The organism is Mucilaginibacter kameinonensis, from assembly GCF_003675385.1.
Classification (GTDB): Bacteria; Bacteroidota; Bacteroidia; order Sphingobacteriales; family Sphingobacteriaceae; genus Mucilaginibacter; species Mucilaginibacter kameinonensis.
This window is the reverse complement of sequence record NZ_RCWZ01000003.1, coordinates 749727-980412: the sequence shown is the minus strand read 5'-3', so window position 1 is coordinate 980412 and position 230686 is coordinate 749727. Positions and strand designations below refer to the sequence as shown.

Sequence of the window (230686 nt, the reverse complement as noted above, 5' to 3'; positions counted from 1 at the left end):
GATACCATGAAAGATATGAGCAAAATCCTTGATTTTATGGCTAAACTAAACGAGGTAGATACAACAGGTGTTGAGCCATTGGTTTACATGACAACCGGTGCCAACGTGCTGCGCGAGGATGTGGTAAAACAACAAATTACACACGATGAAGCCCTGAAAAATGCCCCTAAACATGATGAAGACTACTTTTTAGTAGCCAAAGTGATTGAAAAGTAAGTTCGAAGTTTTAAGCCGGGAGTCTTAAGTCTGGTAATAAAAAATAACTTTTGACTAAAAACTTAAGACTTTCGACTTTAAAGCTGTAACATTAGGTACCCATGTGCAGTCCAAACAAAAAATAATTCATGGAGCCAACAAATACTGCCAAACCGTTAATAACAATAAATGATATCGGGCGTAAATACGTAATAGGTGCCGAGGTGATCCACGCGCTGAAATCTGTTTCGCTTTCTATTAACAAAGGCGAATTTGTTGCTTTGATGGGGCCATCCGGTTCGGGTAAATCAACCCTCATGAATATTTTAGGTTGCCTGGATACACCAACCAAAGGGCAGTATATTCTTAACGGGATAGATGTAAGCCACATGACCGATAGCCAGCTTGCCGAGGTTCGTAATTCGGAGATTGGATTCGTATTTCAGACATTTAACCTTTTACCGCGTAATACAGCATTGGATAATGTGGCCTTGCCACTAATCTACGCCGGTATTAGTAAAGAGAAACGTATGGAACGTGCCGGCAACGCGTTGAAGAACGTAGGGCTCGGCCATCGTATGGATCACAAACCAAACGAGCTTTCGGGTGGACAAAGGCAGCGTGTTGCCGTGGCAAGGGCGCTTATTAACGATCCGTCTATTATCCTGGCCGATGAGCCGACAGGTAACCTTGATACCAAAACTTCTATCGAGATCATGGGCCTTATTGAAGATATCCACGCAAAAGGCAACACCATTATCCTGGTAACGCACGAAGAAGACATTGCCCTGCATGCCCACCGCATAGTACGTATGCGTGACGGATTGATTGAGAATGACTACGTTAATACCAACGTTCAGACTGTTGACCGCAGGGTAGAGGAGGTTTAGCCCCCGGCCCCATAAAGGGGGAGTTATGGGAGTTGGGACAAAAAAATCATTTACGCTCCATGCACCGTGAAACAATTACAAACTGGCAGCTTTTACGGACAAACCAATCAGACAACTCATTTACAGGGTATCACCATTACTGATACCGAATATACCCTTGATAAGGTAGACTGGCATTATCATGAAAATGCCTACTTCACTTTTATCTTGGCCGGCAATGTAATTGAGGGTAATAAAAAGGAAGTTTATCATTGCCTGGCGGGGAGCTTATTGTTCCATAACTGGCATGATCCTCATTATAATATTAAACCTAAAGGCTTTACCCGTGGCTTTCATATCGAATTACAAAAACACTGGTTTGACAGTCTGGAGCTTAAGCAAGATAAACTGGAAGGCAGCTTTGCCGTTCATGATCCTGATGTTAAATTTCTTTTATACCGCATCTTTAAAGAATCAAAGATTGGTGATGAGCTGACCGCTATTGCAGTTGAGTCGTTATTACTGCAAACGCTCCATAAAATGGAGCAGAGCAACATGAGTTCATCACGCCTTGTTCCTGCATGGGTTGGCAAGTTGAAAGAGATCCTTGCCGATGATCCTATCCGAAAACACACGCTTACCGAACTTTCGGGTTTGTTAAACTTACATCCGGTTCATTTATCGCGCGATTTTTCAAAGTATTTCAACTGTACTATGGGCGAATATATTCGTAAGCTCCGGGTTGAAAAATCGTTCGCGCTATTGGCCAACGAGGAATTGACTTTAACAGACATAGCATTTACCTGTGGATTTGCCGACCAAAGCCACTTTTTGCGTTGTTTCAAGGAATTTGGCGGGAGTAATCCATCTGCATATCGCAAGCTTTTATTGAGGGTATGTTAATCCTGTTCTATTTTTAATGTGTTGATTGTGGCAGATTTGTAAAATCTAAACAAATAAAAATGAAACGTTATCTACTCTCACTCTTTATCATAATTTATACAACCTGCAAAATATTTGCGCAAGCCGGCAATATCACCCAACCGGAGCTAATTACATCGGCCCTACAAAAAGCCAATATAGGTAAAGTGGTTTTTGAGGCAGATACTATTCCGCTTGAAGGGTTGAAAGCAACCGATCTGTTAACAAACTATCAGGCCAGGCCTGCCAATAATTTATATATGCGGCTTTTGCTGGCCAATTCGCTAACCAATTATCAGCATGCCTTACAACCATCGACAAGTATTGAGCAACTGAACCAGGGCAATTTTCAGTTTACTTTTTATGTAGATGGCAGGCAGGTTTATCAGGAAAATCTGCATAAGGGAGCCAACCTGCCCATTGTGAAAAATACGAAGACCACGATTTTTGTTCCGCTCATCAGCAATCGTGGCGAGGATTCATGGGGACGTTCTTTATGGGGGCGGTTCATGAACCATGGCGGAGATGACGCGTTTACAACGGGCACACATCAGCTTAAAATAGAGGTGCGGCCTTATGTTGCGGTGCCCGATTTAAAAGTTGGCGAGCTGATAGCACAGGGCGGTATAAATTTTACAGTACCGGCAATTGATCCGAAGGATGCCCAACTGCAGTCTATAAAGCCAGGCAGTGGCTGGCCGGTATCAAATGAGGCTTTCGGTAAAAAGAAGATCATGGATATGAACGCCATGATTGCGGGCAACAGGTTTAAGCAGATCACCAGTGTGGTTGTGATCAAAAACGGCAAATTACTTATAGAGGAATATTTTAACGGTAGCGCGCGCGATTCATTACACAATCCCCGTTCGGTAGGTAAAACTTTTGCATCGGCTGTAATGGGCATAGCTATTCATGATGGCTATATTAAAAGCGTTGATCAAACTCTAAAAGAGTTTTATAATTTGAAGAAATTCAACAATTATTCGGCTCAAAAAGATAACGTAACGCTCAAGAGCCTGCTTATCATGAGTTCGGTTTTTGATGCCGATGATGATAAGAGCGATTCGCCGGGAAACGAAGAAAATATGTATCCTACAGACGATTGGGTGAAATTTGCCCTCGACCTTAAGATCGACAGCAGCAAAGCCGCGGGCAAACAATGGAATTATTTTACAGCTGGCGTGGTTGTATTAGGCGATATCCTCAATAAATCGGTACCTGGCGGATTGGATAAATATTCGGCCGACAAGCTTTTTAAGCCTCTGGGCATAACAAATTATCGTTGGCAATACACGCCGAAAAATGTCCCCAATACCGCTGGTGGGCTGCAAATGCGTTCGCTTGATTACGCCAGATTTGGTCAGTTGTATAAAAACGGTGGATTATGGAACGGTAAACAGGTTTTACCCCAAAGTTGGGTGAAAGACTCATTTACCAAACACCTCACTTTGCCTAAAGATGTGGTAGGCGAGGGCTTTTACGGCTATCTCTTCTGGAATAAAACTTATACGGTAAACAATAAAGCATACGAAACTTATTATTGCTCAGGTAACGGCGGCAACAAAATCTTTGTTTTTACCGATCAGCCGCTGGTGGTTATCATAACTGCCGAGGCCTACAATACACCTTACGCGCATCCGCAGGTTGATAAAATGATGCACGATTATATTTTACCGGCAGTGTTGAAATAATAGCCGTAGAGACGCATCACATGCGTCTATGAGTATGTCGGTAGATATGTTATTGCAGAGAGATGCATGTGATGCGTCTCTACTTTATGCTTATTCAATTTTTAAGTGGAATATCAAATTATTTCTTCGGCAATCGAAATAATAAAAAACAAGATTCTTAAGATGATAATAACTCTTAGTCGCTATGACATAATTTAAGTAAACTTTTAACGGTTCGGTTGCTCCTACAGTAGTTAAGAAGATCTTTTTTCCATTACCACTTAAAATATATAACCCCTTGTTACCATCATAACAAGGAGTGTCGTTGCCGTATTCAACTGTCAATATATCAGAGTCTTTTATGTCTTGCTTCTTGATAGTAATCGGCGCCTTGTCAAAGGCGGTATATTCTGCTATTGTTTTATCGTTGTATTTTACATGCCAATAATCAATAGTATCAGCTTTTGAATAAAGGTTAGTATTGATGGCAGTAGCCAATATAAGGGTGAATAAGTTCATAGCTGCTTTAATCGCAGGTAGTACACAACCTTGAAACAAACTCCGCCAGGTGCATAGCTTTTTCGGCGTTTCTGGCTTGGGTGTTGCCTATGATAAGGGTATGTTCAACTATCTCAATCACAAAATCATCCAAACGGATATCCATTACCACATTCCGAAAATTACGATCGGCTCCGGATGCTGCTTTTTGACGGTCGCTTACCAACATGTAAAACGTATCGCTGAATGCCTTGTCTTCGGCAAAATCAAGCTCAACGGGGTGGATGAGTTCTTTAATTTTGTCAACAAGCGTTTCGCGCCTGATGAGTACCTTTCCAAAATCGTGTTTTAAGTAGGCCAGCGCCCAAACGTGATGTTCGGTAGTGATAGCTTTACCGTGGTCGGCATGTTTAGGTGTGGCCTCCGTAAAAAGTATGTAACTATCGTTGTTTTTATTTTTTACAGCGTATGAGCCGCTCAGGCTTACATCGCTGTAATTTTTAAATACGCTGAACTGTTCTAAATGAAAATCGATATGTCCGGTTTGCTCAATCCTGAACCTTTGCTGAAGCGTTTCAAGTATAGCATTTATATCCGTTACCGGTGTTGCAATTTGTGTTGTATCAAGAGAAGCTGACACTTTTATAAAGTTTAGTGTTAATGATTAACACAATAATAACTTTTTCGCAACAAAATTCAAAAAGTGATTAGTTTGGATATGGCTTCATTTTTCCACATGAACAAACACAATTTGGATCGTTAACGCCCATCTTTTTCAGAAAAAACTGGTAAAAGCCAATCCTGTCGTTCATGTTGTACATATTTTCGCCTTTATTACATTCAACGTCGCCGTTTACGATGTTGATAGTCATGCCAAAGCCTGGTGTACGGCCAGCGGCCTTATCTTCTGCATTAGGTTGCCACTTGCCGGTCATAACATCATGTGCCGATGGTTTATGGGTTTGAGGGGTCATCCAGAAATAAATAGCGGTTTTAAAAGCCATTATCGGATCGGTTTCCACCAGTTCGGGGTTTTGAAGTAGTATCTTATCATCGCCTAAAATACAATCAGATGCATAGCCGTAGTTGCCATTGTAGCTTAACTGCATTGGTCCGCGGCCATAGTATTTTTTACCGGCAACAGGTGGATATTCATCATTTTCGGCAATGTAGGGGAGACTGGTATTACTTTCGTGGATCAGCATCAAACCGTCAGTATAAGAGGCATTCATGCCGTGGCGGGTTTCATGGGCAATGTGTGCGAAAAAGGCCGCGAGTTCTTTTTTATTTACATCGGCGCTGTATTCGGTACAGAAATTACCGTAATCAATGGTGTAGGTGCTATCGGGTTTAGCCTTAGCCCATTCCTCGTTCCAGTCAACATCCTGGCGTACAACGGTGCTTTTGTTTGTTTTTTTATCGGTACGTACCAACTGGTAAACAGATGTTGCCCGGCGGGTTACTTTTACTTTGATCATGCCCAGCTCATCGGCTGCTTTAATAAAGGAAGCGTAGGTGTAAAATTTATCGCGCTGCGGAAATAGATCATTGAATTGTTTTTCGCTCAGTAAACTGGCCATACTTACTTTAGGACGAGCTGGTTTATCTGACACCGCCTTATTACTGTCGCTGCCACTGCTACTTTTACTGTTTCCGCCGCAGCTAAAACCGGTTGAAAGCAGGATTACAAGGGAAAGGCAAAGAAGCTTAGATGATAATATGATTGATTTCATGGGTTTAACACTAAGTATGTTAGATGATGTTACTAATGCAAGTTTAAGCTAACATTTTAAAAATTACACTTCATTAGCAAAAAATATGCTAATTGCTATGAAATACAAATTTTAAGATGATAGCTTTGGAATAACAGTAATCATGAAAAAAAGATTTTGCAGGCTTTATTTAATTTGCTGATAGCCAGCATAGCTGTTTTTTGTAACCAGATTGTTGTGGTTTAATTGTTAAATTAAGCATGAAAATATATACTAAAACGGGCGATAAGGGGTTTACCTCATTGATTGGTGGTACCCGTGTGCCCAAGCATCATATCCGGATTGAAAGTTATGGAACCGTTGACGAGCTAAACTCGTACATAGGGTTAATTCGCGATCAGGATATTGATGCGCATGATAAGGAGGTATTGAAGCAGATACAGGACAGATTGTTTACTATTGGATCATCACTGGCGGCAGATCCGGAGCGCTCAAAAATGGTTATTCCGGACTTGTACCTGAGCGATGTGGAAGCATTGGAAACGGAGATAGATAACATGAACGAAAAACTGCCGCCGCTAAAACATTTTATTTTGCCCGGTGGTAGTAATGTTATTTCATTTTGCCATATTGCAAGATGCGTTTGTCGCCGTGCCGAAAGGATCACCGTTCAGCTTGCCGAAGAGAGTACAGTTGATGAAAAAGTGAATATTTATCTGAACAGGTTGAGTGACTACCTGTTCATTTTGGCCCGCAAAATTGCAAATGTTGATAAAATAGCTGAAAATCAGTGGATACCACGGATTTAAAAAATTGAAAAAAAATATTGATATTCAATTTGAAAATGTTATACTTTTGCGAAAAAGCAAATTTTACTGAAAATTATAAATATAAATAAAAACGATGTATTGGACACTTGAACTGGCATCGCACCTGGAAGATGCACCATGGCCCGCAACAAAAGACGAATTAATTGATTATGCTATCCGTTCAGGCGCTCCTGTTGAGGTTATCGAAAACCTTCAGGCACTTGAAGATGATGGCGAACCGTACGAAAACATAGAAGAGATCTGGCCGGATTATCCGACTAAAGACGACTTCTTTTTTAACGAAGACGAGTATTAATCACGATAATAAAACCCTTAGCAATAAGGGTTTTTTTGTTAACCACTACTTTTTGGAATGATTTTAGTATAGGTGAATTCACATTCACTTAAAAAAACATACAAAATGAGAGGTTTACTGTACATCATCGCTGTTATCCTTGTTATAGGATGGCTGTTCGGAGCATTTATTCACCCGTTTGGAGGTGGTTTGATTCACATACTATTAGTGATAGCAATCATATCAGTGCTTTTAGGTGTGATCAGACGGGCATAACAATTTTAACCTTGTATTGCAAATAGAAAAAGCCACGGCTGTTATAGCTGTGGCTTTTTGTTTAGTAACAGTTCGGCAATAGCAATATCTTCAGGGAAAGTGATCTTGATATTACTGTGATCGCCCTCGGTAAGTTTTATTTCGGCGCCGTATTGTTCAACAACACTGGCATCATCCGTGAATGTACTATTGAAAGGCTGCTCGTAGGCTTTTCTCAACAGTGACGCTTTAAAGGTTTGCGGCGTTTGCACCAGGTAAATCTCGTCCCTGATTAAACTAACCGATTTACCATCTCTTACCTGTCGTATCGAATCGCGGCTTTTAACGGCTACTACGGCCGTTCCGTGCTCAGCGGCGCATCGATAGGCGTCGTCGATAATTGCTGGCGATACAAGCGGGCGTACGGCATCCTGTACGGCTACAAGGGCATCGGTATCGGTAATGAGATCAAGTCCCTTCTTAACGGAGTGAAAGCGGGTTTCGCCACCGGTAACCAACTGGTGGGGGATGGTAAAGGAATATTCCTCAATCAGCTGATGCCAATAAGTATGATAGGCTTCGGGTAAAACCAATATAATGCCCGGCTTAAATGCTGACTGCTCAAAGGCCTCAATTGTGTGCATTAGCACAGGCTTGCCATTAAGTAATAAAAACTGTTTAGGCAGGTTCGATTGCATCCGGCTGCCCGAACCGCCGGCTACTATGATGACGTAATTAAGGTGATTAGAATTTAGAGATTGGAGGTTAGAAGCCATTTGCTTTTATTGAGAATTGGAGATCACTATGTCATTGCGAGCGATAGCGTGGCAATCGCACACTATACAGGGCAGCCCGGGAGAAACGCGTGCGATTGCTTCGTCGCTTCTCTGCGCAATCCCGGAAGCTCCTCGCAGTGACATGATGGTACATGTTCAAAACTACCACAAAAAAAATGAGATATGAAACCGTAGTCTCATATCTCAAATCTTATATCTCACATCTAATAATATTAGATGATCAGCATCGCGTCGCCGTAGCTGTAGAAGCGGTATTTTTCTTTTACTGCTATTTCGTAAGCGTTCATTACGTTTTCGTAGCCACCAAATGCCGCGATCATCATCAACAAGGTTGACTCTGGGGTGTGGAAGTTGGTGATCATTGAGTTTGCAATACTAAAGTCGTATGGCGGGAATATAAACTTGCTGGTCCAGTCGTTAGCTGCTTTCAGGGTTTTGTTTGCAGATACAGCCGATTCGATGGTACGCATTGAAGTAGTACCAACGGCACAGATGCGCGCTTTACGCTCAATACCGCGGTTTACGATATCAGCTTGTTTTTGCTCGATAATGAATTGCTCCGAATCCATTTTGTGTTTGGTTAAATCCTCAACCTCAACCGGGCGGAAAGTGCCTAAACCAACGTGTAATGTAACCTCGGCAAAATCAACACCTTTTAGTTCAAGGCGTTTCATTAGCTCACGGCTGAAGTGTAAGCCAGCAGTAGGGGCAGCAACAGCACCTTCGTGTTTAGCGAAAATGGTTTGGTAACGCTCCTTATCTTCGGCAGTAGCTTTACGTTTAATGTATTTTGGAAGCGGTGTTTCGCCCAAAATTTCAACGTTACGACGGAATTCTTCGTCGGTACCGTCAAACAGGAAACGGATTGTACGGCCACGTGAAGTAGTGTTATCCACAACCTCTGCAATCAGCAAATCGTCGTCGCCGAAATATAATTTATTACCTACGCGTATTTTACGGGCCGGATCAACCAGTACATCCCATAAGCGCAATTCTTTGTTCAGTTCGCGAAGCAAAAATACTTCGATAGTGGCACCAGTTTTTTCTTTGTTGCCATATAAACGGGCAGGGAAAACTTTGGTGTTATTAAGGATCATTACATCCTTATCATGAAAGTAATCCAGCACGTCTTTAAATATTTTATGCTCAATTTTGCCTGAATCTTTGTGTAAAACCATTAAACGTGATTCATCGCGAGTGGCAGAGGGTGTATGGGCGATAAGGGATTCAGGTAAGTTAAATTTAAATTGAGATAATTTCATGCTTGTTTTTATGAATTTTCAAGGGCGCAAATGTACGAAATTTTTTTGTTAATTTAACAGATTTTTTTAAGAAGGGTTTTAATTACACTACTGTTATATTAATTAAAAAATACTGTAACTTAAATCACCCGCTGTTGTCTAAAAAATATCAGCAGGTTGTTAAACATTTTAGGAATAATAACACCGGCTATTTTATTACCTCCAGGCGCTTTTTTACCGTGCAATAAAGGTTGATTAACAAGTAAGATCAAAATAAGTTATATGCTTTTTTTAAAACTTTTAAGGGAAAGTTTTTTGTTTGCGGGCGACGCCCTGCGGCAGAACAAAACACGTACGTTGTTATCGTTGCTGGGGGTAACCATTGGTATATTTACCATTATTGCTGTTCAGTCGGCAGTTGATACGCTGCGCAATAATCTGCAAACCAGTGTTAACAAACTTGGTAACAATAGTATATACGTACAAAAATGGCCCTGGGTAGGCGGTAGTGATTTCCCCTGGTGGAAATACCTGCAAAGGCCGGAGTCTGATCTTCGTGATTTTAACGAACTCTCGCGCCGTATCACCACTGCCGAAGCTTTATCTTATGAAATAAACATCGATAACCGTACCATCAAATATAAAAGTAACACAGTCGAAGGCGCGCAGGTTGATGCTGCGTCAGCAGATCACGACAAAACCTGGAATTTTGATTTTGAAAGCGGCAGGTACTTTACCGACATGGAATCAAAAACCGGCGCACCTATAACCAACATCGGGTATGATATAGCACAAAACCTTTTCCCTGATGGTGACGCCGTTGGTAAGCAGATTAAAGTAATGGGACGTTATGTTACCGTTGTGGGCGTGTTTTCAAAGCAGGGTAAGGATATGCTGGGTATCTCGACAGATAAAGAGGTGTTACTGCCTCTTAACTTTGCCCGCAACTTAATTGATATCCAAAGTTCTAAATATGGGCCGTCCATTATTGTGCGCGGCAAGAAAGGAATTCCTACCGATGATGTTGAGAGCGAGATTAAAGGCTTGATGCGTTCTATCAGGAGGTTAAGGCCTGGTGCGGATGATAATTTTTCGTTGAACCGTACCACCATGATCACCCAGCAACTTGATGACTTGTTTAAGGTTGTTAATATAGCGGGTGCTATTATCGGCGGTTTTTCTATCCTGGTAGGTGGCTTCGGGATAGCTAATATCATGTTCGTGTCGGTAAAGGAACGTACCAATATCATCGGCATACAAAAATCATTAGGCGCTAAAAACTATTTCATATTATTGCAGTTCTTAATTGAGTCGGTACTGCTTTGTTTTGTAGGGGGGATCATCGGGTTGCTTTTCGTATATCTCGGCACGTTTGCCGTCAAGGCGGCGTTAGATGTACAGGTAATACTTGATGCCGCTAACATTTCAAGAGGTTTAAGCTATTCAATTATTATAGGTGTAATAGCCGGTATCATCCCTGCCTATTCAGCATCAAGGCTTGATCCGGTAGAAGCCATCCGTACAAACTAACATTGATATGAAAACAATTAAAGGATTTTGCCTTTTAGCGGCTTTGGCTGCCGCAACCGCGTGTAACCAGCCAGCCAAACAACAGGACTCAACTAAAGCAGATTCAACCGCAACCAACGCTGCTAAACCCGCTGAAACACAGGTTGCCGCTGATACCGCTAACACAAGTGATGTTTTGAATGCTTATATTGCTTTAAAAGATGAGTTTATTAAATCGGACGTAGCGGGAATTAAAACTGCTGCTACCGATCTGGAAGGTAAACTTTCAGGCATTAAAGGTTGCACCGAAACAGCTACCGTAGCCCATCAGATAACAACAGCTGCCGATATTAAAGCACAGCGCGACGCGTTTTTGGTATTAAGCAAAGATGTGATCGCCCTGGTAAAAGGAGCTAAACTAAAATCGGCTCCAATTTATGTGGATTTTTGCCCTATGGCCGATGGCGGCAAAGGCGGTTACTGGCTTTCATCAACCAAGCCTATTGTAAATCCATATTTTCCGGAACACATGAAAGAGTGCGGATCGGTTAAAGAGCAGATTAATTAAGTTGAACCCTGATTTTCACGATTGAAGGATTTCATGATATTTTAAAGCGATAGGAGATGCCTGTCGCTTTTTATTTTGATGGGGTTGATCGAATAGATAAACCCGAAATCGAACATCCCAAATCCGAAATCACGCTGATTGTCTGATATGCTTTGCCAGCTTGCTGTACAATATTTCGGGAACAAAAGGTTTTGTCAGATAATCGCACATGCCGGCTTCAAGAGCTTGCTGATAAGTTTCGGGCATGGCATCGGCAGTGAGTGCGATGACTGGTATATCCGGGTGCGATTGCCTGATGATGGCTGTGGCCTCAAATCCGTTCATTACCGGCATTTGTAAATCCATAATGATCAGGTCGTATGTGTTGTGGTTAACCATATCAACGGCTATCTGTCCGTTTAAAGCTTCCTGCACCTGCGCGTTCCAGCGTTTTAAGAACCTACCGGCTATCATCAGGTTCATTTTATTGTCGTCTACAACTAAAATGTTCATACCCTGCAGGTTATTATCTGTAACAGGCGCTGGTGCAACTTCAGGTTTCGGAGCCGCAACTGCTGGCGCGATGGTAAAGTTTATTGCAAAACAAAACGTGGTGCCTTTGCCCAATTCGCTGGAAACAGCAATGGTGCTGTTGTGCAGTTCTATCAGTCGCTTGGTGATAGCTAAACCTAAACCGGTGCCTCCATAGTCGTTATTGATTACTTGTTGGTCCTGCATAAAAGGATCAAAAACAATATTAAAACTTTCTGGCGAAATGCCGATACCGGTATCTGTAACTGCAAATTTGATAGTAACGGTGTTTTCGGTGGTTACATCTTTATCCAGCCGGATAGTAACTTTACCGTTATGTGTAAACTTAATGGCATTACTAATGAGATTGTTGAGCACCTGGCTTAGGCGCATGGCATCGCCCATTAAATCTCCGGGAATAGTGTTATCTGCTATCAATTCAAGCGTTAAGGCTTTCTCTGCAGCTCTTGATTCAAATGATTGCTTGATCTTGCGGATTAACTGGTGAATGTTGAACCTTGAATTATTCAGTTCAAGCTTGCCGGCTTCTATCTTATTGTAATCTAAAATATCATTAATGATGGCCAGCAGGTTTTCGCCCGAAAATTTAAGCGTATTCAGGTATTCCATCTGTTCGGGCCGCGGATCCTGATCAAGCAGCAGGTTGGTTGAACCAATAACCGCGTTCATTGGCGTACGGATCTCATGGCTCATGATAGATAGGAACTCCGATTTAAACTTGGATGATTTCTCGGCCATTTCTTTGGCCCAGATCAGCTCCTGCTGTGCCTTTTGCTGATCGGTGATATCCTCGCCAATGCTGGTTGTTTCTTTAATATTGCCATTCTCATCATAAAAAACCGTGTTTTGCCAGCTGATGATCCGTTGTTCTCCGTTCCGGCAGATGATAGGGTTTATAAAATGAGGTAAAATGGCGTTGTTGGCAAACCAACTCTTCAAAAAGTCTTTCAAGTCATCAGGTATGAAGTTGTCCATCCAGTTCATACCTATTAGTTCTTGTTGTTTGTAGCCAACAAGTTTGGCTAAATATTTATTACAGAAAGTTATTGTCCCGTCGCCGTCAACGGTAATAGCTATCATGTTTATTTTTTCCAGTACAGATTTGTATTTGTTTTCGGCACTTCTGAAATCGAGCTCGGCCTGCTTGCGTTCGGTGATATCCTGAAGCGTGCCAATGATTTTACGAACGCTGCCGTCCTCATTATAAAGGCGCTTGCCCGCAATAATGCTCAGGTATTTTAAATTGCCTCGAGGGGTTATGATACGGTATTCGTGCGATGAATCCATGGTGTTGGCATCGCTTTGCAGTAGCTTCCTGATGATCTGTTTATCATTAGGATGCACGTATTTAAGCAACAGGTTTACAAATGTTTTGCGAAAAAGGGAAGTATCCTGTCCAAGCTCATAAATATTATTCAACTCGTCCGACCAGCTCAAGTTGCCCGTAGATACGTCATATTTCCAGTTACCGATCTTCGCGATGGCCTGGGCTTCCATAAGTTCAAGCTGACTTAGTTTTACGGCCTTATCGGCCAGGCGGGCTTCAGTTATATCCTGGATGATACCAAAGGTACGGGTTCCCGAGCCTGTGCCTGATCTTAATTCCTTTTCGCCCCGTTGTATCCTGATGTATTTTAAGTTGCCCGCAGGGGTAATGAATTTATGCTCAAACTTGTTTTGACTGGTGCTGCGGATAGCATTAAGATACTGAAAGGTATTCTCTCTGTCGTCGGGGTGAACAAGGGATATGTAGTAGTGAAAGCGGTTCATCCCTGCCGGGATCTCCTCAATTTCAAGTAAATCGTTCAAATTGGCCGACCAATGGGTTTCCTTGCTTTCGTGATCATACCACCAGTTACCTATTTTGGCAATGTCCTGGGCTTCCAGTAGTAAACTTTCGTTTTCCTTTAAAGCCAGCTCATACTTTTTTTGTTCGGTAATGTCAACAACCGAGGCTGAGATCCGGCCGGTGTAAGTACCATCACTATCGAAAACAGGGGTAAAGTTGGCTATAAACCAGTGGCCGCTATTATAATCTGATGGAAACTCAACTGACGTAGGTTTACGGTTTGCCATGACATAGTTTAAGGCCATATCATACTTATGGGCTTTTTGAGGCCCTACAACCATATCAAGTGTTTTACCTATGGCCACTCTCGGGTCTACTACGCGCTCGGTAAGTTCATTAAACCAAACGTTACGGCAGATCTTGGTTTCATCGAACTCAAAGATGATATCATTAAGCGAATTGATAAGCGCATGCAGATGCTTACGATGTTCCCGAAGCTCGGCGTCGTTTTGCATCAGGTTGTTATTAAGCTCCATTACGTTATCAACCGCTTTTTTTAGCTGGTATTGATATGCCATCACCACCAGGAATGATACGTAAGCTATTAGCGTAAAAACAAGAATGAGCACTACAAGTACCGTGGACGATATAACTGGCTTTGTCGCCATAAAATAGGCAATCACAATTGCGGCAAGGTTGGCCTCGCTTATAATGATAAATTCCCTGCGTTTTCTGCAGAAAAGGGTTAGGGCAATGAAAGTAGTTATAGCGCTAAACAGGTATACATGTGCAAACTCATTTTGGCTGAGTAAAATACAATTGTTTATTACCAGAAAGGATGATACTGTAGCTACAATCGCTGCTTTATAAAAAGCTGCATTGTTAATGAAGGAAAAAAATAAAGCTACAGCACAAAAAAAGCAATTTATTGCCCGAAGCCAAAAAGGATCATAAGAATTTTGGAAGCAGAGATAATGCAAAGACGGACTTGCAATAAACAAACCTATCAACAACAGCCGGTAAACGGTAGCTTCGTTTTGGATCATTACCAATGAGTTACCTTTTAACGACATGTTTTGGAGTAATTTTTTAATCAATTATTAACGTTTATAAACAATAATACAGGTGTTAAAATAATAAATTTGCCCGAAATTTTTACAAACAGTAAATTATATTAGCGGTTATTAATACGCAGATTTATTTACATTTGTTGCAGATACAAATTTCTATGGCGGAAACAGCACAACTAAAAATTGGTGATAAAACATTTGAGCTCCCTGTAATTGAGGGCACTGAAGGTGAAAAGGCAATCGATATTTCTAAGCTTCGCGATCAAACCGGTTATGTAACACTTGATATCGGGTACAAAAATACAGGCGCTACCAAAAGCGCCATTACTTTTTTAGACGGGGAACAGGGAATTCTTAAATATCGTGGTTACCCCATTGAAGAACTGGCCGAAAAATCATCATTTATAGAAGTTGCTTATTTGCTGATATATGGTGAATTACCAACTGCCGAACAGCTGAAAGCATTCCAGTACGAGTTAAGCCGCCATACCTTGGTGCACGAGGATATGAAGAAGTTTTTTGACGGGTTCCCGTCAAAATCTCACCCAATGGGCCAGTTGTCATCACTGGTATCAGCTTTGTCGGCTTTTTATCCTGAATCATTAAAACCATCGCAAACTACCGAGGAGCTTAACCAGAGCATTATTAAAATGCTTGCTAAAATGGCTACCGTGGTTTCATGGATCTATAAAAAATCATTAGGACACCCGGTTATTTATCCTCAAAATAAATACGATTACGTTACCAACTTCCTGTACATGACCTTTGGTCAGCGTACCGAAGATGTGACTATCGATCCGGTTGTGATTGATGCCATGAACAAGCTGTTAATCTTACATGCCGATCATGAGCAAAACTGTTCTGCTTCTACAGTACGTATTGTAGGTTCATCCGATTCAAATATCTACGCTTCAGTATCTGCCGGTATTTCGGCACTTTGGGGCCCGCTGCATGGCGGTGCTAACCAGGCTGTAATTGAAATGCTGGAAAAAATTAAAGAAGACGGCGGTGATACCGATAAATGGATAGCTAAAGCGAAAGATAAAAACGATCCTTTCCGTTTAATGGGCTTTGGTCATCGTGTTTATAAAAACTTTGATCCGCGTGCTAAGATCATAAAAAAAGCATGTGATGATATTTTAGAAAAGTTGGGTATCAATGATGAAGTATTGGAGATAGCCAAGAAACTGGAAGAAGTTGCCTTGAAAGATCCATACTTTGTTGAGCGCAAGCTTTATCCTAACGTTGATTTTTATTCAGGCATCATTTACCGTGCGTTAGGCTTCCCAACAGATATGTTCACTGTACTGTTTGCCCTTGGTCGTTTACCGGGATGGATAGCCCAGTGGAAAGAAATGAAAGAAAACAAAGAACCTATCGGTCGCCCACGCCAGATTTATGTTGGCGCTACCGACAGGGAATATGCTGACATAGCAAGCCGTTAAGAATTTGGTTCATCGTTGATGGATCATAGTTCATGGAAAATATCATATTAAATAGAAAAGCGATGGGGGATGACCTCATCGCTTTTTTTGACCGCTGACTTTTTACTTTAAAAGTTGATTACGCTGATTTCGTTGAGTCGTATTTCGCTTTATTGATGCAATTTCCCAATCAACGAAATCAGCGTAATCATTCATCAAAAAAATCAACGGTCAAAAAAGCCCCGCAGGTTTTCACCGTGCGGGGCCATATATATATATCAATCAACTGTGAAGTTTGTGCCTAAAGCTTGGTAATGGTGAATGTATTGGCTACGGTGTTCAATACTATTTTGTATGTACCGCCGGTTGTTATGGTATAATTACCCCCACCTTGTGTAAGCGTAGCAGGAGTGCCACCTAAGTTTACATCCCAGTTGTGGTTAAACCTAAACTTCATGTCTTTACCGGCAATTAAAGCAACGGTAACGCTCCATGTTTTAGTAGTAGCATCATAAAGCATGTCGGTATCGGTACTCCAGCCACCCGGAGTAGCATCACCAATAACGCTCCAGAATACAGGAGTAGCTGTAAATGTACCTTTGGTTTTATCGCTTTGGTCAATAACTGCGTGCAGTGCATAATAGCCTGGAGCCGGTACTGAAATGTTACCTCCGGCAGTGTTTATTTTTCCGCTGCCTGCGTCGCCGTATGCACCATCCCAGCTCTTTTTAGGAGTAAGTTTAAACTCAAGCTTGCCTGCAGGAAAACCAATATAACCGTCATATACGCCATCGTTATTGGGCGAAATAAGACTATCGGCAGTGGCCGGATCCCATCCCTGGTAAGCACCCGGTACATAAATGTAACCTGTGCCCTGGTATGGCAGTACGGTTAATGTAATAACATTTGAATAGGTAGCTGCCAGGTTTGGAGCGGCCGATGATTTAATGCGTACCTCAACCTGCGAGGGATCGTTATAAGATAACTTCAGCGCGGTTAACATATCATTAAGCACACCTACCTTAAGTGTTTGGGTAAGCTTGTCTGTGCTTACTTCCCTGGTGTTTTTAAAATTATCGCCCTTTACATCCAATTGTAAAGTGTAGGTGACTGGTGCATTATACCCCGTAACAGGAGTTGCTGCCCAGCTAAAGGTAACAGCATCATTATTTGCATTTGGTTTTGATAATGCCGGTGAAGTTGTTGTTGAAGATAGGGCGCCCACTTTGCCCACGTTTGCTACAACCTTTGTTTCATCCTTTTTACATGACGCCAGCATCAGCAGCGCGATGCCACCAAATGCCAGGAGCGTGGTAAATATTTTTTTCATATCCTTTTTTAGGTTTTATGGTTTTACGGGAGATACTTTGCGGGTATCTCCCGGTATAGTATTAATATCCTGTATTTTGTTTCAGATTAGGGTTAGCCGTAACATCTGCAGATGGTAAAGGGTAAATGGTGCGGAAACTTTCAACGCCTTTGCCATCTTTTGAACCACCTTTAAACGGCCATAGATAGGTATCTTCAACAAACTTTTTGTAACGTATCAGGTCGGTACGGCGGAAACATTCCCAGTACAACTCGCGACCTCTTTCGTCAAGCAATAAATCGGTTGTTAAAGCTGTTAGCTGACCTGTAGTAGAGCTTTGATAAGCACGGGCCCTTAATTTGTTAACATAACTTAAAGCAAGCGCGGCATCGCCACCACCGCCACGTGTGGTAGCTTCGGCGTAAATAAGGTACTGCTCGGCTAAGCGGAAAATAGGGAGGTCCATATCTGCATAGTCCAAACTTTGTGGAGCTCCGCCGTCTATCTTAACATCTTTAAATTTACTGATAGCATAGCCGTCGGTAAAGGTACTTATGGTGTTGATGTCAATGTTTTGGCCATCGGTATAAAACTGAGCACGTTTATCAGCACTTGAAGCGCCGCCAGGGAAAAGGTTTACAAAAGATTTGGTTGTACGTAAACCAGCCCAGCCGCCGGCAATACCAAATTCGGCAGATGGCATTGAGCCACCAACAGGGGCGTGGGTCATGAAGGTAGCACCACCATAGCTTTGGGTATGCAAACCGTCATAATTAATGGTTAAGATAAACTCATTTTTATTGAGGTTATTATCGGCACGCATCAGTTTGCTGTAGTCGGTAACTAAAGAGTAACCGGCATCAATTACCTTTTTAGAATAAGTTACAGCATCCGGATAATGTGCAGTACCGGTATAAACCTCAGCATTTAGATAAATCCTTGCTAATAATGCCCATGCAGCGGCTTTATCCGCGCGGCCGTATTCATTACCACGGGCGTCAACAAGGCCTGCATCAATTGCTTTAAGTTCGCTTTCTATATAAGCAAACAGATCTTTACGGCTAATTTGTTTTGGCAGCGGGCCACCCAACGGATCGTTTTCGGTTACAAAAGGAGGGGCCGCAAACAGGTCCATCAAAATTGAATACTGGTAAGCCCTTAAAAAACGTGCTTCAGCAACATATTGATGTACTTTATCGGCATCGGTACCCTTGATACCCCTGCTGCTCAGGTTAGCATCAGATGATTGGCGAATGAAATCATTGGCCAATGTAATCTGGTACATACACCTGTAATACAAGCCGGTTAAGAAAGTATTGCTTGATGACCAGGACATGTTGTGAAAATCAGGCAAGCCCACGTCTCCCCAGCCTACAACTGCTTCGTCAGTTGGTAATTCCTCTGCGCACCAGTAAAGACGGAAAAAGTCTGATGTACCTTCGTCAATACCCTGGATATCTTTGGTGCCGTCATCGCCGGCAGGGCCTTTGTTGCCTGTTAACGCAAATGCACCATATACTTTGGCAAAAGCCTGTTTGTAACCTTCGGGGGTACTGTAAACCTGTGAAGCGGTAACGTCGTTAGTTGGTAACAAATCCAGCTTTTTGGTACACGATGTCAACCCGCCTGCAATCAGGGCTGTAATTGTTATATATTTTAATGAATGTCTTTTCATGTTAATTTTTCTTTATTGTTGATTAACGATGTTATAATGAAAGATTAAGACCTAACACGTAAGTACGCGGGCGTGGATAAAGGTTGTTATCGATGCCGGTATTAACCTCCGGATCAAGACCTTTGTATTTGGTGATAACAAACACATTTTGCACGTTGGCGCTTAACCTTAAATTGCCTGTGTTATGAAACACTTTGCCAAAATTATAACCTACGTTAACGTTATCCATGCGGATAAATGAAGCGTTTTGGATGTAATAGTCAGATAACCTGCTTTTGTCAAAAGAGCCTGTCATGCCGCTTTCAAGTAAATTGGTTGAGGCGTTGTTTAAGATACCTATACCGTTAAATACACTTAACTGTGTGCCTGAGCTTGAGAAAACGTTATTATATACATAGTTGCCAACGCTTGCCCTTGCAACAAAACCAGCCGACCATTTTTTGTAGTTAAGGTTTGAGCTTAAACCAAAATAGCCTTTAGGATCTGAGCTTTTGTAACGGTACAAGTCATTTTCGTTAACTATACCATCTTTATTCCTGTCAACATATACACCATCCAGGGGTTTGCCATCGGTGCCGTAAACTTGTTGATAAACATAGAATGAATTACGTGGATAACCAACAGAGTTAATTTGAATGGTATTGCCGGTACCGCCTGAGATACCGCCGGTTGGGGCACCAGGATAGCTTGGGTCAGGAGCCAGTGTCAGTTTGGTGATCTTATTGGTATTGTATGTGGCGTTCAGGTTAACATTCCAGGTAATGTCGCTGGTCCTGATCACATCCGCGCTCAGGTTTAACTCTAAACCATTGCTGCTTAAATCGCCAATGTTGGCTACAATATAGTTAGAGAAGTTGGTACCTGCTGGTTGCGGGATCTTGTTTAGCAGTTTTGATGTTTTACGGTGATAGTAATCAATAGTACCGGTAATGCGGTTGTCAAGGAAACCAAAATCGATAGCTACGTTAGTTGCAGCTGTTTGCTCCCAGGTACGCAGCGCGTAATAACCACCCGGACGGTATAAGTTATAAAATGAATCGCCAAACTGGTATTGTGCAGTATTGGTACTCAGGTTGTAGAATGAGATAACGTCATAGTTACCAATTCCATCCTGCTGACCGGTGATACCGTAACCTGCACGAAGTTTCAGGTCAGACAAAGCCGTTAAGCCTTTAAACATCGATTCTTCTTTCAACTTCCATGCAAATGCAACTGAAGGGAAAGTACCGAACCTTTGGTTAGGGTTGAATTTTGATGAACCATCGCGACGTACGGTACCGGTTAAAATATATTTATCTTCAAACACATAATTTAAACGGCCATAAACCGATATCAGCCTGTTTTCTGGTTTATCATACGGATAAACAGGTTGGGTGCCAGGCTGCTCTGTACCGTCATGTGCAAAGTTGCCATAGTTGTAATTGGTGATCGAGAAATCCTGATAAGAGTAACCTGCTACCGCGTCAATGTGGCTGGCTATGCTTTTCAAATCCTTAGCGTAGCTTAAATAGCCCTCAAATATGGTGTTTGACTGGGTTTGTTTGTATTGGTTGTTTAAACCGCGGTGAGTAACACCTTTTGTATCAAGGAAGCCTTTGTAATTTGAAGCCGCGCTATCGGGAATGATATTGTGGCCTGTACCTTTTGATACGTCATAGCCTAAGTTAACATTGGCATGTAACTCCGGTAAAAAGTGGAATTTATAATCTAACTGCAAGTTGCCAATGCTGCGGTAAACAGTACTGCGGTTATCCTGCTGCTCTAATAAACCAAGCGGGTTTAAAGTAGCAAGATCTTTAAGCGGACCGCCCGGCTGGGCCGGATTGTTTAACCATTGCCAGTAACCGCCAAAGCGGCTGTTGCCCGAGTAAACCGGTTTGGTAGGGTCAAAGCTTACTGCCGAGCCAATTGCACCTTCATTGGCAAACCTTTGTTTTACCTGTGCGCCCTTAGCGTTTAAATTAACTTTCAGGTGGTCGGTAAAAAAGCTTGGGCTTAAATTGATAGCACCGGTGATACGCTGCATTGAGCTGGTTTTTAAAACACCATCCTGGTCAAGGTAACCGGCCGATACACGGTAGGGTAGGTGTTTTGTAGCGCCAGATACGCTAATGTTATTATCGGTAGTGATACCAGTTTGGTAAATTTGTTTTTGCCAGTCGGTACTTGCAGTACCTAATTGCGCTATTTGAGCAGCTGTTCCGTTGGCTTTTACATAATCGCGAATTTGGTCGGCAGATAGCACTGATGCTTCTTTAGGGATCTTGCTGGCCGAAACCTGCGAGCTGAAATCAATAATCGGTTTACCGCTTTTGCCTTTTTTAGTAGTGATTAAAATAACACCGTTTGAAGCCCTGTTACCATAAATGGCTGCTGCAGAAGCGTCTTTTAATACCGAAAATGATTCGATATCGTTAGGGTTGATCAGGCTTAAAGGGTTGGCAGCGCCCGAGATGCTGGCGTTGCTGATAGGCACACCGTCGATAACGATAAGCGGATCATTGCTGGCGCTTAACGATGCACCGCCACGGATACGGATAGTGCTACCTGCGCCAGGCGCGCCGCTGTTTGATATTACAGATACACCTGCAACTTTACCTGCAATTAACTGCTCGGGAGTTGTAATAACACCTTTTTGAAAATCTTTGGCGGTTACGTTGGTAATAGCACCCGAAAGGTCTTTTTTACGTTGCGTACCGTAGCCGATAACCACAACCTCGCTCAGGCTTTTGCTTTCGGGCAGCAGGCTGAAGTTTTCGATAGTAGCACCGCTAACGGTTACTGATTTTTTGATGGTGATATAACCGATAAACTTAACACTTAGCGTATAAGTTCCGGCTTTAACATTATTAATGGCGTAGTTACCATTAGGGTCGGTAGTTGAACCAATAGTGGTACCATCGATAGTAACCGTAGCACCGGGGAGGGGCAGGTTGGTTTCGTCAGATACCTTTCCTTTAATACTCCCGGTTTGTGAAAACGCCATGAATGACATCATCAGGAAAGCACAAAGAAGAACATACTTTTTTGAGTAATTTTTTCTCATTTACTTATTGATTTTTATGGATAAAAAAAGGCTTATTTTGCCGGCTATAATTGGTTTATTATTGTGGCCGAAACAGCATGCGACTAATTTACATTTACAAATATCAAATGCAAATTTTATATAAAAGATAATTTTAAAGCGTTTAATTAAGGCTTTTTTAACTTGAAAGAAATATTAAAATTTATCGAAATGGCAGAGAAAAATTATTGTTTTTATGCGAAATTTGGATTTAAACCCATATTTGAGAAATAAGTAAGTGTCAAGTTTACACAATAGCTGATTTTACTTTTATGCAATCAATTTCCGGGAACGTTCCCGGTAACGTTACCGATTTTAACCGTTTTATGATGTTGAAAAAAATAATTTTCTGCGCGTTTTTGCTTTTTGGCCAAAATTTTTTGCTCTTTAGCCAGGTGAAAATATCTTTTTTTACCGGCAATATTCAGGCTTCAAAAAGCCCCCTGGAACACCTGTTTTTGGCAGGTGATTTTAATGGCTGGAACCCTGCTGATAAAGGTTGGGAACTGGTTAAAAACGAGGGTGGAAATTATGCATTAAGCAAAGAATTGCCCGCTGGGATAATTCACTTTAAAATTACCCGTGGCAGCTGGAACACAGTTGAATGCGACGCTACGGGTAAGTCAATTGATAACCGGAGCCTGGTGATAAAAGGCGATACCAATGTAAAACTCGATATAGCGGGCTGGCAGGATAGCTTTGCTCCGGCTGAAAAAAAACACACCGCCACAGCCCGTGTACACATCATTAACGAAAACTTTGAAATGCCTCAATTAGGCAGAGAGCGCCGCGTTTGGATTTACTTACCAGCCGGGTATGATACAGGTAGTAAAAAATACCCTGTAATTTATATGCACGACGGTCAAAACCTTTTTGACGAATACACCTCAAGTTATGGTGAATGGGGGATAGATGAGCTCATGGATAAAATGCCCGAACAGGAAGAAAGCATCATAGTTGGTATTGACCATGGCGGCGATTACCGTTTGACAGAGTATAATCCATACGATTCAAAATATGGCAAGGGCAGGGGGGATGATTATGTGCAATTTTTGGTTAAAACCCTTAAGCCATATATCGATGCACATTATCGCACCGAAAGTGATGCCACGCATACAACAATAGCAGGCAGTTCAATGGGGGGACTTATTTCCATGTATGCCTTGCTGAAATATCCGGAAGTATTTGGAAATGCCGGTGTGTTTTCGCCTGCGTTTTGGAATGCTCCACAACTGTTTGACCTGGCTAAACAGGTTAAGATAAGCACAAAAAGCCGTTTTTATTTTGTTTGCGGGGATGCGGAAAGCGATACAATGGTTCCTGATATGCAAAAGATGGCTGATTTGGTAAAGTCAAGAGGGATAAAACCTGAAAATGCGCCCGTTACGGTAATTAAAGGAGCGTCGCACAATGAAAAGCAATGGAATGGCGACTGGCCGGGGTTTTATAAATGGTTGATAGGGTTTTGAATAAATTGCATCTCCGCGCGTCATTGCGAGGCATGAAGCAATCGCGAACTATACAGAGCGGCTCTGCTTATTGGGGATTATTAATAATGATAATTTGTTTTTAATAGGTAGTAATGATCTCCCCTCAGTCGGTTGTCTTCGTGCCTCGCAATGGCGGATAATTCGGTCTCTCACCCAATCTTTCCCTTAAATTTAATAGTTTTGAGGTCAGTGTATGCCCATGACTATCGAAGAAATATTAAAACAGTACTGGAACCATGATACTTTCAGGCCAATGCAGGCCGAGATCATCCAATCTGTTTTATTAGGTAACGATACGTTGGCTTTGTTGCCTACCGGTGGTGGTAAATCCGTTTGTTTTCAGGTGCCCGCACTGGCCAAAGAGGGGATATGCATCGTGGTATCGCCATTGATTGCCCTTATGAAAGACCAGGTTGAAAACCTGCGGGCCAAGGGGATCAATGCTATTTCAATCGTGTCGGGCATGGGGCGTAGGGAGATTGATCTGGCGCTGGATAATTGCATCTACGGTTCGGTAAAGTTTCTGTACCTGTCGCCCGAGCGCCTGCTGAGCGAACTGGTGCGTGAGCGGGTTAAATACATGAAAGTAAACCTCTTCGCTATTGATGAGGCGCATTGTATCTCGCAATGGGGCTATGATTTCAGGCCGCCGTACCTGCACATTGCTGATCTGCGGGAACTGCATCCTAACGTACCCGTTCTTGCGCTCACCGCCACGGCTACTGCCGATGTAAAGGCCGATATCCAGGAAAAGCTAAAATTCAAAAACCCGGTAGTTTACCAGCAAAGTTTTGAAAGGAGCAATATCAGCTATGTGGTACAATACGAGGAAGATAAGTTTCGTAAAATGCTGGATGTTGTACGCGGCGTTAAGGGCAGCGGCATAGTATATGTACGCAGCCGGAAAGAAACCTTTGAGATAGCAAAGTTTTTGAGCGATAACGGTATAAGGGCCGATTATTACAACGCCGGTCTTTCGGTTGATCAGCGTGCGGAAAAGCAGGAAGCCTGGAAAAATAACCGGGTGCAGGTTATTGTGGCCACCAATGCCTTTGGTATGGGGATAGATAAGCCTGATGTAAGGTTTGTGATCCATAAAGATATTCCGGAAAGTTTGGAGGCTTATTACCAGGAAGCCGGTCGGGGAGGGCGTGACGGTAATAAAGCATTTGGAGTATTGCTGTACAACCCTGCTGATAAGCTTAAACAGGAAAAAATGTTTGAGCTTAACTTTCCATCCATCGATGAGATTAAACAGGTGTACCATCACCTGGCCAATTATTTCCAGCTGGCTTATGAGGCGGGTGAGGGATTAAGTTTTGATCTTGATCTTGGCGAGTTTTGCAGTCGCTACAAGCTTGATGCTATTAAAACGCTCAATGCCTTAAAGTTTCTGGAGCGCGATGAATACCTGGCATTTAACGAAAGCGTGTTTTTGCCCTCACGTTTTCAGTTTGAGGTGGTTAACGAACAGTTATATAACTTCCAGATCCAGAATGCAGGTTGGGACCCATTTGTCAAAACCCTGCTACGTTCATACGGTGGCGCGTTTGAAAATTATGTGCGTATCAAGGAGTTTGATATTGCAAGGCGTACCGGCTTAAGCGTTCAGCAGGTTATTGAGGGGATGTTACAATTGCAGCAATATGGCTTGCTAAGCTATATGCCACAAACCGATAAGCCTCAGGTTACTTATTTAAAACCACGGGTACAGGGTAGCCACCTCATCATCGACAGGAAATATATTGAACAACGCAAGGAAGTTTACCGTCAAAAAATGGAAGCTGTTTTTGCTTACGCTATTCATAAACGATGCCGAAGCCAGATGCTGCTGGCTTATTTTGATGAAACCGACAGCCGCAAATGCGGTGTTTGCGATGTTTGCCTTGAGGAAAAGCGTAAGATAAACCAGGACGAGATCTTTGATAATATCACTACAGAGATTGTACAATTACTCAGCATTTCAAATCCCGACATCGGTAGCCTGATAACTGGTATCAACATAGGCACCGAAAAAGAAAAGATGGAAACCATTCGCCTGCTGCTCGACGCAGGAAAGATCAAGACCGATGGCGAAGCTTATTATTTGAGTTGATGGTTTTTATAGCCCGGGTTTGACAGAGGGCGTGATTCTGCTCTACAGCGACACATTATTTGTTAAAAGTCCGTTTTTCGCAGCAGGTCAGCTTCAGGTGAAAACGAACAGAACATGTGGGGAATGTGCGGCTGCAGGGGCATAGCAAGTTTTTGCAGAAGCCATGGGAGCATGTGACTTGGGGCAAAATAATTGCAGCCTGTGGTTCTGTTCGTTTTGCAGGGCAATGGCAGTGTGGCGGGTTGGAGGGTAGGGCGTGCGCAAAGAAGCCTTTCTGCTGCAAGCCTTTTTGGGTACTTTTGTGGCGACAAAAGTACCTGGCCCTGCGCGGCCAAGAGCGCGACAATGTAAGTTCATCACAACAATAATAGTTACCGGCCCCTCAGAGATTATTAATAATTATAATTTTTTTTCATGTATTAATGAGTTCCTTTCGGTCGGTTATCTTGGTTTCTTGTAATGATTTTATTTTAAGTTATTGATTATCAAGTGTATTTTTACCTGACATGTAATGTTAATTTGGGCGTTGCCTGCGGCCCGGGCTTTCCGTTGCAAGTCCTCGCTTTTCCAACCCACATCCCTACACACGCTGTGGGCTTTACACTGCAATCCCTAACGCGGGTCTACGCTCCATAACTGCAAAACCAAAAACGACACATTCTTATTTTATATGTCATCACAACTTTTTTAAGGGCTGCCTTGGTAATTACTCGCAATAATGTGGAGTAGATGTCATTTCACTTTCACAGATCCCGGTTTTTCTATTCAGCATGACAACGATATAATCAATCCCTCTTAATTTCATACCTTATTTCACCGGAGAAAATCACCGGCTTACCGATAAAAACCTGCACTCCAGCTAATTGAGCCAAAACCGCTGTAACGTTTTTTATTTGAGATCGTCATATCTGTGTATTCAATGAAATAAAATAATAATCACTTGACAATCAAAATATTAATACCATGAAAACTACATCAATCGCCATCGCTACCGTATTGTTTATGGTACTTGGCTTCGCAAACATCGCATCAGCAAATACAGTAAAAAATGATGCAGCCGTTGTTTTAACTGATATCAGCAAAATCAACAAAATTGAAGTTTACGGCAACGTTGAACTTTACATATCAAGCGGCCCGGCCGACCAGGTAAAGGTTTACAACCGCTATTATTCTGAAAACGCGCTGGTTCAATCACAAAAAGGCGTATTGCGCATTTCATCATATAAAAATGAAAAATTGGTAGTTTGGGTAACTGCAAACCAATTGAGCGCAATTAGTGCTTACGATAATGCCGATATCAAATCATTCGGCAGCTTTTCAGGCATCGACCTTGATGTTAAACTAAACAATAACGCATCTGCAAGCCTTGATCTGGATACTTATAGTGCCAGTATCACCCTAAGCGGTAACGCCAAAGCCGAGCTTAAAGGTAACACCAACGAATATAGCTTAACCCGCAATGTAACTTCAAACGTTAACAGCAACGGCCTGGCATACGCTCACGCTACCGAGACTTTGAACAAAGAAACCAAACCAAGGGTTGATGAATTTGCCACTTTATAACAGCCATTTTTTTGAGTCAATTATATATAGTGTAGCCGCCCCGAAAGGGGCGGCTTTTTTGTGGGGGATCAACTATGGATATTAATAAGCAACCTCCACACTAACGCCATTAGCGCCCTGGCTTCTGATTTGACGCAGGTTGGTTCCATCTATATTGCATGAATACAGATAGTACAAAATTGAAGCTGGCGGTATTGTATGTGCCGAAAAAAATATTGTTTTGTGATCCGGAGATATCCTGATATTATCCGGAGCAATCACAATACCTGTTGGCATAGTGATATTGATTTTTTGCGGGTTGGAGCCATCAAAATTTGATGTCCATATAGCATTTGCCGGTTCGGTGGCGCCGGTCACGCCGTACAGCAATTTTCCGACTTGAGTAGCGGCATTAGCCGATATTTTACCGGTTGCATCTACAGAAATTGTTGTTCCGTCGGGGATTACACCGCCCAGTTTTGTTGTTGTAGCTGCTTGTAAGGTATAAGAATTGGGAGCTGATATTTTACCGGTTGCATCTACGGAAATTGTTGTTCCGTCGGGGATCACACCGCCCAATTTTGTTGTTGTTGCCGGTTGTAATGTATAAGAAGGTGTTTGTGAATTGGCTATTTTGGTGCAACTCATTTGAAAGATTGAAATTGCGATAGAAAATGCCATCAGCGCGGCGGCGCTTAAAAGTAATTTTTTCATGAAATTGTGATTAGATAATGTTGGTTTTTGTTTAGATATAATTAAGTAGGATATACGCTTATTGTGATAATCTGTCAGACAGATCTTTCAACAATTGATGCATTACACTATTGTTTGTAGTTTAACAGGTTTCGTTCTGTTGAGCAGCAATAATAATTCGTGATGATATTTACCGGTAATCTGAATTGTGGTATTGACCATAAGTGAGAAGGCGCGTGGTTTAGGCGAGACGAAAATAATAAATCGGTTAAAACATCACAAGCTTAATTGTAACAGTAAACACGTTGCTCAATGTTCATCTCATTGTCATCAATAAAAATATAATTTTCATTTTCGACTTTTTGGTCTATTTTTGATTCGTCAAACAAAAACAACAATGGGCAAAGCAGAAAGAACCAGGCAATTCATTATCGAGACGGCAGCGCCGATCTTTAATGAAAAAGGTATAGCCGGTACTACCATTGATGATATCCTGGCCGCTACAAAAATGGCTAAGGGAGGCCTTTATGGGCACTTTGAAAGCAAGGACGAAATTGCGAGTGTGATGGTTAATTACCTGCTCGATAAGTTAAGCGATAAGGTAAATACTGTTATGGCTAAGGAAAAAACAGCCATTAAAAAAATTTTCGCTTTTATTGATATCTATAAAGATCCTATTGATTCATACATAGATGGCGGCTGTCCGATACTTAATTTTGGCGTTGAGGCTGACGATAACAATCCCATGCTTAAACAGAGGCTCAAAACAATGATTGAGGAAGGGCAGAAGGTTTTTGTGGAGATCATAAACAAGGGTGTTGCGGATGGTGAAATATCTCCCGAAATAAACGCCGCGGATTACGCGCTCAAGATGTTTACACTACTGGAAGGTGGGATGCTGGTATCAAGAGTTACCGGAAGTGGTAAATATATGAACAGCCTTGTGCGCATGCTCAAAAACGAATTAAAGGAGTACGAACTAAAATAATTTTTTTTTGATTTAAAATAGACTTTTTGGTCGTTTTTAATCAAGGTAAAAGAAATAAAAGACAATAACCGGAAACGGTATTTTTAAAAGTATAAAATCGACTAAAAAGTCTAAAATATAAAATCAATAAAACAAACATCATGAAAACTCAAAAAGTAATATTAGTAACCGGTGCTTCAAAAGGCTTTGGTTTAGAGATAGCAAAAACAGCATTGGCCGCAGGTGATAAAGTAATAGCTACGGTAAGGAGCAAAGCAGATCAGCTGGCTGTTACATTAAGTAACAACCCTAACCTGTTGGTGGTAACAATGGACGTAACTAACGAAGCACAGGTTAAAGCCGCTGTTGCCGAAGGTTTGCTACGTTTTGGCAAAATTGACGTAGTGATCAACAATGCTGGCTATGGTATCGTAACCGCCATTGAAGAAGCTACCGATGCCGAAGTAAAAGCACAATATGAAACCAACGTATTTGGCTTACTAAATGTATTACGTGTAGTACTGCCTCATTTACGTGCGCAAAGATCTGGCCATATTATCAACGTTTCTTCATTATTTGGCTTTGATGCCATCCCGGGCTGGGCTTTGTATGGTTCAACCAAGTTTGCGGTTGAAGGGATTTCAAAAGGCCTTGCTGCAGAGCTTGCTCCACTCAATATTAAAGTAACGGTAGTTGAACCGGGTTTGTTCAGCACCGAGTTCCTGAGCGCGGAATCATATAGTGCTGCAAAAAATATTATTGCCGATTATACCGAAACCGTTGGTCCGATGAGAACGGGTGCCGATCAGTTACACGGTAACCAGCCCGGCGATCCAAAGAAACTGGCTAAGGTTGTAGTTGATCTCGCTCATAACGAAAACCCTCCGTTACACCTGCCTATCGGTAAAGATGCCGTTGGTATGTATAAAGCCAATGCCGAAAAAACAAGCAAAGAAATTGATCAATGGATAGCAGTATCAACCAGTACCGATCATGATCACGTTGCTGCAAAATAATCAAACACAATTCACTCAACATTAAAATAGAAAATATCATGTCAACTAAAAAAATAGCTTTAATAACAGGCGCAAATCGCGGTATAGGTTTTGAAACCGCTAAACAATTAGGCGAAAAAGGCGTGGCCGTAATAGTGGCTGCCCGTAAACTGAGTGCCGCTGAAGAAACCGCGGCTCAATTAACCGAACAAGGAATTGAAGCATATGGCGTTCAACTGGATGTTACCAATGCCGACGAAAGAAAAGCGGTTGCCGCTTACATCGAAAACAAATTTGGCAAACTGGATATCCTGGTAAATAATGCTGGTGTTGGGCCTAAAGATGATGATCTTTTTGTTAAAAAGACCGTTGCTACAACTGCCGATGAATTTGAATATATCTTTAATACCAACCTGTTCAGCATTGTATATCTTACTAATGAGCTGCTTCCTTTGCTTAAAAAGAGTGAGGCTGGCCGTATCGTTAACTTGTCGAGCATATTGGGGTCAATAACTATACATGCTACTGAAGGCAGCCCGATAGCAGATTTCAAACGTTTGTCGTATTCAGCGTCAAAAGCTGCTTTGAATGTATTCACAGTGTTATTGGCCGATGAATTAAAAGGTACTAAGATCAAAGTAAACTCGGCACATCCGGGTTGGGTACAAACAGAGTTGGGTAGTATTGAACACGCCCCTATGAGTGTTCCTGACGGTGCCAAAACCAGCGTTGAACTATCGCTTATTGGTGAAGACGGCCCTAACGGCAGGTTCATCCACCTTGGCGAAGAACTTCCATGGTAAATTGAACTGACCTCAATTGTTTTCTGGAGCGTCGTTGCCTTTAATAAGGTAGCGGCGTTTTTTGTTTTCTGTTGGATTATTTTTTCAAAATACTTGCGCAAGTAAATGCTTGCATTTATATTGCAAGCAAATGCTTGCTTAATTATGAAAGCCAGAAGAGACGTTTACCAGGCGATTGCCGATCCAACCCGAAGAGCCATCATTAATATGATTGCCACCCAGCCCCACAATGTGAACACCATAGCCTCAAACTTTGATGTTACACGCCAGGCCATATCCTTGCATATCCAGATTCTGGCCGATTGCGGTTTGATTAATGTGAAACAGCAGGGGCGCGACCGGATCTGCGAGGCCCGGCTTGATCAGCTTAGCGAGATCTCGGCCTGGGTTGATCAATACCGTCAGCATTGGGAAAGTAAATTAGACAGCCTTGAGAAATATGTAGTACAACTAAAAAACGAGAGAAATGGAAAACAATCAAAGTAACACCACCGATCGCGAATTGCGCTTAACACGAACCTTAGATGCCCCGGTTGAGCTGGTATGGGAAGTTTGGACCCAGCCCGAACATATTGCCCAATGGTGGGGGCCTAACGGCTTTACCAATACCATCAGCAAAATGGAAATTGAACCGGAAGGGGAGTGGGACCTGGTGATGCATGGCCCCGACGGTACCGATTATAAGAACAAAAGTGTGTTTAAGGAAGTTGTTCCCCTTAAAAAGATTGTGTACGAGCATGTGAGCAGTCCGAAGTTTGTTGCTACCATTGAGTTTGAAGAGCAAGGCGAACAAACATTTTTGAGTTGGCATATGCTTTTTGAATCACATGAACAGTTTGTACAGGTGGTAAAAACATTTAAAGCCGATGACGGCTTAAAGCAAAACATCGAAAAGCTGAACCAATATTTAAAGGACTTGAGCAAGCGATAATCTTGATCTGACTGATATTGTTTTTTACCTTATAAAGCGCTATTGCCCAATAGCGCTTTTTGTTTTTTATCGACAAATCACATCTGCACATTCGAAATCTGCACATCTGTAATCCCTACTTCCGTCTGCACATCCACAATCTGCACATTTTAAATCTAAAATTCTTCCGCTTTTCACCGATATAAATCCGCTGTTCGCCGACTAAAACCTGCTGTACATCTAATTTGCCCGAAACCCCTGTAACGTTTTAAAAATGGGGGCGTCTTATGAGTGTATTAAATGAAATAGAAACACAAATAATTGACAATCAAAATATTAATCATCATGAAAACTACAATATTAACAATCGCAACCTCTTTAGTTTTAGCACTTGGAGTAACAACCGCAGCCAACGCAGCAACCAAAATAGATAACGGCGCAGCCGTAGTTTTAAACAACGTAAGCAAAATCAACAAGATCGAAGTTCGCGGTAACGTTGAAGTATATGTATCAGCTGGCGAAAACGAAAATGTTAAAGTTTACAACAAATATTATTCAGAAAGCGCCCTTGTGCAAAACAACAACGGTACCTTACGCATCACCTCATATAAAAACGAAAAACTGGTAGTTTGGGTAACTGCCAATGACCTTAAAGCTATCGATGCTTATGATAATGCCGAAGTTAAATCATTCGGAAAGCTCGCCGCCCTTGATTTGAACGTTAACCTTTACAATAATGCATCTGCTAAATTAAATGTTGAAGCTTACGCTGCTACCGTAAACGTTAATGACAAAGCTAAAGCCGAGTTTACCGGTACTGCCGATGTTTACACCCTGAACCACACCAAAGAATCATTTGTAAACAACAATGCATTTGCCGCAGTAAGCTTCACCGATAAAGTAACAAACGCTCCTGCTAAATACACCGTTGAAAACGAGTTTGCAGGTCTTTAATCCCTTACTTTTGCAAAAGTCTATCATATATTCAAAAGCTATCACCTAAAATGTGGTAGCTTTTTTTAATTTTGATGTAACACTAAACCGCCATTCGGCGTCATAACAACCAAACTATGAAAAATTACCTTTCTACCTTCACTATAGCAGGCGCATTTATATCTACAGCCATATTATCATCATGTAATTACAGGTGCGTACACGGTTCGGGAAACCAAACTACCGAAAAACGCAAAGCCGAAGATTTTAAAAAAGTTGAAATTTCAGGCGCGTTTAAAGTTCACCTGAAACAGGACAGCTCATTAACCATCGACATTAAAGCCGACGATAACCTGATCAAATACATCTCAACATCGGTTGAAAGCGGCACGTTACATATCAAATCAAAAAAGAATTTCTGCGATCCCGGAGATATGGTGATCAATATTGGCGTAAAAAACCTTGAAGAAATCCAGGCTGCAGGCGCGGTTGAAGTTAATTCGGACGGTAAGCTGAATGCTAAGGATTTCAAGCTTGATCTTTCAGGCGCTACCAAGATAACCCTTGATATTAACGCGGCCAATGTATCAACTGAGGGTAGCGGCGCTACTGAAGTTAGGCTTACAGGCCAGGCTGCATCGCATAAAATTGACTTGAGTGGTGCCGGTAAAATTGAGGCATTTGATTTTGTTGTGGGCGATTACGATATCGAAACTTCTGGTATTGGCCATTGCAAGATCAACGTACTTAAAACCCTTAACGTGCATACCAGCGGCGCATCCGAAATTCAATATAAAGGTTCTCCATCTACCGTTAATAACGATAAATCGGGAGCTTCATCTATCAAAAAAGTTGACTGATCGACCTTATAAAAAGTAAAGTATAACAAAGGGGCCGGGATCTAACTAATTCGCGGCCCCTTTGATTTATTAACCTCCTATCACTAATTAAAAATGAAAAAGTTTTTAAAATGGACAGCCTATGCAGTTATAGTACTTGTCCTGATTGCCATTGCCGGCGTATCGTACATTACGCTGGCCCTGCCCAACGTGGGCCGACCCGAAGCCATTAAAGTTGACGCTACACCGCAGCGCATTGCCCGCGGTAAGTATCTTGCCAACAACGTTACCCTGTGTATGGATTGCCATTCGGCCCGTAACTGGAGCACATTTGCCGCTCCCGCCGACTCGGCTATTTTAGGTTCCGGAGGCGAAAAGTTTGATGCCTCTGCGGGGTTCCCGGGTACGGTGTATTCGCCCAATATTACCCCTTTAAATTTAAGCAACTGGACGGATGGAGAGATTTTCAGGGCGATGACTACGGGAGTTAAAAAAGACGGCTCGGCTATATTCCCGATAATGCCCTGGCCATACTACGCGAAGATGGATAGGGAAGATCTTTATGCTATAATCGCTTACCTGCGTACCTTAAAACCTACCGGGAAAAATTATCCGGGCCATCAGCTCGATTTTCCGCTCAATATCATTGTACACACCATGCCGCAAAAGGCAGCCTTGAGCAATATTCCTAATCCGGCAGATACCATTAAATATGGGGCGTATTTGCTCAATGCCGCGGCCTGTAAAGAATGTCATACGCAAGCCGATAAAGGTAAGTTGAACGAGGCTATGGCTTTTGCCGGTGGGCAGGGTTATATTGTGCCGGGAGGCAGCAAAGTGTTTTCCGCTAATATTACGCCCGACAAGGAAACCGGCATAGGCAACTGGACAAAGGAGCAGTTTGTTAGCAGTTTCACTCAATACGCCAACGGAAAAGTACAGCCAACACCGGTAAAACCGGGCGATTTTCAAACCATTATGCCCTGGTGGAAATACGCGGGTATGAAAACATCCGATCTGGAAGCGATTTACGCTTATTTAAAAACAATAAAGCCCATTAGCAACCACGTAGTGAAATTTGAAAGAAATAGGAATTAGAGGTTGGAGATTGGAGATCAGAGGTTAGTTTGGTTTAAACTGCCGTTTTTATGGCAGAGGTGCTGGCCGCGTTAGGGATTGAAGCGTAAAGCCCACAGCGAGGGTTGGGATGGTGGGCTGGGAAGGCGAGGACTTGTAGCGCAAAGTCCGGCCCGTCGGCTGACGGGAACGCCCATAATATTGTCTGAACTTGAATTTATTGAATTAAAGAATTTACCAGAATGCCTGGCGACTGTTTGAAGCTGATTTTCGATCAATTCTAAAAATTCCTTTAATTCAGGTTCAGACAAATTATACGCCATTATTATGCGGATCCCTGCAAATAATTTGTTTAAAAGCAGTTTCATTTTCCTCGAAAACAATATAAAATCAACAGCAAATTAAAAATAAATTCATACTTTTGCGCCTCGAATTTTGTATAGCACCAATTAGGTTTTAGGCTATATTTCAAAGGATTAAATTAAATACCCGGTAAAAGATGAATATTACACAGGAAAAAATTAATGACCTGAGCGCAGTTGTTAAAATTAACATCAACCCTGAAGATTATCAGCCACGTGTTGAAAAAGCTATAAAGGAAAATGCTAAAAAAGCAAAACTTCCTGGTTTCCGCCCGGGCATGGTGCCTGCAGCGCACATCAAAAAAATGTACGGCAAAAGCATCCTTGTTGACGAGATCAACAACCTGTTACAAGATACTTTAAATAACTACATCGACGAGCAAAAACTGGCCGTATTAGGTCAACCGCTTCCCGCTCTTGATGATAACAAAGAATACAACTGGGATTTTGCCGATAACTTTGAGTTTAGCTATGAATTAGGCTTAGCTCCTGAGTTCAGCATCGACTTTTCATCAGCAGATAAATTAACGCAATACGTTATCAAAATTGATGACGAAACATTGGCTTCACGTATCAAAAATATCCGTCGTAGCTATGGCAAAATGACAAATCCTGACGTATCGGCAGACGATGACGTTCTTTACAGCGATTTGGTTCAACTTTCTGCTGATGGTAGTGTTTTTGAGGATGGAATTACCAATACAGCGTCTGTACGTTTAGATCAGATCAAAGATGAGGCTATCAAAGCTTCATTGATCGGTTTGAAAAAAGGCGACGTTGTTACGTTTGATATCCGTAAAGCTTTTGATAACGATGCAGCAAAAATTGCAGGTTTATTAAAAATTGAAGAGGATGACGCAGCTGATTTAAGAGGCGACTTCCAGTTAACTGTTAAAAACGTTAACCGTTTAGAAGAAAGCGATCTTAACCAGGAGTTCTTTGACAAATTATTTGGTGAAGGTACAGTAACTACCGAAGAGGAATTCAGGACTAAAATTACTGAAGAGCTTGAAAGCATGATGGTACAGGATTCTGACCGCAAATTGCAGGACGATATGTACAAATTAGCTATCGCTAAAGTTGATTTTGCACTTCCAGATGAATTCCTGAAACGTTGGTTAAAAGCAACTAACGAAAAGTTAAGCGACGAGGAATTAGAAGGTGGTTACAATGATTTTGCTCAAAACCTGAAATGGACTTTGATCGAAAACAAGATCATTACTGATAACACTATCGAAATTAAATACGAAGATGTGTTTGAATTAGCTAAGATCCGTTTAGATCAACAGTTCAGGATGTACAGCCCAACCCCGATCCCTGAAGATCAGTTAGGTCAGTACACTGTTCAGTACCTGCAAAATAAAGACAACGCTAACAAAATATTTGAAGAGGTAAAAGCATTAAAGGTATTTGACTATATCAAAAATGTGATCACTTTAGATAAGCAGGATATCCTTTACACTGATTTCAGTGCATTGGTTACCGCAGCTCAGTAAGCAATTTTGAATCGCCCTTGTTAGGGTAGGTTTTATAATATATTCACCAAAAGCAACTCACAAGGTTGCTTTTGGTGTTTTTACCTAATCCTGAACCCAGCGTCATTGCGAGGTACGAAGTAATCCCCGATTAGCAGAATGCATAAGCAAGTCGCCCTGTAAAGTTTGGGATTGCTTCGTGCCTCGCAATGACGGGTTGGAGATGGCTGCTTTTGCTATCTTGTCGCTCAACGTTGGTGTTGTTACCAACATTTTGCCGCAACCTCAACTCTTAGTTTTTGACTAAAAAAATCCGGTTTAGTCACTGCGCTCTCATTAAAAAATTACTTAATAAAAACTATCTTGCAAAAAATCTATTCAACTAAAAACTATATTTATCGCGGGTAAGACGCCCGCATTTCCTAACGAACAACAAACAAAAACCATGAACAGTAATATCGATAAAAACGAATTCAGAAAATATGCTGTTAAGCATCACCGCATTAACAGCCTTTATGTAGACAAATATATTGCAGGTGTTGAAAGAGGTAATATGCCAACAGGCGGTATCACTACCGTACCAACCGGCATGACCCCTTACATTCTTGAAGAACGCCAGCTTAATGTACAGGCCATGGACGTGTTTTCACGTTTGATGATGGACCGTATCATTTTCCTGGGCGATGCTATTTATGATAATATCGCAAACATTATCCAGGCTCAATTGCTTTTCTTGCAGTCGGCTGATGCTAAACGCGATATCCAGATCTACATTAACTCGCCAGGTGGCTCGGTTTATGCAGGTTTAGGTATTTATGATACCATGCAGTTTATATCAAATGACGTGGCTACCATCTGTACAGGTATGGCCGCTTCCATGGCTGCAGTATTGTTAGTAGCCGGTACCGAAGGAAAAAGGGCAGCGCTTCCGCATGCAAGGGTGATGATTCACCAGCCATCAGGCGGTGCGCAAGGTCAGCAATCAGATATTGAGATCACCTACCAGGAGATCACCAAATTGAAAAAAGAGTTGTACCAGATCATTGCTGATCATAGCGGTGCACCTTACCAAAAAGTTTGGGATGCATCTGACCGTGACTACTGGATGATTGCCGAAGAAGCCAAAGAATTTGGTATGGTTGATGAGATTTTAAAAGGTAACAAAGGAAAATAATTTTTTAAACCTTCAGTTCTAAGTCTTAAGTTTGAAGTCAGAAAAAAAATTGACTTCAGGCTTAAGGCTTGGTACTTATGGTTGTAGACTTTGTTTTCTGACACTAATTATTTAACTTTGAGTAAGAAGACGAATCAGATGAATAAAAACAGCAAGGAGATCAGGTGTTCATTTTGCGGTGCCGGTAAACAGGATTCCCTGATGTTAATAGCAGGACTTGATGCACACATTTGCGATAAGTGTGTGAACCAGGCCAATGAAATATTGGCTGAAGAGTTGAAGGTACGTAAAGTGAAGTCATCGCCTCTGGCGCCGGCCTTGCTTAAGCCATCAGAAATGAAGGCCCACCTTGATCAATATGTTATTGGTCAGGATGATGCCAAAAAGATACTTTCTGTAGCTGTATATAATCATTACAAGCGCTTAAACCAGCGTGTTGATAAAGATGAAGTTGAGATTGAAAAATCAAACATCATCATGGTTGGTGAAACCGGTACAGGTAAAACCCTGTTGGCCAAAACACTTGCCAAAGTACTAAATGTTCCGTTTTGTATTTGCGACGCCACCGTACTAACCGAAGCCGGTTATGTAGGGGAGGACGTTGAGAGTATCCTGACCCGCCTGCTTCAATCTGCCGATTATGATGTAACCCTTGCCGAAAAAGGTATCGTTTACATTGATGAGGTTGATAAAATTGCCCGTAAAAGTGATAACGCTTCTATAACCCGCGATGTATCCGGCGAAGGTGTACAACAAGCCTTGTTAAAGATATTGGAAGGTACTATGGTTAACGTACCACCTCAGGGCGGTCGTAAACACCCTGATCAGAAAATGATCACGGTAAATACCAGCAATATTCTTTTCATTTGCGGTGGCGCATTTGATGGTATTGAAAGGAAAATCGCGAACCGTTTACGTACCCAAACGGTTGGTTACAAACTTAAACGCGACGAAGGAGATATCGACACCAAAAACTTCTACAAGTATATCACTCCTCAGGATCTGAAATCATTTGGTTTGATCCCTGAGTTGATTGGTCGTTTGCCGGTGCTTACTTACCTTAATCCACTGGACAGGGAAGCGTTGCACAATATCCTTACCGAACCTAAAAATTCATTATTGAAACAGTACAAAAAACTGTTTGAATATGAAGGTGTAAAGCTCGACTTTGAAGATGAAGTGCTTGATTTTATTGTTGATAAAGCAATGGAATTTAAACTTGGTGCAAGGGGCTTACGCTCAATTTGTGAAGCTATTATGATTGATGCCATGTTCGAGTTCCCATCTAAAAAAGATGTGAAACGCCTGAATGTAACATTGGACTACGCACACGAGAAGTTTGAAAAATCTGATCTGAAAAAGTTAAAAGTAGCTTAACGCACAGTATATAAGTAAACACTTATATTTATTAAAAAATAAAGCGCGCCCTGGTTCCTATACCGGGGTTTGCTGTATAAAAAGAAATCATATGAACGAAGAATTAGATGTAAAAAAGGATGGAGACAACATCCCAAAAGTAAAAGAGGTACACACCCCCATTAAATCGGGCCTCAAAACAAAAGAAGCAATTGTAGCTAACTGGCTGCCACGTTACACCGGCAGGCCGCTTGAAGCATTTGGCGAGTATATTATCCTTACCAATTTTTCAAAGTATATCCAGCTGTTTTCGCAGTGGAATGATAACGCGCCTATTATGGGGCTTGAAAAGCCAATGCAAAGCGTTACAGCCAATGGTATTACTATTATTAACTTTGGTATGGGCAGTTCGGTTGCAGCTACTGTGATGGATCTGCTTACTGCTATTCACCCTAAAGCCGTGATATTTTTAGGTAAATGCGGTGGCCTTAAAAAGAAGAACAACGTAGGCGACCTGATATTGCCAATAGCGGCCATTCGTGGCGAAGGTACATCAAATGACTATTTACCACCAGAAGTGCCTGCATTGCCGTCATTCGCGCTGCAAAAAGCCATCTCGACTACCATTCGTGATTACTCACGTGATTACTGGACTGGTACATGCTACACCACTAACCGCCGCGTTTGGGAGCATGACAAAAACTTTAAAAAGTATTTGAAAGATCTGCGCGCCATGGCTGTTGATATGGAAACCGCAACAATTTTCACCACAGGTTTTGCCAACAAAATCCCTACAGGCGCATTATTGTTAGTGTCAGACCAACCAATGATCCCTGAAGGTGTAAAAACCGCCGAAAGTGATTCGTCTGTAACCGAGCAATTTGTTGAAACACACCTGCACATCGGTATCGAATCGTTAAAGCAGTTGATCAATAACGGGTTAACGGTTAAGCATTTGAAATTCTAAGGAACCATGATTTTTAGGATTTAAGGATTACCTGATAAATGATATCAAGAAATCCTTAAATCAGGAAAATCAAGGTTCTAATCAATGACCACCTGTTTCATCCCCTCTCTGCCGTAAAATACCGGGAAATACATCATCTCGGCTTTCGCCGGGTTTAAGGTGTATTTACCGTTGTAACGGGGGATGAGGTTAACGGTGAATGTATATTTGCCCTGTTTAAGGGAACGGCAAAATATACTTACCTTCTCTTTAAAATATTCGCGGTGTACCTCGTTGTTTTGCCACGATTGCTCCTTGCTTTCGTATGAGCATCCGGCGGGTATCGGGATTTCTACCATCACAAAATCAGCATCACCGCGTACCGTCACTTCTGCTTTTAATAACACAGCTTCACCGCCTTTTAAGGTGGTAATTGCTTTTTCTTTGTGCTCAAACCAGGTATCTACTGTAAAATCTTTACTAACCTTTTCGGGTTTGCTGTTCCAGAATTGTTGGTAGCCGGTAATGTAAACAGGCAAGCTGCCGGTTTTATTAATACTAATCTGCCTATCAGTTAAAGTAGCTGAGTAGGGGAACTTGCTGATTGTTTTTGTATCGCTGCTATTCAACGTAATCTGTGACGGCTTAACCTGTTTATTTTCGATCAGGAGGTCGGGTAGGATGGTTTCCAGGATCAGTGCCGATTCATAAGTATTGCGCCAGTCGCCACGACGGCGTTGTTCAAGAAAGTAGCCTCGTATTTTGCTCAGTAATTCAGGGTGGCTACCTTCGTTTTTAATAATATGGTAGGCCAATATGCTTAACTGTATCGAGTTATCAAAAAAACGGTAATCATCCTCACCCCAATACATATTGCCAAACATGGTGCGCTTGCTTGGTTTGAGCAGGCTGTCCATTTTTATAGCTAAGCCCGATTCCTGGCGTAATAACATCAGCCTTAATTTATCATAAACTAATAAGCCACCGCCAAACGGTTCGCGAGCTTTAGCCTGCTTTTTCTCGATGATTGCTACATACTTCTGGTAATCAACTTTTGCCTCCAGTTTATGAAGCAATTGCAAACAGAGTATTTTATCCCTGTCTTTATAGCTTTCCAGCTGGTAAACGAGGTAGTCGGTTAATTTTTGTTTATCCAGTTCAACAACAAAACCCTCTTTTTGAGCATTGACAAGGGCCTCAATTGCATGAAGGCTTATCCAAAGCTCTTCGTTACTATCTTTCCACCAACCCCAGGTGCCGTTGCTCCTGCGGTTTTCCTGCATTTTTTTTATTACCTCTCTTATATTCTTTTCATACTTGAAATCTTCGCCCATGAACTTTTTGATGCGGCGCTCCATGAGCAGCCCTTTCAGTTTGGAAGCGAGTTGCTCATTGCACAGGTACTTGTATTCCCGCAATTTCCGGGTTTCTTCTGCAAGCACGGGTAGTGCCGAGGCTTCGGCGCGGAAAGTTATGGGGCCCAAAGCCGGATCGAACTTAAGGCTTACTGTTGTGTCGCGGTCGAGGGCTTCAAAAATTCCTTTTGTTTCTTTAACGCCCTGTGGCATTACAGGAATTTTGCGTTGTTCGCCGTCAAAATAGCCGTTGTCGCGTTTAATAGTGTATTCAAAAGTGAGGCTATCTGTGGAGGTTGCCGTAATGCCCAGGGTGTCTATTTTAGAGTTTTTAATCTCTAATTCGTCCTGTTTTAACGTTTGGCCATTGTATTTAAAAACACGGGTAAGCTTTGCGGTGTTGGTATTATAGTTCATCACTTTACCTATCAGGTTCATTTCATCGCCGGCTACGGCAAACTGCGGCGCGATGAAGTTAGCGATTAAAGGTTTATAGGATTTGATATTGCTTTCGGTAAAACCGGTTTGCTTGTTACCGTTTATGCCGATAATAAACGTCCGCCAGTTGGTGATATCATCGGGGTAAGTAACCATGAAGCTGGCTTTGCCGTGTTCATCGGTAGTTAGTTTCGGTTGCCAGTATGCATAATCAGAAAAGTTTTTGCGCAGGGTTGATGTTCCGCCGGCTTTCGTAGTATCAGTCTTTTGGCCTCCGGCCAAACCGGGTTTAGCTTTGGTTTTGATCACAATAACGCCGTTGGCAGCGCGGGCGCCGTATATTGCCGTAGCGGCCGCCTCTTTCAGTATGCTTATTTCTGCGATATCATCTTTATTTACATCAGACAGCGAAGCAACAATTTCGCCATCGACAACTACGAGGGGCGGTGCCGATGGCGATGACGATACACCTCTGATCATAATATTATTTCCGTTACCTACAGTTAAACCTGCCGCCCTGCCCTCTAATGTTGTTACTGTATTAACTGAGCCTGTCATCGCGCTTCTCCTCTCAGTACCGTAGCCAACAACTACAACTTCCTGGAGAAGCTTGGAGCTTGATGTTAAGGTAACCCTGATAACTTCGTTAGGATGTATGGGCTGCTGTATTGTTTCATAGCCTATATAGCTTATGATGAGTCTGCCTGTTTGGGGGACTTTTATTTTGAACCGCCCATTGGCATCTGTAAATGTGCCGGTTGATGCACCTCTAACCCTTACACTTACACCGGCCGCAGGCTGATTGTCATTGCCTGAAATTATGCCACTCATGAAATCGCCAAAGCTGCCGGAATCCAGGTATTTTTCATTAAAAGCTTCTTTGATTTTCAGCGCGTCGTTTTCTATATCCCGGTCGCCGTAGGTATAAACCCCGGTGCGGTTATTGATGATGTTACCGATCCTGGTACCAACCGAATCTTTAGCATGCACAGGTAATACTGTAAAATTGTAAAAATTGGTTCCGCCGGTTTTTATGATTACGTTTTCTTTAATGTCATAGCAATCGCCTTTAAGTAAAAACAAAACCCTGTACCTGCCTGCGTTAAGGGCAGACACATAAGTGATATTGCCTGGGTAGATCATAATAAAGTCCGGATCATCATATTTATAAATGATGACATTTTTGATCAGGAGCTTTTTATTTTCCGGTTGAGTGATATTCATGCTGAGCTTGCCTATCTCGCCGCTTATGGTAGGATTATTAAAAAGCGCCTGGGTATTGCTGCGCAGATCAAGGTATTGCTGCCAAACGTTTTCGGCATCGGGGCGGGTAAGCACCTCCTGGGTATAATCATCGGCAGTGCCCTGATAAGATGATAGCACAGGGTTGAAGGGATAAGCGGTCGCGATACTTTTTTGCTTGATAAGGCCTGGGTCAAATTGAAATGAATAACCCGGTTCGGTGGCAAAATATCTTGATTCACCGCCTTTAACTTCCAGGTTAGCAAAGTTTTCGGCTAATGGGCCTACAAGTACACTATTGTACTGGCCTGGATCCGCGTTGATCATGAATACCTTTTCGCTTTGGGTTAGCAGGGCCATTTTCCAGCCAAAATTATTGATAACCGTAATCAGATAGCGGTTAATCAGGTCGCACTCATAAGTGCTCAGCGTATCAGAAACTTTTGTGAATTTCGCACTGTCTGCATTAATGCTGAAGATTAGCTTCTTCGATTTCGGTACATCAATTGTATCTACCCAAACGTTTTGATGGCTGGTCCTGAATCTGAACAAATGTTTGCCCGGCGATACCGCGAAGCTGTAGCGTTTAAGCTGCCGTGTCTGGTCAAAATAAACCGGCCGGTTATCAATGTAAAGAATATGAACAGGTAACACATCGCCGTTTTTAACCACAAATGGTGCTACTTGTGTAAGCGAGTCTTTAGTATCTTCTTCAACCCGGTAAATTTTATCAGGATGCGTAAACTGGTAATAGGCAATGCTGTCCAATCCCATTTCTTTGCTCCAGCGTTTCCAGTTGAGCTGCAGCGTACCAATGATATTAACTCCGTTGGCCTCAAAGGCCGCTTTTTGCTTGCGATAGGTAAAATCTTTGCCCAGATAGGGTACATAGGGCGTTCTGTAATTAGTAAACTTACTGGTCATTGACCATGCTGTTAAATCGGCATTGGCTACAGGCTGGCCTTTTGCATCGGTAACTACAATGTCTGTTTTAGCCTGTTGCCCGGGATAAACAGATACAGGCTGGCGTACATTAATGGTCAGGAGTTTATCGCGGTATACAACGTCGGTAGCCTCGGTTCTGCTTTCACCTGCCCATATATAATGCACCTGAAAATTCACCATGTTTTGGTCATTGTAGGCGCGTGTGTAAAACAAGTTATCGGCCTGACCGGCATCTATCAACCTGTTACCACCAAATACCGAATACCAGAAATGCAGGTGCCGCGGGTTTTCAACTTTTACAAATAATGAGTCGGCAGTGCGATAGCCCGAAAGCGAAATCCCGGCATTATTGTTTTTAAGGTAGAGGTCGGCATAAGCGCTGTCTGTCTCGATGTTGTAGTTATCAGCATAAGGGTTAATGATAGTTTTGGAGGGCAGCATTACCCTGATCTTAGATATGGTATCATAGCGGGGATTCAGCGTGCTGATAGTAGCCATCGTTTTGATGGGCTCACCATTGTCAAATGCCTCGCTCACCAATGTATCACCGCTTAATTTAGCGGTAACGCTAAAGCGGCTATACCGGTAACTCATGTTATTATCGGCCGATTGACGCTCGTTGTTGCTGTTCAGAAATTCGGAATTGATATAATAGGTAACATCAGCTTTCGGAAAAATAGAATCGGGAATAATGAGTTTGGTTTCACCAATAGCGTCGAGCTGTAGTTGGTGTGTCCAGAGTTGATCCGGCACAAAAGTGTAATTCTGGTGGTGTGTACCTGTGTTGCGGGTATAAAGCGTGATATTAACCCGGCCATCGGAAACAGGCAGGTTATTTTCGTCAACAGCTTTAAGGTATAGGGTTGCAGGGTTTCCAGGGCCGTGTTCTTCTTTATCAACCCTGGTGCTAAACGTTATCGATTTAAGTTCATATTCCTCGTATTTAAATTCGCCGGTCATATAAACCTTGCGTTTGGCTAAAAAGCCCTCATCGTCATCTCCTTTATAATCGTCAAGCTTATATTTTTCGCTTGAAGGGTCTTCAAGTGATATGGTATAATCTCTATCAAGCGAAAGATCAAGGCTATCCGTCAGTGCGAAACTATATTCATAAGCTCCGTCACGATAACTTTTTACCCTGCCAATGATCTTGCCATCTTCATCATTCCGGTATCTGAGCCGTATCAATAATTGAGCTGCATTGATGGGCTTTTTTGATTTTTTGTTTAAGATAAAAGCCTTGAATTTTACTGTATCGCGTGGCTTGTAAATAGCCTTGTTGAATACCATAAAACCCTCGTAATCATGCCCCGGCAAAGGACGATAGTGGGGCTTATTGCCTTTTTTGAACAGGTTTTTAAAGCGATTCCAGGTGGCCTTGAAAAAACTCATACCACGATATTGATCGTAACGATAGTAAGATGATTTTTCCTGCTTTTTTATATTGTAGTAATTGGTAACGCCCGCATAGTCTACTTTTAAAATAGTGCCTTTTTTTGAGGCATTGGCTATGTACAAACCGGCCTTTGTATCATAAGCAATTGTATGATTGTTGCTTTGTACCGAAGCATTGTTGATGGTTTTGCCTTCATTATCAAGCAAAATAAAGCGCAGGTCATAGCGGTTATCCAGTAACTTTAAATTAGCCGAATGGTTTTCGATAAGGGAATAGCTGAGCAAATTCTTTTTGGCAACAACCTGCATGTAGTTGCCGGGAGGGAGGATATTATCCCATTTGGTATTCGTTTTAAATGAATCTATGGGGTTGCGCAATATCTGTTCGTCGGGTTTTTTACCCGGGTAGCGGTAAAATTTTAGCACATCATCGGCCGTTATTTTATATATGTAGGTATAAAAACTGTTTTGCCGGCTTGGCGTTAGCACATTTTGGGCAAATGTGGTAGTTATGCAAAAACTTAAGAAGCTGAAAAATAAAAACGATCTTTTTGGTGTTGCTTGCATGTTTAGGTGTATTTTGTGGTAATGGCCAGCGGTTTAATTATATTTATTTGTGTTTGTTTGCATTTAAGATGCAGATGTATTTACTTTTCCATAAAAGAAATATCATTTAAGAAACTTATTTTTGAGGCGTAACCCGGCTATATATATCGGGTTAGTAGATATTTAAATTATGTGGTACAGCAACATACTTGATACCATTGGCAATACGCCGCTGGTAAAACTGAATAAAGTAGCAAAGGACATTCCTGCTACTGTTTTAGCCAAAATAGAAACAACCAACCCCGGCAACTCCATTAAGGACCGTATGGCCCTTAAAATGATTGAAGACGCCGAAAAAAGCGGTAAGCTTAAACCCGGCGGAACCATTATTGAAGGTACATCGGGCAATACCGGTATGGGACTGGCAATAGCTGCGGTTATAAAAGGTTACAAATGTATTTTTACCAGTACCGATAAACAATCAAAAGAAAAGTTTGACGCTTTGCGTGCTTTTGGGGCCGAGGTAATTGTTTGCCCTACCAACGTAGAGCCTGAAGATCCGCGTTCATACTACTCGGTATCATCGCGCCTGGAGCGGGAAGTACCTAACTCATGGAAACCTAACCAGTATGATAACCTGAGCAACTCGCAGGCGCATTATGAATCAACTGGTCCGGAGATTTGGGAGCAAACCGAGGGTAAGATCACACACCTTATTGCAGGTGTTGGCACGGGCGGTACCATATCCGGCATTGCACGTTATCTGAAGGAAAAGAACCCAGCCATTCAGGTTTTGGGGATCGATACTTACGGCTCGGTATTCAAAAAATATAAAGAAACAGGCGTTTTCGATAAAAACGAGATCTATCCGTATATCACCGAAGGTATTGGCGAAGACTTTTTGCCACAAAACGTTGATTTTAGCCTGATTGATCATTTTGAAAAAGTGACCGATAAAGATGCTGCCCTCATGACCCGTGAAATTGCCCGTAAGGAAGGAATCTTCTCCGGTAACTCTACCGGTTCGGCTGTGGCAGGCTTGCTGCAAATGAAGGATAAATTTAAAGAAGGTGATGTAGTAGTGATCATTTTCCCTGACCATGGCACCCGCTACCTCGGTAAAATGTACAATGACGACTGGCTGCGCGACCGTGGTTTCCTGAAAGACGAGAAACTAACCGCCCGCGATATCATCAGCAAAAAAGATGTACAGGAGATTATCACTATTGATTGCGAAAAGAGCGTATTGGAAGCTATCAATACCATCAAATCGCTTAATATCTCGCAGATTCCGGTTACGCAAAAAGGCATGGTTATAGGTAAGATCACAGAAAGCGATATCCTTGATTCGCTGATCGAAAATCCATCGATCAAGTCACAGCCCATCAAGAATATTACAACCGCGCCATTCCCTTTTGTCGACCTCAATACGTCGATAGACAGGATCTCGGCTATGATCAATAAAGATAACATTGCCGTGCTGGTTGAAGACGGGGAAGGTAAAATTGAAATCATTACCCAGTATGATATTATAAACGCGATCTCCGCCTGATTTGAGGTGAAAGGTTAAAGCTGAAAGGTGCTGTGCGATGTGTATGGCACCTTTTTTATATTTAGATAATGAAATATTTAACTTTTGCATTTCTAATTCTGCTACCCTTTTTTGGGCATTCGCAAAAACGCACTTTGCTTGGGCCTAAAGTGGCCAGGGATGAACTTAAAGAAGCATTAACAAATAAAAAAGACAAACAGGTAAATGTTGATAAAGTTATCAGTGATAAGCAAACGGCTGTAGCCATTGCCGAAGCCATTTTATTTAAAATTTACGGAAAAGAGCAAATAATTAACGAAAGACCCTACGAAGTTTATTTTGTAAATGGTTATTGGATTTTGAACGGGACTTTGCCTGAGAAAATGCTTGGTGGTTGTTTTTTAATAGTGCTTTCGGCGAAGGATGGCAGGGTTATTAGGCTAACGCATTATAAATGATAAATAAGCCTTTCGCCTTTAACCTTTTGCCTTTCGCCTCAGAAATTACTCCAATCTCTTCTTCGCCAATTCTGGGCTATACCGTTGATTTAAGCGGTAATTTGGTGTGATGATAAACACAGCTGTTCCTTTTTCGCGGGCGAGCGGATTACTTACTTCGCCTACTTTAGTAAAGCTACCTATCATATTGCCGGCTACAAATTCTTTAATGTTTTTGCCGCCGCCGTCATCTATGTAGATCAGGTATTTGCATTTAAGACTATCGGGTGCCCAAAGAGTAAAGCTGCTGTTCAGCGATATTACATTGGGATAGCCGTATTGCTTGCGGTAGTGGTGTATGGCGCCGGCTTCACCGTAGTTGTCGGCATAAACCAAGGTCTGCTTCTGATCGTCAGGACTGAGGCTCTTGTAGGCTTTATCCACCAATGCAGCCATATCATCCCAGCCCAGCATATCGGCGTAATCCTGAGTGGTGGCATGCTTTTTACCATCTTCCCAGGTCATTGAAAAACGAACGGGCGGCAGGTGCTTATCCGCAAAGCGAAAAAACGCCAGGGTTTGATCCATCGGTAATATTGGTAGTAAAATAGGCAACAATAAAGCATTGGGCAGTGTAAACAACACGATTAGGGCGGTACGCAAAACATAGCCATTTGTTTTTAATAAACGCTCAAAACCGAAAGCCCCTGCGGCAAACAGCATAGGGTAGGCGCCAAATATGTAATAGCTTTTGCCATCCATCATCAGTAAAAAAAAGAAGATGAGTGCATAAGCCAATGCCATGAACTGAAAATTACGCAGCCTGAACGAGAATATCAGGAAAGCAAGTCCGTTAAGCCATATAAACAATGCAACGCCGTTGACCAATAATTGCTGTTTAATAAAGTCGGTTGGGGTAATATAATCAAGTTGCTGTTCACGCAGGGCCTTCATATGCGTAAAAACCGGCATGTGGTGATTTATTTGCCAGATGAGGTTGGGTAGTACAATAATTACTGTTATCGCGGCAGCGCCAAGAATGTGCTTGTTAAACAGTAATTTGCGTTGTTTACTGATTAGGATGCCAATAAGCAGTGACGCTGTAAAAAACAGCATTGTATATTTAGTAAGAATACCAAGACCAACAGCTGCCCCGAGCCAGTATAGGTACCTTACATCGGTAGTGTTAAGGTATTTTACCAGCAGCCAAACAGTTATCACCCACCAAAATTGATCAAAAACCACTGGTTGGAAAAGATATTCGCTTGCTGCAAAAGCAGGTGCAAAAATGAGCGACAAACACGCAAGGGTTATAGCAAACTTTTTTCCACCAAATTCAATAACTATAAGGCCCGTAAGTAAAACAATGAGCCCGCCAAACAGGGTAGGGAACAGCCTGGCGGCAAAAACTGAGTTGCCAAAACAAGTGATAGAGATTTTTGCCAGGATGGCGATAAATGGTGGCACTTCCTTGTATCCCCAATCCAAATGATCGGCCAATACAAGGTGCAGAAATTCATCACGATGAAAACCGAAATGCGATATAGCGAAAAGGTTAAGAACTACTTTAATAAATACAAATATCAGTACAAAATAAACGTAGGTAGATTTCCGGTTTTTGTAAGGCATTGTTTATATAATGGTTTTTTAAAGGTAATATTTTGAGGCGAAAGGCAAAAGGTTAAAGGCGAAAGGTTTTTAAAAGAAAAAGGTTAAAGGATGCCACGCTATGTAGCTACCTTTAACCTTTGACCTTTTGCCTTTAACCTTAAAAGCTTAAATACGTGTTATATCAGCGCCTAAAGCTTTAAGCCTGGTATCAATGTGCTGATAGCCGCGTTCAATTTGTTCAATATTGTAAATAGTTGATTGACCTTGTGCTGAAAGGGCAGCGATCAATAATGAAACACCGGCACGGATATCAGGCGAGGTCATGGAAATACCACGTAATTTAACCTGGTTATCTAAACCAATTACGGTTGCACGGTGCGGATCGCAAAGGATGATCTGGGCACCCATATCCAACAGTTTATCCACGAAGAATAAACGGCTTTCAAACATTTTCTGGTGAATCAGTACCGAGCCTTTTGCCTGGATAGCAACAACCAGCACAATGCTCAATAAGTCGGGCGTGAAGCCCGGCCATGGCGCGTCGGCAATGGTCATTATACTGCCGTCAATAAAAGTTTCAATTTCGTAATGTTCCTGGGCCGGAATAAAGATATCATCGCCCCTAAGCTCCAGCTTAATACCTAAACGTTTAAAAACATCAGGGATCATGCCCAGCTCTTTGTACTGAACATCTTTAATGGTGATCTCAGAACCGGTCATGGCAGCCAAACCAATGAACGAACCAATCTCGATCATATCGGGCAATAAACGGTGCTCGGTACCGCCCAGCTTTTCAACACCCTCAATAGTTAACAGGTTTGAACCAATACCGCTGATCTTAGCACCCATACGGCTCAGCATTTTACAAAGCTGCTGCAAGTAAGGTTCGCAGGCGGCGTTATAAATGGTAGTAGTACCTTTGGCCAATACCGCGGCCATTACCACGTTGGCCGTTCCGGTTACCGAAGCCTCATCCAGCAGGATGTAAGTACCGTGAAGATTGGAGGCATCTACATTAAAGAAACCATTTTCGGGGTTATAATTAAATTGAGCGCCAAGTTTCTCAAAACCCAGGAAGTGGGTATCCAACCTGCGGCGACCAATTTTATCGCCACCCGGTTTAGGGATAGATGCTTTGCCAAAACGGGCCAGCAGCGGGCCAACTATCATGATAGAACCACGTAGGCCACCACCTTTTGATTTAAACGCCTCAGACAGGAAAAAGTCCTGGTTAATATCTTTAGCTTCGAAGGTATAAGTATGCTCGTTGATACGCTCAACAATAACGCCCATATCGCCAAGCAGTTCTATCAGTTTGTTTACATCCTTAATATCAGGAATATTGCTGATGGTTACTTTTTCTTCGGTAAGCAATACGGCAGATATAACCTGTAAAGCTTCGTTTTTTGCACCCTGCGGGGTTATTTCACCTTTTAGCGGTTTGCCGCCATTTATTACAAATGCGTTAGTCATGCGGAGTTTCGGATAATTGATAAGATCACCAATGATAAACTATCAAAGCTATGATCGGTTTTGCCAAATAATTTATTGGGGCAAAGATTAGAAAATTAATGCAGATAAAATAAACGGCTTGGGGATTTATCGCTAATGCTATAATACAAAAACGCCATTGCTGTAGGGTACCAAACAGTCACGAACTATACAGGGTATACCTGCTGATTGGTGATTGCTTCGTACCTCGCAATGACGCGTTTTTTTTAATTATGCGGGAATGCCCCCGAATTAATATTTTTTTGAACCTCCGTTGTTGTTACGGTTACGGTTGTTTTGGTTGTTGTTACGGTTTTGGTTGTTGTTTTGCCTGCCGCCGCTGCCGCCACCACGATTTTGATTGTTTTGGTTGTTGTTGCGACCGCGATTGTTGTTATTATTGCTGTTTTGCTGAAAGTTGTTAGGACGGAAATCAACACGGTTAAGATTAACGTTATCTTCCAGTTTCAATGTGCCGCCTGATAAAGCGTACAAATCAGACAGGATACTTTCGTCACTTACCGAATCTTTGTTCCATTGTACATAGGCCATTTTCATGAAATTGGCAATGGCCTGTATCATGTGGCGCTTACGATCAGGTTCTTCAATCGCTTTAGCCTTTTCAATCATCAGCTCAATGGTTTTGCCATAGTGTTTATATTTAATACGCTGATTAGGATAGTTTAACGGCGCAGGTTTAATATGCACGGCCTCTGGCGATGGCTTTGGATACGGCGAATCCACATCAATCTGATAATCAGAAATGATGTGCAGGTGGTCCCAAAGTTTGTGTTTAAAATCGGCCACATCGCGCAGGTGAGGGTTAAGGAAACCCATCAGGTCAATAACTACCTGTGCGTAGCGGTTACGTTCTTCTTTGGTTGGCAGCGCTACAATATATTTAACCATATTTTGTACGTTGCGGCCATATTCAGACAGGATTAATTTATTCCTGGTTGAGTTATAATCAAAATTTGCAGGCGTGTTTTCTTTAGCCATGTTAATAATTTTTTATGAAGATTTGAAAGTTAGCCAGACAAATTTCCCTGATTGGAAGGGCAAAAGAGGCTAAAATTGAATTGTTACTTGTATTGAAGTAATGCAAATATAAACTAATACTTATAATACGCAAATTACGTTGGTTAATTGTTGCAATTATTTGTTTTATTTTAGCTTTTAAACATCTACGATTTGGAAAATCAGCAAATTACCATCACACATATAGATATATATCGCTTCAGTATTCCCATGGAGCCGTTCACTATTGCCACAGGAACCTTGGCGCATGCCCAAAATGTTTTTATCCGTATACATACCGATGCAGGCTTTTACGGCGTTGGCGAATGCTCCGCCTTCCCGATGATTGTCGGCGAAACGCAGGATACCTGCCTGGTAATGGCACGCGAGTTTGCCCGGTTATGGAAAGGTAAAGACGCTCTTGATATTGAAGCCCGGCTTCAGGAGCTGCACAGCTTCACCGCCGGCAATACCACCATAAAAAGTGCTTTTGATAACGCGCTGTTTGATATAGCGGCAAAAAATGCAGACATGCCTTTGTACCAGTTTTTAGGAGGCGAGAAACGCACCGTTGAATCTGATATTACTATAGGCATAGCCGGACATCATACCATGGCTTTAAAAGCACTGGATTTTAAAGCTTCGGGTGCTAATATTTTAAAAGTGAAGCTTGGTAAAAATGTTATTGAGGATGTAGAACGCATTCAACAGATCCGGGAGGCGGTTGGCCCGGCCATGAGGATCCGCATTGATGCCAACCAGGGCTGGAATTTTAACGAAGCTGTTTTTGCACTGCAATCCATCGGACAATATGATATAGAGTTTTGTGAGCAGCCAATGCGTACCTGGTATGACGATAGGCTTCCCGAATTGATGCAATTATCGCCGGTTAAGATCATGGCCGATGAAAGCGTATATAACCATCATGATGCCCGCAAACAGATCAATGCCGGGGCATGTCATTATATTAATATAAAAATGGCTAAATCGGGCGGTATTTATGAGGCTAAAAGGATTCATGATGTCGCTGCCTCATACGGTATTCCCTGCATGATGGGAGGTATGCTGGAAAGCCGCATTGCCTTGAGTGCTAAACTGCATTTTGTATACGCCTGTCCCAATATCCGTTTTTATGATATGGATACCTGCAAATTGGGCCACCTGGTTGACCCATGTGTTGGCGGGGCCATATACGATGGCTATCATTTAACTATTGATGATGCTCCGGGTATTGGGGCTGATGCCGACGAAGCCTTCCTGACCGATTGTGAACGATTTACTATTTAACCAATGCTAATCAGAAAAGCTACTATTGAAGACCTGCCTATTTTGCTTCAGTTTGAACAGGGAATTATAAGCACCGAACGCCCGTTTGACAGTACACTCAAACCGGATCCTATTAGTTATTACGATCTGAAAGCATTCATATCCTCGTCCGAAGTAGAAGTTTTGGTTGCAGAAATTGACGGGGCGGTAGCTGGCAGCGGATATGCGCGCATCAAAAAGAACCCAGATAGTTATTATGATTTTGAAAAATACGCTTACCTGGGTTTTATGTACGTGTCTCCCGCACATCGCGGTAAAGGGATAAACCAGGCAATTATTGAAGGGCTTAAGAAATGGGTAGTTGAACAGGGGCTTGCCGAAATCAGGCTTGAGGTTTATAATGATAATACTGGTGCCATCAAAGCCTATGAAAAGGTAGGTTTTGAAAAGCGGATGATTGAAATGCGGATACGTGTGTGATATTAAAAAACGAGCCGGTAAGTTTTTACTTGCCGGCTCGTTGGATGTTATAAATATCTTATAACAGGGGCTTTCGTTTCCATTTACTATCGCTTAAAGTTTTAGCGGTGGTGTTTTTTTCCTGTTTAAGTGGTTTGTGATCGCGCAACGGCTTTGATGCATCGGTCTTTTCTTTGTCCAATTCTTTAGTTGCCATGGTTGTTTGATTTTGTATGATTAGATAATATCATAAATTTATTATTTGTTTTACGCAAATCAAAAAATAACCACGGTTAACTTGAAAATTAAGGCTTCACGGCATTATTCCGATAAATCAGCAAAATATTTGTGAAACAACGGAATGGTTTCGATGCCTTTATAATAATTGTAAATATCATATTTCTCATTAGGCGAATGCAGCGCATCGCTATCAAGCCCGAAACCCATTAATACCGTTTTTAAACCAAGCTCGGCTTCAAACAAAGCCACAATAGGAATACTGCCGCCACCACGGGTTGGGATAGGCTCTTTACCAAACGATTCGGCAATGGCTTTTTGTGCTGCACGGTAGGCTACACTATCGGTAGGGGTTACCGCAGGTTCGCCGCCATGATGAGGCGTTACCTTAACTTTAACGTAAGGAGGCGCGATGCTTAAAAAGTGATCGGTAAAAAGTTTAGTTATAGCTTCTGACGTTTGGTTGGGTACCAAGCGCATAGAGATTTTAGCGTTGGCTTTTGAAGGTAAAACCGTTTTGGCGCCTTCGCCGATATAACCACCCCAAATGCCATTCAGCTCAAGGGTAGGGCGGGTGCCTGTACGCTCAAAAGTGCTGTAGCCTTTTTCGCCCCAAAGTTCGGCAACATCAAGGTCTTTTTTGTATTCGGCTTCATCGTATGGGGCGCTGTTCAGTGCGGCGCGTTCTGCTTCGGTAAGCGGAACCACATCATTATAAAAGCCGGGAATGGTAATATGATTATTTTCGTCGTGAAGTGTGGCAATCATTTGTGCCAGGATGGTAATCGGGTTTGCTACCGCGCCACCGTAAACGCCCGAATGCAGATCACGGTTAGGTCCGGTTACTTCAACTTCAAGATAAGACAGGCCGCGTAAGCCGGTTTCGAGCGAAGGGTGCTCCATGCTGATCATCGAGGTATCGGAGATCAGTACAACGTCGGCTTTCAGTTTCTCCTTATTGGCTTTTACAAAGATGCCCAGGTTTGAGGATCCAACTTCTTCTTCGCCCTCAATCATAAATTTGATATTGCAGGGAAGTGTGTTGGTTTGCATCATCAGCTCAAAAGCTTTAACATGCATGTAAAACTGGCCTTTGTCATCGCAGGCGCCACGGGCATATATTTTACCATCCCTAACAGTTGGTTCAAATGGAGGGGTTTTCCATAATTCCAGCGGATCGGGTGGTTGTACATCATAGTGACCGTAAACCAGCACGGTAGGCTTTGAGGTATCTATGATCTTTTCGCCGTATACAATGGGGTACCCGGCGGTTTGGCAAATTTCAACATTATCTGCTCCTGCATCGCGGAGCCTCGCTGCCACATAATCGGCAGTTTTTAGTACTTCTGGTTTGTATTTTGGGTCGGCACTAACCGATGCTAAACGTAACAGGTCAAATAACTCATCAAGTAAACGCTGTTTGTTTTGCTCAACATATTGCTTTATGTGCTGCATAATATTATGGTTTGCAGCAAATATAGCTAATTAGGTCATTGTAGTCATTAGGTCATTGAGTCATTAAAAGGATGAAAGTTTTAACAAAATCCTTATGGATGACTGGCAAATATCTTTTTAGGTTATTATCAATCTGCAGATCCTAAATCCTTTTTAGGGGCGTTGGCAGCATTGGTTGAAAATCCTGGTTTCTCGATTTTTATTTTAACTACCTCTTGTTTAGCTTCTTTATGAGTTAACGAAACTGCGGTAAGCCCTGTTGCTATTAAAACCGCTGCTGCTATGATGAATTTTTTCATGTTGTTAACTTTTTATGATGAATTGTATTATGGTTGAAGAGGGCGATTATGCCATGAAATCAGCAGAACCTAAATCTCTTTTTGGGCCAGGACCAGATTGAGCAAAGTCAGCAGAACCCAAGTCACGTTTTGGTTGAGGACCGAAAGCGAAATCAGCAGAACCTAAATCTCTTTTTGGTTGAGGACCGAAAGCGAAATCAGCAGAACCTAAATCTCTTTTTGGTTGAGGACCGAAAGCGAAATCAGCAGAACCTAAATCTCTTTTTGGTTGAGGACCGAAAGCGAAATCAGCAGAACCTAAATCTCTTTTTGGCTGAGGACCGAAAGCGAAGTCAGCAGAACCTAAATCTCTTTTTGGCTGAGGACCGAAAGCGAAATCAGCAGAACCTAAATCACGTTTTGGTTGAGGACCGAAAGCGAAGTCAGCAGAACCTAAATCACGTTTTGGTTGAGGGCCGAAAGCAAAGTCAGCAGAACCTAAATCTCTTTTTGGCTGAGGACCGAAAGCAAAATCAGCAGAACCTAAATCTCTTTTTGGCTGAGGACCGAAAGCAAAATCAGCAGAACCTAAATCTCTTTTTGGGCCAGGACCAGACTGAGCGAAATCAGCAGAACCTAAATCTCTTTTTGGACCAGGACCAGACTGAGCGAAATCAGCAGAACCTAAATCTCTTTTTGGACCAGGACCAGACTGAGCGAAATCAGCAGAACCTAAATCTCTTTTTGGACCAGGACCAGACTGAGCGAAATCAGCAGAACCTAAATCTCTTTTTGGACCAGGACCAGACTGAGCGAAATCAGCAGAACCTAAATCTCTTTTTGGACCAGGACCAGACTGAGCGAAATCAGCAGAACCTAAATCTCTTTTCGGACCAGGACCAGACTGAGCGAAATCAGCAGAACCTAAATCTCTTTTTGGGCCAGGACCAGATTGAGCAAAATCAGCAGAACCTAAATCTCTTTTTGGACCAGGACCAGACTGAGCAAAATCAGCAGAACCTAAATCTCTTTTTGGGCCAGGACCAGACTGAGCAAAATCAGCAGAACCTAAATCTCTTTTTGGACCAGGGCCAGACTGAGCGAAATCAGCAGAGCCTAAATCTCTTTTTGGCTGGGGACCACGAGCAAAATCAGCAGAACCTAAGTCACGTTTTGGCTGAGGACCGCGAGCAAAATCAGCAGAACCTAAATCTCTTTTTGGTTGAGGGCCACGGGCATCGGCAGAGCCTAAATCACGTTTTGGTTGAGGGCCGTTGGCGGCATTTGCTATAGTAGCGGTTGATAATATGGTGCTTAATGCTAAAGTTGCTATCAGTGTTAAATTTTTCATGATGTTTTAAATGTGTGGGGGTACTTAAATATTTTTTTGGTTGATTATCTCTGTTGTATGTTGTTTCTTGTTTTATCAGTCGGCGCTGCCTAAATCTCTTTTAAAGCCGGTTGTTAATGAGTTTACCGGTGCAATCACAAATTTTTCTTTGCTTTCGTTTTTGCTTGTAGTTGATGATAATGCACCTGCGCTAAGCACTACTGTTGTTATGAGGATGAATTTTTTCATGTTGTTTTATGTTTATTGATCGTGAATAGATAAATCAGTCAGCACTCCCCAGGTCTCTTTTGTAGCCGGTTGTAAATAAATGAAGGTTAGCAAACTCAACTTTAGGGCTTTCTTTTTTGCATGATGAGATAGCTCCTGTAAACAGAACTGCTAAAGCGATGGTGATTATTTTTTTCATGATCGTATGATATTATCGATGTTGAATTTTCTGTGTTGATTTTTTAATTGATCTCAGTCGGCACTTCCCAGGTCGCGTTTAAAACCTGTTGGTGTTTTAGTGAAATTGACAGCTGTTGGCTGTGCATCTTTTTTTGCCGATGATGACAAAACTGATGACGATGACAGTACCCCGGCGCCTACGGTAAGGAGTACAAAAAACACTGTTTTTTTCATATTGATTAATTATTGTATTTAATATTCTATTTTTTAAATTAATACGATAGTGAATATTTAATAAAACTCGTCAAGCTTATTTAAAGCTTATCACAAATATTTCAAAACCCGGATTTTACTCTCTGTTTTTTTAAAATGCTGTGTTATTTAAATCTTAAATAAATGTTATCTGTTTCGTATTTTTACACTGTTAATTATTCGGTTAAATTACTAATTTTAAATGTTATATCATTTGTGTTAGTTGCTTGCAGAGTATACAATTTATTGCACGTTTTTCACATTATTTCACTTATTTGATATACAAACTATAGTCAATATTGTGTATTTCACGTATATATTGAAATATTATTGTAATTGGTTATAATCTGCTCAATGCGGTATGGGATAATTGTTTTTTACGTATTTAATACGCTGTATATCAAATATTTAACACTGCAAATATAAATATGTTTTTTAATTAGTTTGAAAAAAATATAAAATAATTTTCCACAGTGTTTTTTATTCTTAACATTAAATATAATTCAGCATTATTTTATAACTTTCACCCCAACAGAACGTAGAAGTTTTTTGATGAAAAGAATCGGTACATTTATATTATTCATTTTATTATCATTAACGGTATACGCGAATGATATTAATGATGTTGCCGCTATCGATACTAATGAGGTTATATCCATAAATGCAAATGCATATAAAAACAGGTTAACTAACCCCGAGCAAACCGTTCAGGATGCTAATAAGGCACTCAAATTATCAACCAAACTCAATTACATTAACGGTATTGCCGAGGCTTATCGTGTTATTGGTATAGGCAAATACTATTTAGATCAGCCCGAAAAAGCTATAGAAAACTACCTTAATTCGCTTTCATATTTTACCCGTAATAATAACCTGAAGGGTGAGGCGAGCGTTTATAATAACATTGGTATCCTATTCAGGGACCATGATTATGAACGCTCTCTTGATTATCTTAATAAAGGGTTGGAGATAGCTCAAAAAATAAATGATGCTAAGCTGCTTGGTTCATTGTACCTGAACATAGGTAACGTTTACACGCGTAAAAATAACCTGTATATGGCGCTTAAGTTTTATGATAAAAGCTTCCCCATATTTCAAAAACGCAAGGACAGTATTAACATGATCCAGTGTTTGCAAAACAGGGGTGTTATTTATTTTAAGCTTAAAGATTATGATAAGGCGCTAAGTTTATTGCTTGAGGCCAACACTGGGGCAAAAGCTGGCGATTTAAATGAATCCGTAGCCAGCGTTGACCTTACGCTTGCGGCGCTTTATATGGCCAAAGGTGATTTTAAAAACGCGGAGAAGATGGTGCAGGAGGGTACTGCCTATACCCAATTGGTAAAAGATCCAAAACTTGATTACGATTATAAATACACTACATACGAACTGGAGTATAATAAAAAGAATTATGCCCGTGCGGTAAATTTATTGAGGGAAATATACACCCAGGATAGTACAACCTATAAAACCAACGTATCAGCACAAATGAATTTGGTTGAGGCCAAACGGAGGCAGGAGGAGCAGCTAAAGGAAAACGAGAGAATTGCCGAGCGTCAGGCTTATGACCGGTCGAAGTTTTGGGCTGTAACTGTGGTTGCGGGTTTGTTGCTGGTGGTAATAGGGTTGCTTATTAGCAATGTGAAGCGCAAGGCCAAAACCAATGCACAGCTTACGCTTTTAAATGGTGAGGTATCGAGGCAAAAAGATAACCTCGACCGTATAAATCATCACCTGGAAGAGATTATCGACGAGCGTACCAAAGATCTACAGCTAAAAAATAAAAAGCTTTCGGAACATTCATCTTATCTGTCGCATCAGATCAGGGGACCTATTGCAACGCTTCGCGGCTTAATTAACCTGGAAAAAGAAGGCCTGGTTGACCAGGCCGAATGTTTGGATATGATGGATAAGTGTGTATCTGAAATTGATGAAAAAATCATCGAAATGAGCGATATGCTGCATAACCCACCCCGGGTTTAATACGCAAAATGCACAGGTAAATTTGAATGTATCTGTGCTTCAATAAGCCCCAGGTATATACAATACCATGATATCATTTGTAGCACCAGTAATTGCCTGTGTTGGTTGTAACCTTGAGTTTCAAAAGCCAGTGTTTCATTGGCCGATGTCACAAAAAATCTTACTTCTCCTTTGCTTGGTTTAAAACGGGCCCTCAGTAAATCAAATGCTTTAACTTTTAGTTTGCTTTTGGGATCGTGGATGATGCCATCACTCAGGTTTTCGTTTTTTGAAATAGAAATAAGATAATTTGACATACGCTTTTTTTTATATCCGTATGCCACAATTATTACTCCAAAATCCTTATAAAGCGCTCATTATCGATAAATTAGCGAATACAATAAAATGAAATTTATTTAAATTTCGTTTTATTAAATAATGTTAACTGGTATTTAATGAAAGCCGTTTGGCTGGATACTAATACGAAGCAAACAATATACACTATCGATAAATTGTAACATTTTCAGCACACAATTACATGGCCACTACGGCCTTGTTACGTAGCTCTTCATAAAGTAATATAACCTTACGTTGTAAATTGGCAATTTCCGATTCGCGGTCTATTAGTTTTTTTTGTGCTACGCTCAAGCTCGAAGGTTTCGTATCAACCTCTTCACTATCGAGGGCAAGCAGGTGCACTACATTCACATCAAAAATATTAGCGATTTGTTCCAGGCGCGATAAGTTAATATCGGTTACACCTGTTTCAATTTTTGAAAATGCAGGAATTGAGATGCCCAAACGGTTGGCCACATCTTCCTGGCTCCATCCATGTTGGTGGCGTAATGTCCGGATGTTTTTACCAACGGATTTGTTTGTCTTCTTTTTTACAGTATCACTCATGTTCAATTAATAATTAAGGGAAAGGACACTGAAGACAATCCAAATGGTATGCCATCATTAAATTACCTTTAAATTAGTGTTATAAAGGCAATTTAATGATGGGGTGTGGAAATGCCTGGGGAAGCAATTCCTCAAAGTAGGGATTTTTAACTCTTGGTTTATGTTTACTGGAGAATGTAAAGCTTCGCGAATTTTAGTAATAATTGCTTTTGACCAATCTCCTTAAAGAATATGGTAGCCTTAATATCGGGCTTATTACCCTCCAGTGAGATCACTTTACCGAAGCCGAAACGTTCGTGCTCAACCTCCATACCTACCTGCAAATTAGAGGTGTCAGAAGGTTTGAAATTGGCTGAAGGTACGTGAGCCTTTGCCAGTATAGAAGTGGTTTTTACAGGCGCGGCAGCAGCCGGTTTAGGGCGTGAAAAGCTGTCGGGTTGTTTGTCGCGGCTCCATGCTTTGCGCTCGTCGTCAAACGGATTACTGGCCGATGAGGGTTTTGCGGTGTAGTCAAGCTCAAGGAATTTAGCGTCAATTTCGTCTAAAAAGCGGCTTGGCTCGCAATTAATCAAGGTTCCGAACTTGAAACGCGAAGTAGCATAACTAATGTGCAGCTTACTTTCGGCACGGGTTACGGCTACATAAAACAGGCGGCGCTCCTCTTCCAGATCACTACGTGAGTTAAGCGACATTTGCGACGGGAAAAGATTTTCCTCCAAGCCTACAACATAAACCTGCGGAAATTCAAGACCTTTTGATGAATGGATAGTCATGAGGGATACCGTATCAGCATCCTTGTTTTTATCCTTGTCATCATTGGTAAGCAGCGCAACATCCTGCATGAAAATATCAAGGCCTTTTTCCTCAATATCCTCGCGTTCCGAAAACTCTTTAATACCGTTTAAAAGCTCCTGGATATTTTCGTAACGGTTAAGGCCCTCTACCGATTTATCTTCGTAAAGATCCTTCAATAAGCCCGAATGCTGGGCTACATATAAAGCAGATTCGTAGGCTGATTTGGTTTTGGCCAGCACCTGGAAACTCTGGATCATGGTAGCAAAATTGGCTACCGCGCCAGAAATTTTTCCTTCAAGATATTTGCCCGGTTCAACAATTACTTCCCATGGTGTTATACCGTGCTGATCGGCAGCTACAATGATCTTATCAACCGAAGTATCACCAATGCCACGTTTAGGATAATTGATAACACGTTTTAAAGCTTCTTCATCGTTAGGGTTAAAGGTGAGCCTGAAATATGCTATCAGGTCCTTAATTTCCTTACGCTGATAAAATGAAAGCCCGCCGTATATTTTATATGGAATGCCCAGCTTACGCAAGGCCTCCTCCATAGAGCGTGACTGCGCGTTGGTGCGGTAAAGTATGGCAAATGCCGACCATTTAAGCCCGTTCGAGCTACGGTCCTGCATAATAGCTTCGGCTACTATTTTACCTTCCTCGTTATCGCTGAAGGCACGCATAACCTTGATCTTATCGCCCGATTCTTTTTCGGAGAAAACGTTCTTTTTAAGCTGATCCTTATTGTTGCGGATGATGCTGTTAGCTACATTCACAATGTTTTGCGTTGAGCGGTAGTTTTGCTCCAGCTTAAACACCTTCAGATCCGGATAATCCTTTTCAAAGTTCAGGATGTTTTGGATGTTGGCGCCACGGAAAGCGTAGATACTTTGAGCATCATCACCCACAACGCACAGGTTTTCGTTAACGGCAGCCAGCTTTTTAACAATCAGGTACTGCGAAAAGTTGGTATCCTGATACTCATCCACCATCAGGTACTTAAACTTGTGCTGGTATTTATTGAGCACATCAGGGTGCAGTTTTAACAACTCATTGGTTTTGTACAGCAAGTCGTCAAAATCCATAGCTCCTGCACGGTAGCAACGGGTGGCATACATTTCATAGATTTTGCCCATTTGCCCGCGGCCGCTCGAAAAGTCGTCGGCCTGGATCTGTTCATTCTTGTTATATTCCTGCCACGAGATCAGGTTATTTTTTGATGCCGAGATACGGTTAAGTACAAAATTGACATTGTACAGTTTGTCGTCAAGGTTCATTTCTTTTAAAATGGCCCTTAAAACGCTTTTGCTATCGTCGGTATCGTAAATGGTAAAATTGCTTGGGTAGCCAATTTTTTCGGCTTCAACCCGTAAAATTTTGGCAAACACCGAGTGAAAGGTGCCCATCCAGATATTTTTGGCTTCGGTACCCACCACATGGGTGATACGCTCGCGCATTTCGCGGGCGGCCTTATTGGTAAAGGTAAGCACCAGTATATTAAACGAATCAACACCTTTACGTATCAAATGCGCCACGCGATATGTAATAACACGTGTTTTACCCGATCCGGCACCGGCAATAATCATTACCGGTCCTTCAGTTTGTTCAACCGCTGCCCTTTGTTCGGGGTTTAATCCCTGTAAATAATCCAAAATCTTTTCCTCTTTCTATGAGGCAGCGAAATTAAGGTTTTGGGCTGAAAGGGGAAAGGATTTCGGATATCGAATTTGAGATTTCGGAATTATTTTGGAAAATTGAAATGATGAGTGTCTGACATAATTTTGCGATCGGACTATGCTCTTAAGCTACTCTTAATTCAAAAACTTATTAATAGTCTTCACCAGCTTATTTACATCAAAAGGCTTAGGGACAAAGGCATCATAACCAAAGTTAACCAGGGCTATAGCCTGTTCATGGTAGGCAGAGATCAGGATTACGGGGATGTGACGGGTATCTTCGTTACTTTTAATCAACTGGCAAATACGGCCACCGTTGAGGCCTGGTAGCATATAGTCGGTTAAAACAAGGTCGGGGTTGTAGTTTTTTACAGCTGCAATAATATCATCGGTGCGGTTAAGTCCGGTAACCTCAAAGTCATGGAAAGTGAGCACTGTTTCCAATACCCTTAAAATTTCGGTATCATCTTCAATTATGAGTATATTTTTCGCCATAGATAAATGCTAATTGATGTTTGATTTGCTATTAGCTTCTTAATGACACAAATAAACAAAATGTTTTATAATTAAAAATATTCCTATTGTGTTTAATTTGAGTGGATATGGGAATATATTATTGGTATCGATCTTATTAACAGTACGATATAGTGGTATTGTACCTGTATTTTATCTTTTTGTAAAGATAATTGTTTTGATGTTTATTTCGTTAAGGTGATTGATAATTAGTTAAATGGGGCTGTTTTAATTATAACGGGCAGTATAATTGGCCGTTTTATGCCCGAGAGATGCAACTCGTTGAAAGTTAGGGTGTCATTTATGGCATAACCTGATAGATATGATTTGCAAAATGAAAACTAAATTTCGCCCCGGCCGCCTGATGCTTTTGATTTTTTTTATTGCTGTCGCAAACCAAAGCATTGCTCAATCTGCCGATAAGTCAGAAGCCGATAACGGTGTTATAATGCCTCATAATGATGCTGACACACTCGGTAATGGTAATAACACGGCGACGCTTATGCCTCCGGTAGATCCATTAAAAAATGGTGGAATTATCTATGATGATAAGGCGGATGATCAAATCAAAAACGGTGCATTGAAGATCGCTTCAAAAAAATATAGCAAGCTTTATACTGCCAGTAAACTGGATGAGCTAATGATTGACAACCGTTTTGGCGAGGTTAAAATAAACACCTGGAACCGTAATGAGTTTAGTGTAGAAGTACAGGTAAACATTTACGCCGATAAACAAACGGACGCCCAGGGCTTTTTAAACGCCATTAATATAAGTGACAGCAGGAGGGAAGCGCTTGTGTCTTTTAAAACTATCATTGGGGATAATGGAATTAATAATGTCAATGTTTTATGGAAAGGAGAAGATAAGCCCCGTATCAAGAAAATTGAGATCAATTATATTGTTTTTATGCCTGCAAAAAACGCCTTAAGCATAAGTAATAACTACGGAACAACCATTCTGCCCGATTTTGAAGGGAAATTGATGCTGAACAGCCTTTACAGTAACCTTAAGGCAAAAAAATTGATCAACCCGCTCAACTACGTAAAGGTAAACTTCGGTAATGTCGATATTGAAGGCTTTAGCGGTACCAGGTTGGAGGTTTTACACGGCAGTCTTGACCTTAATGAAGGTAGCAATTTCAGCGTAAGCGTTAGCTATGGTCCGGCACGGATAGGGAAGATCTATTCTTCGGCTACTATTGATGCGAGATTTGGCAAGCAATTCAGGATTGAAAACATCGACAAAAACATAAAAACATTGCATGTAAACGCCGCTTACACCAGTGTGCAGGTAGGCCGAATTACCGGGGTAAATGCCAATTGTGATGTGAGTACCTACTACGGAACTTTAAACAACAGCGATCCGCAAATCAAGTTAACGAGCGATAAAGCGCTCGATAATCAGGAGAAAAGCTACAAAGGCCGTTTAGGTAAAGGCGATGCGAACCGGAATATTGTAATTAAAACAAACTTCGGCCGGGTTAATTTTGATTAAAGCAAAGACACAAAAAAGGCGATGAGCTCAAACACTCATCGCCTTTTTAAATTTTCTCTTTAATCTCTAACCCCCGGAAAATCCGAAATCGAAATTCCCAAATCCGAAATTAAAATTATTCCCCTCTATAAACATTGTTTTTTAGGTCAACGTCGGGTAGTTGGTGGTCAGGATCAATCTCCATGCTTTTAATAGCCGATGTTGATGGATATTTAAACTTCCAAACACCATCACGCTGCCAGATATTTACCGGAAGATGAAGGATTTCTGTTTTGCCGTTAGCCTGAACAATTTTAAGATCAACAGGCATGGCCATTTTTTCGTTATTAGTCAGGGTGATCATCGCGCCATTGGCCGGGTTGCCCTTAATGTATGTTACCGAACTAATAGCCTGGTCAAGTTTCCAGGTAGTGAAGAACCATGATTTCCAGAACCAGTTCAGATCTTCGCCCGTGGCATCATTCATCGCCCTGAACAAATCATAAGGCAGTGGGTGTTTAAACGCCCAGTTTTTTACATACTCGCGGAAAGCGTAGTCAAAACGTTCGGGGCCAACCACTACATTTCTTAAGATATCTAAACCTAAAGCAGTTTTGGTATAGTATTGACCGTAATCGTTAAGGCCGATAGCCTCAGGAGCGGTCATTAGCGGATCTTTGCTGTTGCGGTATCCTGCCAATACATTTTGTGCCGAAGTACTCCTTTCAGTATACTCGCCATTGTTGAAAGCTTTGGTAGCGTATTCGTTAATGAAAGTATTAAAACCTTCATCCTGCCACATGTATTTGCGCTCGTTTGAGCCAACTATCATGGGGAACCAGTTATGGCCAATTTCATGGGTAACATCGCCCCAAAGATCGGCTTTTTTAAGGTTGCTCAGGCAGAAGATAGCGCCCGGATACTCCATGCCCAAAGCCACGCCCGACACGTTCACTGCCGAATTCCATGGGTATTCAAAATATAGGTTTGAATAAATCTCCATGCTGTTTTTTAGATACTCGGTGGAGCGGCCCCAACCATCGTTACCTGAACTTTCAACGGGGTAAGCAGATTGTGCGATGCCTTTACGTCCCGAAGGGAAGTTAACCTTGGCAGCATCCCAGATAAACGCGTCTGAGGCGCCCCAGGCAATATCACGGCTATTCTCCATTTTAAAGTGCCAGGTTAAAGTACCCTTAAACGGACGGGTTGCACCTTTACCAACTTCAGATGCGCCGATAATGGTTACAGTTTTATCGCTGTTGCGGGCCTGCTCCAACCTTTTTAATTGGGTAGGGGTAAGTACTTCTTCTGGGTTTTGCAGATCGCCTGAGCCAACTACTATTTTATTTGCAGGAGCGGTGATATAGTAATCAAAATCGCCGTATTCGCAATAAAACTCGCCTAAGCCCATGTAGGGTAGCGTGTTCCAGCCTTCCACATCGTCATAAACGCACATGCGCGGGTACCATTGTGCAATTTCGTAAACATAGCCCTGTTTAAATTTTTTGCGGCCCATGCGGTCGGCACCGTAAAAAGGAATGGCAAAGTCGTAATTAACCTTGATCTCAATTTTTTCGCCTTTACCATCCATCGGTGTATTGAGGCGCAGTTGCATGCGGGCATCAGTGATGATCGGCTCAACTTTGTAAGTTTCGCCTTTATAAGTAACATCAACAGAAGCAATATGGTAACCACCTCGGCTAAAACCGCGAACATCAAACCTGTCGCCGGTATATGGTGTTACCGCCGCTCCTCGCGAATCCGGTTTAAAAAGGTTTTGATCTAACTGCAGCCACAGATAATCAAGCTTATCCGGACTGTTGTTGGTATAGGTAATTTTAACTTCGCCGGTAATGGTGGTGTCTTTACCTTCGTTAAGCGAAGCTTTGATCTGATAGTCAGCTTTATTTTGCCAGTAAGCCGGCGAAGGTTTGCCGGCAGCAGAGCGTGTGCCACCGCTGGTAACCGGCCAGGTAATAGGGCCAAAAAGGTCCTGATGGTTATATTTAACAGTGTCGGAGTTTTGTGCCGATGCCGTTCGCGTTAACGGCATTAGCGCTACAGCGCATAATAAATAATTCAGTTTTAAACAGTTCATCTTAAATTTTTGACAATAAGGGGGCAAATAAAGGGAAATAATTTGTGAGTTTGGCAATTTAAAGTGTCATAAAGCCTGTGTATTAGTGATTTTGGCACATTACTGAGAATTTGGAAACGCAGCGGATTAACGTCCCATCAACGTCCCCTCAGGGTCTTTCGGAGAGGACCCTGAGGTATACGCTATGCAGATTTGTTCCGAGTATTTTGTTAGTTGCTTATATGGTGGCGAACCTCAAGGTCCTCTGCGAAAGACCCTGAGGGGACGAAAGGAGAGGGCTTAAAAAAGTAGCGTAGATAGCAATAATTTTACATGGTGAACCTCAGGGTCCTCTCCGAGAGACCCTGAGGGGGGCGAAACGCGGCGAATCCAGACATGAATAACCAGCTTCCCGTAAAACTTTTCTAAATAAATACCATTTAACTTACAGGTGCAATTATATCTGCACCTTTGCAGCAAATACATTTATCATATATGAACCGTTTGGCCAATTCCACATCGCCTTATTTATTGCAGCATGCTAACAACCCGGTTAACTGGTACCCCTGGGGCAAGGAAGCCCTTGACAAGGCCAAAGCCGAAAACAAGCTCATCCTGGTGAGTATTGGTTACTCAGCCTGCCATTGGTGCCATGTTATGGAACATGAAAGCTTTGAAGATGAAGCCGTGGCGGCCGTAATGAACGAATATTTTGTTTGCATTAAAGTTGATAGGGAGGAGCGCCCCGATGTAGACCAGATTTATATGAGTGCCGTTCAACTGATGAGTGGCCGTGGTGGCTGGCCGTTAAACTGTATCTGCCTGCCCGATCAGCGGCCAATTTATGGAGGTACCTACTTCCGTAAAAACGACTGGACATCGTTGCTCTTTAACCTTGCCGATTTTTATAAACAAAAGCCTGAAGAAGCTGAAGATTATGCTGTGCGCCTCACCGAGGGAATACAGAAATATGAATCGATAGAATTCGTAGTGGCACAGGCCGAGCATACCAAAGATGATCTGCAAACTATAGTGAGCAATTGGAAACGTTATTTTGATAAGCGGGAGGGAGGCAGTGGTAACGCGCCCAAATTCCCGATGCCTAATAACTGGCAGGCTTTGATGCGTTATGCTTATTTAATGAAAGATGAGGAAGTCGCCGAACAGGTAAAGCTAACACTGCATAAAATGGCTTTCGGTGGTATTTATGATCATTTGGGCGGCGGCTTTGCGCGTTACTCTGTCGATGGGCTTTGGCATGTGCCGCATTTTGAAAAAATGCTGTATGATAACGCGCAGCTGATTAGTCTGTACGCAGAGGCCTACACCTGGCAGCCCGATGAATTATACAAACAGATAGTTGACGAGATCATCACGTTCAGTACCCGCGAACTGATGTCGCCTGAATATGGTTTCTATTCGGCCCTTGATGCGGACAGTGAGGGCAAAGAAGGCAAGTTTTACATTTTTACCAAAAGTGAAATAGCAGAAATTTTAGGCGATGATGCTGAACTGTTCTGTATCTACTACAATATTACCGAAGAAGGTAATTGGGAAGAGGAGGAATCAAATGTATTATTCCGTAAGGATAGCGATGAGGCGTTGGCTGAAAAATTAGGACTTGCTATTGATGAGCTGCTTGCCAAAATAAAAGCCTCAAAACAAAAAGTATTTGAAGCGCGTGCCCAGCGTGTAAGACCGGGCCTGGATAACAAGATCCTGGCATCGTGGAATGGATTAATGCTTAAAGGACTTGCCGATGCTTACCGAGCTTTTGATAAGCCGGAATACCTCGAATTTGCGCTGAATAATGCCGGGTTTATATTAAATAACCTGCTTGGTCAAAATGGCAGGCTATCACGGGTTTATAGTGCCACATCGTCGCAGGATAGCCCGGTAGCGTTTTTGGATGATTATGCCAATATTATTGACGGTTTGATAGCATTATACGAAGTGACCTTTAATGAGCATTGGCTGCTTGAAGCGCGTAAACTGGCTAATACGGCCCTGTTGCATTATTATGATGAAACCAAAGGGATCTTCTTTTTCACTGCCGATGATGATGAGCAGCTGATTGCCCGCAAATCGGAGATTATGGATGGCGTAATTCCGGCATCCAATTCGGTTATGGCAAGGGTGCTTAAAAAGTTAGGCTTGCTTTTTGATAACGAAGAGTACACTGAGGTTTCGGCGCAGCTGCTGCGTAATGTTATGCCGCAATTGCCTAAGTATGGCTCGGCCTACTCAAACTGGGTAATGCTGTTGCTTGATGAGGTATTTGGCGTAAATGAAATTGCGATAACCGGCAGTAATGCCGAGGCTTTCAGAAAGGAAATGGAAAATAATTACATCCCCAATAAAATTATGTTGGGTGGTAATACAGGAAGTTTACCTTTGTTGCAGGATAAGTTTGGTACATCGACACAAATTTTCATTTGTAAAGATAAAACCTGCGGATTACCTGCTCATAACCCGGCCGACGCCCTTAATGAAGTTGAAGCCAGATTTTACAACTAAAAACAATTTACAATGAAGATTGCACCACAGCACGTAGTATCATTAACCTACGATTTGTACGTAGACCGCGAAAACACAGGTACCGAAACTTTGGTAGAAAGTACCACTCAGGAACAACCCTTAACCTTTTTATTTGGTGCAGGCCAGATGCTGCCTAAGTTTGAAGAACACCTGAGCACACTTTCAACTGGCGACAGCTATGAGTTTCGCTTATCTCCGGAAGATGCTTACGGCGTATATGATGAAGAAGCAGTAGCAAACCTGCCTAAAGAAATGTTTCAGGGTACCGAAATTCCTGAAATTGGCAGCATTTTGCCTTTACAGGATAACCAGGGCCACCGTTTCCAGGCTATGGTAGTTTCAATTGCCGAAGATGCCGTTATTGTTGACCTTAACCACCCAATGGCTGGTCAGGAACTGCACTTTAAAGGTGATATCCTTAACGTACGCCCTGCAACTCCTGAAGAACTATCTCATGGCCACGCACACGGCCCGGATGGTCATCACGATCACTAATAGCTCACTACATAGCAAAGCTATATAACAGCGTCATTGCGAGGCACGAAGCAATCCCCGTTTAGCAGGTTCGTCCTGTATAGTTTGGGATTGCTTCGTACCTCGCGATGACGTTTTTTGATTTTAGAGTGTTGTTAGCTTAATAAAACTCCAATCCTCCATCGCTCCTGAATGCACATTTGATAACCACTCTGGATGATACCGGTTCGCCATTTACTGTGGCTGGTATAAAAATCTTATCGGCAGGGTCGGGTACGTCGATACTCATATTAAATACTTTTTCGAAACTGCCGCTAAATACGTGTACTTTGAATGAGGCAAGCCTCCCCAGGGGGCTAACCAGTAATTCAACCATGCCAAATGATACATTGGGGTTAAGGTTAAGTAACTCGGGCGGAAGCTTAAACAGGTTAAGGTAAGGCAGGTATCCAAAAAAACGACCACCTACTTTAAGCGGCTTCGTAACCCGTGAGGTGTCGCTAAGTTTTACATCCACAACATATTGAAGGTTTGAAGTGCTGTCTTCCGGTGCTTCGTAAGTGATCTGGTTGGTTTTATAGTCGAAGTTTTGCACCAGGTGCCCCCGGTTATCGAAAAAGTGCCAGGTGCCGGTTCTTTTATCATTATCATAGTAACCACTTGCCAGCGCGTAATTTTTTTGATAAAGTGCTTGATATAGGCCTTGCCGGATACCTCTATTGGTTTTAAGCACATTAAAGCGCTCTACCACCGAGTCGGTAAGGCGATTTTTTACAATAACTGTTTCCGGGGCGTTTTTAGCTGCAACATCTTTGGTTTGTGCAAACGCATAGCCGATATATAATATCGATATAAAAGTTAAAATAAGTTTTCTCAATGCAGGGATATAGATTGTTGTAAATATATAACAGCAGTTAAGTTATCTCCAAAAAAAAGCAGGATACAAATTATCCCCTGCCTCCACGCCGACCACCGCCACCTCCAAAGCCACGTCCGCCTTCACGACCACCTTGCGGGCGACTGCCGGTAAATTTTTGCAGCCTGATGGCAAAGCTAAGCATGAAATATCTGCCCAGCCTATTCGTACGGGTATCAATGATCTGGTTGCCTGAGGTAGTACGTGTTACGCCCTTATTCTCATCAAAAATATCAAAAGCCTGGAAACGCAGGGAAGCGATATGCTTTTTTAAAAACTGGTATTCAACGTAGCTGCTTAACAGGGTAGGGTTAGCTTTAACAGTGCTGCTGAAGCCATGATTAATGGTTTGGGTTAAATTGTAACCCAGCACCCAGCTGTAAAAAAAGTAATTGCGGCCATCAAGTCCTAAGGTCCATGTTTGCGCGTTTGTATTTACTGTGGATGGGATACTGTAGCGTGTGGTGTTGATACTGTAATTAGCGCTGATTTCGCTATCCATAATACTGTCAATATCTACCCTGAGTTTGGCTCCCTGGTTAAGCACCCAGTTTTTGCCCTCATTGCGCTGGTTTTCAATAAACGATATGTTATTGTTATAGTTGGCACCTCCGTTTAACGAAACGGTAAACTTGCGTTCTGCAAAAGGTTTTGAAAAGGAGTAATTACCACTTATATTATAAATACCGTTGGTGTTAACATAGCGGGTTGCCTGGATGGTGTTATTGCCTTTGGTTGTTTGGGTACTATCGGTAACCGGCGATGAGTTGGTAACGATAGCATCCTGTGTTTCTGAAAATGATAAATTGGTGAACAGGGAATTACCACTTGCAATATCAAACTGGTTGTACCTGATATTGATGCTATTGGTAAACGAAGGTTTCAAGTCAGGATTACCGTAAACCCTGTTTTGTGGATCTGAATAATCGGGTTGAAGCTGTAACTGGGCAAATGAAGGTTGCGCGTTTGAACCACTGTAATTAAATGAAAACGAATGGTTTTTTGAAAAGTTATAAATAAACCGCGCCGTTGGAATAACATTAAATGTGGATGTGGTAGTATGAAAATTGTGCGATTCGCCATTAAGTTTGGAAGGCTGAACAGCCAAACCTAAAGTATAGTTATATTTAGGATGCACGCCACGCAGGTTTAACCCGAAGCGATTAGTAATGAACTGGTAATTATAGAGTGTACTCAGCGAATCTACATAGGTTTGGTTGCCTGTTACGGGGTTTATCCGGTAGTTGTAGCGATTGTTATCCGTATTGGAATAATTATAGCTGTAATTAGCTTCAAGGTAATTTGTTTTGCCGATAGGCTCGATATATGAAAAATGCAGGCTTACCCTTTGCGATTGGTTATCTGAATTGATCTGCTGGAACAAGGGGGTTACAACCGTATCCTGTCGGGTAGTGTATTTATCGTTTAGCTCCTGGTCGTTTTTAGAATAGCTTGCATTGGCGTTTAAACTAAAATTACGCCCTTTTTTATGGAATTTGTGATTATATAGCACATTGATGCTGCCGGTTTGCGATGAATTATTGGTTAAAGCCAGCTCGCTACCGGTAACTACCGATTCTTTACGCGAATTGCTAAACGTATCGGTGCTCATGTTTTCGGCAGTAGCATAAGAAAAACCCGGATTTATTTTGATGTAGTTTGATGTATCTATTTTGTATTCGATATTAAAATCAAAACGGTGGTTCAGCCCATGGTTATGATTGGTGCTGTTATCCATGTTAATGATATTGCCCGATTGGTAAAGGTTTTGCTGAACAGTTGTACTGTTAATATCCCGGTCTTTATCGGCAAAGCTGTAACTGCCGTATACAGTGACTTTTTTACTCCAGTCGTCGCGGTAATTGGTACCTATCGAGCGGTTGGTAGTGATACCGTTTGCTGTACTAACACCTCCGGCACTGCTTCCGCCGCCACCGCCACCACGTCCGGCACGACCACCGCCGCCACCACTGCTGCCTATGTTGAATGTGTTTGTGTTGTTGTTATTCCAGGTGCCGATGAGTGCCAGCTGCCGGGCATCATAAAATGAATTGGCCGAAAGACGGGCCTGATAGCGGTCGTCATTACCTACACCAACACTTCCCTGGCCAAAGTTGCCCTTGCTTTTTCCTTTTTGGATGGTGATGTTCAGGATCTTGTCCGGGTCGCCGGTTTTTATGCCGGTTAAATTGGCCTGATCGCCATAATCGTCAATTATCTGGATGTTTTCTACGATATCGGCGGGCAGGTTCTGGGTGGCGGTTTGTACATCACCGGTAAAATAATCCTTGCCGTTAACCCGTACTTTAGTAACCTGCTTGCCATGAGCTGTAACATTACCGTCTTTGTCAACGCTTACGCCGGGCAGTTTTTTTAATAAGTCCTCTACTGGCGAACCTTCCCTTACTTTATAGGCGCTGGCTTTGTATTCAACAGTATCTTCCTTAATGGTAATAGGGATCACGGCCGAAACCACTACGGTGTTCAGCATATTGGTTTGCACTTTCACCTTGATCGGGTCAAGCTTAATAGGCTTGGTATCATTATCCATTACATAACGGCGGGTAAAGGGTTGATAACCGATGCCGCTTATAGTAAGCTTAAAGTTTTTGGAAATCACAGCCGGGAAAACGAAAGCGCCGGCAGTACTGGTTGCTACTACTGTGCTGTCTTTATCAGATATCAGTTTTACGGTAATGCCGGGCACAGCGCCAACACTGTCAACCACAGTTCCGTGTACCTCACGCGGTTGCTGAGCATAGGCCGTTGACAAAAAAAGAAAGCTGATAAACGCAAGCAGTAAGTGTTTTTTCATAGTTTAGGGTCAATTTAGGTTATTGACCCTAAAAGTTTAATGAAGGTTTAATGATTTGACCCTATGTAATACTAATGTTGCATAAATTGTATTTTAGCGCATAACCTTATACTATATTATCATTATTTATGAGCACTTTATCCGATATCGACGGCTATAAAAGCGTAGCATTTTCACAAGCCACCATTACCGAACTGATGATCCCTTCATATTCTAATTTTGGCGGCAAAATCCACGGGGGCATCCTGCTTTCGCTGATGGATAAGGTAGCTTATGTGTGCGCCGCAAAACACGCAGGAAACTATTGTGTAACCGCGTCTATCGATACTGTAGATTTTTTGCAACCTGTAGAAGTAGGGGAGCTGGTGTCGTTGATGGCATCGGTAAACTATGTGGGCAATACATCACTGGTGGTTGGCATCAGGGTGATATCTGAAAATATCAAAAATCATTCGGTAAAACACACCAATACCAGCTACTTCACCATGGTAGCTAAGGATGAGTTTAATAAACCTGCTAAAGTGCCCGGCTTAGTGCTTGAAAACCGCGAGCAGGTGAGGCGTTTTATTGAAGCCCGTCGCCGTAAAGAAATTAAACAAAGTTATATGAAGGAAGTTGAACAGATTCAAATGCCTGATAACTATGAACATTGTATTGCAATGCTGCAGGGCGAGCGTTGTCTTGTTGCCGGATAGCTATTGCGCATATAAAGTTTATTATTAGATTGCAGTCTGAAACTATTAACGAGAATGACGAGGCCTGTAGGTTTATTACTGCTGTTATTGATGCATGGAACATCTTATGCGCAAAAAGCAAGCGGAACCGAACCCCAAAAATCGCCTGCGTTAATCAAAACTATCGATAGCCTCAATCAACTTATAGAAAATACATACGTTGGCGCCCCGCATGAGGCCAGGGCAATGGCCGAGCACGCTTTACTGCTTTCAGAAAAAGTAAAATATGATGAAGGTACCGGTTGTGCTTTCCTAAACCTGGGGCATGTGTACTGGTCTCAGTCATATTACCCTATCAGTTTGTTTTATTTTAATTCGGCATTAATCTATCTGCCGCAAAACAAGCCTTTGATCCTTGCGCATTGTTACAGTTCAATAGGCCGGGCGTATACCGATCTGCAAAACTACGGCAAGGCCCTAAAAAACCTGGAGATAGCTGCCCGCTTTGCGGGGCATGATTCTAAAATGCTGGCCGAGGTTTACAATGAACGTTCATTTGTTTATGCTAAACTGAAGCAATTCGATAAGGGCATAGCTAACGCCAAATTGGCCATGCAACTTAGTCGTACCGTAAACGACCAACCCGCAATTTGCATATTATACAGCAGACTGGCTAATGCATACCGGTTAAAAGGGCAATATCAACAAGCTATCGCTTATTCGGATACCGCGCTGCACATGAGTTATCTGGTTAATAACAAGCGTTTGCGGGCCATATCATTTATTGAACGTGCAACTATTTATAATTTATTAAACCAGTACGATAAAGCTATTGAGCTTGCTCAAAAAGGTGCAGCATTGTCAGATAGCATAGGGGTTATGGACGGTATCTCGTCGGCCTATAAAACCATGACCTATAGCTTTGAGCAAAAGCACGATATGGTGCAGTCCTTAGCTTACCAAAAAAAATATACCCAGGCGCTTGACAGCCTTAACGCAACTAACAAGCGCAAAAATACCGAGTTGATCCAGAGTTATTTTGAGCTTAATAGCCGCCTTAACGCTATCGCTGCAGTTGAACAAAAGGCTAAGGAATACAGCGCGAAAATTCATCTGCAAAAAGTAATAATCATTACACTGATCATTACTTTGCTTATTGTGATACTGGCTTTATCTGTTACCTACTATCATTATAAACAAAAACGAATATTAAGCAACCGGATGCGTAAGCAGCACAAAGCTTTGCTGATCCAAAAAGATTTGATAGAAGAGCAATCTGCAAACCTGGCCGGTGTTAACAGTCTTAAAGATAAATTGCTGGCAGTAATTGGCCATGACCTGCGTACACCCCTTGCCAACCTACATTCCATATTACGCCTGTATCATACCGGTGTTTTAACCGAGGCGGAAGTACAGAGCCTGATGAAAGAGATAGAGCCTGTTGTGCAGGGTGCCGAATTAACGCTGTCAAACCTGTTGGAATGGGCCGGCAGTCAAATAAAAGGGATTAATCATGAACTGTCTGCGATAGATATTTACCGGATAGGTTTGGAGCTGGGTGGGATATTCAGCTATCTTTTTCAGCAAAAAAATATCAGGTTTGATAACCTTGCTTTGCCGGGAACCTGTGTTCAGGCAGATGAAAGGCATATCAAAGTAGTATTAAGTAACCTGATCAGCAACGCTATCAAATTTACCGGCGATAATGGTGTGGTTACTTTACAAAGTGCTGTTGACAGCAACATGCTTGTCATTAGTATTGCCGACACAGGAAACGGCATCCCTGCCGAAAAACTGGACAAGTTATTTAGTCTCAATACCAAATATTCCGCAACAGGCACCTCCGGTGAGACAGGAAACGGCATCGGGCTGTTTTTATGTAAAGAGCTTATTGAGTTTAACGGCGGCAGGCTTTGGGTAAATTCGGAAGTAAATAAGGGCACTACCTTTAGTTTTAGCCTTCCTTTGGTTACAGATTAATCTCTCTTCAAAAATTATTCCTATTTGAAACATCCCGTTTTGCTACATGATTAATGCTTATTAAGCAATATGTAGCGGAAATAGCCTTTTATACTTTCATATAAAGAAATTTAATTATTCTGAAAAAGTTTTAATCATTTGTTGGGTAATTTAAATCTATTTAACCCGTTAATACGTATAAGCAATAAGTAGTTTTTACTATATTGTGACAAAATAAACATAAATTTCCCACTCGCTTAACTAATCTCCCCAAAACTTAATGGCATTTTTAAACACTGTGCTCGAACCACCTGCATATGGTTGGACAGATGAACTTGGCAATCTCTCGAAACCTACCAACAAACAAATTGTAAAAGAATTTTTTAAACGGATCAATGTTTTCGCCGATAAAAAAAACTGGCTTTCATTTTTAAGCTGGTCGCTGGTGCTGGCCTTAGTGCCTTTTTTAGGCTTGTTTATTTTTAAATACTTCAGCATTACAGGCTTAATTGTTGCCTTTGTATATAGTATGATCATCATGGGTACCCACGGTACCATCTGGCATCACAGGTATTGCACACACGGCGCTTACACCTTTAAGAATAAGTTTTGGCGGTTTTTTACCCAAAATCTTACGCTTAAGATCATTCCGGAAGAGATCTACGCGGTATCGCACCACGTGCATCATGCTTTGTCTGATCAGCCGGGCGATCCATATAATGCGCAAGGCGGTTTCATGTATTGCTTCCTTGCCGATGTTAACCACCAGCCCATAGCCCGCAATATGGACGAAGCCTGTTACAAAAAATGTGTTAACCTAATGAAACATACCGGCGTAACCACCAATACTTACAAACAGTATCAAAAATGGGGAACCCTCGCTAACCCAACCCGTACTGTAATTGGTATTATCCTTAACTGGGGGTTCTGGTTCACGGCTTTCTATCTGTTAGGTGGCCCGGCATTGGCCTGTGCGGTATTTGGTTCGGCGGGGGTTTGGGCTGTTGGCGTACGTACGTTTAATTACGAAGGCCACGGTAAAGGAAAAGATATGCGCCGCGATGGTATCGACCATAATCGTGAGGATATGTCAATCAACCAGTTATGGCCCGGCTATGTTGCCGGCGAGTGGCACAATAACCATCATTTATATCCTAAAAGTGCGCGCTCAGGCTTTAAACCGTATCAGTTTGATCTGGCTTGGTGTTATATTAAAATGATGAGCATACTGGGAGCTGTAAGTTCATACCGCGACTCTAAGGCTGATTTTTTAAAAGAATATTGCACCCCGGTTCCGGTTATTGTGCCGGTGGCTGTACCTGTTGCCGAGATATTGGTAGCGGCGGAATAGGCGGTTCTTATATCATTATATTTAGCCATAGCGGGTTTACCGTTATGGCTTTTTTTATGTTTTTTTCTCTAAAGCCACAGTTGGCGTCACTATAAATGTTCAGAAGATTGAGGTGGGAAAAAACATGTCATAGCGAGGAGGAACGACGATGCAATCTCGTGCTAATGCAGATTTTGTTACAATAGAAAGCCCAGCAAGGTGTTAAAAATACACTTTGTAAAAATCTGGTTATATCCTAAAAATGTGGAGAATTGTTAAAATAGTACTATCTTAATTGCAAATTGATTATATACCTTTAGTGAACCGATTATAGTGTACACTAAACACCAAAACCAATGCGCTGTAAAGTATTAAATGTTGTGTTATTCATGGCATGCCTTGCCTTGTCGTCATTCCGGGTTGAAGCTCAGGGACCGGGAATATTTGAAGGACAAACCGATGTAGGGACTGTTAAACATAAGGGCAGCGGAGCTTTCAACGCTAAAACGCAGCAATATACACTTACCGGCTCCGGGCAAAACATTTGGGCCACGCATGATGATTTTCATTTTGTGTGGAGGAAAATAAAAGGCGATTTCATCCTGCGTACCAATGCAGCTTTTATAGGTAAAGGTGTTGAAGCACACCGCAAGGTGGGCTTAATGGTGCGTACAACGCTCGATTCAAACTCAAAACATATCAACGCTGTAGTCCATGGCGATGGCCTTACCTCGTTGCAATACCGTAAAACAATAAGCGGGATCACCGAAGAAAAGAAAGCATCTATCACAGCCGCCGACGTGATTCAACTGGAACGTAAAGGCAATACCTACACGATGTCGGTAGCCCGCAAAGGCGATTTGTTTGTAAATGAAGAGGTAACAGACCTTGATCTGGGCGATGATGTTTACGTAGGGATCTTTATCTGTTCGCATAACGCGGATGTTACCGAAAAAGCAGTATTCAATAATGTAAGGATAGTTACACCTGCTCCGGCAACGCTTGTACCTTACAAGCAATATTTAGGCAGCGCTATCGAACTGCTTGACCTGGAAAGCCGGAATGCTACGGTGATCTACCAATCGCCAAAATCTATCCAGGCCCCGAACTGGATGCTGGATGGTAAATCACTTATTTATAACAGCGAGGGTTCGCTTTATAAATTTGATCTTAAATCGCATACGCCAACGGTACTCAATACCGGTATCGCTAAAAATAACAATAACGACCACGTGCTTTCTTTTGATGGCAAAATGTTGGCCATCAGCAGTGGTGACGGTGGCCCTTCTATAGGTTATACTGTATCGTCGGTCGGGGGCGAAGCTACCCGTGTAACACAAACCGGTCATGGCGCAAGCTATATGCACGGCTGGTCGCCCGATAAAAATTATATCGTTTTTTGCGGCGAGCGCAATAAGGAATTTGATGTGTACCGCATCCCGGTCGGCGGCGGCCCTGAAGAGCGGCTCACCAACACACCCGGACTTGATGATGGCCCCGAGTATTCGCCCGATGGAAAGTATATTTACTTTAATTCGGTGCGCAGCGGCCTGATGCAGGTTTGGCGTATGAAAGCCGATGGCAGTGAGCAAACGCAGCTAACTAACGATGATTATAACAACTGGTTTCCGCATATTTCGCCGGATGGTAAATGGATTATTTATATTACCTTCCTGAAAAGCGAAGTTGCTCCCGGCGATCACCCTTTTTATAAACATGTATATTTAAGGGTAATGCCGATTGAGGGCGGGCCGTCAAAAGTGGTTGCTTATTTATACGGCGGTCAGGGTACAATCAATACCCCGTCATGGGCACCTGATAGTAAGCACCTGGCTTTTGTAAGTAATTCCGATCTATTGTTTCCTGTATTCCCAATAGCTAAATAACCTTAAAACGTAATACCATGCATACATCACGCAGATCATTTTTAAAAACCGGGGCCATGGCAATAGCCGGCGCGGCTTTACTTCCTGATAGTTTATTTGCAGCAACTGATAATAAGCTGAAGCGGGTAGGGGTACAGCTTTATAGTGTACGTGACGCCATGAAAGCCGATCCGCAGGGAACGCTTAAAAAGATTGCTGACGCGGGTTATGCCCATGTGGAGCATGCTAATTATATCGACAGGAAATTTTATGGTTATACTGCCAAAGAGTTTAAAAAGATCCTGGCCGACCTTGACCTGAAAATGCCAAGCGGCCATACAGTAATGACAGCACAGCATTGGGATGCATCTAAAAATGATTTTACCGATGCCTGGAAGTATACGGTTGAAGATGCCGCCACAATGGGGCAAAAATTTGTGATCAGCCCCTGGTTGGACGAAAAGGTACGTACAGATACAGATGCCCTGAAACGTGCAATGGAACAATTTAACAAATGCGGTGAGCTTTGCAAGCAATCATCAATGATGTTTGGTTACCATAACCACAATTTTGAGATCAGTACTAAAGTTGGAGATATCACCCTTTACGATTATATCATCCAGAATACCGATGCTGCTTTGGTTGCCCAGCAAATTGATATTGGCAACATGTTCAGCACCGGCGGCATGGCGCTGGAGTTTATCAATAAATATCCTGGCCGGTTCCAGTCAATGCACGTGAAAGACGAAATTAAGGTACCTCCGCATAATGGTGATGATACTGAAAGCACTATTTTGAGCAAAGGGATCCTGCCTGTTAGGGATATTGTGAAGGCCGGGGCCAAAAAAGGAGGCACCTCACTTTTCATCATCGAGCAGGAATCGTACCAGGGCAAAGATCCCATCGATTGTGTAAAAATTGATTTACAAATCATGAAAAAATGGGGCTATTGATAGTATAAAGCTATCTTACACTTTCGTGAAGATTTAAATTTTTTCCGCTTGATATTAAATTGTAATTATTAAGTTTGGAGATACGTTATAAATCATAAATAAGCCTTTCCCTTTATCTGTCCAATAAGTAAAAATACCGCGGATGATAAAAGGAGCTTCGCTAAAACAATTTAGTTTAAACAATGGACCGGCGTACCGTCATTAAAAACCTGGCTTTGATAATAGGAGGGGCAGCATTGCTTCCGGCCTGTTCGCAGGATAAAGCAAAGTCGAAGGTTGCACTTAAAAATATCGATATCACTGCCGATCAGGAGCAGTTGATAGGTGATGTAGCGGAAACTATTATTCCTAAAACAACAACACCGGGCGCTAAAGACCTGCAACTACATTTATTTGTATTGAAAATGCTTGATGATTGCTATAAGAAAGAAGATCAGCAGGCGTTTGTAACCGGTATGGGACATTTTGCAGACCAGTCTAAAAAATTATATAGTAAAACGTTTGATCAGCTTGATATCAAAACCCGCGAAGCATTTTTACTGGATATAGAGCAGGAGGGTAAAGCGGAAGAAGCAGCTGCTCAGAAAAACGGTGACAAAAAAGATGCCGCACCGGCAACTATATCGGCAGGCAAATATTCGCCAGAGCTTAAAAAGTTTTACAGCATAGTAAAAAGGCAAACCATAAATGGTTACACCAATTCAAAATATTTCATGACCAATATAGTGGTGTATGAGCTTGTGCCGGGTAGGTACAACGCGCATTTCCCTTATAAACAAAAGCAAGCAGTATAAGTAATGGCTAATTTAAATATCGACAGCGTTAAGCAACGCACTTTCGACGCGATAGTCATTGGCTCGGGCATGAGCGGGGGATGGGCTGCTAAAGAGTTTACAGATAAAGGTTTAAAAACATTGATATTGGAACGTGGTCGCGATGTTAAGCACATCAAGGATTACCCAACAACCAATATGTACCCATGGGAGTTTGAACACCGCGGCGAATTGCCAATGGCTGTTCAGGAGGCTAATCCTATAGTAAACCGCTGTTACGCGTTTGGAGAAAGCGCCGCGCATTTTTTTGTAAAAGATGCCGAGCATCCATATATACAGGATAAACCTTTTGACTGGATCCGCGGTTACCAGGTTGGTGGTAAATCGCTATTATGGGCCCGCCAGACTCAGCGTTGGAGCGATTTTGATTTTGAAGGTCCAGCCCGCGATGGTTTCGCTGTGGATTGGCCCATCCGTTATAAGGATATAGCACCATGGTATAGCTATGTAGAGAAATTCGCCGGTATTTCCGGTAACCGGGATGGTATTGCCGAATTGCCAGACGGAGAGTTTTTACCGGCATTCCCGTTAAATACCGTTGAAGAATATTTTAGGGATCACGTAAAAAGTAAATATAAAAACCGGTATGTGATCAGCGCGCGTTGTGCGCATTTGTCAACCCCTAAACAGATCCACCTGGATCAGGGTAGGGTACAATGCCAAAGACGTACTATCTGCGAGCGTGGCTGCCCGTTTGGAGGATACTTTAGTGCCAATGCTACTACCATTCCATGGGCGTTAAAATCAGGCCACGCTACGTTAAGGCCTTTCTCGGTGGTTGAATCCATTATTTATGACGAGAAGCTTGGCAAAGCGACCGGCGTAAGGGTTATTGATACCAATACCAAAGAAGCTATAGAATACTATGCTAAAGTGATATTTGTTAATGCTGCAGCATTAAATACCAACCTCATACTGCTTAATTCCAAATCGCACCGTTTCCCTAATGGTTTGGGTAATGATAGCGGCGTGTTAGGTAAATATGTAGCGTTTCATAATTATTCGGCCCATATTGGTGCCGAGTATGATGGTGCTAAGGAATGGACAACCGATGGTCGTAACCCGGCAGGTGGTGGTTATATTCCGCGCTTTAGGAACGTATACAAACAGGAAACCGACTTTTTACGCGGCTATGCATCGGGCTTTAGCGCGTACAGGTACCCGGAACGCAGTTGGGATGGCGTAGGTAGCAGCTTAAAAGATAATCTGGCTAACAAGGAACTTGGCCCATGGCATGTAGGCTCGCACATGATGGGCGAAACCATCCCTAAAGAAAGCAATTTTGTAAGCCTTGACGACAAGCAAAAAGATGCCTGGGGCGTACCATTGCTTAAAATGAACATCGATTATGACGATAACGATGAAAAGATGAAGAAGGATTATGTGGAACAGTTAACCGAAATGTTCACCAGCGCCGGCTTTACCAATATCAAAGCCAGTACGGATAAAAGAGCCCCGGGTTTGGACATCCACGAAATGGGTGGCGCACGTATGGGCAACGATCCTAAAACATCGATATTAAACAAGTGGAATCAGGTGCATAGCGTTAAAAACGTATTTGTTACCGATGGCGCCAGCATGACCTCAACCTCATGCCAAAACCCATCATTAACTTATATGGCTTTCACTGCACGTGCAGCTGATTATGCGATGAGCGAGATGAAGAAAGGGAATATTTAGTTGCAGTTTTGAGTGGGCAGTATGCATTTCAGTTTGCAGTAATCAGTTGGCTGTTTGCAGCTGAAAAAGGGCAGATTATTAATCTAATCAGTGCGAACTGCAAACAGAGAACTGCCAACTGGTAGCAGTCAACTGCAAACCGGTAACTGCAAACTGCCCAAAGCCTATGTGTAAAAAAAACACAATGTAATTTTGGAAAATGAATTTTATTCATACATTTAACGAGATAACCAAGTACTAAACAAATTAAACTAATCATATTATTCGTATGTCTGCAAACACTTATGACGCAATAGTCATTGGCTCAGGAATTTCAGGCGGGTGGGCTGCCAAAGAACTTACACAAAAGGGTTTGAAAACCATCATGCTTGAGCGTGGTCGTAATATCGAACACATTAAAGATTATGTGAACGCGACCAAAGATCCTTGGGAATTTCCGCACAGAGGCGGTCGTACCCAAAAAATGATTGAGGATTACCCGGTTCTGAAGCGCGACTATCCGTTAAACGAGACCAACCTTGACTATTGGGCAAGTGATAAAGACAGCCCTTACACCGAAATTAAAAGGTTTGACTGGTTCCGCGGTTACCACGTGGGCGGTCGTTCATTGATGTGGGGACGTCAGTCATACCGCTGGGCGGATGTTGACTTTGAAGCCAACTTAAAAGATGGCATCGCTGTTGACTGGCCTATCCGTTATAAAGATATCGCTCCATGGTATAGCTATGCCGAGCAATTTGCCGGTATCTCTGGTAATAAAGATGGTTTACCAATCCTTCCTGATGGCGATTTTATGCCACCTATGGAAATGAACGTGGTTGAAAAAGACGTTTCAAAACGCCTTAAAGAATTCTATAAAGAAGCACGCCATATGATCATCGGTCGTACGGCCAATATCACTGTGCCGCATAACAACCGTACAAACTGCCAGTACCGTAATAAATGCTGGTTAGGTTGTCCGTTTGGTGCTTATTTCAGCACACAATCGGCTACTTTGCCTGCGGCTATGGCCACCGGTAATTTAACCGTGCGTCCGTGGTCTATCGTTACTAAAATATTGTACGATAAAGACACCAAAAAAGCAAAAGGCGTAGAGGTACTGGATGCTGAAACCAACAAAACTTATGAGTACTTCGCTAAGATCGTATTCGTAAACGCTTCAACCATTAACTCTGCGTGGATCCTGATGAACTCGGCTACCGATGTTTGGGAGGGCGGCTTAGGCAGCAGCAGCGGTGAGCTTGGCCATAACCTGATGGATCACCACCTTAACGTTAGTGCTTATGGCAGGATTGAAGGCTATGAGGATAAGTATTATTTCGGTCGCCGTGCAAATGGTTTCTATATCCCTCGCTATCGTAACCTTAATGGCGAAAAGCGTGATTACATCCGTGGTTTCGGTTATCAGGGTTCGGCAAGCCGCGAAGGCTGGAGCCGTGATATTGCCGAATTGAACATCGGTGGCGCATTTAAAGATGCATTAACCGAACCAGGTTCATGGCATATCGGTATGGGCGCTTTCGGCGAAACATTGCCTTACCATGAAAACAAAGTGACTATCGACAAAACCAAAAAAGATAAATGGGGCTTACCTGTTGTTGCCATTGATGCCGAATTAAAAGCAAATGAGCTGAAAATGCGTATCGATATGGAAAAAGACGGCAAGGAAATGCTGGAGGCCATTGGTGCTAAAGAAGTGCAAACCTCAAGCACTAATCCGTTCCTGGGCCGTGGTATTCACGAAATGGGTACTGCACGTATGGGCCGCGATCCAAAAACTTCAGTGTTGAACCAGTGGAACCAGGTTTGGGATGCTAAAAACGTATTTGTTACCGATGGTTCATGTATGACATCGGCAGCGTGCCAGAACCCGTCACTTACTTACATGGCTTTAACTGCACGTGCTGCTAACTATGCTGTTGACGCGCTTAAAAAAGGGGAAATTTAATCACTATCACATACAAACAACCTATAACAAAAACACCCATGACTGAAGAAAAGGACAAAACCCCTAATCCGTCGAGAAGGCAATTTCTTAAAAGCGGCGCCATAGCGGCAGCTGGCTTTATGATCGTTCCGCGCCATGTACTGGGCGGTAAAGGCTTCATTGCCCCAAGCGATAAATTGTTAATTGCCGGCGTTGGTGCAGGTGGTAAAGGCCAAAGCGATATCGCTAACTTTTACAAAAGCGGTAAAGCTGAAATCGCTTTCCTATGCGACGTGGACGACAGAAGATCGGCCAAATCACGCGGCGATTTCCCTAAAGCAAAGTATTATAAAGATTGGCGCGAGATGTTTGACAAAGAACACAAGCATTTTGATGCCGTATCGGTTTCAACACCAGACCATAACCATGCTATCATCACATACAATGCGATGCAGTTAAACAAGCACGTTTATGTTCAGAAACCGTTAACCCATGATATTTGGGAAGCCCGTATGTTAACCGAGGCTGCCAAAAAATACAAAGTGGTAACGCAAATGGGTAACCAGGGTTCATCAAATGATGGTACACGTTTACTTTCAGAATGGTATGATGCCGACCTGATCGGTGATGTACATACCGTTTATTGCTGGACAAACCGCCCTGTTTGGCCACAAGGTATCGCATGGCCTCCGCCACAACCAAACATTCCTAAAGAATTGGATTGGGACCTGTGGTTGGGTACTGCACCTAAAAAAGATTATGTTGATAAACTGGTACCATTCAACTGGCGCGGCTGGTGGGATTACGGTACAGGCGCCCTTGGCGATATGGGCTGTCACCTGGTTGAGGCTCCTTTCCGCGTGTTGGGTATCCAGTATGCAAAAGATGTTCAGGCCAGTGTTGGTAGCGTTTATGTAGATGAGTTTAAAGAAGGGCACTTCCCTGAAAGCTGCCCTCCTTCAAGCCACATTACATTAACCTTCCCTAAAACGGAAAAAACTAAAGGTGATGTTACCCTGCACTGGATGGACGGTGGTATTCAGCCAGAAAGACCTATCGAATTGTTAGCAAGCGAAAGGTTTGGCGGCGAAGAAGGCAACGGTACTTTATTCATTGGTACAAAAGGAAAAATGTATGCAAGTACTTATTCTGATGCGCCAACGTTGTTACCAAAATCGCTTACCAAAGATGCGAAAGCTCCGCAAAAATGGGCCCGTGTACCAGGCGGTGCCGAGGGTCACTATGCGCAGTGGGTTGAAGGCTGTATTGCCGGTTACGGTAAAACAGAATTAAGCTCATCGTTTGATAAGGCTGGTCCACTTACCGAGGCATTATTGATGGCAAACCTTGCGGTTCGCGGTCATGAATTACAAGGTGGCAGGGTAAAATTAGTTTGGGATAACCAGGCTATGAAAGTTACCAACTTCGATGCAGTTAACCAATACATTAAACGCGATTACCGCGAAGGTTTCGTGTTGAAAGCGTAATTTAGGAATACGTGATTAGTTGGGAAAAGAGTTACGAAGTTTTTAAAACTTCGTAACTCTGGTAAACACTATTCACTAATCCAACTAATCACTAATTCAGTAAATCAATAACTAAACATGAATAGAAGAGAAGCGATAGGCAGGGTAGGTTTGATCCTTGGCGGTACCATCATCGGCGCCGAGTTTTTCATCTCCGGATGTAAATCATCTTCGCCAAAAGTAAACGACCTTTTTACACAGGATGATGTGGCCCTGATGGATGAAATTGGCGAAACCATTTTGCCTGCAACCTCAACCCCAGGTGCTAAAGCGGCCGAAATTGGCAAGTTTATGACTGTAATGGTACAGGATTGCTATACTGCCGATGATCAGAAGATCTTTACCAAAGGTTTAAAAGACCTGAATGATGCAAGCGACAAAAAATTTGGTAAAAAGTTTTTGGAGGCTACTCCGGAGCAACGTACTGAGTTGTTAACCGCGCTTGACAAAGAACAGAAAGATTATACCAAAACTAAAAAGCCCGAAGATCCTAACCTTTACTTCAGGATGCTGAAAGAATTAACCCTGCTGGGCTTCTTCACTTCAAAACCGGGTGCTACACAGGCTTTACGTTATATTGCCGTTCCTGGTAAATATGATGGTAACCTGCCATACAAAAAAGGCGATAAAGCCTGGGCAACCTAAAAAATTGCAATATCAATTGATCATACCTTTGGTGATTACCCCAATGAAATTATTGTCAAAAACAGCATTATGATGTAATGCTGTTTTTGACGTATACAATCGATTGAGAAGCCTTTAATTCAAAACATCAACCCCAACAAAAACAAATGAAATTAAGATTAGGAATGATCGGCGGCGGACAAGGTGCCTTTATTGGTGCCGTGCATCGCATAGCCGCCCGTATTGATGGCGAATATGAACTGGTTTGTGGCGCTTTCAGCAGCAATGCTGAAAAATCACAGGCCAGCGGTTTGTTGCTTGGTTTACCGGCAAGCCGCTCATACAGCTCATACCAGGAACTAATTGAAAAAGAAAAACAGCTGCCCGAGAACGAACGTGTGCAGGTGATCAGCATCGTAACGCCAAACCACGTGCATTTTGCCCCAACCAAAATGGCGCTCGAGAATGGCTTTCACGTGGTGCTTGATAAACCCATGACCTTTTCGCTCGAAGAGGCTAAAGAACTGGAAAAAGTAGTAAAGGCATCAGGTAAACTGTTTTGCCTTACACATACATACACCGGTTACCCTATGGTTAAGGAAGCTAAACAACTGATAAAAGCAGGTGCTATAGGTGCTGTTAAAAAAGTTTACGTTGAGTATCCGCAGGGATGGTTAAGTACATTTTTAGAAGGAGAAGATAACAAACAAGCTTCATGGCGTACAGATCCAGGTAAAAGCGGTATTGCAGGTGCAATGGGCGATATAGGTACGCACGCCTTTAACCTGGCCGAGTATGTTACCGGTTTAGAGGTAACAAAGATTTGCGCCGATATTAACATTGTAGTCCCTGGTCGCAAGCTGGATGATGATGGTGCTGCCCTTTTGAAATTCAACAACGGCGCAAGCGGCGTGCTTACTGCTACGCAGATTGCTGCCGGCGAAGAAAATAACGTAAAGATCAGGGTGTATGGTGAAAAAGGTGGTTTAGAGTGGCACCAGAGCGATGCTAATTCATTAACCGTTATGTACACCGATAAGCCTGCCGAAACCTGGCGTACAGGTGGTGGCTATACCAGCTCATTCGCACAGCATAACACACGTACCCCTGCCGGTCACCCCGAAGGTTACCTGGAAGCATTTGCCAACCTATACCGCAATTTTGCTTTAACAGTAAAAGCGGGCTTGGAAGGTAAAGAAGCTACTCCTGAAGAACTGGATTTCCCAGGAATTGAAGAGGGAGTTCGTGGAATGGCCTTTATCGAAAATGTGATTGCATCAGGTAAGTCGGACCTTAAATGGACTGATTTCACTATTTAATTCATCATCTACTTAAAACAAAAACATGACCACTATAAAAGGACCTGCCATATTTATAGCACAGTTTATAGGCGACGCTGCTCCATTTAACAGCCTTGAATCTATCTGCCAGTGGGCAGCGGGCTTGGGCTACAAAGGTGTACAGCTGCCAACACTTGATGCACGCTTTATCGATCTGCAAAAGGCTGCTGAAAGCAAAACTTATGCTGATGAAATTAAAGGCATTGTTAATGCTGCGGGTTTAGAAATAACCGAACTATCAACTCACCTGCAAGGTCAGTTGGTTGCGGTAAACCCGGTTTATGATACCTTATTTGATGGTTTTGCACCTGAACATCTGCGTGGCAACCCGGCCGAAAGGCAGAAATGGGCTGTTCAACAGTTGAAGTACGCTGCACAGGCCTCAAAGAATTTAGGCTTAAATGCTTCAGTAACCTTTAGTGGCGCGTTGCTTTGGCCTATGGTATACCCATGGCCTCAACGCCCTGCCGGTATTGTAGAAACCGCTTTTGAAGAATTGGCCAAACGCTGGACCCCGATATTAGATGTTTACGAAGAAAATGGCATCGACCTTTGCTACGAAATCCACCCGGGTGAAGACCTGCATGATGGTATCACTTATGAGATGTTCCTTGATCATGTAAAAGGCCACAAACGCGCCAACTTACTGTATGATCCATCGCACTTTGTATTGCAATGCCTGGATTACCTGGAATATATCGATCTGTACCATGAACGTATTAAGATGTTCCATGTTAAGGATGCTGAGTTTAATCCAACCGGACGCCAGGGTGTTTACGGTGGCTACCAGAACTGGGTTGACCGTGCCGGTCGTTTCCGCTCATTGGGCGATGGACAGGTTGATTTTAAATCGATATTTAGTAAACTAACACAATATGATTTTAAAGGATGGGCTGTGCTTGAATGGGAATGCGCGCTTAAACATCCTGAAGACGGCGCAAGAGAAGGCGCTCAATTCATTAAAGATCATATTATCCGTGTTACCGAACGTGCTTTTGATGATTTCGCTGCATCAGGCTCTGATGACGCCTTCAACAGGAAAACGTTAGGGATATAACCACCCATGTCATTGCGAGGAGGAACGACGAAGCAATCGCATGCTATACAGGGCCACTCTGTATAGCATGCGATTGCCGCGCTACTCTCGCAATGACATAATTTATTTTTTAAGAAACCGCTTCGTGAAGATGGGATTCACAAGGCAGGATTCATGCCGTTGTAAACCGGCAAAGTGCATTTTGATACAGCCAATTAACCAATTATTATCATAACCTAAATAATTTAAAATGCAAACTATTAACCGTACACAGCTATTCAGGGCAAGCTGCCTGTCGTTACTGGTAACTTCATTGTCATTCGGTATCCGTGCCGGGATCCTGAACGATCAGGGTGTAAGATTTCACCTGAATGCTTCACAGTTAAGCACTATCGCGGCAACCGCGTTTTGGGGCTTTCCGCTTGCTATCATTGTCGGAGGTTTTATTGTAGATATCATCGGCATGAAAAAACTGCTGGTGTCTGCTTTTATCTTCCACCTGGTGGGGATCCTGCTTACCATTTTCGCCAATGGCTACTGGACACTGTTCCTATCAACCTTAATGATAGGGATAGCCAACGGTACGGTTGAGGCTTCCTGCAACCCGCTCGTAGCGTCGTTATTTACAGATAACAAAACAACCAAACTCAATCACTTTCACCTCTGGTTTCCGGCGGGCATCGTTATCGGTACTTTAATTGTATTTGGATTGGATACCGCATTGGCACACGGTGTATCACCAAAACCATACTGGATTTCGCAGGTGGAGATTGCTTTGATGTTGATTCCAACCATAGCATACGGTTACCTGTTCTCAAAATTGGATTTTCCGGTTACCGAACGTGTATCGGCGGGTGTTAGTACCGAGGATATGTACAAGGCATTGCTCAATCCTTTATTTATATTCATGATCATCTGCATGTTCGGCACAGCTATCACTGAATTATTCACCAACCAGTGGACAGATGTATTGTTCAAAACAGTTACGGATAACGCCATACTCATCTTAACCTTTGTTGCATCGGTACAGGTATTAGGTCGCGCATTCGCAAGCCCGATAGTGCATCGTTTAGCTCCTCAGGGCGTATTGTTGATTTCGGCTATTTTATCAGCGTTAGGCATTTACCTGATGGTGCACCTGCATGGTGATGCTATCTATTTTGCCGCCGTGATCTTTGGTCTGGGTGTAGCTTTCTTTTGGCCATGTATGATAGGTTTTGTGGCCGAAAACCTGCCACGTACAGGTGCTGTAGGCTTGAACCTGATGGGGGGCGCGGGTATGTTCGGTGTATCTGTTTACATGATGTTCATGGGCGGTTTCTATGATAATATCATGGTTTCCAAATTACCGGCAGGAGCTAATCTGGACGCTTATCGCTCGGCCCCGGCAGGGTCGGAGATGGCCAAAGCGTTTGACGCGGCACGGTCGGCGGCAGGTCCGGAAGTATTGAATACTACCCTCATGATCCCTGTTGTATTAATCGTAGCATTTATAGGCCTGGTGATTTACATGCGTTCACGTAAAAAAACCGCTTCATTAGGTGCTATATCGGTTTAATAAGGCTTTAAATATCATAAAAAGTTGTAATTTTCGCCTGATTAACCAACCCAATTAAAATTACATGATGAAAAACAGCAGAAGTTTTGTTAACGGCAGATTTTCGGCAAGGTTATCATCGAAAACCACAATTAAACTTTTATGAAAAAAGTATTCGTTATTCTTTGTATCAGCGCAGCGTTTGCTGCCTGCGGCGGAAATTCATCAAAAAACACCGGTGGCAGCGACAGCACTAACGGTGCAAATCAATCAGCAAAAGCTGCTGATGCTAACGCAGATACTGTTGTAGCAAAAACAGGTACCGAACCGGCAGGTGGTTCTGCAGGTTCATCGGCCGGCGAAAAATTAATGGCATCATTAGATTGCAGCACTTGCCATAAAGTTGATACTAAAGTTATCGGCCCTGCATTTGAAGAAGTTGCTAAAAAATATGAGGCTTCAGATGCTAACATTGATATGCTTGCTAAAAAGATCATTGCCGGTGGTAGCGGTAACTGGGGTAACATTGCCATGACTCCGCACCCTTCATTGCCTGAAAGCGATGCTAAAGAAATTGTTAAATACATTCTATCATTAAAAAAATAATAAGGGATAAGTTATTCCGGCTTTAAAATATAATTATGAATATTGGAATTAGGGTAAAGCTTTCAATAATGATGTTCCTGGAGTTCTTTATCTGGGGAGCATGGTTTGTAACAATGGGTACTTATTTAACTACTACGTTAAAAGCTACCGGTACGCAAAATGCCGGTGCTTATGCAACGCAGTCGTTAGGTGCCATTATAGCGCCGTTTGTTATCGGTCTTATAGCTGATAAATACTTTTCGGCGCAAAGAATATTGGGTGTACTGCACCTTTTAGGTGCTGCTTCACTTTTTTATGCAACCACCATTACTGATTTTGATAAGTTTTACCCTAATATCCTGTTTTACATGATCATTTACATGCCAACACTGGCATTGGTAAATTCGGTATCGTTTAAGCAGATGCAAAACCCAAGTAAAGAATTCCCTTTGATCAGGGTATTCGGTACCTTTGGCTGGATCGTTGCGGGCATCGTGATTGGTTTGTTGGGATGGGAAAAAAGCGGAACGTTGGTGCTCACCTTTAAAATGGCATCTGTTGCATCGCTGATACTGGGCCTGTTAAGCTTTACGCTGCCTGATACCCCTCCGGTAAAAAAAGGTCAGAAAACTACATTTGGCGATATCATCGGTTTAGATTCAATCGGTTTATTAAAAAACAGGTCGTACCTGATCTTCTTTTTGGCATCGGTAGCGATATGCGTGCCTTTGGCATTTTATTACAACTTTACCAATCCGTTTTTAAATGAGGTTGGCGTAAAAAAGGCTGCCGGCGTACAAGCGATGGGGCAGGTGTCAGAGTTAGCATTTATGGCAGCCATGCCGCTGCTTTTTGTGCGATTCGGCGTAAAAAAAATGCTGGCCATCGGTATGCTCGCATGGGTTTTGCGTTACATATTTTTTGCCTATGGCGATGCCGGATCAGGTTACTGGATGCTGATTGCCGGTATCGTAATGCATGGTATCTGCTATGACTTCTTCTTTGTAACCGGACAAATCTATACCGACAACCTTGCCGGCGAGCGTTTTAAAAGCGCTGCTCAGGGCTTTATCACGCTGGCAACTTACGGTGTGGGTATGCTTATCGGCTCATACATTTCAGGGCCAATAGTTGATAAATGGAAAATTTCAGAAACTGCACACAACTGGCAATCTATCTGGCTTATCCCTGCCGGTATTGCTGCTGTAGTATTGGTATTTTTCCTTGTCTTATTTAAAGATAAAACCAGCATGGCCACAAAACCAGGTTTGGATATTGAAGAACCATCTGCACAAACCAAATTATAACCATGGCATCAAATCAAAACAGGCGTTCGGCTATTAAAAGCATGATCGCGGGCACGGCGGCTATTGGCGCGTCGGGCGTATTATCTTCATTTACTACCGAAACTGAAAAACATATGCAGGCTGATGATAAGCTAAAAGGCAATATTAATCATGCGGTATGCCGCTGGTGCTACGGCGATTTTACCGTAGATCAGCTTTGTGCTGCTGCTAAAGATATCGGCATAAAAGGTATTGATCTTGTTGGCCCTTCAGACTGGCCTACATTGAAAAAATATGGCCTGTTCTCATCTATGTGTAATGGGGCAGAAATCAACCTGACCGATGGCTTTGGCGACAAACAATTTCACGCTAAGCTGCACGAGAATTATACAAAAATGATTCCGTTGGTAGCCGAAGCCGGTTATAAAAACCTGATCTGCTTTAGTGGCAGCCGTCGCGGTAAAACCGACGAGGAGGGCTGGAACAATTGCGTTGAAGGTTTGAAACCAATGGTTGCCCTTGCCGAAAAACATAAGGTAGTATTGGTTATGGAATTGCTGAACAGCAAAATTGATCATAAAGATTACCAGTGCGACAGGGTAGAGTGGGGCGCTGAACTTTGCCGCAGGCTGGGTTCTGAAAACTTTAAACTGCTTTATGATATTTATCATATGCAGATTGATGAAGGCGATGTGATCCGTAATATCCGCGCTAATCACCAATACATCGCGCATTACCATACTGGCGGCGTTCCTGGTCGTAATGAAATTGACGAAACACAGGAGTTATATTACCCTGCTATTATGCGCGCCATTGTAGAGGTGGGGCATAAAGGCTTTGTAGCCCAGGAGTTCATTCCAAAGCAAAAAGACAAAATAGCTTCGCTTAAAAAGGCGGTGCATATTTGTGATGTTTAAACCTTACATCACCTTATCACTCTAAAAAGCTAAACTAACTAAAACAAATACATGACAACCAGAAGAACATTTTTAGCACAAGCCGGATTAATTGCTGCCGGTGCGGTTATTGCACCTAAGTTGATATCGGCTAAAGCTACAAATAAAGTGGGCCTGCAATTGTATAGCCTGCGCGATCAATTACCCAAAGATGTAAAAGGTGTTATTGCACAGGTAGCAAAAGCCGGTTATAAAGAAGTTGAAACGTTTGGTTTTAACAAAGAAACCGGTTATTGGGGTTTGAAAGGCAAAGAATTTAGCCAGCTTTTAAAAGACAACGGCTTAACAACTGCAAGCGGCCATTACGGTTTGGATGAGTACTTAGGCTCAGGCAAAACTGATGATTTAAACGCTTATATTGAAGTTGCTAATACTATCGGTCAATCGCATATTATCATTCCGGCGTTAAATCACAACTTTATTAAAACGGTTGATGATTGCAAAGGTGTTGCTGATAAAATGAATAAAATTGCCGAGATCCTGAAAAAATCTGGCTTGAAGTTAGGTTATCACAATCATAACTTTGAGTGGGCTCCTGTTGGCGATACTACTTTTTACGATGTAGTATTGAACAACACCGACCCTAAACTGGTAGCCATGGAAATGGATATCTACTGGGTAGTACGCGCCGGTAAAGATCCTGTTGAGATCTTTTCAAAACACCCAGGCCGCTTCGAATTTGTACACGTTAAAGACAGGGATAAAACCAATGCCGAACTGAATACAGAAATTGGCAATGGCGATATCGACTTTAAAACCATATTAGGTAAAGCTAAACTGGCCGGCATTAAGCACTTTATTGTTGAGCAGGAAAACTTCACCAACATCGATCCGTATGTGAGCATCGCGAAAAGTGCTTCATATTTGAAAGATACACTTCACGTTTAAACCAATTAAAACCGAATAGAGATGAAATATCCTTTAATATTAACCGCCCTTTTAGCAGGTAGCTGCTTCATGGCGAACGCACAAAATGCGAAACCTGAAGACACAGAAATTTGGGAACCGGTACCTAAAGTAGTTACCCCCGGCAAAAATTTAGGTGATGCTCCTTCAGATGCCATCATTTTGTTTAATGGCAAAGGCCTTGATGAATGGGTTTCTGTTGAAGATAAAACCCCTGCCAAATGGTTGGTAAAAGGCGATGTGCTTACCGTAAACAAAGCTACAGGTAATATCGAAACTAAAAAGAGCTTTAACAATTACCAGTTGCATATTGAATGGAAAGTACCTGCAAGCATTACCGGTACCGGACAAGCCCGCGGTAACAGCGGTGTGTTTTTGGCCTCGATTGGTAAAGGCGATGCCGGGTACGAGTTACAGGTTTTAGATTCATACGAAAACAAAACTTACGTTAACGGTATGGCAGGCAGCTTGTACAAACAAGTTATTCCGTTGGCAAACCCTGGCCGCAAACCAGGCGAGTGGAATATTTATGACGTAATCTGGACTGCTCCTGTATTTAACGAAGATGGTTCATTAAAATCGGCAGCAAGAGCTACCGTGTTTTTCAATGGTGTATTGGTTGAAAACAACTTTGAGTTGCTTGGCCCTACACAGTACATTGGCAAACCATCTTACGAGGGTAAAAAACACGGCCCGTCGCCAATTAAATTACAAGCTCACGGCGATAAAAGCGAGCCGCTTAGCTTCCGTAATATTTGGGTAAGAGAGTTGTAAGCTATATCAATAACTAACAATATTGTAAGCCTCCCGTAAACACCGGGAGGCTTTTTTTATATTGCAATTTTGAGCTTTTGCCTGCTGAACTCAATATTGCTTAATGGTATCTGTTTTGTTACTTTTTTTGTCTATTTTAAACTTATAAATAATACTGACCGTATAAGTTAAGCTATAAGCCATTTTGTTTCTTGCTTAGGTAAGCCAATTTTTATTAATTTTAATACAGCCCGTTACTGTGAATATCTTTAAGTATTTGTTTGTTGCAGTTGCCTTATTGGTTGCTCAAAACGGGTTTTCGCAGGATAGGAACCTTAAGTTTGAACACATAGGTACACGCGAGGGATTATCTCAAATTAATGTAAGCACCATTATTCAGGATAGCCGGGGTTTTATGTGGATTGGCACCCGCGATGGCCTTAACCGCTATGATGGCTACGGCTTTGTAATCTATAAACATAGTATCCAGGATGATAATTCCCTAAGCAGTAACCTGGTATCGGACATTGCAGAGGATAAGGATGGCAATATCTGGCTGGCCACGCTTTTCGGCCTGAATAAGCTTGACCGGAAAACCGGCAAGTTTGTGCATTACTTCCACGATAACGCCAATTCAAACACCATATCAAGCAATTTTGTAAACAGGCTGATATTTGATCACGAAGGAATATTATGGATAGCCAGCCAAAAAGGTGGGCTCGACAGGTTTGATATCCGTAAAAACAGGATCACCCATTATAAGCATGACGATGAAAAGCCATCGTCATTAAGCAACGACGATGTAACAGCACTGAAGGAGGATTCAAAGCATCGTTTATGGGTAGGTACCCTGGGCGGCGGTCTAAACCTATTCGACAGGAAAGCAGGAACATTTACCAGTTACCAAAATCAACCCGGCGTGAATACAAGCCTTTCCGGCACTTATGTAAGCAGTATTTATGAAGATAATTCCGGTCGGCTATGGGTTGGTACAGAAGACGGTGGTCTTAATTTATTTACTCCGGAGGCAGGCACGTTTAAGCACTATATTCATAGCGATACCGATCCTAATACCATCGCAGGCAATACCATTTTGTCCTTAAGTATGGACCTGAATGGCAAGCTTTGGATAGGTTCTGAGAATAACGGCGTTAATATCCTCGATCCGGTAACAGGTAAAATAACAAATTACAAACACGACGATATTGACCGGGGCAGTATCAACGGTAACTCCATTTACAGTATTTGCCGCGACAGGATGGGCAACATGTGGCTTGGGGCTTTTAGCGGCGGCATAAACCTGTACAAACGCAGTACCGAAAGCTTTTCGCATTTCAGGCACAACTCATCGCCACAAAGCCTGGCCAATAACTTTGTACTTAGTCTGCACGAAGATCAGTACGGCAATATCTGGGTTGGTACCGATGGCGGCGGTGTTAATGTATTTAATAAAGATGGCACGGTTAAACACTACATGAATGATCCTAAAAATCCAAATAGCCTGGTAGGGAATTATGTATTGAAAATTACCCAGGACCACAGCGGTAATTTCTGGATGGGTACATGGGGAGATGGTTTGTGCCGCTTTGACCCTAAAACGGATAGATTTACCAGTTTTAAGCATGATGCTGCAAAGCCCGGCAGTTTAAGCAATAACAATATTTACGCGCTTACCCAAACGCGCGATAACCGTACCTGGGTGGGTACTTACAATGGGGGGCTTGACTTGTATGATGAAAAGTCGGGCACGTTTTCGGCATTTCGCTATGATCTGAATGATCCAAAAAGTATCAGCAGCGATAGGGTATACGCTTTGCTTGAAGATCATAATAACAATTTTTGGGTAGGTACATTTGATGCCGGTTTAAACCTGATGGACAGGAAAACCGGGACCTTTACCCGTTTTCAGCACGATGAAAAGCGCAACAGTATCAGTAATAACAGTATCCCGGATTTGTTTGAAGACAGCAAGGGCCAGATCTGGATCAGTACCCTTTCAGGGCTCAATCTCCTTAACCCGGTTACCAAACATTTTACAGCATTTACTACAAAAGATGGCTTGCCGAGCGATGTTATTTATGCTGTACGCGAAGATAAATTAGGCACCATCTGGATAAGTACCAATAATGGTTTATCTAATTACGATCCGGTTAAGCGTACTTTTAAAAATTACACTATCGAAGATGGCTTGCAGGATGAGGAATTTAAATCACATTCGGCCCTACAAACCAGGGAAGGAAGGATTTTTTTCGGCGGCATTAACGGTTTTAATTCTTTTACTCCCCGGCAGATCTTAAAGCCATCTGCATTTATGCCGCTGGTGATCACCAATTTTCAGTTGTTCAATAAAACGGTGAAAATTGCCCGTGATAAAGATGATCCTTCGCCTTTAAAGCAGGATATAAGCTATACCAGGGCAATTAGATTATCTTACAAACAATCGGTAATAACATTACAGTATGCGGCGCTTGATTACTCATCGGCAGATAAAAAGAATTACAGTTATATACTTGAAAATTTTGATACGGATTGGAACAATGTAGGAAGTCGTAATACCGCTTCGTACACCAATTTACCCCCAGGAGATTATGTTTTTAAATTAAGATATCAGAATGCGTCAGGCTTATGGTCGCCGGCTTCAACCGGGTTGAAAATTACAATAGTGCCGCCATTTTGGATGACCTGGTGGTTTAGGCTAATTGTTGTGATAGCCATAATAGCGTTGCTGTATTTTATTTTTAAATACCGGGTTAAGTTTCTGAAGGCTCAAAAAATGGTACTGGAGCGGCAGGTAAAAGAGCGTACAGAAAGCCTGGTGCAAATGACGGAGAACGAGCGCGTAGCCCGCGAAATATCGGAAAAGGCCCGGGAAGAGGCCGAGAACGCCAACAAAGCCAAAAGTATTTTCCTGGCTACCATGAGTCACGAAATTCGTACACCGATGAATGGAGTTATTGGCATGGCAACATTGCTGGGCAGTACCAAACTTACTACCGAACAGGAAGAGTACACCGAAACCATAAAAAATTGCGGTGACGCACTGTTAACGGTAATTAATGACATCCTCGATTTCTCCAAAATTGAATCGGGCAATATGGAGCTTGACGAAGAAGATTTTGATTTGAGGGATTGCATAGAAGGGGTTTTGGACGTTTTTGCAGAAAAGGCTTCACGTTTAAATCTTGACCTGGTTTATCAAGTGGAGCACAACGTGCCTGTACAGATCATTTGCGATTCGATACGGCTTCGCCAGATCCTGATTAACCTTGTAGGCAACGCGGTGAAATTTACTGCCCAGGGCGAGGTTTTTATAAGCGCGGGTGTAAAGGCGCAAAAAGGCGATGACCTGGAATTGATATTTAAGATCAGGGACACGGGTATCGGTATCCCTGATGATAAACTGGAGCGCTTGTTTAAACCATTTTCGCAGGTTGATTCAAGCACCACCCGTAAGTACGGGGGGACCGGCCTGGGGCTGGCCATCAGCGAAAAACTGGTCAGGCTAATGGGGGGCGATATCAGCGTACAAAGTGAAATAGGGAGGGGGACTACCTTTTCGTTTACCATAAAATTAAAAGTAGGGCAGCAGGCAAAACGAAATTACGTTTATCTCAACCTTGCCGAACTTGAAAATAAACGCGTTTTATTTGTTGATGATAACGCCACCAACCGAGGCATTATTGACACCCAGCTAAGGCAATGGAAATATGACCCGGTAGTTGTTGCTTCAGGCAATGAAGCCCTGAAAGTGCTTGAACAGCAAGATGAAAAGGTTGATCTTTTAATAACTGACATGAGCATGCCCGAAATGGACGGCTTACAGCTGGCTAAAGCGGTGAGGCAGAAATTTCCGGAAATGCCTATCATTTTGTTAAGTTCAATAGGCAGTGAGCAAGGTAAGCGGGAGGATACTGTGTTTAATGCCGTACTGACAAAGCCAACCAAACATAATCTTTTACACAAGTATATTGTTGAACAGTTAAAAACCGGCAGTGGGATTAAAACCGACGTGCAACCTGTGCAAACAGTGTTTTCAAAAGATTTTGCCAGAAATTATCCGATGAGCATCCTGATAGCTGAGGATAATTTAATAAATCAGAAGCTGGCTATCCATATGCTAAGCAAAATGGGCTATAGTGCGGATATTGCCGAAAATGGTCACGTGGCATTAAATGCCATGGTGGCTAAGCATTACGATTTAATTTTGATGGATGTGCAGATGCCTGACATGGATGGTTTGGAAACAACCCGCTTTATCCGCAGTAATATGCAGGAACAGCCGGTGATTATTGCCATGACTGCCAACGCTATGCCCGAAGACCGGCAGGCCTGCCTGGATGCCGGAATGAATGATTATTTGAGCAAGCCTATGAAGCTTTCAGATTTAATGGAGATGCTTGAAAAATGGGGGAAATATATAAACGGGCTTAACACAACTTTGCTAAAATGAGTTTATATTTACTCCAGAAACCATCTGCCATTATGAACTTTGTTAATAAAACATCCCTTGGCTTTGTAGCCTGTTTTTTTATTGTAGCCTCAGTATTTGCAAATGCCCCTGCGCGTAATTATTATCAGCTTAAAATATATCACTACAAAACCCAGGCGCAGGAAAGCACAATCGAAAAATACTTACAACAAGCTTATATCCCCGCACTGCACAGGGCGGGCGTGAAAAACGTTGGTGTGTTTAAGCCCGTTACACAGGTTGATACTGCAAAGCTATTGTATGTGTTTACACCTTTTCAGTCCTGGGACAAATTAATGGGGATTGATCAAAAATTAGAGGCCGATGCCGCATACCTTGCCGATGGCAAAGAATATATTGATGCCGCTTATAACGAACAGCCTTACACCCGTTTGGAAACTATCATATTGCAGGCTTTTCCGGGAATGCCCTCAACAGATGTTCCTAACCTTACCGCCAAAAAAGCCGACAGGGTTTATGAATTGCGCAGCTATGAAAGCCCCACCGAAAAATTGAACATTAACAAAGTAACCATGTTTAACGTTGGCGACGAAATAGGACTTTTTAAACGCCTCGGTTTCAATGCAGTTTTTTACTCTGAAGTCATCGCAGGTAGCCACATGCCCAACCTGATGTACATGACCACCTTTAACAGTAAAGAGGATAGGGATAAACATTGGGATGCTTTTGGTAAGGATGAGTACTGGAAAACGCTTTCGGCTAAACCGGAGTATCAGCATAACGTATCACATGCCGATATAATCTTTCTGCGCCCGGCAGATTACTCTGATTTTTAGGATAATTGCTATTTTGTGAATAAAATTAATTCATAGGTAATTAATACGATTGTAAAACTTAACTTAGGTGTTGATGTTTACTTCATCGTACAATCGTAAATGCAGCAGGATAGTTTGAAATTTTTGGAGGGCGGCGGCGAGATGGGCGCGCTGATTAGGGCACATGACTGGTCCGGAACATCTATTGGCACACCAGATCAATGGCCCGTAAGCCTGCGCACTACCATAGGTATCGTGCTAAATTCGCGCTTCCCGATGTTTATGTACTGGGGGCCCGATCTTGTTTGCTTTTATAACGATGCCTACCGTCCCAGCCTTGGAATGAACGGTAAACACCCAACACTTTTAGGACAACCGGCCAAAGTTTTCTGGGCCGAGATCTGGCATATCCTCGAACCATTGATAGTGCAGGTGTTATCCGGTGGTGGGGCAACCTGGCATGAAGACCAATTGATCCCATTTTTTCGGAACGGCACTATCGAAGATATTTACTGGACATTTAGTTACAGCCCTGTCATTGATGAATCGGGTAAACCGGGTGGGATCCTGGTAGCTTGTACCGAAACTACAGAAAAGGTGCTGGCATTCAATAAACTAAAAGAAAGCAAAACCGAGCTGGAGTTTGCTATAGATGCCGCAGAATTGGGCACCTGGGATCTTAATCCCCATACTAATAAATTTATCGGTAACGACAGGTTAAAAGATTGGTTTGGATTAGACCCTCATGATGAAATAGAACTTGACTCGGCAATAGCGGTAATTGCAGAAAAAGACAGGCAAAGTGTTGCTGATGCCATTCGTGCGGCTTTGCTACCTTCGTCCGGAGGCAAGTACGACGTTGAATATACTATTGTAAATCCCCGTACAAAAATTGAGCGTGTAGTGAGGGCCAAGGGTAAAGCATTGTATGATGAAAATGGAGTAGCCATCAGGTTAAACGGCACGCTACAGGATATAACTGATGAAACGGTAGCCCGCCTTGAACTTATAGAAAGTGAGCAGAATTTTCGTTCGCTGATATTACAGGCACCTGTCGCCATAGCTGTTTTTAAAGGACGGGATTATGTGGTTGAGATTGCCAACGCCCCGGTGTTTGAGCTGTGGGGCAAAACAGCAGAGGAAACTGTTGGTAAGCCAATTTTTGAAGGTTTACCGGAAGCCAAAGGGCAAGGGCTTGAAGCTTTGCTTGATCATGTATACAATACCGGCGAACGATTTATTGCTGTTGAAAGGCCTGTATACCTGCCCAGGAATGGCAAGATCGAAAAAACTTATGTAGACTTTGTTTACGAGGCTTTAAAGGATAGTAACGGCGTTACCGGCATCATTGCTGTAGCATCTGAAGTAACCAATCAGGTAATTGCCAAACGTAAAATTGAAGATGCTGAAGAACGCGCCAGGTTGGCTATTGATGTTGCCGAGATGGGTACGTTTGATTTAAACCTGGTTACAGACGAAGTGATCACTTCACCACGTTTTAATGTGATCATGGATATTGATGAATCGCCTGATCATGAGAGTTATATTGACAGGATTTTTCCGGATGACAGGCATATAAGAGATAAGGCGTTTGATGTTGCTTTAAAAACTGGTCAGCTTTTTTATACCGGCCGGGTTTTATGGCGGGATGGCAGCATGCACGTGATTGAAGCAGAAGGGAAAGTTTACTATGATGACGAGCACATTCCGGTCAGGATGCTGGGTACGGTAATAGACGTAACCAAACAAAAGAATGCCGAAGACGAGCTGAAGCGTTTCAAGTTTATGGCCGATAACGCTTCGGACATATTCATGTTGTTACGTGCTGATGGATCAATTGCCTACGTAAACAGCGTAGCACTTGATGATTGGTGTTACAGCGAAGAAGAATCACTGACCATGAACGTGGCTGATATAGATATTTACCACGATGATATAACTTTTAACCGGGCTTTTAATAAAGCGCAACAACAAAACATCCCTCAGTACGAAACGCTTTATCGCCGTAAAAATGGCTCAGTTTACCCGGTAGAGATCAATATGGTTAGTTTGATGCTGTCGGATGAGCCATATCTTTTTGCAGTTGCCCGTGATATTACTGATCGCCGTAAATCAAGGGAGGAGCTTGTTCAGATTAATCAGCGTCTTGAAATTGCCCTTGAAGCCGGTCGTTTAGGCTCTTATGAACTGGATCTGGAAACCGGTATTATGTTCTGTACGCCGCAGTGTAAGGCTAATTATGGTCTTGATAAAGATGCGGTATTTAATTTTCCGGATCTTTTATCTGTGATGCTGCCCGAATACCGGGATGTTGTACAGAAAAGAGTAAACGAGGCTATCAGGAATAGAACAGTGTATAATGCCGAGTACCGGGTTACGTGGCCCGATGGTTCAATACACTGGATCAATGCTTCGGGAAAGGCGCGGTTCAATGACAGGGGGAAAGCTACTCAAATGGTAGGGGTAACTTTTGATATTTCCGAACAAAAGCTTTTACAGCAGCAAAAAGACGAATTTATTGGGATAGCAAGCCATGAGTTAAAAACGCCGGTTACCAGCATTAAAGCCTATACCCAGGTGCTTGAACGTATGCTCACCAAAAAAGGCGACACCCTGGAAGCATCCATGATTAGTAAGATGGATGCCCAATTGAACCGCCTTACCAGTTTAATTGCCGATTTATTGGATGTTACCAAGATAAACTCCGGCAGGCTTCAGTTTAATTATACCGTGTTTGATTTTAATGCCCTCATTAAAGAGGTAACGGAAGATTTACAACGTACTACAAAAAAACATACACTTATTGAACAATTACAGGAAACAGGACAAGTGTATGCTGATAGAGAGCGCATAAGCCAGGTTTTGGTCAATTTGATCACCAATGCCATCAAATACTCGCCACACACCGAAAATATAATTTTAAAGAGTCGGATTGAAAATGATGAGGTAGTGGTTAGTGTACAGGATTTCGGGATCGGTATCTCAAAAGAAAAGCAAAGTCGTGTTTTTGAACAGTTTTACAGGGTTAGCGGTGCTAAACAGCATACATTCCCGGGTTTAGGCCTTGGTTTATATATTTCGTCCGAGATTATTAAACGTGAAGGTGGCCGTATTTGGGTGGATAGTGAGGAAGGAAAAGGCTCAACATTTTACTTCGCGCTCCCTGTCAAAAATGATAAAGAATAGGCTAAAAAATCTTTTGTAAAAAAAATGTTATCGATTGTTTTTAAGGCTTGATTTTTGTGGCTTCGGGATGAAGTGGAAAATACGAAGAAGATCATGATAGCGGACGATGATCCGGGGATTGTGGATGCGGTAGAAATAATGCTTGATTTTGAGGGGTACCAGGTTTCGTCGACAGTAAACGGCTTGACGCTTTTGGATATGCAAAACGAATTTCCTGACCTGCTTTTATTGGATATCTGGATGTCCGGTTCCGATGGGCGGGATATTTGTCGTGAGCTTAAAAAGCGCGAATTAACCAAAGGTATTCCTATCATCATGATTTCCGCAAGCCGTGACATCGAAAAATCAGCCTATGATGCCGGTGCCGATGACTTTTTAGCCAAACCTTTCGAAATAGATGATTTGTTAGGGAAGATCAGGAAGCATCTTGAAGAGTAGACAATTTATAGATAAACTACGTCTCAGATTAAAATAAGTTGATGTTCTTTTGAAGCTCCTTATACTTTCGTTTGAAGGTGCAACAGGTCTGTAGCAATAAAACAAGTTGAGTTTTTAGCGTGCCATAGGTACGCAACTTCTTCATTGGGGAAGCTTTCAAAGTAATCAGCGCAATCAACGTAATCAAAACCAATCAACGGTCGATAACAGAAATTTTGTCCGATATCGATCACTTTTCAAAAAATAAAAATCCGTAATGTATTGGTTTTTAAGTGTTTAATATTGGTATAGCTCTTGCAAAACCTTGTCCAAATTTATCACAATGGATAAGGAAATTGCACTTGAAGTTACATCTGCCAAACGCAAAAAAACGGCGGTTATCAGCACTATCAGCCTGGCTGTTTTGGTGTTTGCCGTAATGCTTTTGCGGGGATATATTAAATCAACCATCACCCGTGCCGAAATAACAACTGCTAAAGTTGAGATCGGCAACATCGAAAATACCATAAACGCTACCGGCGAAGTTTTGCCGGAATTTGAAGAAATTATCACCAGTCCTATAAACGCCTCTATCAAAAGCGCGCTGATGGATGCCGGTAATAAGATAAAAGCAGGTCAATCAATACTGACCCTTGATAAATCGGCCACCCAAACCGATTACGAGAAACAAAAATTTCAACTCGAAACCAAACGTACCGAGATCAATAAACTCAAGCTTGATCTGAACAAAAGCTTCTACGACATTCAATCCAACAACGATATTAAGCAACTTCACATCAGCAACCTTGCAGACGCTGTTGAGAATGCTAAACGCCTGTACAAAGCAGGCGGCGGTACCCGCGAAAACATAGAACAAGCCGAACTGAACCTGAAAGTTGCCCAACTGGAAAAAAAACAACTGGAAAACGAGATCAAAAGCAAGCAGCAAACCATGCAACTGGAGATCAAGGAGGCTGAAATAGCGGCCGATATCCAGCAAAATGATCTGAAAGAACTGCAGCGTAAACTCGACTTAGCCAACGTAGTGGCAACCCGCGCGGGTGTTATTACCTACGTAAACAAAAATATTGGTGCTAATATTCACGAGGGGGAAACCCTGGCCCGCATTGCCGATTTAGGCAGCTTCCGGATCCAGGGCAGTGTTTCTGATAACGTGGCCGATCAGGTACGTAGCGGTTTGCCGGTAATTGTGCGCATAAATGACGATCAATTGCGTGGCCATGTAAGTAATGTATCCCCATCGGTGCAAAACAGCATAATTTCTTTTGATGTACAGCTTGATGACCGGGCAAATAAACTGCTGCGGCCAAACCTGAAAGTGGATGTTTTTCTGGTGACGGCCACGCATAACAAGATCATGCGGGTGGCCAACGGTCCGGCATTTAAAGGCCCATCGGTTCAGGACATTTTTGTGCTGAATAGCGGTAAAGCCGAACGTCGTACAGTACACATTGGCCTCACCAATTTTGATTATGTGGAGATACAGAGCGGAGTAAAGGCTGGTGATGAGGTTATTACATCGGATATGAGTGAATATAAAAACTCAAAAGAAGTAACAGTAAAATAATAAACAAGAAGCGTCATTGCCGGGGACAGTGTAATCCCGGTTCACAGCATGGATTTACAAGGTTTGGGCTTGTATTTCCAGGTTTGGGAGAAACTGTTCCTGCAATGACGATCTGGAAAAACGAATTGAGCATCATGAAATATCTATACTTCATACTGTTATTGACCTTAAGCTCGGGCGCATTTGGCCGCAGTGGTAGCGATACCCTTAGGCTAACCCTGCAGCAGGTGGTTGATTTGGCTAAGGCCAACTCCATTGCCGCTAAACAGGCCGCGACTACGCGCGAAACCAAATATTGGGAATATCGCACCTATAAATCAAACTATCAGCCGCAGTTGGCTTTAAGCGGTATTTTACCGGGCTATACCAAAACATTTTCGCAGGTGCAACAACCTAATGGTACGTTCCTTGTACAGCCGATTCATAACGATAATTCGCAGCTAAGGCTTGACTTTAGTCAGAGTATCACGGCTACAGGCGGTACAATTTATGGTACTACGCAATTGCAGCGTTTTGATGATTTTGACCGTCATAATGTGCTGTATAACGGCATACCTTACGGTATAAATTATGCCCAGCCACTGTTTCAGTTCAATAGCCTTAAATGGGATAAAAGGATTGAGCCTTTAAAGTTTAATGAAAGTAAGCAGGCTTACATTGAAGCGCAGGAAAAGATAGCGGTTGATGTAGAAGGCTACTTCTTTGATCTGTTGCTGGCACAGGTAAACCTTAAAATGGCCGAAACGAATTTAGCCAACACTGAGGGGATCATTAAAATAGCCAACTTAAAGTATGAGTTGGGAAAAGTATCAAAGAACGATATACTTCAATTGCAGCTGGAAAAAATAAACGCGCAAAAAGCGGTAGGTACAGCCAAACGCGATGTGGAAATTAGCACACTTACACTACGTAGTTTTATAGGGCAGGCGGGGGACGACAGGATAGTTTTAGCAGTTCCAAAAGACATTAGCAATATGACGGTATCATCAGATAGGGTGCTTGCCGAGGCCAATGCTAACCGATCGGCAGCTATAGCTTTTTTGCGCCGCCTGGCCGAAGCCAAACGTGATGTGGCCAAGGCTAAAGGGCAAAACGGCCTCACAGCTACTCTTACTGCCAGTTTGGGTTTCTCTAATACGGCCACCAATATTCCTGATGTATACAAGAACCCACAAAATCAGCAGGTGGTTGAGTTACAGCTATCGGTACCGATACTGGATTGGGGCAGATCAAAATCAAGGGCCAAAACAGCCCTGGCTAACCAAAAACTTACCGAGTATGCCGTTGAGCAGGATAAGCAGACTTTTAAGCAGGAGATAATTACCCAGGTGTCACTTTTTAACATGATGAAGGAGCAATTGGTATATACCGCGAGTGCTGACAGTATTGCCGGCGAAAAATACAAGATAGCCCGAGAACGGTATGTGCTTGGCGATCTGAGTATCACTGACCTGGGTATAGCATTCCGCGAAAACGACCAGGCGCAGCGTGATTATGTAAGCGCTCTCCGCGATTTTTGGGGAGCTTACTACCAATTGCGCTATCTTTCACTTTACGACTTTGAAACAAACAAAAAAATAACCTATAACTAAATCAATAACTCAATAATTCAAACCTAACGATATGATCCGTTTACAAAACATTGAAAAGGTGTACCGCACCGATACCATCGAAACCCTGGCCCTGAACAGCGTGAGCCTTGATATTGCCAAAGGCGAGTTTTTATCCATTATGGGCCCTTCGGGCTGCGGCAAAAGCACCCTGCTTAATATCATGGGCCTGCTTGACGCGCCATCAAAAGGGGAGATCAGGATTGATGATCAAAAAACAGGAGGCATGAATGATAAGCAACTGGCACAGTTCCGTAATAAAAAGCTGGGATTTATCTTCCAGAGTTATCATCTCATCAACGATTTACAAGTGCTTGATAATGTAGAACTGCCCTTACTTTACCGTGATACCACCGCCAAACAACGCCGCGAACTGGCAGCCGAGGCACTGGCAAAAGTGGGACTGGCTAATCGCTTGAAACATTTTCCTACACAGCTCTCAGGTGGTCAGCGCCAGCGCGTGGCCATCGCACGTGCTATCGTAGGCAAACCAGAAATTATTTTGGCCGATGAGCCAACAGGTAACCTGGACAGTGCCATGGGCAACGAGATTATGGAGATATTACTTAACCTTAACCGTAACGACGGTACTACCATAGTAATGGTAACACACGATGAAAATATGGCGCACAAAACCCATCGTTTGGTGCGCCTGTTTGATGGTGCCCAGGTTCAATAATTAACCGGTTTTAAAATAGAAAGTCATGCTTAAAAATTATTTTAAAATAGCCATAGCGGTACTCAAGCGCCGCAAGTTCTTCACGTTTATCAGTCTGTTTGGTATAAGCTTTACCTTAACCATATTGATGGTTTTAACCGCTTTTATTAATAAGGTAGTTGGCGATAACTACCCGGATAAAAAACGGGATAGGTCATTGTATATTAACCGGCTTCAGGAATCGGGCGAGGAAAATATGATGTCAAGTACATTGTCTTATTACTTTTTGAGCCATTACACAGGGATGATGAAAACACCAGTTAAGGTTGCTATATCATCTATGTTTAAGGGTACCAATACCTATGTCAATAACAAAAAGATAGCAGTCAATTTTAAATACACCAATGCCGAGTATTGGGATGTGCTCGATTATGATTTTACCGAAGGTAAGCCATTCAACAAGCAGCAGGTAACTAATGCAGATCGCGTGGCGATTATATCTGAGGATATGAAGCGTCAGTATTTTGGTGATGTAGCAACAGTAGTAGGTAAATATATCGAGGCAGATAACGTCGACTACCGTGTAATTGGCGTTGTGAAAAACGTACCTGTAACTAATTACATGCTTTACAGTGATATCTATTTACCTTATACTGTATCAAAAGAAGATTATAAGAGTAAGGGGTACCTGGGTGCTTATATGGCAATCTTGCTAGGCAACTCGCCGGGCGATATACCTAAAATGCAGGCCGAATATGAAAGTATCATAGCAAGGGTACCTGTGGAGCGAAAAGAATTTAAACATGTTTACAGCCATGCCAATACTTTTTTCAGGAGTTATGTTGATACCGGGAACGAAAAGCAATCGGGCGTATTTATCGTGGTTACGGCTATAAGCATTTTCGTATTTATTTTTACCCTGCTGCCAACACTTAACCTGGTCAATATCAACATCACCAGGATTATGGAGCGGTCTTCAGAAATTGGTGTTAGGAAGGCTTTTGGGGCATCATCAAAAACACTGGTTTACCAATTTCTTGTTGAAAATCTGATACTTACTATACTTGGCGGCGTAATCGGAACGGTGTTGTCAGTATTTGCGCTTTACGCTATCAATAACGCCAACCTGATAGATAACCTTGAGCTGAGTATCAATTTTACGGTTTTGTTTATCGGTTTGCTGGTTTGCCTTGTTTTTGGGTTATTGTCGGGCGTTTACCCTGCATGGCGCATGTCAAAACTAAATGTGGTTACGGCGCTCAAAGCTTAATGATCATTTATTCTTAAATCAAAATATTATGTTTAAGCATTTATTTAAACTCATCTGGAATAAAAAGAAGCAGAACTTTCTGCTCATTACCGAGATGCTGGTATCTTTCCTGGTACTTTTCGCGGTATTTACGCTGTTGATGTTTTACTACAACAATTACAAAAAGCCAATGGGCTTTAAATACCAGGATGTATGGGTGATCAATTATGATAATTCATACCAAACAAAAAATGTTGATTCGCTTAACCTTTATTACGAAACACTGCGCAAAACAATAAAATCGCTGCCGCATGTAAAAGATATCACTTTTGTAAGTGGCAACATTCCCTTTTCGTCGCGAACTAACCAGAGCGGGTTAACATTTAAGGGCAAGCATGTAGAGCACCTGAATAATTTTACTGTTGAAGATTACTATGAAAAAGTGATGAATGTAACCTTGTTAGAGGGACGTTGGTTTAATAAAGAAGATGTAGTAAGCAAAAACAAACACATTGTTATTGATTCTGATTTAAAAGAGGCAACGTTTGGCAATGAACCCGCCGTAGGTAAGCTTTTAGGTAATTACGATGATAAAGAAAAGTATAAGATAGTTGGCGTAATACAAACTATAAAAAGAAACGGAGATTACCTGGACCCGGGCCCGGGTATGTATTTCAGAACAGATACAGGCTCGTTCCGCTGGCTCGACAAAATACTGGTAAAAGTTGATGACGGTGCTGATGCTGCTTTTGAAGGGAAACTTTATAAAACCATGGCCAATAATATGAAAAATGCCAACGTTGAAATTGAGCACCTTTCCAATAAGCTAACCAACGCAAACTATTTTGCATTGGTACCCATGATCATATTAGCTATCGTGAGTACTTTCCTGGTTATTAATGTAGCGCTCGGTTTGTTTGGTGTATTATGGTATAATATCAACAGGCGCAGGAGTGAGATAGGCTTACGCCGGGCCATTGGCGCTACAGGCAAATCTGTTTCGGCTCAATTAGTGTCCGAATCCATGATCCTGGCTACATTGGCACTCATTGTAGGTACTTTCTTTGCTGTTCAGTTTCCGATATTGAATGTATTTGATTTGCCCGCTATAGTTTACATAGAGGGTATGCTCGTATCTATTTTGTTTGTTTACTTGCTGGTGCTCATTTGCTCGCTTTACCCCGGCAAACAGGCGGCGGCTATTTACCCTGCTGTTGCTTTACACGAAGAATAATTACGATATTGACCGCTTGTTATGATATTGGTTATTGATGATGATATTGCCGTACGCACCTCGCTAATCCTGCTGCTGAAAAGTGAGGGTTATGATGCTGTAAGTGTTGGCGAACCTGCTGAAGCCCTCAAGATCATCAGGAAAAAAGCCCCTGAACTGATCATTCTTGATCTTAATTTTTCGATAGATACCTCGGGACAGGAGGGGATGGACCTGCTTGGAAAGATCAAGGCTTTTAGCAGTGCCATTCCGGTGATCCTGATAACCGGTTGGGGAAGTATCGAGTTGGCAGTTAAAGGCATGAAGCTTGGCGCCAACGATTTTATCAATAAACCCTGGGTTAACGAGCACCTTATCCAATCGGTAAAAACACTGCTTGATCTACAGGATAAAAAGACGGAGCACCGTACCCGTAAGCAACTGGACAAAACCTACAATTTTGAAAATATTGTAGGTGAAGATTCCCGGATGCTCGATATTTTGGAAACCATCGGCCGGGTGGCCTCAACAGATGCATCAGTGTTGATCATGGGCGAAAGTGGTACAGGTAAGGAACTGATTGCCGAAGCAATTCATCAGAACAGTCTTCGTCGTAATAAGCCATTTATTAAAGTGAATTTAGGCGGTATCTCTACCTCCTTGTTTGAGAGCGAAATGTTTGGTCACATCCGTGGCGCGTTTACCGATGCCCGGTTTGACAGGGTAGGCCGCTTTGAGATGGCCAACAAGGGCACCATTTTTTTAGATGAAATAGGCGATCTGGATGCGAGCAGTCAGGTGAAACTGCTCCGTGTATTGCAAGACCGCACCTACGAGGTATTAGGTAGCAGTCGTACCAAAACCGTAGATACCCGTGTGGTTTGCGCGACAAACAAAAACCTGAACGAGATGGTATCTCGTGGTACTTTTCGTGAGGATTTGCTTTACCGGATCAATTTGATCACGGTTTATTTGCCTGCCCTGCGCGAGCGGCCGAAAGATATTCCTTTGTTGGTTAGCTTTTTTATTAATAATTTAAAGCAGATCTATAACCGGCCCAATTTGTCGGTAGCGCCATCGGTTATGAAATGGTTACAGCAGCTACCCTTGCCTGGTAATATCAGACAGTTGAAAAACCTGGTGGAGCGTTCCATTTTAGTGAGCCGGAGAGATGAATTGAGCATTGATGATTTCCGGTCGCAATTGGAATTATCCCCGGTAAAAAAAGGAAATATCCAGTTGCCGGGAGTGGGCACCTTAACTTTAGAAGAGGTAGAGGTAGAAATGATAAAACGGGCATTAGATCATCATAAAAATAAAATAAGCAAGGCCGCGGCGGCTCTGGGGCTCACGCGCAGCGCCCTGTACCGGCGGCTCGAAAAATACCAGATCCCGTACGATGAAGCTGAGGACTAAATACATTTTATTTGTGCTGATCCTGCACCTGCTTACCCTGGTGCTTGCATGGTTTATTTTTATCGACAATAAGATCTATTTTATCATAGCCGAAGCTTTTGTTCTCCTCTCGGCAGCTGTGGCTATACAGCTTTACCGCCAGCTTGTATTGCCTTTAAAAATGTTACTACAAGGTATTGAAGCCATAAAAGACAAAGATTTTAATGTAAAGTTTCTTTCAACAGGCAAGCTTGAGGTTGATGCGCTGATTGATGTTTATAACCAAATGATGGACGAGCTAAGAACCGAACGCACACGACAGGAACAGCAGCATTTCTTTTTAGAAAAGCTGATCTATACCTCGCCAACGGGCATCATCATTCTTGATTTTGATGACCGCGTACAGCAAATAAACCCTAAAGCTTTGCAGGTTTTGGCTATTGATGAAAAAGCTGTAGTTGGTGAATTGATTGGCGAGTTAAAGCATCCCGTTTTTGCACACATCAAAGCCCTTAAATCGGGCGAAACTATGGTAGTTAAGCTGGACGGCGTTAACTCTTTCAAACTGCAAAAGTCGCACTTTATTGACCGTGGATTTTCGCGGCATTTTATCATGTTGGAAGATTTGACTGCCGAGATCCTTGCGGCCGAAAAGAAGGTTTATGGCAAAGTGATCAGGATGATGGCACATGAGGTTAATAATACCATTGGCCCGGTAAATTCCATCATGCAGTCGGCGATGAAAACCGATCAACTTTGGGCGGGGCATGATTTTGATCCAATAAAGGATGCCTTACAAGTAGCTATGGACAGAAACCAGAACCTGAACCTGTTCATGCGCAACTTTGCCGATCTGGTTAAACTGCCGCCGGCCAATAAGCATCCCGTTATATTGCAAAAGCTTATAGAATCGGTAGTAAAGCTAATGGGCATCCGTGCCAAACAAAAAGGCGTATCGCTTAATCTTGATTTGCCGGAGGAACCAATCACGATCATGGCCGATGAACAGCAACTGGAACAGGCTTTTATCAATATCGTTAAAAATGCCATCGAGGCTATTGATGGCAACGGTTCGGTAACACTTGCCATCAATCCCCAAGAAAAGAAACTAACCATTACTGATACCGGCAAAGGCATTAGTCCCGAGCAACAGGTTAACTTGTTTACCCCGTTCTTCAGCACTAAAAAAGATGGACAGGGCATAGGCCTAACCCTGGTGCGCGAAATCATGCTAAATCATGACTTTGAATTTTCATTAAAAACTGTTGCCGAAAGGCAAACGGAGTTTGTGGTTTATTGGTGATAAGATAAAAATGAGTAACGTGTAAATAACGATCGCCGCCGCTCGCCTCCAGGCGAGTGGTAATTATAAAGCGGCCTCTGGCCGCCGTGGCAAAAGAGGGCGATGGCTTGGAAAAACAAATAAAAGCCATGTCATTGCAAGCGCAGCGTGGCAATCTCGTAGCCAATGCATGTCCGATCTGCATAGCTACGAGATTGCTTCGTCGTTCCTCCTCGCAATGACATGGCTTTTTACACCAACATTACTGGCAATCTCTTATCTTCCCTACACTTGTGTCCAGGAGGTGAGTGGCAGCAGTTATTTGGTATGAAAAACAAAAAAGCTGCCCCGAAATAACGGGACAGCCAGGCAATAAAATAGGGGTACAAATATTATTAATAGCCGGTGTTTTGCTGCAGTTTTGAGTTTAAGATAAGCTCGGCAGATGGGATAGGGAAAAGGCGTTTGTTAACATCCTTGTCGGTTTTATAACCCCATGATTCTTCATATTTTCCAAAGCGGATCAGGTCGTTCCTTCTCCAAGTTTCCCAGTTTAGTTCGCGTGCGCGTTCCTGTAAAAGGTTGGGAAGGTCAACGCTGCTCCAGGTAGCTGCTTTACGTTTAGTCCTTAATTGGTTAATTAGCGATAGAGCTGTTTCTCCATTTGTTGGAGTAGCGCCCCTCAAAATGGCTTCGGCTTTCATCAGCAGTATATCGGCATAACGGAAAACAGGCACGTCGTTACTTTGGTTACGGTCGGTTGCTGTAACATCCGGGTAGTATTTGTTATTGCGGATACCTTTCGCTTTACCCAGCTCGTCACCCCCAACCTCAAAGGTAGGTACGTCAACCAGTGTAAGATCTGGCGTAAACGTCAATTGGTAATCAATAGGAGCCGTAGGGTCGGGGCCCGCGTATGAAGCATCCAAACCTTTTTTAGTTGTTTTTATGATGATGGGATTGCCCGCAAAATCATACTGCTTGCCAATAAGCCAAATGCTGGTGCGGATATCGTTGGGATCGTTAAATTGAGCATAGTACGACGGAATGGTGCTGCATGGGTTACTTAAGCGGTAAAGCAAACCATATTTGGCCTGCAACGCCGGATGCAGCGAATACCAGCTAAATTGCTCGCCCTGGGCCAGCGCGTGATCATAAGGGATGGCGAAAATAAATTCTTTAACTTTTGGGCCGTTATCCGGGTAAAACATTTTCAAGTAATCATCCTCTAAAGCGTATTTTCCTGATTGCATGATGTTATCGCACATTTTAACAGCATCGTTGTAGCGGCCCGCACCGGTGTAAACCTCGGCGTTAAGGTACATTTTGGCCAGTATGGCGTAGGCGGTGAACTGGGTTGGCCTGCCGTAAGTTGTCTGATCAACTACGGTACTCAGGTTGGGGATCACCTCGTTTAATTCTTTCTCGATAAAGGCAAATACATCTTTACGCGCGGTGGTAGCAGGTTTATCAGCAGAACCAAATGTGGTTACTACCGGAATGTTGCCGTAAAGATCCATCATAAAGAAAAACATCATGGCACGTGTTGCCCTCAGTTCGGCAATGGTAGTAGCTTTTGCAGCGTTATCCGGTGATGACGCAAACGTAGCGATGATGCGGTTACAGGTACTGATGGTACCAAAACCCCATGTCCAGGCATCCTGAACCTGTGGCAGGTCGGCATTCCAGTTGTGATAGTGCAGCTGTTGGTAACGGCCGCCGTCGCGCCAGCCCCCGGCCCTTGCGGGCATAATAGCTTCATCGGTACTCAGGGTTTGCATTTGCCAGTATGATTGTGCAAATGAACCCCTCAACTGCGCATAAGCAGCTCCCGAAGCCAGAATAAACTGTTGCGGGGTAGTAGGGAAGTTTGATGGAGTTAATTCGGTTTCAACAGGCACATCAACTTTGGTGCATGATGATATGGTAATGGCCGCGAAAAGCAGGGCACAGTATTTATGAATGGAAGTTTTCATGTTGATCTTTTAATGGTGTTTGATTTAAAATGATGCACTTAAACCGAACAGGAAAGCCCTGGTGCGCGGGTAATAGTTTTTATTATCGATACCCGGTGTAAGTCCGCCTAATGAAATCTCCGGATCAATACCCTTATAGCCGGTTATAACGGCCAGGTTATTACCCGATACATACACGCGTAAATTGCGGATGCCCGGCGTAAATTTCGGGAAGGTGTAACCAAGGGTAGCGTTATCCAGGCGCAGGTATGATCCGCTTTCAATATAACGGTCGGAGTATAAATAAGCATTCACATCTTTAGGCGATTCATTGGCGGATGAAGCGGGCAGGTTATAGCTCCTTACGTCGCTGGTACGGTTCAAATCGGCAAGGGTAGCGTTCAGGATCTTGCCACCAAGCGAGCCTCGCACAAACAGATTAAGATCAAAATTGCCATAGCTAAAACTGTTATTAAAGCCGAACACCAGTTTAGGCTGCGCGTTACCGGCGTAGAAATAATCTTTAGAAGTTGGGGTAGTAGTTACACCGCCGCTGTGGCTGTAAAACTGCGATACGCCATTAGCATCTTTACCGGCATATTTGTAGAGCAGGAACTGACCTACCGGATAACCAGTTTTCAGGATCTGTACTTTGTAACCTGTTTCACCCTGGCCGCCTGGTTCTGCCTGCGGAATAGAGTCAAGTTTAAAGCTGCTGTTTGACAGTGATACCAGTTTGTTTTTATTGTGCGCTATGTTAAGAGAGGTATTCCATTTAAAGCTGCTTGTAGCTACAGGAGTAGCGTTAATGGTAACCTCGTATCCTTTATTGGAGATTGAACCTACGTTGGCGGTTAAAGTACCCACAAAATATTGGGTGGTTGATACCGGGTAAAAGTAGATCAGGTCGTTGGTTTTTTTGTCGTAGGCTTCGATAGTTCCACTCAACCTGCCGTTGAATAAAGAGAAATCCAAACCTAAGTTATACATGGTGGTTTTTTCCCATTTCAAGTCGGGGTTAGCATTTTGCGAGGGGCCTATTGAATTAGTGAACACACCATTATAATAAAATGCACCTGCCGAACCATATTTAATCTGTGAGATCAACGGATCAAAGCCCAGCGAGTTACCGGTGATACCATAACTTGCCCTTAATTTCAAATCGTTAAATAAATGCTGGTTTTGCATGAACGATTCTTCGGTGATCCGCCAGCCTAATGATGCAGAAGGGAAAGTACCCCATTTGTTGTTTGCACCAAATGCCGATGAACCATCACGCCTTAATGATAATTGTAGCAGGTATTTATTGTCATAGCTGTATTTAGCACGGCTGTAATAAGATATTAAACGGAGTTTTTGATATAGGTTGGCCCCCCAGTCTGTCCTGAAATCACCTGCCGGCGAGCCAAGGCCAATGTTCAGGTAGCCAATATCATCTGTAGGAAAGTTACGGTTATTGGCCTGAAAACCGTCGCCGTTTACATCCTGCTGCAAGCTGTAACCTGCCAGTACGTTAATATCATGTTTGCCCGTGGTTTTGGCATAGGTCAAAAAAGTTTCCCCCACTTTGCGGGTATTTTCAAATGACGAGCGGTAAGCTTCGCCATGAACGCCCTGGTCAAGGGTGTACTGGCTGTTGTAATAAGCGCCGCCGTTAACCTGCTCATTTTGGGTAGACAGGCTGATGTTATAAGTAAAACCCAACGGGAGTTTTAACTCAGCAGTAGCATTTATTAAGCTCAGTTTGCTTTTAGTTTTTTGATAAGCATCGGCCAGCAAAGCAACCGGGTTATAGTATTGTATACGTTGCAGGTTTTCTGTATACGCACCATTTTGCATTACCGGAACAGTTGGCAGGTAGCGCAGCATGTTGTATAATACAATGTTTTGATTGGGGATGATGTCTGAATTACTTGTGCTGTTGTTTACAGATAAGCCTAATTTCAAACGGTCATTAAATGCCTTTTGCTCTACGGCCATTTTGGTAGTAAATCGGTTAAGCGCACTGCCTTTCAAAATGCCTTTATCATCAAAATAATTAACCGAAGCGCTGTAAGTAGTTTGGTTAAAACCACCTGTAAGGGCAACGTTATGGTTTTGTGAGTAAGCGGTACGGCTTACCTCTTTTTGCCAATCGGTATTAGCGCCTTTTTGGTCGGATGGGTCAAGGGCCAGGTTGTTTTTGCTCAGGTAATCGGCAAGCTGTGTAGCATTCATCATTTTAATGCTGTTGGCAATTTTTTCGACACCGGCATAAGCATTATATGAAATGGCGGTTTGACCGCTTTTACCTTTTTTAGTAGTAATGATGATTACACCATTAGCCGCACGGGTACCATAAATAGCTGTGGCGGAGGCGTCTTTTAATACATCGATGGTTTCGATATCGTCAGGAGCTACAAGTCTGTAATCGGCACCGGCTACGCCGTCAATTACATAAAAAGGTTCCTGGGCTGGGCCGGTACGCAGGGTTGAGGGGCCGCGCAAGCTTATAGACGGGCTTTCATTCGGATCGCCGGAGCGGGTGATATTTAAGCCGGCAACTTTACCCTGTAGCAATTGCGCGGGGTTGCTTAGAGCACCCCGGTTAAAATCTTTGTTCTGAACGGTTACAATAGAGCTGGTAAGTAGCTTACGCGATTGCTTGCCGTAGCCCACAACTACTACCTCTTTCAATGCAGCCTGATCGGCTTTTAATGAAATGTTGAGCGTGCTGCCGGAAACTGTTGCCTCTTGCGATTGATAGCCGATAAACGAAAACACTAAAGTGCTGTTTTCTACTGCTTCAAGATGATAGTTACCGTTTACATCGGTAATTGTTCCATCTGCGCTTTCTTTTACTCGTACCGAAACACCGGGTAAGGCTTCGCCTGTTTGCGAGTCGGCTACCTTGCCGGTAACGCGCAGTATTCTTGACGAGGTTTGTACATATATGGTTTGATCGGTCCTTTTAAATGACAGGCCCGATTGCCTGGCTATTTTTTTTAATACTTCGTCAATAGGCTGGTTATTTTCAGAAAGGCTTATTTTTTTACTCAGCTGGGCCTCTGTTGCATTGTGTATAAAGTGTAAGCCGGTTTGTTTTTCAATTAGGGAAAATACCTCTTTGATTGATTTTCCGGTAACCTGGATGGTGCAAACCGGATCGGAAGTACGGCTTTGGGTTGTTGCTCCGGCCTGTACAACCGTGCACATCAAATAAATCGCACTTAAAAGTGAGAATATATATTTTTTCATATTTTTGAGATTGCTAATACTAATTTGAATTGGGCCCTTTGGCGAGGACCTGATTACGGAGCAGGCGGTGTGATCTGATCATGCTGCCTGTTGTTGTTTTATGCTTTTCTTTATTTCATTAAGTTTTACCTTTCTTGTGTTTAGTTACATTTACCGGATATGATCATGGCCTTACCCTGCATTTTCCATGATATATCCGAAACCATTTTTATTTGTTCCATTACTTTGTTTAGCGGGATATTATCAAAAGTGCCTTTCAGTTTGCAGCGCAGCAGGGTACTGTCCTGCAGTTTTACAGGCACGCCATACCATCTGCTTAGCTTTTTAGCGGCGTCGGTCCAGCTGTCGTAGTTAAACACCAGCTTATTTTCCTTCCACCCGGTAATATCTTCAGTTATAAAATCAGTAACACGAGCCTGGCCATCGCTTTTTGAATAGATCATTTGCTTACCGGGATCGAGTATGACCCGTTTTGATGGATCATTATTCATATCAACCTGAACCTTGCCCTCTACAAGCGATACCGTGATATTACTATCGTTAACATAGGCCGATACGTTGAAATGCGTGCCCAATACCTGGGTAGCAACTTTACCCGTATGTACAATGAATGGTTTCTGCGGATTGCGTTTTACATCAAAAAAAGCTTCACCATCTAAATACACTTCACGTTTCTCGTCGTCAAAATTTCCTGCAATGTGCAGGTTACTTGATGCATTAAGGGTTACAATGGTACCATCGGGCAAATTGATCTTCTTTTTTTGTCCGGGTGCTGTATGGTTTTCAATAAGGGCAAACGTATTGGCAGTTTTATTACTGATGTGGATTTTATAAAACCAGAACGCGCAGGCCAGTAATAATACCGAAGCCGCTACGGCCAGTACAGGCCGTAGTTTTAGAATAATGGCATTGGGTTTTGGCAATGCTTGTTCGTTGGATGGCGTTTCAAGCTGATCTATTTTTTTATTGAGGCGGTTCAGGGCATCATTAGCTTTGATACTATTATTGGGCACGGGCTTCCTGGCCGACCAGATCTCGGCAATATCTTCAAACGCGTCAGAAAATTCCTTATCGGTCTGAACTTTTTGCAATAAATATTGAGTTTCCTCTTCGGATATTTTTCCCTCCAGGTAGCCTATGATCAATAGGTAATGATGTTCATCCATGTGCGCCATTTTGAAGTAAGTATTCAAAAGGCTGCAATCCGATTACATGATTTTACGATTTAATGTAATGTTAATATTGTGACTAATTATTTAACAAAAGCAGGCGCTTGCGGCAATAATTGATGGCCCGGTAAATATGAGTTTTTACCGTATTGGGCGAGATATTTAAAATTTCGGCAATCTCATGGTGCTCAAGCTGGTGATGCCAGCTCATCAAGAAAATAAGTTTTCCCTGCTCCGGTAATTCATCTATAAAACGCTCAATTATGAGGCGGCGCTCTTTCCTGAACAGGATCTCATCGGGGCGAAGGTGATCGCCTATGGGTTTGTCCGACGCGTACTCTTCAGGTAACAGTTCAACTTTCTGGCTTTTGCCTTTTAAAGTATAAACCCTGTTTTTTATGGCTCCGTACAGGTATGATTTTATGGAGGTATGAATCTGCAGCCGCTCTCTTTTCACCCAGAGGTCTAAAAACAGATCGGCTATAATGTCTTCACCATCATCATTGTCTGCTCCTAAAAACCTGCAGAAATCTGACAATAGCGGATAGTATTTTAAAAATAAAGAATTAAATGCTTCCCTGTCGTCTGTTTTAATTTTCGACAGTAATTCTATATCCTCCATTATCATTTTATCGGTTCGGCAATTATATCACTAAGGTGTTACAATGCCCTCGTTTTGTAGATTAAGTTATTGTTAAACTTTATTGCCTATGCCGCCCTGCAAGGAGGTGTGATTTTTTTAACAAATTAATAAGATCGTATTAGTTTTTGCTTAATCCTTTTAGTAATGTTGTAAACCAATTTAAATGTTACGTTAACAGATAATCACATCGCAACTACATCAACTATGCAAAGACGGCATTTCCTAAAACTTTCTGCAACCACATCGGCAGCCTTACTTTTCAGCAGGCTTACTCACGCGGCTTCAAACGGTGCCGTTATCATGAATGCTCCAGATGAAGTCTGGGCGCAATCGGGTACCGAATGGGTTAAGCTTAAAGCCTCAGGCGGATCGAACTACAGTTACAAAGAGATCAGCGTAAGTTTAAAAACCAGCGGCAACGCGCTGGGTATTTATGTATCATCGCCAAAGCAAGAGTTAAACGCGGTGCGTTTAAAATGGAAGCATAACACCGGTGCATCTGCCAAATTCCTGGGCGATCACTGGGAACGTTCTTACGGCGACCTGGAATGGAAAACAATGACCGCGGGTATTAAAAATCCATGGTATGTAATTATACATGATGAAAAGCAAACAGCTTGTTTCGGTGTGAAAACCGGCGCCAATAGTATTTGTTGGTGGGGAGTTAATGCCGATAATATCGAGCTTACTTTAGATACAACCTCAGGTGGGGTAGGTGTATTACTGGGCGACAGACAACTGCACGCTGCTGATGTTATCACTGCAAACGCCAAAGCCGGCGAAGACACTTTTGCCGCCACACATCGCTTTTGTAAAATGATGTGCGAAAAGCCACGGATCCCTAAACAACCGGTATATGGTATTAACGACTGGTATTTTGCCTACGGCAACAATTCGGCCGATTTGATCAAAAAAACAACAGCGATGATGGCCGAACTGGTTACAGACCATAGCAATAAACCTTTCTCGGTAATAGATGCAGGCTGGGCAACTTATTCGCCATTGTTACCGGGTGATGGCGGCTGGAACGATGATTTTTCAAAGCCTAACGATAAGTTTAAAGATATGCATGCCCTTGGCGATGAGATCAAAAAAATGGGTATGCGTCCCGGACTTTGGATGCGCCCGCTTTGCGCAAGGCACGATGAAAAGGCGAGCCTGCTGGCACCAAAGATCCCCGGCAGGGATAACCCTAAAAATCCAACGCTCGACCCAACCATTCCCGAAAATATAGCCCGGATCAAACATAATTTTGATGTGTACAAGCAATGGGGCTATGAAATGGTGAAACACGATTTTACCACTTATGATATTGCCGGTCGCTGGGGTTTTGATATGAAGGATAGCTTTACCTCGCCGGGCTGGCATTTTAACGACAGGAGTAAAACCAACGCCGAGATCATCCTGCATCTGTACCGCTCTATTCGTGAGGCCGCCGGCGACGGAATTTATGTAATAGGCTGTAATACCATGAGCCACCTTTCGGCAGGCGTATTTGAGCTTTGCCGTATTGGTGATGATACCAGTGGGCACGAATGGGCGCGTACCCGTAAAATGGGCGTAAACACGCTGGCTTTCCGCCTGCCTCAGCACAACGCTTTTTACGCGGTAGACGGCGATTGCGTGGGCTTAACTAAAGATATCGAATGGAAAAGAAACAAGCAATGGCTGCAATTATTGGCCGAAAGCGGTGCGCCGTTGTTTATCTCCGGTCAGCCTGAGGCGATGGGTGAAGAGCAAAAGAAAGCCGTGAAAACAGCATTTGCACAAGCCGCTAAAGTACAGCCACTGGGCCAGCCATTGGATTGGATGGAAACCATGCTACCAACCAAATGGAAGTTGAATGGCAGGGTGGTGGATTTTGATTGGGCATAAGGAAATAACGTTTAATCACCATGTCATTGCGAGCGAAGCGCGGCAATCGCACAGAAGCAGAGCCGATCTGTAGAGTATGCGATTGCTTCGTCGTGCCTCCTCGCAATGACACATATTTCCATTATCGTAATATACAGTTAAGGCAACCCCAGCACCTCAACATCCGTAACCAACAATAAAGCCAGTGATAAATCTGGCTTTATTGTTAACACCCTTGAAGCAGATTCTCAAAAGTATACGCTTAATTCTTAATCATCAGGAGAAAGCAAAATTCATCAGACTTATCCTTGCTGATATTATTGTTGCGCTGCTGGATGTCGCTTTTTTAGGTTTGCTGCTGCTTATAGTTAATTTTTATACTCAAAATACGGCGCATAACCTGGGCTTTTTGCCGGCTTTCATTGCCGATAACCGGTCGCTGTGGCTTATCGGAATTTTCCTGGTATTGTTCGCTTTAAAAAACTGTATCGGGTTTTTCGCTCAAAATGCCCAGCACCATTTTTTTTATGATGTGGCTTCGAGGTTGTCTGAAAGAAATATCCAGAATTACCTTGATGATGATTATAACGCGTACGTGCATATAGATTCATCAATCCATACCCGGCGTATTAGTCAGCAACCTATTGAGTTTAGCCATTACATTCTAACCAATTTGCAGCAGATCATCTCCCAATCGGTATTGATTGTTTTTACCGTTGGAGCAATTATGCTGTATCATCCAGCTTTGTTTGTGTTGCTGTTTGTGTTGTTGCTACCGCCTGTTGGCGTTTTAGGTTGGTTCATAAAAACCAAATTAAAAACCATCCGCGGGCAGATCAAAACCGTGAGTGAAAAAACACTTCAGCATTTAAATGAATCGTTGGCGGGTTATGTTGAAAGTAATATTTACCAAAAAAATGACTTTTTTAGTCGCAGGTTTTTTAGCTATCAGCAACAGTTAAACCAAAATATAGCCTCGCAGCAAACCTGGCAAAATTTGCCTTCGCGGTTAATGGAGGTGTTTGCTGTGCTGGGCTTTTTTATCCTCATCGCTGTAAATAAACTAATGGGCGATACAGAAGTAGTCAGTATCCTTACTATCGGCATTTTCGTAGCTGCTGCGTATAAGATCATTCCCGGTATAGTCAAGATACTGAACAGCAGTGGACTAATGAAAACCTATGAGTTTATACTGGCCGATCTGGTGGTTGAAGAAAGCGATAAACCACAAATTAATGAAGCTGTTGACGAACATATCACCTCATTGAAATTTGAAAAAGTAAGCTTCAGTTATCCGGAGAAGCAAGTTTTAAATGAACTTTATTTTGAGATGGCTCCCGGCGATATTATGGGGATTTCGGGCAATTCGGGTAGGGGGAAAACAACCATCATTAATTTGTTAACCGGCTTTTTAGAACTGACGGCGGGGGGTATTTATATTAATGATAAAATTACCGCCGCTGCCGCACGGAGGTTGTACCGTAAAAATATCTCACTGGTAAAGCAGCAGCCCTTTTTTATTTATGATACTATCGCTAAAAATATCGTACTCGATGATGCAGCGATCGATGAGGAAAGGCTTGCCGAAGTATTAGCGTTTTGCGGCTTAAATAAATTGATCGGCGGTTATCCCGAAGGTATCGAAAAGATCATTACCGAGAATGGCAAAAACATCAGCGGAGGCCAACGCCAAAGGATTATGCTGGCGAGGGCACTTTATCATAACTGCGATTTGCTGATATTGGACGAACCTTTCAGCGAGATGGACGCCGATGCCGAAAATGAAATGCTGGCTAAACTGCAACAATTGGCCCTGCAGGGTACCATGATCATCCTGATTACGCACAATAAAGCCAGTTTAGGTATTTGTAATAAAGTGCTATCGCTATGAAATGTTTTTTCTGGTCGAAGTTTAGCGATAGCGTAACTTCGTCCTAAAATAAGGGAAGCATCCTGCTTCCGTGTATTAAAATAAGTAAGGAACTTTCCTAGAACAAGCTATGGAGTGTTGATTAAGCTGAAAGCTTAACCAATTTGGGGACGAAGTTGCGCTATCGCTAAACTTCGACCAGTGACCAGCTCAGCATGACATCCTTCTCGTCTTGCGCACGTTTGCAACGAGCGCAAGGTTTTTAAAGCAAGAATTGATATTATACCAGTCCCTCCGCTATCTCCTCAATCTGCTCTGCAATAGCTTCAAACGATAGGTTCTGCTTGTAATACTCCATTGATAGCCTTCGCTTTTCTGCCACATTCATATGGGCTGTTTGCCGGAGTACGTCAAGTAACGCGGCTTCGTTTCCCCGTTCGTATAATACCCCGCATTCGCCATTGTTGGTGATCATCCTGAACGAGAGGATATCGGTAACCAGTGGCACACATCCGCATGACATCGCTTCGCAAATAGCTGTGCCACTACCTTCATAGTGCGATCCGGAGATGATAAAGTCGGCACTGTTATACCAATATAACAGGTCTGCATGAGGTACTTTGCCTATTAGTTCTATGGCTTCTTTATTTAGTGAAGCGTTGATCAATTCGTTGATTTCAGGAAGCAGCTCTTCTGTATGATAGATCATATACAGTTTTACTCCGGGAGAGCCTTGGGCAAATTTTAAAAAGGCCTTAACTACGTTAAGCGGATCTTTATTATCATTTAAACGACCTACCCATAAAAATACCGGGGCGTTTTTAGTGTTGGTTTGAGATTCGGCTTCCGGGCGGTCAATCGGAAAAAATACAGACGACACTTCCATTACCTCGTGTATTTTTTCCGGCGATTTGAGGTTGCCTGCCGCTACCCATTCCAAGCCCATATCATGAGAAGCAAACAAGTAGGCATGGGCATATCGATCCGCCAGTTTTTGCAGCAATTTTTTGATCCCGCCGGGAAACGGCTTTTCAGCGTGGTTTTGAACAATGATAGGTGTGCTTTTACCCAGCATTAGTCCAAGCTGAATCAGTTGCACCGGCTGATGCAGGCCGTGAAATATCACGATATCGGGGTTTAAACTTTTAACGTATAGGTTAAGCCGGAAGTTAAAATGAAGCTTTTTTTTGCTGAAGTTTACGAAATGATAGGCGATGTTATTATGGTTAACAATCCCTTCATAATTGATCTGCTTTACGTTGATCACCTCATGCCGTTTGCTTAGCTGGTCCATAAGACCGGTATATCCCAGGGTGCGGACAAACCAGGCCTGGGGGTCATCAAAATCGGGCGAATAGTTGTAACTGACAAAAACGTATCTCATTAAAATAAACCCTCAATACTGGTATAATTGCTGTTTTGAAATTGCAGGAAACCCACGTGGTACAATGATGCGGGATTGGGTCTCAACACTTTGTTATTAATCACCCTGCCTATCATGAGCATGTGGTAGCCCATTTTTTTATGCTCAAACACTTCTATCTCTTTATATCCGCCCGAACACGCAGGTACAGGAAAACCGAATACTTCGCTTTTAACGGTATCAAATGGTAATTGATCTACCGGCGTTGGGGCTGTGCTTGAATGTTTGCCCAGGTTATAAACCGAATTGATGTCGACCGCGTCCGTGTCACATACCACAACTTTGCCGGCGTTCAGGATTTTATCCAGTGTAATATTGGTTGTGCGTAGTCCCAATAGGTAAATACCCTCTTCCTCAATATAGCCGTGAATGTCCATCGGGAAAACGTTGCAATATTCATCATCGGCATAGGAAACAATAATGATGCTGCGTGGATAGGAGTATAGGGCGCTAACTACTTTGCGACTATCGTAGGTGTTCTTCTTCGATCGTAGGAAATACCTGAAAAGCATCTCCCGTTTCAGCGCGTTAAGCTGGTGGTTCCTGACGCTTTCTATCCTGAACAAAAGCAGGCTGCCTTTTCCTGTTTTCACTGTTTCTATCAGTGATACATTGATAGCGGCACTTAACATACCATTAGTTTTAAATTCAATAACAGCGTTTGCCGCATTTAAGTCCACCGTTTCATGAGCAGGCAGCCAGGCCGCCATACAAAACGGATCGAGGCAGATCATGCTGTTGTTGCGGGTGATATCAAGATTTTTACCTGCAATGTTCAAAAAAACCTTCTCCCTGATCTGGCTTTGCTGCAGGCGGGTTATGTAGAAAGTTTTTATAGGACTTCCGTTAAACAAAAGTTTTCTGATCGGTTGAGTTATCATATCAAACACTTAAAAAATATCTATATCGGCAAAAGCGAACGCCATTTTATCAAGTGGCATTCGTGCGCCAAGGTCTTTAACAATTACGGGGAATGAAGGGATTGGATCGGCATAGCGCTTCAAAAATCCATTCAGAGCAGATCGCTTATCGGCCTGGAACTGTAATTTTCGCAACCCCAATCGCCTGGCTATTTTCTTAAGCCTCGGTATAATATCGCGCAGGTCGTTAGTTGCAATATTGATATCGCCTATTACCATCCCGTCGGCAATCCTGAACCATACCGAAGTATCGCCTGTTTTAATCGTAAAGCTTTCGGTATATGTTTTATGGCCAAGATAATAGCCATCCCTGTGCAGCCCATGGAAGCCTTCATTAATCAACGTGCTTGGCACTCCGCACTGTAATGACGCATACTTTTTGATCACTCGTTTTACATACCATCCGTACACCCCTTTTAAAAGCGAGAACTTATTGGCCAATCTTTCCAGCGGGAGGGCTTTGACCGGGATAATAAAACATTCCATTTGGGCGGATACCTGCCAGGCGAGCTTGTTTATAAAGCCCGGCAGGGAGTTTTGATTGGGAAAGCCAAACAGGATCCGGACATCTTCCGTATAGCAAAGTTCATAAGTAAGCTCGGCCAGTTTAATGAACAACCCTTTGCCGCGGTGATAGGGATGGGTCATGGTATCAGCCGATTGGGCGGCCAAAACAGGCTGCCCATCGCAGTTTATAAAACAGGGGATCACACCGTAAAACGCCGCGGGTACGTCACCGGCATAGGCCAAATAACCGGTATACATGACGCCGGTAAATGCAGTATTATACTTTCGGGCGAAGAAGTCGGATGGCAATGCTTTGCCATAAACGGCCTTATGCAGACTGGTCATATCAGCAAGCCGCTCCTCGGTTAAACGCTCTATTCTGTACCCGTTGCTATGCATAGCTCCCCCTTATTATGGCGTTTAACTGGTTGGCAGTGGATATGAACGGGTTTACGGTAAAGCGTTCGCGTAAGGCGTTATCCTGCCAGTCTCCGGTATTTATAAAATCAGTTGCAAGCAATTGCGTATAACCGGCTGCTTTGGCATCTTTTAAAACCTGATCATTGTATGAGCCATAAGGGAACGCGAAGCTATTGATCTGCTTGCCGGTCAGGTTTTCAAGATATTGCCTGCACATAGTCATCTCGCTTGCCGCGCTTGTTGAAGAGATGTGTGCAAGATCATTATGGTAATAACCATGCGCCCCGATGTTTACATAAGCCGAAGCAGACATGGTTTTAATTTGTGCCGGAGTCATCTGCAGCCAATAATCATCATCCTGCCGGTTTGCTTTAAAACCTGTAAGTTGCTCAAGAAAACTCATGAGTGCTGCTTTTTCGTTGAACCCGGTCGATCTCAGCTTGTCGGCATAAAGGGCGCCGTTTTCATCAACATATTTGTTGTTCCGGTTTTTACGATAGGTTTGATCTTTATACGTGAACTTTTCGGGGCCGTAATATCCGGCAATGCTCAACATATCGTTCCATAAAATATCAAAACCTGCATCGCGGATGGCTGTAACAAAAAAGGTAGCCGGTATGCAATATTTAGTTAGCAGGGACAGAACGTAATGGTAGTTGTTGGCCAGTCCGTCGTCAAAAGTTAGGCAGATGTTAAATTTTTCATTGCTGAAATTGCCTGCATAATAATCATCAAGCGAAACCACGTTGAAGTTCTTTTTATAGTACTGCAGGTGTTCTTCAAACCTTTCGCAAGTCAAAAACAGCGTATTGAATTTATGCGGATCGCCTTTAGAAACATTGTGGTAAAGGATAATGCGGCTTCCGCGGGCATTTCGATAAAGCTCCTTATCCAGTCCCAAAACATGGCGTGCATCGCCGCTTAAATAAGTAGCTTTCCGCTTTGATCTTGACCATATTTTTTTGATGATACTCATGCAGCTGGCTGTATAGGATAGGGCACGGGAAATCCGGCGTCGGGTTTATAGCGTTTTATTTCGGCTATTAATCCGTGGATATCGCCCTGTATATATTTGAAACTATTGCCGGTTAATATCTTATTATAACTCTGGCTGATGATGCCTGTAAGCTGATGATAAAGCGATTCATCGAATAAAAGGATCTCGCCTTTGTGCATTACCAATAAAATATCATCAGGAGTAACATCATAAAAGGCCTGCAGACTTGGCTTTCCGTTTGATTTTGCTATAACGATATCGGCATCAAGCCCGGCAATAAAGCTGCCGGTGTTTAACTGCCAGATTTTGGCCGGTAACGATGTTAGGGAATGATACAGCTCATGATCGGTAAGCATTTGCGTTTTGCGCGCAAGGCGGATATGATGCCAGATATCCCAATGGCCGGTAAGCGTACTATCTGTACCAAATAAAATACCTGTGTTTGTTTTTAGTTCATTAATGGCAGCTGTTTTATTGAGCAGGAAATAGTTGGACTCGGGACACCAAACAAGGGCTTTAAAATGTTTGGCCTGCCTCATATCCATGGCTACCCCATGTACGCCCACCAACTTGCGCCCGAACAGATTCCATTTAATGAGTGCATCAATTTCAGCATGGGCGACAGCGTTGGTACCTTCGCCGGAGTGGATTACTACAGGCAAGCTTATTTTAAGCGGGTTATTGAGCCGTTTTTTCCAGTTTTTTTCAAACAGAACCGAGTGGATGCTTTGGCAGTTTTCAAACACGGTGATCAGCGGATCATGTATGGTAACTTTTTCGCCATGATTTACAACGGTTGTCACACCACAAAGTAGGTTTTTATAAATTCCCCATTGCTCGCGCAAAGCAATAGGGATCTTCAATACAGATGAAATTTCATCAGCATAAACCCGGTGGATATGTTTGCCCCATTCAGTATAGCTTTCATAAGTTTGAGTGCCTAACTGGGGGAAAAGGTTAAAATCAAGATGGTCATGTGAGTTAATTAATCCCGGAAAAGCGATGGCACCAACAAAAGTAAGCTGTTCGCGATCATTGGCAATAGCAGGGGCAACCTGTATAATTTTGCCCTCGCTTATGCTTATGCTCACAGCACTATCGTTTCCCGGTATGGTCACATTATTCAGTACCATCTGTTCTTCTTAAATGCAATCCGTAAATAATAGGGAAGCCTTTATATCGGTCGTAAACATGAAGCGCGTTTTTATCGGCATAGTAATGCTTCATGCTTTCGTCTATTTTAATTTCTTGTTCGGCAACCAGTTTAAAGTTGTTGTTCAATAGTAAATCTTTAATAGTGTTTACAGGGTGCACGTAATTTTCAACCGCTATAAAACTGTCGCCATGTTTAAATGTGCGCTTGCCACCGTTGGCCAGCGTATGCGGGTGAAAATCGGTGATAATGATATCTCCGTTTGGTTTCAGGATGCGCATCCAGGCCTGTAGGGCAGCCTCCATATTTTTAATATGGGCAACCGTAAGCGTTGAAACTATGGTATCAAAACTACCAGATGGCATATCACCAAACAAGTCGTCGGTAATGCGGTAAATATTAGCCGAAGGAAATTTTTGCTGTAAACGGGCCAGCATCCCACCAGAGGTATCAAATCCTGTAAGCTTTTCAGGGTTTAATGCAAACAGCTTTTCCCAGTGCCTACCGGTGCCGCAGCCTATATCGGCTACATTTTTCCGGGTAATAACCTTATCTGTAACCAGTCGTGGAAACAATACCTCATCCAGGTCAAGCATCAGGTTGCCGGGCTGCTGATCATAGTTTTCTGCCCAGATGTCATAGGCATCAACTGAATTTTTCTCCAGAATATTTGGTGGGAAAAAGCGCTGCTTGATATAATTCTTTACAGTTTGGATCACAGTACAGGGGTATTTGATTAACAACCTTATATCAACAAATACGGCTGCTAAATAATAATGGTTGCCAGCCACTTTATTTATAAAGGCAGGCAACCCGCGTAAAATGCCGGGCGTATTTATTATTGTGAGAGTGTGATAGTGCAGAGGCTCAGAGATAATTGTTGTATGGGCAATCCCCCGCATTTGTGATTGGGTATGGCAGTGGGTTTTATTTTGATGTTGGCTCTGTACTGGCAGGGGTGCTTTACAGGCCGCTTAAACAAAAAAATAAACCCATTGCCGGGGGATTGAAGGAAAAGCAAAGTATTGACACTAACAGATGAACAAAATATTATTATTTAATCCGCGCAGCGCTAACAACAAATACCGCATACCAAATTCGATTTTGAATATAGCGGCATCGGTTGATGGAAAATATGACTGGGTGATTGTTGACGGCAATTGTGAGCATGACCCGATGGTGAAAATAGACAGCTATTTAAGCACCGGCGAGTTTAAATATTTCGGTTTTACGGTAATGCCGGGGCCGCAATTGAGGCAGGCTATTATAGCTTCTAAAACTATCAAACAAAAATATCCCGATACTAAAATGATTTGGGGAGGATACTTTCCTTCAAATCAGCCTAACGCGGTTTTATATTCGGGTTATGTTGATTTTATTATCAATGGCCCCGGCGATCATGCCTTTCCCGCCCTGATTGATGCACTTGAAAAAAATGAGCCTTACGAGTTTATCCGTAACCTCATTTACAAAGCAACAGATGGTAAAATCATCAAAACCGCCAAGGAAGATCTTTTAGACCAGGACAGCCTGCCAGCGCTGCCATATGATAAGCTGAATACTTTTTATCCCATCACCAAGTTTTTAGGTAAAACCTACCTGGGCGAAAAAACGATGGCATACCACTCCAGTATTGGATGTCCCTTCACCTGCTCATTTTGCGCGGTAGTGCCAATTTATGAAGCAAGATGGAAAGCTAAATCAGCACAGAACGTTTATAATGATGTAAAATATATCAAAGATAAATGGGGAGCCGATGCCATCGAGTTTCATGATAATAACTTTTTTGTATCAGAAAAACGCGCGGTTGAATTTGCCCGGTTGATAAAACCCGAAAATATGACCTGGTGGGGCATGGCCCGTATCGATACCATGTCAAAATTCAAAGATTCGTCGCTGGCGGCTATCCGCGAGTCGGGGTGTAAGATCATCTTTTTTGGTGCGGAAAGCGGCAACAATGCCATCCTTGAACAAATGGATAAAGGCGGCACCCAAACCGGCGATCAGATCATCGAGTTTGCCGAGCGCCTTAAAAAGTTTGATATCATTCCCGAATATTCATTTGTATTGGGCACGCCGGCACCAACGCAGGAGCAGGTACAATCACAAATTGATTTTGAGATAGATTTTATTAAGAAAGTAAAGGCGGTAAACCCCAAAACCGAGATCGTGATTTATACCTATAGCCCCGTACCTACCGAAGGATCGGAGTTGTTTAAGCAAGTGATTAAAAGTGGCTTCCGCTTTCCGGAAACATTGGAAGACTGGATAAGCCCTGTCTGGGAAAGCTTCGACTTACGTAAAAATCCGCTTACGCCATGGCTTACACCCGATATGATTGATAAGATCAGGAATTTTGAAACGGTGCTGAACGGGGTGTATCCAACAGTAACTGATATCAGGCTGAATATGCTTAAACGTATGGCTATTAAGCTGGTGGCTACCATGCGCTATAAGGCCAGCATGTACCAATACCCTTACGAGATCAAGTTATTACAAAAAGTTTGGCGCTACAGGCAGCCCGAAATACAGGGATTTTAATTTATGCAGATGACCGGCCAATCGTTATATCATACCTTTCAGCGTTTTCGTACATTGCAAACGCATCGCATAGCCGCATTGCCCATCGTAATACTGATGCCACACAGCGCCTGTAACTGCCGTTGTGTAATGTGCGATATCTGGAAAGATAATAAAAACCTGAAACAGCTTACCGAAGCCGATGTAACCGACTTGCTTGGTGCCTTGAGGAAATTTGGTACTAAACAAGTGCTGATGTCGGGAGGAGAGGCTTTGCTGAATACCAATTTTTTCAGGCTATGTGAGATCTTGCACGCCGAGAAGATCAAGGTTACGTTGTTATCAACCGGTCTCTCTATTAAAAAAAATGCAGACAATATCTTAAAATGGGTTGATGATCTCATTGTTTCTTTAGATGGCGATGAGCTTTTGCACGATGCCATTCGTAATGTTCCGGGGGCATTCAATAAGCTGCAGGAAGGGGTGGAGTACATCAAATCTATCGAGCCAAAATATCGCATTACTGCCCGTACTGTGATCCATCGTTTAAACTATAGGAATTGGCCGGCCATTATTGAAGCTGCAAGGCAAATGGGTATTGACCAGGTTAGTTTTTTACCTGCCGATGTGAGCAGTCATGCCTTTAACCGTCAAACCGCCTGGGCCGAACCCCGGCAGCATGAAATCTTACCTACGGAAAATGAACTCGCCGAGTTTCAGGAAATAACGAATCAGGTACTTGCAAACAAAGCTGATTTTACTAACAGGTTCATTGCCGAGTCGCCGGCTAAGATCCAGGATATTTATGGCTATTACGCGGCTTTTTACGGCCATAATGCGTTCCCGTTTAAAAAGTGCAATGCGCCTTGGGTATCTGCAGTTATTGAGGCCGACGGCGAAGTGCGCCCCTGTTTTTTTCATGAGGCGATAGGCAACATCAGGGATAATAAGTTGGAGGATATTTTGAATAGTAACGAGGCTATCAACTTTCGTAAAACACTGGATATGTCTAACAACCCTACCTGTGTTAAATGCGTGTGCTCGCTTAATTTATCGCCTTTGGCGAAGTTAGATTAGTATAGAAAATATAAAAACGTAGCAAGTTCAAGCGTCTACGCTTGAATTATTCAAAGTAGGAGCGTCCACGCTCCCGGTTCATAGTAAGCGTGGACGCTTACTATGGTTATAGTTTCAAGCGTAGACGCTTGAACTTGCAAAGACGAAATTTAGAAACGGGCTTAAAAACGTATGAACAATATACTGTTTACACATTCTTACTTTTTACGGTTTGATCCCAAGCAATGGGGTATAGGGCAGCCTTATGCACCGCTGGGAACCATATATGCTGCTGCTTTAATGCGCGAACGAGGTTATAACGTAAGCCTGTTTGATACCATGTTTGTGAGCAACCCCGATGAGGTAATACCGGCCATTGAATTGAATAAGCCCAATTTTTTTGTGATTTATGACGATGGGTTCAATTACCTCACCAAAATGTGCCTGACCAACATGCGCGAGGCTGCTTTTAGAATGGCCAAGCTGGCAAAGGAAAGAGGATGCACGGTAATTGTTTCAAGTTCCGATTCGACCGACAGGTACGCGGCCTATCTTGCCGAAGGTGCTGATTTTGTTATCCTGGGGGAGGCAGAACAAACGCTAATTGAACTTACAGAACATATTAAAAGCGGTGATCCCGATCATTTCGGTATTAAAGGCTTAGCCTACATGAACGGCAGTGAAATCATTAAGACTCCCGGCCGTTCGGTAATGAAGGAGTTGGACAGCTTACCAATGCCCGCCTGGGATTTGGTAAACATGGATACTTACCGCGAGATGTGGTTAAAAAATGCCGGCTATTTTTCAATTAATGTGGTGACCACCCGTGGTTGCCCTTTCAAGTGTAACTGGTGTGCTAAACCTATCTATGGCAACAGATATAATTCGCACAGTCCGCAGTATATCGTGAACGAGATCAAAATGCTGAAGGAAAGGTATGGCATGGATCATATCTGGTTTTGCGATGATATTTTTGGATTGAAGCCCGGTTGGGTACAGGAGTTTGCCAAACTGTTGGGGCATGAAGGTATCAAGATCCGTTTCAAAATCCAGTCGCGGGCCGATTTGCTGGTTGACGAGGAAGCTGTACAAGCACTGGCCGCTGCCGGTTGCGAAAATGTATGGATAGGGGCCGAAAGCGGATCGCAAAAAGTACTCGATGCTATGGATAAAGGCATCACTATAGATCAGATCCATACAGCTACACATCTCATGAAAGCACATGGCATCAAGCCCTCATTCTTTATCCAGTTTGGTTATCCTGAGGAAACCCGTGACGATATTACGCTGACCATAGATATGATCAATCAATTGCTGCCGTATGAAATAGGTATATCGGTATCATATCCTCTTCCCGGAACCGGTTTTTATGAGCGCGTGAAAACCGAGCTCAAGAAGAAAACCAACTGGACAGATTCTGACGAGATGGCTTTGATGTTCAAGAACACTTACCCGGCTTATTACTACAAGCAATTGCATAAATACGTGCATCGTAACTATCACAAACATCTGGCTCAAAACAGCCTGCAAAAGCTGCTGAAAGATCCGTTCGCGATTTCGGCAAACGGTATAAAGAAAGCGTTATCGGTATTTTATTACGCCCCGCTTACTTACTTTGAAAAGCTAAAGCTGGAGAAATTTGAAAAAGCGATATGACCGGGACAGCACCACATATAAACGAGCAATTTGCCGAGGCGGCGTTCAGTAACCAGTCGGTAGTTTTTGATGAATTGTATTCGGGAGATACTATCATCAGTTATAAACGTAAGCGGGTACGCGATCATATTCTGCAATATCTTAATCCAGGGGCCAGTATCCTGGAACTGAATAGCGGTACCGGCGAAGATGCCCTGTTTTTTGCAAAAAAAGATTTTAAGGTTCACGCTACCGATATTTCAAAAGGGATGCAGCAGCAACTGCGGGAAAAGGTATTAAGGCATGGCGTACAGCAATTGGTAAATAATGAGCTTTGCTCATTTACCCAGCTCGAACAGCTTGTTAATAAGGGCCCTTATGATCTGATTTTCTCCAACTTTGCAGGCCTCAATTGCACCGGTGAACTGGATAAAGTACTACGTTCATTTGGCGAGTTATTAAATCCGGGCGGTATGGTCACTCTTGTAATATTGCCCAAGTTTTGCCTTTGGGAAACTTTGCTGGTATTTAAAGGGAAGTTCAAAACTGCTTTTCGTCGTTTTTTTAGCAGCAAAGGCCGTAAGGCCCATGTTGAAGGTGTGTATTTTGATTGTTTCTATTACAATCCGTCATACATCAAAAATCGCTTAAAACAGGATTTTGAAGTAATAGGCCTTGAGGGACTGTGCACCATAGTGCCACCATCATATATTGAGGGCTTTGCCGAAAAGCATCCACGTGCTTATAAAATACTTATAGCCTGGGAGGACAGGTTAAAAACTATCTGGCCGTTTAAGTATATCGGTGATTATTACATTATTTCGTTGAGGAAGAAGTAAAGGCGTGCCCTCATTAACGAATTAAATCATCTTGACAAGTTTCAAAACGGGTGTCATGCTGAGCCAGTCGAAGCATGGTGTGTGGGGCCTCTGCGCGCGACCCTTCGACAGGCTCAGGGTAACGGCTGCTACTTTTGTCATTACTCCTTCACAGGCCAACGGATTTAAATCACTCAGGATGACATAATTAAAACCGGATGTTTTTCGCAGCAGATCAGCTTCGGGTGAAAACGGGCAGAACAATGCGGGGAATGTGCGGCTGCAGGGGGCATAGCAAGTTTTTGCAGAAGCTGGGGATAGGGCGAATCGGGGCAAAATAATTGCAGCCCGTGGTTCTGTTCGTTTTGCAGGGCAAAGGCCGTGAGGTGGGTTGGAGCGTAGGGTGCGCGCAAAGAAGCCTTTCTGCTGCAAGCCTTTTTGGGTACTTTTGTGGCCACAAAAGTACCTGGCCACGCGCGGCCAAGAGCGCGACGATGTAAGTTCATTACAACAATAGTCATTACCTGCCTCTGTGCGATTGCTTCGTGCCTCGCAATGACGCGGTGGATATGCCATTTGACCTTCACAGATCTCTATTTTCTTCCACTCCGCATGACACCCGTTTTACTTTACCTTACTTGGCAAAATCGATATTTACTGCGCAACCCGCTCTTCAGATTGCTGTAGCAACATACAAACCTTAGTCCGGTACCTTTCTATCAGCCTAACCTGAAAATTTTCGGGAGCGGGTTTGGCGAAATGTTTGCTTGCGGCCATGCTCATTACAGCACCACGCATGTTTAGTTTTTTCATTTCGGTTTTCTTGTTCCAGCGGCCTGCGGTAATTTCCATTAATAGATTGTCAAGCCAACTTCCGAAAGGATTATCGAACAGCTTTTCGGCAAAAACTTTGTACCATGTTTTTTTTAATGGTTTTGCGGTGGCAAGGCGCATACACTTGTTGGGCAAAAAATCATGCATCCAGGAGTTGGCCTTGTAAAAATTCTCAAAGGTGATATCTCCTTCAAGCGGGATAATGGTAGCCACCTCAATGGCCGTATAAATGTTTTTTTCAACTATCTGCAGCCGGGCCTCGTCAATATAATAGTTCATGCAGTAATTATGCTGTTTACCAACCAAAAAGGTAAGTTTCTTGAACATATGCATAAACGTACGTGCAAGCCAGAGCCTGTTGCGTTCGGTAATGATGAAGAAATCAATATCTGAGTTTTCGTCGGCACAGTTTTTTGATAACGAACCTGAAATGCCTACGCCACGTACGTAAGGGAATTTGATCAGGAAAGCGCCAATCTCTTTAGCCTTATTGACCAGTTCGGCTGCCTTCTTATTCATTTTATTACGCTTTATCGCGATCATATAATCGTTTTTGAGCGAATAAAACCTATCGAAATGAAATACCAGCTTATCTGCTACCAGTTGATCAAGTGCTTCGGTAAAATCATGCTGACCATACTTATTTTCAAGGAACAGGAATATTTCGCCGTAGGTTAGCGGATAGTCCCACATGTCAAAATAGGCAAGGGTAGCTAAGATATTGTTCCGGGTATTCAGCAAGCGTTTATTGTTTTGTTCAATTAAGGTGGCTATACTTTTCACGTCTTTGTCTATATAATGATGACGTACCGTTTGCGGCTATGGTTGCCTGTTAACAAAGTAGTTACACAATATTTTTCGCTTGATTTTCCGCTGGCAGAATACTTGCGGAAAATATTAATAATGAGAAAAATACGCTATAAAAAAAGATTCCCTTATCTACATCTAAGAAGTTTTCGGACAAGGAAACGCTGATTACGATAATCATAAAGGCCATCAGTAACAGGTCGCGTTTTGCAATGGCTACCCTGATGCCGAATGCAAGTACAAACAGGTAAATAAGCAAGCCTGTAATTCCCGATTTAATAAAGAAACTAATGAACTGGTTATGCGAATTTAGTCCTGTGAGGTACGACCGGTAAAACTGATGATCAAAAAAAGGATCTTTAAGTAAACCAACTTCGGTACCAGCCCCATGACCTATAACCGGCGATTGCGCACCTACGCTCATAGCCACACCCCAACGCGCCAGCCTCGGGTCGGTAAGCTGGGCACCGGCAGATTTGCTGAGGTCTTTTCTAAGTTCAGTAACATATCTTTCACGAAAGGCACGCGTGGTAAAAATGCCTGCCATTACTACAATCAATAATGACGTAACTATCGTTACATATTTTAAGCGTATCCGTCCCCTCAACATAAACCATGGTATAAAAACGGTCAGGATAATCACTATCCCTGCAAATATCGATTTTGAGCTAAGCTGGATAATGCCCGCTGCCAGCAAGCAACTGCACAGCAAATAAAATACCTTAAGCTTCGGAGAATTCTCCTTTATAAAAACATACAAAAGATATACCAACGCAATCGCTATCTGCATGGAGAAAAAGGTTGCATGGATCTCCAATGGTTCGGAAAAATTATGATTGGTAAAGGCTGGGGATACCAATGCCTTTAAGGGTAAATGATAATACCTGATGGTAATCAGCGCCTGCAAAAAAAGATACGCGATGGTAACCGTACATCCTACCGAAAATATCAGTAACAGGTTGGTCCGGTACTTTTTTATATCGAGCGGGTTAAAGCAAAATATCAGCGGGATAAGCAAAATGGTAACCTGCCTGCCAACTTCTGTAAAAGCCTGCGGTTTATTGGTGCTGTAAATGGTGCTGATCAGTGTCACTAAAAAAACAGCAGCTAAAGCAAAGTTTACGGTTGTTAATAATGGCTTTATCGTGATTTTACGGATTTGTATAATAGTATGCACTGCCAGGCCTATTAACAACAGGTGGCTGTAAAACATATTGAACGGCAGGCTCAGTAGCAATAGCATCAGCAGGTAATAGCTGATCCTGTTATTCAGCGTATCATCAGGCTTTAGCAGGTTTTTCATGTTGATTGCGATAGCATTCCAGTATAAAATCTTCGTAGTCGTTGATCACCACCTCCCAGTTAAACTGGTATTGAATTTTGTGAAGGTTATTCTTTACCATTTCGCGTTCGGTATCCTTACGCTGTACATTCTCAACCAGGTGCCGAACTTCATTCGCGTTATCAAAATAAAAAGCATCTGAGTTAAGTACAGCTTTGTTGAAGGGGTTATTATGCGCGGCTATGAGGGCTTCGCTGGCCATGGCTTCAAGTAATGAAGGGTTAGTGCCCCCTACGCTATGCCCGTGGAAATACAGGTAACTGTTGTTCTGTAGTGCGCGTACCACCGAGTTGTCAAAATTTGCCCCCTTAAACTGGATCCGATCATCGTTTTTAAAGCGATGGGTAATGAATTTGCCAAAACGGTTACTGGTATCACCCAAAACCATAAAGCTCTTCTTTGATGAACTGCTATTAAAACCCTCCAAAATGGTTTCGATATTGTTTTCCGGCTCCATGCGGGCCATCAGTAAAAAGTAATCTTCCTTAAGCACTTCGCTTTTGTTAAATTGCTCACGCTCCTGTTCCGAAAACAGATCGGCACCATAGGGAATATAGCGGCTCTCAACCTCATACTTATCCTTAAGATAAGATCTGATTACCCTTGAATCGGAAATATAATATTGGCTGTGTTTTACGGCCAGCTTTTCGGCATACTTCAAAAACTTTTGCACTGGTTTTGAGTATTTGGAGCGTTTCCATTCCAGGCCGTCCATATTGGTGATGATGACACTGTTTGGCGGATAAAGGTGCCCCCAAACCGAACTACTGGTATAGCCCATAAGCAGCACCACATCAAACTTGCGTTTGCGGGCATCCATAAGGCAGTTAAAATCATAGGCAAACTGCCCGGCAGTGCCTACAAGATACTCAGGATCGTAGCAGTGAACAATGTTGACACCGTTCCAGGTATCGGCTTTGTAAGGGTGATTGTGCGAATTATAAACGGTAACCGAGTGGCCCTTTTTTACGAAACCTGCCGATACATATTCTGAAATATGCTCAAACCCGCCATAGTAGTTCGGGATGCCCCGCGTTCCTAAAATCGCTATTTTTAGTTTCATGACAATGAAAGTTTGCTTGTAATAAATTGTAAAATATGATACTGCTTTTTTCCCAGTGGTACTGATGAGCAACGTGCTCTGCCACCCGGCTGGTGAAGCCATAGCTGGGTGGCTGCTCAACAGCAAATGCCAGTTTTTGCTCAAAATCGGCTTGATTGGCCGGATTGAAAGCATATGGCGCGAAGAAGTTAAAGTTCTTCATCGCTGTTTCTGACGAGCACAACACTGGTGCACCGCAAATGGCCGCTTCAAGCGGCGGGATACCGAAACCTTCGGCTTTTGAAGGATATACAAACAACCTGCAGGCGCGGTAAAATGCTGCCAGATCAGCCTGCTCTGCCTGTGGTATCCACCTGAAAAATTGCTTTTGCTTAGCAGTGAGGCTTTTGATGAGCTCGTTTAGCCCCGGGGTATATATTGATGCCTTACCGATGAATACCAGGCTGATACCTTTTTCATATAACTTCAGGCTTAAATATTTCTGAAGTAATAAGAGATGGTTTTTGCGGGGCTCAATACGACTGGTATACAGGATAAAATTCCTGATGCCGAATTTCTTTGCTACCCAATCTTCAGCCTCTTGCTTTGAGGCCTGGTATTGCAGCAGCGAATTGCTTACCCCGTTCTGGATGATGTGCATTTCATCTGCCGGGATCTGGTAATAATCACAAATACGGCTTTTGGAATAGTCAGATACAGTGGTTTTTATATCTGCACTTTTAATGCTCCGGCCAAAAAGATAGTTGCGTGGTATGCTGAACAGAATTGGGAAATCCTTTCTGAAATCATTAAAAAGCATATCATGCATGGTCACAATATATTGGCACCCAGCTATTTTTTTAGGGCTGATATATTGGAAGTGAGCAAAATCAAACCTATATTTTTTGATATATGCCGGGATATCAAAAACAAACCGCAAAATATTTACACCACGGTTTTTATAAGGCAGTATGTTTTGCGGCGGCAGCAGCGGGAATAGTTTGCGAATATTATTCGTATCGCGCGCGCCGATATAAATATCTATGTCCGGGCGCTCGGCCAGCAGGTGATTATATAGTTCACGTATAAAAGTCTGCGCGCCCTGAAATTCTTTATCAAAGGAGTGTGCATCAACAAACAATTTTATCTTTTTAGCTGCCATAGTTCAACTCCTTTTGATTTAAAACAGCGGTTGGCAGTTCCGGCTCTTCTAAGTGGAAGTTGCCTTTGGCCAAATGATATAACCTGATCAGTGTACGTTCGGGCAGGAATGTCATCAGCAGTAAAAAGTAATTTTTAATATGCAGCGGACTGATAGATAATGTTTTGATCAGGTTTTTTCTTGCCTTTTCCGGCTGGTAATTGTTCCACAGGTATTTTTTGCCTATAAGGGCATAATAGGCCCCTTTTTTAATGCGTGGAGATAATTGTTTTATTCCGATCTCAGATAGTTGCCGCCCTTCAGCTTCAGTGATGCTGAGCTTACGCAGGGTATTATATTTGATCTGCCTGAATTTGCCGGTACGCCATTTTTCATCAATAGTGATAGACTCGGCATTGAGCCTCACTTTAATGAGTGGCTGATTGAGATTAAAGGCTTTTTCGTGTTTGAGGATACCTGCCCACAAAAAGTGGTCTTCAAATGTGTAGGCCAACTCGTTATAGCCGCCCGCGTTTAAAATAACATCGCGTTTATAAAACACGCTGGAGTGGATAAAAGGGCAAATTTTATAGCTAAGCTGGCGGATTTCATTATGGCTCAAAGCATCTGGCTGCCAGGTAAATATCAGATCGCCATGCACATCGGTATAATCAACACCCGAACCTATAACACTGTAATAAGGATGCGAGCTAATGAAATCATACTGGACCTGCAGACGGTAGGGATAACATACGTCATCGGCGTCAAAACGGGCAATATAGGGAGCCTGTGCATTGAGTAAGCCGGTATTTAGCGCCGCGGCTACACCTTTGTTTTGCTGGGTTAAAACCACTATGCGCTCATCATTAAATGATCGGATGACATCCAGCGTATCATCAGTTGATCCGTCATTTACAATGAGCAGTTCAAAATCGGTAAATGATTGTTCAAGTACCGATGTAATAGCTTCGCGGATATATTTACCGGCATTATAGGCCGGCATTAAAACAGTAATTTGAGGGTTATGCATAAGCCAGCTCCTCCTGCACTGTAGTTTTTGTTTTCAAATCAGATAAAGTGGTTTCTTTTATATTGAGGAATAGCATGAGCTCAAAAACTACCAGCACCGAGAGTTGCTCGAACCAGTAATCAAGAAAAAATATGCCCGCTACCATCATTAGTATGGGCAGTCCATAGCTTAGTTTTTTATAGTGCCGTGCAAAAAAGCCGATATAGAAAATGATGAGGGCCAGTAATCCGAGGATGCCATATTCACTTAGCATTTGGTCGTAAGTAGAGTAGGGGTTATTACGAACCGAACGGAACTCTGCATTTTTGCTAAAGAAGCTCAGGTACAGATCGAGATGGTTGCGCATGAACGCCGGGTTGATATAAATATAGTTTTTGGGGTAGTCGCCCCTGATACCTGCACCTGCAGCCCTGAAAGCTATCTTAGATGAAAAGTTTCCCGGCCCTAAACCAACTATACTTTGCAATGGGTGTGCAACCAGGTAATCAAACGTTTGTACGGTGCCGGTGATTTTACCGGGCAGCGCAGGCAGGAATGGTTCAACATGGCAAAGTGGCAATTGATCCCGATGGATAGCTATGCAATCAAGCAATTGCTGTCTGTCAGGCGTCATCTCGCCGGTATTATAAAACTCGGCAAAATGAGTGTTGGGTTCAGGAATGTACAGTCGGCCGTAATCGGTGATCGGCAAACCTTTAATTTTTTTATCAAGCGCGCTTAGTTTTTCCTGGCGGGCTTTAATGGTGCTCAGGCTATCCAGGTAATTTTGAGCGAATTTTCTGCGACGTTCATCTCTGCTCAATACATTGGTTGTGCGAGAGGTTGCATCGCTTATAGTTGCTGTTTGCTTTTCCGGGCGATTTTCACGTAAGGCGCTTGCAGTAACTTCGTTAAGGTATTTACCATTTTGCGGCGATATTTTGGCCATGGAAACGATATAGATCAACAATGCCACCACGATCATACTTTTTTGATTGCGTGTAGTTTTGAAAATGAATATAAATGCGAGGGTAAGCAGGAACAAAATACTGATCAGGTTACTGTAGGTAAGCGCCAGTGTGCTCATGCACACGATCATCATGGCCAGGTTGCGTTTATAAATAAAGTAAAACACACCAAAAGCGCACAGAACGGCATTGGTTGATGAAATATCAAAGCTGATACCCATAACATCATCGCCGGTGTTTATAAAGTAACGTTGGTGCATTCCCATATAAGCATAGGGATTAATGCTTTTGGTGATCCACATGATATGCACCAGGTTGGCCGCCGAAAAGATAGCGTTTACGATGAAAAAGATGATCAGTGTTCGGTAAATGGTTTCGCTATCGGATCCATCAACCATAAGCTTAACCTGGTGAATAGCCAGCAAGGCCAGTGCCCAACATATCAATGCCCATCCAAAAACGGGTATATAATACAGGTTGATGAAATTTTGGTTAATGATTGCAGCAAGAACGGCTACCGGGAAAACAAGCAAATAAAACAACGGAAGCCTTGAATTGCGTAGCTTAAAACCAAATTGGAAATTGAAGCGGCTTATGTAAGCAAAAAGGAGCGCGGCTATTTTAAATGGAATATGAACGTTGATGAAAAGCAACAGGAAGATCAACATCCGCCAATCGGCATAATTTTTCCATTTTTTAATATCAAAACCCGGCAAGCTGATTGTCATTATTCCTCTTGTATTTATTGATGTCTATTCCCGGTTTTGCAGGCCCGTTCGTGATTGTTTTGTTTAAATAGTTACGTGTCAAAAAAAGGAATGGTTGCCTCGGCATTGTGCCGATATATGCAGATATTTAACCGGTATATAAAAATGTTACAGGCAACCGGCCGGTAAAAACAATAGTATAAGGGTATAAACACTACAAGGCATTGCTCAGAAGTAAAGCGTTCATCAGGTTTTTTTCGTCGGGTTTGCAGGCGCTTGCCTTGCAGGTGCTTGGCAGTATCTTTTTTTATGTTATTTCTGTTTATCTGAGTAAGGACAGTTTTGGTATCATCAGCTGGATGAACGCTCTGTCTATCTTTATTACTACAATACTTGGTTTTGGGTTGGAGCAAGTGGTGATCCGTCGTATAGCGGCCTCGCAACGGTCTGATTGGGCGGCAGCAGCATTTCTGTTTCATTCGCTGGTTGCTTTTTTTGCGGCGCTTCTTGTTTTATGGCTGCTCAGTTTGGCATTGCGCAGCGACATTTATCAGGTATTGCCCTGGTTTTTCATGGCGCAGGGCTTGCTTTTTTTGGGTATTCCGCTAAAGCAGTTTTTAAACGCTAAAGAAAAATTTACGCCCTATGGTGTTATCGCCATTATAAGCAATAGTTTAAGGGTTTGTGGCGCTTTTTATCTTGTGGCTGTTCATCAGCTACAGGTTCATTCCATCATTATGGTAATGATATGCACTGCCGGGGCCGAATTGCTGGCGCTGTTCATTTATGTTATCGCCAACACCGGCTTTAGCTTTAAATTTCGATTTCAGGCTTATAAGAAGTTGCTGAGCGAGTCTGCTGCACAATACGTATCTGTAATATTTGATATGAGCCTTTCGCGCATGGATTGGCTATTGCTGGGTTTTATGGCAAGCAAAGCCGTTTTAGCCGATTATAGCTTTGCTTATCGCGCTTACGAACTTACCCGGCTCCCCATGCTTATTATAGCCCCGGTTATTTTACCGCGTTTATCCCGGTTGATGGTTTCAAAACCATCTGCCAAATTACAAGAGCAGATAAATGCCTTTAATACCGCCGAATTACTATTGGCTATGCTGCTCCCGCTTGTTTTTAACATACTTTGGACACCCGTAGTTGGCATGATAACCGGCGGAAAATACGGCGCGACCGATGCCACCGAATTTCTGATATTATCATTGTGTATACCTTTGCAGTTTTTTATAAACCTGCTTTGGTCGCTTAGTTTTAGTGTTAAAAAGTATAAAGCGGTATCTTCTGTTACCGTAAGCTGCGCTATAACAAATATTGCCCTTAACCTGGTACTGATCCCGCTGTTTAACGGTATCGGGTCGGCTGTGGCATTTTTAATTACCAACTTATTACAGGCTGCACTTTATTACAGGCTGGTAAATAAACATGTTATGCATATAAGCCTACGTCCATTCGTATTGTTATTTCCTGCTGCCTTGGCCGGTTGGTTTATTGCCTCCTCCATAAACATTCATTTTTTGTTAAGGCTTTTATTAGGGATAGTTTTTTACCTGGTAATTGCTGTGGTATCGAGGCAGCTAAGCAGGCATACCATTCAAAACAGTAAACAATTCCTGGCGCAATGAACATTTTATATCTGTGCGATGAATATCCTCCCGGGCCGCATGGCGGCATTGGCACCTATGTACAGCTTATAGCCAGGCATATGGCAAAGCTGGGGCACAAAGTCATAATTGCCGGACTATACAGCCGCGGATACGGAGGTGTTGATGAATTTGAAGATGAAGGTGTAAGGGTTTTTAGGTACCGCTGGGGGATAGATGGCAGGTTATTTGAAAACCAGCAGGCACTAAGCGCACGACTGGTTAACAGGGTATTATTAGATACCGGTATAACCGAGCGGGATATTAAAAGGAGTTTGGCAGCCTATCAAAAAAAACTCGAGCAAATCATCAAAACCCGGCAAATAGACATTGTTGAAATGCCCGATTATAATGATTATATCCGGTTTTGCAATTCGTACGTGCCATTTCCAAAGTTGTCTGTCCCGGTTGTTGTTAAGATGAACGGCTCTATAACTTATTTCAACAGCGAGGCAGGAAAAACTGTTGCCCCGCATGTTTTGAAAATGGAGCAGGATATGTTAAACAGAGCAGCAGCTATAAGCAGCGCAAGCGCCTATACTGCCGGTAAAAGTGCTGTTTATCTATCGTACGGCAAACCCATCAAGGTGTTGTATAACGGCATTGATACGAATATCGTGGTTATGAATGATTCGGAGCGTGATAACAAACAGGTGGTGTTTACAGGCAGCCTTGTTCAAAAGAAAGGCGTTTTTCAACTGGCAAAAGCCTGGAATATAGTTGCAAACGAAATTCCGGACGCGCGATTATTGATACTCGGAAAAGGCCCTATGGTAAAAGTGACTGCTTTTTTACAAGAGCATGCAAAAAACAGTGTTGTATTCAAAGGCCATGTTAATAAGGATGAGCTTTATGGCTATCTGACTAAATCGGCAGCCGCCGTATTCCCTTCATATGCCGAGGCCTTTGCATTAGCCCCATTGGAAGCTATGGCCTGTGGTACGGCCGTGATCAATTCAAACCGTACATCCGGCCCGGAGTTGGTTGATGACGATATCAACGGCATGTTGATAGATCCTGATCATGTAGAGCAATTAGCATCAGCAATAATTACACTGCTTAATGATCCTGAAAAACGGCTGAAACTTGCCTTTGCGGGCAATGAAAAAGTAAAACGATATTTTGATATTGATATAGTGGCGAAGCAAACGCTGCAGTTTTATCAGGAGGTGCTGACTAAGCCTGTTCCATAACCAGTTCATTGCGGTAGTCGTTTTGTTTCCGAGGCTGCTCTTTATATCGTTTCAGATACACATACTTAAGGCGTGTGTTTTTATAAATAACACGCGCTATGGCAAGGCCTTCGGCGCCGTCCAAAAAACCAAGCCTGATGATGTAATTACGTAAAAAGCCAAAAGCGGGCGAAAAATGCAATTTAATAAACGTTGCTTTTTTACCTGCTTTGTAATACTTGGCCGCGCTTAATTGGGCATAAAGTATAGCTTTACGTTTAAAATCCTCAATATCGGTTACGGAGTGATGGTGGATATGGCCTGCTATGCTTTTAATTTCGGCATCGGGTGGTAAAAGCAATGTTTCGTGGACTTCTGTTTCACCCCATTTTACTAATGAGCGGTTAAATAAACGGAGATGGTGATCATTTCCCCAATTACCAAAACGGATGAGCTTTTTACCAAAATACGATTTGAATTTGATGTCGTAAACAACATTTGCTTTATCAAAGTTTAAATGATGGAGTGCTTTAACAAGGTCGGCATCGGGCACTTCATCGGCATCAATACTTAAGATCCAGTTATAGCGGGACAGTGCTATGCCTTTGTTTTTATTTGCCCCATATCCTGCCCAGCTTTTTTGAAATACCCGGCATCCGTAACCCGATGCTATGAGCGGGGTGCCGTCGGTACTGTCATTATCAACCACAACAATATCATCGGTTATTAAACGGGCCATTTTTATACAATCCTCAATTAAGGCGGCTTCGTTTTTAGTAATGATCACAACAGACACTGGTACCATGCAGCAGTAGTATTAGTAGTATATATTATAAAGGATCTGTTACGGCCCTTTATTAAGATATATCGTACATGTACCGTGTATGGTTGCCTTGAATTAAACAAACAAAAAAATATTATGGATTTTGCCTATTCCATTCGGTTACGTTAAGCAGCCTATCAGAAACAGCATTTTTACAGATAGGGCGGGGACATAGTATGGTCCAACGGTCTTTGGTTTGCTCAACCACCGGGCGTGTCCCGCATATTTTACAATTGTTAACCGGGAAGTTTGGGTTTATTTCGATTCTCATAAAAGGCCTTTAAAACAGCCGGGGATTTTCAGTGTATGAACATTACGCAGTAAACATTTGTGGCAGTTGCCTTCACTATCAAAAATATAATTATTAGTAAGCATTTATTTGGTATACATTAACTTGTACATATTTTGTATAACTATCCCTCTTATATGTGAAAATTGAGCATTGTTTTGCCCGGTTATGAGAAAAAATAAAAATATTTTATTGGGGAGGCAACCTTTTAATATTACTTGCCGTGATGTGCGTAGATTAGGTTAAATTTATGCGTTACATTCTGAGTTTATAAAACCCCATATGGGCGAAGAAGAGTTACATCAACTGATCAATGGCTGCGTAAAGCAGGACAGAAAAAGTCAGAAAATGCTTTATAAAGCGTTTTATGGCTTTTCTATGGGGATTTGTCTGCGTTATGCAGGCAACCGCGATGAGGCTGCGGAGGTTATGAACCAGGGTTTTATGAAGGTGTTTACCCACATAGACAGGTTTGATACTTCAAGACCGTTTAAAGCCTGGATTGGTAGGATCATGATGAATGTTTCTATTGATTATTACCGGGCCAATTTAAAAATGGCTTATACCGAAGACCTGGAGAAGGCGGAAAACGTGAGCGAGGGCGACCTTACCGATAAAAATTTAAATTACGAAGATCTGCTGGCGATGGTACAGCAGTTGCCGCAGGCTTATCGTACGGTATTTAACCTTTTTGCAATAGACGGATACTCGCACGAAGAGATAGGTGAGATGCTGAATATCAGTCCCGGAACGTCTAAATCAAATTTGCACAAGGCAAGGCATAAACTAAAACAAATGATATTAAAAGCAGAGGAAACTGCTAATAAAACCAATTACAACAGGGGTATGGATTTTAACCCGATTGTGGCCTATAATGGCATAGGTATAGATGTAAGAAGCACTTTTTTTAATAATGGTATCAGAGGATGAAAAGCGAAGAGGATTTAGATAACATTTTTAAGAAGCAGCTGGAAGATCCTGCAAATCATCGGGCGTTTAACGAGGATGACTGGGATGCGCTTGAGCAAATGCTTGATCAGGGCAAAAAACGCCGTGGAATTGTTTATTGGTTACCGCTTGCAAGCGGTATAGCGGCCATGCTATTGCTGTTTTTAGGCTGGTTGTTTTTTAAACCTAATACGCAGGACAGTAATACATCAGGACAACAACAGGCTAAAGTGAAGCCCCTTACTCCTAAAGCAAATCCGGCAACCGACGGTAGCGTTGTGCAACACCCTCGGGTTACGGATAGTATCAAAACAACATCGCCAACAAATAACAATGTTGCAGCTAACAGCAATACGGATAATCATCTTAAAGCCGGTCAAACAGTTTTGACACCTTCTGTGGTTGGTGCTAATCACCCCCTTACGGGATCAAACAAAAAGGGGAAAGTTGGTCGTGATACCATCATGTCACGTCCTTCTGAGCTGATAGCAAACACAGATCCTTCAATTAATCCCTTAAATAATAAAGCTTCCATTGAAAGTTTACTGACGAACAGGGCCTTGTCGCTTGACATACAACCGGCGCCTTTAGCAGTTCCTGACTTTAAGACAAATATCGACAGGCAGCCTGTTATCGCATCTGCATCCAAACCAGACAAGAAAATAACTAAACAAGGCTTTGGATACAGGCCGCAATGGGCCATTACGGCGCTGGCCTCATCTGATGTAAACGGTACAAATTCGTTCCAGGGTAAGGTTGGAAGCAATTATGGTGTATTGCTTTCATTCGGTGCTACCAAAAAGCTGACCATCACCAGCGGCGTTGTTTACTCGTCAAAACCTTACAATACAAGCTTTGCCAATTACCGTACGGCTTATACCTTTAAGCACGATCCAACCGATGTAACCGCCGATTGCAAAATGCTTGATATTCCTATAAACATTGGTTACCAGGTTTATGGTAATTTCCGTAATAAACTATCGGTTGGTACTGGCTTATCGTCATACCTGATGCTGCACGAAAAGTATACTTATAACTACGCAGACGGTACTAACAGCGCTGCATGGCCTCAAACTTATACGGTGCCAAATAGCAAGGGCTATTTATTAAGCATTATCAATATCAACGCAACGTATGAGCACAAAATAAATTCAAAGGTGGGGGTGAGTGTACAACCGTACATGAAAGTGCCAATTTCGGGTGTTGGATATTCGGATATCAAACTGCAGTCTACAGGTGTAGCAGTAGGGGTAACGTATAATCTTAATTCATTCAGGAAACCTTAACGGGTTTTACCCAACGGTTCCGTTGCAGCTCCTATTCGGCTTATAACAAATGGAATTATTATCTTGCGCCACATTTACCGCACAAGATAATTTGCCATGAAAAAACTATTGTTTTTTGCTCCTTTGTTATTGCTGTTTTCATGTGGGCAGGACCCGGCGCAAAAGCTCGAAAATAAAAAACTAAATCACCTTGCTGTTGAGTATGTAAAGCTTGGCCTTACCATAGGGCAATATGATGGCGATTTTGTAGATGCCTATTATGGCCCGGATTCATTAAAGCCTAAGCAGGAACCACTTAAAACTTTCCCTAAAGATAGTTTGCTGGCATCGGCAAATAGCTTGATGAATGATCTGCGTACGGTAGCCAATACCACAAAAATTGATACCAATAAAATAAGGGCCAATTGGATGGCCGATCAGTTGGTTGCATTCAGTCGCCGTATTCGTATATTTTCTGGTGAAGAAAGGCCTTTCGATGAAGAATCGCGTGAGTTATTCGGTGTTGCCGCTCCTGTTTATACCGATGATTTCTTTAAAGGTCAGGTAGCCCTGCTCGATAGCATTTTACCCGGCAAAGGCAATGTGAACGACAGGTTTCAAAAGCTGGCCAATAAATTCATTATCCCGAAAGATAAATTAGACCCGGTTATAAAAGCCGCCATTGCTGAGGCGCGTAAACGCACGCTTGCCCATTATCAGCTACCGGCCAGCGAAACATTTACGCTGGAATATGTGACCAATAAGCCATGGTCTGGTTATAACTGGTATAAGGGCGGCTATAAAAGCACCGTACAGATCAACACCGATCTGAAGATTTTTATTGACCGTGCCATTGATGTTGGCAGTCATGAAAGTTATCCGGGCCATCATGTATACAATATGCTGCTGGAGAAAAATCTTTACCATGATAAAGGCTGGGTGGAAATCTCGTTATATCCGCTGTTCAGTCCGCAGTCGCTGATTGCTGAGGGTAGTGCTAATTACGGTATCGAGGTAGCTTTCCCGGGTGACGATAAAATCAAGTTTGCTAAAAATGTGCTATTGCCGCTGGCCGGTTTGGATACCGCAGGTGTCGATCTGTATTTCAAGGCGCTTGCTATAAAAGGTACTTTGAATTACGCCCGTAATGAAGCCGCCAGAGGGCTGATCAATAATACCATGAGCCAGGATAAGGCATTGTCATACCTTAAAAAATATTGCCTTATGAATGATGAAACTGCACAGAAATCTCTCAGTTTCATCAAAAAATACCGCAGCTACGTTATCAATTACAACTATGGACAGGACCTGGTGAAAAACTACATTGAATCAAACGGGGGCACCGCCAAAGCGCCGGCAAAGCGTTGGGAGCTTTTTGGAAAACTGCTAAGCCAGGAAGTTGAGCCGGTTAGTTTGGTGAAAAAGTAAACGTTGTTTTCCTGTTTGGATGATGTTGTGTCCGTTTAAAACGGAGATTTAATGTAGGAAAAGCCTGTGTCACAAATCAACTTGATCACTTGGCGTTATGTTACCTACGAATTGAAATATTTATACAAAAGAGGTGTTTACATGTTTTTTGATATGTAAACACTTAATTACTTGATTATTAAATATATAGATGGATGTTAACCCTAAATTGTGTTAACCCTGTTAACCCTCTTTTTTAGCAGAGTCAATCCATTTCAAAACTACAGGCTGAACAAGTTAATAAAGAGGCTGGTCATGATTTATGATACAGTCTCTTTTCTGTTTATAAGATAATTTTTATTCATACATTTAGCGTGTATCATACCCTGATAAACAACCAGTTTAACACCCAATATTGTCTTAAAAATGATTAAGCCCCGGTATTTTATAGCCCTGTGTTTAGTGGCAGGCATTTATACGTCTTGTAAAAATCAACATAATAATAGCCCTTATAGCGACTGGTCGGCCTATGCCGGGTCGAAAGAAGGAATAAGGTATTCATCAAACGAGGAGATCACTTTAAACAATGTAAGCAAGTTAAAGCAGCTGTGGACTTTTAGCACTGCAGATAAGGATACCGGTAACAGGAGCCAAAATCAGTGTAACCCCATTATGGTTGATGGTGCTTTGTATGGTACCAGCCCAAAGCTAAAGCTGTTTGCATTAAATGCGGCTACAGGCGTGCAAAAATGGCTTTTTGATCCCGCCAAGGATGATACCACCAATAATGGCGATCCGATGGCTTATTATAAAGTAAGCCGTGGCGTAGTTTACTGGCAAAATGATGATGGTGGTGAAAAACGCATTTTTTACAGTGTAGGCGCCAAAACCTGGGCTATTGATGCGGAAAGCGGAACACCCATCCGTTCATTTGGTAAGGGTGGTTATATTGATCTTACCAAGGACCTGGACAGGGATACCAAATCGTTTGTGGCAGGTACTACGCCCGGCGTAGTCTATAAAAATGTATTGATTGTTGGCGACCGTGTATCAGAGTCTGCCGACGCTGCACCGGGGCATGTGCGTGCTTATGATACCCGCACGGGAAAGTTAAAATGGATTTTTCATACCATACCACATCCCGGCGAGGTTGGATATAATACCTGGAAGGATACTGCTGCTTACAAAAAGTTTGGCGGGGCCAATAATTGGTCGGGCATGGCACTGGACGAAAAGCGTGGGATGGTTTATATCCCAACAGGTTCGGTAGGTGGCGATTTTTACGGCGGTTTCAGGAAGGGACAAAACCTGTTTGCCAATTCATTATTGGCGCTTGACGCGGCTACAGGTAAATTGAAATGGTATTATCAGTTCATACATCATGATCTGTGGGACCGCGATCTGCCGGCAAATCCAAACCTGGTTACTATTGTTAAAGACGGCAAGAAGATAGATGCCGTAACGCAGATCACTAAGCATGGTTATGTTTTTATGTTCGACAGGACGAATGGTAAGCCGATATTTCCGATAGTGGAAACGCCTGTGCCGACAAAAGCCCTGCCAGGTGAGGAAGCTTGGCCTACACAGCCGATCCCAACCTTGCCGCAACCTTTTGCCCGGCAAAAGTTTAACCCCGAGGATGTTACTGACCGTACGCCCGAAGTACACCAGGAAATGCTTGCAAAATATAACCAGGTTAAAAACCGGATCATGTTTACCCCACCAAGTAAGGAAGGGGGCTGGATTTTCCCTGGCTTTGATGGCGGTGGCGAATGGGGCGGAGCCGCTGTTGACCCTGAAAGCAAGATCCTATACGTTAATTGCTCTGAAATGCCGTGGGCGCAGGTCATGATAGATGTGCCTAAAACCAATGCGGGCGACCATTCGCTGCAGGCATTGGGCCATGTGGTATATAATACCAATTGTATTGGTTGCCACGGTGCGGAATTGAAAGGGAATGGCACATCATATCCATCATTGGTAAACATCGGCAAAAAATACTCAGCCGAGCAGGTGAGTGGCATTATTGCCAGCGGCCGTAACATGATGCCATCGTTTAAGCAGATCTCAGTGCAGGATAAGCAAAACCTTCTTGCATTCCTGCTTAAAATTCCGGAAGCTAAAGCAGCGAAAGAGGTAGTAAAAGAACCAACCAGTAATCGTGCGGTGAGTTCTGCCACAGAAAAGAAAGTGCTTGATGAAGTGCCATATGCTATGAATGGTTATAATCGCTTTTTGGATAAAGACGGCTACCCTGGTATTAAACCGCCGTGGGGCACACTCAACGCTGTTGATCTTACATCGGGCAAGCTGCTTTGGAAAGTACCTTTGGGCGAGTTTGCGGAGCTGAGCAAAAAAGGGATCCCGGTAACCGGTACCGAGAACTATGGCGGTCCGGTGGTTACCAAAGGGGGCTTGATATTTATAGCTGCAACTAAGGATGAAAAGATCCGCGCCTTTGATAAACATACCGGTAAAGTGGTATGGGAGGCTCAATTACCGGCTGCCGGTTATGCTACCCCTGCAACTTATTCAATTGATGGTAAACAATACGTAGTTATTGCTTGCGGCGGCGGAAAAATTGGAAGTAAGTCGGGAGATAGTTATGTTTGTTTTGGATTACCGGACTAACACCTCATTATGGATTTATTTGAAGCAGTTTTTGATTTATACGAGCAAATAAGATTAAAGGCCGAAAATGATTTTCAGGACCTGATCAAATGCCAGTACACGCAGCAATGTTACAGCGATAATGGCGCGTTTTGCCTGGTGCTGGAAATTACTGTTTTGAAAAATATCTCTGATGATGACTACGGATTGGTATTTTCCATTAATGCTCAAACAGAACCCAATCATCCCGATCACAATAGCGATGCTAAAGGCATATTTTTAATTGCCGACGCACACCATGGTGATAATAAAGTGATCAGCAGCCTGGACGAGCTGGTTTTTGATCCGCAAAATGATACCGAAGTACAAGGAGCTTATGCTAAGATTGAACAGTTTATCAAGCCTTTCACCGCAACTGTAAGCGATTTGCTTGTACAGGGATATGATATTAAAGTTGCGGATAATTCGATGAATTAAAAACAAATACTTAAAACCACGTCATTGCGAGGTACGAAGCAATCCCCGATTAGCAGAGCCGCTCTGTAAAGTTTGGGATTGCTTCGTACCTCGCAATGACGTTTTTTAATTATGATGTAGCTGAGTCCCTGGGAACGGGCCGTTCCTAAAACTGCTCCGCGTAAACAGCACCTCCGGGTGTTTCCAGCTTATATTGTTTAACCTCGCCGGGCCCCTCAAATTCAAACCGGATACCTACAATACGCCCCATAGTGTTAGCTTGTTTAAATTCAAAAATCTGCTTGCTGTTGAGGTAGATCCTCAGGAAATGATCTTTTACCGTGCAGCGCAGGTTTTGAAATTGCGACATTTCCGTACCAAAAGCACTCAGGTCATGATCTTTGCCGCTAACCCAGGCTGTGCCGGTTAAAATACCCATATCAGATATACAGCCCTTATTTACTATCGGAATCACGATAGCAGTACCATTACCTAAAATCGTAAGATCGGCCTTGGCGCAGGCCGATTCGCCGGGTGTTGAGGAATTGCGTAAGGTACAATCCATCGTAAAGTTATCCGCATTGATGCCCGGAAACTCACGGATGTTGGCAAACTTTACCCAGGTGTTGTTAAAAACAGGTATACCTAACTTTTGCTGCATCAGTTTGGCGTCAATCCCCATAAATCCCTGCCCTTTAATTTCTTCGGGAGATAGGTAAACGGGGATAGGTTGATGATCAAGGATGCCTTTCCAGCCTTTGGTTTTAATGAATACCGATGTTGTTTTTTTTACATATCCATCAACAATGAGCTTGGCAATAAAATAGCCTGGATTATAATAAATGGAGGTAAACTGTTTGCCATCTCCGGGAACCTGTTCGCGTCGGTTGGGATCCCATGTTTGCTGGATAAAAACACTGTCAGAGTGAAAGGCCGAAGCATCGTAGTTAAATATCACGGAGTTTGGTAAATCGTCAGAAACCTTTTTACTGCTAAACTTAATTGAAGCCGGATCAATAGGTTTATTGCGCTTGCTACTCATGAAAAATAACGCGCCAAGCACCAGCAATACAGCGCTCCCAAACCATACATATCGCATATGAGGTTTTGAAGGGGGGATTGCCGGAGGAAATGGAATTTCATGGCTAATGGTTTCTGCAGGTTGTTCAACTACACCGTTAACCTGGTAGTGCTGCCTGAAATCGCGCCAACTGGTATAATCGAGGAAACCAGCAAGGGCATTCAGCGTGGCAGCATTGGGGAAGCTTTCATAGCGCACCTTGCCCCAGATCCGTTTCAGGGTTGATACACTGAGCTGAACCCGGGTTTTATCAAAAATTTGTTGGCTCAGCTGCTCAAAGTCGTCATTGCCCCAAATACTGCTATCGCCCCAGTTTAACATTTGCTCAATAAGCTGCCGGCATAGCAAAAGCAATTGTTTTTCCTTTTCCATTGATCTACAGGTAATAATGTGGTTTTAAAAGATCCTTAAAATGCTTTGAACAAACTTGAACTTAACTTGAAATGTCGCTTGAGCGTTATTGTAAAGGCAATTTGCAAGTTTTGACTAAAGTTAAAACCAAAACCCATGAACAACAAGATTTTATTAATTGCCCTAATAAGCATGACGCTTGGCGGCAGTTTTTGTTACAGCCAGCAGAAAAAAGTTACTTATGATATTAACCGCCTGCTTAAGGAAAATAAGCTGATAAAAGCTTATCCACGGCAAACTGTTACAGAAGTTACCGATGGCAGCAAACAAGGTATAACCACTGATGGTATTTTATGGCTTAAGAACGTTGATTTTAAAACAGGCATTGTTGAAGTTGATTTACGCGGGAGGGATGTTTTTCAGCAAAGCTTTTTAGGCATAGCCTTCCACGGTATCGATACCACAACCAATGATGTAATCTATTTTCGCCCGTTTAATTTTCAGACCCCGGATACTTTACGTCGTAAACATACGGTACAATACATCAGTGAGCCGGATTTTCCATGGGATAAACTCCGAAAAGAGCATCCCTTGGTTTATGAAAATGCCGTGAACCCATTTCCGGAGGCTACGGCCTGGTTTCACGCGCGCATCGTGATTAATGCCGATGATATTACTGTGTACGTTAATCATTCTGATCAGCCATCGCTTAAAGTAAAAAAACTGAATAACCGCCAAAGAGGACTTATCGGTCTGTGGTCATCAGGGCTTCCCGGCGATTTTGCCAACCTTGTAATCACCCAATAATTATAAACCAATCATCATGAAAAAGTTAATCTTAATGTTAGTACTGTTTGCCGTAGTAAAAATACAGGCACAGCAAAAGTCTCAAATACACGACCTTTCCGTTGTGAATCCCAAACAATGGGTCATCCCTAAAAACGATACGCTCGACTATGAGCTGGGCACATTTGACGGGCAAAAGGCCTTACTTATCAAGCGGAAAATTCAGAACTACAAATCGGCCAGTTTAGCCTACAAACCCGGTTTGAATTTTAAAGACGGTGTTATTGAAATGGATATAGCCTGCACTATCCCCAAAGGTGGCTTTGTGGGTTTGGCTTTTCGTATCCGGGATGCACATCATTATGAAACGGTTTACTTCAGGCCTGGTTCATCGGGTACTATCAATGCTATCCAGTATATGCCCGAAAAAAAGACCGAATTTAACTGGTGGGATTATGAGGCAACGAAATACCAGGCTAAAGCTATAATTCCGCAAAATAAATGGTTTCACGTAAAGGTAGTTGTGCAGGGTAGCAAAATGGAGGTTTATGTTGATGGTGCTGTAAAGCCTGCTATGGTTTATACCGCGCTTGATCCATCTCTAAAAAGTGGCGCTGTAGGTTACTGGCATGGTAACTGTCCGTCGGGTGCTTACAAAAATCTTGTTGTTAAAGCTTTTGATTAATGTGGCTATGAAGAAGATCTTATTGATACTGTTGTTTTTTATTCCGACGATAGTTGAAGCGCAAACCATTCCTTATGGCAATAACCCGACTGCAGGTAACTATGTGAAAGTTAAAGATGGTACCCGTATCTATTACGAAACTTATGGAACGGGCAAGCCGCTGGTGCTGCTGCACGGTGGGCTTTACGGTGAGATCTCCGAATATGAAAACCTGATCCCTGTATTAAGCAAAAACTTTATGGTGATAGCTATTGCTACGCGCGGGCATACCAAATCAGAGATCGGGCATCAGCCTTATACTTATCAACTGATGTCGGATGATGCTTATACAGTGATCAGCCAGGTTACTAAATACTGCATCACACTCATTGGTTTCAGTGACGGGGCAGTGATAGCCCTTGACTTAACCCTTCGTCATCCCGATTTAGTGAGGAAGCTGGTATTTGCAGGAGGAAACATTTCATCGGCAAGCTACCGTCCCGGCGAAATGGATGAATTAAAGCGCCTATCGGGTGCTTCGCTCGAACGTGATATGCCGGAGTTTGTACGTGAAAGAAAAAAGCTAATGCCCGAACCTGAACGCTGGGGCGATTTTGTTGAACTGCTCAAGCATGCCTGGATCAATCAAACCACCGTTACTCCCGAACAAATCAAAAGCATTAAATGCCCTGTTTTGGTTGCTGCGGGCGACCGCGACAGATATAACCCTATTGAAAGTTTTGTAAGCATTTATAAACTGCTGCCAACAGCACAGCTGGCTATTATCCCAAATTCTGACCATATCATTTTTTACCGGCAACCGGCTTTGATGGAAACCATGGTGACGGGGTTTATAATGAAGTAGGATTTTGTAGGCCGCATTTATAGAGTTTATGTGTTTGACCTTTATTCCGCAAATCATTAATTTAAAAAATATACCATTTAAATGATTTCAGGATGAGGTCAAACCATAATATTAACACCCTATGAATAAGTTTATCCGTTTTTTATTTGCCTGATATTTTTATCGAGAGATAGGTTATTAGCATAAATAGGTATATATTAGTCCCGCTTAAAATTACCTTATCCGTGTGATGACCTGTAAAGTTTTTACATTCCATTTTGTATCTCTGAGCGTCAATGTGTTGTGTTCACCACAATATACATATAAAAGAAAATCTTCTTCGTTTTTTTACTATCAATCCCACCCTTATTCATGAAAAAAACCTGTTTAACGTTTATTTGTCTTTTTTTGACAGTAATAACCTTTACCTATGCTCAAACGAATCAAACCCAAACAACATTATATGAATGGAATCAAAGCGGAACAGATATAACGGGCGAGCGAATTGTTGCTACATTAAACACAAGCGCTGTTGCTCTTTATACCGGTATTTCAATAGTAGGCCAAATTGTTGATTGTAACAGTAATTGGGGATATACACAACCTTTAGTGGCAAATTTTAAATTATATGTAAATTTTACTAACTCAACTTTTGGGATACAACAGGATGTTGTTACTCCTAATGTTACACTTGAGTTGAAATCCATATCAGCTAATCAGGCAATACTGGTAGCCAATTGTCCAAACCCATGGAAGCAGGTTCGCGTATTTTTGCGTTATGTAACCGGTAATGGACCTACGCTAACATTAGGCGATCCGCAAGTCATTACTACTGCAGGTACAATGCAGGTTCAGCAACCAACTTACACCAATGAGTTAACAGGACGCCTTGCTATTAATGTTACCAACAATGCTAAGGCGGCTACATATGCTCTGGCTGTTGGGGGGAAGGCTATTGCAGAAGCTGTAACGGTTCAAATGCAAAGCGGATGGTCAGACTATGTTTTTGAAAAAGCGTACCAATTGCCATCACTAACAGAAGTGAAAACTTACATTGATCAAAACAAGCATCTTCCGGACGTGCCGTCAGCAGATGAGGTGGCCAAAGAAGGTATTGACCTGGGGGAGATGAATAAGCTTCTGCTAAAAAAAGTGGAAGAACTGACCCTGTACTTAATTGAAAAGGACAAAAAAGAAAAACAGCAAGATTTGATTAATCAGGAAAATACGCAGCAAATAAAACAGCTTAAAAGTCAATTGGAATCCTTTACCAAACGCATGAACAAGATTCATTCTGCCGCACCTCAGAAATAAGAGCACTTTAGCTTCTGGTTGTGGCTGTATAATTCATAGCCTTTCCTTTTTTCGGGCAAAACGCATTTTTATTTACCAAAGATATCATTGATCAGCCTTACGAAGTAATTACTTCGTAAGGCTTTCCGGCTCTAAAATTCAGCTCACTACATCGATGTAGTAGAAAAATATGACCAAATGCCCGTATGTTGCTTGTTTTTGTGCGTGTAAAATCTGCACTTTTATAACTGAATTGTGCCCTGCATATGCACATTAACCAGTTATAGTCTATGAAATTTAAGCACCTGTACAAATCGACACTTGCCGCTTGCTTATTAGCGCTGAGCCTTCCGTCCTTTTCTCAAAATAGTTTTAAACCCCAAAAGGATGTGTTGGCAACCATCAAAAAAAACTTTGCCGACGCAGATGTACAATACAAGTACATGGCTAAACAATTTGGTCCGGAGCTGTTCCCGAAAACTTATCATCCCACTACCGATAAGTTTGAAACAAGCAATAGCAGCTGGTGGTGCAGCGGTTTTTATTCAGGTACGTTATTGCAGATTTATCAGCAAACTAAAGATGCCGCACTTTTAACCGAGGCCAATAATAATCTGAAAGGCCTTGAAAAAGAACAGTACAATAAAGGTACGCATGATCTTGGCTTCATGATGTATTGCAGTTTCGGCACGGCAAATCATCTTGAGCCCAAACCCGAATACAAAGAGATTTTGATTAACAGCGCCAAATCGCTTTCAACAAGGTTTAACCCAACAGTGGGCTGTATCCGCTCATGGAATTCAAAGGCTAACGATTTTTTGGTGATCATTGATAACATGATGAACCTGGAGCTGTTGTTTTACGCAACAAAAGCAACCGGCGATTCCAGCTTTTATAAAATAGCGGTAACCCACGCCAATACCACTATGAAAAATCACTTCCGCCCCGATTTTAGTTCCTATCACGTAATTAATTACGATGAACAAACCGGTGCAGTAAAAGAAAAGAAAACGGCGCAAGGCTTTGCCAATGAATCGGCATGGGCAAGGGGACAGTCATGGGGCTTATATGGCTACACTGTTATGTACCGCGAAACCAAGGACAAAAAATACCTTGAGGAGGCAAAAAATATTGCTCATTTTATCCTGACCAATCCAAACCTGCCTGCCGATAAAATCCCTTACTGGGATTATAACGCCCCAAATATTCCTAATGCCTTGCGTGATGCTTCTGCTGCTTCGGTTATGGCTTCCGCATTATTGGAACTTTACCGCTACGTTGACAAAAAAGATGGTCAGGAATATTTTAATACTGCTCAAACCATTATCAAAAACTTATCTGCACCGGCATACAAAGCCGATTTGAATACCAATGGTGGTTTTATCCTGAAACATAGCGTTGGCCATTTCCCGGCAGGTACCGAGGTTGATGTGCCATTAACCTACGCCGACTATTACTTTGTTGAAGCTATGCAGCGTTATAAGGCTTTTGCCAAATAGTGCTATATTTAGCACATGGCATTAGGCAAAGGCAGATTAGAAGCATTTAGTGATGGCGTAATAGCCATCATTATTACTATCATGGTTTTAGAGCTGAAAGTTCCGCACGATGAGAGCTTAGCGGCTTTAAAACCATTAATCCCCATTTTTTTAAGCTATCTGCTTAGCTTTGTTTATGTAGGCATTTACTGGAACAACCATCACCATACCATGCAGGCCGTGCGCTCGGTAAACGGGAAAATATTATGGGCTAATTTGCACCTGCTGTTCTGGTTATCATTAATCCCCTTTGTAACCGCCTGGATGGGGGAGAACCACCTAACCCAATGGCCTGTGTTTTTTTATGGTGTGGTATTGATCATGAATGGGATAGCCTACCGGATTTTAGCGCTCACCCTCATCAAGCATCATGGCGAAGACTCACTCATAGCACAAGCCTTTGGCAATGATTTTAAGGGGAAGGTTTCTGTTTTATTATACGCGGTTGCAATTTTATGTACCTGGGTAAATCCCACCATTAGCGTGGTGATCTACGTGGTAGTAGCCGGAACCTGGTTTATACCCGATAAGCGTTTCGAACGCCTCCTCGAGTAGCAGGATAATTTACAGGTTGTGAATATACGACAGCATCAAGCCTACCGAAAATTGAGATGCTTTGGTATATCCGGTATAACCTCCTAAATAATTTGCTTCATTGGGATTATCGAAATTTACGTTTTGCAAATATTTACTGGTTGTGCCGTATGATAACAGGAGGCCTGTACGCAGGTTAAACTTGCGTTTTTTAACATTGGTGCCCACCTGGCAATGGTAAATATTATAATTGCCGGTATTTGATCTGTAACCTGAATCATCTATGCTGTAAAGGGCTTTGCTTATATTGTTAAAATCGGTATGAAAGGATAAATAACCCATTAAATCGGGTTTTAACAAATAACTTGCACCTATCCCGAAGTTGGTTACCGATTTACGGGCATCCTTGAACTTTAAAAACTCCGGCGTAAGAAGATCGTCGCCACCATCAGCCCCTTTTATAAAGCTTTGATTTTTTGGGGTTATGATATTGTATTCGCCAACGTTGGCAAAATACTCGGCAGCTACATAAAACTGACCGCCTTTGTAATCAATGGCATAGCCCAAGGCTACACTAAACGGTAGTTTATAATTAACCTTAAGGCTTCGCTGCCTGGAGTTTGCAAGCAAATTTACGGTGTCTGCTTCCTTAGGCATTATTAAATCGCTGGTTTGGTCGTCGCTTAATATGTTTCCGCTGCCAGCCACATGGAGCAACGGCGATGATATGGTTAAGCCCAAATGGTGCCTTTCATTATCATAAGCCAATCCAGCTTTAAACCTGATGCCAACGTTATAATAGCCTGCGGTATATGATTCCTGCACATTTGAAAATTTTGGAAGCGCAAAATCACCCACGTTATATAAAGCCCTTGCGCTTGTGTTGTAATCAAAATCCTGCTTCCTGATCTGTCCTTCAATAGTAAGTCCCATTGCAAAATGGTCCGACGCTTTAAAACCGCCGCTTATAATTCCGGAGGTTTCATTGATAGTATTTACATTTTTGTATTGGCCTAAAAAATATTCATTGCCGGGGCTGTAGGAGTCGTCAAGTACATTCAGAGTTGCGTCGCGCTGTTGATTAACCCGGTAGGTCATTACCGGGTTGTGGGTAAGCGCGTATCCGATGGTAAAGGGATGATTCCCTTTTAATGACACGGTTGCAGATATCATTTGAGGGATAATATTGGTTGATGTCGATTTAAGATCGAGTCCGGTGCCTGCGCCGTTTTTTATGTTGATGCGCCCATATTGGTAAATAGAAGCATTAATGGAGGCTGTGCTTTTTGTACTGTAAGCTAACAGTGCCGGGTTCAGGAACATTACCCCGCTATCGCGGTTAAAGGCTATCACCGCGCCGGGAGTTAAAAAGCCACCGGGATTATAACTTGAAGACCAATAGTTAGCGTCCTGTGCTTTAACGGCTTCAATAAACAGGAAAACGCACAGAAAAGTGGTAAGGATTTTTGTCATAGGTTCGTTTTTATATAAAAATATTATAAATTCACTCAAATTGTTAATAGTCAGTATATAAATTTTCATTTTAGATGAAAATCCTGTTCGTATTTAACTTGAACCTATGCTTTATGAAACTTTTCCTAAATGCACTTTTATGCCTGTTCATGCTGATCCTTGTGGGTTTGGGTTCGGTCAACGCTCAGAATTTAAGTCTTAGCGTTCCCGTAAACTTTTTGCCTGCAGCAAGTACCGACAAAGCGGTTGATATTACCAATTTTAAAGGGCGATACTTTGTTACCTGGAAAGAGGCCGGTGCTACCGGCATTATCCATGTTTGTTACCTGGGCAAACAATATGATACCAGGTTTTCTCAGCACGATGCAACTGCCGGATCAGAGGTTAGTGCTTTTGCTCCGGTACTCAGAACAACGGATAAGCATATTTACGCTTTATGGATTGGTACCGACGGCTCCTTAAAGTATCTTATCAATAACAGTGATAGCACTTTCAATACGCAAGCCGTCAACACGGTAAGCTTTGGAGGTGCGCCAAAATTAAAGCTGGGAATTACAGCTACGGTGATTGGTGGGAAAGTGATGATCGCGTCGCATGCCGATAATAAAAATGACATGGTAGTTGCCTTGCTTGACCAAGACGAAAACGGGGTGTTTAAGCCGGCTGTTTTGGAAACCATTTCGGGTAAGCGAAGTCTTGATTATCCGTTTATTGTAACGCTGTCCGACAATCGTGCCCGCATTTGTTATACCAATGATGATGGCATGTTTTACACCGATTATAATCCGGCAAATAAAACCTGGACTGATAGAACCGCCGTAGAAAAATCAAAAACCAAGGTGGCCCCGGCAGTTTACCATGCCTTTAATACCACACGTTTGTTTTACATGTGGAAGGGCTATAAAAAAGACAATTTCATTTATTACGCGTCTGAACATGAACAGAACAGGCCGGTAAACGGCTTTAAACTCCCCGATTATTTTAAAACCCCATACCCGGTATCAATATGTAATGTTGATAGCAAAAAGTTTATCATGGCTTTTGTTGGAGAGGATCAAAAACTTTATCTCAGTTATTTTACCAGCTACAACCCAGCCAACTGGATGGAAGATACCCTGTTTCCGGCAAAGGGCAACCTGACTTTAAAGGATATTGTTATTCCAGGAGCGCACGATGCCGGCATGTCGGCATTGAATGGCACTGGTGGTATTCACGCCGGTTCCATCAATCCATGCAATACGCTTACTCAAAAGTTAAATATAGGGAAGCAGCTTAACGCGGGTATCCGGATATTTGATTTGAGGGTAGGGGCATATAAAAATGCCATATACGCTAAGCATAGCTCGTCCGACTGTATGGCCGAGGCCATGGGAGGAGGATACGGCGAACAGTTTAAAGATATTCTTGATTCCGTTAAATCGTTCCTCAACATGCATAAAAAGGAGTTTATCATAATAACTTTCAGCCATTTTTGCACCAGGGAAGCATCTGCTGATCATGTGGCTGATACCATTTTGAGCGTTCTTGGAAAGGATAAGATCTATAATAATCAGGGAAAAAATATAGGTGATATTAAATTGAACGAGCTGGCCGGTAAAGTGATCATTACTTTCGAACAATATGCCAATCGCGAAAAGATGATCGATTCGAACTCAATGGCCGATAGGTCTAAAACCTTTCTGAATTTCCGACGTGCTTATGCAGCCACGAACCAAATTGATAAGTTGCTTGCAAGGGAAGAGTTGTTTTTTGCATCGATGAAGGACGGCATTCATAAAAACGACCTGGTACGGCTGGACTGGCAGCTAACGCAGAGCAGCGATGAGGCAGCCCTGGTCTGCAATGATTTTGAGGATGAAAAGGTAAATCCGGTTGTAAACGGCATAATGCTATTGACCAACGTTGTTAAAAGGAATCAGAGTATCATTGATCTTGCCCAGTCAGGCAATAAATACTTGCCCGCCAAACTTAATGGGTGGATAGATAGCGGAACGATTAATAAAGCTAATAAACCTAATATCCTTTATGTAGATGTGGCGGGTCCCTGGATTACAGATTATTGCATCGAGCTTAACAGTACCCCGCTTTATAATTAGCGGGTATGATGTTGAAAACCATAATTCAAATAATTTAATTAAATTACCTCGTCCTATTAAAAACATACTGATCCGGTTATAAACTTCCTGCATATTTAGATCTGTGCCCCGCTTTGTTTATTCCGTATCGTGAAATAACATTTATGAAGTTAATTCATATCTATAAAAAATGGTTTCTGCTGTTTTTATGCGCAATATTGATGTGCTCTTCTGTTGCTGCCCAACAGGATTCAACCAGTAAAACGGAGGTTGCCGATAGCATTCAAAAAGATTATGCTTCAAAAGTAAAACGGCTTGGACAAGCAATCACACAAAGGAGTATAGTTAAATTTAACGTCGAAAAAACAGCCATTAAGCAGGATGAGCTTATTGAGGATATCAAAAAACTTACATTGCGCGCCCAGGTATTTATCAAGGCAGGGATTGATACCGTAGGCATAAATAGCGAGCTTGAACAAATAGAAGCTACCATAAAAGTGGTGGGCGATGGCGTTTTTACCAATAAAGGCACTGCGCAAACCTATCGTAATCTCACGGCTACATCAAAAATTTTATCCGAACTTTTAAACCGTGCCAATGCACGTAAGGATTTAATTGATAAATATGAAAAGAGCCTTGTACAGTTCAGGTATAAGATAGATTCATTATCTGCCGATACATCGTTGTATAAATTCCCGAAAGATTCGTTACTGGCACACGAGTATGTGCAGAAAATTAATATGGTTGCTAACGAAATCAACCCTGCAGATACCGCACTTACTTATGCTATAAACAACGTACATAAACTGCAAAAAATAGTAAACCTTGTTGCCATAAAGCTTCGTACCCAACTTGAGGAAGTCGACAACTACCAGGAAGACCTGTCAGCAAATATGTTTAGCCGGGAATTTGCAAACCTGGGTGCGGATGTTGGATACGCGAGACCGTTTAACCAAATTTTTTATTTCTCGTACATAAAGGCTAAGCTCAACTTTATCTTCTATACCCGGAATAATCCTGGCCGCATCTTTTTGATCCTGTTAATGATCACCGCTTCAACCATCTTTTTACAAACGCTCCAAAAGATGATTGGTTATAAGGATAATGCTACTGATGATTCGCAAAGACTGCTGGTATTGCGCTATCCCGTTATTTCAGCGATAATTATGGTGCTCAACCTTGGTCAGTTTATTTTTTCCGATCCGCCTTTTATTTTTAACTGTTTGTTTTGGATTACACCTACCATTTGTCTAACCATTGTTTTTAGGCAGTTTATTACCCGGCATTGGATGATGATCTGGTTAACGTTTGTCGTGCTTTTTGCGATAACCTGTTTTGATAATCTTATTCTGCAGGCATCCCGGGTAGAGCGATGGGCCATGTTGATCCTGGCTTTGGCAGGTTTCATTGTTAGCATACTGGTATTGATAAAAGGCCGAAAAGACGAATTGCGGGAAAAGTTGATCCTTTATTTTATCGGGCTTGCCGCGTTTTTAGAGCTGGCCTCCCTTGTGGCTAATATATTCGGCCGGTATAACCTTTCAAAAACGCTGCTTATCAGCGGTTATCTAAATGTGGTAATAGGCATCCTGTTTTTGTGGACTATCAGGTTGATAAACCAGGGACTGTGCATAGCCTCAAACGTATATACGAAGCAGGATAAAAAGCTGTTCTATATCAATTTTGACCGTGTTGGGGAAAAAGCCCCGCCTTTGCTTTATATCCTGTTGGTGCTTGGATGGTTTGTGCTTTTCGGGCATAATTTTTATGTTTTCAAAGAGATCTCAGACCCATTAAATGATTTTTTCTTTAATGAACGAACGCTTGGCAATTACACCTTCACAGTAAATAATATACTGGTATTCTTCCTGATTTTAGCTGCATCTATAGTAGTTTCAAAAATTGTGTCCTATTTCGCTTCGGAGTCAAATACAGATCCTGTTAATACTGGCAACGTCAGAAAAGCAGGGTTGGGCAGTTGGCTTCTGCTCATCCGGGTTGCTATTATGAGTACGGGATTATTCCTGGCGCTTGCGGCATCGGGATTCCCCATACAGCAAATAACAGTTATAGTAGGCGCTTTGGGTTTAGGTATAGGTCTGGGTTTGCAAACTTTGGTTAATAACCTGGTAAGTGGGCTTATCATCGCCTTTGAAAAACCGGTAAACGTGGGGGATATTGTTGAAATAGGAGGGCAGGGGGGCACCATGAAATCAATTGGTTTCAGGAGCAGTATCATCTCAAAATGGGACGGCCCCGATATGGTTATACCCAATGGCGATTTGTTAAATGCCCATTTAATAAACTGGACATTGGCCGGCAGCAAACGGCAAATTGAAATAATAGTTGGGGTAGCCTACGGAACCGATTTGCAGAAACCTCAGCAGATTATCGCCGGTTTGCTGGCAGAGAATAAGCGGATTCATGAGCATCCTAAACCGGCGGTTTTATTTCAAAATTTTAACAATAGCTCCATCGATATCAAAACTATCTTTTGGGTGCGCGATTATAAAGACGGAGCAGCTGTCAAAAGCGAAATTATAGCCGCGATAGATGTCGCGTTTAAAAACGAAGGGATTGTGATCCCGTTTCCGCAGCAGGAGCTTTATATCCATCAGCCGCCCGCCGATGAGTCTATCGAAACCAGCACGAATAAAAAGGAACACAAAAAATAGCTTTCGCTCAATAAAGGAGTGTTTTAGCGCGACGGTTAATTTAATAAACATGCTTCGCTAACATAATGCTAAAACGATTATGCTTATATTTGAGTATCGCTAATTAAAACCTTATATTATGGGTAAGTTTTTTAATGAGATACTTGATCACCACAAGGATTTTATTGCCCATCAAAAAATCTTTTTTGTGGCTACTGCTCCGCTAACATCCAGTGGGCATGTAAATCTTTCGCCAAAAGATAACGCGAGTTTTCGCATTCTTTCCAACAACCGCGTGGCTTATATGGATATTATAGGGAGCGGAAACGAAACTGCTGCCCACCTGCTGGAAAACGGGCGCATCACTTTTATGTTTTGTGCCTTTGATGGGCCTCCTAATATCCTGCGTCTGTACGGTAAGGGTTATAGTATTTTGTCTGATGACGGTAACGATGAGTGGAACACGCTTTCCCGGTATTTCGACATTCACATGGCTACACGGCAAATTATAGTAGGCGATATAGACATGGTGCAAACCTCATGCGGGTTCAGCGTACCACTTTATGAATATTTGGGCGAACGTGATTATGCTATTAAATGGGCAGAGAAGAAAGGCGAGCAAGGACTGGCGGATTATAAGCAGGAGAAAAACAGGATTAGTTTGGATGGTTTACCAACGCCATTATATTGATAATCCTTTATTTAATACATACTTAATAGTTAAAACAACTTTAAGGAATAGAGGTGTTGAATATTTTATTCAAACATTTCAATTGCTTTAAAGTTATACGATGGTTTCATCGATATAATTATATGTTGCAAATACTACGATTTTTATAATATTTGTAGCACCAACATCAACCTATGTTTGAATCAACCTATGTTTGAATTTACTCAATCAGATGAGAAGGAGCTGCTTTTGCAGGTAGCCGAAGGCAATGAATTTGCCTTTCGCCGCTTATTTGCAGCCTACCATCAGCGTTTAGGTGTTCACATCTTACGCATTACCCAGTCTGTTGAATTGACAGAGGAGGTGGTTCAGGATGTTTTTATGAAGATCTGGATGACCCGCGAGGCGCTTGCCAATGTTGATAATTTCAAAGCATATCTGTTTGTGCTATCCAAAAATCATGCTTTAAACTGTTTGCGCAAAGTTTCAAGAGAGCAACTACAGCTTAAAAAGTTGGAAGAAACCAATATCGTACCTTTTACTACCGAAGCACAGGCATCTGATCATTATTATAACCTGATTGATGAAGCGATAGACAAGCTGCCTCCACAGCAGCAAAAGATTTACCTGATGAGCAGGCACAGTCGTTTAAAATACCATGAAATTGCCGATGAACTGGAACTATCCCGTGAAACGGTAAAGAAATACCTGCAAATAGCCACCGCTTCCATAAAAGAATATGTACATGAGCACCGCGAAGCTATAGCGCTTATAATGGCGCTGGTACATTTTTTTCATTTTTTTAAAAAGTAATACCCCCTTTTTTAATCCTGCGGGTGTCATGTATATGAGATCTGCCCCAACTCACTGTAGCCAATTATACAGTTATACCGAAAAGCAACACTATGAGCGAACTTTACGTTAGGCTGAATTATCTGTTTAATAAGTACTATAACGGCACTGCCTCGGAGGGTGAGCGCGATGAACTTTTCGAAATCATCGACTCATCGGCAACGGACGCGGAGCTTGCTTCGCTTATACACCAGGCATGGGACAGTCTTGATGACGATGGCCCGCTTTTCGATAAGTCAAAAAGCGATGAGATGCTCGCCCAGATTTTAAGGACTAATACCGAGCCAGCTGTTGTTACCCCTACAAAAAACAATTTACCATGGAGAAAGCTGGGCGTTGCCGCATCTCTTTTATTCCTTGTAGGGTTTGGCGCGTATATTTATAGCAATCAAAAAAAGCAGGTTGTTACAAAAAAGAGCATTGCCAAAATTCATCCTAAAAATGATGCTCTGCCGGGCGGTAACAAAGCAATTTTAACACTGGCTAACGGCAAAACCATTACACTTGATAGTGCGCAAAACGGCCTGCTTGCACAACAGGGAGCCACTAAAATCAACAAAACCCGCAACGGTCAGCTGGTATATGAAGCCGGTACCAATGCTGATGCTCAAGCTCCGGTTATAAATACCATCTCGACTCCCCGTGGCGGACAATATCAGTTGATTTTACCGGATGGGAGCAAGGTTTGTCTGAATTCAGAATCATCATTAACTTTTCCAACCAAATTTACCGGAAAAACACGTGAGGTCACCATCACCGGCGAGGCTTACTTTGAGGTTTCTAAAAATCCGAACATGCCTTTCAGGGTTAAATCCGATAACACAACAGTTGAGGTTTTAGGTACACATTTTAATGTCATGGCCTACAATGACGAAGCCGAAATGAAAACCACCTTATTAGAAGGATCAGTAAAAATAAGCAATGGCACTGCAACGGGCATTTTAAAACCCGGACAACAGGCTGTACTCAATAAAGCTGGTAAGTTGAAAGTACTTAACGATGTTGATGTTGATGATGAAATAGCCTGGAAAGACGGCATTTTTCAATTCAGGGACGCGGGGATAGATGCCATTATGAGGCAGGCTGCCCGTTGGTATGATGTTGATGTAGCCTACGAAGGCAAAATACCGCAGCGTGAATTTACAGGCCGGATATCCCGAAATGTAAAAGCATCCGAATTAATGAACATGCTTGGTTATGCCGGGGTGAAATATAAAATTGAAGATAAACGCATCACCATACAACAATAGCATAATTATTATACCTACTATATTAAGCAACCAATTGTTAACAATTTAAACAACCCTATGATGGAAGAAATACCTAAGATAATTTAGCCCGACCCCTTTGGGCCCAAAATGGTAAAACGGTTTATCATGTGTTTAAACACATGTATTAAAGCTAAAACCAGGATATAAAAAAACCGGGAAGTATTCGCAGTACTTGCCCGGCTTAAACATCTGGGTCCCAAAATTCTACAATCGATGAATTGAAAGTTAATGTTTAACCCAAACTCTACAAACTTATGAATTTTAATTCTAAGGCCACGCCTTTGGCATGGCCCCAATTACGCAAATTTATATTGGCCATGAAGCTAACTGCCTTTATTATACTTGCGGCCCTTACCAACGTATGCGCCAAAAGTTATAGCCAGATAGTTACTTTGCACCAAAAAAACACTACCGTTGAAAAAGTACTCCGTTCAATAGAAAAACAAACCGGCTATCATTTTATGTATGACAAGCAGGATGTTTCAAAAGCAGGAGCAATCAACATTGAAGTTGCAAACGTATCTATAGAAAACGCGCTTGATCAATGTTTTAAAGATCAGCCACTTACTTATAAAATTTTTGACCAAACCATCGTCGTAAAAAAGAAGGATGAACCTGTTGTGTCGCAAATTGCTGTTGCCCCGATTAAGATCACGGGTACGGTAAGTGATTCAAAAGGCCCTATCCCTGGTGTTACTGTTAGGGTAAAAGGCAGTAATGTTGGTTTACAAACCGATGTTAACGGTAAGTACACTATTAACGCGCCTGACGGTAACGGAACGCTGGTATTTACATTTATTGGATATACAACCCAAAATGTGCCCATTAATGGCAGAAGCCAGATTGACGTTGTTATGGTAGAAGAGCCAAAAGCTTTGAGCGAGGTTGTTGTGGTTGGTTACGGTACTGCAAAAAAAGTCGACCTTACCGGTTCTGTTGGTAGCGTTGGCGCGAAACAATTACAAGAGCGCCCGCAAACTAATCTGGAGCAGGAATTATCAGGTAAAATTGCAGGTGTAAACGTATCAAGCAACTCAGGTGCACCAGGCGGCGCAACCAAGATCAGGATTCGTGGTTATAGCTCTATCAACACCAACACCGATCCGTTATATGTTGTGGATGGTGTGGTTTGGACTGAAGGCGGTAACGCGATCAATCCTAACGATATCGAAACTATCGACGTATTGAAAGACGCGTCATCAACCGCTATTTATGGTACACGCGGTGCTAACGGTGTAATTTTGGTTACTACTAAAAGAGGTAAAAAAGGCGGTACCATTTCATACGATGCGTACGTAGCGGTAAACCATATGTTTAAAGAAATACCGGTGCTTAACTCAAGAGAGTTTATGCAGGTTGAGGATATTTCTTATGCTAATATCAAAAAATATGATCCTACCGGTTGGGCCGCGGGCGACTATACAGATCGTAACCCGGTTACACAGAGAACTGCCCTTATCGGTAAATTGTTCGATCAAAATCTGAATCCTTTGTATGACGTTGATTGGCAAAAAGCTACAACCCGTACTTCGGTAAGTCAAAACCACAACGTTGCGTTCACCGGCGGTGCCGAAAATGTAAACTATGGCTTATTCCTGAATTATGCCGATGATGAAGGTATCATTCTGAATAGCTACCTGAAACGTTATAATGTGCGTTTAACTTTTGATAACCAGATAAAACCATGGGTTAAAGTTGGTGCAACGTTAAACTATAACTACCAGGATGGCCGTAACCAGGATCAAGGTACCGGCGGTAACAACATTCCGCGTATGTTGATTGAGATGGTGCCTTTTATTCCGGTTAGATACCCTGACGGAACTTATGGCAAACGTACCGATTATCCAAACCTTGAAGGTGGCGATAACCCGGTAGCGCAGGCTAATGAAATTCAATCACTTACCCGCAACCGCATATTTAGTGGTAATGGTTACTTGAATTTAAACATTGTGCCAGGTCTTGAATTCCGCAGTGTTTTAGGTGTAACTACATCTGCCAACTATAACCCTGCTTCACAAAGCGGCCTTGTTGGTGGTCCTGTTGCCGGACAAAGCTACAGCTCTGCTTCAATTGAAGAGTTTAACAAAACGTTTTGGCAATGGCAAAACTATTTCACCTATAACAAAACCTTTAATAAAGTACACAGCGTAAACCTGGTTGTAGGTGCCGAACGTCAAAACTTCCAGCAGCTACGTTTAAAAGGATCAACCGGTACACTGTCTGATGACTTTTATCAGTACTATAACCTTTCAGCAGGTATCGTACCAAACAAGCCTGAGTCTGGTTATGATGCATGGCAAATGCAATCGTTCTTTGGCAGGTTAAACTATAATTACAACGAGAAATACCTGTTAACTTTAACTGGTCGCGAAGACGGTTCATCTCGTTTCGGTACTAATAAAAAGTATGGTTTCTTCCCATCAGCAGCGTTTGCATGGCGTGCATCACAGGAAGATTTCCTGAAAGACAACAAAACTATATCTGATCTGAAATTCAGGTTGAGCTATGGTTTAACCGGTAACTCTGAAATTGGTGAGTATCGTTCACTGGCAAATATCGGAACAGTTGGTTACGCTTTCGGCGGTAACAGTGCAGTAGGTACTACTCAAACTTCAATTGGTAACGAAGACCTGCAATGGGAAAAAACAGCTGAATATGACTTAGGTTTCTCATTAGGCTTGTTTAACAACCGTTTGAACATTGAAGCGGATGCGTACCTGAAAAAAACAAAAGCATTGTTGTTAAATGCACCACTACCAGAAACAAGTGGTTTTAATGCGGTTTACAAAAATATCGGCCGCTTACAAAATAAAGGTTTAGAGTTCACTGTAAACGCAACTCCAATAAAAACTCAGGACTTTACCTGGAATTCTACATTTAATATTTCATTCCTTAAAAACAAGATCCTTCAGTTAGGTGCATCTAATGATGATATCTTCCTTGCTCCAACCTTCCTGTCGCAATTTAACCTGATGCGTGTTGGTCTTCCGGCCGGTAGCTTCTATGGTTACAAAGTGCTTGGAACCTGGGGAACTGCAGAGGCTGCTGAAGCTGCCAAATACGGTTTATTGCCAGGCGACCTGAAAATACAGGACACCAATGGCGATGGCAAAGTGAGCGCTGCTGATAAAGTGATCCTCGGTAAATCAATACCTGATGGCTACGGTACTTTCAGCAACAACTTCCGTTACAAAAACATCGATTTAGGTGTGGATCTGCAGTTTAACTACGGCAACCAGATCATGAACTTAACACGTCACTCTGGTCAGGACCGTACAGGTCAGGCAAACAGTTATGCAACTGTGTTGAACGCATGGACGCCAACTAACCAAAACACCAGCATAGCCGAAGACAGGCCAGCTTATGTTCGTTACCAAACCGAAATTTATTCAACCAAAGTTGAGAGCGGTAACTTTATTCGCGGCAGGGCAGTAACATTGGGTTATACCTTTAACGATAACATCCTTAAAAAGTTAAAATTAAGCCGTTTAAGGGTTTATGCACAGGCACAAAACCTGTTCCTGATAACCAAATATACCGGTTATGATCCTGAGGTATCAACCTACAATGCCTCAAGTAACTTTACACAGGGTATCCAGTTTTATGATTATCCAAAACCACGTACTTTCCTGTTAGGTGTTAATGTTAGTCTTTAATCTAAAACATGTTAAAATATCATATTATGAAATTTAACTTTAAAAAATACCGGGTAGGTGGTCTTTTACTTATCCTCGCTGCGGCTACGGTAAACAGTGGTTGCAAAAAATATCTTGATGAACAAGCCAAAACAGATTTCGTTAAGAATAATTATTTCACCAGCTCAAACCAGGCGCAAACTTTTGTAAACGGTTTGTACAACATCATGTATTTTTTCCAGAATGGTGATGCTTACGGTGAAAGCCCGTTTATTACAATGGAGTTGTTTGCTGGTCACGCAACTTCATTAGGACAAAGTGTTAACAATGGTAACGTAATCCATCAGCGTACGGATGCCGTTAACCCAGGTTTTGAAACCGTGTGGTCAAATTGCTACAAGGGTATTGCCAATGCAAATCTTGCCATCGAAAAAATCCCAGGCATATCACCTATGGATGACGGCTTGAAAAAGAAGCTAATAGGAGAGGCCTATTTTTTCAGGGCATTTTACTACTACCATCTGGTGCGCTTATATGGCGATGTTCCGCTGATTACCACTTCGCAAACAGTTAGCAGCCCTGACCTGTATCCTTCACGTACAGCTGTAGCTGATGTGTACAAACAAATCATTGCTGATTTGCAGGCCGCTGAAAACTCTGGTATGCCAAATACAGATGCAACCGGTCGTGTTTCCTTAGGCGCGGTAAAAACTTTATTGGCCAGTGTTTACTTAACAACTGCAGGTTTCCCGCTAAAACAAACTGAAAATTATGCTAAGGCCGTATCTGAAATTCAGCCGGTTTTAGGTTGGTATTCATTATTTACCGATTATGCTTACCTGCATGATAATGCTCATAAAAATCAGCAGGAGCTAATATTCCAGATCAATTACCTGGTAGGTACTCAAACCAACGCTATCCCTCAGTTAACAATTCCGTTTAACCTGTTGGTTGGTGCTTATGGCGACCACCTGGGTGCTATGATACCTACCAACCAGTTTGTGGCAAGTTATGAAGCAGGCGATCTTCGTACACAAGAGCGTCAGTTTTACTTCTCAAGCTATCCGCAGTATGGTAACCCAAGTAATATTATCCAATTTGGTGAGCATGCACTTTACAAATATTTCCATGTTGAAAGTGCTGCACAAAGCGGTAACAGCGATGAGAACTGGACTTTGTTGCGTTTACCAGAAGCCCAATTAATTTACGCTGAGGCATCAAACGAAGTAAATGGCCCAACTGCCGATGCTTTTGCGGCAGTAAACGCTATCCGTGCACGAGCCAAACTGGCTGCTTTGAGCGGGTTAACTAAAGATACCTTCCGTCAGGCTATCTGGAGAGAGCGTTACCATGAGCTTGCTTATGAAAACAAGGCGTACTTTGATATGCAGCGTACCCACATGGCTTACCTGCCACAGTCAAATACCTTTGCCGATCCTACCGCTTCACAAACAGAGCAGGGGGTAACTTTTAAAGATCAATATTACCTGTGGCCAATACCGCAGCGTGAAATCAGCACTAACAGTAAACTAACCCAAAATCCGGGTTGGTAATTGTATATTGCAAATAATACACATAAAAGACTGGCCATATCAAGCCAGTCTTTTATATTTACGGCTGGTAAAACGTTTCACCAAATATTAAATACATTAAAGCAATGAAAAAAGCCCTGGTACTTATCACATCCGTGTTGTTGGCCTCCGGTACTTTTGCTCAGCAGGTAAATAAAGTTACCGATCCTGTTGAGTACATCAATCCATTGATGGGTACCGATTCGCATTACGACCTTTCAAATGGTAACACTTATCCCGCAATTGCCCTGCCATGGGGTATGAACTTCTGGACGCCCCAAACCGGTCTTATGGGCGATGGTTGGGCATACACTTATGATGCGCATAAGATCCGCGGGTTCAAACAAACCCACCAGCCATCACCATGGATGAACGACTATGGGCAATTTGCCATTATGCCGGTTACCAAACACGCGGCGGTAGGTCAAAATAAAAGGGCCAGCTGGTTCTCGCACAAAGCCGAAACCGCCAAACCTTACTATTACAGCGTTTACCTGGCCGATCATGACGTCACTACCGAAATTACCCCAACCGAACGCTCGGCGCAGTTTAGATTTACTTATCCTAAAACCGATAGCTCATTTATAGTTATTGATGCGTTGAACAAGGGCTCGTATGTAAAGATCATGCCCGATCAGAAGAAGATAGTTGGCTACTCTACTAAATACGCCCGTGGTCCGCTTAAAAACTTTAAAAACTACTTTGTTATTTATGTAGATAAGCCTATCACGTATGCACACACCTTCAGCGATACCACACAGGCCGATGGTCTGGAGCTGAAAGCTGAGCATGCAAGCGCTTTAATTGGTTTTAAAACCACTCAGGGCGAAAAGGTGCATTTACGTGTAGCATCATCATTCATCAGCATTGAACAGGCTGAAATTAGCTTAGAACGTGAGCAGGGTAAAGACAGCTTTGACGTAACCTGCCAAAAAGCTAAAGCCGTTTGGAACAAAACCCTGAACCATTTGCAGGTTGAAGGTGGTTCGGTTGATCAGATGCGTACTTTTTACTCATGCTTTTACCGTATGGTGTTTTTCCCAAACAAATTGTATGAAATAGACAAAGACAACAAGATTGTACACTACAGCGCTTCTACAGGTAAAGTGTTCCCAGGTTATAAATTTGCCGGTACCGGCTTTTGGGATACCTTCAGGGCTTTATATCCATTCCTGAACCTGGTTTATCCATCTATCAATAAAGAAATGCAGGAAGGCCTCATCAACGATTACAAAGAAGGCGGCTGGTTACCTGAGTGGTCAAGTCCGGGGTATTCGGCGGTGATGATTGGTAATAACTCGGCCTCTGTGGTTTCTGAAGCTTATTTAAAAGGTTTGCGTGGATATGATATCAGTACTTTGTGGGAGGCCTTGGTACATGGTGCTAACAATGCCGGTCCGCAGGCTACCGGCAGGCAGGGAGTGGAGTATTACAACAAATTAGGGTATGTGCCTTATGATGTTAAGATCAACGAAAACGCTGCCCGTACGTTGGAGTACGCTTATGACGATTTTGCTATTTACAAGTTAGGCAAGGCGCTTGGCAAACCCGAATCAGAGATTGGCATTTATAAACAGCGTGCCATGAACTATAAAAACCTGTTCGACCCGGAAACCAAGCTGATGCGCGGTAAAAACCAGGATGGCACGTTTGAAAAACCTTTCAGTCCGTTTAAATGGGGCGACGCCTTTACCGAAGGCAATAGCTGGCACTATAGCTGGAGCGTATTCCAGGATATGCAGGGCCTTATTGATTTGATGGGCGGCCGTCAGAAATTTATTGTAAAGCTTGACTCGGTATTCAGCATGCCACCTGTGTTTGATGATAGTTACTATGGCGAAACCATTCACGAGATCCGCGAAATGCAGATCATGAACATGGGGCAATATGCGCATGGCAATCAGCCTATTCAGCATATGATCTACCTGTATAATTATGCGGGCGAGCCATGGAAAACCCAGTTCCATGTACGTGATGCCATGGAGAAACTGTACAAAGCTACCCCTGATGGTTACTGCGGAGATGAGGATAACGGCCAGACATCTGCCTGGTATGTATTCTCGGCCATGGGCTTCTATCCGGTAACCCCAGCCAGCGATCAGTACGTGTTAGGTACGCCACTGTTCAAGAAAATTACACTTAACCTTGAAAATGGTAAAACCGTAGTGATTAACGCGGCTAATAACAGTCCGGCTAATAAATACATCAACACATTGAACGTTAACGGCAAGCCGTATGATTTAACCTGGTTAAGTCATTCTGAACTTAAAAAAGGTGCGGTACTTAACTTTAACATGGCGCCTCAACCTAATAAAACAAGAGGCGTAAAAGTGAGCGATGTACCGTATTCGTTGAGTACAGAGAAATAATCCAGCCCCCTAACCCCCTAAAGGGGGAACAATGGCGGATAATGATAAACAATAAAGGCGAGGTAAAACCTCGCCTTTATTGTTTTATGCGCGACTGCCGCGGGCTTTCAGCCCGTGGTATACCATAGTGTCAGCTTTCAGCTGACGTAAAAACAAAATCCGAAATCGAAAATCCCAATTCCGAAATCAATGCCATTCTTCCCGGTACACAAACTTGGGCATTTGCCAGTTGTATTTGATAGAGAGCAAGCGTAGCGCCAGACCAATGATACAAGCTATTACAATTGCCACACCATTTGGGGCGCCCAATTGTTCAAGGCCTAAATAAAATGCCCCGGTAACAATAGAGGCGCTGGCATAAACTTCCTTTCTAAATAATAATGGTACTTCATTACATAACACATCGCGCAATACACCACCCGCACATCCGGTTATCATACCACTTAGTAAGATAATGATCATGGGCAGGTTGATCTGCTCGGCTATCTGGCAGCCGATAATGGTAAATACCACTAAGCCGAGAGCGTCCAGGTAAAGGAATAATGTTTTCATCTTGGTCATGATGCGGGCAATAATGGCGGCCAATATGGCTGCTGCCGCGGTGATCACCAAATATTCGGGATGCTCTACCCAACTCATCGGGTAATGGTTAAAGAGGATATTGCGCACCGTACCACCGCCTAAGGCTGTTACCCAGGCTATAATACAAACACCAACCCAATCCATATCTCTTCGCCCTGCAGATAAAGCAGCCGTCATGGCCTCGGCAATAATAGCTATAATGTAAAGGATGTGAAGCATATAGGTAATATTAAGTGAATCTTTCAGGGTTCCCCTTTTAGGGGGTTAGGGGGCTTCGGGTTTCATCCAGCCTCTTCCTTCTGTAAACCGGGCCACTAACATGGCCGCGACTGTATCTCCGGTTGCGTTCAGCAGGGTTGCCATCGGATCTACGAGCGTACCAATTATAATTGCAGGGGGAAGGGCTTCGGGCGGGAAACCGTAGGCCGAGATAAATAGTAACTCGCCTATATAACCACCATTGGGTATACCGCCTTCAACAAGGCTCACCAGAACTGTCATTGCAAGAGCTATGATAATCGTTTCGGCATTGTTGAAGCTTTTGCCGAACAGTGCGAAAACCACGGCCATTTTTACTATGGATGAGATGCTTGATCCATCTTTATGCAAAGTGCCCCCAAGAGGGATAGTAATATTGGCAATAGCATCTGAGATGCCCATTTTTTTAGCGGCATCTAAATTAGCCGGGATAGTGGCAATACTGCTGCAGGTACCCACCGCCGTAGCCGATGGCACGATATTATTTTTCCAGTACCGTTTAACCGCGCTTACGCCGCCTGCAATAAATGCATAAGCACTAAATAACGCCAGGTAATAAAAAGCGCCTACGCCATAATATAAAGCCATAGAACGCGCGTAGCCGCCAAACAATTGCGGGCCGAATACGCCAACCTGGTAAGCAAAATAAGCTCCCAAACCAATAGGGCCAACCCTCATAATGAGAATAAAAATATTCTTGAAAACCTCGTTGCCACTGTGGAGGAAATTGGCAAATGCTTTACCTTTTTCGCCGGCGTGCAGTGTGGCAAATCCCGTGATCACCGCGAAAATGATCATGGCCAGCATACTTTTACGTGATAACAGCTGGTAAAACTCACTGGTGGTAAACAAGCTGGTTAATTGATCGCCGAAAGGCTTTTTTGTGATGGCTTCGGTGATAGGACTGGCAACAAGATGCTGATGGATAGGGAAGATCCAGATGGCGATAATGGTAACTATTGCAGCCACCAGTACCGTAGAGACAAACACGAGCGAAGTAACTCCTAATAGTTTCCCCAGCTTTTGCGAACTATCCAGAGCCGCGATGGCCGAAGCTATGGCGAAGAAAACCAGCGGCACAACAGCGGTAAACAACAGGTTCAGGAAAATATCGCCAATAGGCTTAATGATTTCCACCTTATTACCTAAAACAGCCCCGGCAATACTGCCTATGATAATGCCTGTTATTAATAGGATAATGCCTTTGTAGTTTTTAAACCAGCTGTTCATTGTGCTAAGATAATTGTTAGGTTTTGTTTTTAATGAAGTGGTACATAATTGTGTCCGTTGAATTCATGCCTATTTTAAATTCTGACATATTTGTGGAAATATAATCTCTTTGTTACTGATGAAAAATGGCAATCGCCAATGGCTTCATAGGAACATCCCGTCTTAAATAAGATTTTCCCCAATCACTGCATCTCTCCTAAATTTATATATTAGCGTCCCATTATAAGCACCGAATGCAAGTAGAACAAGCCGGGGAATTTATCCTCGACAAAATAAGAAGCGAGCTCCCCGAACATTTCCATTACCACAATGCCGATCATGCGCTTGATGTTTATACCGCTGCAAAACAAATCGCGGCAGGCGAGGGGATAAGCGGCCTTGAGCTGGACTTATTACTTACAGCAGCCTATTACCATGACTCGGGCTTTTTGTTCGGGCAGACCAATCATGAGGAAAGCTCATGCAAAAACGCACGACAATACCTGCCTCAATTTGGTTATACTGCGGATGAAATTGAACAGGTTTGCGATATTATTATGGCAACCAAAATGCCGCAAAGCCCTCATAATCATTTAGGGCAGATAATTTGTGATGCCGATTTGGATTATTTGGGCCGAAATGATTTTTTTATCCTCAGTAAAAGGTTATTTTCGGAACTTGTAATTACAGATCACCTTGAATCGGAATTGGAGTGGGACAGGCAGCAGGTGAAGTTCCTGCAGAGCCATCACTACTTCACCCAAACTGCGCTCAGGCTCAGGGCCGAATGTAAAAACGAACACTTAACAGCTATCACACAACGACTATAAAATACTGCGATTAATGACACAGCCGGGTTTAAAAATTGAAGAAGTTATCAAAGATGTAGTAACCGTTATCATTGGTATTTTATTCTGCGGTTTCGCTTTAAAAGGTTTTTTGGTACCCAATAGTTTCTTCGATGGCGGGGTAACCGGCATCTCATTGCTTATTCATGAGCTTTATCATTTTAATATAGCCTATGTAATTATCATAGCCAACATCCCTTTTATTATCATGGGAATGTTCCAGGTTAATAAATCATTTGCCCTGAAAACGTTCGCATGTGTAATTGGTCTTGGCCTGTGTTTACAATTTATAGAATATCCGGTTATAACCCAGGATAAACTATTGGTATCTATTTTTGGTGGTGTGTTCATGGGCCTGGGCGTAGGGCTATCCATTCGTGGTGGTTGCGCGTTGGATGGTATCGAGATATTAGCTTTATACACGCTGAAACGCAGTAGTTTCACCATCAGCGAGATCATTTTAGGTATTAACATCATCATCTTCCTGATAGCGGCAGTTGAATTGGGCCTACCTACGGCGCTGTACTCAATTTTGACTTATTATACCGCATCAAGAACAATAACTTTTGTAATTGATGGGTTGGAAGAATACACTGCGGTGAATATTATCTCAGGTCAAAGCGAGATCATTAAAGAACGATTGGTGATGGAACTCGGTCGAGGAATCACCATTTACAAAGGCGAGCGTGGCTTTATGAAAGAGAGCTTTGATGTTCACCAGCCGGTTGACATCATCTTTACTGTAGTAACCCGTTTAGAAGTTCGCCGGTTAAAAAACCTGGTACATAGTATCGATCCTAAAGCTTTCGTTTTCACTAATAGTATTAAAGAAGCCGCCGGTGGTGTGTTGAAGAAGAAAGTTAGGGATCATTAATATCCCAATTTGCCATTGCGAGTGAAGCGTGGCAACTGCACGTAAGCATAGCCACTCTGTATAGCATGCGATTGCTTCGTTTCTCGCAATGACATTTAATATAAAAACAGCAATGCCATCCCAAAAGGATGGCATTGCTGTTAAATAAAAAACTACTTCGGGTTTAGCGGAGCGTAACCCGGAGTGGGCATTGCTTAAGCTTTCAGCTTAAGTATTAAAGTTCAGAACCTTGATTGTATTGCAGCCAACTGGCTTAGTACTTAGACTCCCGACTTAAAACTTAATCAACCACCTCATAAATCTCCACCGGATTAGCTTTGTTTTTTAAACTAACCTCACCAATTTTGTTGAGCGCGAAAGATCCCTTAGCCTGTTCATACACATCGGAGCTAACTATGATCTGGTTGGCCTGGGCTACAGTTTGCAGGCGCTGGGCCAGGTTCACGGCATCACCTATAACGGTATAATCGAGTCGTTTTAAGGTTGCGGAGCCGATGTTACCTGAGATCATTTCGCCCGAATTAATACCAATAGAAACGGATGGTTTAAAAGTTTTATCACCGGCCTGGATCTCGTCGGCCCCGTGCATTTTATCGCGCACGGCGAGGGCCGCGTCAATGGCACGGTCAAGGTGGTATTCGCCACGGAAAACAGCCATTACAGCGTCGCCCATAAATTTATCAATATGGCCGTTTTGAGCTATGATCTCCTGTACCATAATGTCAAAGTATTTATTGATCATGCCTACAACGGTATTGGCGGCAACGTGCTCTGTTATAGCGGTAAAGCCGCAGATATCGATGAATAACACTGTTGCCTCAATGGTTTCGTTACTCAAAAGGCTGTTCTCAAACTCTTTATGGGTCATGAAGTTGAGCACATTTTCATCCACATACATGCGCAGGATATTGTTTTCCTTGATGGCCTGCATGGTTTTTTTTAGTTCGATAACGTGTTGTAAAGTTTTTTCGATAGTAATGTCAAGGTCTTCAAAGTTTACCGGTTTGCACACAAAATCAAATGCGCCACGGTTCATGGCGGTGCGGATATTATCCATATCACTATAAGCTGAAACCATTACCGCTTTCAAAACAGGATTGGCATCGGGCAGTTTGGTGAGCAGGGTAAGGCCATCCATTTCGGGCATATTGATGTCGCTCAAAACAACATCAATATCCGGGTGGGAAGCCAGTTGAGTTAACGCTTCAAAACCATTTTGGGCAAATACAAATTCATATACCCCTTCCCTTATCTTTTTTCTGAATTTTTGCCTGATCAGTAATTCCAGGTCCTGTTCGTCATCTACTACCAGTATCTTGGCCATTATTGTTCTAAGTGTTTAAGTTTGTCTTTCAAATTATTAAAATCAAGCGGCTTGGTTAAAAAATCATTTGCGCCAAGTTCCATTGATTGTTTGTAGTTTTCATCATCGCCATAAGCGGTTATCATCATTACAACCGGTGGTGGTTTCTCATAGCTGTGCCTGATGTTACGTAACAGCTCCAAACCGCTCATGCCCGGCATATTAATATCAGATAAGATCAGGATTACCTGCGAATGATGCTCTTCCAAAAAATGAAGTGCTTCCTCACCGGATAGGGCGAAGTTAAACTCTACCTCTCCGTTTTTTATTTCTTTCCTGAAACGTTGCAAAAACAAGGGTTGAACATCGGCCTCGTCATCAACAACAAGTATTTTCATAGCAGTTCAAAGTTAAATTATTGGATGGTTTTATTTTTGTTAAACGTAAAAATTACGGGCGTTTAACTTTGGGTAACATTGCCTACGGGTATGCAGATCACAAAACGCGCAAACTCACCTTCGGCCGTTTCAACCTTAAGCTCACCGCCATGGCCTTTGGTAATAATATCATAGCTCATGGATAGTCCAAGGCCGGTTCCTTGCCCGGTAGGTTTGGTGGTAAAAAATGGCTGGTAAATTTTATCCAATACTTTTTGTGGAATCCCTGTACCATTATCTTCCACGGTAATTTGCACCATGTTGACGCCCGATGGAGATCGTACCTTTTGGGTATTAACCGTTACTGTAGGCTCGTAACCATCGCCTAAAGTCCGTTTCTTTTCACTAACGGAGTAAAAAGAGTTATTAAAAAGGTTAAGCAACACACGGCCCAGATCTTGCGGAATAGCTTCTACTTTGCCCAGATCAGGATCAAAGCTGGTTTTCATGCCGGCATTAAATGATTTATCCTTGGCACGCAAGCCATGATAACTCAGGCGCAGGTATTCATCGGCAAGGGCGTTAATATCCGTAGGTTCTTTTTTACCGGTTGTGGCACGTGAGTGTTGCAGCATACCTTTAACAATAGCATCGGCACGTTTACCATGCTGGTTTATTTTGCTCAGGTTTTGGGTAATGTCGCTAATAATATCGCCCGCGTCTTCCTTTACATCGTCGGGCAGTTTATCAAGTACCTCGTCTTTCAGTTCCTCCAATAGTTCGATACTTACCTCGCTAAAGTTGTTTACAAAGTTAAGCGGGTTCTGGATCTCGTGGGCGATACCGGCGGTAAGCTCACCCAATGAAGCCATTTTTTCCGATTGGATCAGCTGGGCCTGGGTACTTTTCAATTCGGACAGCGCTAGTTGAAGTTCTTCGGTTTGTTTAGTAAGCTCGGCAGTACGCTCACGCACTTCACTTTCCAGGTTTACCTTCATGGCGGCCATCATGCGGTTTTGTTCCTGTTCGGCAAAGCGCTGTTTGCGTTCGTTTTCCAGCGCTTTGGTTTGTTTTCTGCTGATAAGCCAAAGTGAAAACGCCCAGATGAGCGAGAACACCACCAGGCTTTGTATCATGTTGTCATGATTGTCATAAAATGTAGGGAACCATTTTTCCAATACATCCTGTATTAACCCGGCAATAGCGTAGGGGATTAACGCAAAGGCAAGCTGTTTTCCCGACCGCAGGTCTTCGATATAGTAAGGGCATACTACAACCCCTAAAAAAAACAGGTGTGAGATTACCGTGGTCAGTTTTTCTCCGTGGTCAAAACTTACGCCAAATATAAAAATGGCGATAGCTATGTAATAGCCTATGTTAAGGTATTTGTTCCACTTAGTTAGCAGACCATCCATTTTCAGGTGTCTCCTGTACTGGGTTATCACAAATACGGCGAGGAAAGGTTCTAAACTCATGAAGGCAGTTTTTGTCTTTTTATTAAATGCGAAGCCGAAATTTAACAATTTTACAATGATTATTAAACTATGCGGGTAATTTAATTGGCAGGCGAAAACAATTTGCAATTAGCTGTTAGGCTATTAAAAAAATATAACGATTATTGGCCCGTGTATCAGTGTTCTGTTTAAAAAGCAGAAAACATCTGTTTTTGATATTAAACCTATCTATATAAAAAAATGAGTAGTACCAATACAAGCAATACTTTCAGCATGGTAAATACCATGCGTTGGTATGGCCCCAATGATCCGGTGAGTTTAAATGATATTCGGCAGGCAGGCTGCACAGGCGTTGTGAGCGCCCTGCATCAAATTCCCAATGGCCAGGTTTGGAGCGTTGAAGCCATTAATGAACGCAAGGCTATTGTTGAAGCTGCCGGCCTTACCTGGGATGTAGTTGAAAGCGTACCTGTACACGAAGCCATCAAAACACAAACCGATGGTTACCTGCAGTATATCGAAAACTATAAGCAAAGCCTGCAAAACCTGGCTACCTGTGGAATTCATATAGTTACTTATAATTTTATGCCGGTATTGGATTGGACACGTACCGATCTGAGTTTTACTGTTGAGGATGGCTCGAAAGCCCTTCGCTTTGAAAAAGCAGCCTTCATAGCCTTTGACGTTTTTATGCTGAAAAGAAAAGGGGCAGAGCAGGAATATACTGCTGATGACCTTGCCCGCGCTAAAGCACGTTTTGAAGGCATGAGCGATGACGACAAACAATTGCTACAGCGCAATATCATAGCCGGTTTGCCGGGCAGCGAGGAAAGCTTTACGCTGGATAAATTCAGAGAAGCTCTTTCTGCCTATGATGGTATTGATGCAGATAAGTTAAGGCAAAACCTGATCTTCTTCCTGAAGCAGGTGATCCCGGTTGCTGATGCTAATAATATTAAAATGGTTATCCACCCGGATGATCCTCCGTATGCTATTTTAGGCCTGCCAAGGGTAGTAAGTACTGCGGAACATATCAATGCGCTTATTGAAGCGGTTCCGTCATTAAACAATGGCTTATGTTTCTGTACGGGATCATACGGGGTAAGGCCCGATAATGATCTACCTGCTATGGTTAAACAATTTGGCGACAGGATCAATTTTATCCACTTACGTAGCACCCGCCGTAATGAGTTTGGTGATTTTTATGAAGATAACCATTTGGAGGGCGATGTAGATATGTTTGCAGTAGTAAAAGAACTGGTACAGGTAATGAAACAACGCCGGTTAAGTATCCCTATGCGCCCGGATCACGGTCACCAAATGCTGGATGACCTGAAAAAGAAAACCAATCCGGGCTATTCGGCCATTGGCAGGCTTCGTGGCCTGGCCGAGCTGAGGGGGCTTGAGCTGGGAATTATCCGGTCTTTGGAAAACTAATTTTTACCATCTCCGGAAAAAAAACAAAGGCCTTTGCATATAGCGAAGGCCTTAATTGCTTATTATTGGTTAGGTGCTGTTAGCCCATGTTGTAAAAAAACTGCTCTGCTATAATTTTTCCGTCCTTTACCTCGTAAACGGCTACTTCATTCATTGGCATACGGCCGCCTTCTTTGTAGGTAACATCCATATCCATAGTTACCGCGAAAAAGTTACCGGTAACAACAGGATCTGATACCTCACCACTGTGAACCTCCTGTACCGAAGCATACCAGTATTCTGTTTTGCCTTTAACGGCTTCTTTACCCTCGGTAAGTTCCATTGGCGAACCTTTTGGCTCACGGCTCACAATATTATCTGCATAAAGCTCATCAATAGCCTGGGTATGCTGGCCCTCGCGGCAATACTGTACTAATTTTTCTGCTACTTCGGTGGTGGTCATGATCTTATGGTTTTAATTGTTGATATAAAGTTAGTTAATAACCTCTCAAACCAATCTCTTGTTTCCTTTAAATTTCTGTTAAGTTTGATACGGATCGTATCCCCCGAAAAAAAATAAAAATTTTCTGTAACCATTTTATGCCGCCGAAGTACTTAAGGTATATTACATAATTACAAACTGATTGAACACGCTTACAGACAATGCCATTATGCTAAAGGTGAAAGCCGGCGACCTTGACAGGATGGGTATGCTCTTTGAACGCTACAATCGGCAGTTGTATGGCTTTCTGTTCCACATGACCTATCAGCGGGAACTGAGCGAAGACATGGTGCAGCAGGTGTTTTATAAGATGCTCAAATACCGTCACACTTTTACCGGCACCGGCGAATATATCCACTGGATGTACTCTATCGCCCGCAATGTTTTAAAAGATCACTGGCGCAAAAACAAGCAGCAGGTACAGCATGAAGGTGTGGAAGCGGCCGAAACCATTGCCGGAGGCCTGGTACCCGATGAAGCCTTTGAAAAAAAGCAGGCCAAAGCCGAGCTGCACCGGGCCATGGGAAAGTTAAGCGAAAGTCAGCGGGAAATTTTAGCCCTGAGCCGGTTCCAGGAGCTAAAATGCCAGGAGATAGCGCAGATACTGGGCATGACCGAAGGTACGGTGAAGGTGCGCATTCACCGGGCCATGCAGGAGCTTAAAAGTATTTATGTAAAAATGGAACGATAAAACAGTATTAAGATGAAATGTGAGCTATATGAGGAACTGTTTACCGGTTGGATAAACAAAGAGCTAAGTGCCGAAGAAAAAGGGGTGCTGGAACAGCATATATCCGGCTGCGACCATTGCCGTACCGAATTGGAGGCCTTGCAGCAGCTATGGGGCCATATAGGGCAAATTGAAACACCCGAACCCTCGGCCAATATGAGCGTAAAGTTTTATGCCATGCTCGATACTTACAAAGAATCGGTAAAGGAGCAAAGAAGCCTTTGGGCAGATATTAAATATCAATTGAGCAACTTTTGGCAGTGGCAACCGCGCTGGCCTATGGCTTACAACCTGGTAATGATTGTGATATTGGTTGTTGGCGGCTACCTGTTGTTCGGAAAAAATAAAAGCGACGATCAGGACAGACAATTGCAAGCGTTAAGCTCACAGGTGCATGAGCTTAAGCAAACCATGATGCTGGCCCTGCTTGAAAATCCATCAGCATCTGAACGGATCAGGGGGGTGAGCTATACCAGCGAGATCAAACATGCTGATAAGCAGGTAATAGATGCTTTACTGGCCACGCTCAATAACGATCCGAATGTGAATGTTCGTTTGAGTACGCTCGACGCCCTGACACATCTTGCCGGGCACCCGGAGGTGAGGGAAGGTCTCATCAAGTCGATAGTTGAACAGGATTCGCCGCTGATGCAACTGGCTATTGCCGATGTGATGCTGAAACTGCAGGAAAAGCGATCTGTAAACTCGTTCAAAGAGCTCTTAAAACAAAAAGACCTTGATCATGGCGTACGCGACAAGATCAAGCAAACTATAACCCAACTAATTTAAAATAAACCAAATCATGAAAAGATCACTAATACCTGTTTTAACAGGTCTGGGGCTGTGCCTTGCCCAAATTTCGGCCCATGCCCAGGATTTTAAGGAGCACGTGAGCAAGCAGTTTACCTTGCAGGGAGCGGCTTCGGGCACCACATTGGCTATTTACAATGTTTTTGGATCGATAAACGTGCAGGGATATTCGGGTAACCAGGTATCTATCGAGATAGATGAAACCATCCGTGGTAACGAATCATCTGATGTAGAACAAGGTAAAAAGGAGTTTAAACTGGGATTTGAACAAAAAGCCGATAGCATAATTGCCTACACGGCCGAGCCTTATGACAGTCGCCCCCGCCGCAACTGGAACAGGGATGAGGAACACAGGCATGTTCATTATAGCGTGAAATTAGAATACACCGTGAAAGTACCTTATGGCATGAACCTTTGCGTATCAACGGTAAATGACGGAAACGTTGAAGTTAAAGATGTTTATGGCGCATTAAAAGTAAACAATGTGAATGGCGGCATAACCATCGCCAATGCCAAAGGTACAACCAACGCGCATACCATTAACGGGCCGCTTACGGTAACCTATCTTTCGGTACCGCCGGATGCTTCAAACTACTATACCCTTAACGGTAAATTGGAAGTCACTTATCCGGGCAACCTGGCGGCCGATCTGGAATTTAAAAGCATGAACGGCCAGTTCTATACCGATTTTCCGGATGCTGAAGTGCTGCCTACAAGGGTAAGCAAATCCGAATCAAAAAGCGGTGCCGGTACAACCTACAAACTCAGTAAAAATAACGGTGTACGCATAGGAGCAGGAGGGAAACTATTTAAGTTTGAAACCCTTAACGGCAATATTTATATCAAAAAACAACAGTAAATAAAATAACAACATGAAAACGATAAGATTTACAGGAATATTAATATTAACTGTGCTGCTAAGCGCGAGGCTTTGGGCACAGGAAGGCCAATTGGTAGTGCCTTTGAGCGAGCCGGGAAAACCATACAAGCTGGATATAAGTTTAGTTAACGGCTCTATTACCGTAACCGGGTACGATGGCAAGGATATTATCATTGATGCCCAGGGTGAAGAACGAAAGCACCGTGAAAAGGAGGCCGTTCCGGGAGGCATGAAGCGTTTATTTGCTGGTAATAATTTAGATGTTCAGGCCCAGGAAAATAATAACGAGGTAAATATTCATGGTAGCCCTAACAAAACCACTAACCTCACCATTAAAGTGCCAATGAATAGCACCAGCGTTAAGTTATCCACAGTAAATAATGGTAACATCAACGCAAGTAACCTTAGCGGCGATTTGGAGATCAGAAATGTTAACGGTTATATTAAACTGAACAATATTGCAGGCTCAGTTGTAGCCAACACGGTTAATGGCAACGTAGAGGTTACTTTTAGAAGCATCGATGCGAAAGCGGCTATGGCTTTTTCAACACTCAATGGTAAGGTTGATGTTACCTTCCCGGCCAGCCTTAAAGCCAATGTGAAATTAAAATCAGACCAGGGCGATATTTTTACTGATTTTGATGTGGCAACCGAGCAGCGTAAACCGGTGGTTACTAAAAACACCGGCGAAAAAGGAATGTACAGCCTGAAAATGGAGGACTGGGTTTACGGCAAAATAGCCGGCGGTGGCCAGGAACTGATGATGAAAACTACTTTCGGAAGTCTTTATATCCGTAAGGCAAAATAATCAATCTACTTTGCGATTATTAACCCGCGGCTTCGTCAGCTATTGGGGAAACCGCGGGCAATTTTATCAGCAAATTTCACCAGTTAGGCAGCTTCTGCATGGTTTTGCGAACAGCAGTAACATAAAACTAAACAGTAAAGTTGCAAATGGCTAATCGGTATAATGCACCATTATCGAGCCTGTAAATAACACCGATCTGCAGGGTGAAATAGCGGAAAAATAGGCACTGTTCCCATCTGTGAACCACATTTTGGCCTTTCTGTCCCAAAGCAAGTGGTTGATTATAAGTTTAAATGACAATTAAATGAAAATACTGCCAAAATGAGAGTGAATAGGCAGGGTTGATTACACAATTTGTGTGAAATTAGCGTTCCGGGGTAAAATACGGAGCGCTTTTTTTGCAAATTAGCTTTTAACTGACCGTTGAGCAATAGGCTATACCATTTTTCTGCACTATATTTGCTGACTGGTTACCTGTTGCAATTACATAATATAGTATGATTAAGCTTTTTATCGTGGGCTTTCCACGAGATATGGAAGAAATAGAACTTGTTGAACTGTTCAGCGCTTATGGTACGGTTAGTACCGTACGGATAATTACCGATAAAGACAGCGGCATTAGCAAAGGATATGGTTTTTTAGAAATGAGTGACGAGGCTGGCGCACAGCGTGCCATTGATGCCATGAATGGTGCTACTATCGACGAGCGTGAAATAAGCGTTAGGATAGCAGAGCAAAAACATCAGCCGCAACAAAAACAGCAGCAGCAGTTTGCAAGACCCAAACCTGGTTTCAATAAAGTAAAACCACAGGGCTACAATAAGCCCCGTTTCCCGAGGGAAAATAACAACAGGTTTGAGCAACAGGAAGCTGCCGCCCCGGCAAGAGCAAAACGTCCGCGCAGGCAGCAGCCATAAGCATCTTTCTTACTTTAGGAGTTGTAAAGTTCAGTTGCTAAAAACTGGTTCCTGAACTTGCCGTGCGGATCATATTCGGCTACCAAAGCTTTAAAAGCATCCATTTTTTCGTAACGTGCCGCTAATGTTTTAGCCGGAATGGTAAATATCTTACCCCAATGCGGTCTTGCTTTAAACGGAGAAAGTTCGCGTTCAATTTGGGGTAGCAATTTCAATACGGCCTCGGTTTCCTGTTTCCAGGTAAAATGGATAGCTACCGATTTTTGATTATGCGCGGGGCTCATCCATAGGTCATCAGCAGCAATAGTACGGATCTCGGTAATGAAAAGGTGGGGGCCAATTTGCTTGCCCAATTTAGCCACAGCGTCAATAGCTTCAACAGCATGGTCAAAAGGCACAAAAAACTCCGATTGCAGTTCTTTGCCGCTGCTTGGCGTAAAGCCCATTTTAAAATGCGGCAACCGCTCATACCAAGGGCCGGGAACGCCCATTTGTTCGGTACAGTTTTCGGCAGAGAGTGCTATAATAGGATGCAGGTTTTTTGTGGCTGCCTTTGCCCCGTAAAAGTCCTTCAGGTTTTCATCTTTATCTGTACCTATCCGGCTTTTTATCCAAACCTCGTTAATATGGTCACTTTGCCAGTCGGTAAAAAGGCTTACGCTGTATCCGGCCGATACAATTTTTTCAAAGTGCTGCTTTAGTTCGCTCATCGGTAAACCGGTAAATACGTGCTGCTTCATCATAAAAGTGGGCTGTATTTGCAGCGTGACTTTAGTGATCACACCTAAAGCGCCAAGTCCAACAACAGCGGCATTCAGCTTTGCTGCGTCTTTTGCTTTGGACAGATGCACAATGCTGCCATCGGCCTTAACAATTTCCAACCCCACAACAGCACTCGAAAGATTGCCATTTTTTACACCGGAACCATGAGTTGCCGTAGTGATTGAACCCGCTACCGAAATATGCGGTAATGATGCGAGGTTATGCAGGGCAAAGCCTTCTTTATGCAGATATGGTGCAAGCTCTCCGTATTTTATGCCGCCTTCAACGGTAACAGTGTGGTTTTGCTTATCGATAGATACTACCTTGTTCAGGTCGCGGGTTGATAGCAGGTTATCCTTGCTATCGGCTATGGTATTGAAACAATGCCTTGTACCTAAGGCTTTGATCTTATCATGCTTTTTGATCAGCTGCTGTACCTCTTCAACCGATTTTGGATAAAACACATTGCCCGTGCTGTAAGTTAAATTGCCCGACCAGTTTTGTAAACGTGATTGTTGTGCCCATGTTGGGAGCGATGATAATAAGGGAGATGCCATTAAGGTTGTACTTAATTGAATGAAAGTTTTTCTTTTCATAACAAATTGGTTACTACAAGGTAGCTAATTATAAAACAGAAATGAAAGAGAAAAGTATGTCCGCCTACCGGATTTTATTGGGTTGAAAAGTTTTTATCGTTTTTTAAAAAGTAAAAAATAGATTTTTAAATAATTTATAAACTTTTTTCTATTTTGGTGAAATAATTAATGTTTACCTGTTAATTCGGCATTAACTTTTGGTTAGGAATGAGTTTTTGGTAAATTGAAGTTGAAATAACTTATAAAATAATAGTGAAGGAAGTTTACGCCCCTTTTATTCCGGGTACTTATGATAAAAATAGCCTTAATGAGCTGTCAGTCCTGCTTGATAAGGAAGAAAAATACGCCATAGATAATCTATTATGGAGTGATACAGGATATTTTCCGTCGGTTAGCTTTTCAGTAGCGCATACGGAGCATGGCATCGCTTTAAAATACTTTGTACAGGAACAACATACGCAGGCCACGTTTACAAATGTGAATGATCCTGTTTATAGAGATAGCTGTGTGGAGTTTTTCATAGCATTTGCAGGCTATGATAATTACTATAACCTGGAATTTAATGCCGCCGGGACCGCGTTAGTTGGCTTTGGTAAAGACCGCAACGGCAGAGAACAAGTTCCGGACGATAAGGTAAGTAGCATAAAATCTTTCAGTACCATCAATTGGGCTGATGATCCTGCCGGCTTAAATGTGTGGGAACTGACATTGCTGATCCCTTTTGATGTTTTTGTTTATCATGATATTAAAACATTGAAAGAAACTACCTGCCGGGCGAATTTTTTTAAGTGCGGCGATGATCTGCCCGAACCGCATTTTATAAGCTGGAGTAATATTGATAGCGTTGTACCTGATTTCCACCTGTCGGATTTTTTTGGTACGATAAAGTTCATTTAAAATAAAATACCTCTAATCAAAACAAACTAATATGGCCCAAACAGCAAGTACAGTAATTGAATCGCCGGTAAAAAAATCAGCGATAAACCCGATTGTAATTATCGGTGCTTTATTCTTCATTTTTGGTTTTGTAACCTGGATGAATGGTACGCTCATTCCTTATTTAAAAATAGCCTGTGAGCTTAGTACCAAGGAAGCTTATTTTGTAACCACCGCCTTTTATATTGCTTACGTTGTAATGGGCATCCCGGCCGGCAAAACCATCAAGAAGTTTGGTTTTAAAAACGGCATGGCTATAGGCTTGTTTGTTATGGCTATTGGCGCGTTGATATTTATACCGGCCGCTATGAGCCGTACCTATGGGATATTTTTAATAGGCCTGTTTGTGCAGGGCACAGGTTTAACGGTTTTACAAACGGCTTCAAACCCTTATATCACCATTTTAGGCCCGGCCGAAACAGCTGCAAGGCGCATTAGTATCATGGGGATTTGTAATAAAATAGCGGGCGCTTTAGCCCCCGTTATTTTAGGAACAGTAGTACTCGCTAATATTGACGCGATAACCGAAAAGCTAAAAACCTTAAGCGCAACTGAAAAGGCGCTGGAATTAAATGAGCTTGCATCAAGGGTGATCATGCCTTATGGCATTATGGTGGTTGTTTTGATCCTGCTGGCTATACTTATCTATTTTTCATCATTGCCAGAAATCAACACTGAGCATGAAGACGAAGAGGTAGCTGCTGCAAATACAAATAAAACAAGTATTACACAGTTCCCGCATTTAATGCTTGGCGTAGCTACCTTATTTGTTTACGTAGGCGCCGAGGTTATTGCCGGCGATTCCATCTCGCTTTATGGCACTTCGCAGCATATCGCCTTATCAACAGCTAAATTCTTTACCTCATGTACCCTGGTATCTATGATAGTGGGCTATTTGGTTGGGGTTTTCTGCATCCCTAAATTCATAACTCAACAAAAGGCATTAGTGGCTTCGGCGATATTGGGGATTATTTTAACTATAGCTACCTTATTAACGCACGGTTACGCATCGGTGTTCTGTATCGCCTTGCTTGGCTTAGCCAATTCATTGATGTGGCCTGCTATATGGCCGCTGGCATTGGCTGGTTTGGGTCGGTTTACCAAAATAGCATCGTCATTATTGGTTATGGGTATTGCTGGCGGCGCTGTGTTGCCTCCGCTGTATGGCTATTTCTCTGAAAAATTTTCGGCACAATCGGCCTATATTATGCTAATTCCTATCTACCTGTTCATCCTGTATTATTCAACTTTAGGGCATAAAGCAGGCAGGGCTAATGTAAAAGCATAATTATAAAAGTTTATTTCTAAAACAAAACCGGGTATCAGTAGGCATTACTGGTACCCGGTTTTGTTTGTAGATAGTTATCTATTTGAACATTAGGTTGTTATGTGATCGCTATATTTCGTTATTATGTTGAAAATTTTACGATATATGGCTATGAATTTAAAGTCAATTTTGTTTAATTTGTTGATTGCTAATGTGTTGTGATTTTGGTTCGATTGTTGGCTTAAAACGGCTAAAATGAACAGCATCTACCGTAAAATTAGTTCATAACTTTTCATGAACTATGCTAATGAACAGGGTAAACAATTAAAGATCAGCACCATGAAAGACGTAAAAACCTGCAAAAAGCTAAATCGCACTTTGACCAAATGGGTCATCGATCTGCACGGCAAAGGTTACACTAATGATTTTTCACAGATAAACAATCAAAGATTACGTTGTATTCAAAACTGCGAGGATTTTCCAATCTCCGATCTTAGTATTAACGTAATAGATCAGGGTTTTGACCAGCTGACGCAAACGTATAAGTATATCCATACCATTGAAACTATGGATGGCGACAAAGGACTGCTGGTTATCGAGGCTTTGTGCGCTCCGCAGCTGGCAAACTGATATGGTGTCCGGGCCGCTTAATTCCCGCTATCTGATACGTGTTTACGGGTAATGCCCAGGCGTTTCATTTTGCTGTTTAATGTAGTTGAAGGTACATCCAGCAGTTCGGCGGCACCACCGGGGCCTGCAATACGTCCATTACATTTTTTTAGTATAGCCAGGATATAATCGCGTTCGTTTTCATCAATTGATTTAACCTTGTCGCCAATAGATACAACTGAAGCTGCCGGAGTTACGGCAGACGGAATTATACCGGGTAACATGATCCTTTCTATCACATTTCCCCGGGTTAAAAGTACGTTGCGTTCTATCAGGTGTTCCAGCTCGCGTACGTTGCCGGGCCAGTTATAGTTCATGAGGTCGGCTAAGGCCTGTTTGGATAGTGTGAGTTTTGGCCTGCCTGCCATAGCCGAATATTTTTCGATAAAATGCTCTGCCAGTACAGGGATATCATCCTTGCGCTCACGTAAAGAAGGGAGGATGATAGGGAAGATGTTTAACCGGTAATACAGATCTAACCGGAACTTACCTGCCGCTACTTCTTTTTCAAGGTTACAATTGGTAGCCGCTATCACACGTACATCAACCTTAATGGTTTCTCTGCCGCCAAGTTTTTCCACTTCTTTTTCCTGCAATACGCGTAATAATTTGGCTTGAGATTCAAGTGGTAGTTCGCCAATTTCATCGAGGAATATGGTACCTCCGGATGCCTGTTCAAATTTACCGGCCCGCTTGTCAACCGCTCCTGTAAACGCGCCTTTTTCATGGCCAAATAATTCGGATTCAATTAAATGAGTTGGCAGGGCGGCGCAATTAACAACTACCAACTGCTTTTTGCTTCGTGGCGATAGCTGGTGGATACATTTAGCAAAGCGTTCCTTCCCGGTGCCGCTTTCGCCTAAAATAAGTACCGATGTTTCAGTAGGCGCTACAAGGCTCAGGTGGTCAAGCGCGGTAAGCATTAAATGACTGCTGCCGATGATGCCTTCAAAGCCTGGTTTGCTTTCAGTTTTAATAGGGACTTCTTTTTTAGCGACAGGTCTGATAGCTACATTGTCCGCCTGCTTCATTATACCCTCAATAGCGGCCGATAATGATCGCTGCAACCTGTTGGCCAGCGCAAGATGCCGGTTGTTGTAGGCATCAGCCTTACGGCTATAAAAAGAAAAGGTAAAACCAGGCTGCCCGGCAACCGGGATATACATCACCAGGTTTGATGCCATTTGGAAGGTTTTCGCGATCAGTTTTTTGGCGGGGTTTTGTTGTGTCAGCTTCGTGAAATCAGCATCGTTGTACCATGCTGATCTTTTATCTTCATCGGCTGCCTCCTGGAGTTTTAACAGTTCGTTTCTTTTTAACCCGGTTATGTTCAGCAATTCATCAATGCCAATAGTTTGGTATTCATTAAAGCTTAATCTCAGATAACTTGATCCTTCGTACGGAATGGGGCCAAGGTTTTTCATGCCAATGGCCAGGTAATCAAAGGAGATATGTGGCTGCAATGCTTTAGCTATCCTGAGCAGTTTTTGGTCCCATTCGGTTGGGTCGCCTATAATATCGTTTAACGAGTTTTGCAGCGTAAGCTCATTGTTGCGTTTAGTGCTCATGTTTTGCTCATGCAAATATTGGGCTATCTGCAGGCTCACCAGCACATCCTTTTCGCGAAAGGGTTTCACCATAAAGCCATATGGGTTGGTGGCTTTGGCCTCTTCCAATATTTTTTGGTTTGAATTTGCCGAAAGGTAAACGAAAGCTATGTTCTCCTCTGCCAGTTCCTTCGCCAGGTCGATGCCCGTGAGCTCGCCCTGTAAATGAATATCCAGCAAAACCAGTTGGGGCTTATTCAGTTTGATGATTTCCCGGGCCTCTTCAACCGAATCGGCTATGCCGCAAACATCATAACCGGCTTTTTCCAGTATGAACGACAAATCGTTTGCTACTATAAATTCATCTTCAACAATAAGTATCCTTTGGCTCATAGTGTATAGGTATTAAATGTTTTTAACCGCTTTTATAAACTTATCATTAGTAAATTCAATAATTACCGAAAGGCCATTATCGTTTTCGACTTTAAATGTACCGCCAACCTGCTTGCTTAGGCCCCTGATAAGGCTCATGCCCAGGGTTTTGCTCTTGGTAATATTTTCGGGCGATGGAATGCCGCTGCCATTATCACTGATCTTCAAAATATAGGTATTATGATCGGTTTCTTCCATGCTGATACTGATCTTTCCCTCTCTGCCGTCTTTAAAGGCATATTTAATAGCATTAGTAATCGCCTCGTTCAGGATCAAACCCAGCGGAACAGCGCGCGTTACGTCAAACTCAGCATCAACAATATGGGTTTCAAAACTGATCCTTGTACCGGTATCAAAGCTTGTCTTTAAATAATCAACAAGATCGTTAATATAAGCCGGCATATCAACCAGGGCTAAATTTTCGGACTGGTAAAGCTTCTGATGAATCAGCGAAATGGACTGCATCCGGTGCTGGCTTTCGCGTATGGCGTTAAAAGCAATATCATTGGTAATATAGTTTGATTGGGTATTAAGCAGGCTAATCACGATTTGCAGGTTGTTTTTTACCCGGTGGTGGATTTCTTTCATCAACCATTCCTTCTCCTCCAGCAGGTTATCTTTTTCCTGCACAAGCGTAGTGAGCGACCTGTTTTTCTGGCTTATTTCGTTTTGCTGAACTTGTAGTTTTTGATTGATGCGCCGTTTTAACCTGAACCTGTTATAGTTTAAACCCAACAACAACGCCAGTAAAGCAGCGCCTGCAATAGTCAGGTTACGGGTAAGCCTTTCCTGTTTAATATTGGCTTTTTGAAGCTGTGCTTGTTTGGTAAGCAGTTGTATATTTTGCTCTTTTATCTTAAGCTCGTGGTCCTTTTTTTCAGTTTCGTACTGAATTTGTAGACGTTCAATTTCATTAGCTTTTTTTTTGCTGAACAGGGAGTCGTTAATAGCGGTATATTTTTTATAGGCTTCAACCGCCTCGGCATATTTGGTTTCGGCCGAGTCGAGTTTGAAGGCAAGCAAATATGATTTGGCAATATTTGCCGGGTTTTGATGCTCTATGCTCAAGCTGCGAAAATGGGCAAGGTGCTCGCGCGCAGGTTTATCCATCTTAAACGCAATATAAAAGTTGGCAATAGCATGTTGTACAATTTCCTGGGGGTTACTGTGCTGATCCAATTGCTTCGCTATTTCAAGTTGCTTTTTACAATATGCTAACCCTTCATCGTATTGCTTCATGGTGGCATAAGCAATCAGTATCAACGATTCGATAGTAGCGCGCTGCTCAATGCTCATGTTGGGCTGATTGGCCTCGGTTCGTTTTAAAAGCGGTATTACTTTTTCGGGCTTGTTGTATTTCAGGTAAATCACTGAGAGGTTAGATGCCAGCAAGATGATGGAGCCGCTATCCTTGTACTTTTCGGCAATCACCAGCGATTTTTCAAAATAGTTTTGAGCTATTTTAAACTGCCTTGTGATATAGTAGGTGAGGCCAAGCCTGTTATAAATAGTACAAAGCTGCATGGTGGTGTCGTTAACAGCTTCGGCAGTTTTGACGGCTAATAAACCGTATTTAATGGCCTTGTTATAATCGCCAAGTTGTGCCGATACACTCCCCATCAAATCGTAAATGCCTTGTAAATAAGGATAATGAATAGATTGATAAACGGCAAACGACTGCTTAAGTATGGTTAACGACTCTTCGTGACGACCGAGAATCTGTAAATTATCGCCAAGGTCTTTCAATACGTCGGCCTCACGCTTTTTATCAGTTGATTTATGCAGTTCGATGGACGCTTTTTGCAGGGATGCTATTTTGCGGTTAACGTCGTCACCCTCGAAAACGGCATGCGCATCGCCAAGCCTGATAACAGCTTCCGCGGTGGGACGGTACAATTTGTATTTTGTAAACAAATCAATTGCTTTTTGTATCATTGGGTAGCAGGCATCTTTATCTTTCCTGATAATACTGGCCTGTGCCATTAGTATATAACTGTTGCCTGTACCTTCAACGTATTTTAAGGAAGCACTGAGGTTTTCTGCCTGCGAAGCGTAATACTGTGCACTATCGGCAAGTTTTTTTGATAAGAAGTAGTTGCCGGTTTTTATCAACAGGTTTACACGTACAGAATCGGCATTACTTTTCTGTAATTGTTTTTTTAAAGCCGGCAGGGATGGTTGCTGCGCAAAACCCAATAAAGCACATAGCAGCAGGCAGCATGTAGCCAGCCACTTTTTTACCACCTCTTCGAAACTTGATTTAGCGTAGTCCATCAGTATGCTTCACACCATGAAGCCTTATTGTTATTTTAATGTGCGTATGCAAATGATATGCCTTTGCTTTAATGTGTTGATTTGTATTGTTTTATGGTTTATGTGATTTTCTGTAACTACTTTATTTCGTAAGGTTACTTTATTTCGCCATTTGGTTTTAATTGGGATTGGGTTTTAGCAGCTTTTCGTCCTTAAAATCAATACTGATGCTAAGACCGTTATTGTTTTCGAGCTTGAGGCTGCTGCCAATTTGTTTACTTAAGCCCCGCATTAAATTCATCCCTAACGACCGGCATTTGGCAATTTCAAAACCCTCCGGTAAACCAATGCCATTATCGCTAACACAAAGCCTGAAACTATTTTCCTGAACGCAACACAACGATACGCTGATGCAGCCGTCGGCGTCATTAGGGAAAGCGTATTTTATGGAGTTGGTAATCGCTTCGTTCAGGATGAGGCCGATGGGTACGGCCCTCGATACATCAAGCTCAAGATCAACCAGGTCTTTTTCAAAACAGATCCGTTTACCGGTGTCAAAACTGTTGCTTAAATATTCAATTAACTCGGCTATATAAATATGGGCCTCAATGAGAGCCCGGCTTTCTGACTGGTAAAGCTTTTGATGAATGAATGCTATTGACTGCATCCGGTGCTGGCTTTCGCGGATGGCGGCATGGGCTTTTTCATCGTTAAGGTAAACCGACTGCGTATTGAGCAGACTGATCACAATTTGCAGGTTGTTTTTTACCCGGTGATGGATCTCCTTGATAAGCCATTCTTTTTCTTCAATCAGCACGTCCTTTTGTTCGGCAAGATGCTCCAACGTTTCGTTTTTCTGATTAATCTCCAGTTGCTGGGCCTCCAGTTTTTGATTGGCAGATTGCTTAAGCCTGTAACGGCTATATATCACACTTGACAGCATAAAAAGTACTGCCGCGCAGGCTATTGTAATGTTTTGGATTAACCTTACCTGGTTAAGGTGCTGACGTTGTAAAACTTCCTGCTTTTTTAAAAGTGTGATGTTAATTTCCTGGTCTTTAAGCTGCTTGTCTTTGTTTTTAGTATGGTATTGGCTATCAAGCTGCGCTATTTGCCCCTTTTTAATTTGCTCAAATACCGAATCTTTTAAAGCAGCATACGCCCGGTAATGGGCTAAAGCCGCAAGATGGTTACCACGAAGAGAATCAAGTTTAAAAAGCCAAAGGTTATTTTGGGCCAGGCCGGCGGTGTTGTTTTGTGCTTTGCTTAATCCATTATGAAGGGTGATATAGCCAACTGCTTTATCAGCCTTTTTTGTTGCCAGAAAATAGGGGATCAGTGCCTGATAAATAGCGTATTGTTCTGTTGCCTCATTATTAATGCCTGTGGGAATGGATTGTAGTTTATCTGCATATTTATCAGCTACCTGGTACTGCTTAAGCGTTGCGGATATATTGAGCAGGCGTGTATAGAGTTGTATTTTTTGACTGATTGTTGCGGATGAAAGTCCGTTTTCTGTTTCCCTTAATAAATGAGAAGCCTTTTGCAGTTTGTTTTGCCTTTGGAACTGATCCGCACTATCGAGCAATAGATTAAACCTGTTTGAGTCGTGACTGACGCTTTGCTGACTTGCTGATTTGGCAGCTGATTTTTGGGGAATGCTTGACTGCCCCGAAACGGAAAACTGTATAAATAAGATAATGCCCAGGGTAAATAACAGTTTCATCAGTTTTTTGGCTATGCATAAAGCAGGCCAATAACTACTTAATAGTCATAATTTGGCGTTTTTTGCAGGTAGCACCGGTAAAATACTGATTATCATTCATAAATTCAAAAGAGGCCTCCCTATGAAATCCCAAGGTGTTCAAAACGCCTGACAAAAAACCTTGCGATATTTCGTCCCTTCTGTCCGGTGTCACGAAATATGGCGAGTGGTATTTTTGTTATTTACCGCTCTATTTCGCAACCCTTTTTTCGTCACGCCACGAGATAAAGTAATTTGTAAAATCTTGAACTTTGTTTAAATATCTGTTAATCAGTGTTTTGAATAATTGGTGTGCCAATTGCCATGATTGTGCCAAAATGATGAAACATAGCACAAGAATTTAGAGCGATCATGGAAAAGAAAGTTTCAAAAACAATAGTTTTTATAACCGGCGCTTTTGTAAGCAACAGTAGTTGGGATAACTGGAAAATATATTTTGAGGAGCAGGGATATACTACCCTGGCACCGGCCTGGCCGCATAAAAACGCATCGGCCTGTGATTTACGCCAAAGGCAGCCCGACGCTGCTATTGCATCACAGCGCCTGGCCGGTTTAACCGAATATTTTGTCGATATCATAAAGGCATTACCTCACAAACCCATCCTTATAGGGCATTCAATGGGCGGCCTGATAACACAATTATTGTTGCAGCGGGGTTTAGGAGCAGCTGGTGTCGCCATTCATTCCCTGCAGCCTAAAGGGGTATTTACTTTCAAATATTCGTTTTATAAAGCAGGCTGGGGAGCACTGGGCTTTTTTACCTCATCAAAAAAATCATATCTCATGTCGTTCAGGGAATGGCAGTACGCTTTTACCAATGGCATGAACTACGAGGATCAAAAGCAGGCCTACTATGACCTGGCAACGCCTGAATCAAAGTTACTGGTACGTGATGCACTGACTTACGATGCCCGGGTAGATTTTAACAGGCCGCATGCGCCATTGCTTTTTTTAGCAGGCAGTAACGACAATTTTATTCCGGCCTCGCTCAATTACGCCAACTATAAAAAATACAGTGATAAAAGTTCAATTACCGACTACCGGGAATCTGAAAGCCGCAATCATTACGTGCTTGGGCAGTCAACCTGGACAGAAGATGCAGAGTACATCGCCGGCTGGCTTGGCGCTTTGCCAGAGTAATTAACCAAACGACAAATCAATTTTAATATAAACAATAACAATACAAACAAAATGAAAACAATAAATTCAATCTTGAAAACAGTGCTGGTACTGTCATTTACTATCGTAGCATTTATAGCCAATGCACAGGTTAAACCGGCAAATCCTCCGGCTGGATTTAAGCATCAATACGCAACAGTAAACGGCGTGAAAATCCATTATGTTATAGGTGGTCAGGGCGAGCCTTTATTACTGGTGCATGGTTTCGGTCAAAACTGGTATATGTGGAACCGCTTATTGCCAGAGCTTTCTAAACATTTTACCATCGTAGCTCCGGATTTAAGAGGTGTTGGTGAATCGGCCAAACCGGTGGGCGGGTATGATAAAAAAACAATGTCGACAGATCTGCATGAGCTGATGAAATCCCTGGGCTTTAAAAATATCAATTTGGTTGGTCACGATATAGGCTTAATGGTAGCTTACGCTTATGCAGCCCAATATCCTGATGATGTTAAAAAAGTTGCTTTGCTTGATGCCCTGCTTCCAGGTGTTGAGCCTGTTTGGAGCCAGGTGCGTTCACAAGCATGGTGGTTTGGTTTTTTTGGCATGCCACATTCAGGAGAAATTGTTGATGGCAAAGCAGGTTTATTCCTCACTAATTTCTGGCCGATAGTAGGCTATGTTAAAGAACCATTCACCAAAGCCGAAACTGACGAATTCATCAGGGCTTACTCTGTACCAGGGGCCACTACAGGCGCGTTTAACTGGTTTGCCGCCTTTAACCAGGACGCAGTAGATAACGTTGAGCTTATGAAGAAAAAGCTGCCAATGCCATTGCTGGCTATGGGCTCAGACCATTTAGCCGGAGCGTTTTTAGCAGATCACTCTAAGCTTGTAGCCGAAAATGTAAAAGAGGTGATCATTCATGACTCTGGCCATTGGATAGTACAGGAGCAAACTGCTCAGGTACAAAAAGGTCTGCTTGATTTCTTTCTGGATAAATAAACGCATCTCAAAAAGAAGTAACATTCTTTAGCTAAAGCTATCTAAAAGCCGGAGCATTGGGTAACCCAACGCTCCGGCTTTGTTATTTGGAAATCTGTTGAAGTTGAATTGTATGTGTTGCCGAAATTGCTTAATGGCTTATGTTTCCGACGATTATTAGTGGCCAATAATCGTTAATACTCGAAATATAGTAAAAGTTTAATTTTTGTTTGTTTGTAACTGGCTGATATTTATGTAGTTAATTCAATGGCATGCAATCTGTATAAAGCTTTACAACAAATTAAACAGAAAACATCTAAAAAAACTAACCTATGGAAATGTGTATATTCTGGATTACCCGCTTTGTATTGCTTGCCTGCCTCGCTGTACTTGTTTATATGATGATGCCAAACTATGCCGAACAGAATGACGGATGGGAGTAATTATTAAAGTCTGTAAATTTTATTACAATAATTTATTAATTAATACTCAAACCTTTAGGTGGCTGTGCTGTTATTGAAGCATTAGTCATTAAACCAGTTATGGACAACAGGAACAAAACCGGCGCACCGGATAACAGCCTTATTAATACCAGCGAAAATTATGAGGTTGAATATTGGGCAAACAAATTTGGTGTTCGCCCCGAAAAGTTAAAAACAGCGGTACGGGCTGTGGGTAATTCGGCAGCAGCGGTAGCCAAGTATTTGAACAACAAATAAAGTACTACCCTTATGAGCCTGGAAAAGTATGTAGAGAAACGCGATTTCAGCAAAACCAAAGAGCCTAAAGCTGGCAGAAGCAAGGATAAGGATCACCTGATGTTCGTTATCCAAAAACATGATGCTTCACGTTTACATTACGATTTCAGGCTTGAAATGGACGGTGTGCTTAAAAGCTGGGCCATCCCGAAAGGTCCGTCAACCGATCCTAAGGTCAAACGTTTGGCCATGATGGTTGAGGATCATCCTTTTGATTACCGAAACTTTGAAGGCATCATTCCGCAGGGCGAATATGGGGGCGGTACTGTGATAGTTTGGGATGAAGGTACCTACGAACCTATTGACAAAATAAAAGGCAAAAAAGCGCAGGAAAAGTATCTGCTCAAACAACTCGAAGCGGGCTCGGTAAAAATTAAACTTCATGGCGAAAAGCTGGAAGGTGAATTCGCTCTTGTTAAAACCCATGGCATGGGCGAAAACGGTTGGCTGCTTATCAAACATAATGATGAATTTGCTTCGGCAAAAGATATTACAAAAAAAGATAAATCTATCCTCTCCGGCAAAACCATTACAAGCATGGAGAAAACCAGCGAAAAGGTTTGGCAGCATGGCCACGAAGAAGATTTAGAGAAACCTCAAAAACCGGTTAAAAAAAAAGCCCTGAACGAACCGGTCGAAAAACTGGAAAGCAAGGTTGATACTAACGATACCGAAACCTTTGATGTTGAGGCATTATTGAAAAAAGCTCCAAAATCAAAAGCGCCAACCAATATCAAACCCATGAAGGCCACTTTAGTTGATGAGCCTTTTGATGACACCGACTGGCTTTACGAAGTTAAATGGGATGGCTACAGGGCCATCGCCGTTATCGATAAAAAAGGAGCAGAACTTATTTCCCGCAATAACCTTCCTTTTGATAAATATTATCCTATCAATAAGCTGCTAAAAGAATGGCAGATCAACGCGGTGATTGATGGCGAGATCCTGGTATTGAACGACAAAGGCATTTCTGATTTTGGCGCATTGCAAAACTGGCGGAGTGAGGCTGATGGCAATCTGGTTTATTATGTATTTGATATCCTTTGGTATGAAGGTAAAAATCTGATGGGCTTGCCGCTAAAGCAGCGTCAGGCTATTTTAAGTGCGATTTTGCCAACCAATAATGACCAGATCAGGCAGAGCAAGTCATTTGATACCGGTGGCATCGAGTTTTTTAAAGCTGCCGAGCGCATCAGTTTGGAAGGCATTATCGCAAAAAAAGCAAGCAGTGTTTATACGTCTGATCTTCGCTCAAAAGAGTGGCTTAAAATAAAAGTACACCGCAGGCAGGAGGTGATCATTGCCGGTTTTACTAAAAATGCCGGCACTTCAAAATCCTTCAGCGCGTTGATATTGGCTTTGTATGATGATAAGGGCAAACTACAATATGTAGGTAAAGTAGGCACCGGGTTTTCAGATAAGCTGCAAAAGGAAATGATGGCGCAGTTCAAGCCGCTCGTTATGGATAAAAGCCCGTTTGAGGTGGAGCCTGATATAGATAAGCCATCGCGTTTCAGGCCGCAGCGTATGGGAGCGAAGCCAACCTGGCTTAAACCCGAGCTTGTTTGTGAAGTTGCCTTTGCCGAGGTAACAAGCGATGGTGTGTTCAGGCAGGCATCATTCAAAGGGATGCGCACCGATAAAAAGGCGAAAGATGTGGTGCTGGAAACGCCCAAGCATACTTCCGAAACAGTAGAGGAAACCGCGAGCGAGGATAAAGATGAACCCGCAAAAGCTATTAAACCCGTGGAAAATACAGATCGTAAAACACTGCTGAACCCCAAGGATGAAACGCAGGTACGCAAAATATGCGGGCACGAGCTCAAGTTTACCCACCTGAGCAAAGTTTACTGGCCCGAAGATGGTGTAACCAAGCGGGATATGTTTAACTACTATTACCAGGTTGCGGATTATATTTTGCCATATCTGAAAGACAGGCCAATGTCGCTCAACAGGTTCCCTGATGGAATTCATGGGCCAAGCTTTTATCAAAAGGATATAAAAGGCAAAGCTCCGGATTGGATGACCAAAACATTCCCATATACCAATGGGGAAGGGGAGCACAAAGAATACCTGGTTGGTTCAGATGAGTCCTATTTATTATGGATGGCCTCATTGGGATGTATTGAAATGAACCCCTGGTTTAGCCGGGTGAAATCGCCGGATAACCCCGACTATTGTGTGATAGATCTCGATCCGGATAAAAACACATTCGACCAGGTTATTGAAGCCGCTTTGGAGGTGAAAAAAGTGCTGGACGCCATTGACGTGCCATCGTGTTGTAAAACATCAGGCTCAACAGGTATGCATATTTATATTCCGTTAGGGGCCAAGTATAACTATGATCAATCACAAATGTTTGCCCGGCTGGTTGTCGGCATTGTGCACAAGCAAATTCCCGATTATACCAGCCTGGAACGTATGGTAGCCAAGCGAAATGGTAAAATGTACCTCGATTTTCTGCAAAACCGTCCGGGGGCAACCATTGCAGGCCCGTATTCATTAAGGCCTAAACCGGGTGCAACGGTTTCCATGCCCTTGCATTGGGATGAAGTAAAACCAGGCCTCACCATGAAGGATTTTACCATTTTTAATTCTATAGATCGCTTGAAAGAAACCGGTGATCTGTTTAAAGGAGTATTGGCAAAAGGTATTGACCTGGAAAAAACAATTAAGAAAGCGAAGAGCGTGTTTGAATAGGCGCACGGTAACGAATAAAAACCATGTCACGAGGAATGAGGTAATTGGCTGTTCGAAGTCTTTGACTTCGAATTTATATGCCTGTAGTTTGCAACTACAGGCATATAACGCGATCTGCAAAAATCATGTAGTCACAGACTACATGCATAGTCGTCCGAAGTCGGAGACTTTGGACAGCATTACTATTTATAACAACTTGTTACTAAGCCACGGCCGCCGATAAAATCACGCCGTTATGGGCATTTTCTACACCATTGGCATAGCCATTATTATCAATGAACATCTTTTCATTTTCAATCAGGAAATGCGCCCCGCCAACAAAGAAATTGCCTTTAATAGTCACCACATGATCGGGATGCTGCGCATGAATTTCATTTAACACATGACTTGATAAACCTGGATATTCATGCGGATCGAACTGGTAAACATCCAGTACGGGTTCGGCATGACCAGGTTGAAATACTTTGATGCGACCGCTGGTTACATTGAGCTGCACATTCGCGTTGTTTTCATTGTTGTTGGCGCTTATCCTGATCACTTCGCCGTTTGGCGCGTTAATGTTGGCGTCAATGGAAAGCACTTTGCCTTTTTGGTTGTCATAAAATGACAATATCCTCAAAAACTCAATATTGCTAAGCCCATCACTGTAAGTGAGCGTGTTTCGTTCACTTAGAAAAATGGTAGTCCCAAAAATGAATGCATGTTTCATAACGGAAATTTTTAATTGGTTAATTGATAATGATACAATTATCAAAAAGGCAAAATGTTTTAAAATTCCATTATTCTTTCCACGGCGAATGCAGGATACAATCGCAAAAATTCTTGCGGTGAAAATTGGGGATCATGTAAGCGCAAACATCTGCCTTGATATTACCAAAAGTAGTTTCAGTTTTATGCTCAAATCCGCCAAAAAAAGTAGGGATGATCTTCTTCTTAAAATCATTTCGCGGGAAGGCGGTTATGATCTCTTCCCTGTGTACAACGCTCAGGTTTTCATAGCCTTCGCCCATTACATCGAGGCCAACCCCTGAGTACATCAACGCCACTTCCGGCTCTTTGTGTTCTGCTATACCAATAGTGGTGTGCAGGGCAATGATATCCCACACCAGTTGCAGTTGATCTTTAGGTAGTCCATAACTTTTCAGAAATTCACGTGCAGCGTTGGCACCATCTACCTCAAAGCGTTTATCCGGACTGCTATAATGTGGCGTTAATCCCAGGTCATGAAATATGGAACTGACGTACAGCAATTCCGGGTCATATTTTAATTGCCTGCGCTCGCCGTTAAGTGACGAAAAGATAAACACCCTGAGTGAGTGATTGTAGATGAACTCGGTGCCGTGCTCCAATAAAAGTTCGGTGGCATGATTGGCGATAGTACTATCAGGAATGGTGATCCCGGCTATTGATTTTACTTTGTTTACTGACATAATTTTAACGGAATTAATATGCCTCAAAATTATGCCGGTACCATCGGCTAAAGATGTTAAAACAGGCTAATCACATGTCAATATGTACAAAGTGCGACCTGTATTGATGAGGAGATACCAGCGTGTTCTTTTTAAAGAAATGACTGAATTGCTCGGGCGTTGAAAAGTTAAGATGGTAAGCAATTTCCTTTACCGGCTTCGTCGAAAACTGTAACGAGCGTTTGGCTTCAGAAATGAGCTGCCCGTTAATGATGTCCTTTGCGCCTTTACCTGCACAGTGATTGCAAAGCTCGGTAAGTTTGCGTGTGGAGATTCCCATTTGTTTGGCAAATTCGGCAACCTCATGCGTGTTCTGATATTGGCGGCTCACCAGCTCCAGGAACTGGCGGTACAGTTGGTTGTCGTAACTATCATAGCCCTTGCTTAGTAATACGTTGATATTGGCTATTTTAATCATGATGATCTTTAAATATGCCGCCATAGCATCAAGCTTATTGATGTAAGGTGCTTTTGTAAATTCAGTATGCAGAATTTCAAAAAGTGGACTTAGCTCCTGCAGATCATCGTTGTTTAATGGTATTTGCTGGTTATCAGAGGCATTATTAAATAATACTGCCTTGCAGTTATTAGCGCTTTGCGGTGCTCGCTCCCAAAAGCAGTCGCCAAAGCAGATGGCATGGCCTGTCAAAACGGTATCAGCAGAAAAGGTAAAAAGTTGCCCTTTGGCAACCAACAAGAGTTGATTGCCTGCAATCGTGTACGATGAATTGTCAATAATCGCCTGGCCCGAACCTGAGGTAATTAAAAATATCCGGTTATACGTTGCCCTATGCACCCGTTGATCATCAAAATGCTTTTTCTCCCAGCTTTCTATAGAGAATGAATCTTTGATATCACGGTCGGCAATAATATTCGGATGTTCAGGCTTCTTCATAGCTACACTATTATAAATTGCTTAACTTAAAATAGCCAAGCGTGATCTTATCTTCCGGAAGGTCTGCATTCGGGATAAGTTTAAGCTGATATTTTTCCTTCTGGGCGGTGTTCAAAATATCTTCTACGTTGTAAATGTCGTCAACATCAACACCATATTTATCATCTATGTGTGAGTTAGCACCATCGAAATGATTGTTTTTAAAGAAGAAGGTTTCCTTAGCGTTTTTTGAAGCCGAAGCAAAATTTTCCTGAACAGTGAGTACAACGTAGTGCTGTTCTTCAAACTTATTAGGCTGATAGCCGCCAAGGTTAATAAAGAATAGTTTATTGTCCTGGAGGTTGCTGTCGCTTCGTGGAGCTATCTTAACTGCGTAACCATCAACTGCATTTACTTCTCGCCACGCATCAATGTGGATTTTTTCGGGCTCCGGCCAAAACGCCTGGATCTCGGGAACAAGGTCGCGTAGTGATGACGCTATCCCAAAGAAAACGTCATGTTGTTCTACATGTCTTCCGGGTGGTTTGCAGCCCAGCATCAGCATAAAAAGTTTCAGGTTTTCCATGGTTTAAAGTTAGCATATGCCGGGAGGCTAATGTAACGAGTTTGTCAAACAACTATCACAAAGTGTTAAAGTGGTAACTTTGTTCAACGCTAACTATATTTTTTACGTTAGTTGCTATAAATACGCTTCGTATTAAAATCTATTTGATATACATGAAAAAAATCATTTGTTCGATAGCCGTGTTATTAACGGCTTGTTTCTCTGTTTTTGCATCCGGCCCTAAAAAAGGTTTGGATACAGCCACCTTTGCTACCGGCTGTTTTTGGTGTACCGAAGCCAAATTTCAGCAATTGAAAGGCGTGGAAAAAGTAGTTTCGGGTTTTTCAGGGGGGCATGTAGCTAACCCATCTTATGAGTTGGTTTGCACCGGCACAACCGGCCATGCCGAAGCCTGTAATATTATCTATGATCCTGCAAAGATTACGTATGACGAGTTGCTTGCGGCATTTTTTGTAGCGCATGACCCAACTCAATTAAACAGGCAGGGTAATGATGTGGGTACGCAATACCGCTCGGCTATATTTTATCATAATGCCCAACAAAAACAAAAGGCTCAATATTACATTAGTAAACTAAATGCAGAGAAAGCTTATAAAGATCCGATTGTAACCGAGGTAACTCCTTATAAAGCTTTTTACAAGGCCGAAAATTATCACCAGAACTATTTTAACCAGAACGGCAGTCAGCCTTACTGCAAATATGTGATCCAACCTGAGTTGGAGAAATTTAAGAAGGTATTTAAAGACAAATTGAAACAATAATGAAAGCGGTGTATATCATATCAGCCTTGTTTTGTTTTGCTACCAGCGCGTTTGCGCAGCAACCTAAAATAAAAGGGCACGAAAATAATCCTTATTATTCCAATACGGATACCAAACATTTGAATGTATCCAACGCGGAGTGGAAAAAGATCCTGCCTGCGGCCTTATATGCTACAGCGAGGGAGCAGGAAACAGAGCGTGCTTTTACCGGTAAGCTTTGGAATAAAGATACCAAAGGCACTTATTATTGTGCGGTATGTGGCAACAAACTTTTTCGTTCGGATGCCAAATTTGCAAGCGACTGCGGATGGCCAAGTTTTTACGAGCCGGTACGTAAAAATAGTGTTATTTATAAAGAAGATAACTCATATGGTATGCAACGTACCGAGGTGCTTTGCGCCCGTTGCGATTCGCACCTGGGACACATTTTTGATGACGGTCCTCCGCCAACTCATAAAAGGTTTTGCATGAATTCTGTTTCGCTTGATTTTGTGCCTGAAGGGTTTGGGTTGTAACCCATCTCAAAAGTTATCTGAAAACGAGGTTATTTCATTGCTGCCGACTTTAGTCGACGGTTAATTAATGAATAAAACGGGCTTTAGCCCAAATGCATACGTATTTGGGCTAAAGCCCGTCGCTTTTTAACATTATTTCGTTGACTAAAGTCAACGGCAATGAATGATTAATTGGTTCGGTTATTATGATTTATCTTTTATCTTTTCGGGGCTCTCGGAGAGGACCCGGAGGCGTTCTTGAAGCAGATACTTTAAGATAATCGTTACATTAATTCATCCGCTAAAGTCACGCCTAAGTAAAGGTGTAATATTCCCTGAGCCGCTTAAAACAAGTATGAATTAACTTGTGTTATTCAGCAACAATCAAGCAAATTACTTATGGAACTCCAAAACCTGAAAGATATCGCAAAACAGCTAATGGCCGGTAATAAAGGCCTTTTGGCAATGGACGAAAGTACCGCGACCTGTAACAAACGTTTCAAGGCATTGAATATCCCGCAAACCGAAGAATACCGCCGCAAATACCGCGACCTCATCGTGAATACGCCAAAACTGGAGGAAGCCATAAGCGGGGCCATTTTGTTTGATGAAACCATAAGGCAAAGTACTGCAGAAGGTAAACTGTTTGTAGATATCCTGAAGGAAAAAGGAATTATCCCCGGTATTAAGGTAGACGAAAGCGCCCGGAACATGGATGGTTTCCCTGGTGAAAAAATAACCGAGGGGCTTGATGGTTTGCACGAACGTTTGACCGAATATTATAAAATGGGCGCGCGCTTTGCCAAATGGCGTGCCGTTATAACTATAGGTGAAAATACTCCTACAAGCGGCAGCATCAAGGCCAATGCTTTTCTGCTGGCCCGTTATGCTATTATATGCCAGGAAGTTGGTATTGTGCCTATTGTTGAGCCCGAAGTTTTAATGGATGGCGACCATTCACTTAAAACCTGTGCCGATGTAACCAACGAGGTTTTACATACCGTATTTAACCAGTTGTACCAGCAAAGGGTAAATTTTGAGGGTATGATATTAAAGCCTAATATGATAGTCCCTGGTATTAAAGCCGCGCAACAGGACAGTGCAGATGCTGTAGCCGATGCCACTATTAGCTGCTTTTTACGCTGTGTGCCTGCTTCTGTTCCCGGTATCGCGTTCCTTTCTGGCGGCCAATCTCCCGAATTAGCTTCAGAACGTCTGAATGCTATGCACGTACGTTTCAAAGATAAAATGCCATGGGCTTTAACTTTCTCATACTCGCGTGCGGTACAGCAACCCGCCCTTGAAAAATGGGGTGGAAACGACGAAAATATAGCAGAAGCGCAAACATTGCTTTATGAAAGGGCACATATTAACACGATAGCCCGTGATGGTAAATATACACCGGAGCTGGAGAAGCACCCGGTAGCCTAAAAACAAGAAAGCCGCCTGAGTCAGGCGGCTTTCTTGTTTTGTATGGTTTTACAATCCTTTAACCTTGTAATGAGTATAGGTTGTAAAACCCAAAAAAGTATTATCGATAGGAACACCGAGCGGTGCCTGCAAACCCCTCAGGTATTTTAAGTTATCGGTTTCGTAGTGACCGTAGGCGACCTCGACTCCCGGAAAAATGCGGCTGTTTAAATCACAGTAATCACAGCCTGTTTTTTGTTCGTAGGCTTTGCGCATAAAATCATAGCCAAGGCTGATGTTTTTATTACTGATCTGCCACAGGCTGTTATCGCCATGTATTTTAGCAATGGCCGCCGCATAGGTATACGCTGCTAATGAGTATTGATAATGCACGCAATCTTTACGTACGCAAAGCTCGGGTAGGGTGCCATCCGGCTGGATAATGTTTGGTAATTCTTTTACCAATAAATTATAACCAGCACGATAAACCGAATCCTGATTTAAAAACACACCGATAGCCATTTTTGCATAACCTGCTGATGCATCCCAATTGTTTTTATAATCGGGGATCTTGTTAATATAGTTATCCTTTACGGTAACAAGATACTTGCTGAACTGCTCAACATCAGCAGCCGCCCATCCTGCGGATTTGCCCTTTACTTTGTAATGCCTGATGATCTCGGCGGCAGCTACAAAGCTTGGCGTAGTCCATGACGCTTCAAGATCGGGTTGGTTGGGATTAGTTTTTCCTGCCAGTAGGCCATAATCCTTAAAAGCATAAGCCCAACCGTTCAACAAACCAATAGCTTTTTGGGCATAATCTGCATTACCGGTAGCAGCCCAGGCAAGCGCGAAGGCGTAAACCAGTTCGCAATCCTTCCTGATCTGTGTTTTTGAAGGCGAAGTAGCGCCGTTTGAGCCAACTACAATAGTTGAGGGAAACGAAGCCGGGTAGTCATGGTCTTTAATAAAATCAAGCACTTTTTGATAGGCGGCCGTACGCATCGTATCACCTGCTTTTAGTTGTGTGCTGATGTAATCCAAACTGGCCCTGGTATTTAAAATACCAGGGTGCACAAATTTGGTTTTATTATTTTCCTGAGCTTTCGGGGTAAAGCCGCATAGCATCAGCAGAAATGCAAATAAGCTTATTTTATAGTATCTCATCCTTAACTTACTTATCCAATCCGCCCCGGCGCGTTGCCTTTACCTGTGCCGGCCATTTAATGCCTTCAGTTTTGGTGTTTACGGTTTTTTGTGGGTCTTCGCTGGCCATGTAAGCCATAATAGCGGCTAAAATTGCGTTGTTTTTCAAATCGTCAAATACCACTTTGTCATAAGTATCGCGATTGGTATGCCAGGTGTATGATCCGTACGACCAGTTAAGCGAGCTTAATGAAAAGCCAGGAGCACCAACGGCTACAAATGAAGCAAAGTCAGAACCACCGCCACCAGGTTGACCCGGGAATACGGTTTTGATCCGGTTTTTGATAGTATCCGGTACGGCGGCAAGCCATTTGCTTAAGTAATCTTTAGCTTCAACAAAACCCTGGCCGGTAAGGTTCACTACACGGCCGGTACCATTGTCCTGATTAAATAATGCCTGCAGGTTACTTACAATTTCAGGATGATCCTCAACAAAGGCGCGTGAGCCGTTCAGCCCTTCTTCTTCGCTTCCCCAATGGCCTACCAATATGGTACGTTTTGGGTGCGGATAGAATTTTTTCAGCAGGCGCATGGCCTCCATCATGGTCAGGGTGCCGGTACCGTTATCTGTCGCGCCGGTGCCGCCGTCCCATGAATCAAAGTGAGCACTCAACATTACATATTCGTTTGGTTTTTCAGAGCCCTTGATCTCGGCAATTGTATTAAAGGTTGGCACTACGCCCAGTTCTTTTGATTCGCAGTGGATGCTGATCACCGGTTTGTTTCCTGATTCACTCAGGCGGTATAGCATGCCATAATCTTCTAATGAAATATCAACTGTAGGTACAATTTTAGTATAGGCGGCAAAGATCTTATCAACCCCAAAACCAGCCGACCAGTTATTGGTCAGGATCCCTGCGGCTCCGGCGTTTTCCAATGCTACCGGTAATGTTTTATTGGTAAACCCGGTTTTGCTGATACGTTTTTTCCAGGCATCAGTCTGGGCGGTACGGTCGGCCTTCATTTTATCAAACGATTCTTTAAGCGCAAATTCCTGCCAGTTATAATCGGGCCTGCCTGTTGGCTGCAGCATCGAGATCATTACAAACTTGCCTTTAACATTAGGCAGCCATTGCTGAAACGCTACAGAATCGGCCACATCCGGCAGAATGATCACTTCGGCAGTAGTGGTTTTTTTGCCCATGCCCGGACTCCAGGCCAGTTGGGTACCTTCTAATGATTTTACCCTTGGCGATACCATATCAATATGCGATACGCCGCGTTCCCAGCCGCGCCATTCACCCCATTTTTCGTTTTTAGCCTGGATATCCCAGCTTTTATATTTAGCTACTGCCCAGTCATTAGCCTGTTTCATTTGTGGCGTACCAACCAAACGCGGACCGATACCATCAAACAACTCATGTGCAAGTTTTTCCAATTGCGAGTTGGAGGTTTCTTCGGTCATGATGCTGTTGATAACAGGATTGCTGGATTGTGCCGAAGCTATGCCGCTGCAAAGCAACATGCCTAAAATAAATGGCCTTGCCTTACTCCAAAGGCTGCTGCCGGTATAATGGTAAATATGTTTCATAAGGTCTAAAATATAAAAAAGCAGGGGAGGTAATACGTTTTATCCAAAAGGATATTTCTTGGTAACATAAATATTGCAAAGTGTTAGTTGAGTTTTTAGCTTTTTTTTCCTGAAAGGAAAACTTTACACGTGCCGCCCCTGTGAATGTTTAAAAGCGTGAAAACACTAATGTGAAGTTTGTTTCGTGATTTTACACAATGATATACGATTGATGTGACGCTATTTTATATCATTTTATTTTCAGGTAGGTTTAATTGACCAAAAAGTGCCTGACAATGATTTTCAACTCATTTACTTTTCTCCTATTTTTTCCGGTGGTGACAGTTTTGTACTTCCTGTTACCGCATAAATTCAGGTGGATGTTGCTGCTTGCGGCAAGCTGCTATTTTTATATGTTCTTCAAGGCCATATACATACTCATTTTGTTTTTTACCATTATTATCGATTATATCGCCGGCATCTATCTTGAAAAAGTTACCGACCCTAAAAAGAAAAAGCTGCTGTTAATACTAAGTCTTACGGCAAACATTGGCGTTCTGGCGGTATTTAAGTACTTCAATTTTTTTAATGCTAATTTATCAGGAATATTATACTGGATGGGATACACTAACCCAATTCCGTTTTTACAGATCCTGCTGCCGATAGGGTTGTCATTTCACACATTTCAGGCCATGAGCTATACCATTGAGGTTTATCGTGGCCATCAAAAGGCCGAGCATCATTTCGGCATCTACGCCCTATACGTCATGTTTTACCCACAGTTGGTTGCGGGCCCAATTGAACGCCCTCAAAACCTGCTGCACCAGTTTAAGGAATACCATCAGTTTAACGCGCTCGATGTTTCTGAAGGGTTAAAAAGAATGCTGATAGGCTTTTTTAAAAAGGTTGTTGTTGCCGATAGGTTATCGATATATGTAAAAACTGTTTTTGCCAATTACCCCGAACACGGATCGGCCACTCTTGTACTGGCTTCGCTATTTTTTGCCGTGCAGATCTATTGCGACTTTTCGGGTTATTCGGATATTGCCATAGGCAGCGCAAGGGTTATGGGCTTTAAACTAATGGAGAATTTTAAACGGCCTTATTTTGCCAAAAGCATAAGCGAATTTTGGAGCAGGTGGCATATCTCACTCTCAACCTGGTTTAAAGATTATGTATATATCCCCTTAGGCGGCAACCGGGTTAGTAAAAGCCGGTTGTACTTTAACTTATTTGCCGTATTTATGATCAGCGGCCTGTGGCATGGTGCCAACTGGACATTTATTGTATGGGGCGCCCTGCATGGCTTTTATCTGGTATGCGGCATGGCGACTCAAAAATGGAGGGCGGCCGTGGCGAATAAATTAGGCATAGGCAAAGGTGGACTGGCCAATTTCTTAAATATTGCATTTACCATTTTCCTGGTTACTATAAGCTGGATTTTTTTCAGGGCCGTTTCTTTGGAGCAGGCCTGGGGTTTGCTAAAAGGGATTTTTGTTTATAAATCAGGTTTCTTTATAGGTGAGCCTACTTATTTTTTATATGACTTTATGGCGATAGCCGCCCTGTTTTTTTACGAATTGAAACAGGAATACAATCTCCGGTCGTTACGCTTTCTGCACAATGAAAACTGGGGCGTGCGCATGGCTTCCTATTTAGGGCTGATTTTTATCATCCTGTTGTTTGGGGTTTTTGATGGCGGGCAATTCATTTATTTTCAGTTTTAAATTATGAAACGGTTAAAAGAAAATAGCAATAAGTTCTTTATAAGGCTGTTGTTGATGATTGTGGCCTTCGTAGCTGTTGATCAGATAGCGGGCGCTTGCCTTTATTATTTTTTCACCCACCAGGTTTCGGGCGAGTATGCTGTAGCTAATCATGTAGTATATAAGTTAAACGAGGATGTATTGGTTTTGGGCAGTTCAAGGGCGTCGCACCATTATAACTCATCACTTATAAAAGATAGCCTGAAACTAAGTTGTTTTAATGGGGGCAGAGATGGCGAGGGGCTTTTATACAGCACCGCAATATTTGAGTTGGCGTTGCAGCGCCATATCCCCAAGGTGGTTGTTTTAGATGTAACCAGCGATGTGTTAAGTGAAAAGGAAGATGAAAAAAGCAGGCTTTCGATATTATTACCTTACTTAAAACAATCGGATGTTGTTGGCAATATGATAGAAAAGAAAGGTAAACTGGAACTGTTAAAAAGCCATCTACAAACCTATCGCTACAACGGCCAGGTGGTTTCTATATTTCAGCATTACTTTTTATCATCAGGAAATGCCGTTATGGGATTTGACCCTTTGACTAATAAAATGGATGTCAGCAAGGTTTCAACCCATACATCGCTTAAACCGTATTCCGATAGTATATCGGCCGATAATGTAGAGGCGCTCAATTTGCTGATCAACGAATGCAAGCGGCAAAAGATCCAGCTATTTGTTTTTGTATCGCCAAGATATAATGACGATACCCAACAAAATTCTTATCTTAAAATGAAAAGTATCTGCAATAACAATAAAGTTATTTTCCATGACTTCACCAACGATGTATATTTTAAAAATCCCGAATATTATTCAGACAGGGCGCATTTAAACAGCCGGGGGGCCGATTTATATACCGATACCGTTGCTGCTTTCATGAAAAAAATATTGAACCCTGAGGCTAACGTTCAATATTTGAGTAAGAACGATATACATGGATCTTTAAATTGATACTATACCACCAGTCCGAACAATAAAAAAGGCCGCTTTATGATGATTCATAAAGCGGCCTTTTTGCTTAATTGCTTAAGCGTAGGGTGAATGATTTAATTAGTTAACTGCTTTAACACCAGCACCTGCTGTTACTACTGTCGGAACGTTTGCAGCAGCGTCAAGCACAGAGCTGTAAGAGTAAGAAGGTACCCAGGTTGATAAAGACGAGGTAATGTCATTTTTACCGCAATTATTATAAACGTTAGTTGTTGTACCGCTGAAGTAACCTACCGGATCGCCATCTAAGTTAGTAGTAAGTGGTTTTTTACAGCCTGAGAAATACTCATTATCTGTTCTTACTGTACCGCCGTACCTTGCACCAATAGAATAACCATCATTGTTTAAGTGGTAGTTGTTGTACATGTGAATGCTACCGAATACCAAAGTAGGTTCCCTTTCAGACACATTGTACCAATAGTTGTGGTGTATTGTAACGTGTAATTTGCCTGTGTTGGCTGCAACAGCGTCGCTTGTTACCGAACCAATAAGCAGTGACAGGTAAGTGTCATGGAATTTGTTCCAGGAAATGGTTACGTAGTCAGAACCTTCGGCAACGCCGATATCTTTACCCCAGTAATCCCAGCCATGGCTGCGGTCTGTAGCAAAATCGCAATGGTCAATCCAAACGTGATGTGATTGGAATTTAACATAGATACCACATTCGGTTACGTAGTTTCTAAACGTAACGTTTTGAATGATGATGTTGCTTACAGTGAATAAATAAAGGTTCAGGCTTGATAAAACGGCGCCGGTTTTACCGATGATGGTGGTATTTGAACCAACATACACAGGAGTTAAGCCTGATCCGCTAATTGTTCCGGAAACATAGACAATTTTGGGCGAATTGCCTGCTACCGCAGATTTGAACGCAGCAAGTGTGCTTACAGTAACGGCAGTTGCGCCTTTACCGCCTGTAGTAGTTCCGCTAACAGCAGCGTAGCCGGTTAATACTGTACTTAAAACAGAGCCAGTGGCTGTTGAAGAACCTGTAGAAGGAGCAGTTGATGAACTTGAACCGCTGCTTGCTGTACCGGTAAGGGTGTAGGTGTACTTTCTTCCGTTTGTCAGAGGGCTGCTGTTGTCAGAAGTTGAAAAGTACAATCCGTTGGCCCAGTGACTGAAGCGACCTTTACCAAGATCCCTGATGTCAGTGTGAACCGAGTGGGCCGGACCTAATGCAACGCCGTTTTCATAAACTTTAAGCGTTGAAGCGGTTGGCGCTGTGTTTGAATCTCCGTCTACAGGAATAGGGCTAACTTTGTAAGCATAGCCTTCATCTTTCCTGATCGAAGAAACGTCCATCGTGTAAACGGTGGGCGTTGTGGCTGTTGTGGCCAGACTTTGACTGGCATTTAAATCATTAATTGGAACGGTTACTGGTTTGTCTGCATTTTTGGAGCAACTCCCGATGAGAAGAAGCGTACTCAATGCCAAACTGCCAAATGTCATTTTGTTTAAAGATTTTGTTTTTTGCATGTTATAATTTTTAATTAAGCCCTCGAAACGTGGTCTTATATTAAAAATTACCGTTAAATTTTACATAAAGATATAGACTAAAAGCTTAGATAGTTCAAAAGCTTCCATTCTGTTGTTTAAACGTATAAAATGGTGTGTATTTGTAAAGTATGCAGTTGTAAAGAATTGCACACTTCGTGACATTTCTATGACAATTTAATCTCACACGAAAACTGAATTTTCGTTGTTTGGGGCTTGAAGTCTGAGTTTTATCTCGTGTTTTTTAACTTACAATTAACACGCTTGCCTGTGAAAATTGCTTTACAAATTCTTAATGTTAGGTCTAAAAATTATTATATTCTTAATTCACGATATTGGATTTTAGCATCTTCATATTTTTTTGTGCTGAATTTTGAACGGATGAATAATCCAATTTTGTGTAATAAGGTTGGTTTATAGTTGATAACAAGATAGTTACTGTTTTGTTTTAATGCTTAATATACGTTTTTGTTTTCAAAATGTCAAATGGAATTTTAGTTTGCAATTAATGAACACTGTTCATTACATTTGTGATGTACTTAATTAACTATGGGAGTAACTGACAGAAAGGAACGGGAAAAAACAGAAATGAAGGAGCTCATCAGGGCTACCGCCATGAAGATGTTCCTGGAAGATGGTTACGCCAAAACATCCATCCGTAGTATTGCTGAGGCTATAGAATACAGCCCCGGTACTATATATCTGTATTTTAAAGATAAGGACGAGCTTTTGTACGAAGTGCAGGGCGAGGCATATGGTCAGTTGCTGGAGGTTTTTAAAAGGGAAGCTACCAGTACAGATCCGCTTGAAAAGCTGAGGCAAGTGGGTAGGGCATATATCAATTTTGGTTTGCAAAACCCGGAGCTTTACGATTTGATGTTTATCATACGGGCGCCAATGAATGTAGATGAGGAAATTCATAAGGCAAACGGCGGTAACTGCTTTGCTTTCTTGGTTGATTGTCTTAATGATTGCATCAGCAAAAATTTGCTTCGTTTAACAGATTTACACCAGGCTTCCCTTCTGATATGGTCAACGGCACATGGCCTGGTATCGCTAAATCTGCGTTGCCGCTTAAAGATCATGGATCAGCCGGAAGAAGCCATACCTGAAATTTTAATTAGATCAATGGAAGATTATTTAGCTGCTGTAACAATTTAAAAAAATTTAATCTATTACTAAACGCTGTTCATTTGTTAAACAATTGTTAATAAAAAATATTAGTTCAGTTACATCACATCATGTTGATGGCGCTGAATATAGTTCTGTCAAATAAATTTTTTTACTCTTATACTAAACATTGTTCATTATGTATACATCGTTCAAAATAAAGTCAATTCCCATCATCGCGGTATGCATGTTGCTGGGCATAAGCGCGTGGGGGCAAAGCAGCCATAAACAGCTTGATGATTATATTGCTACGGCATTTGCTCAAAACCAGGGCTTAAAAGAGCAGCAATTTGATTTAGATAGGGCCATGGCTGCCTTGAAAGAAGCCCAGGCCATGTACCTGCCTACAGTAAGTTTATTGGGCAGTTATACAAAATCCTCAGGGGGGCGTACTATAGATGTTCCGGTAGGTGACCTGGTAAATCCTGTTTACATGGCATTAAACCAGCTAACCAATTCTAATAAGTTTCCACAATTAAAAAATGAATCATTTCTGCTCAACCCCGATAATTTTTACGACGCCAAAGTCCGGACATCGCTGCCGCTCATTAATGCCGAAATCAGGTATAATAAGCTGATCAAACAGCAACTGATCACCAGCCAGCAGGCTGCGGTAAACGTTTATAAAAGGGCGTTGGTAAAAGATATTAAAACGGCTTATTACCGGTATTATCAATCGCTGCAAAGCATCGCAACCTATAACAGCGCGATGACTCTGATCAAAGAAAACATTCGCGAAAATGAAAGCATGCTGCGAAACGGAGTCCGGAACGGAACAGCTTTGCTACGCTCTCAAACCGAAAAAGAAAAAACAAACGCTGCCCTGATCCAGGCGCAGCACAGTACACAAAACGCTAAATCATATTTTAACTTTTTACTCAACCGTTCTTTACAGGATACCATTATTGTTGAACCTGAAGCCATCGCGGATATTATTGCCGCTCCCGATACCACGGCAGGAACAAAACAACGCGAGGAGTTAAAACAACTGCGCACGCTACAACAGGTTTATACGCTTGATTATAAATTGCAGCGCTCGGGTTTTATCCCTAAGCTCAATACCTTTATCGATCTGGGTTCGCAGGGTTTTGATTTTAACGTGAACAATAAAACCCGCTACTATTTGTGGGGCGTAAACCTGCAATGGGATATTTTTACCGGCGGGCAGCGTAAGTATAAAGCCGAACAATCAAAGGCTAATTATAATGCCGCCACCGCCCAGCTTGATCAAACAGAGCAATCATTACAGCTACAGCTCGATCAGGCTTATCATAACTACCAGTCGGCCAAAGCCGCTTATAAAAGCGTTACCGCGCAACTCCAGTTTGCAGCCAAATATTATAATGATCAGTTAAAGGCTTACCGCGCAGGCCAGCTTCTTTACCTTGAACTGGTAGATGCCCAAGACCAGCTAACAGGGGCACGTTTGCAAATGGCCGGTGCGCAGGCTAATCTTCAAATTTCTCTCGCCGAGCTCGAACGCCAACAGGCTACTTATCCAATTAACAACTCCAACTAAAACAGATAGACATGAAAAAAATTAAATACACCGGTTTATTGCTGTGCATACCATTTATATATGCCTGCAAATCACACCCCGCCGCGGTTAGTAATGAAGGTGGGGCCGATACCATCCCCGTACAGGTTATGCAGCTGACGCAGCAAAGCAACAATGCTCCGATGGCGGTATCCGGACAGTTCACTACCGATGATGAGGTGATGCTCTCCTTTAAAATCGGCGGTATCATCAGCGGCTTGAATGTGAAAGAAGGCGATGCCGTAAAAAGAGGGCAGTTATTGGCAACACTTAACCCAACCGAAATTAACGCGCAGGTACAACAGGCTACCCTGGCAACCGAAAAAGCACAGCGCGATTATGAACGTACCCAAAACCTTTATAAAGACAGTGTAGCTACCCTTGAGCAACTGCAAAACAGTAAAACCACCTTGCAACAGGCACAGCAACAGTTAAAAACGGCAACATTTAACCGCCAGTATTCGGAGATCCGTGCGCCTAAGGATGGTTTTATTTTGCATAAGCTGGCCAATGTAGGGCAACAGGTTACCGCGGGAACGGCTGTTTTGCAAACCAACGGCGCCGAATCCGGTAAGTGGATGTTACGGGTAGGTATAAGTGATAGCCAGTGGGCCGTATTGCAGCTTAATGATAAGGCAACTATTCAAACCACGGCAATGCCCGGGCAGGTACTGCAAGGCCTGGTAAGCAGGAAATCTGAAGGTGTTGATGCCGCCACCGGTACTTTTAGTGCTGATATTACCATCACTGGTAAAAAGCCGCAGGCCATAGCCGCAGGGATGTTTGGAAAAGCAACAATAACACCGGCCCGCCCTGCAACTGCCGAAAATGGCACCTGGCAAATTCCTTATGACGCGTTATTAGATGGCGACGGCAATAGCGGTTATGTATTTGTAACCGATGATAATAAAACCGCGCATAAAATAAAGGTAACTGTTGCCGGTATCGATAAAAATACGGTAACCATCAGCAGCGGGCTGGCCGATGCAAAATCATTGATCATATCCGGGTCGGCATATCTTACAGATAACAGTGCCATCACAGTTCAATCACCTAAAACCGCGGCCAGATGAGGATCTCAGATTATGCTGTGAAAAACAGCCAGTTTACCCTCGTGATCTTTATCATGATCATAGCTTTAGGGATAACCACCATGCTCAATATGCCCCGTTCGGAAGATCCGGAAATGCATCCGCCATCGTTCCTGGTTATTGTTAATTATCCCGGTACAAGTCCGCGGTATATTGAAGATAGGGTAGTAACACCACTGGAAAAAACCATAGGCGGTCTGGATGATATCAAACGGATCCGCACTACGATATCCAACGGCGTAGCTGTATTGAGGGTTGAATATAAATACAGCAGCAATATCGACTCCAAATACCAGGAAATAGTTCGCGAGGTAAACAATAAGCGAAGCGAACTACCAACAGACGTAGCCGGTATCGAAATCCAGAAACAGCAACCTACCGATGTAAACGTGTTGCAGGTTGCGCTGGTATCAGAAAACGCCGCCCGCAGTCAGCTGCAGCATTTTGCCGAAAAATTACAAGACGAGCTGGAGAAAGTATCCTCACTTAAGCAAGTTTCTGTTTATGGTTTACCCGGTCAGCAGGTACGCGTTGAACTCGATCTGGAAAAAATGGCGCAAATGCATTTACCGGTTGGTGCCGTTGTTAATAGCTTGCACAGCGAAATGGCCAGTATCCCCGGTGGGAGTATTGATGCCGCTCATTTAACTTTCAACATCAAAAGTAATGACTACCGTACGTTGGATGCTGTAAATAGCACCGTGGTTTATGCGGCCAACGGTAAAAATATCCTGTTAAAAGATATTGCCCATGTATACTATGGTTATGGCGAAGAAAAGCACATCACCCGCCTTAACGGGCATCGTTGTGTATTTGTAGTAGCCGCCCAAAAAGATGGCGAAAACATCAATAAAACCCAGGCCGACTACAGTAAGGTACTCACCGGCTTTAAGAAACTATTACCGGCCAATATCGACCTTGTTCAAAATTTTGATCAGGCCGATAACGTGAACAGGCGTTTAACCGGCTTAAGCCATGATTTTATAATTGCTATTTTATTGGTAGCCATTACGCTGATGCCGTTAGGGTTTCGCCCGGCAGTAATTGTGATGATCTCTATCCCGCTTTCATTGGCCATAGGTATTGTATTGCTGCAGCTTTTTGGCTTCAATCTTAACCAGTTAAGTATTGTAGGCCTGGTTGTAGCGCTTGGGCTTTTGGTTGATGATAGTATTGTGGTGGTGGAAAATATCGAACGCTGGATGCTGGAAGGTCACAGTAGGCTTGAGGCTACCTTGAAAGCTACCGGGCAAATTGGTAAAGCCGTTGTAGGCTGTACGGTTATCCTGATTATTGCCTTTATGCCGCTGGTATTTTTACCTGAGGGCTCAGGCGATTTCATCAGGTGTTTACCATTAGCCGTAATATTCTGTGTATTGGCATCAATGCTGGTATCCTTAACTTTTATCCCATTCCTGTCAAGTCGTTTGCTGAAAAACCATACCGGTCACCCGGATGGCAACCTGATCATGCGTGGATTGAAAAAGTTGATTCACGGCAGTTATGCCCGTTTGTTAGATAAAGCATTACAGAAACCGTTTTTAACTATTGGCGTTGCGGTCGTACTGTTCACGGCTTCTGTTTATTTGTTTGGGGTGATTGGTTTTAGTTTGTTTCCATCCTCAGAGAAACCGCAATTCCTGATCAATATCACAACTCCCAATCAATCTAATCTGCCTTATACAGATACTGTTACAAGGGAGATAGAAAAGCAGTTAAAGCAGGAGCCGCTTATCAAATACTATGCTACCAATGTTGGCCATGGTAACCCAAGGATCTATTACAATGTAATTGCCGAAAACAACCGCAGCGATTTTGCGCAGTTGTTTGTGCAGCTTGACAATGACACCCGGCCCGACGAAAAGCTTGCCCTCATCCAGAAATTACAAAACCGCTGGGCCCATTATCCCGGCGCTAAAGTAGAAGTGAAAAACTTTGAACAAGGCCCGCCCGTAGTAGCGCCGATAGAGGTGCGTTTGTTTGGAGATAACCTGGATACATTGCGTGCCTATTCGCTTAAAGTTGAAAAACTGCTGCACCAAACTGCAGGTACCATGTATGTAAATAACCCGGTAAGTTTGCTGAAAAGCGACATCCGCATAGCTGTAAACAAAGAAAAGGCACAGCAACTGGGTGTCAATTCCTTAGCTGTTGACCAAATTGCAAGACTGGCCGTCACCGGGCTCGACATGGGTACATATTATAATAATGATAATAAATATGGTTATACCATTTTGCTTACGCGGATTAAAGAAGGTCGCCCAAGTATGGATGCCTTCCGCAATTTGTATGTGAACAATGCACAGGGAAGCGCGCTGCCGCTTAACCAGGTGGCAAATCTGCAATTGGAAGCATCGCCGGCAGTTATTAACCACCAGGAAAAAAAGCGTGTAGTATCGGTACAGGCCAATGTACAAAAAAGCTTTCTGGTAAGCCGGGTGATTGACGATGTAACGCAAAAAATGGATAAGCTAAAATTGCCACCGGGATATAGCTATGAGATGGGAGGCGAGGTTGAATCAAGAAACAACTCCTTTGGCGGTTTTATGAGCATTATCCTGGTAACCGTGTTTGTATTTGTAGCAGTATTGGTGTTGTTATTTAAGACCTTTAAAAGTACGCTTATCATCCTTTCGGTTATTCCGCTTGGGGTGGTAGGGGCAGCCGTGGCGCTTTGGGTTACGGGTAATTCGCTTTCGTTCGTAGCTATTATAGGCTTGATAGCGCTGGCCGGTATCGAGGTTAAGAACACTATTTTGCTGGTTGATTTTACCAACCAGTTGCGCCAGCAGGGCCGAAGCCTGCAGGAAGCTATCCGCGAAGCAGGCGAGGTTCGTTTTCTACCTATCGTCCTAACCTCTCTTACAGCAATCGGCGGTTTGATCCCGATAGCCATTTCAACCAATCCGTTAATATCACCATTAGCCATTGTGTTGATAGGAGGGCTAATCAGCTCTACCTTGTTATCAAGGATAGTAACGCCGATAGTTTATGAGTTGATTCCGCCGGCTATTACGGTCGACGAGCAAACAGCTCAATAAAGTTATTAACCCCGGCGGCTCAATAAAAATGCCGCCGGAGTTTGTATAATTTGTTAACTGCATATGCTCAATATGTGTTTAAAATACCCACAAAACCGATGATTAGCATTGCTAATGTTAATGTATGGTTATCAGTTGATTAACGATTTTGTAAAGGCCCGTTAATTCAGTATTACTCCAGATTTAGCACGGTGTTTTGGCAAAAAACAAGTGCTATATGATCAATAAAATTTACCTGTTATTCCTGTTAACCTTATTCACAACTGTTGCCTCTGCACAAACAGGGGGGATAAAAGGACAAATAATTGATGCGCAAACAAAAGAGCCTTTAAGTGGCGCGTTTGTCCATTTTGACAATAAGAACGGAGGTTCGGTTACCGATGCATTTGGTAATTATGCTATCACCGGTGTTGATGCCGGGCAGTACAAGCTTAAAGTAAAATATATAGGCTATACTGAGTACAAGCAGGATGTTACCATTACAGCCGGCAAAGTATCTGTAATGAATATCCAGCTTTCGGAAAAGCCGGAAGAGCTTAAAACGGTTAAAGTTTACGGAACAACCAACGCAGAGTCAGAATCGTCATCACGCCGTAAGGAAAGTAAGGCAGACAATATTATTAACGTACTGTCTGCACAGGCCATGCAAAGGTCGCCGGATATTAATGCTGCAAACGCCCTGCAACGCGTTTCTGCCGTAACCATCCAGCGTAATAGTGGGTCGGATGAAGCATATGCTATTATCAGAGGTTTGGAGCCCCGTTATAATAACACTTTAGTTAATGGTGTTAAGGTGACCAGTCCCGATCCTGTTTCGCGGTTTATTTCATTAAGCATAGTTCCTTCAGACCTGCTGGAAAGTGTAGAAGTAAGCAAAAGTCTTACGCCCGAAATGGAAGGTGATGCAATAGGCGGAACCGTGAACCTGGTTTTTAAAGACGCGCCCGAGTATGAGTATTTTAAGGCAAACGGCTCGATAGGCTATAGCGCCATTTTCTTTAACCGTAGGTTTGATGATTTTTATCATGGCGCGGTTCAAAGTAAAAGCCCGACTGAAAGGTTCGGAGCTGCTTATAATGCTCCTCCGGGTTATTTTTCAAGGGCTAACCTTGACTTTACCAAAAAGAATGCCCCACCAACCGCATTACTCGGTTTTACTTACGGCCGCAGGTTCCTTAAAAATAAATTAGGGTTTATCATTGCCGATAGCTATCAAAACCAATTTTACGGCACAAATTCAGAATTTAACGTAGCTCAGCCCGATATCAGGGACGGTAAAAACTTTCAGCCGGTTATTGCCGATGTAGCTAACCGCACTTACTCAACCCAACAATTAAATAATGGGTTATCGGCTCATCTTGATTATAAGTTTGATGATAATAACAAGGTAAGCGTTGATAACGTTTTCCTTTATACGCACCTTGCACAAACACGTTTAAGTATTGATACCTCGATATTAGGGGGCAACGGGGGCAGGATAGGGCCGGGTACAGGTACCGTTTTTAACGATAACCGTTCAAACATACAGAATCAGTATGTTGAAAATCTTAAACTGAGCGGTAAACATGTTATTGAAAAACATTTCCTGTTTGATTGGGCGGGTGTTTACAGTAATGCTACCCAAAACGCGCCAGACAGGGCCGATATATCTATCAACCATTTAATTAACCCCGATTTTACAAGTACTCCCGATTATTTTGATAATATATCAAGGATCTGGCAAAAGAGCGGTAATAAAGACCTTAGCGCTATGGCCAATATCGGGTACAAAACAGGCCTGGGCGAAAAAAGTGCTATCGAACTAAAAGCCGGTGGTCTTTACAGGCATAGCACACGCTACAACCATCAAAACGAATACATTTTACGACCGGCGGCAACTGCAAATGGCGGTAAAAGCGGCTTTACCGATATATATTCGGCCGATTTTGTAGTGTACAATCAAACAGGTACCGATCAGAGCGATAAAACCAATTATACAGCTTACGAAGATATCACTGCCGGTTACGGTGAAGTTAAACTCGTATTGGATAATTTAGCGGTTATCGGTGGCGTTCGTGTTGAAGGTACTAAACAAGGATATGATACGCACCCCGTTGTACTGGATATCCGCAGTAATGCGAAAAAGACTTACACAGATGTTTTACCAAGCGTTCAGTTAAAATATAAGCTTACCGAAAATTCAAACTTGAGGGCGTCTTATTTTAAATCAATAGCGCGTCCGGCATTATATGAGCTGGTGCCAACCCCAACCCTTGGCGAAAGTACCGATGTCACCGGTAACCCGCTTGTAAAACATACCGAAGCAGATAATTATGATATTCGGTATGAACTTTTTCCGGGTAAAGAACAGCAACTGTTTGTTGGCGGGTTTTACAAAAATATAATCAACCCCATTGAGTTTGCGTTAAATGATTCACAGAACGGACAACTTAATACTTCCCCTCAAAATTTTGGTACTGCTAAGGTTACAGGCGCGGAGGTAGTTTACAGTAAGTATTTTGGAGATCTTGGCGTATCAGGTAACTACACCTATACCTACTCAAACATAAAAACTACAAAAATTTATACCTCTACCGATGCAAATGGGGTTTCTACCTCTGTACCGAGGTTGCAAAGCAGGCCCCTGCAGGGACAAACTGGCGATGTACTGAACCTATCCTTGTTGTACAAAAATGATAAGCAAAAAGCTTTTGTTCAGTTAGCCTATACATACACCAGTAAAACGCTGTCGCTGATCTATCCAAATTATGGATATGATTACTATCAGCAACCGCAATCATTCCTGGCGCTATCAGGAGAAAAGCAGGTGGCTAAGCATTTTGTGTTAACAGCCAAAGTGAACAACCTGCTAAATACACCTACAACGGTACTGATCAATAACCTTGTTCAATCAAAAGATTTGTACAACGTGAGTTTCAATTTAGGTTTCAGGTATTCATTATAAAAGCATCAAATCCATGAAAGTGAAATATATATTTATGTTAGCAGTTGGCTTTATTGCAACTGTTACCCTTAATAGCTGTAAAAAAGCTGAGTTGACTACGTTTACTCAAATTAAGATCCCTACTTCAAGTCCTATACAGCCCGGTAATATCAGCGGCTTTGTAAAAGGCACTTTAGTAACCGGCGAAACTTATACCATAACTGCCGATGTTACGGTAAAAAAAGGCGATACACTTTACGCTCAGCCGGGTGCAAATGTTATTGTGAAAAACAATTCGCAGGTTAATATTCAGGGTGTTTTAAAACTGGTAGGCACAAAAGATCAGCCGGTGTATTTTAATTCTGACTCGAACAAACCCGGTACCTGGGGCGGTTTTCAATGCGATACAGCCCAGGCCATAACCATTATCTGGACGCATGTTGATAACACGGGCGGGCCCGATGCTTCCGGAAGTGCACGCGGCACCCTGAAGGTGAAAGCTCCTATAAATGTAGATATTGAAGATTCGTGGTTTACCAACGGACAAGATGATTTGATGGCCTTGAGTAACGGTGCTAAAGTAACAATTTTAAGAAACACCATCAGCTCATCGGGTAGTACCGATGGTGAGGGCATTAACCTAAAAACTGGTGTTACCGGTACTGTGGCTTACAATGTAATTTTTAGCCAGGCGGGTTCAGGTGTTAAACTCGAAACCAGTTCGAGCAAGCCCTTTCCGCAAACTGAGGTATATGTGTACAATAATACACTGGTTTCAAATGGCTGGCGAAGGGGTTCGGCAGAGCCGGGGCGTGCTGTTTCTGTTGGTGTAAATGCCATCGGCCACATTTTTAATAATATTATAGTTAACGATTACCATGGCATTGAATTATTTGACGACGGCGATATAGCCCACACCACATATGGTAACAACCTGTTTTATGCCACGGTTGATACTTATGCCGATTTGGTAGATCCGACTTTAAAGATCAACATCCGGGATGGATTTTATCCTCCATCTGGTTTGGGAAAACCTCAGCCAACCGATCTGATCTCAAAAAAGATAGGGGATAAGGATCCAATGTTTGTAAAGTTTGATGGTACGGTGGCTGCACCTAACGGATATCCTAATACCAATGATTTTCGCTTGCAAAGCACATCGCCGGCATTCAGTGCGGGCAACACGCAATATAACCTTGACCTGGGTGCTTACACCAGCGATGATAAAGGGAATAAACATTAAGCATCAATATTTAATATAATATCAACATGAAAAAAATAGCGTTTTTCTTTCTTTTAAATGTCGGCCTGTTTTTAGGTTTATCAAAGGCATCTGCTCAGAATTATGTATTGGATAAAACCATCGCTTTACCCGGCAATGGTGGTTACGACTATGTATTTATCGATCAGCCAAATCATACATTATACGCGTCACACGGTACTGAAGTAAATGTAGTTGACTTGAAAACCGAAACGGTTAAAGGCACCATTGGCAACATGCAAGGTGTGCATGGCATAGCTGTTGATAATGAGCTTAATAAAGGCTTTATAAGCGATGGTAAAGCCGACGAAGTAATTGTGTTTGATATAAAAACACTGGCTGTTATTACCCGCATTCCCTTAGATCATAAAGGCGCTGACGCGATTATTTTTGACCCTTATTCAAAAAAGATCTTCACGTTTAACGGGCATAGCAGCAGTTCATGTGTAATTGATCCGGTATCAATGAAACAGGTAGCATCAATTGATATGGGCGGCGCTCCTGAATTTGCTGTTGCCGATGGTAAAGGAACCATATATAACAACCTGGAGGATAAAAGCAGCCTGAACGTAATCGACACAAAAACACTAATGGTCTCCAAAAACTATACCTTAAGCCCTTGTGGCGGCCCTACAGGTATAGCAATGGATAAAGCGAACCAAAAATTGTTTACCGTTTGCCGCGAAAACAAGGGGCTTAGCGTAGTTGATATCCCAACAGGCAAA

General features: G+C 42.6%; 183 protein-coding genes (2 of these 183 only partly in view). 116 read left to right on the top strand and 67 right to left on the bottom strand.

Annotated elements, in window-relative coordinates; translation table 11 throughout:
* From gatC to EAH55_RS17205, 4 genes are all read left to right on the top strand, one after another.
* On the top strand, positions 1-216 hold the 3' portion of the coding sequence (gene gatC, locus EAH55_RS17220; protein ID WP_121810719.1) for an Asp-tRNA(Asn)/Glu-tRNA(Gln) amidotransferase subunit GatC. Its footprint begins 75 nt before the window's first position; the window shows 216 of its 291 coding nt (coding positions 76-291); its start codon lies off the left edge, out of view; the stop codon is at positions 214-216.
* Positions 217-344: 128 nt separating this feature from the next.
* A complete protein-coding gene (locus EAH55_RS17215; RefSeq protein ID WP_114940269.1) occupies positions 345-1085 on the top strand; it encodes an ABC transporter ATP-binding protein in 741 nt (246 codons plus the stop codon).
* A gap of 66 nt (positions 1086-1151) precedes the next feature.
* Positions 1152-1967 carry a helix-turn-helix domain-containing protein gene (locus tag EAH55_RS17210; protein WP_121810718.1) on the top strand — a complete coding sequence of 272 codons (816 nt, stop codon included), beginning with the start codon at positions 1152-1154 and terminating at the stop codon, positions 1965-1967.
* Between the two features lie 59 nt (positions 1968-2026).
* Positions 2027-3676 carry a serine hydrolase domain-containing protein gene (locus EAH55_RS17205; RefSeq protein ID WP_121810717.1) on the top strand — a complete coding sequence of 550 codons (1650 nt, stop codon included), beginning with the start codon at positions 2027-2029 and terminating at the stop codon, positions 3674-3676.
* Between the two features lie 90 nt (positions 3677-3766).
* Here the strand turns inward: EAH55_RS17205 and EAH55_RS17200 are convergent, their stop codons facing one another.
* The 3 genes from EAH55_RS17200 to EAH55_RS17190 all read right to left on the bottom strand — a co-directional run bounded on the left by EAH55_RS17200 (position 3767) and on the right by EAH55_RS17190 (position 5886).
* Positions 3767-4174 (bottom strand): hypothetical protein, encoded by a 408-nt coding sequence (locus EAH55_RS17200; protein ID WP_121810716.1) that lies wholly within the window; start codon positions 4172-4174, stop codon positions 3767-3769.
* Between the two features lie 7 nt (positions 4175-4181).
* Positions 4182-4793: a hypothetical protein gene (locus tag EAH55_RS17195; RefSeq protein ID WP_121810715.1), complete on the bottom strand. Its 612-nt coding sequence runs from the start codon at positions 4791-4793 to the stop codon at positions 4182-4184.
* 67 nt (positions 4794-4860) lie between these two features.
* Positions 4861-5886 (bottom strand): chitinase, encoded by a 1026-nt coding sequence (locus EAH55_RS17190; protein ID WP_121810714.1) that lies wholly within the window; start codon positions 5884-5886, stop codon positions 4861-4863.
* Between the two features lie 239 nt (positions 5887-6125).
* Between EAH55_RS17190 and EAH55_RS17185 the strand changes: the two genes are divergently transcribed.
* From EAH55_RS17185 to EAH55_RS17175, 3 genes are all read left to right on the top strand, one after another.
* Positions 6126-6674 carry a cob(I)yrinic acid a,c-diamide adenosyltransferase gene (locus EAH55_RS17185; RefSeq protein ID WP_121810713.1) on the top strand — a complete coding sequence of 183 codons (549 nt, stop codon included), beginning with the start codon at positions 6126-6128 and terminating at the stop codon, positions 6672-6674.
* 94 nt (positions 6675-6768) lie between these two features.
* Entirely contained in the window at positions 6769-6990 is a 222-nt protein-coding gene (locus EAH55_RS17180; protein ID WP_002996718.1) for a DUF2795 domain-containing protein, read from the top strand.
* 105 nt (positions 6991-7095) lie between these two features.
* The gene (locus EAH55_RS17175; RefSeq protein WP_112574048.1) at positions 7096-7245 is read left to right on the top strand and encodes a lmo0937 family membrane protein; all 150 of its coding nucleotides are present in this window, start codon (positions 7096-7098) and stop codon (positions 7243-7245) included.
* 41 nt (positions 7246-7286) lie between these two features.
* On the opposite strand, the gene EAH55_RS17170 is transcribed toward EAH55_RS17175, so the two are convergent.
* Entirely contained in the window at positions 7287-8000 is a 714-nt protein-coding gene (locus EAH55_RS17170) for a 2-C-methyl-D-erythritol 4-phosphate cytidylyltransferase (protein ID WP_121810712.1), read from the bottom strand.
* A 233-nt stretch (positions 8001-8233) separates the two neighbouring features.
* Positions 8234-9283: a tRNA preQ1(34) S-adenosylmethionine ribosyltransferase-isomerase QueA gene (gene queA, locus EAH55_RS17165; protein WP_091211398.1), complete on the bottom strand. Its 1050-nt coding sequence runs from the start codon at positions 9281-9283 to the stop codon at positions 8234-8236.
* Positions 9284-9544: 261 nt separating this feature from the next.
* Here queA and EAH55_RS17160 point away from each other — a divergent pair, with 261 nt between their 5' ends.
* Together EAH55_RS17160 and EAH55_RS17155 are read left to right on the top strand one after the other, a co-directional pair.
* On the top strand, positions 9545-10792 hold the full coding sequence (locus tag EAH55_RS17160; protein WP_112574045.1) for an ABC transporter permease: 1248 nt from the start codon (positions 9545-9547) through the stop codon (positions 10790-10792).
* Between the two features lie 7 nt (positions 10793-10799).
* The gene (locus tag EAH55_RS17155) at positions 10800-11339 is read left to right on the top strand and encodes a DUF3347 domain-containing protein (protein ID WP_121810711.1); all 540 of its coding nucleotides are present in this window, start codon (positions 10800-10802) and stop codon (positions 11337-11339) included.
* Positions 11340-11468: 129 nt separating this feature from the next.
* Here EAH55_RS17155 and EAH55_RS17150 read toward each other — a convergent pair whose 3' ends face one another.
* Positions 11469-14732, bottom strand: a complete 3264-nt coding sequence (locus tag EAH55_RS17150) for a PAS domain-containing hybrid sensor histidine kinase/response regulator (protein WP_121810710.1) — start codon at positions 14730-14732, stop codon at positions 11469-11471.
* Positions 14733-14887: 155 nt separating this feature from the next.
* On the opposite strand from EAH55_RS17150, the gene EAH55_RS17145 reads away from it, so the two are divergent.
* The gene (locus EAH55_RS17145) at positions 14888-16174 is read left to right on the top strand and encodes a citrate synthase (protein WP_112574042.1); all 1287 of its coding nucleotides are present in this window, start codon (positions 14888-14890) and stop codon (positions 16172-16174) included.
* A gap of 280 nt (positions 16175-16454) precedes the next feature.
* Here EAH55_RS17145 and EAH55_RS17140 read toward each other — a convergent pair whose 3' ends face one another.
* The 3 genes from EAH55_RS17140 to EAH55_RS17130 form a co-directional block, all read right to left on the bottom strand.
* Positions 16455-17483 carry a SusE domain-containing protein gene (locus tag EAH55_RS17140; protein ID WP_121810709.1) on the bottom strand — a complete coding sequence of 343 codons (1029 nt, stop codon included), beginning with the start codon at positions 17481-17483 and terminating at the stop codon, positions 16455-16457.
* A 61-nt stretch (positions 17484-17544) separates the two neighbouring features.
* The gene (locus EAH55_RS17135; protein ID WP_121810708.1) at positions 17545-19137 is read right to left on the bottom strand and encodes a RagB/SusD family nutrient uptake outer membrane protein; all 1593 of its coding nucleotides are present in this window, start codon (positions 19135-19137) and stop codon (positions 17545-17547) included.
* 31 nt (positions 19138-19168) lie between these two features.
* Entirely contained in the window at positions 19169-22183 is a 3015-nt protein-coding gene (locus EAH55_RS17130; protein WP_121810707.1) for a SusC/RagA family TonB-linked outer membrane protein, read from the bottom strand.
* A 290-nt stretch (positions 22184-22473) separates the two neighbouring features.
* Here EAH55_RS17130 and EAH55_RS17125 point away from each other — a divergent pair, with 290 nt between their 5' ends.
* From EAH55_RS17125 to EAH55_RS17115, 3 genes are all read left to right on the top strand, one after another.
* Complete coding sequence (locus tag EAH55_RS17125; protein WP_121810706.1) at positions 22474-23670, top strand: alpha/beta hydrolase; 1197 nt, start codon at positions 22474-22476, stop codon at positions 23668-23670.
* A gap of 220 nt (positions 23671-23890) precedes the next feature.
* Entirely contained in the window at positions 23891-25786 is a 1896-nt protein-coding gene (locus tag EAH55_RS17120; protein WP_121810705.1) for a RecQ family ATP-dependent DNA helicase, read from the top strand.
* Between the two features lie 963 nt (positions 25787-26749).
* The gene (locus tag EAH55_RS17115) at positions 26750-27349 is read left to right on the top strand and encodes a GIN domain-containing protein (RefSeq protein WP_121810704.1); all 600 of its coding nucleotides are present in this window, start codon (positions 26750-26752) and stop codon (positions 27347-27349) included.
* An 81-nt stretch (positions 27350-27430) separates the two neighbouring features.
* Here EAH55_RS17115 and EAH55_RS17110 read toward each other — a convergent pair whose 3' ends face one another.
* A complete protein-coding gene (locus EAH55_RS17110; RefSeq protein WP_121810703.1) occupies positions 27431-28042 on the bottom strand; it encodes a TolB-like translocation protein in 612 nt (203 codons plus the stop codon).
* 376 nt (positions 28043-28418) lie between these two features.
* On the opposite strand from EAH55_RS17110, the gene EAH55_RS17105 reads away from it, so the two are divergent.
* The 8 genes from EAH55_RS17105 (at position 28419) to EAH55_RS17070 (ending at position 34566) form a co-directional block, all read left to right on the top strand.
* The gene (locus EAH55_RS17105) at positions 28419-29009 is read left to right on the top strand and encodes a TetR/AcrR family transcriptional regulator (protein WP_121810702.1); all 591 of its coding nucleotides are present in this window, start codon (positions 28419-28421) and stop codon (positions 29007-29009) included.
* Between the two features lie 140 nt (positions 29010-29149).
* The gene (locus tag EAH55_RS17100; protein WP_121810701.1) at positions 29150-30004 is read left to right on the top strand and encodes an oxidoreductase; all 855 of its coding nucleotides are present in this window, start codon (positions 29150-29152) and stop codon (positions 30002-30004) included.
* A gap of 38 nt (positions 30005-30042) precedes the next feature.
* Entirely contained in the window at positions 30043-30786 is a 744-nt protein-coding gene (locus EAH55_RS17095; protein WP_121810700.1) for an SDR family oxidoreductase, read from the top strand.
* A gap of 144 nt (positions 30787-30930) precedes the next feature.
* Positions 30931-31272, top strand: a complete 342-nt coding sequence (locus tag EAH55_RS17090) for an ArsR/SmtB family transcription factor (RefSeq protein WP_121810930.1) — start codon at positions 30931-30933, stop codon at positions 31270-31272.
* Positions 31253-31717, top strand: a complete 465-nt coding sequence (locus EAH55_RS17085; protein WP_121810699.1) for an SRPBCC family protein — start codon at positions 31253-31255, stop codon at positions 31715-31717. The genes EAH55_RS17090 and EAH55_RS17085 overlap by 20 nt, the downstream gene beginning before the upstream one ends.
* A 324-nt stretch (positions 31718-32041) precedes the next feature.
* Positions 32042-32650: a GIN domain-containing protein gene (locus EAH55_RS17080; protein ID WP_112574029.1), complete on the top strand. Its 609-nt coding sequence runs from the start codon at positions 32042-32044 to the stop codon at positions 32648-32650.
* A gap of 116 nt (positions 32651-32766) precedes the next feature.
* Positions 32767-33489, top strand: a complete 723-nt coding sequence (locus tag EAH55_RS17075) for a head GIN domain-containing protein (RefSeq protein ID WP_121810698.1) — start codon at positions 32767-32769, stop codon at positions 33487-33489.
* Positions 33490-33582: 93 nt separating this feature from the next.
* On the top strand, positions 33583-34566 hold the full coding sequence (locus tag EAH55_RS17070; RefSeq protein WP_121810697.1) for a c-type cytochrome: 984 nt from the start codon (positions 33583-33585) through the stop codon (positions 34564-34566).
* A 71-nt stretch (positions 34567-34637) separates the two neighbouring features.
* Here EAH55_RS17070 and EAH55_RS30985 read toward each other — a convergent pair whose 3' ends face one another.
* Positions 34638-34913 (bottom strand): hypothetical protein, encoded by a 276-nt coding sequence (locus EAH55_RS30985; protein ID WP_162996923.1) that lies wholly within the window; start codon positions 34911-34913, stop codon positions 34638-34640.
* Between the two features lie 131 nt (positions 34914-35044).
* On the opposite strand from EAH55_RS30985, the gene tig reads away from it, so the two are divergent.
* The 4 genes from tig (at position 35045) to EAH55_RS17050 (ending at position 39879) form a co-directional block, all read left to right on the top strand.
* Positions 35045-36403: a trigger factor gene (gene tig / locus EAH55_RS17065; RefSeq protein ID WP_112574026.1), complete on the top strand. Its 1359-nt coding sequence runs from the start codon at positions 35045-35047 to the stop codon at positions 36401-36403.
* A 424-nt stretch (positions 36404-36827) separates the two neighbouring features.
* The gene (locus tag EAH55_RS17060; RefSeq protein ID WP_121810696.1) at positions 36828-37556 is read left to right on the top strand and encodes an ATP-dependent Clp protease proteolytic subunit; all 729 of its coding nucleotides are present in this window, start codon (positions 36828-36830) and stop codon (positions 37554-37556) included.
* Positions 37557-37694: 138 nt separating this feature from the next.
* Positions 37695-38933, top strand: coding sequence for an ATP-dependent Clp protease ATP-binding subunit ClpX (gene clpX, locus EAH55_RS17055; protein ID WP_112574024.1), 1239 nt, complete (start codon positions 37695-37697; stop codon positions 38931-38933).
* A gap of 91 nt (positions 38934-39024) precedes the next feature.
* Positions 39025-39879: an AMP nucleosidase gene (locus EAH55_RS17050; protein ID WP_208644869.1), complete on the top strand. Its 855-nt coding sequence runs from the start codon at positions 39025-39027 to the stop codon at positions 39877-39879.
* Between the two features lie 77 nt (positions 39880-39956).
* Here EAH55_RS17050 and EAH55_RS17045 read toward each other — a convergent pair whose 3' ends face one another.
* Positions 39957-45800: an alpha-2-macroglobulin family protein gene (locus tag EAH55_RS17045; RefSeq protein ID WP_121810695.1), complete on the bottom strand. Its 5844-nt coding sequence runs from the start codon at positions 45798-45800 to the stop codon at positions 39957-39959.
* Between the two features lie 169 nt (positions 45801-45969).
* Between EAH55_RS17045 and EAH55_RS17040 the strand changes: the two genes are divergently transcribed.
* Entirely contained in the window at positions 45970-47331 is a 1362-nt protein-coding gene (locus tag EAH55_RS17040) for a pyridoxal-phosphate dependent enzyme (protein ID WP_121810694.1), read from the top strand.
* 68 nt (positions 47332-47399) lie between these two features.
* Positions 47400-47768: a YbbC/YhhH family protein gene (locus EAH55_RS17035; protein WP_121810693.1), complete on the top strand. Its 369-nt coding sequence runs from the start codon at positions 47400-47402 to the stop codon at positions 47766-47768.
* Between the two features lie 45 nt (positions 47769-47813).
* Here EAH55_RS17035 and EAH55_RS17030 read toward each other — a convergent pair whose 3' ends face one another.
* The 3 genes from EAH55_RS17030 to EAH55_RS17020 form a co-directional block, all read right to left on the bottom strand.
* Complete coding sequence (locus tag EAH55_RS17030; protein WP_121810692.1) at positions 47814-49376, bottom strand: ArnT family glycosyltransferase; 1563 nt, start codon at positions 49374-49376, stop codon at positions 47814-47816.
* A 147-nt stretch (positions 49377-49523) separates the two neighbouring features.
* Positions 49524-50831 (bottom strand): UDP-N-acetylglucosamine 1-carboxyvinyltransferase, encoded by a 1308-nt coding sequence (gene murA / locus EAH55_RS17025; RefSeq protein WP_121810691.1) that lies wholly within the window; start codon positions 50829-50831, stop codon positions 49524-49526.
* A 270-nt stretch (positions 50832-51101) separates the two neighbouring features.
* Positions 51102-51848: a DUF4290 domain-containing protein gene (locus tag EAH55_RS17020; RefSeq protein WP_121810690.1), complete on the bottom strand. Its 747-nt coding sequence runs from the start codon at positions 51846-51848 to the stop codon at positions 51102-51104.
* A gap of 207 nt (positions 51849-52055) precedes the next feature.
* Here EAH55_RS17020 and EAH55_RS17015 point away from each other — a divergent pair, with 207 nt between their 5' ends.
* A complete protein-coding gene (locus EAH55_RS17015; RefSeq protein WP_121810928.1) occupies positions 52056-53153 on the top strand; it encodes a mandelate racemase/muconate lactonizing enzyme family protein in 1098 nt (365 codons plus the stop codon).
* Positions 53154-53156: 3 nt separating this feature from the next.
* Positions 53157-53612 (top strand): GNAT family N-acetyltransferase, encoded by a 456-nt coding sequence (locus tag EAH55_RS17010; RefSeq protein WP_121810689.1) that lies wholly within the window; start codon positions 53157-53159, stop codon positions 53610-53612.
* A gap of 58 nt (positions 53613-53670) precedes the next feature.
* Here the strand turns inward: EAH55_RS17010 and EAH55_RS30980 are convergent, their stop codons facing one another.
* The 7 genes from EAH55_RS30980 to EAH55_RS30955 form a co-directional block, all read right to left on the bottom strand.
* Positions 53671-53808 carry a hypothetical protein gene (locus EAH55_RS30980; protein WP_162996922.1) on the bottom strand — a complete coding sequence of 46 codons (138 nt, stop codon included), beginning with the start codon at positions 53806-53808 and terminating at the stop codon, positions 53671-53673.
* Positions 53809-53912: 104 nt separating this feature from the next.
* Positions 53913-55283 carry a dipeptidase gene (locus tag EAH55_RS17005; RefSeq protein ID WP_121810688.1) on the bottom strand — a complete coding sequence of 457 codons (1371 nt, stop codon included), beginning with the start codon at positions 55281-55283 and terminating at the stop codon, positions 53913-53915.
* Positions 55284-55411: 128 nt separating this feature from the next.
* Positions 55412-55582, bottom strand: a complete 171-nt coding sequence (locus EAH55_RS30975; RefSeq protein ID WP_162996921.1) for a hypothetical protein — start codon at positions 55580-55582, stop codon at positions 55412-55414.
* A 46-nt stretch (positions 55583-55628) separates the two neighbouring features.
* On the bottom strand, positions 55629-56912 hold the full coding sequence (locus EAH55_RS30970) for a hypothetical protein (protein ID WP_162996920.1): 1284 nt from the start codon (positions 56910-56912) through the stop codon (positions 55629-55631).
* Positions 56913-56987: 75 nt separating this feature from the next.
* Positions 56988-57140, bottom strand: a complete 153-nt coding sequence (locus EAH55_RS30965; RefSeq protein WP_162996919.1) for a hypothetical protein — start codon at positions 57138-57140, stop codon at positions 56988-56990.
* A 34-nt stretch (positions 57141-57174) separates the two neighbouring features.
* Positions 57175-57318 carry a hypothetical protein gene (locus EAH55_RS30960; RefSeq protein ID WP_154402382.1) on the bottom strand — a complete coding sequence of 48 codons (144 nt, stop codon included), beginning with the start codon at positions 57316-57318 and terminating at the stop codon, positions 57175-57177.
* A 53-nt stretch (positions 57319-57371) separates the two neighbouring features.
* Positions 57372-57533: a hypothetical protein gene (locus tag EAH55_RS30955; RefSeq protein WP_162996918.1), complete on the bottom strand. Its 162-nt coding sequence runs from the start codon at positions 57531-57533 to the stop codon at positions 57372-57374.
* A gap of 570 nt (positions 57534-58103) precedes the next feature.
* Here EAH55_RS30955 and EAH55_RS16995 point away from each other — a divergent pair.
* Positions 58104-59534 (top strand): tetratricopeptide repeat protein, encoded by a 1431-nt coding sequence (locus EAH55_RS16995; protein WP_121810686.1) that lies wholly within the window; start codon positions 58104-58106, stop codon positions 59532-59534.
* On the opposite strand, the gene EAH55_RS16990 is transcribed toward EAH55_RS16995, so the two are convergent.
* The 4 genes from EAH55_RS16990 to EAH55_RS16975 form a co-directional block, all read right to left on the bottom strand.
* The gene (locus EAH55_RS16990; RefSeq protein ID WP_162996916.1) at positions 59531-59830 is read right to left on the bottom strand and encodes a hypothetical protein; all 300 of its coding nucleotides are present in this window, start codon (positions 59828-59830) and stop codon (positions 59531-59533) included. The genes EAH55_RS16995 and EAH55_RS16990 overlap by 4 nt on opposite strands.
* Positions 59831-60047: 217 nt before the next feature.
* Positions 60048-60416 carry a helix-turn-helix domain-containing protein gene (locus EAH55_RS16985; RefSeq protein WP_112572251.1) on the bottom strand — a complete coding sequence of 123 codons (369 nt, stop codon included), beginning with the start codon at positions 60414-60416 and terminating at the stop codon, positions 60048-60050.
* Positions 60417-60580: 164 nt separating this feature from the next.
* On the bottom strand, positions 60581-62863 hold the full coding sequence (locus EAH55_RS16980; RefSeq protein ID WP_121810684.1) for an ATP-dependent helicase: 2283 nt from the start codon (positions 62861-62863) through the stop codon (positions 60581-60583).
* A 159-nt stretch (positions 62864-63022) separates the two neighbouring features.
* Positions 63023-63382, bottom strand: coding sequence for a response regulator (locus tag EAH55_RS16975; RefSeq protein ID WP_121810683.1), 360 nt, complete (start codon positions 63380-63382; stop codon positions 63023-63025).
* A 352-nt stretch (positions 63383-63734) separates the two neighbouring features.
* On the opposite strand from EAH55_RS16975, the gene EAH55_RS16970 reads away from it, so the two are divergent.
* Entirely contained in the window at positions 63735-64895 is a 1161-nt protein-coding gene (locus EAH55_RS16970; RefSeq protein ID WP_121810682.1) for a hypothetical protein, read from the top strand.
* A gap of 115 nt (positions 64896-65010) precedes the next feature.
* Here EAH55_RS16970 and EAH55_RS16965 read toward each other — a convergent pair whose 3' ends face one another.
* A complete protein-coding gene (locus tag EAH55_RS16965) occupies positions 65011-66975 on the bottom strand; it encodes a M1 family metallopeptidase (protein WP_121810681.1) in 1965 nt (654 codons plus the stop codon).
* A 474-nt stretch (positions 66976-67449) separates the two neighbouring features.
* On the opposite strand from EAH55_RS16965, the gene EAH55_RS16960 reads away from it, so the two are divergent.
* Both EAH55_RS16960 and EAH55_RS16955 read left to right on the top strand, forming a co-directional pair.
* Complete coding sequence (locus EAH55_RS16960; RefSeq protein WP_121810680.1) at positions 67450-69471, top strand: thioredoxin domain-containing protein; 2022 nt, start codon at positions 67450-67452, stop codon at positions 69469-69471.
* Between the two features lie 12 nt (positions 69472-69483).
* Complete coding sequence (locus EAH55_RS16955) at positions 69484-69987, top strand: FKBP-type peptidyl-prolyl cis-trans isomerase (protein WP_112572239.1); 504 nt, start codon at positions 69484-69486, stop codon at positions 69985-69987.
* A 139-nt stretch (positions 69988-70126) separates the two neighbouring features.
* Here the strand turns inward: EAH55_RS16955 and EAH55_RS16950 are convergent, their stop codons facing one another.
* Complete coding sequence (locus EAH55_RS16950; RefSeq protein WP_121810679.1) at positions 70127-70843, bottom strand: toxin-antitoxin system YwqK family antitoxin; 717 nt, start codon at positions 70841-70843, stop codon at positions 70127-70129.
* Between the two features lie 70 nt (positions 70844-70913).
* Positions 70914-73697, bottom strand: a complete 2784-nt coding sequence (locus EAH55_RS16945; RefSeq protein ID WP_121810678.1) for a TonB-dependent receptor — start codon at positions 73695-73697, stop codon at positions 70914-70916.
* 128 nt (positions 73698-73825) lie between these two features.
* Here EAH55_RS16945 and EAH55_RS16940 point away from each other — a divergent pair, with 128 nt between their 5' ends.
* From EAH55_RS16940 to EAH55_RS16800, 29 genes are all read left to right on the top strand, one after another.
* On the top strand, positions 73826-74392 hold the full coding sequence (locus EAH55_RS16940) for an acyl-CoA thioesterase (protein WP_091211444.1): 567 nt from the start codon (positions 73826-73828) through the stop codon (positions 74390-74392).
* Between the two features lie 54 nt (positions 74393-74446).
* The gene (locus tag EAH55_RS16935; protein ID WP_121810677.1) at positions 74447-76351 is read left to right on the top strand and encodes a tetratricopeptide repeat-containing sensor histidine kinase; all 1905 of its coding nucleotides are present in this window, start codon (positions 74447-74449) and stop codon (positions 76349-76351) included.
* A gap of 259 nt (positions 76352-76610) precedes the next feature.
* Complete coding sequence (locus tag EAH55_RS16930) at positions 76611-77681, top strand: fatty acid desaturase (protein ID WP_121810676.1); 1071 nt, start codon at positions 76611-76613, stop codon at positions 77679-77681.
* 335 nt (positions 77682-78016) lie between these two features.
* Complete coding sequence (locus tag EAH55_RS16925) at positions 78017-79546, top strand: TolB family protein (RefSeq protein WP_121810675.1); 1530 nt, start codon at positions 78017-78019, stop codon at positions 79544-79546.
* A 17-nt stretch (positions 79547-79563) separates the two neighbouring features.
* Positions 79564-80478 (top strand): TIM barrel protein, encoded by a 915-nt coding sequence (locus tag EAH55_RS16920; RefSeq protein ID WP_121810674.1) that lies wholly within the window; start codon positions 79564-79566, stop codon positions 80476-80478.
* Positions 80479-80660: 182 nt separating this feature from the next.
* Positions 80661-81272: a gluconate 2-dehydrogenase subunit 3 family protein gene (locus EAH55_RS16915; protein ID WP_121810673.1), complete on the top strand. Its 612-nt coding sequence runs from the start codon at positions 80661-80663 to the stop codon at positions 81270-81272.
* Between the two features lie 3 nt (positions 81273-81275).
* A complete protein-coding gene (locus tag EAH55_RS16910) occupies positions 81276-82991 on the top strand; it encodes a GMC oxidoreductase (protein WP_121810672.1) in 1716 nt (571 codons plus the stop codon).
* A 268-nt stretch (positions 82992-83259) separates the two neighbouring features.
* Positions 83260-84939 carry a GMC oxidoreductase gene (locus EAH55_RS16905; RefSeq protein ID WP_121810671.1) on the top strand — a complete coding sequence of 560 codons (1680 nt, stop codon included), beginning with the start codon at positions 83260-83262 and terminating at the stop codon, positions 84937-84939.
* A 38-nt stretch (positions 84940-84977) separates the two neighbouring features.
* Complete coding sequence (locus EAH55_RS16900; protein WP_112572216.1) at positions 84978-86405, top strand: Gfo/Idh/MocA family protein; 1428 nt, start codon at positions 84978-84980, stop codon at positions 86403-86405.
* Positions 86406-86522: 117 nt separating this feature from the next.
* Positions 86523-87089 (top strand): gluconate 2-dehydrogenase subunit 3 family protein, encoded by a 567-nt coding sequence (locus EAH55_RS16895; protein ID WP_121810670.1) that lies wholly within the window; start codon positions 86523-86525, stop codon positions 87087-87089.
* Between the two features lie 146 nt (positions 87090-87235).
* Complete coding sequence (locus tag EAH55_RS16890) at positions 87236-88387, top strand: Gfo/Idh/MocA family protein (RefSeq protein ID WP_223818169.1); 1152 nt, start codon at positions 87236-87238, stop codon at positions 88385-88387.
* Between the two features lie 25 nt (positions 88388-88412).
* Positions 88413-89465: a sugar phosphate isomerase/epimerase family protein gene (locus EAH55_RS16885; protein ID WP_112572214.1), complete on the top strand. Its 1053-nt coding sequence runs from the start codon at positions 88413-88415 to the stop codon at positions 89463-89465.
* Positions 89466-89694: 229 nt separating this feature from the next.
* A complete protein-coding gene (locus EAH55_RS16880) occupies positions 89695-91002 on the top strand; it encodes an MFS transporter (protein ID WP_112572212.1) in 1308 nt (435 codons plus the stop codon).
* Between the two features lie 141 nt (positions 91003-91143).
* Complete coding sequence (locus EAH55_RS16875) at positions 91144-91587, top strand: c-type cytochrome (protein ID WP_121810669.1); 444 nt, start codon at positions 91144-91146, stop codon at positions 91585-91587.
* A 35-nt stretch (positions 91588-91622) separates the two neighbouring features.
* Complete coding sequence (locus EAH55_RS16870; protein ID WP_121810668.1) at positions 91623-92873, top strand: nucleoside permease; 1251 nt, start codon at positions 91623-91625, stop codon at positions 92871-92873.
* A 2-nt stretch (positions 92874-92875) separates the two neighbouring features.
* Entirely contained in the window at positions 92876-93769 is an 894-nt protein-coding gene (locus EAH55_RS16865) for a hydroxypyruvate isomerase family protein (RefSeq protein WP_121810667.1), read from the top strand.
* Between the two features lie 51 nt (positions 93770-93820).
* On the top strand, positions 93821-94696 hold the full coding sequence (locus EAH55_RS16860; protein ID WP_114938470.1) for a sugar phosphate isomerase/epimerase family protein: 876 nt from the start codon (positions 93821-93823) through the stop codon (positions 94694-94696).
* A gap of 21 nt (positions 94697-94717) precedes the next feature.
* On the top strand, positions 94718-95488 hold the full coding sequence (locus EAH55_RS16855; protein WP_121810666.1) for a 3-keto-disaccharide hydrolase: 771 nt from the start codon (positions 94718-94720) through the stop codon (positions 95486-95488).
* A gap of 238 nt (positions 95489-95726) precedes the next feature.
* Entirely contained in the window at positions 95727-99917 is a 4191-nt protein-coding gene (locus EAH55_RS16850; RefSeq protein ID WP_121810665.1) for a hybrid sensor histidine kinase/response regulator, read from the top strand.
* Positions 99914-100732 (top strand): NIPSNAP family protein, encoded by an 819-nt coding sequence (locus EAH55_RS16845; protein WP_244228231.1) that lies wholly within the window; start codon positions 99914-99916, stop codon positions 100730-100732. The genes EAH55_RS16850 and EAH55_RS16845 overlap by 4 nt, the downstream gene beginning before the upstream one ends.
* Positions 100733-100831: 99 nt before the next feature.
* The gene (locus EAH55_RS16840; RefSeq protein WP_121810664.1) at positions 100832-103897 is read left to right on the top strand and encodes a PAS domain-containing sensor histidine kinase; all 3066 of its coding nucleotides are present in this window, start codon (positions 100832-100834) and stop codon (positions 103895-103897) included.
* 72 nt (positions 103898-103969) lie between these two features.
* Positions 103970-104335: a response regulator gene (locus EAH55_RS16835; RefSeq protein ID WP_208644868.1), complete on the top strand. Its 366-nt coding sequence runs from the start codon at positions 103970-103972 to the stop codon at positions 104333-104335.
* A 322-nt stretch (positions 104336-104657) separates the two neighbouring features.
* A complete protein-coding gene (locus EAH55_RS16830; protein WP_121810663.1) occupies positions 104658-105902 on the top strand; it encodes an efflux RND transporter periplasmic adaptor subunit in 1245 nt (414 codons plus the stop codon).
* A gap of 134 nt (positions 105903-106036) precedes the next feature.
* Positions 106037-107494 (top strand): TolC family protein, encoded by a 1458-nt coding sequence (locus EAH55_RS16825; protein WP_121810925.1) that lies wholly within the window; start codon positions 106037-106039, stop codon positions 107492-107494.
* Positions 107495-107525: 31 nt separating this feature from the next.
* A complete protein-coding gene (locus EAH55_RS16820; protein WP_121810662.1) occupies positions 107526-108191 on the top strand; it encodes an ABC transporter ATP-binding protein in 666 nt (221 codons plus the stop codon).
* 25 nt (positions 108192-108216) lie between these two features.
* Complete coding sequence (locus tag EAH55_RS16815) at positions 108217-109440, top strand: ABC transporter permease (RefSeq protein ID WP_121810661.1); 1224 nt, start codon at positions 108217-108219, stop codon at positions 109438-109440.
* Between the two features lie 28 nt (positions 109441-109468).
* Positions 109469-110653, top strand: coding sequence for an ABC transporter permease (locus EAH55_RS16810; protein ID WP_121810660.1), 1185 nt, complete (start codon positions 109469-109471; stop codon positions 110651-110653).
* 21 nt (positions 110654-110674) lie between these two features.
* Complete coding sequence (locus EAH55_RS16805) at positions 110675-112048, top strand: sigma-54-dependent transcriptional regulator (RefSeq protein WP_121810659.1); 1374 nt, start codon at positions 110675-110677, stop codon at positions 112046-112048.
* Positions 112032-113330 (top strand): sensor histidine kinase, encoded by a 1299-nt coding sequence (locus EAH55_RS16800; protein WP_121810658.1) that lies wholly within the window; start codon positions 112032-112034, stop codon positions 113328-113330. The genes EAH55_RS16805 and EAH55_RS16800 overlap by 17 nt, the downstream gene beginning before the upstream one ends.
* A gap of 374 nt (positions 113331-113704) precedes the next feature.
* Here EAH55_RS16800 and EAH55_RS16795 read toward each other — a convergent pair whose 3' ends face one another.
* From EAH55_RS16795 to EAH55_RS16780, 4 genes are all read right to left on the bottom strand, one after another.
* On the bottom strand, positions 113705-115285 hold the full coding sequence (locus tag EAH55_RS16795) for a RagB/SusD family nutrient uptake outer membrane protein (protein ID WP_121810657.1): 1581 nt from the start codon (positions 115283-115285) through the stop codon (positions 113705-113707).
* A gap of 24 nt (positions 115286-115309) precedes the next feature.
* Entirely contained in the window at positions 115310-118501 is a 3192-nt protein-coding gene (locus EAH55_RS16790) for a TonB-dependent receptor (protein WP_121810656.1), read from the bottom strand.
* A gap of 140 nt (positions 118502-118641) precedes the next feature.
* The gene (locus EAH55_RS16785; protein ID WP_162996915.1) at positions 118642-119694 is read right to left on the bottom strand and encodes a FecR family protein; all 1053 of its coding nucleotides are present in this window, start codon (positions 119692-119694) and stop codon (positions 118642-118644) included.
* Positions 119695-119749: 55 nt separating this feature from the next.
* Positions 119750-120292, bottom strand: coding sequence for an RNA polymerase sigma factor (locus tag EAH55_RS16780; protein WP_162996914.1), 543 nt, complete (start codon positions 120290-120292; stop codon positions 119750-119752).
* 225 nt (positions 120293-120517) lie between these two features.
* Between EAH55_RS16780 and EAH55_RS16775 the strand changes: the two genes are divergently transcribed.
* Together EAH55_RS16775 and EAH55_RS16770 are read left to right on the top strand one after the other, a co-directional pair.
* Entirely contained in the window at positions 120518-122188 is a 1671-nt protein-coding gene (locus EAH55_RS16775) for an alpha-amylase family protein (RefSeq protein WP_121810653.1), read from the top strand.
* Between the two features lie 214 nt (positions 122189-122402).
* Positions 122403-124058 (top strand): ATP-binding cassette domain-containing protein, encoded by a 1656-nt coding sequence (locus EAH55_RS16770; RefSeq protein ID WP_121810652.1) that lies wholly within the window; start codon positions 122403-122405, stop codon positions 124056-124058.
* Positions 124059-124317: 259 nt separating this feature from the next.
* Here EAH55_RS16770 and EAH55_RS16765 read toward each other — a convergent pair whose 3' ends face one another.
* From EAH55_RS16765 to EAH55_RS16740, 6 genes are read right to left on the bottom strand one after another with little or no spacing between them, the layout of a single operon-like run.
* A complete protein-coding gene (locus EAH55_RS16765) occupies positions 124318-125421 on the bottom strand; it encodes a glycosyltransferase family 4 protein (RefSeq protein WP_121810651.1) in 1104 nt (367 codons plus the stop codon).
* The gene (locus EAH55_RS16760; protein WP_162996913.1) at positions 125421-126341 is read right to left on the bottom strand and encodes a hypothetical protein; all 921 of its coding nucleotides are present in this window, start codon (positions 126339-126341) and stop codon (positions 125421-125423) included. The genes EAH55_RS16765 and EAH55_RS16760 overlap by 1 nt, the downstream gene beginning before the upstream one ends.
* A 9-nt stretch (positions 126342-126350) precedes the next feature.
* Positions 126351-127286: a GNAT family N-acetyltransferase gene (locus EAH55_RS16755; RefSeq protein WP_121810649.1), complete on the bottom strand. Its 936-nt coding sequence runs from the start codon at positions 127284-127286 to the stop codon at positions 126351-126353.
* Positions 127279-128283 carry a polysaccharide deacetylase family protein gene (locus EAH55_RS16750; RefSeq protein WP_121810648.1) on the bottom strand — a complete coding sequence of 335 codons (1005 nt, stop codon included), beginning with the start codon at positions 128281-128283 and terminating at the stop codon, positions 127279-127281. The genes EAH55_RS16755 and EAH55_RS16750 overlap by 8 nt, the downstream gene beginning before the upstream one ends.
* The gene (locus EAH55_RS16745) at positions 128280-129437 is read right to left on the bottom strand and encodes an amidohydrolase family protein (protein WP_121810647.1); all 1158 of its coding nucleotides are present in this window, start codon (positions 129435-129437) and stop codon (positions 128280-128282) included. The genes EAH55_RS16750 and EAH55_RS16745 overlap by 4 nt, the downstream gene beginning before the upstream one ends.
* Positions 129424-130176, bottom strand: a complete 753-nt coding sequence (locus EAH55_RS16740) for a class I SAM-dependent methyltransferase (protein ID WP_162996912.1) — start codon at positions 130174-130176, stop codon at positions 129424-129426. The genes EAH55_RS16745 and EAH55_RS16740 overlap by 14 nt, the downstream gene beginning before the upstream one ends.
* A 319-nt stretch (positions 130177-130495) precedes the next feature.
* Here EAH55_RS16740 and EAH55_RS16735 point away from each other — a divergent pair, with 319 nt between their 5' ends.
* The 4 genes from EAH55_RS16735 to EAH55_RS16720 all read left to right on the top strand — a co-directional run bounded on the left by EAH55_RS16735 (position 130496) and on the right by EAH55_RS16720 (position 135507).
* Complete coding sequence (locus EAH55_RS16735) at positions 130496-131998, top strand: B12-binding domain-containing radical SAM protein (RefSeq protein ID WP_121810645.1); 1503 nt, start codon at positions 130496-130498, stop codon at positions 131996-131998.
* 3 nt (positions 131999-132001) lie between these two features.
* On the top strand, positions 132002-133054 hold the full coding sequence (locus EAH55_RS16730; RefSeq protein ID WP_121810644.1) for a radical SAM/SPASM domain-containing protein: 1053 nt from the start codon (positions 132002-132004) through the stop codon (positions 133052-133054).
* A gap of 171 nt (positions 133055-133225) precedes the next feature.
* Positions 133226-134689, top strand: a complete 1464-nt coding sequence (locus tag EAH55_RS16725) for a B12-binding domain-containing radical SAM protein (RefSeq protein WP_121810643.1) — start codon at positions 133226-133228, stop codon at positions 134687-134689.
* A complete protein-coding gene (locus tag EAH55_RS16720) occupies positions 134686-135507 on the top strand; it encodes a class I SAM-dependent methyltransferase (RefSeq protein ID WP_121810642.1) in 822 nt (273 codons plus the stop codon). Before EAH55_RS16725 ends, EAH55_RS16720 begins: the two co-directional genes overlap by 4 nt.
* A 173-nt stretch (positions 135508-135680) precedes the next feature.
* On the opposite strand, the gene EAH55_RS16715 is transcribed toward EAH55_RS16720, so the two are convergent.
* The 7 genes from EAH55_RS16715 to EAH55_RS16685 form a co-directional block, all read right to left on the bottom strand.
* Positions 135681-135992, bottom strand: a complete 312-nt coding sequence (locus EAH55_RS16715) for a hypothetical protein (RefSeq protein WP_162996911.1) — start codon at positions 135990-135992, stop codon at positions 135681-135683.
* A gap of 148 nt (positions 135993-136140) precedes the next feature.
* Positions 136141-137103 carry a nucleotidyltransferase domain-containing protein gene (locus EAH55_RS16710; protein ID WP_121810640.1) on the bottom strand — a complete coding sequence of 321 codons (963 nt, stop codon included), beginning with the start codon at positions 137101-137103 and terminating at the stop codon, positions 136141-136143.
* A gap of 61 nt (positions 137104-137164) precedes the next feature.
* Positions 137165-138430 carry an O-antigen ligase family protein gene (locus tag EAH55_RS16705; protein WP_121810639.1) on the bottom strand — a complete coding sequence of 422 codons (1266 nt, stop codon included), beginning with the start codon at positions 138428-138430 and terminating at the stop codon, positions 137165-137167.
* Complete coding sequence (locus tag EAH55_RS16700) at positions 138408-139532, bottom strand: DUF1972 domain-containing protein (RefSeq protein WP_121810638.1); 1125 nt, start codon at positions 139530-139532, stop codon at positions 138408-138410. Before EAH55_RS16700 ends, EAH55_RS16705 begins: the two co-directional genes overlap by 23 nt.
* Positions 139471-140673: a glycosyltransferase family 4 protein gene (locus EAH55_RS16695; protein WP_121810637.1), complete on the bottom strand. Its 1203-nt coding sequence runs from the start codon at positions 140671-140673 to the stop codon at positions 139471-139473. Before EAH55_RS16695 ends, EAH55_RS16700 begins: the two co-directional genes overlap by 62 nt.
* A complete protein-coding gene (locus tag EAH55_RS16690; RefSeq protein ID WP_121810636.1) occupies positions 140663-141682 on the bottom strand; it encodes a glycosyltransferase in 1020 nt (339 codons plus the stop codon). The genes EAH55_RS16695 and EAH55_RS16690 overlap by 11 nt, the downstream gene beginning before the upstream one ends.
* Positions 141675-143357 carry a hypothetical protein gene (locus EAH55_RS16685; RefSeq protein ID WP_121810635.1) on the bottom strand — a complete coding sequence of 561 codons (1683 nt, stop codon included), beginning with the start codon at positions 143355-143357 and terminating at the stop codon, positions 141675-141677. Before EAH55_RS16685 ends, EAH55_RS16690 begins: the two co-directional genes overlap by 8 nt.
* A gap of 203 nt (positions 143358-143560) precedes the next feature.
* Here EAH55_RS16685 and EAH55_RS16680 point away from each other — a divergent pair, with 203 nt between their 5' ends.
* Both EAH55_RS16680 and EAH55_RS16675 read left to right on the top strand, forming a co-directional pair.
* Positions 143561-144973: an oligosaccharide flippase family protein gene (locus EAH55_RS16680; protein ID WP_121810634.1), complete on the top strand. Its 1413-nt coding sequence runs from the start codon at positions 143561-143563 to the stop codon at positions 144971-144973.
* Positions 144970-146184 (top strand): glycosyltransferase family 4 protein, encoded by a 1215-nt coding sequence (locus tag EAH55_RS16675; RefSeq protein WP_121810633.1) that lies wholly within the window; start codon positions 144970-144972, stop codon positions 146182-146184. The genes EAH55_RS16680 and EAH55_RS16675 overlap by 4 nt, the downstream gene beginning before the upstream one ends.
* Here EAH55_RS16675 and EAH55_RS16670 read toward each other — a convergent pair.
* Positions 146168-146968 carry a glycosyltransferase family 2 protein gene (locus EAH55_RS16670; RefSeq protein WP_121810632.1) on the bottom strand — a complete coding sequence of 267 codons (801 nt, stop codon included), beginning with the start codon at positions 146966-146968 and terminating at the stop codon, positions 146168-146170. The two genes, EAH55_RS16675 and EAH55_RS16670, sit on opposite strands and share 17 nt — an antisense overlap.
* A gap of 112 nt (positions 146969-147080) precedes the next feature.
* Positions 147081-147257 (bottom strand): hypothetical protein, encoded by a 177-nt coding sequence (locus tag EAH55_RS30950; protein WP_162996910.1) that lies wholly within the window; start codon positions 147255-147257, stop codon positions 147081-147083.
* A 300-nt stretch (positions 147258-147557) separates the two neighbouring features.
* Between EAH55_RS30950 and EAH55_RS16665 the strand changes: the two genes are divergently transcribed.
* The 5 genes from EAH55_RS16665 (at position 147558) to EAH55_RS16645 (ending at position 153982) form a co-directional block, all read left to right on the top strand.
* The gene (locus tag EAH55_RS16665; protein ID WP_114938436.1) at positions 147558-148205 is read left to right on the top strand and encodes an RNA polymerase sigma factor; all 648 of its coding nucleotides are present in this window, start codon (positions 147558-147560) and stop codon (positions 148203-148205) included.
* Complete coding sequence (locus EAH55_RS16660; protein ID WP_121810631.1) at positions 148202-149509, top strand: hypothetical protein; 1308 nt, start codon at positions 148202-148204, stop codon at positions 149507-149509. Before EAH55_RS16665 ends, EAH55_RS16660 begins: the two co-directional genes overlap by 4 nt.
* 96 nt (positions 149510-149605) lie before the next feature.
* Entirely contained in the window at positions 149606-150916 is a 1311-nt protein-coding gene (locus EAH55_RS16655; RefSeq protein ID WP_121810630.1) for a hypothetical protein, read from the top strand.
* 405 nt (positions 150917-151321) lie between these two features.
* On the top strand, positions 151322-153526 hold the full coding sequence (locus EAH55_RS16650) for an outer membrane protein assembly factor BamB family protein (RefSeq protein WP_121810629.1): 2205 nt from the start codon (positions 151322-151324) through the stop codon (positions 153524-153526).
* A 9-nt stretch (positions 153527-153535) separates the two neighbouring features.
* Entirely contained in the window at positions 153536-153982 is a 447-nt protein-coding gene (locus tag EAH55_RS16645; RefSeq protein ID WP_121810628.1) for a hypothetical protein, read from the top strand.
* A 145-nt stretch (positions 153983-154127) separates the two neighbouring features.
* Here the strand turns inward: EAH55_RS16645 and EAH55_RS16640 are convergent, their stop codons facing one another.
* A complete protein-coding gene (locus tag EAH55_RS16640; protein ID WP_121810627.1) occupies positions 154128-155414 on the bottom strand; it encodes a hypothetical protein in 1287 nt (428 codons plus the stop codon).
* A 135-nt stretch (positions 155415-155549) separates the two neighbouring features.
* Here EAH55_RS16640 and EAH55_RS16635 point away from each other — a divergent pair, with 135 nt between their 5' ends.
* From EAH55_RS16635 to EAH55_RS16610, 6 genes are all read left to right on the top strand, one after another.
* Positions 155550-156200: a hypothetical protein gene (locus EAH55_RS16635; protein ID WP_121810626.1), complete on the top strand. Its 651-nt coding sequence runs from the start codon at positions 155550-155552 to the stop codon at positions 156198-156200.
* 16 nt (positions 156201-156216) lie between these two features.
* On the top strand, positions 156217-156864 hold the full coding sequence (locus EAH55_RS16630) for a LamG-like jellyroll fold domain-containing protein (protein ID WP_121810625.1): 648 nt from the start codon (positions 156217-156219) through the stop codon (positions 156862-156864).
* Between the two features lie 7 nt (positions 156865-156871).
* Complete coding sequence (locus EAH55_RS16625) at positions 156872-157708, top strand: alpha/beta fold hydrolase (protein WP_162996909.1); 837 nt, start codon at positions 156872-156874, stop codon at positions 157706-157708.
* A gap of 351 nt (positions 157709-158059) precedes the next feature.
* Positions 158060-159001, top strand: coding sequence for a hypothetical protein (locus EAH55_RS16620; RefSeq protein WP_121810623.1), 942 nt, complete (start codon positions 158060-158062; stop codon positions 158999-159001).
* A gap of 269 nt (positions 159002-159270) precedes the next feature.
* A complete protein-coding gene (locus EAH55_RS16615; RefSeq protein WP_121810622.1) occupies positions 159271-160479 on the top strand; it encodes a glycoside hydrolase family 88 protein in 1209 nt (402 codons plus the stop codon).
* 15 nt (positions 160480-160494) lie between these two features.
* Positions 160495-161073, top strand: coding sequence for a TMEM175 family protein (locus EAH55_RS16610; protein WP_112572112.1), 579 nt, complete (start codon positions 160495-160497; stop codon positions 161071-161073).
* A gap of 9 nt (positions 161074-161082) precedes the next feature.
* Here EAH55_RS16610 and EAH55_RS16605 read toward each other — a convergent pair whose 3' ends face one another.
* The gene (locus EAH55_RS16605) at positions 161083-162525 is read right to left on the bottom strand and encodes a hypothetical protein (RefSeq protein WP_162996908.1); all 1443 of its coding nucleotides are present in this window, start codon (positions 162523-162525) and stop codon (positions 161083-161085) included.
* A 113-nt stretch (positions 162526-162638) separates the two neighbouring features.
* Between EAH55_RS16605 and EAH55_RS16600 the strand changes: the two genes are divergently transcribed.
* From EAH55_RS16600 to EAH55_RS16565, 8 genes are all read left to right on the top strand, one after another.
* Positions 162639-164621 carry a PI-PLC domain-containing protein gene (locus EAH55_RS16600; protein ID WP_121810620.1) on the top strand — a complete coding sequence of 661 codons (1983 nt, stop codon included), beginning with the start codon at positions 162639-162641 and terminating at the stop codon, positions 164619-164621.
* A 143-nt stretch (positions 164622-164764) separates the two neighbouring features.
* A complete protein-coding gene (locus EAH55_RS16595) occupies positions 164765-167275 on the top strand; it encodes a mechanosensitive ion channel family protein (protein WP_121810619.1) in 2511 nt (836 codons plus the stop codon).
* A 118-nt stretch (positions 167276-167393) separates the two neighbouring features.
* Positions 167394-167945, top strand: coding sequence for a pyridoxamine 5'-phosphate oxidase family protein (locus EAH55_RS16590; protein WP_121810618.1), 552 nt, complete (start codon positions 167394-167396; stop codon positions 167943-167945).
* 189 nt (positions 167946-168134) lie between these two features.
* A complete protein-coding gene (locus tag EAH55_RS16585; RefSeq protein WP_121810617.1) occupies positions 168135-168737 on the top strand; it encodes an RNA polymerase sigma factor in 603 nt (200 codons plus the stop codon).
* A gap of 92 nt (positions 168738-168829) precedes the next feature.
* Positions 168830-170026 carry a FecR family protein gene (locus EAH55_RS16580; protein WP_121810616.1) on the top strand — a complete coding sequence of 399 codons (1197 nt, stop codon included), beginning with the start codon at positions 168830-168832 and terminating at the stop codon, positions 170024-170026.
* A 275-nt stretch (positions 170027-170301) separates the two neighbouring features.
* Positions 170302-173703, top strand: a complete 3402-nt coding sequence (locus EAH55_RS16575; RefSeq protein ID WP_112572100.1) for a TonB-dependent receptor — start codon at positions 170302-170304, stop codon at positions 173701-173703.
* Positions 173704-173729: 26 nt separating this feature from the next.
* Positions 173730-175235 (top strand): RagB/SusD family nutrient uptake outer membrane protein, encoded by a 1506-nt coding sequence (locus EAH55_RS16570; protein WP_121810615.1) that lies wholly within the window; start codon positions 173730-173732, stop codon positions 175233-175235.
* Positions 175236-175339: 104 nt separating this feature from the next.
* The gene (locus EAH55_RS16565) at positions 175340-177622 is read left to right on the top strand and encodes a GH92 family glycosyl hydrolase (RefSeq protein ID WP_121810614.1); all 2283 of its coding nucleotides are present in this window, start codon (positions 175340-175342) and stop codon (positions 177620-177622) included.
* Between the two features lie 186 nt (positions 177623-177808).
* Here EAH55_RS16565 and EAH55_RS16560 read toward each other — a convergent pair whose 3' ends face one another.
* Entirely contained in the window at positions 177809-178423 is a 615-nt protein-coding gene (locus tag EAH55_RS16560; protein WP_121810613.1) for a trimeric intracellular cation channel family protein, read from the bottom strand.
* A 45-nt stretch (positions 178424-178468) separates the two neighbouring features.
* Positions 178469-179692, bottom strand: coding sequence for a dicarboxylate/amino acid:cation symporter (locus EAH55_RS16555; RefSeq protein WP_112572096.1), 1224 nt, complete (start codon positions 179690-179692; stop codon positions 178469-178471).
* 233 nt (positions 179693-179925) lie between these two features.
* Here EAH55_RS16555 and EAH55_RS16550 point away from each other — a divergent pair, with 233 nt between their 5' ends.
* Together EAH55_RS16550 and EAH55_RS16545 are read left to right on the top strand one after the other, a co-directional pair.
* Complete coding sequence (locus EAH55_RS16550) at positions 179926-180501, top strand: HD domain-containing protein (protein ID WP_121810612.1); 576 nt, start codon at positions 179926-179928, stop codon at positions 180499-180501.
* Positions 180502-180514: 13 nt separating this feature from the next.
* Positions 180515-181393 carry a YitT family protein gene (locus EAH55_RS16545; RefSeq protein WP_121810611.1) on the top strand — a complete coding sequence of 293 codons (879 nt, stop codon included), beginning with the start codon at positions 180515-180517 and terminating at the stop codon, positions 181391-181393.
* A gap of 280 nt (positions 181394-181673) precedes the next feature.
* Here EAH55_RS16545 and EAH55_RS16540 read toward each other — a convergent pair whose 3' ends face one another.
* The 3 genes from EAH55_RS16540 to EAH55_RS16530 all read right to left on the bottom strand — a co-directional run bounded on the left by EAH55_RS16540 (position 181674) and on the right by EAH55_RS16530 (position 184548).
* Complete coding sequence (locus EAH55_RS16540; protein ID WP_208644866.1) at positions 181674-182717, bottom strand: adenylate/guanylate cyclase domain-containing protein; 1044 nt, start codon at positions 182715-182717, stop codon at positions 181674-181676.
* Positions 182717-183094 (bottom strand): response regulator, encoded by a 378-nt coding sequence (locus EAH55_RS16535; protein ID WP_121227148.1) that lies wholly within the window; start codon positions 183092-183094, stop codon positions 182717-182719. Before EAH55_RS16535 ends, EAH55_RS16540 begins: the two co-directional genes overlap by 1 nt.
* A 62-nt stretch (positions 183095-183156) precedes the next feature.
* Positions 183157-184548, bottom strand: coding sequence for a sensor histidine kinase (locus tag EAH55_RS16530; protein WP_121810924.1), 1392 nt, complete (start codon positions 184546-184548; stop codon positions 183157-183159).
* Positions 184549-184767: 219 nt separating this feature from the next.
* Here EAH55_RS16530 and uxuA point away from each other — a divergent pair, with 219 nt between their 5' ends.
* A complete protein-coding gene (gene uxuA, locus EAH55_RS16525) occupies positions 184768-185964 on the top strand; it encodes a mannonate dehydratase (protein WP_244228229.1) in 1197 nt (398 codons plus the stop codon).
* 79 nt (positions 185965-186043) lie between these two features.
* Here uxuA and EAH55_RS16520 read toward each other — a convergent pair whose 3' ends face one another.
* Positions 186044-186406, bottom strand: coding sequence for a nuclear transport factor 2 family protein (locus EAH55_RS16520; protein ID WP_112572091.1), 363 nt, complete (start codon positions 186404-186406; stop codon positions 186044-186046).
* A gap of 181 nt (positions 186407-186587) precedes the next feature.
* On the opposite strand from EAH55_RS16520, the gene EAH55_RS16515 reads away from it, so the two are divergent.
* The 5 genes from EAH55_RS16515 (at position 186588) to EAH55_RS16495 (ending at position 190590) form a co-directional block, all read left to right on the top strand.
* Entirely contained in the window at positions 186588-187136 is a 549-nt protein-coding gene (locus EAH55_RS16515) for an RNA polymerase sigma factor (protein ID WP_208644865.1), read from the top strand.
* Between the two features lie 12 nt (positions 187137-187148).
* The gene (locus tag EAH55_RS16510; RefSeq protein ID WP_121810609.1) at positions 187149-187964 is read left to right on the top strand and encodes a HEAT repeat domain-containing protein; all 816 of its coding nucleotides are present in this window, start codon (positions 187149-187151) and stop codon (positions 187962-187964) included.
* A 13-nt stretch (positions 187965-187977) separates the two neighbouring features.
* Entirely contained in the window at positions 187978-188844 is an 867-nt protein-coding gene (locus tag EAH55_RS16505) for a DUF4097 family beta strand repeat-containing protein (protein ID WP_112572088.1), read from the top strand.
* Between the two features lie 13 nt (positions 188845-188857).
* Positions 188858-189673: a DUF4097 family beta strand repeat-containing protein gene (locus tag EAH55_RS16500; RefSeq protein WP_121810608.1), complete on the top strand. Its 816-nt coding sequence runs from the start codon at positions 188858-188860 to the stop codon at positions 189671-189673.
* A gap of 497 nt (positions 189674-190170) precedes the next feature.
* Positions 190171-190590 (top strand): RNA recognition motif domain-containing protein, encoded by a 420-nt coding sequence (locus tag EAH55_RS16495; RefSeq protein ID WP_114938403.1) that lies wholly within the window; start codon positions 190171-190173, stop codon positions 190588-190590.
* A 14-nt stretch (positions 190591-190604) separates the two neighbouring features.
* On the opposite strand, the gene EAH55_RS16490 is transcribed toward EAH55_RS16495, so the two are convergent.
* Positions 190605-191948, bottom strand: coding sequence for an FAD-binding protein (locus EAH55_RS16490; RefSeq protein WP_121810607.1), 1344 nt, complete (start codon positions 191946-191948; stop codon positions 190605-190607).
* A 252-nt stretch (positions 191949-192200) separates the two neighbouring features.
* Here EAH55_RS16490 and EAH55_RS16485 point away from each other — a divergent pair, with 252 nt between their 5' ends.
* From EAH55_RS16485 to EAH55_RS16475, 3 genes are all read left to right on the top strand, one after another.
* Positions 192201-192845: a carbohydrate-binding family 9-like protein gene (locus EAH55_RS16485; protein WP_162996907.1), complete on the top strand. Its 645-nt coding sequence runs from the start codon at positions 192201-192203 to the stop codon at positions 192843-192845.
* Positions 192846-192876: 31 nt separating this feature from the next.
* Positions 192877-194172: a sugar MFS transporter gene (locus EAH55_RS16480; RefSeq protein WP_114938400.1), complete on the top strand. Its 1296-nt coding sequence runs from the start codon at positions 192877-192879 to the stop codon at positions 194170-194172.
* 273 nt (positions 194173-194445) lie between these two features.
* The gene (locus tag EAH55_RS16475; protein ID WP_121810605.1) at positions 194446-194781 is read left to right on the top strand and encodes a hypothetical protein; all 336 of its coding nucleotides are present in this window, start codon (positions 194446-194448) and stop codon (positions 194779-194781) included.
* A 17-nt stretch (positions 194782-194798) separates the two neighbouring features.
* Here the strand turns inward: EAH55_RS16475 and EAH55_RS16470 are convergent, their stop codons facing one another.
* From EAH55_RS16470 to EAH55_RS16460, 3 genes are all read right to left on the bottom strand, one after another.
* The gene (locus EAH55_RS16470) at positions 194799-196760 is read right to left on the bottom strand and encodes a sigma 54-interacting response regulator (protein ID WP_121810604.1); all 1962 of its coding nucleotides are present in this window, start codon (positions 196758-196760) and stop codon (positions 194799-194801) included.
* A gap of 12 nt (positions 196761-196772) precedes the next feature.
* Positions 196773-199073: a tetratricopeptide repeat-containing sensor histidine kinase gene (locus EAH55_RS16465; protein WP_121810603.1), complete on the bottom strand. Its 2301-nt coding sequence runs from the start codon at positions 199071-199073 to the stop codon at positions 196773-196775.
* Positions 199074-199230: 157 nt separating this feature from the next.
* A complete protein-coding gene (locus EAH55_RS16460; RefSeq protein WP_121810602.1) occupies positions 199231-200778 on the bottom strand; it encodes a sensor histidine kinase in 1548 nt (515 codons plus the stop codon).
* A 390-nt stretch (positions 200779-201168) separates the two neighbouring features.
* On the opposite strand from EAH55_RS16460, the gene EAH55_RS16455 reads away from it, so the two are divergent.
* The 4 genes from EAH55_RS16455 (at position 201169) to ligD (ending at position 206378) form a co-directional block, all read left to right on the top strand.
* Positions 201169-201957 carry an alpha/beta hydrolase gene (locus EAH55_RS16455; protein WP_121810601.1) on the top strand — a complete coding sequence of 263 codons (789 nt, stop codon included), beginning with the start codon at positions 201169-201171 and terminating at the stop codon, positions 201955-201957.
* Between the two features lie 51 nt (positions 201958-202008).
* On the top strand, positions 202009-202941 hold the full coding sequence (locus EAH55_RS16450) for an alpha/beta fold hydrolase (protein ID WP_121810600.1): 933 nt from the start codon (positions 202009-202011) through the stop codon (positions 202939-202941).
* 521 nt (positions 202942-203462) lie between these two features.
* Positions 203463-203639, top strand: coding sequence for a DUF3606 domain-containing protein (locus EAH55_RS16445; protein WP_121810599.1), 177 nt, complete (start codon positions 203463-203465; stop codon positions 203637-203639).
* A gap of 12 nt (positions 203640-203651) precedes the next feature.
* A complete protein-coding gene (ligD, locus tag EAH55_RS16440) occupies positions 203652-206378 on the top strand; it encodes a DNA ligase D (RefSeq protein WP_121810598.1) in 2727 nt (908 codons plus the stop codon).
* A gap of 202 nt (positions 206379-206580) precedes the next feature.
* Here ligD and EAH55_RS16435 read toward each other — a convergent pair whose 3' ends face one another.
* The 4 genes from EAH55_RS16435 to EAH55_RS16420 form a co-directional block, all read right to left on the bottom strand.
* Positions 206581-207087: a hypothetical protein gene (locus EAH55_RS16435; RefSeq protein ID WP_162996906.1), complete on the bottom strand. Its 507-nt coding sequence runs from the start codon at positions 207085-207087 to the stop codon at positions 206581-206583.
* A gap of 70 nt (positions 207088-207157) precedes the next feature.
* Positions 207158-207808: an HD domain-containing protein gene (locus EAH55_RS16430; RefSeq protein ID WP_121810596.1), complete on the bottom strand. Its 651-nt coding sequence runs from the start codon at positions 207806-207808 to the stop codon at positions 207158-207160.
* A 70-nt stretch (positions 207809-207878) separates the two neighbouring features.
* The gene (locus tag EAH55_RS16425; RefSeq protein ID WP_121810595.1) at positions 207879-208742 is read right to left on the bottom strand and encodes an AraC family transcriptional regulator; all 864 of its coding nucleotides are present in this window, start codon (positions 208740-208742) and stop codon (positions 207879-207881) included.
* 10 nt (positions 208743-208752) lie between these two features.
* On the bottom strand, positions 208753-209307 hold the full coding sequence (locus tag EAH55_RS16420) for a DUF1543 domain-containing protein (RefSeq protein ID WP_121810594.1): 555 nt from the start codon (positions 209305-209307) through the stop codon (positions 208753-208755).
* Positions 209308-209459: 152 nt separating this feature from the next.
* Here EAH55_RS16420 and msrA point away from each other — a divergent pair, with 152 nt between their 5' ends.
* From msrA to EAH55_RS16405, 3 genes are all read left to right on the top strand, one after another.
* Complete coding sequence (gene msrA / locus EAH55_RS16415) at positions 209460-210068, top strand: peptide-methionine (S)-S-oxide reductase MsrA (RefSeq protein WP_121810593.1); 609 nt, start codon at positions 209460-209462, stop codon at positions 210066-210068.
* Complete coding sequence (gene msrB, locus EAH55_RS16410) at positions 210068-210583, top strand: peptide-methionine (R)-S-oxide reductase MsrB (RefSeq protein WP_121810592.1); 516 nt, start codon at positions 210068-210070, stop codon at positions 210581-210583. Before msrA ends, msrB begins: the two co-directional genes overlap by 1 nt.
* Before the next feature lie 378 nt (positions 210584-210961).
* A complete protein-coding gene (locus tag EAH55_RS16405) occupies positions 210962-211993 on the top strand; it encodes a class I fructose-bisphosphate aldolase (protein WP_121810591.1) in 1032 nt (343 codons plus the stop codon).
* A gap of 48 nt (positions 211994-212041) precedes the next feature.
* Here EAH55_RS16405 and EAH55_RS16400 read toward each other — a convergent pair whose 3' ends face one another.
* Together EAH55_RS16400 and EAH55_RS16395 are read right to left on the bottom strand one after the other, a co-directional pair.
* Positions 212042-213139 (bottom strand): alginate lyase family protein, encoded by a 1098-nt coding sequence (locus EAH55_RS16400; protein ID WP_121810590.1) that lies wholly within the window; start codon positions 213137-213139, stop codon positions 212042-212044.
* 7 nt (positions 213140-213146) lie between these two features.
* Positions 213147-214709, bottom strand: coding sequence for a M20/M25/M40 family metallo-hydrolase (locus EAH55_RS16395; protein ID WP_244228226.1), 1563 nt, complete (start codon positions 214707-214709; stop codon positions 213147-213149).
* A gap of 275 nt (positions 214710-214984) precedes the next feature.
* Here EAH55_RS16395 and EAH55_RS16390 point away from each other — a divergent pair, with 275 nt between their 5' ends.
* Together EAH55_RS16390 and EAH55_RS16385 are read left to right on the top strand one after the other, a co-directional pair.
* Entirely contained in the window at positions 214985-216415 is a 1431-nt protein-coding gene (locus EAH55_RS16390) for an MBOAT family O-acyltransferase (protein WP_121810589.1), read from the top strand.
* Positions 216416-216418: 3 nt separating this feature from the next.
* The gene (locus EAH55_RS16385; RefSeq protein WP_121810588.1) at positions 216419-217402 is read left to right on the top strand and encodes a hypothetical protein; all 984 of its coding nucleotides are present in this window, start codon (positions 216419-216421) and stop codon (positions 217400-217402) included.
* A gap of 99 nt (positions 217403-217501) precedes the next feature.
* Here the strand turns inward: EAH55_RS16385 and EAH55_RS16380 are convergent, their stop codons facing one another.
* Positions 217502-218920 carry a pectate lyase family protein gene (locus EAH55_RS16380; protein ID WP_121810587.1) on the bottom strand — a complete coding sequence of 473 codons (1419 nt, stop codon included), beginning with the start codon at positions 218918-218920 and terminating at the stop codon, positions 217502-217504.
* A gap of 567 nt (positions 218921-219487) precedes the next feature.
* Between EAH55_RS16380 and EAH55_RS16375 the strand changes: the two genes are divergently transcribed.
* The 7 genes from EAH55_RS16375 to EAH55_RS16345 form a co-directional block, all read left to right on the top strand.
* Positions 219488-220099, top strand: coding sequence for a TetR/AcrR family transcriptional regulator (locus tag EAH55_RS16375; protein WP_121810586.1), 612 nt, complete (start codon positions 219488-219490; stop codon positions 220097-220099).
* A gap of 148 nt (positions 220100-220247) precedes the next feature.
* Positions 220248-221627, top strand: a complete 1380-nt coding sequence (locus tag EAH55_RS16370) for a TolC family protein (RefSeq protein ID WP_121810585.1) — start codon at positions 220248-220250, stop codon at positions 221625-221627.
* Positions 221628-221638: 11 nt separating this feature from the next.
* The gene (locus tag EAH55_RS16365) at positions 221639-222718 is read left to right on the top strand and encodes an efflux RND transporter periplasmic adaptor subunit (RefSeq protein ID WP_121810584.1); all 1080 of its coding nucleotides are present in this window, start codon (positions 221639-221641) and stop codon (positions 222716-222718) included.
* Positions 222715-225777, top strand: a complete 3063-nt coding sequence (locus EAH55_RS16360) for an efflux RND transporter permease subunit (RefSeq protein WP_121810583.1) — start codon at positions 222715-222717, stop codon at positions 225775-225777. The genes EAH55_RS16365 and EAH55_RS16360 overlap by 4 nt, the downstream gene beginning before the upstream one ends.
* Before the next feature lie 217 nt (positions 225778-225994).
* Positions 225995-228721, top strand: a complete 2727-nt coding sequence (locus EAH55_RS16355) for a TonB-dependent receptor (RefSeq protein ID WP_121810582.1) — start codon at positions 225995-225997, stop codon at positions 228719-228721.
* Positions 228722-228734: 13 nt separating this feature from the next.
* On the top strand, positions 228735-229943 hold the full coding sequence (locus EAH55_RS16350; protein WP_121810581.1) for a right-handed parallel beta-helix repeat-containing protein: 1209 nt from the start codon (positions 228735-228737) through the stop codon (positions 229941-229943).
* 26 nt (positions 229944-229969) lie between these two features.
* A protein-coding gene (locus EAH55_RS16345) for a YncE family protein (RefSeq protein WP_121810580.1) crosses the window boundary here: on the top strand, positions 229970-230686 show its 5' portion. 285 nt of this gene lie beyond the right edge of the window; only the first 717 of its 1002 coding nucleotides appear in the window; its start codon is at positions 229970-229972; the stop codon falls past the right edge of the window.

What these genes read in the sequence shown, in the direction of transcription:
- EAH55_RS17215 (WP_114940269.1), top strand. Translation starts at nt 345, where the DNA reads ATGGAGCCAACAAATACTGCCAAACCGTTAATAACAATAAATGATATC.
- EAH55_RS17205 (WP_121810717.1), top strand. Translation starts at nt 2,027, where the DNA reads ATGAAACGTTATCTACTCTCACTCTTTATCATAATTTATACAACCTGC.
- EAH55_RS17200 (WP_121810716.1), bottom strand. Translation starts at nt 4,174, where the DNA reads ATGAACTTATTCACCCTTATATTGGCTACTGCCATCAATACTAACCTT.
- EAH55_RS17190 (WP_121810714.1), bottom strand. Translation starts at nt 5,886, where the DNA reads ATGAAATCAATCATATTATCATCTAAGCTTCTTTGCCTTTCCCTTGTA.
- EAH55_RS17185 (WP_121810713.1), top strand. Translation starts at nt 6,126, where the DNA reads ATGAAAATATATACTAAAACGGGCGATAAGGGGTTTACCTCATTGATT.
- EAH55_RS17180 (WP_002996718.1), top strand. Translation starts at nt 6,769, where the DNA reads ATGTATTGGACACTTGAACTGGCATCGCACCTGGAAGATGCACCATGG.
- EAH55_RS17175 (WP_112574048.1), top strand. Translation starts at nt 7,096, where the DNA reads ATGAGAGGTTTACTGTACATCATCGCTGTTATCCTTGTTATAGGATGG.
- EAH55_RS17170 (WP_121810712.1), bottom strand. Translation starts at nt 8,000, where the DNA reads ATGGCTTCTAACCTCCAATCTCTAAATTCTAATCACCTTAATTACGTC.
- queA (WP_091211398.1), bottom strand. Translation starts at nt 9,283, where the DNA reads ATGAAATTATCTCAATTTAAATTTAACTTACCTGAATCCCTTATCGCC.
- EAH55_RS17160 (WP_112574045.1), top strand. Translation starts at nt 9,545, where the DNA reads ATGCTTTTTTTAAAACTTTTAAGGGAAAGTTTTTTGTTTGCGGGCGAC.
- EAH55_RS17155 (WP_121810711.1), top strand. Translation starts at nt 10,800, where the DNA reads ATGAAAACAATTAAAGGATTTTGCCTTTTAGCGGCTTTGGCTGCCGCA.
- EAH55_RS17150 (WP_121810710.1), bottom strand. Translation starts at nt 14,732, where the DNA reads ATGTCGTTAAAAGGTAACTCATTGGTAATGATCCAAAACGAAGCTACC.
- EAH55_RS17145 (WP_112574042.1), top strand. Translation starts at nt 14,888, where the DNA reads ATGGCGGAAACAGCACAACTAAAAATTGGTGATAAAACATTTGAGCTC.
- EAH55_RS17140 (WP_121810709.1), bottom strand. Translation starts at nt 17,483, where the DNA reads ATGAAAAAAATATTTACCACGCTCCTGGCATTTGGTGGCATCGCGCTG.
- EAH55_RS17135 (WP_121810708.1), bottom strand. Translation starts at nt 19,137, where the DNA reads ATGAAAAGACATTCATTAAAATATATAACAATTACAGCCCTGATTGCA.
- EAH55_RS17130 (WP_121810707.1), bottom strand. Translation starts at nt 22,183, where the DNA reads ATGAGAAAAAATTACTCAAAAAAGTATGTTCTTCTTTGTGCTTTCCTG.
- EAH55_RS17125 (WP_121810706.1), top strand. Translation starts at nt 22,474, where the DNA reads ATGCAATCAATTTCCGGGAACGTTCCCGGTAACGTTACCGATTTTAAC.
- EAH55_RS17120 (WP_121810705.1), top strand. Translation starts at nt 23,891, where the DNA reads ATGACTATCGAAGAAATATTAAAACAGTACTGGAACCATGATACTTTC.
- EAH55_RS17115 (WP_121810704.1), top strand. Translation starts at nt 26,750, where the DNA reads ATGAAAACTACATCAATCGCCATCGCTACCGTATTGTTTATGGTACTT.
- EAH55_RS17110 (WP_121810703.1), bottom strand. Translation starts at nt 28,042, where the DNA reads ATGAAAAAATTACTTTTAAGCGCCGCCGCGCTGATGGCATTTTCTATC.
- EAH55_RS17105 (WP_121810702.1), top strand. Translation starts at nt 28,419, where the DNA reads ATGGGCAAAGCAGAAAGAACCAGGCAATTCATTATCGAGACGGCAGCG.
- EAH55_RS17100 (WP_121810701.1), top strand. Translation starts at nt 29,150, where the DNA reads ATGAAAACTCAAAAAGTAATATTAGTAACCGGTGCTTCAAAAGGCTTT.
- EAH55_RS17095 (WP_121810700.1), top strand. Translation starts at nt 30,043, where the DNA reads ATGTCAACTAAAAAAATAGCTTTAATAACAGGCGCAAATCGCGGTATA.
- EAH55_RS17090 (WP_121810930.1), top strand. Translation starts at nt 30,931, where the DNA reads ATGAAAGCCAGAAGAGACGTTTACCAGGCGATTGCCGATCCAACCCGA.
- EAH55_RS17085 (WP_121810699.1), top strand. Translation starts at nt 31,253, where the DNA reads ATGGAAAACAATCAAAGTAACACCACCGATCGCGAATTGCGCTTAACA.
- EAH55_RS17080 (WP_112574029.1), top strand. Translation starts at nt 32,042, where the DNA reads ATGAAAACTACAATATTAACAATCGCAACCTCTTTAGTTTTAGCACTT.
- EAH55_RS17075 (WP_121810698.1), top strand. Translation starts at nt 32,767, where the DNA reads ATGAAAAATTACCTTTCTACCTTCACTATAGCAGGCGCATTTATATCT.
- EAH55_RS17070 (WP_121810697.1), top strand. Translation starts at nt 33,583, where the DNA reads ATGAAAAAGTTTTTAAAATGGACAGCCTATGCAGTTATAGTACTTGTC.
- EAH55_RS30985 (WP_162996923.1), bottom strand. Translation starts at nt 34,913, where the DNA reads ATGAAACTGCTTTTAAACAAATTATTTGCAGGGATCCGCATAATAATG.
- tig (WP_112574026.1), top strand. Translation starts at nt 35,045, where the DNA reads ATGAATATTACACAGGAAAAAATTAATGACCTGAGCGCAGTTGTTAAA.
- EAH55_RS17060 (WP_121810696.1), top strand. Translation starts at nt 36,828, where the DNA reads ATGAACAGTAATATCGATAAAAACGAATTCAGAAAATATGCTGTTAAG.
- clpX (WP_112574024.1), top strand. Translation starts at nt 37,695, where the DNA reads ATGAATAAAAACAGCAAGGAGATCAGGTGTTCATTTTGCGGTGCCGGT.
- EAH55_RS17050 (WP_208644869.1), top strand. Translation starts at nt 39,025, where the DNA reads ATGAACGAAGAATTAGATGTAAAAAAGGATGGAGACAACATCCCAAAA.
- EAH55_RS17045 (WP_121810695.1), bottom strand. Translation starts at nt 45,800, where the DNA reads ATGCAAGCAACACCAAAAAGATCGTTTTTATTTTTCAGCTTCTTAAGT.
- EAH55_RS17040 (WP_121810694.1), top strand. Translation starts at nt 45,970, where the DNA reads ATGTGGTACAGCAACATACTTGATACCATTGGCAATACGCCGCTGGTA.
- EAH55_RS17035 (WP_121810693.1), top strand. Translation starts at nt 47,400, where the DNA reads ATGAAATATTTAACTTTTGCATTTCTAATTCTGCTACCCTTTTTTGGG.
- EAH55_RS17030 (WP_121810692.1), bottom strand. Translation starts at nt 49,376, where the DNA reads ATGCCTTACAAAAACCGGAAATCTACCTACGTTTATTTTGTACTGATA.
- murA (WP_121810691.1), bottom strand. Translation starts at nt 50,831, where the DNA reads ATGACTAACGCATTTGTAATAAATGGCGGCAAACCGCTAAAAGGTGAA.
- EAH55_RS17020 (WP_121810690.1), bottom strand. Translation starts at nt 51,848, where the DNA reads ATGGCTAAAGAAAACACGCCTGCAAATTTTGATTATAACTCAACCAGG.
- EAH55_RS17010 (WP_121810689.1), top strand. Translation starts at nt 53,157, where the DNA reads ATGCTAATCAGAAAAGCTACTATTGAAGACCTGCCTATTTTGCTTCAG.
- EAH55_RS30980 (WP_162996922.1), bottom strand. Translation starts at nt 53,808, where the DNA reads ATGGCAACTAAAGAATTGGACAAAGAAAAGACCGATGCATCAAAGCCG.
- EAH55_RS17005 (WP_121810688.1), bottom strand. Translation starts at nt 55,283, where the DNA reads ATGCAGCACATAAAGCAATATGTTGAGCAAAACAAACAGCGTTTACTT.
- EAH55_RS30975 (WP_162996921.1), bottom strand. Translation starts at nt 55,582, where the DNA reads ATGAAAAAATTCATCATAGCAGCAGCGGTTTTAATAGCAACAGGGCTT.
- EAH55_RS30970 (WP_162996920.1), bottom strand. Translation starts at nt 56,912, where the DNA reads ATGAAAAATTTAACACTGATAGCAACTTTAGCATTAAGCACCATATTA.
- EAH55_RS30965 (WP_162996919.1), bottom strand. Translation starts at nt 57,140, where the DNA reads ATGAAAAAATTCATCCTCATAACAACAGTAGTGCTTAGCGCAGGTGCA.
- EAH55_RS30960 (WP_154402382.1), bottom strand. Translation starts at nt 57,318, where the DNA reads ATGAAAAAAATAATCACCATCGCTTTAGCAGTTCTGTTTACAGGAGCT.
- EAH55_RS30955 (WP_162996918.1), bottom strand. Translation starts at nt 57,533, where the DNA reads ATGAAAAAAACAGTGTTTTTTGTACTCCTTACCGTAGGCGCCGGGGTA.
- EAH55_RS16995 (WP_121810686.1), top strand. Translation starts at nt 58,104, where the DNA reads ATGAAAAGAATCGGTACATTTATATTATTCATTTTATTATCATTAACG.
- EAH55_RS16990 (WP_162996916.1), bottom strand. Translation starts at nt 59,830, where the DNA reads ATGTCAAATTATCTTATTTCTATTTCAAAAAACGAAAACCTGAGTGAT.
- EAH55_RS16985 (WP_112572251.1), bottom strand. Translation starts at nt 60,416, where the DNA reads ATGAGTGATACTGTAAAAAAGAAGACAAACAAATCCGTTGGTAAAAAC.
- EAH55_RS16975 (WP_121810683.1), bottom strand. Translation starts at nt 63,382, where the DNA reads ATGGCGAAAAATATACTCATAATTGAAGATGATACCGAAATTTTAAGG.
- EAH55_RS16970 (WP_121810682.1), top strand. Translation starts at nt 63,735, where the DNA reads ATGAAAACTAAATTTCGCCCCGGCCGCCTGATGCTTTTGATTTTTTTT.
- EAH55_RS16965 (WP_121810681.1), bottom strand. Translation starts at nt 66,975, where the DNA reads ATGAACTGTTTAAAACTGAATTATTTATTATGCGCTGTAGCGCTAATG.
- EAH55_RS16960 (WP_121810680.1), top strand. Translation starts at nt 67,450, where the DNA reads ATGAACCGTTTGGCCAATTCCACATCGCCTTATTTATTGCAGCATGCT.
- EAH55_RS16955 (WP_112572239.1), top strand. Translation starts at nt 69,484, where the DNA reads ATGAAGATTGCACCACAGCACGTAGTATCATTAACCTACGATTTGTAC.
- EAH55_RS16945 (WP_121810678.1), bottom strand. Translation starts at nt 73,697, where the DNA reads ATGAAAAAACACTTACTGCTTGCGTTTATCAGCTTTCTTTTTTTGTCA.
- EAH55_RS16940 (WP_091211444.1), top strand. Translation starts at nt 73,826, where the DNA reads ATGAGCACTTTATCCGATATCGACGGCTATAAAAGCGTAGCATTTTCA.
- EAH55_RS16935 (WP_121810677.1), top strand. Translation starts at nt 74,447, where the DNA reads ATGACGAGGCCTGTAGGTTTATTACTGCTGTTATTGATGCATGGAACA.
- EAH55_RS16930 (WP_121810676.1), top strand. Translation starts at nt 76,611, where the DNA reads ATGGCATTTTTAAACACTGTGCTCGAACCACCTGCATATGGTTGGACA.
- EAH55_RS16925 (WP_121810675.1), top strand. Translation starts at nt 78,017, where the DNA reads ATGCGCTGTAAAGTATTAAATGTTGTGTTATTCATGGCATGCCTTGCC.
- EAH55_RS16920 (WP_121810674.1), top strand. Translation starts at nt 79,564, where the DNA reads ATGCATACATCACGCAGATCATTTTTAAAAACCGGGGCCATGGCAATA.
- EAH55_RS16915 (WP_121810673.1), top strand. Translation starts at nt 80,661, where the DNA reads ATGGACCGGCGTACCGTCATTAAAAACCTGGCTTTGATAATAGGAGGG.
- EAH55_RS16910 (WP_121810672.1), top strand. Translation starts at nt 81,276, where the DNA reads ATGGCTAATTTAAATATCGACAGCGTTAAGCAACGCACTTTCGACGCG.
- EAH55_RS16905 (WP_121810671.1), top strand. Translation starts at nt 83,260, where the DNA reads ATGTCTGCAAACACTTATGACGCAATAGTCATTGGCTCAGGAATTTCA.
- EAH55_RS16900 (WP_112572216.1), top strand. Translation starts at nt 84,978, where the DNA reads ATGACTGAAGAAAAGGACAAAACCCCTAATCCGTCGAGAAGGCAATTT.
- EAH55_RS16895 (WP_121810670.1), top strand. Translation starts at nt 86,523, where the DNA reads ATGAATAGAAGAGAAGCGATAGGCAGGGTAGGTTTGATCCTTGGCGGT.
- EAH55_RS16890 (WP_223818169.1), top strand. Translation starts at nt 87,236, where the DNA reads ATGAAATTAAGATTAGGAATGATCGGCGGCGGACAAGGTGCCTTTATT.
- EAH55_RS16885 (WP_112572214.1), top strand. Translation starts at nt 88,413, where the DNA reads ATGACCACTATAAAAGGACCTGCCATATTTATAGCACAGTTTATAGGC.
- EAH55_RS16880 (WP_112572212.1), top strand. Translation starts at nt 89,695, where the DNA reads ATGCAAACTATTAACCGTACACAGCTATTCAGGGCAAGCTGCCTGTCG.
- EAH55_RS16875 (WP_121810669.1), top strand. Translation starts at nt 91,144, where the DNA reads ATGAAAAAAGTATTCGTTATTCTTTGTATCAGCGCAGCGTTTGCTGCC.
- EAH55_RS16870 (WP_121810668.1), top strand. Translation starts at nt 91,623, where the DNA reads ATGAATATTGGAATTAGGGTAAAGCTTTCAATAATGATGTTCCTGGAG.
- EAH55_RS16865 (WP_121810667.1), top strand. Translation starts at nt 92,876, where the DNA reads ATGGCATCAAATCAAAACAGGCGTTCGGCTATTAAAAGCATGATCGCG.
- EAH55_RS16860 (WP_114938470.1), top strand. Translation starts at nt 93,821, where the DNA reads ATGACAACCAGAAGAACATTTTTAGCACAAGCCGGATTAATTGCTGCC.
- EAH55_RS16855 (WP_121810666.1), top strand. Translation starts at nt 94,718, where the DNA reads ATGAAATATCCTTTAATATTAACCGCCCTTTTAGCAGGTAGCTGCTTC.
- EAH55_RS16845 (WP_244228231.1), top strand. Translation starts at nt 99,914, where the DNA reads ATGAGTTTATATTTACTCCAGAAACCATCTGCCATTATGAACTTTGTT.
- EAH55_RS16840 (WP_121810664.1), top strand. Translation starts at nt 100,832, where the DNA reads ATGCAGCAGGATAGTTTGAAATTTTTGGAGGGCGGCGGCGAGATGGGC.
- EAH55_RS16830 (WP_121810663.1), top strand. Translation starts at nt 104,658, where the DNA reads ATGGATAAGGAAATTGCACTTGAAGTTACATCTGCCAAACGCAAAAAA.
- EAH55_RS16825 (WP_121810925.1), top strand. Translation starts at nt 106,037, where the DNA reads ATGAAATATCTATACTTCATACTGTTATTGACCTTAAGCTCGGGCGCA.
- EAH55_RS16820 (WP_121810662.1), top strand. Translation starts at nt 107,526, where the DNA reads ATGATCCGTTTACAAAACATTGAAAAGGTGTACCGCACCGATACCATC.
- EAH55_RS16815 (WP_121810661.1), top strand. Translation starts at nt 108,217, where the DNA reads ATGCTTAAAAATTATTTTAAAATAGCCATAGCGGTACTCAAGCGCCGC.
- EAH55_RS16810 (WP_121810660.1), top strand. Translation starts at nt 109,469, where the DNA reads ATGTTTAAGCATTTATTTAAACTCATCTGGAATAAAAAGAAGCAGAAC.
- EAH55_RS16805 (WP_121810659.1), top strand. Translation starts at nt 110,675, where the DNA reads ATGATATTGGTTATTGATGATGATATTGCCGTACGCACCTCGCTAATC.
- EAH55_RS16800 (WP_121810658.1), top strand. Translation starts at nt 112,032, where the DNA reads ATGAAGCTGAGGACTAAATACATTTTATTTGTGCTGATCCTGCACCTG.
- EAH55_RS16795 (WP_121810657.1), bottom strand. Translation starts at nt 115,285, where the DNA reads ATGAAAACTTCCATTCATAAATACTGTGCCCTGCTTTTCGCGGCCATT.
- EAH55_RS16790 (WP_121810656.1), bottom strand. Translation starts at nt 118,501, where the DNA reads ATGAAAAAATATATATTCTCACTTTTAAGTGCGATTTATTTGATGTGC.
- EAH55_RS16780 (WP_162996914.1), bottom strand. Translation starts at nt 120,292, where the DNA reads ATGGAGGATATAGAATTACTGTCGAAAATTAAAACAGACGACAGGGAA.
- EAH55_RS16775 (WP_121810653.1), top strand. Translation starts at nt 120,518, where the DNA reads ATGCAAAGACGGCATTTCCTAAAACTTTCTGCAACCACATCGGCAGCC.
- EAH55_RS16765 (WP_121810651.1), bottom strand. Translation starts at nt 125,421, where the DNA reads ATGAGATACGTTTTTGTCAGTTACAACTATTCGCCCGATTTTGATGAC.
- EAH55_RS16760 (WP_162996913.1), bottom strand. Translation starts at nt 126,341, where the DNA reads ATGATAACTCAACCGATCAGAAAACTTTTGTTTAACGGAAGTCCTATA.
- EAH55_RS16755 (WP_121810649.1), bottom strand. Translation starts at nt 127,286, where the DNA reads ATGCATAGCAACGGGTACAGAATAGAGCGTTTAACCGAGGAGCGGCTT.
- EAH55_RS16750 (WP_121810648.1), bottom strand. Translation starts at nt 128,283, where the DNA reads ATGAGTATCATCAAAAAAATATGGTCAAGATCAAAGCGGAAAGCTACT.
- EAH55_RS16745 (WP_121810647.1), bottom strand. Translation starts at nt 129,437, where the DNA reads ATGGTACTGAATAATGTGACCATACCGGGAAACGATAGTGCTGTGAGC.
- EAH55_RS16735 (WP_121810645.1), top strand. Translation starts at nt 130,496, where the DNA reads ATGAACAAAATATTATTATTTAATCCGCGCAGCGCTAACAACAAATAC.
- EAH55_RS16730 (WP_121810644.1), top strand. Translation starts at nt 132,002, where the DNA reads ATGCAGATGACCGGCCAATCGTTATATCATACCTTTCAGCGTTTTCGT.
- EAH55_RS16725 (WP_121810643.1), top strand. Translation starts at nt 133,226, where the DNA reads ATGAACAATATACTGTTTACACATTCTTACTTTTTACGGTTTGATCCC.
- EAH55_RS16720 (WP_121810642.1), top strand. Translation starts at nt 134,686, where the DNA reads ATGACCGGGACAGCACCACATATAAACGAGCAATTTGCCGAGGCGGCG.
- EAH55_RS16715 (WP_162996911.1), bottom strand. Translation starts at nt 135,992, where the DNA reads ATGAACTTACATCGTCGCGCTCTTGGCCGCGCGTGGCCAGGTACTTTT.
- EAH55_RS16705 (WP_121810639.1), bottom strand. Translation starts at nt 138,430, where the DNA reads ATGAAAAACCTGCTAAAGCCTGATGATACGCTGAATAACAGGATCAGC.
- EAH55_RS16700 (WP_121810638.1), bottom strand. Translation starts at nt 139,532, where the DNA reads ATGAAACTAAAAATAGCGATTTTAGGAACGCGGGGCATCCCGAACTAC.
- EAH55_RS16695 (WP_121810637.1), bottom strand. Translation starts at nt 140,673, where the DNA reads ATGGCAGCTAAAAAGATAAAATTGTTTGTTGATGCACACTCCTTTGAT.
- EAH55_RS16690 (WP_121810636.1), bottom strand. Translation starts at nt 141,682, where the DNA reads ATGCATAACCCTCAAATTACTGTTTTAATGCCGGCCTATAATGCCGGT.
- EAH55_RS16685 (WP_121810635.1), bottom strand. Translation starts at nt 143,357, where the DNA reads ATGACAATCAGCTTGCCGGGTTTTGATATTAAAAAATGGAAAAATTAT.
- EAH55_RS16675 (WP_121810633.1), top strand. Translation starts at nt 144,970, where the DNA reads ATGAACATTTTATATCTGTGCGATGAATATCCTCCCGGGCCGCATGGC.
- EAH55_RS16670 (WP_121810632.1), bottom strand. Translation starts at nt 146,968, where the DNA reads ATGGTACCAGTGTCTGTTGTGATCATTACTAAAAACGAAGCCGCCTTA.
- EAH55_RS30950 (WP_162996910.1), bottom strand. Translation starts at nt 147,257, where the DNA reads ATGAGAATCGAAATAAACCCAAACTTCCCGGTTAACAATTGTAAAATA.
- EAH55_RS16665 (WP_114938436.1), top strand. Translation starts at nt 147,558, where the DNA reads ATGGGCGAAGAAGAGTTACATCAACTGATCAATGGCTGCGTAAAGCAG.
- EAH55_RS16660 (WP_121810631.1), top strand. Translation starts at nt 148,202, where the DNA reads ATGAAAAGCGAAGAGGATTTAGATAACATTTTTAAGAAGCAGCTGGAA.
- EAH55_RS16655 (WP_121810630.1), top strand. Translation starts at nt 149,606, where the DNA reads ATGAAAAAACTATTGTTTTTTGCTCCTTTGTTATTGCTGTTTTCATGT.
- EAH55_RS16650 (WP_121810629.1), top strand. Translation starts at nt 151,322, where the DNA reads ATGATTAAGCCCCGGTATTTTATAGCCCTGTGTTTAGTGGCAGGCATT.
- EAH55_RS16645 (WP_121810628.1), top strand. Translation starts at nt 153,536, where the DNA reads ATGGATTTATTTGAAGCAGTTTTTGATTTATACGAGCAAATAAGATTA.
- EAH55_RS16640 (WP_121810627.1), bottom strand. Translation starts at nt 155,414, where the DNA reads ATGGAAAAGGAAAAACAATTGCTTTTGCTATGCCGGCAGCTTATTGAG.
- EAH55_RS16635 (WP_121810626.1), top strand. Translation starts at nt 155,550, where the DNA reads ATGAACAACAAGATTTTATTAATTGCCCTAATAAGCATGACGCTTGGC.
- EAH55_RS16630 (WP_121810625.1), top strand. Translation starts at nt 156,217, where the DNA reads ATGAAAAAGTTAATCTTAATGTTAGTACTGTTTGCCGTAGTAAAAATA.
- EAH55_RS16625 (WP_162996909.1), top strand. Translation starts at nt 156,872, where the DNA reads ATGAAGAAGATCTTATTGATACTGTTGTTTTTTATTCCGACGATAGTT.
- EAH55_RS16620 (WP_121810623.1), top strand. Translation starts at nt 158,060, where the DNA reads ATGAAAAAAACCTGTTTAACGTTTATTTGTCTTTTTTTGACAGTAATA.
- EAH55_RS16615 (WP_121810622.1), top strand. Translation starts at nt 159,271, where the DNA reads ATGAAATTTAAGCACCTGTACAAATCGACACTTGCCGCTTGCTTATTA.
- EAH55_RS16610 (WP_112572112.1), top strand. Translation starts at nt 160,495, where the DNA reads ATGGCATTAGGCAAAGGCAGATTAGAAGCATTTAGTGATGGCGTAATA.
- EAH55_RS16605 (WP_162996908.1), bottom strand. Translation starts at nt 162,525, where the DNA reads ATGACAAAAATCCTTACCACTTTTCTGTGCGTTTTCCTGTTTATTGAA.
- EAH55_RS16600 (WP_121810620.1), top strand. Translation starts at nt 162,639, where the DNA reads ATGAAACTTTTCCTAAATGCACTTTTATGCCTGTTCATGCTGATCCTT.
- EAH55_RS16595 (WP_121810619.1), top strand. Translation starts at nt 164,765, where the DNA reads ATGAAGTTAATTCATATCTATAAAAAATGGTTTCTGCTGTTTTTATGC.
- EAH55_RS16590 (WP_121810618.1), top strand. Translation starts at nt 167,394, where the DNA reads ATGGGTAAGTTTTTTAATGAGATACTTGATCACCACAAGGATTTTATT.
- EAH55_RS16585 (WP_121810617.1), top strand. Translation starts at nt 168,135, where the DNA reads ATGTTTGAATTTACTCAATCAGATGAGAAGGAGCTGCTTTTGCAGGTA.
- EAH55_RS16580 (WP_121810616.1), top strand. Translation starts at nt 168,830, where the DNA reads ATGAGCGAACTTTACGTTAGGCTGAATTATCTGTTTAATAAGTACTAT.
- EAH55_RS16575 (WP_112572100.1), top strand. Translation starts at nt 170,302, where the DNA reads ATGAATTTTAATTCTAAGGCCACGCCTTTGGCATGGCCCCAATTACGC.
- EAH55_RS16570 (WP_121810615.1), top strand. Translation starts at nt 173,730, where the DNA reads ATGAAATTTAACTTTAAAAAATACCGGGTAGGTGGTCTTTTACTTATC.
- EAH55_RS16565 (WP_121810614.1), top strand. Translation starts at nt 175,340, where the DNA reads ATGAAAAAAGCCCTGGTACTTATCACATCCGTGTTGTTGGCCTCCGGT.
- EAH55_RS16560 (WP_121810613.1), bottom strand. Translation starts at nt 178,423, where the DNA reads ATGCTTCACATCCTTTACATTATAGCTATTATTGCCGAGGCCATGACG.
- EAH55_RS16555 (WP_112572096.1), bottom strand. Translation starts at nt 179,692, where the DNA reads ATGAACAGCTGGTTTAAAAACTACAAAGGCATTATCCTATTAATAACA.
- EAH55_RS16550 (WP_121810612.1), top strand. Translation starts at nt 179,926, where the DNA reads ATGCAAGTAGAACAAGCCGGGGAATTTATCCTCGACAAAATAAGAAGC.
- EAH55_RS16545 (WP_121810611.1), top strand. Translation starts at nt 180,515, where the DNA reads ATGACACAGCCGGGTTTAAAAATTGAAGAAGTTATCAAAGATGTAGTA.
- EAH55_RS16540 (WP_208644866.1), bottom strand. Translation starts at nt 182,717, where the DNA reads ATGGCCAAGATACTGGTAGTAGATGACGAACAGGACCTGGAATTACTG.
- EAH55_RS16535 (WP_121227148.1), bottom strand. Translation starts at nt 183,094, where the DNA reads ATGAAAATACTTGTTGTTGATGACGAGGCCGATGTTCAACCCTTGTTT.
- EAH55_RS16530 (WP_121810924.1), bottom strand. Translation starts at nt 184,548, where the DNA reads ATGAGTTTAGAACCTTTCCTCGCCGTATTTGTGATAACCCAGTACAGG.
- uxuA (WP_244228229.1), top strand. Translation starts at nt 184,768, where the DNA reads ATGAGTAGTACCAATACAAGCAATACTTTCAGCATGGTAAATACCATG.
- EAH55_RS16520 (WP_112572091.1), bottom strand. Translation starts at nt 186,406, where the DNA reads ATGACCACCACCGAAGTAGCAGAAAAATTAGTACAGTATTGCCGCGAG.
- EAH55_RS16510 (WP_121810609.1), top strand. Translation starts at nt 187,149, where the DNA reads ATGAAATGTGAGCTATATGAGGAACTGTTTACCGGTTGGATAAACAAA.
- EAH55_RS16505 (WP_112572088.1), top strand. Translation starts at nt 187,978, where the DNA reads ATGAAAAGATCACTAATACCTGTTTTAACAGGTCTGGGGCTGTGCCTT.
- EAH55_RS16500 (WP_121810608.1), top strand. Translation starts at nt 188,858, where the DNA reads ATGAAAACGATAAGATTTACAGGAATATTAATATTAACTGTGCTGCTA.
- EAH55_RS16495 (WP_114938403.1), top strand. Translation starts at nt 190,171, where the DNA reads ATGATTAAGCTTTTTATCGTGGGCTTTCCACGAGATATGGAAGAAATA.
- EAH55_RS16490 (WP_121810607.1), bottom strand. Translation starts at nt 191,948, where the DNA reads ATGAAAAGAAAAACTTTCATTCAATTAAGTACAACCTTAATGGCATCT.
- EAH55_RS16480 (WP_114938400.1), top strand. Translation starts at nt 192,877, where the DNA reads ATGGCCCAAACAGCAAGTACAGTAATTGAATCGCCGGTAAAAAAATCA.
- EAH55_RS16475 (WP_121810605.1), top strand. Translation starts at nt 194,446, where the DNA reads ATGAACTATGCTAATGAACAGGGTAAACAATTAAAGATCAGCACCATG.
- EAH55_RS16470 (WP_121810604.1), bottom strand. Translation starts at nt 196,760, where the DNA reads ATGAGCCAAAGGATACTTATTGTTGAAGATGAATTTATAGTAGCAAAC.
- EAH55_RS16465 (WP_121810603.1), bottom strand. Translation starts at nt 199,073, where the DNA reads ATGGACTACGCTAAATCAAGTTTCGAAGAGGTGGTAAAAAAGTGGCTG.
- EAH55_RS16460 (WP_121810602.1), bottom strand. Translation starts at nt 200,778, where the DNA reads ATGAAACTGTTATTTACCCTGGGCATTATCTTATTTATACAGTTTTCC.
- EAH55_RS16455 (WP_121810601.1), top strand. Translation starts at nt 201,169, where the DNA reads ATGGAAAAGAAAGTTTCAAAAACAATAGTTTTTATAACCGGCGCTTTT.
- EAH55_RS16450 (WP_121810600.1), top strand. Translation starts at nt 202,009, where the DNA reads ATGAAAACAATAAATTCAATCTTGAAAACAGTGCTGGTACTGTCATTT.
- EAH55_RS16445 (WP_121810599.1), top strand. Translation starts at nt 203,463, where the DNA reads ATGGACAACAGGAACAAAACCGGCGCACCGGATAACAGCCTTATTAAT.
- ligD (WP_121810598.1), top strand. Translation starts at nt 203,652, where the DNA reads ATGAGCCTGGAAAAGTATGTAGAGAAACGCGATTTCAGCAAAACCAAA.
- EAH55_RS16435 (WP_162996906.1), bottom strand. Translation starts at nt 207,087, where the DNA reads ATGAAACATGCATTCATTTTTGGGACTACCATTTTTCTAAGTGAACGA.
- EAH55_RS16430 (WP_121810596.1), bottom strand. Translation starts at nt 207,808, where the DNA reads ATGTCAGTAAACAAAGTAAAATCAATAGCCGGGATCACCATTCCTGAT.
- EAH55_RS16425 (WP_121810595.1), bottom strand. Translation starts at nt 208,742, where the DNA reads ATGAAGAAGCCTGAACATCCGAATATTATTGCCGACCGTGATATCAAA.
- EAH55_RS16420 (WP_121810594.1), bottom strand. Translation starts at nt 209,307, where the DNA reads ATGGAAAACCTGAAACTTTTTATGCTGATGCTGGGCTGCAAACCACCC.
- msrA (WP_121810593.1), top strand. Translation starts at nt 209,460, where the DNA reads ATGAAAAAAATCATTTGTTCGATAGCCGTGTTATTAACGGCTTGTTTC.
- msrB (WP_121810592.1), top strand. Translation starts at nt 210,068, where the DNA reads ATGAAAGCGGTGTATATCATATCAGCCTTGTTTTGTTTTGCTACCAGC.
- EAH55_RS16405 (WP_121810591.1), top strand. Translation starts at nt 210,962, where the DNA reads ATGGAACTCCAAAACCTGAAAGATATCGCAAAACAGCTAATGGCCGGT.
- EAH55_RS16400 (WP_121810590.1), bottom strand. Translation starts at nt 213,139, where the DNA reads ATGAGATACTATAAAATAAGCTTATTTGCATTTCTGCTGATGCTATGC.
- EAH55_RS16395 (WP_244228226.1), bottom strand. Translation starts at nt 214,709, where the DNA reads ATGAAACATATTTACCATTATACCGGCAGCAGCCTTTGGAGTAAGGCA.
- EAH55_RS16390 (WP_121810589.1), top strand. Translation starts at nt 214,985, where the DNA reads ATGATTTTCAACTCATTTACTTTTCTCCTATTTTTTCCGGTGGTGACA.
- EAH55_RS16385 (WP_121810588.1), top strand. Translation starts at nt 216,419, where the DNA reads ATGAAACGGTTAAAAGAAAATAGCAATAAGTTCTTTATAAGGCTGTTG.
- EAH55_RS16380 (WP_121810587.1), bottom strand. Translation starts at nt 218,920, where the DNA reads ATGCAAAAAACAAAATCTTTAAACAAAATGACATTTGGCAGTTTGGCA.
- EAH55_RS16375 (WP_121810586.1), top strand. Translation starts at nt 219,488, where the DNA reads ATGGGAGTAACTGACAGAAAGGAACGGGAAAAAACAGAAATGAAGGAG.
- EAH55_RS16370 (WP_121810585.1), top strand. Translation starts at nt 220,248, where the DNA reads ATGTATACATCGTTCAAAATAAAGTCAATTCCCATCATCGCGGTATGC.
- EAH55_RS16365 (WP_121810584.1), top strand. Translation starts at nt 221,639, where the DNA reads ATGAAAAAAATTAAATACACCGGTTTATTGCTGTGCATACCATTTATA.
- EAH55_RS16360 (WP_121810583.1), top strand. Translation starts at nt 222,715, where the DNA reads ATGAGGATCTCAGATTATGCTGTGAAAAACAGCCAGTTTACCCTCGTG.
- EAH55_RS16355 (WP_121810582.1), top strand. Translation starts at nt 225,995, where the DNA reads ATGATCAATAAAATTTACCTGTTATTCCTGTTAACCTTATTCACAACT.
- EAH55_RS16350 (WP_121810581.1), top strand. Translation starts at nt 228,735, where the DNA reads ATGAAAGTGAAATATATATTTATGTTAGCAGTTGGCTTTATTGCAACT.